The sequence below is a fragment of the Dactylosporangium sp. CA-139066 genome (assembly GCF_050936175.1).
Lineage (GTDB): Bacteria > Actinomycetota > Actinomycetes > Mycobacteriales > Micromonosporaceae > Dactylosporangium.
In genome coordinates this window covers 3,010,631-3,241,316 of sequence record NZ_JBNJNH010000001.1, presented here as the reverse complement: position 1 = coordinate 3,241,316, position 230,686 = coordinate 3,010,631, and the positions used below count along the sequence as shown (strand labels likewise).

Annotated in this window: 190 protein-coding genes, 1 tRNA gene, 14 pseudogenes and 1 riboswitch (2 of these 206 cut by a window edge); of the genes and pseudogenes, 89 read left to right on the top strand and 116 right to left on the bottom strand. The window is 72.0% G+C overall.

Annotation, left to right across the window (positions count from 1 at the left end; all coding sequences use genetic code 11):
* The 3 genes from eccCb to ACQEVU_RS14785 all read right to left on the bottom strand — a co-directional run.
* Positions 1-2,520 carry the 5' portion of a type VII secretion protein EccCb gene (gene eccCb, locus ACQEVU_RS14795; RefSeq protein WP_433323685.1) on the bottom strand. Its footprint begins 1,533 nt before the window's first position, so the window shows 2,520 of its 4,053 coding nt (coding positions 1-2,520); its start codon is at positions 2,518-2,520; the stop codon falls past the left edge of the window.
* Positions 2,521-2,538: 18 nt separating this feature from the next.
* Positions 2,539-3,420: a hypothetical protein gene (locus ACQEVU_RS14790; RefSeq protein ID WP_433323683.1), complete on the bottom strand. Its 882-nt coding sequence runs from the start codon at positions 3,418-3,420 to the stop codon at positions 2,539-2,541.
* 216 nt (positions 3,421-3,636) lie between these two features.
* Positions 3,637-5,376 carry a S8 family serine peptidase gene (locus ACQEVU_RS14785; RefSeq protein ID WP_433323681.1) on the bottom strand — a complete coding sequence of 580 codons (1,740 nt, stop codon included), beginning with the start codon at positions 5,374-5,376 and terminating at the stop codon, positions 3,637-3,639.
* A 262-nt stretch (positions 5,377-5,638) separates the two neighbouring features.
* Between ACQEVU_RS14785 and ACQEVU_RS14780 the strand changes: the two genes are divergently transcribed.
* From ACQEVU_RS14780 to ACQEVU_RS14770, 3 genes are read left to right on the top strand one after another with little or no spacing between them, the layout of a single operon-like run.
* On the top strand, positions 5,639-7,141 hold the full coding sequence (locus ACQEVU_RS14780; RefSeq protein ID WP_433323679.1) for a hypothetical protein: 1,503 nt from the start codon (positions 5,639-5,641) through the stop codon (positions 7,139-7,141).
* Between the two features lie 47 nt (positions 7,142-7,188).
* Positions 7,189-7,986, top strand: a complete 798-nt coding sequence (locus ACQEVU_RS14775) for a response regulator transcription factor (protein ID WP_433323677.1) — start codon at positions 7,189-7,191, stop codon at positions 7,984-7,986.
* Positions 7,987-7,992: 6 nt separating this feature from the next.
* The gene (locus ACQEVU_RS14770; RefSeq protein WP_433323675.1) at positions 7,993-10,713 is read left to right on the top strand and encodes a right-handed parallel beta-helix repeat-containing protein; all 2,721 of its coding nucleotides are present in this window, start codon (positions 7,993-7,995) and stop codon (positions 10,711-10,713) included.
* 23 nt (positions 10,714-10,736) lie between these two features.
* On the opposite strand, the gene ACQEVU_RS14765 is transcribed toward ACQEVU_RS14770, so the two are convergent.
* Positions 10,737-11,267, bottom strand: coding sequence for a RidA family protein (locus ACQEVU_RS14765; RefSeq protein WP_433323673.1), 531 nt, complete (start codon positions 11,265-11,267; stop codon positions 10,737-10,739).
* A gap of 225 nt (positions 11,268-11,492) precedes the next feature.
* On the opposite strand from ACQEVU_RS14765, the gene ACQEVU_RS14760 reads away from it, so the two are divergent.
* From ACQEVU_RS14760 to ACQEVU_RS14750, 3 genes are all read left to right on the top strand, one after another.
* Positions 11,493-14,234, top strand: coding sequence for a helix-turn-helix transcriptional regulator (locus ACQEVU_RS14760; protein WP_433323671.1), 2,742 nt, complete (start codon positions 11,493-11,495; stop codon positions 14,232-14,234).
* A 96-nt stretch (positions 14,235-14,330) separates the two neighbouring features.
* On the top strand, positions 14,331-15,029 hold the full coding sequence (locus ACQEVU_RS14755) for an alpha/beta fold hydrolase (protein ID WP_433323669.1): 699 nt from the start codon (positions 14,331-14,333) through the stop codon (positions 15,027-15,029).
* A 48-nt stretch (positions 15,030-15,077) separates the two neighbouring features.
* Positions 15,078-15,635 (top strand): sigma-70 family RNA polymerase sigma factor, encoded by a 558-nt coding sequence (locus tag ACQEVU_RS14750; protein WP_433323667.1) that lies wholly within the window; start codon positions 15,078-15,080, stop codon positions 15,633-15,635.
* A 344-nt stretch (positions 15,636-15,979) separates the two neighbouring features.
* On the opposite strand, the pseudogene ACQEVU_RS14745 reads toward ACQEVU_RS14750, so the two are convergent.
* Positions 15,980-16,147: pseudogene (locus ACQEVU_RS14745) on the bottom strand (IS256 family transposase); the annotation flags it as partial.
* Positions 16,148-16,579: 432 nt separating this feature from the next.
* Positions 16,580-17,341 (bottom strand): SDR family NAD(P)-dependent oxidoreductase, encoded by a 762-nt coding sequence (locus ACQEVU_RS14740; protein WP_433323665.1) that lies wholly within the window; start codon positions 17,339-17,341, stop codon positions 16,580-16,582.
* Positions 17,342-17,632: 291 nt separating this feature from the next.
* Here ACQEVU_RS14740 and ACQEVU_RS14735 point away from each other — a divergent pair, with 291 nt between their 5' ends.
* Complete coding sequence (locus ACQEVU_RS14735; protein ID WP_433323663.1) at positions 17,633-17,776, top strand: hypothetical protein; 144 nt, start codon at positions 17,633-17,635, stop codon at positions 17,774-17,776.
* Here ACQEVU_RS14735 and ACQEVU_RS14730 read toward each other — a convergent pair.
* The 4 genes from ACQEVU_RS14730 to ACQEVU_RS14715 all read right to left on the bottom strand — a co-directional run bounded on the left by ACQEVU_RS14730 (position 17,773) and on the right by ACQEVU_RS14715 (position 21,456).
* Positions 17,773-18,813, bottom strand: coding sequence for an IS630 family transposase (locus tag ACQEVU_RS14730; RefSeq protein WP_433323591.1), 1,041 nt, complete (start codon positions 18,811-18,813; stop codon positions 17,773-17,775). The genes ACQEVU_RS14735 and ACQEVU_RS14730 overlap by 4 nt on opposite strands.
* A 449-nt stretch (positions 18,814-19,262) precedes the next feature.
* Entirely contained in the window at positions 19,263-20,093 is an 831-nt protein-coding gene (locus ACQEVU_RS14725) for a hypothetical protein (RefSeq protein ID WP_433323661.1), read from the bottom strand.
* 1 nt (position 20,094) lies between these two features.
* A complete protein-coding gene (locus ACQEVU_RS14720; protein ID WP_433323659.1) occupies positions 20,095-20,361 on the bottom strand; it encodes a MoaD/ThiS family protein in 267 nt (88 codons plus the stop codon).
* Positions 20,362-20,379: 18 nt separating this feature from the next.
* A complete protein-coding gene (locus tag ACQEVU_RS14715) occupies positions 20,380-21,456 on the bottom strand; it encodes an acyl-CoA dehydrogenase family protein (RefSeq protein WP_433334934.1) in 1,077 nt (358 codons plus the stop codon).
* A 2,295-nt stretch (positions 21,457-23,751) separates the two neighbouring features.
* Between ACQEVU_RS14715 and ACQEVU_RS14710 the strand changes: the two genes are divergently transcribed.
* Positions 23,752-24,915 carry a right-handed parallel beta-helix repeat-containing protein gene (locus ACQEVU_RS14710; RefSeq protein WP_433323657.1) on the top strand — a complete coding sequence of 388 codons (1,164 nt, stop codon included), beginning with the start codon at positions 23,752-23,754 and terminating at the stop codon, positions 24,913-24,915.
* A 106-nt stretch (positions 24,916-25,021) separates the two neighbouring features.
* Here the strand turns inward: ACQEVU_RS14710 and ACQEVU_RS14705 are convergent, their stop codons facing one another.
* The 3 genes and pseudogenes from ACQEVU_RS14705 to ACQEVU_RS14695 all read right to left on the bottom strand — a co-directional run.
* Positions 25,022-25,435: an MbtH family protein gene (locus tag ACQEVU_RS14705; RefSeq protein WP_433334932.1), complete on the bottom strand. Its 414-nt coding sequence runs from the start codon at positions 25,433-25,435 to the stop codon at positions 25,022-25,024.
* Positions 25,436-25,819: 384 nt separating this feature from the next.
* A pseudogene (locus ACQEVU_RS14700) lies at positions 25,820-26,767 on the bottom strand (MFS transporter); the annotation flags it as partial.
* A 157-nt stretch (positions 26,768-26,924) separates the two neighbouring features.
* Positions 26,925-29,597, bottom strand: a pseudogene (locus ACQEVU_RS14695) (non-ribosomal peptide synthetase); the annotation flags it as partial.
* Positions 29,598-29,645: 48 nt separating this feature from the next.
* On the opposite strand from ACQEVU_RS14695, the gene ACQEVU_RS14690 reads away from it, so the two are divergent.
* Entirely contained in the window at positions 29,646-30,734 is a 1,089-nt protein-coding gene (locus tag ACQEVU_RS14690; RefSeq protein WP_433323655.1) for a phosphotriesterase family protein, read from the top strand.
* On the opposite strand, the gene ACQEVU_RS14685 is transcribed toward ACQEVU_RS14690, so the two are convergent.
* Positions 30,716-33,460: an AAA family ATPase gene (locus tag ACQEVU_RS14685; protein ID WP_433323653.1), complete on the bottom strand. Its 2,745-nt coding sequence runs from the start codon at positions 33,458-33,460 to the stop codon at positions 30,716-30,718. The two genes, ACQEVU_RS14690 and ACQEVU_RS14685, sit on opposite strands and share 19 nt — an antisense overlap.
* Positions 33,461-33,525: 65 nt before the next feature.
* Here ACQEVU_RS14685 and ACQEVU_RS14680 point away from each other — a divergent pair, with 65 nt between their 5' ends.
* The 6 genes from ACQEVU_RS14680 (at position 33,526) to ACQEVU_RS14655 (ending at position 39,075) form a co-directional block, all read left to right on the top strand.
* The gene (locus tag ACQEVU_RS14680; protein ID WP_433323651.1) at positions 33,526-35,730 is read left to right on the top strand and encodes an AAA family ATPase; all 2,205 of its coding nucleotides are present in this window, start codon (positions 33,526-33,528) and stop codon (positions 35,728-35,730) included.
* A gap of 72 nt (positions 35,731-35,802) precedes the next feature.
* The gene (locus ACQEVU_RS14675) at positions 35,803-36,486 is read left to right on the top strand and encodes an alpha/beta fold hydrolase (protein WP_433323649.1); all 684 of its coding nucleotides are present in this window, start codon (positions 35,803-35,805) and stop codon (positions 36,484-36,486) included.
* A complete protein-coding gene (locus ACQEVU_RS14670) occupies positions 36,483-37,331 on the top strand; it encodes an alpha/beta fold hydrolase (protein WP_433323647.1) in 849 nt (282 codons plus the stop codon). The genes ACQEVU_RS14675 and ACQEVU_RS14670 overlap by 4 nt, the downstream gene beginning before the upstream one ends.
* Positions 37,332-37,344: 13 nt before the next feature.
* Positions 37,345-37,686, top strand: coding sequence for a tautomerase family protein (locus ACQEVU_RS14665; protein ID WP_433334930.1), 342 nt, complete (start codon positions 37,345-37,347; stop codon positions 37,684-37,686).
* A gap of 227 nt (positions 37,687-37,913) precedes the next feature.
* Positions 37,914-38,744 carry an epoxide hydrolase family protein gene (locus ACQEVU_RS14660; protein ID WP_433323645.1) on the top strand — a complete coding sequence of 277 codons (831 nt, stop codon included), beginning with the start codon at positions 37,914-37,916 and terminating at the stop codon, positions 38,742-38,744.
* A gap of 28 nt (positions 38,745-38,772) precedes the next feature.
* A complete protein-coding gene (locus ACQEVU_RS14655; RefSeq protein ID WP_433323643.1) occupies positions 38,773-39,075 on the top strand; it encodes a hypothetical protein in 303 nt (100 codons plus the stop codon).
* Positions 39,076-39,115: 40 nt separating this feature from the next.
* On the opposite strand, the gene ACQEVU_RS14650 is transcribed toward ACQEVU_RS14655, so the two are convergent.
* Together ACQEVU_RS14650 and ACQEVU_RS14645 are read right to left on the bottom strand one after the other, a co-directional pair.
* Positions 39,116-39,256: a hypothetical protein gene (locus ACQEVU_RS14650; protein ID WP_433323641.1), complete on the bottom strand. Its 141-nt coding sequence runs from the start codon at positions 39,254-39,256 to the stop codon at positions 39,116-39,118.
* Positions 39,253-39,588 (bottom strand): cytochrome P450, encoded by a 336-nt coding sequence (locus tag ACQEVU_RS14645; RefSeq protein ID WP_433334928.1) that lies wholly within the window; start codon positions 39,586-39,588, stop codon positions 39,253-39,255. Before ACQEVU_RS14645 ends, ACQEVU_RS14650 begins: the two co-directional genes overlap by 4 nt.
* A 206-nt stretch (positions 39,589-39,794) precedes the next feature.
* On the opposite strand from ACQEVU_RS14645, the gene ACQEVU_RS14640 reads away from it, so the two are divergent.
* Positions 39,795-40,241 (top strand): hypothetical protein, encoded by a 447-nt coding sequence (locus ACQEVU_RS14640; RefSeq protein WP_433323639.1) that lies wholly within the window; start codon positions 39,795-39,797, stop codon positions 40,239-40,241.
* 195 nt (positions 40,242-40,436) lie between these two features.
* Here ACQEVU_RS14640 and ACQEVU_RS14635 read toward each other — a convergent pair whose 3' ends face one another.
* Entirely contained in the window at positions 40,437-40,859 is a 423-nt protein-coding gene (locus ACQEVU_RS14635) for a VOC family protein (protein ID WP_433323637.1), read from the bottom strand.
* A complete protein-coding gene (locus ACQEVU_RS14630) occupies positions 40,856-41,704 on the bottom strand; it encodes an NmrA family NAD(P)-binding protein (protein ID WP_433323635.1) in 849 nt (282 codons plus the stop codon). Before ACQEVU_RS14630 ends, ACQEVU_RS14635 begins: the two co-directional genes overlap by 4 nt.
* A 75-nt stretch (positions 41,705-41,779) precedes the next feature.
* On the opposite strand from ACQEVU_RS14630, the gene ACQEVU_RS14625 reads away from it, so the two are divergent.
* Both ACQEVU_RS14625 and ACQEVU_RS14620 read left to right on the top strand, forming a co-directional pair.
* Entirely contained in the window at positions 41,780-42,688 is a 909-nt protein-coding gene (locus ACQEVU_RS14625) for a cupin domain-containing protein (protein ID WP_433323633.1), read from the top strand.
* Positions 42,689-42,918: 230 nt separating this feature from the next.
* Positions 42,919-43,176 carry a hypothetical protein gene (locus ACQEVU_RS14620; protein ID WP_433323631.1) on the top strand — a complete coding sequence of 86 codons (258 nt, stop codon included), beginning with the start codon at positions 42,919-42,921 and terminating at the stop codon, positions 43,174-43,176.
* Between the two features lie 113 nt (positions 43,177-43,289).
* Here ACQEVU_RS14620 and ACQEVU_RS14615 read toward each other — a convergent pair whose 3' ends face one another.
* Positions 43,290-43,604: a hypothetical protein gene (locus ACQEVU_RS14615; protein WP_433335376.1), complete on the bottom strand. Its 315-nt coding sequence runs from the start codon at positions 43,602-43,604 to the stop codon at positions 43,290-43,292.
* Here ACQEVU_RS14615 and ACQEVU_RS14610 point away from each other — a divergent pair.
* Positions 43,491-43,757, top strand: a complete 267-nt coding sequence (locus ACQEVU_RS14610; RefSeq protein WP_433334926.1) for an NUDIX domain-containing protein — start codon at positions 43,491-43,493, stop codon at positions 43,755-43,757. The genes ACQEVU_RS14615 and ACQEVU_RS14610 overlap by 114 nt on opposite strands.
* Before the next feature lie 153 nt (positions 43,758-43,910).
* Positions 43,911-44,858: an NUDIX domain-containing protein gene (locus ACQEVU_RS14605; RefSeq protein ID WP_433323629.1), complete on the top strand. Its 948-nt coding sequence runs from the start codon at positions 43,911-43,913 to the stop codon at positions 44,856-44,858.
* Positions 44,859-45,119: 261 nt separating this feature from the next.
* Here ACQEVU_RS14605 and ACQEVU_RS14600 read toward each other — a convergent pair whose 3' ends face one another.
* The 3 genes from ACQEVU_RS14600 to ACQEVU_RS14590 all read right to left on the bottom strand — a co-directional run bounded on the left by ACQEVU_RS14600 (position 45,120) and on the right by ACQEVU_RS14590 (position 47,216).
* On the bottom strand, positions 45,120-45,443 hold the full coding sequence (locus ACQEVU_RS14600) for an STAS domain-containing protein (RefSeq protein ID WP_433323627.1): 324 nt from the start codon (positions 45,441-45,443) through the stop codon (positions 45,120-45,122).
* Positions 45,444-45,807: 364 nt separating this feature from the next.
* Positions 45,808-46,356, bottom strand: a complete 549-nt coding sequence (locus tag ACQEVU_RS14595) for an ATP-binding protein (RefSeq protein WP_433323625.1) — start codon at positions 46,354-46,356, stop codon at positions 45,808-45,810.
* A complete protein-coding gene (locus ACQEVU_RS14590; protein WP_433323623.1) occupies positions 46,353-47,216 on the bottom strand; it encodes an MEDS domain-containing protein in 864 nt (287 codons plus the stop codon). Before ACQEVU_RS14590 ends, ACQEVU_RS14595 begins: the two co-directional genes overlap by 4 nt.
* 372 nt (positions 47,217-47,588) lie before the next feature.
* On the opposite strand from ACQEVU_RS14590, the gene ACQEVU_RS14585 reads away from it, so the two are divergent.
* On the top strand, positions 47,589-47,936 hold the full coding sequence (locus ACQEVU_RS14585) for a hypothetical protein (RefSeq protein WP_433323621.1): 348 nt from the start codon (positions 47,589-47,591) through the stop codon (positions 47,934-47,936).
* 30 nt (positions 47,937-47,966) lie between these two features.
* On the opposite strand, the pseudogene ACQEVU_RS14580 reads toward ACQEVU_RS14585, so the two are convergent.
* Positions 47,967-48,098: pseudogene (locus tag ACQEVU_RS14580) on the bottom strand (DUF84 family protein); the annotation flags it as partial.
* A 312-nt stretch (positions 48,099-48,410) separates the two neighbouring features.
* On the opposite strand from ACQEVU_RS14580, the gene ACQEVU_RS14575 reads away from it, so the two are divergent.
* The 4 genes from ACQEVU_RS14575 to ACQEVU_RS14560 all read left to right on the top strand — a co-directional run bounded on the left by ACQEVU_RS14575 (position 48,411) and on the right by ACQEVU_RS14560 (position 50,159).
* Positions 48,411-48,842 (top strand): hypothetical protein, encoded by a 432-nt coding sequence (locus ACQEVU_RS14575; RefSeq protein ID WP_433323619.1) that lies wholly within the window; start codon positions 48,411-48,413, stop codon positions 48,840-48,842.
* Positions 48,843-48,884: 42 nt separating this feature from the next.
* A complete protein-coding gene (locus ACQEVU_RS14570; RefSeq protein WP_433323617.1) occupies positions 48,885-49,295 on the top strand; it encodes a hypothetical protein in 411 nt (136 codons plus the stop codon).
* Positions 49,274-49,489, top strand: a complete 216-nt coding sequence (locus ACQEVU_RS14565) for a hypothetical protein (RefSeq protein WP_433323615.1) — start codon at positions 49,274-49,276, stop codon at positions 49,487-49,489. The genes ACQEVU_RS14570 and ACQEVU_RS14565 overlap by 22 nt, the downstream gene beginning before the upstream one ends.
* 136 nt (positions 49,490-49,625) lie before the next feature.
* Entirely contained in the window at positions 49,626-50,159 is a 534-nt protein-coding gene (locus ACQEVU_RS14560) for a hypothetical protein (RefSeq protein ID WP_433323613.1), read from the top strand.
* A gap of 68 nt (positions 50,160-50,227) precedes the next feature.
* Here the strand turns inward: ACQEVU_RS14560 and ACQEVU_RS14555 are convergent.
* From ACQEVU_RS14555 to ACQEVU_RS14545, 3 genes and pseudogenes are all read right to left on the bottom strand, one after another.
* Positions 50,228-50,471: pseudogene (locus ACQEVU_RS14555) on the bottom strand (IS982 family transposase); the annotation flags it as partial.
* Positions 50,472-50,560: 89 nt separating this feature from the next.
* Positions 50,561-52,612 carry a sensor histidine kinase gene (locus ACQEVU_RS14550; protein WP_433323611.1) on the bottom strand — a complete coding sequence of 684 codons (2,052 nt, stop codon included), beginning with the start codon at positions 52,610-52,612 and terminating at the stop codon, positions 50,561-50,563.
* Complete coding sequence (locus ACQEVU_RS14545) at positions 52,605-52,844, bottom strand: hypothetical protein (RefSeq protein ID WP_433323609.1); 240 nt, start codon at positions 52,842-52,844, stop codon at positions 52,605-52,607. The genes ACQEVU_RS14550 and ACQEVU_RS14545 overlap by 8 nt, the downstream gene beginning before the upstream one ends.
* 268 nt (positions 52,845-53,112) lie before the next feature.
* Between ACQEVU_RS14545 and ACQEVU_RS14540 the strand changes: the two genes are divergently transcribed.
* Positions 53,113-53,277, top strand: coding sequence for a hypothetical protein (locus tag ACQEVU_RS14540; protein ID WP_433323607.1), 165 nt, complete (start codon positions 53,113-53,115; stop codon positions 53,275-53,277).
* Positions 53,278-53,298: 21 nt separating this feature from the next.
* Complete coding sequence (locus ACQEVU_RS14535; RefSeq protein WP_433323605.1) at positions 53,299-54,072, top strand: fibronectin type III domain-containing protein; 774 nt, start codon at positions 53,299-53,301, stop codon at positions 54,070-54,072.
* A gap of 395 nt (positions 54,073-54,467) precedes the next feature.
* Here the strand turns inward: ACQEVU_RS14535 and ACQEVU_RS14530 are convergent, their stop codons facing one another.
* The 12 genes and pseudogenes from ACQEVU_RS14530 to ACQEVU_RS14475 all read right to left on the bottom strand — a co-directional run.
* The gene (locus tag ACQEVU_RS14530; protein WP_433323603.1) at positions 54,468-58,007 is read right to left on the bottom strand and encodes a hypothetical protein; all 3,540 of its coding nucleotides are present in this window, start codon (positions 58,005-58,007) and stop codon (positions 54,468-54,470) included.
* Positions 58,008-58,046: 39 nt separating this feature from the next.
* Positions 58,047-58,364 carry a hypothetical protein gene (locus tag ACQEVU_RS14525; RefSeq protein WP_433323601.1) on the bottom strand — a complete coding sequence of 106 codons (318 nt, stop codon included), beginning with the start codon at positions 58,362-58,364 and terminating at the stop codon, positions 58,047-58,049.
* Between the two features lie 313 nt (positions 58,365-58,677).
* The gene (locus tag ACQEVU_RS14520; protein WP_433323599.1) at positions 58,678-58,947 is read right to left on the bottom strand and encodes a hypothetical protein; all 270 of its coding nucleotides are present in this window, start codon (positions 58,945-58,947) and stop codon (positions 58,678-58,680) included.
* A gap of 101 nt (positions 58,948-59,048) precedes the next feature.
* Positions 59,049-60,278, bottom strand: a complete 1,230-nt coding sequence (locus tag ACQEVU_RS14515) for a Clp protease N-terminal domain-containing protein (RefSeq protein WP_433323597.1) — start codon at positions 60,276-60,278, stop codon at positions 59,049-59,051.
* 813 nt (positions 60,279-61,091) lie between these two features.
* Positions 61,092-61,460 carry a hypothetical protein gene (locus tag ACQEVU_RS14510; protein ID WP_433335374.1) on the bottom strand — a complete coding sequence of 123 codons (369 nt, stop codon included), beginning with the start codon at positions 61,458-61,460 and terminating at the stop codon, positions 61,092-61,094.
* Positions 61,450-61,809 (bottom strand): annotated as a pseudogene (locus ACQEVU_RS14505) (type VI secretion protein); the annotation flags it as partial. The pseudogene ACQEVU_RS14505 and the gene ACQEVU_RS14510, both read right to left, overlap by 11 nt.
* A gap of 130 nt (positions 61,810-61,939) precedes the next feature.
* A complete protein-coding gene (gene ltrA / locus ACQEVU_RS14500) occupies positions 61,940-63,406 on the bottom strand; it encodes a group II intron reverse transcriptase/maturase (RefSeq protein ID WP_433323595.1) in 1,467 nt (488 codons plus the stop codon).
* Positions 63,407-63,993: 587 nt separating this feature from the next.
* The gene (locus tag ACQEVU_RS14495; protein ID WP_433323593.1) at positions 63,994-66,093 is read right to left on the bottom strand and encodes a type IV secretion system DNA-binding domain-containing protein; all 2,100 of its coding nucleotides are present in this window, start codon (positions 66,091-66,093) and stop codon (positions 63,994-63,996) included.
* A gap of 58 nt (positions 66,094-66,151) precedes the next feature.
* Positions 66,152-66,547, bottom strand: a pseudogene (locus tag ACQEVU_RS14490) (conjugal transfer protein TraC); the annotation flags it as partial.
* A pseudogene (locus ACQEVU_RS14485) lies at positions 66,545-67,095 on the bottom strand (IS110 family transposase); the annotation flags it as partial. The pseudogenes ACQEVU_RS14485 and ACQEVU_RS14490, both read right to left, overlap by 3 nt.
* 430 nt (positions 67,096-67,525) lie before the next feature.
* Positions 67,526-68,566, bottom strand: a complete 1,041-nt coding sequence (locus tag ACQEVU_RS14480) for an IS630 family transposase (RefSeq protein WP_433323591.1) — start codon at positions 68,564-68,566, stop codon at positions 67,526-67,528.
* A 705-nt stretch (positions 68,567-69,271) separates the two neighbouring features.
* Positions 69,272-69,640 (bottom strand): annotated as a pseudogene (locus ACQEVU_RS14475) (ISAzo13-like element transposase-related protein); the annotation flags it as partial.
* A gap of 112 nt (positions 69,641-69,752) precedes the next feature.
* Here ACQEVU_RS14475 and ACQEVU_RS14470 point away from each other — a divergent pair.
* Complete coding sequence (locus ACQEVU_RS14470; RefSeq protein WP_433323589.1) at positions 69,753-70,547, top strand: hypothetical protein; 795 nt, start codon at positions 69,753-69,755, stop codon at positions 70,545-70,547.
* Positions 70,548-70,560: 13 nt separating this feature from the next.
* Positions 70,561-71,112, top strand: a complete 552-nt coding sequence (locus ACQEVU_RS14465) for an NADPH-dependent FMN reductase (protein WP_433323587.1) — start codon at positions 70,561-70,563, stop codon at positions 71,110-71,112.
* Between the two features lie 196 nt (positions 71,113-71,308).
* Here ACQEVU_RS14465 and ACQEVU_RS14460 read toward each other — a convergent pair whose 3' ends face one another.
* The 9 genes from ACQEVU_RS14460 to ACQEVU_RS14420 form a co-directional block, all read right to left on the bottom strand.
* Entirely contained in the window at positions 71,309-71,782 is a 474-nt protein-coding gene (locus ACQEVU_RS14460; RefSeq protein ID WP_433323585.1) for a MarR family winged helix-turn-helix transcriptional regulator, read from the bottom strand.
* 43 nt (positions 71,783-71,825) lie between these two features.
* Entirely contained in the window at positions 71,826-72,305 is a 480-nt protein-coding gene (locus ACQEVU_RS14455) for a winged helix-turn-helix transcriptional regulator (RefSeq protein ID WP_433323583.1), read from the bottom strand.
* Positions 72,306-72,355: 50 nt separating this feature from the next.
* Entirely contained in the window at positions 72,356-72,784 is a 429-nt protein-coding gene (locus ACQEVU_RS14450; protein WP_433323581.1) for an OsmC family peroxiredoxin, read from the bottom strand.
* A gap of 7 nt (positions 72,785-72,791) precedes the next feature.
* A complete protein-coding gene (locus tag ACQEVU_RS14445; RefSeq protein ID WP_433323579.1) occupies positions 72,792-73,319 on the bottom strand; it encodes an enoyl-CoA hydratase/isomerase family protein in 528 nt (175 codons plus the stop codon).
* A complete protein-coding gene (locus tag ACQEVU_RS14440) occupies positions 73,231-74,301 on the bottom strand; it encodes a thiolase family protein (protein WP_433323577.1) in 1,071 nt (356 codons plus the stop codon). Before ACQEVU_RS14440 ends, ACQEVU_RS14445 begins: the two co-directional genes overlap by 89 nt.
* Before the next feature lie 17 nt (positions 74,302-74,318).
* Entirely contained in the window at positions 74,319-75,152 is an 834-nt protein-coding gene (locus ACQEVU_RS14435; protein WP_433323575.1) for an MBL fold metallo-hydrolase, read from the bottom strand.
* A gap of 241 nt (positions 75,153-75,393) precedes the next feature.
* A complete protein-coding gene (locus tag ACQEVU_RS14430; RefSeq protein ID WP_433323573.1) occupies positions 75,394-76,482 on the bottom strand; it encodes an MBL fold metallo-hydrolase in 1,089 nt (362 codons plus the stop codon).
* Positions 76,483-76,615: 133 nt separating this feature from the next.
* Positions 76,616-77,140, bottom strand: coding sequence for a YceI family protein (locus tag ACQEVU_RS14425; protein ID WP_433323571.1), 525 nt, complete (start codon positions 77,138-77,140; stop codon positions 76,616-76,618).
* A 125-nt stretch (positions 77,141-77,265) separates the two neighbouring features.
* Complete coding sequence (locus ACQEVU_RS14420) at positions 77,266-77,739, bottom strand: MarR family winged helix-turn-helix transcriptional regulator (RefSeq protein ID WP_433323569.1); 474 nt, start codon at positions 77,737-77,739, stop codon at positions 77,266-77,268.
* A 397-nt stretch (positions 77,740-78,136) separates the two neighbouring features.
* Between ACQEVU_RS14420 and ACQEVU_RS14415 the strand changes: the two are divergent.
* Positions 78,137-78,382, top strand: a pseudogene (locus tag ACQEVU_RS14415) (IS110 family transposase); the annotation flags it as partial.
* Positions 78,383-79,424: 1,042 nt separating this feature from the next.
* Entirely contained in the window at positions 79,425-79,856 is a 432-nt protein-coding gene (locus ACQEVU_RS14410) for a hypothetical protein (RefSeq protein ID WP_433323567.1), read from the top strand.
* A 462-nt stretch (positions 79,857-80,318) separates the two neighbouring features.
* Here ACQEVU_RS14410 and ACQEVU_RS14405 read toward each other — a convergent pair whose 3' ends face one another.
* Genes ACQEVU_RS14405 through ACQEVU_RS14390 form a run of 4 tightly spaced genes read right to left on the bottom strand, consistent with a single transcriptional unit; the run spans position 80,319 to position 86,241 of the window.
* Positions 80,319-81,314 (bottom strand): C-terminal binding protein, encoded by a 996-nt coding sequence (locus tag ACQEVU_RS14405; RefSeq protein WP_433323565.1) that lies wholly within the window; start codon positions 81,312-81,314, stop codon positions 80,319-80,321.
* Complete coding sequence (locus ACQEVU_RS14400; RefSeq protein WP_433323563.1) at positions 81,301-83,052, bottom strand: IlvD/Edd family dehydratase; 1,752 nt, start codon at positions 83,050-83,052, stop codon at positions 81,301-81,303. Before ACQEVU_RS14400 ends, ACQEVU_RS14405 begins: the two co-directional genes overlap by 14 nt.
* A gap of 10 nt (positions 83,053-83,062) precedes the next feature.
* On the bottom strand, positions 83,063-84,415 hold the full coding sequence (locus ACQEVU_RS14395; protein WP_433323561.1) for a glucose-6-phosphate dehydrogenase: 1,353 nt from the start codon (positions 84,413-84,415) through the stop codon (positions 83,063-83,065).
* Complete coding sequence (locus ACQEVU_RS14390; protein ID WP_433323559.1) at positions 84,412-86,241, bottom strand: glycoside hydrolase family 15 protein; 1,830 nt, start codon at positions 86,239-86,241, stop codon at positions 84,412-84,414. Before ACQEVU_RS14390 ends, ACQEVU_RS14395 begins: the two co-directional genes overlap by 4 nt.
* A gap of 917 nt (positions 86,242-87,158) precedes the next feature.
* Here ACQEVU_RS14390 and ACQEVU_RS14385 point away from each other — a divergent pair.
* The gene (locus tag ACQEVU_RS14385) at positions 87,159-89,393 is read left to right on the top strand and encodes a helix-turn-helix domain-containing protein (RefSeq protein WP_433323557.1); all 2,235 of its coding nucleotides are present in this window, start codon (positions 87,159-87,161) and stop codon (positions 89,391-89,393) included.
* A gap of 67 nt (positions 89,394-89,460) precedes the next feature.
* On the opposite strand, the gene ACQEVU_RS14380 is transcribed toward ACQEVU_RS14385, so the two are convergent.
* The 5 genes from ACQEVU_RS14380 to ACQEVU_RS14360 form a co-directional block, all read right to left on the bottom strand.
* Positions 89,461-90,357, bottom strand: coding sequence for an alpha/beta hydrolase (locus ACQEVU_RS14380; protein ID WP_433323555.1), 897 nt, complete (start codon positions 90,355-90,357; stop codon positions 89,461-89,463).
* Between the two features lie 168 nt (positions 90,358-90,525).
* Entirely contained in the window at positions 90,526-91,206 is a 681-nt protein-coding gene (locus ACQEVU_RS14375; protein WP_433323553.1) for an alpha/beta fold hydrolase, read from the bottom strand.
* A 259-nt stretch (positions 91,207-91,465) separates the two neighbouring features.
* Positions 91,466-94,885 (bottom strand): ATP-binding cassette domain-containing protein, encoded by a 3,420-nt coding sequence (locus ACQEVU_RS14370; protein ID WP_433323551.1) that lies wholly within the window; start codon positions 94,883-94,885, stop codon positions 91,466-91,468.
* Between the two features lie 78 nt (positions 94,886-94,963).
* Positions 94,964-95,749 (bottom strand): SMP-30/gluconolactonase/LRE family protein, encoded by a 786-nt coding sequence (locus ACQEVU_RS14365; protein WP_433323549.1) that lies wholly within the window; start codon positions 95,747-95,749, stop codon positions 94,964-94,966.
* Entirely contained in the window at positions 95,746-98,931 is a 3,186-nt protein-coding gene (locus tag ACQEVU_RS14360) for a BTAD domain-containing putative transcriptional regulator (protein WP_433323547.1), read from the bottom strand. The genes ACQEVU_RS14365 and ACQEVU_RS14360 overlap by 4 nt, the downstream gene beginning before the upstream one ends.
* A gap of 83 nt (positions 98,932-99,014) precedes the next feature.
* Between ACQEVU_RS14360 and ACQEVU_RS14355 the strand changes: the two genes are divergently transcribed.
* Positions 99,015-99,527 (top strand): GNAT family N-acetyltransferase, encoded by a 513-nt coding sequence (locus tag ACQEVU_RS14355; RefSeq protein WP_433323545.1) that lies wholly within the window; start codon positions 99,015-99,017, stop codon positions 99,525-99,527.
* Here the strand turns inward: ACQEVU_RS14355 and ACQEVU_RS14350 are convergent, their stop codons facing one another.
* Complete coding sequence (locus tag ACQEVU_RS14350) at positions 99,528-99,920, bottom strand: hypothetical protein (RefSeq protein ID WP_433323543.1); 393 nt, start codon at positions 99,918-99,920, stop codon at positions 99,528-99,530.
* Positions 99,921-100,120: 200 nt separating this feature from the next.
* On the opposite strand from ACQEVU_RS14350, the gene ACQEVU_RS14345 reads away from it, so the two are divergent.
* On the top strand, positions 100,121-100,906 hold the full coding sequence (locus ACQEVU_RS14345; protein ID WP_433323541.1) for an alpha/beta fold hydrolase: 786 nt from the start codon (positions 100,121-100,123) through the stop codon (positions 100,904-100,906).
* Between the two features lie 45 nt (positions 100,907-100,951).
* Positions 100,952-101,067: riboswitch (SAM riboswitch) on the top strand.
* A 19-nt stretch (positions 101,068-101,086) separates the two neighbouring features.
* Positions 101,087-101,641, top strand: a complete 555-nt coding sequence (locus ACQEVU_RS14340; protein ID WP_433323539.1) for an N-acetyltransferase family protein — start codon at positions 101,087-101,089, stop codon at positions 101,639-101,641.
* A 54-nt stretch (positions 101,642-101,695) separates the two neighbouring features.
* Here ACQEVU_RS14340 and ACQEVU_RS14335 read toward each other — a convergent pair whose 3' ends face one another.
* On the bottom strand, positions 101,696-103,507 hold the full coding sequence (locus ACQEVU_RS14335; RefSeq protein WP_433323537.1) for a discoidin domain-containing protein: 1,812 nt from the start codon (positions 103,505-103,507) through the stop codon (positions 101,696-101,698).
* A gap of 262 nt (positions 103,508-103,769) precedes the next feature.
* On the opposite strand from ACQEVU_RS14335, the gene ACQEVU_RS14330 reads away from it, so the two are divergent.
* The 5 genes from ACQEVU_RS14330 (at position 103,770) to ACQEVU_RS14310 (ending at position 109,884) form a co-directional block, all read left to right on the top strand.
* Positions 103,770-105,125, top strand: a complete 1,356-nt coding sequence (locus ACQEVU_RS14330; RefSeq protein WP_433323535.1) for a M1 family metallopeptidase — start codon at positions 103,770-103,772, stop codon at positions 105,123-105,125.
* A gap of 22 nt (positions 105,126-105,147) precedes the next feature.
* A tRNA-Sec gene (locus ACQEVU_RS14325) sits at positions 105,148-105,243 on the top strand.
* 139 nt (positions 105,244-105,382) lie between these two features.
* Positions 105,383-107,998, top strand: coding sequence for an ATP-binding protein (locus ACQEVU_RS14320; protein ID WP_433323533.1), 2,616 nt, complete (start codon positions 105,383-105,385; stop codon positions 107,996-107,998).
* A 78-nt stretch (positions 107,999-108,076) separates the two neighbouring features.
* On the top strand, positions 108,077-108,883 hold the full coding sequence (locus ACQEVU_RS14315) for a class I SAM-dependent methyltransferase (protein WP_433323531.1): 807 nt from the start codon (positions 108,077-108,079) through the stop codon (positions 108,881-108,883).
* A 32-nt stretch (positions 108,884-108,915) separates the two neighbouring features.
* Positions 108,916-109,884, top strand: a complete 969-nt coding sequence (locus ACQEVU_RS14310) for a carbon-nitrogen hydrolase family protein (protein ID WP_433323529.1) — start codon at positions 108,916-108,918, stop codon at positions 109,882-109,884.
* Between the two features lie 55 nt (positions 109,885-109,939).
* Here the strand turns inward: ACQEVU_RS14310 and ACQEVU_RS14305 are convergent, their stop codons facing one another.
* From ACQEVU_RS14305 to ACQEVU_RS14285, 5 genes and pseudogenes are all read right to left on the bottom strand, one after another.
* Positions 109,940-112,753 (bottom strand): InlB B-repeat-containing protein, encoded by a 2,814-nt coding sequence (locus tag ACQEVU_RS14305; RefSeq protein ID WP_433323527.1) that lies wholly within the window; start codon positions 112,751-112,753, stop codon positions 109,940-109,942.
* 15 nt (positions 112,754-112,768) lie between these two features.
* Positions 112,769-114,826 (bottom strand): alkaline phosphatase family protein, encoded by a 2,058-nt coding sequence (locus ACQEVU_RS14300; RefSeq protein WP_433323525.1) that lies wholly within the window; start codon positions 114,824-114,826, stop codon positions 112,769-112,771.
* A 237-nt stretch (positions 114,827-115,063) separates the two neighbouring features.
* On the bottom strand, positions 115,064-115,426 hold the full coding sequence (locus ACQEVU_RS14295) for a WS/DGAT domain-containing protein (protein ID WP_433323523.1): 363 nt from the start codon (positions 115,424-115,426) through the stop codon (positions 115,064-115,066).
* 157 nt (positions 115,427-115,583) lie between these two features.
* Positions 115,584-116,072 (bottom strand): annotated as a pseudogene (locus ACQEVU_RS14290) (wax ester/triacylglycerol synthase domain-containing protein); the annotation flags it as partial.
* A gap of 148 nt (positions 116,073-116,220) precedes the next feature.
* Positions 116,221-117,081 (bottom strand): helix-turn-helix transcriptional regulator, encoded by an 861-nt coding sequence (locus ACQEVU_RS14285; RefSeq protein ID WP_433323519.1) that lies wholly within the window; start codon positions 117,079-117,081, stop codon positions 116,221-116,223.
* 151 nt (positions 117,082-117,232) lie between these two features.
* On the opposite strand from ACQEVU_RS14285, the gene ACQEVU_RS14280 reads away from it, so the two are divergent.
* Together ACQEVU_RS14280 and ACQEVU_RS14275 are read left to right on the top strand one after the other, a co-directional pair.
* Positions 117,233-117,991 carry an SDR family oxidoreductase gene (locus tag ACQEVU_RS14280; RefSeq protein WP_433323517.1) on the top strand — a complete coding sequence of 253 codons (759 nt, stop codon included), beginning with the start codon at positions 117,233-117,235 and terminating at the stop codon, positions 117,989-117,991.
* Between the two features lie 240 nt (positions 117,992-118,231).
* A complete protein-coding gene (locus ACQEVU_RS14275; protein ID WP_433323515.1) occupies positions 118,232-120,271 on the top strand; it encodes a substrate-binding domain-containing protein in 2,040 nt (679 codons plus the stop codon).
* 203 nt (positions 120,272-120,474) lie between these two features.
* Here the strand turns inward: ACQEVU_RS14275 and ACQEVU_RS14270 are convergent, their stop codons facing one another.
* The gene (locus ACQEVU_RS14270; RefSeq protein WP_433323513.1) at positions 120,475-120,795 is read right to left on the bottom strand and encodes a hypothetical protein; all 321 of its coding nucleotides are present in this window, start codon (positions 120,793-120,795) and stop codon (positions 120,475-120,477) included.
* A gap of 133 nt (positions 120,796-120,928) precedes the next feature.
* On the opposite strand from ACQEVU_RS14270, the gene ACQEVU_RS14265 reads away from it, so the two are divergent.
* Positions 120,929-121,486, top strand: a complete 558-nt coding sequence (locus ACQEVU_RS14265) for a hypothetical protein (protein WP_433323511.1) — start codon at positions 120,929-120,931, stop codon at positions 121,484-121,486.
* Between the two features lie 811 nt (positions 121,487-122,297).
* Here the strand turns inward: ACQEVU_RS14265 and selB are convergent.
* From selB to ACQEVU_RS14250, 3 genes are all read right to left on the bottom strand, one after another.
* Positions 122,298-124,025 carry a selenocysteine-specific translation elongation factor gene (gene selB, locus ACQEVU_RS14260; protein WP_433323509.1) on the bottom strand — a complete coding sequence of 576 codons (1,728 nt, stop codon included), beginning with the start codon at positions 124,023-124,025 and terminating at the stop codon, positions 122,298-122,300.
* Positions 124,016-125,302 (bottom strand): L-seryl-tRNA(Sec) selenium transferase, encoded by a 1,287-nt coding sequence (gene selA, locus ACQEVU_RS14255; RefSeq protein WP_433323507.1) that lies wholly within the window; start codon positions 125,300-125,302, stop codon positions 124,016-124,018. Before selA ends, selB begins: the two co-directional genes overlap by 10 nt.
* Before the next feature lie 134 nt (positions 125,303-125,436).
* Positions 125,437-125,664, bottom strand: a complete 228-nt coding sequence (locus ACQEVU_RS14250; protein ID WP_433323505.1) for a S1 RNA-binding domain-containing protein — start codon at positions 125,662-125,664, stop codon at positions 125,437-125,439.
* A 314-nt stretch (positions 125,665-125,978) separates the two neighbouring features.
* Between ACQEVU_RS14250 and ACQEVU_RS14245 the strand changes: the two genes are divergently transcribed.
* The gene (locus ACQEVU_RS14245) at positions 125,979-127,256 is read left to right on the top strand and encodes a condensation domain-containing protein (protein WP_433323503.1); all 1,278 of its coding nucleotides are present in this window, start codon (positions 125,979-125,981) and stop codon (positions 127,254-127,256) included.
* An 80-nt stretch (positions 127,257-127,336) separates the two neighbouring features.
* Here the strand turns inward: ACQEVU_RS14245 and ACQEVU_RS14240 are convergent.
* From ACQEVU_RS14240 to ACQEVU_RS14220, 5 genes and pseudogenes are all read right to left on the bottom strand, one after another.
* Positions 127,337-128,035: pseudogene (locus ACQEVU_RS14240) on the bottom strand (PrsW family glutamic-type intramembrane protease); the annotation flags it as partial.
* A gap of 59 nt (positions 128,036-128,094) precedes the next feature.
* The gene (locus tag ACQEVU_RS14235; RefSeq protein ID WP_433323501.1) at positions 128,095-128,631 is read right to left on the bottom strand and encodes a hypothetical protein; all 537 of its coding nucleotides are present in this window, start codon (positions 128,629-128,631) and stop codon (positions 128,095-128,097) included.
* Positions 128,632-128,693: 62 nt separating this feature from the next.
* Positions 128,694-130,967 (bottom strand): putative bifunctional diguanylate cyclase/phosphodiesterase, encoded by a 2,274-nt coding sequence (locus ACQEVU_RS14230; protein ID WP_433323499.1) that lies wholly within the window; start codon positions 130,965-130,967, stop codon positions 128,694-128,696.
* A gap of 129 nt (positions 130,968-131,096) precedes the next feature.
* On the bottom strand, positions 131,097-132,137 hold the full coding sequence (locus ACQEVU_RS14225) for a hypothetical protein (protein WP_433323497.1): 1,041 nt from the start codon (positions 132,135-132,137) through the stop codon (positions 131,097-131,099).
* Positions 132,134-132,634, bottom strand: a complete 501-nt coding sequence (locus ACQEVU_RS14220) for a SigE family RNA polymerase sigma factor (RefSeq protein ID WP_433323495.1) — start codon at positions 132,632-132,634, stop codon at positions 132,134-132,136. The genes ACQEVU_RS14225 and ACQEVU_RS14220 overlap by 4 nt, the downstream gene beginning before the upstream one ends.
* A 118-nt stretch (positions 132,635-132,752) precedes the next feature.
* Between ACQEVU_RS14220 and ACQEVU_RS14215 the strand changes: the two genes are divergently transcribed.
* The gene (locus ACQEVU_RS14215) at positions 132,753-133,793 is read left to right on the top strand and encodes a dienelactone hydrolase family protein (protein ID WP_433323493.1); all 1,041 of its coding nucleotides are present in this window, start codon (positions 132,753-132,755) and stop codon (positions 133,791-133,793) included.
* A gap of 178 nt (positions 133,794-133,971) precedes the next feature.
* Here the strand turns inward: ACQEVU_RS14215 and ACQEVU_RS14210 are convergent, their stop codons facing one another.
* The gene (locus ACQEVU_RS14210) at positions 133,972-134,598 is read right to left on the bottom strand and encodes an FMN-dependent NADH-azoreductase (RefSeq protein WP_433323491.1); all 627 of its coding nucleotides are present in this window, start codon (positions 134,596-134,598) and stop codon (positions 133,972-133,974) included.
* 85 nt (positions 134,599-134,683) lie between these two features.
* On the opposite strand from ACQEVU_RS14210, the gene ACQEVU_RS14205 reads away from it, so the two are divergent.
* The 3 genes from ACQEVU_RS14205 to ACQEVU_RS14195 all read left to right on the top strand — a co-directional run bounded on the left by ACQEVU_RS14205 (position 134,684) and on the right by ACQEVU_RS14195 (position 138,815).
* The gene (locus ACQEVU_RS14205) at positions 134,684-135,145 is read left to right on the top strand and encodes a MarR family winged helix-turn-helix transcriptional regulator (RefSeq protein ID WP_433323489.1); all 462 of its coding nucleotides are present in this window, start codon (positions 134,684-134,686) and stop codon (positions 135,143-135,145) included.
* A gap of 31 nt (positions 135,146-135,176) precedes the next feature.
* Entirely contained in the window at positions 135,177-135,653 is a 477-nt protein-coding gene (locus ACQEVU_RS14200; RefSeq protein ID WP_433323487.1) for a hypothetical protein, read from the top strand.
* A gap of 144 nt (positions 135,654-135,797) precedes the next feature.
* Positions 135,798-138,815: a discoidin domain-containing protein gene (locus tag ACQEVU_RS14195; RefSeq protein WP_433323485.1), complete on the top strand. Its 3,018-nt coding sequence runs from the start codon at positions 135,798-135,800 to the stop codon at positions 138,813-138,815.
* A 69-nt stretch (positions 138,816-138,884) separates the two neighbouring features.
* Here the strand turns inward: ACQEVU_RS14195 and ACQEVU_RS14190 are convergent, their stop codons facing one another.
* Positions 138,885-149,354, bottom strand: a complete 10,470-nt coding sequence (locus ACQEVU_RS14190) for a LamG-like jellyroll fold domain-containing protein (protein WP_433323483.1) — start codon at positions 149,352-149,354, stop codon at positions 138,885-138,887.
* 641 nt (positions 149,355-149,995) lie between these two features.
* Between ACQEVU_RS14190 and ACQEVU_RS14185 the strand changes: the two genes are divergently transcribed.
* Complete coding sequence (locus tag ACQEVU_RS14185) at positions 149,996-150,421, top strand: hypothetical protein (RefSeq protein ID WP_433323481.1); 426 nt, start codon at positions 149,996-149,998, stop codon at positions 150,419-150,421.
* A gap of 292 nt (positions 150,422-150,713) precedes the next feature.
* On the opposite strand, the pseudogene ACQEVU_RS14180 reads toward ACQEVU_RS14185, so the two are convergent.
* Positions 150,714-152,002, bottom strand: a pseudogene (locus ACQEVU_RS14180) (IS701 family transposase).
* A 206-nt stretch (positions 152,003-152,208) separates the two neighbouring features.
* Here ACQEVU_RS14180 and ACQEVU_RS14175 point away from each other — a divergent pair.
* The gene (locus tag ACQEVU_RS14175; RefSeq protein WP_433323479.1) at positions 152,209-152,727 is read left to right on the top strand and encodes an N-acetyltransferase family protein; all 519 of its coding nucleotides are present in this window, start codon (positions 152,209-152,211) and stop codon (positions 152,725-152,727) included.
* Between the two features lie 61 nt (positions 152,728-152,788).
* Here the strand turns inward: ACQEVU_RS14175 and ACQEVU_RS14170 are convergent, their stop codons facing one another.
* The 3 genes from ACQEVU_RS14170 to ACQEVU_RS14160 form a co-directional block, all read right to left on the bottom strand.
* The gene (locus ACQEVU_RS14170; protein ID WP_433323477.1) at positions 152,789-155,596 is read right to left on the bottom strand and encodes a hypothetical protein; all 2,808 of its coding nucleotides are present in this window, start codon (positions 155,594-155,596) and stop codon (positions 152,789-152,791) included.
* 129 nt (positions 155,597-155,725) lie between these two features.
* Positions 155,726-158,527, bottom strand: a complete 2,802-nt coding sequence (locus ACQEVU_RS14165) for a hypothetical protein (RefSeq protein ID WP_433323475.1) — start codon at positions 158,525-158,527, stop codon at positions 155,726-155,728.
* A gap of 9 nt (positions 158,528-158,536) precedes the next feature.
* A complete protein-coding gene (locus ACQEVU_RS14160; RefSeq protein WP_433323473.1) occupies positions 158,537-159,175 on the bottom strand; it encodes a class I SAM-dependent methyltransferase in 639 nt (212 codons plus the stop codon).
* Positions 159,176-159,272: 97 nt separating this feature from the next.
* Between ACQEVU_RS14160 and ACQEVU_RS14155 the strand changes: the two genes are divergently transcribed.
* A complete protein-coding gene (locus ACQEVU_RS14155; protein ID WP_433323471.1) occupies positions 159,273-159,791 on the top strand; it encodes a chemotaxis protein CheX in 519 nt (172 codons plus the stop codon).
* A gap of 263 nt (positions 159,792-160,054) precedes the next feature.
* Positions 160,055-161,119, top strand: a complete 1,065-nt coding sequence (locus tag ACQEVU_RS14150; RefSeq protein WP_433323469.1) for a 3-deoxy-7-phosphoheptulonate synthase — start codon at positions 160,055-160,057, stop codon at positions 161,117-161,119.
* Here ACQEVU_RS14150 and ACQEVU_RS14145 read toward each other — a convergent pair.
* On the bottom strand, positions 161,098-162,417 hold the full coding sequence (locus tag ACQEVU_RS14145) for an ATP-dependent 6-phosphofructokinase (RefSeq protein WP_433323467.1): 1,320 nt from the start codon (positions 162,415-162,417) through the stop codon (positions 161,098-161,100). The two genes, ACQEVU_RS14150 and ACQEVU_RS14145, sit on opposite strands and share 22 nt — an antisense overlap.
* Positions 162,418-162,495: 78 nt before the next feature.
* On the opposite strand from ACQEVU_RS14145, the gene ACQEVU_RS14140 reads away from it, so the two are divergent.
* Genes ACQEVU_RS14140 through ACQEVU_RS14120 form a run of 5 tightly spaced genes read left to right on the top strand, consistent with a single transcriptional unit; the run spans position 162,496 to position 167,858 of the window.
* A complete protein-coding gene (locus ACQEVU_RS14140) occupies positions 162,496-163,062 on the top strand; it encodes a hypothetical protein (RefSeq protein ID WP_433323465.1) in 567 nt (188 codons plus the stop codon).
* Positions 163,063-163,095: 33 nt separating this feature from the next.
* Positions 163,096-164,058: a hypothetical protein gene (locus ACQEVU_RS14135; RefSeq protein WP_433323463.1), complete on the top strand. Its 963-nt coding sequence runs from the start codon at positions 163,096-163,098 to the stop codon at positions 164,056-164,058.
* Positions 164,036-164,989: an AAA family ATPase gene (locus ACQEVU_RS14130; RefSeq protein WP_433323461.1), complete on the top strand. Its 954-nt coding sequence runs from the start codon at positions 164,036-164,038 to the stop codon at positions 164,987-164,989. Before ACQEVU_RS14135 ends, ACQEVU_RS14130 begins: the two co-directional genes overlap by 23 nt.
* On the top strand, positions 164,986-166,170 hold the full coding sequence (locus ACQEVU_RS14125) for a hypothetical protein (RefSeq protein ID WP_433323459.1): 1,185 nt from the start codon (positions 164,986-164,988) through the stop codon (positions 166,168-166,170). Before ACQEVU_RS14130 ends, ACQEVU_RS14125 begins: the two co-directional genes overlap by 4 nt.
* On the top strand, positions 166,167-167,858 hold the full coding sequence (locus ACQEVU_RS14120; RefSeq protein WP_433323457.1) for a hypothetical protein: 1,692 nt from the start codon (positions 166,167-166,169) through the stop codon (positions 167,856-167,858). Before ACQEVU_RS14125 ends, ACQEVU_RS14120 begins: the two co-directional genes overlap by 4 nt.
* On the opposite strand, the gene ACQEVU_RS14115 is transcribed toward ACQEVU_RS14120, so the two are convergent.
* Positions 167,855-168,109: a DUF3303 domain-containing protein gene (locus tag ACQEVU_RS14115; RefSeq protein ID WP_433334924.1), complete on the bottom strand. Its 255-nt coding sequence runs from the start codon at positions 168,107-168,109 to the stop codon at positions 167,855-167,857. The genes ACQEVU_RS14120 and ACQEVU_RS14115 overlap by 4 nt on opposite strands.
* Before the next feature lie 213 nt (positions 168,110-168,322).
* Here ACQEVU_RS14115 and ACQEVU_RS14110 point away from each other — a divergent pair, with 213 nt between their 5' ends.
* From ACQEVU_RS14110 to ACQEVU_RS14095, 4 genes are all read left to right on the top strand, one after another.
* The gene (locus ACQEVU_RS14110) at positions 168,323-169,339 is read left to right on the top strand and encodes a LacI family DNA-binding transcriptional regulator (protein WP_433323455.1); all 1,017 of its coding nucleotides are present in this window, start codon (positions 168,323-168,325) and stop codon (positions 169,337-169,339) included.
* Positions 169,336-169,665 carry a YciI family protein gene (locus tag ACQEVU_RS14105; RefSeq protein WP_433323453.1) on the top strand — a complete coding sequence of 110 codons (330 nt, stop codon included), beginning with the start codon at positions 169,336-169,338 and terminating at the stop codon, positions 169,663-169,665. Before ACQEVU_RS14110 ends, ACQEVU_RS14105 begins: the two co-directional genes overlap by 4 nt.
* Positions 169,666-169,784: 119 nt before the next feature.
* The gene (locus tag ACQEVU_RS14100) at positions 169,785-170,192 is read left to right on the top strand and encodes a hypothetical protein (RefSeq protein ID WP_433323451.1); all 408 of its coding nucleotides are present in this window, start codon (positions 169,785-169,787) and stop codon (positions 170,190-170,192) included.
* A 199-nt stretch (positions 170,193-170,391) separates the two neighbouring features.
* Positions 170,392-172,425 (top strand): RICIN domain-containing protein, encoded by a 2,034-nt coding sequence (locus ACQEVU_RS14095; RefSeq protein ID WP_433323449.1) that lies wholly within the window; start codon positions 170,392-170,394, stop codon positions 172,423-172,425.
* Between the two features lies 1 nt (position 172,426).
* On the opposite strand, the gene ACQEVU_RS14090 is transcribed toward ACQEVU_RS14095, so the two are convergent.
* The 4 genes from ACQEVU_RS14090 to ACQEVU_RS14075 form a co-directional block, all read right to left on the bottom strand.
* Positions 172,427-173,647: a serine hydrolase domain-containing protein gene (locus ACQEVU_RS14090; protein ID WP_433323447.1), complete on the bottom strand. Its 1,221-nt coding sequence runs from the start codon at positions 173,645-173,647 to the stop codon at positions 172,427-172,429.
* A complete protein-coding gene (locus tag ACQEVU_RS14085) occupies positions 173,644-174,492 on the bottom strand; it encodes an NAD(P)-dependent oxidoreductase (protein WP_433323445.1) in 849 nt (282 codons plus the stop codon). The genes ACQEVU_RS14090 and ACQEVU_RS14085 overlap by 4 nt, the downstream gene beginning before the upstream one ends.
* A complete protein-coding gene (locus ACQEVU_RS14080) occupies positions 174,489-175,904 on the bottom strand; it encodes a B12-binding domain-containing radical SAM protein (protein WP_433323443.1) in 1,416 nt (471 codons plus the stop codon). The genes ACQEVU_RS14085 and ACQEVU_RS14080 overlap by 4 nt, the downstream gene beginning before the upstream one ends.
* Before the next feature lie 64 nt (positions 175,905-175,968).
* Entirely contained in the window at positions 175,969-176,523 is a 555-nt protein-coding gene (locus tag ACQEVU_RS14075; protein ID WP_433323441.1) for a hypothetical protein, read from the bottom strand.
* An 86-nt stretch (positions 176,524-176,609) separates the two neighbouring features.
* On the opposite strand from ACQEVU_RS14075, the gene ACQEVU_RS14070 reads away from it, so the two are divergent.
* Positions 176,610-178,190 carry a sensor histidine kinase gene (locus ACQEVU_RS14070; protein ID WP_433323439.1) on the top strand — a complete coding sequence of 527 codons (1,581 nt, stop codon included), beginning with the start codon at positions 176,610-176,612 and terminating at the stop codon, positions 178,188-178,190.
* A complete protein-coding gene (locus ACQEVU_RS14065; protein ID WP_433323437.1) occupies positions 178,187-178,840 on the top strand; it encodes a response regulator transcription factor in 654 nt (217 codons plus the stop codon). Before ACQEVU_RS14070 ends, ACQEVU_RS14065 begins: the two co-directional genes overlap by 4 nt.
* A 76-nt stretch (positions 178,841-178,916) precedes the next feature.
* On the opposite strand, the gene ACQEVU_RS14060 is transcribed toward ACQEVU_RS14065, so the two are convergent.
* From ACQEVU_RS14060 to ACQEVU_RS14035, 6 genes are all read right to left on the bottom strand, one after another.
* A complete protein-coding gene (locus tag ACQEVU_RS14060) occupies positions 178,917-180,110 on the bottom strand; it encodes an endonuclease/exonuclease/phosphatase family protein (RefSeq protein WP_433323435.1) in 1,194 nt (397 codons plus the stop codon).
* Positions 180,111-180,141: 31 nt separating this feature from the next.
* Positions 180,142-181,359 carry an FAD-dependent oxidoreductase gene (locus tag ACQEVU_RS14055; protein WP_433323433.1) on the bottom strand — a complete coding sequence of 406 codons (1,218 nt, stop codon included), beginning with the start codon at positions 181,357-181,359 and terminating at the stop codon, positions 180,142-180,144.
* A gap of 63 nt (positions 181,360-181,422) precedes the next feature.
* Positions 181,423-182,031: a PadR family transcriptional regulator gene (locus ACQEVU_RS14050; protein ID WP_433323431.1), complete on the bottom strand. Its 609-nt coding sequence runs from the start codon at positions 182,029-182,031 to the stop codon at positions 181,423-181,425.
* Entirely contained in the window at positions 182,028-182,888 is an 861-nt protein-coding gene (locus ACQEVU_RS14045) for an oxidoreductase (RefSeq protein ID WP_433323429.1), read from the bottom strand. The genes ACQEVU_RS14050 and ACQEVU_RS14045 overlap by 4 nt, the downstream gene beginning before the upstream one ends.
* A gap of 4 nt (positions 182,889-182,892) precedes the next feature.
* Positions 182,893-183,789 carry a hypothetical protein gene (locus tag ACQEVU_RS14040; RefSeq protein ID WP_433323427.1) on the bottom strand — a complete coding sequence of 299 codons (897 nt, stop codon included), beginning with the start codon at positions 183,787-183,789 and terminating at the stop codon, positions 182,893-182,895.
* On the bottom strand, positions 183,786-184,811 hold the full coding sequence (locus ACQEVU_RS14035) for an SPFH domain-containing protein (RefSeq protein WP_433323425.1): 1,026 nt from the start codon (positions 184,809-184,811) through the stop codon (positions 183,786-183,788). The genes ACQEVU_RS14040 and ACQEVU_RS14035 overlap by 4 nt, the downstream gene beginning before the upstream one ends.
* Before the next feature lie 76 nt (positions 184,812-184,887).
* On the opposite strand from ACQEVU_RS14035, the gene ACQEVU_RS14030 reads away from it, so the two are divergent.
* A complete protein-coding gene (locus ACQEVU_RS14030) occupies positions 184,888-185,553 on the top strand; it encodes an NUDIX hydrolase (protein WP_433323423.1) in 666 nt (221 codons plus the stop codon).
* A 491-nt stretch (positions 185,554-186,044) separates the two neighbouring features.
* Here the strand turns inward: ACQEVU_RS14030 and ACQEVU_RS14025 are convergent, their stop codons facing one another.
* Together ACQEVU_RS14025 and ACQEVU_RS14020 are read right to left on the bottom strand one after the other, a co-directional pair.
* Positions 186,045-186,743: a hypothetical protein gene (locus ACQEVU_RS14025; RefSeq protein ID WP_433323421.1), complete on the bottom strand. Its 699-nt coding sequence runs from the start codon at positions 186,741-186,743 to the stop codon at positions 186,045-186,047.
* Positions 186,744-187,161: 418 nt separating this feature from the next.
* Positions 187,162-187,929 (bottom strand): SDR family NAD(P)-dependent oxidoreductase, encoded by a 768-nt coding sequence (locus ACQEVU_RS14020; RefSeq protein WP_433323419.1) that lies wholly within the window; start codon positions 187,927-187,929, stop codon positions 187,162-187,164.
* Between the two features lie 67 nt (positions 187,930-187,996).
* On the opposite strand from ACQEVU_RS14020, the gene ACQEVU_RS14015 reads away from it, so the two are divergent.
* Both ACQEVU_RS14015 and ACQEVU_RS14010 read left to right on the top strand, forming a co-directional pair.
* Positions 187,997-188,563 carry a MarR family winged helix-turn-helix transcriptional regulator gene (locus tag ACQEVU_RS14015; protein ID WP_433323417.1) on the top strand — a complete coding sequence of 189 codons (567 nt, stop codon included), beginning with the start codon at positions 187,997-187,999 and terminating at the stop codon, positions 188,561-188,563.
* A 296-nt stretch (positions 188,564-188,859) separates the two neighbouring features.
* A complete protein-coding gene (locus ACQEVU_RS14010) occupies positions 188,860-189,435 on the top strand; it encodes a hypothetical protein (RefSeq protein ID WP_433323415.1) in 576 nt (191 codons plus the stop codon).
* A gap of 366 nt (positions 189,436-189,801) precedes the next feature.
* Here ACQEVU_RS14010 and ACQEVU_RS14005 read toward each other — a convergent pair whose 3' ends face one another.
* Positions 189,802-189,984, bottom strand: coding sequence for a hypothetical protein (locus ACQEVU_RS14005; protein ID WP_433323413.1), 183 nt, complete (start codon positions 189,982-189,984; stop codon positions 189,802-189,804).
* 125 nt (positions 189,985-190,109) lie between these two features.
* On the opposite strand from ACQEVU_RS14005, the gene ACQEVU_RS14000 reads away from it, so the two are divergent.
* Positions 190,110-190,538 carry a MarR family winged helix-turn-helix transcriptional regulator gene (locus tag ACQEVU_RS14000; RefSeq protein ID WP_433334922.1) on the top strand — a complete coding sequence of 143 codons (429 nt, stop codon included), beginning with the start codon at positions 190,110-190,112 and terminating at the stop codon, positions 190,536-190,538.
* Positions 190,539-190,598: 60 nt separating this feature from the next.
* Here ACQEVU_RS14000 and ACQEVU_RS13995 read toward each other — a convergent pair whose 3' ends face one another.
* Positions 190,599-191,921 carry an FAD-dependent oxidoreductase gene (locus ACQEVU_RS13995; RefSeq protein WP_433323411.1) on the bottom strand — a complete coding sequence of 441 codons (1,323 nt, stop codon included), beginning with the start codon at positions 191,919-191,921 and terminating at the stop codon, positions 190,599-190,601.
* A 76-nt stretch (positions 191,922-191,997) separates the two neighbouring features.
* On the opposite strand from ACQEVU_RS13995, the gene ACQEVU_RS13990 reads away from it, so the two are divergent.
* On the top strand, positions 191,998-192,465 hold the full coding sequence (locus tag ACQEVU_RS13990) for a MarR family winged helix-turn-helix transcriptional regulator (RefSeq protein WP_433323409.1): 468 nt from the start codon (positions 191,998-192,000) through the stop codon (positions 192,463-192,465).
* A 286-nt stretch (positions 192,466-192,751) separates the two neighbouring features.
* Here the strand turns inward: ACQEVU_RS13990 and ACQEVU_RS13985 are convergent, their stop codons facing one another.
* Positions 192,752-193,576 (bottom strand): class I SAM-dependent methyltransferase, encoded by an 825-nt coding sequence (locus tag ACQEVU_RS13985; protein ID WP_433323407.1) that lies wholly within the window; start codon positions 193,574-193,576, stop codon positions 192,752-192,754.
* A gap of 185 nt (positions 193,577-193,761) precedes the next feature.
* Here ACQEVU_RS13985 and ACQEVU_RS13980 point away from each other — a divergent pair, with 185 nt between their 5' ends.
* The 3 genes and pseudogenes from ACQEVU_RS13980 to ACQEVU_RS13970 form a co-directional block, all read left to right on the top strand.
* Entirely contained in the window at positions 193,762-194,889 is a 1,128-nt protein-coding gene (locus tag ACQEVU_RS13980; protein WP_433323405.1) for a M20 family metallopeptidase, read from the top strand.
* Complete coding sequence (locus ACQEVU_RS13975; protein WP_433323403.1) at positions 194,879-196,300, top strand: aminotransferase class I/II-fold pyridoxal phosphate-dependent enzyme; 1,422 nt, start codon at positions 194,879-194,881, stop codon at positions 196,298-196,300. Before ACQEVU_RS13980 ends, ACQEVU_RS13975 begins: the two co-directional genes overlap by 11 nt.
* A gap of 34 nt (positions 196,301-196,334) precedes the next feature.
* Positions 196,335-196,475: pseudogene (locus ACQEVU_RS13970) on the top strand (hypothetical protein); the annotation flags it as partial.
* 65 nt (positions 196,476-196,540) lie between these two features.
* On the opposite strand, the gene ACQEVU_RS13965 reads toward ACQEVU_RS13970, so the two are convergent.
* From ACQEVU_RS13965 to ACQEVU_RS13950, 4 genes are all read right to left on the bottom strand, one after another.
* Positions 196,541-196,864, bottom strand: coding sequence for an L-rhamnose mutarotase (locus ACQEVU_RS13965; RefSeq protein ID WP_433323401.1), 324 nt, complete (start codon positions 196,862-196,864; stop codon positions 196,541-196,543).
* Positions 196,865-197,389: 525 nt separating this feature from the next.
* Entirely contained in the window at positions 197,390-198,109 is a 720-nt protein-coding gene (locus ACQEVU_RS13960; RefSeq protein ID WP_433334920.1) for a phosphonatase-like hydrolase, read from the bottom strand.
* A gap of 177 nt (positions 198,110-198,286) precedes the next feature.
* Positions 198,287-199,399: a TIGR03364 family FAD-dependent oxidoreductase gene (locus tag ACQEVU_RS13955; RefSeq protein WP_433323399.1), complete on the bottom strand. Its 1,113-nt coding sequence runs from the start codon at positions 199,397-199,399 to the stop codon at positions 198,287-198,289.
* A 36-nt stretch (positions 199,400-199,435) separates the two neighbouring features.
* Complete coding sequence (locus tag ACQEVU_RS13950) at positions 199,436-200,170, bottom strand: GntR family transcriptional regulator (protein WP_433323397.1); 735 nt, start codon at positions 200,168-200,170, stop codon at positions 199,436-199,438.
* Between the two features lie 42 nt (positions 200,171-200,212).
* Here ACQEVU_RS13950 and ACQEVU_RS13945 point away from each other — a divergent pair, with 42 nt between their 5' ends.
* Both ACQEVU_RS13945 and ACQEVU_RS13940 read left to right on the top strand, forming a co-directional pair.
* Complete coding sequence (locus ACQEVU_RS13945; RefSeq protein ID WP_433323395.1) at positions 200,213-201,274, top strand: serine hydrolase domain-containing protein; 1,062 nt, start codon at positions 200,213-200,215, stop codon at positions 201,272-201,274.
* An 83-nt stretch (positions 201,275-201,357) separates the two neighbouring features.
* A complete protein-coding gene (locus tag ACQEVU_RS13940; RefSeq protein WP_433323393.1) occupies positions 201,358-202,554 on the top strand; it encodes an amidohydrolase family protein in 1,197 nt (398 codons plus the stop codon).
* Between the two features lie 126 nt (positions 202,555-202,680).
* Here ACQEVU_RS13940 and ACQEVU_RS13935 read toward each other — a convergent pair whose 3' ends face one another.
* From ACQEVU_RS13935 to ACQEVU_RS13925, 3 genes are all read right to left on the bottom strand, one after another.
* Entirely contained in the window at positions 202,681-203,634 is a 954-nt protein-coding gene (locus tag ACQEVU_RS13935) for a sensor histidine kinase (RefSeq protein WP_433323391.1), read from the bottom strand.
* Entirely contained in the window at positions 203,631-204,764 is a 1,134-nt protein-coding gene (locus ACQEVU_RS13930) for a DUF418 domain-containing protein (protein ID WP_433323389.1), read from the bottom strand. The genes ACQEVU_RS13935 and ACQEVU_RS13930 overlap by 4 nt, the downstream gene beginning before the upstream one ends.
* Before the next feature lie 89 nt (positions 204,765-204,853).
* The gene (locus tag ACQEVU_RS13925; RefSeq protein ID WP_433323387.1) at positions 204,854-205,501 is read right to left on the bottom strand and encodes a response regulator transcription factor; all 648 of its coding nucleotides are present in this window, start codon (positions 205,499-205,501) and stop codon (positions 204,854-204,856) included.
* Positions 205,502-205,524: 23 nt separating this feature from the next.
* On the opposite strand from ACQEVU_RS13925, the gene ACQEVU_RS13920 reads away from it, so the two are divergent.
* Positions 205,525-206,088: a hypothetical protein gene (locus tag ACQEVU_RS13920; protein ID WP_433323385.1), complete on the top strand. Its 564-nt coding sequence runs from the start codon at positions 205,525-205,527 to the stop codon at positions 206,086-206,088.
* Between the two features lie 4 nt (positions 206,089-206,092).
* Here ACQEVU_RS13920 and ACQEVU_RS13915 read toward each other — a convergent pair whose 3' ends face one another.
* From ACQEVU_RS13915 to ACQEVU_RS13905, 3 genes are read right to left on the bottom strand one after another with little or no spacing between them, the layout of a single operon-like run.
* Positions 206,093-206,824, bottom strand: a complete 732-nt coding sequence (locus tag ACQEVU_RS13915) for an SDR family NAD(P)-dependent oxidoreductase (protein ID WP_433323383.1) — start codon at positions 206,822-206,824, stop codon at positions 206,093-206,095.
* A 9-nt stretch (positions 206,825-206,833) separates the two neighbouring features.
* Positions 206,834-207,745 carry a glutathione S-transferase family protein gene (locus ACQEVU_RS13910; RefSeq protein WP_433323381.1) on the bottom strand — a complete coding sequence of 304 codons (912 nt, stop codon included), beginning with the start codon at positions 207,743-207,745 and terminating at the stop codon, positions 206,834-206,836.
* Between the two features lie 7 nt (positions 207,746-207,752).
* Positions 207,753-208,448 carry an SDR family oxidoreductase gene (locus tag ACQEVU_RS13905; protein ID WP_433323379.1) on the bottom strand — a complete coding sequence of 232 codons (696 nt, stop codon included), beginning with the start codon at positions 208,446-208,448 and terminating at the stop codon, positions 207,753-207,755.
* Between the two features lie 94 nt (positions 208,449-208,542).
* On the opposite strand from ACQEVU_RS13905, the gene ACQEVU_RS13900 reads away from it, so the two are divergent.
* Complete coding sequence (locus ACQEVU_RS13900; RefSeq protein WP_433323377.1) at positions 208,543-209,097, top strand: TetR/AcrR family transcriptional regulator; 555 nt, start codon at positions 208,543-208,545, stop codon at positions 209,095-209,097.
* 103 nt (positions 209,098-209,200) lie between these two features.
* The gene (locus ACQEVU_RS13895) at positions 209,201-211,087 is read left to right on the top strand and encodes a hypothetical protein (protein WP_433323375.1); all 1,887 of its coding nucleotides are present in this window, start codon (positions 209,201-209,203) and stop codon (positions 211,085-211,087) included.
* 251 nt (positions 211,088-211,338) lie between these two features.
* On the opposite strand, the gene ACQEVU_RS13890 is transcribed toward ACQEVU_RS13895, so the two are convergent.
* Positions 211,339-211,548 carry a tetratricopeptide repeat protein gene (locus ACQEVU_RS13890; RefSeq protein WP_433323373.1) on the bottom strand — a complete coding sequence of 70 codons (210 nt, stop codon included), beginning with the start codon at positions 211,546-211,548 and terminating at the stop codon, positions 211,339-211,341.
* A 232-nt stretch (positions 211,549-211,780) separates the two neighbouring features.
* Positions 211,781-212,428: a CPBP family intramembrane glutamic endopeptidase gene (locus tag ACQEVU_RS13885; RefSeq protein ID WP_433323371.1), complete on the bottom strand. Its 648-nt coding sequence runs from the start codon at positions 212,426-212,428 to the stop codon at positions 211,781-211,783.
* Positions 212,429-212,459: 31 nt separating this feature from the next.
* Here ACQEVU_RS13885 and ACQEVU_RS13880 point away from each other — a divergent pair, with 31 nt between their 5' ends.
* The 4 genes from ACQEVU_RS13880 (at position 212,460) to ACQEVU_RS13865 (ending at position 217,018) form a co-directional block, all read left to right on the top strand.
* Positions 212,460-213,560, top strand: coding sequence for an endonuclease/exonuclease/phosphatase family protein (locus ACQEVU_RS13880; RefSeq protein ID WP_433323369.1), 1,101 nt, complete (start codon positions 212,460-212,462; stop codon positions 213,558-213,560).
* Positions 213,561-213,663: 103 nt separating this feature from the next.
* The gene (locus ACQEVU_RS13875) at positions 213,664-214,638 is read left to right on the top strand and encodes a hypothetical protein (RefSeq protein ID WP_433323367.1); all 975 of its coding nucleotides are present in this window, start codon (positions 213,664-213,666) and stop codon (positions 214,636-214,638) included.
* Positions 214,635-215,123, top strand: a complete 489-nt coding sequence (locus ACQEVU_RS13870; RefSeq protein WP_433323365.1) for a hypothetical protein — start codon at positions 214,635-214,637, stop codon at positions 215,121-215,123. Before ACQEVU_RS13875 ends, ACQEVU_RS13870 begins: the two co-directional genes overlap by 4 nt.
* Positions 215,120-217,018 carry a DNA recombination protein RecN gene (locus ACQEVU_RS13865; protein ID WP_433323363.1) on the top strand — a complete coding sequence of 633 codons (1,899 nt, stop codon included), beginning with the start codon at positions 215,120-215,122 and terminating at the stop codon, positions 217,016-217,018. The genes ACQEVU_RS13870 and ACQEVU_RS13865 overlap by 4 nt, the downstream gene beginning before the upstream one ends.
* On the opposite strand, the gene ACQEVU_RS13860 is transcribed toward ACQEVU_RS13865, so the two are convergent.
* Positions 217,015-218,859 (bottom strand): PQQ-binding-like beta-propeller repeat protein, encoded by a 1,845-nt coding sequence (locus ACQEVU_RS13860; protein WP_433323361.1) that lies wholly within the window; start codon positions 218,857-218,859, stop codon positions 217,015-217,017. The two genes, ACQEVU_RS13865 and ACQEVU_RS13860, sit on opposite strands and share 4 nt — an antisense overlap.
* An 80-nt stretch (positions 218,860-218,939) precedes the next feature.
* Positions 218,940-219,368, bottom strand: a complete 429-nt coding sequence (locus tag ACQEVU_RS13855; RefSeq protein ID WP_433323359.1) for a MarR family transcriptional regulator — start codon at positions 219,366-219,368, stop codon at positions 218,940-218,942.
* Positions 219,369-219,423: 55 nt separating this feature from the next.
* On the opposite strand from ACQEVU_RS13855, the gene ACQEVU_RS13850 reads away from it, so the two are divergent.
* Positions 219,424-220,224, top strand: coding sequence for an alpha/beta fold hydrolase (locus ACQEVU_RS13850; RefSeq protein ID WP_433323357.1), 801 nt, complete (start codon positions 219,424-219,426; stop codon positions 220,222-220,224).
* Positions 220,221-220,370, top strand: coding sequence for a hypothetical protein (locus tag ACQEVU_RS13845; RefSeq protein WP_433323355.1), 150 nt, complete (start codon positions 220,221-220,223; stop codon positions 220,368-220,370). Before ACQEVU_RS13850 ends, ACQEVU_RS13845 begins: the two co-directional genes overlap by 4 nt.
* Positions 220,371-220,458: 88 nt before the next feature.
* On the opposite strand, the gene ACQEVU_RS13840 is transcribed toward ACQEVU_RS13845, so the two are convergent.
* The 5 genes from ACQEVU_RS13840 to ACQEVU_RS13820 form a co-directional block, all read right to left on the bottom strand.
* Positions 220,459-221,202: a DUF4232 domain-containing protein gene (locus ACQEVU_RS13840; protein WP_433323353.1), complete on the bottom strand. Its 744-nt coding sequence runs from the start codon at positions 221,200-221,202 to the stop codon at positions 220,459-220,461.
* Positions 221,195-221,680: an RNA polymerase sigma factor gene (locus tag ACQEVU_RS13835; protein ID WP_433323351.1), complete on the bottom strand. Its 486-nt coding sequence runs from the start codon at positions 221,678-221,680 to the stop codon at positions 221,195-221,197. Before ACQEVU_RS13835 ends, ACQEVU_RS13840 begins: the two co-directional genes overlap by 8 nt.
* Positions 221,681-221,795: 115 nt before the next feature.
* Positions 221,796-222,863 carry a hypothetical protein gene (locus ACQEVU_RS13830; protein ID WP_433323349.1) on the bottom strand — a complete coding sequence of 356 codons (1,068 nt, stop codon included), beginning with the start codon at positions 222,861-222,863 and terminating at the stop codon, positions 221,796-221,798.
* Positions 222,864-222,870: 7 nt separating this feature from the next.
* On the bottom strand, positions 222,871-224,067 hold the full coding sequence (locus ACQEVU_RS13825; RefSeq protein ID WP_433323347.1) for an SPFH domain-containing protein: 1,197 nt from the start codon (positions 224,065-224,067) through the stop codon (positions 222,871-222,873).
* A gap of 98 nt (positions 224,068-224,165) precedes the next feature.
* Positions 224,166-225,008, bottom strand: a complete 843-nt coding sequence (locus ACQEVU_RS13820) for an alpha/beta hydrolase (protein ID WP_433323345.1) — start codon at positions 225,006-225,008, stop codon at positions 224,166-224,168.
* Between the two features lie 51 nt (positions 225,009-225,059).
* Between ACQEVU_RS13820 and ACQEVU_RS13815 the strand changes: the two genes are divergently transcribed.
* The 6 genes from ACQEVU_RS13815 to ACQEVU_RS13790 all read left to right on the top strand — a co-directional run bounded on the left by ACQEVU_RS13815 (position 225,060) and on the right by ACQEVU_RS13790 (position 229,112).
* Positions 225,060-225,425 (top strand): hypothetical protein, encoded by a 366-nt coding sequence (locus ACQEVU_RS13815; protein WP_433323343.1) that lies wholly within the window; start codon positions 225,060-225,062, stop codon positions 225,423-225,425.
* Between the two features lie 206 nt (positions 225,426-225,631).
* Positions 225,632-225,925, top strand: a complete 294-nt coding sequence (locus tag ACQEVU_RS13810) for an MFS transporter (RefSeq protein WP_433323341.1) — start codon at positions 225,632-225,634, stop codon at positions 225,923-225,925.
* Positions 225,926-225,989: 64 nt separating this feature from the next.
* Complete coding sequence (locus tag ACQEVU_RS13805; RefSeq protein ID WP_433323339.1) at positions 225,990-226,916, top strand: ABC transporter ATP-binding protein; 927 nt, start codon at positions 225,990-225,992, stop codon at positions 226,914-226,916.
* On the top strand, positions 226,913-227,689 hold the full coding sequence (locus ACQEVU_RS13800; RefSeq protein WP_433323337.1) for an ABC transporter permease: 777 nt from the start codon (positions 226,913-226,915) through the stop codon (positions 227,687-227,689). Before ACQEVU_RS13805 ends, ACQEVU_RS13800 begins: the two co-directional genes overlap by 4 nt.
* Complete coding sequence (locus ACQEVU_RS13795; RefSeq protein WP_433323335.1) at positions 227,686-228,447, top strand: ABC transporter permease; 762 nt, start codon at positions 227,686-227,688, stop codon at positions 228,445-228,447. The genes ACQEVU_RS13800 and ACQEVU_RS13795 overlap by 4 nt, the downstream gene beginning before the upstream one ends.
* Positions 228,448-228,677: 230 nt before the next feature.
* Positions 228,678-229,112 carry a GNAT family N-acetyltransferase gene (locus tag ACQEVU_RS13790; protein ID WP_433323333.1) on the top strand — a complete coding sequence of 145 codons (435 nt, stop codon included), beginning with the start codon at positions 228,678-228,680 and terminating at the stop codon, positions 229,110-229,112.
* 8 nt (positions 229,113-229,120) lie between these two features.
* On the opposite strand, the gene ACQEVU_RS13785 is transcribed toward ACQEVU_RS13790, so the two are convergent.
* Together ACQEVU_RS13785 and ACQEVU_RS13780 are read right to left on the bottom strand one after the other, a co-directional pair.
* Positions 229,121-229,303, bottom strand: coding sequence for a hypothetical protein (locus tag ACQEVU_RS13785; RefSeq protein ID WP_433323331.1), 183 nt, complete (start codon positions 229,301-229,303; stop codon positions 229,121-229,123).
* A gap of 44 nt (positions 229,304-229,347) precedes the next feature.
* Entirely contained in the window at positions 229,348-230,565 is a 1,218-nt protein-coding gene (locus tag ACQEVU_RS13780; RefSeq protein ID WP_433323329.1) for an MFS transporter, read from the bottom strand.
* Positions 230,566-230,667: 102 nt separating this feature from the next.
* On the opposite strand from ACQEVU_RS13780, the gene ACQEVU_RS13775 reads away from it, so the two are divergent.
* Positions 230,668-230,686: the 5' portion of a TetR/AcrR family transcriptional regulator gene (locus ACQEVU_RS13775; RefSeq protein ID WP_433323327.1), read on the top strand. It continues 524 nt past the right edge of the window; only the first 19 of its 543 coding nucleotides appear in the window; its start codon is at positions 230,668-230,670; the stop codon falls past the right edge of the window.

The following is a 230,686-nucleotide window of genomic DNA, read 5'->3' as shown; positions in this document are numbered from 1 at the left end:
GCCGAAGTCCATCACCAGCGGTTGCTGTTCCTGTTGCAACGGCAGGTCGATGACCCCGATCGGTACCTTCAGTGTGCCCGGCTGCGCCCAGATCCGGGCGCCGTAACCGCGACCGGGCAGCAGACCGGGCGCGCCGATCAGGTTGTCCATCGCAATCGCGGCGGGCAGCGGCGGCAGCCAGACCTGGTGGGCGGGGCGGCCGACCTGCTTCAGCCGGTCGACCACCACACCGAGCTCGGTCGGGCCCGGCCGCTGCTCGGCCGAGGCGGGGGCCCGGTCGGGTGCCGGCGTCGCCTCGGCCGCGGGCCGCTCGCGGATGCCGAACGGAACGATCGCCGACCGCACGGCCCGCTCCTGCGCCCGTTGCTGCGCCGAGAGGTACGGACCGGACACGTGCGCCACGCGGAACCGCTGATAGACCGACTCGTCGACCTTCAGGTACGCCGATCCTGGTACCGGTGGCAGCCGGTAGGCGTCCGCCGTGCCGATGACGGTACGGCTCTCCTGGGCGCTGAAGGTACGCAGGCAGATCCGGTACGACAGATGTGAGTCGAGCCCTCGCAGCCGCCCCTCTTCCAGGCGCTGGGTGGCCAGCAGCAGGTGCATCCCAAGGCTGCGACCGACCCGGCCGATCTGCACGAACAAATCGGTGAACTCGGGGCGGCCGGACAACAGCTCGCCGAACTCGTCGACGATGATCACCAGGTACGGCAGCGGTTCCAGCGGTCGCCCGTCCGGGCCGGGCCGTCCGGCCGCCTGCCGTTGCTGGTACTCCCTGATGGAGTCGAGGTTGCCCGCCTGGCGCAGTAGTTGCTGGCGGCGCTGCTGCTCGCCCTGCAACGCGGCCTGGACCCGATCGATCATCGCGGCGTCGTCGGAGAGGTTGGTGATCAGGCCGGCGACGTGCGGCAGGTCGGTCAGCGGCGCGAACGCCGCGCCGCCCTTGAAGTCCACGAGGACGAAGCTGATCGTCTCGGGTGAGTGGGTCACGGCCAGCCCGGTGACGAGCGTACGCAGCAGCTCGCTCTTGCCCGAACCGGTCGCGCCAACGATCAACCCGTGCGGCCCGGAGCCGCCCTGCGCGGACTCCTTGATGTCCAGGACGACCGGTTCGCCGTCGCCGTCGCTGCCGATCGGTACCCGCAGCAGGCGTTCGCCGGTGGCGTTCCCCCACCGGCCGGTGATGTCGGCGGTCGCCGGGTCGCCGCCCAGCAGCATCTCGGTCAGCGACACGATCCGGCTCAGCACCTGGTCGCGTTCGTCCGACAGGCGCAGCGGGGCCAACCGGCGCGCGATCAGCTCGGCCGTCGCCGGAGACACCACGTCGGGCACCACAGACTGCGCGGTGGCGGCGACCAGCGCCGGCGTGCCGGTGACCTCCAGTTCGTTGGTGTCGGTCAGCTGGATGCGCAGGTCGACCCGGCTCGGCTCGTCGACTTCTCGCTCGGCCAGGAAGATCAGGGTGATGCCCAGCTGCGGGCCGGCCGCCTCGAGCAACGCGCGCAGCAGTGCCGAACGGCCCCACTCCGATACCGGGTCGAAACCGGTGAACAGCACGATCAGGCGCCGCTGGACGGGCGCGCTGCCGCGGTCGAAGCCGATCTGGCCGCGCCGCGCGGCGGCCTGCTCCTGCCGGCGCTGCAGCTCCCGCTCGAGGTAGTCGGCGAGGTCCTCCGGGCCGGCGGCGACCAGCGGCACAACCCCGGCCTCGCTGGGCGCATCCGGCTCGATCGTGTGCGGCAGCCACTTGGCCGACTCCCAGTCGCCGACGGACGCCTCCACCGCGATCGCCACGTCCTCGGGCGCGTGCAGCACGGCGATCTGGCACAACAACGCGCGCACCACCCCGTCGGCTGCCGGCCTCGGGCCGAGAACGCTGATCACACCGCCGGCGCCGACGTCCACGACGCTCGGTTGCCCTTCGACCCGGCCCATCCGGTCGACCAGCTTCTGCGCGGCCTGCAGGCAGTCCCAGTCGTACTCGGCCATCGGGTCGAGCCGGGTACCGATCTGCATCGGCGTTGACAGGTGCGCCTGCCCGACGCCGAGGCGGATGCGCAGGAAGTCCGGGTCGCTCTGGCGCCGCTCCCACACCCGGTGGTAGCCGGTGACGATGCCCCACAGCCGCTCCGGTTCGGGGTGGACCAGCGCCACGTGCATCCGCTGTACGGTCGCCACGGCCCGGGCCTGCGACCGTACCGCGGCGAGGTGGTTGTTGTACCGGGCCCGTTGCCGCTTGCCGGCCTTGCGGTTGGCGCTGCGCGTCTGGACCTGCATCGTGACCGTGGTACCGATGGAGACCAGCACGAAGACGATACCGATGACGACCAGCAGCGGTCGGCCGAAACTGATCATGTAGCCGACCATGGCCAAGCTGCTGATCAGTGGCAGGACCATGCTGACCCAGGTCGAGGCACCCGTGCCCGAGCGCGCCTCCGGTGGCGTCGGTAGCACGACCTTCTCGTCGGACAGCGGCGGCGGCAGGAACCGCGCCGGACGGTGAAACGCGAGCCGACTCATTCCACTCCTCCTCCCGGCTCAGCCGGCGCACATGACGCGGACCTGGGTCACCGCGAGCCGGGCCGCCGGCTGAGCAGGGACCCCCTGGTTGACCAACTGCACCGCGATCCCGCCCTGACTGACCGGATACGTGCCGGCCGATCGCCACTCGCCGCGCGCCGCGGTCTGGTCGAGGACGAAGGACGCCAGCCGGCCGCCGCCCGGTCCGGCCGTGACGAAGAACTGTGCGGTGGTGGCGGCCGAATCGGCCGGCTGTTCGGCGGCGGGCAGGTACACCGAGATGGTGCAGCGGTTGATGTCGGCCGCGGGCTTGAACCACCAGACCGCCGAAACGTTCTCGGAGGGCTTGTGCGCGTCACCGCTCATCGGGATCGCCTCGAAGGTGCCGTGGCAACCGTCGTACGCCCACCCGCCGCGCGGCGCCGTGTGCCAGTCGGCCGTGCGCCCCGTGACGTCGAACCCGCGGTCCGCCCCGGTACCGCAGTCCCAGCCGCTGACCGCGCTGTACTGCGGTGCCGACGACACCCGTGGCCCGGCCGCCGCGGCCGGCGTGGACAGGGTTATCGGGTGCAGCATCTGCAGGGCCACGCCGATCACCACCGCGACCGCCACCGCGGCCATCGTGACCATGAGCGTGACGTGCACCCGGGCGACGGGGCGGTCTCCACCCGGCCGGGCCCAGGACTGTGCGACGAAGGCGCGGACGAACTCCTGGCGGTCCACGGAGGTCCGGGAGGCGGGTGGTCCGGACACGGCCGCGGCCACCGGCGTCACGGCCGGCTCCGGCTCGCTCGGCGACGGCGTGGGGGGCTCCGTCGGCGCCGGCAGGTGCTCCGGCGTCACCCGGCCCAGCGCGACCGGATCCGGATCGGGCCGGGCCGGGCCATCGGCGCTTGGCATGGCAGGCAACGGTGTCCTCCTCGGGTTTCGCGCCAGGGTTCCATGCGTCTACTACGCGCGGCCACCGCGACTGGTTCCGCTTTGTTTCTCCGAACGCCGGGAAATGCCGGCGACACAGCCGTCGCGGACGCCAAGTGCCGCACACGATCGGCCGACACGTTCGATCGTCCAATGTGGCCGTGCGGGCCAACCATGAATCTCGGGCGAGGAGCCCGCTCAGCCCGCAGGGGTCTCCCCAGCTTCGGCCGGCAGGCCGGTCGCAGCGGCGGCCTCCCGGCGGCGGGCGCCACCCGACCGGCTCGCGCCGACCGAGACCTCGACCGGTGTCTCGTCCGGCGCCACGACCGGGGCCACCGGCACCGCCGCCGGTTGACGTTCCCCGGCCTCGCCGGCCTCGTCGACGTCCGATGTGGACAGCCGGGACAAACGTTCGCCGGCCGTCGCGGCACCGGCGGGTTCCGTCACCGGCGCGGCGGTCCCGCCGAGCACGGGGTCGTCCGGCCGGATCGCGCGGCGGGCCCGGAGAATGAGCAGGACGACGGTGACCAGAGCCAGCAACGCGATGATGACCAGTGCGTACACCCGGTGCGGATGAGGCTCGGCGGGACGGGTCGCGACCGGCTGCGCCGCCGGCGCCTGGTCCTCCTCGGGAAGCAGCCGGGTCACGGCCAGCCCCGGATCGATCATCCCGGCACCGGCCCGACCGGACGTGGGCTGACCGGACGCGAGCTGACCGGAGGCGGTGGAACCGGAGGCGGCAGGGCTGCCCACCGGGTCGGTGGTCGCCTCGATCCGGTGCACCGTCTGGGCCGCGGTCAGGTGCGGGAACCTCGCCCGGACCAGTGCCACCTCGCCCGCCACAAAGGCGGCGGCGTACTGGCCACCGGTCACCGAGACCGGGCCGACTCCGCTGATCCCCAGAGCGGCGACAGCCACCCCGGGAGCGACCACGTCGACGGTACCGGCGGGGTAGTGCAACGCCGCGCTGCCGTCGATGCCGACCGCCCCGACGCGGAGCAGAGTGGCGGCCGGCGGCACCGACGGGGCGGCCGACGGGGCGGCCTCGCGGTCCAGGGCCGCGGTGACGACCACGGCGTCGTGCGCCCCGGCGTCGCGGATCGCGGCGGCCACGGTCGGGTCGGTCCGGTCGACATAGGTGCCGAGTACGACCACCTTCGCCCCGGAGTTGGCCGCGAACTCGATCGCCGCGACCTGGTCCGGCACCGTCGCTTTCGGGTTCGTGGTGACCAGCCGGACGGGCAGGATGGTCGCGTCCGGCGCGACCCCGGTCACCCCACCGGAACCGGAGTTGGCGCGCGCGGCGATGATGCTCGCCATCGCGGTACCGGTACCCAGGCAGTCGGTGTCGCCGCGGCCGGAGCCGGAGACGATGTCAGTGCCGACGGCGACCCGCCCGCTGAGCGCCGGCAGGTTGGCATCCACGCCCGAGTCGACGACCGCCACCGTGACACCCTTGCCCCGGCTGTAGTTCCATGCGTGTTCGGGCGCCACTCGCAGGGCCGCCCACTGGTCCTGGTTGCCCGGCACGCTCCGGCCGCCCGCACAGCCCCCCGGCGGCGGCACGGCCGCGGGCGGGCCGGTCGGCCGGCTCGTCGGTGTCGACGATGCCGAGGGGGCCGGTGACGCGCCTGGCGCGGGCACGGTGGTGGGGAGCTGCCCATACTGCACACCATCGCCATGCGCGTCCCAGGGCAGCACGAGATACCAGTCGGCGCGCAGGTTCGCCGGATCGCTGAGGGCACCGCCGGCCGGCTGCGGGCGACCGACGTTCAAGTTGAAGATCTCCTGGCTGCGACCGGCCGAACCCAGGAACCGCCCGGCGATCTCCGGCAGGTTCTCCGGCGAGCCCTGATAGGATTGCGCGACGGTGTAGTACTTCTGGTACTCCTGGCCGCTCGCAGTGGGCGCGGCCGACGCCATCGAAGGCGCCGACATCCACGCCACGATCAGGACTGTCAAACTCAGCAGGACGACCGCACATCCGCGTGACCGCCCTTTCCGCATGGCAGGCACCGGCATCCTCCTTGACGCACCTCGATCATTCCGGTCCGGCGACCAGATGGGCACGGCCGGTACTACGCGCCGGGACCGAAGTCCGTTCGGACGAGTTTCACACAAGGAAATTCATCGAACCGGAACGCTCGGTCCGCCGTCGTGTATTCGCGAGCGGCGACGGACACTGGAGGCGAACGTGGCGATGAGCGGGATTCGACGGTTTGCCGGCGAGCACAACCTCGGCCGGTACCTCCGGCCGGGCATGCCGCTCGTGACGGTCTCAATTGTGGCGCTGCTGCTGGTTTTCGCGCTCCTCGCCGGCCTCGGGGTCCTCGCCACGTCCACGCGGAACCCGGAGGCGTACGCCGGGACACCGGTGCCAGCGGCCCTGCGCCAGCCCATCGCGACCGCCGCGCTGTCCTGCCCGACGCTGACACCGGCGCGCCTGGCCGGGCAGCTGATGGCCGCGTCCAGGTTCGACCAGAACGCCACCTCGGCCGACGGCGGCACGGGAGTCGCCGGCCTGACGGACGCGGCGTGGGCGAAGTGGGCACCCGACCCACACTCGGTACGCGCTGACGCGGCGAGCGCCGTATTGGCCCTCGCTCACCAGATGTGCGACCTGGTCGGCGCGGTACGCGGGACCAAGGTCACCGGGGACCCGTGGCGCACCGCTCTCGCCGCCTACCGGGTCGGCGTCGACGCCGTTGTCCAGGCCCACGGGGTGCCGCCCGCCGCGACAACGTACGTCGACCAGGTGTCGGGCTACGCCGACTGGTACGCCAAGCAGCAGACGCCCACGACGGCGGGGAGCGGCGCCGGCCCTGCCCGCCCGATACCGGCGGCGTATCTTCCTCTGGTGCAGGCCGCCGGGAAGGTCTGCCCGACGGTGACGCCCAGCCGCTTGGCGGGACAGCTGATGGCCGCGTCGGGCTTCCAGGCCGATCTGATCGGGCCGACCGGTGCCATGGGTATCGCCCAGTTCCGGCCCGACATCTGGGCGCAGTACGCCCCGTCGGGCAGCGCCTCGCCCGGGGATCCGAAGGCGGCCATCCCCGCGGTGGGTACCGCCATGTGCGATCTGGTCGCGCAGCTGACCCCGCTCGGCGGCGACCCGTACCAGGTTGCCCTGGCCGCGTTCTGGCTCGGGCAGCAACCGGTACGCCAGGCCGGCAAGGTACCCGACTCCACGGGCATCGGCGACTTCGTCAAGACCGCGCTCGACTACGCCCACGCCTACGCCACCGACGCGGCCCTCAGTGCCGGCCAGCTGGCCGCCCCGACCGACCCGAGCAGCGGGCCCGGCCGCGACAGCTCGCAGCCGACCACCGCGCCGCCGGCGACGGGCCGGCCGGGAACGCCCCCCGCCCAAGGGACCGTGGTGACCGTGCAGGCCACCCGTGTCCTGGAACGCGGTCAGTCGATCCAGAGCAACCGCACCCGGCTGGTTATGGAGAACAACGGAGAGCTGACCGTGTACGACGAGACCGGCCGGAAGCGGTGGAACTCCCCGACCACCGGGCGCGGGTACAAGATGGTCTTCCAGGACGACGGGAACCTCGTGGTGAACGACCAGAGCGACACGAGCATATGGACATCCAACACGCCCGGCCACAACGGCGCGACGCTGGTTTTGGAGGCCGACGGCAACGTCTGTGTCGTGTACCAGGGCGCCGTGATCTGGGCGGCCAACACCGCGCACTGACGCCACCGGTCCACCGTGGCGCCGGAACACCGCGCACCGCAAGCAATGTGAACGGGCGCCGGCAGCGCGCCGTAGTACCGACCGACAAGCAGGACATCTGCGTGAGGGGTGATGGTCAGGTGGGGCAGCTATCGACGGCCCGGTCTGAGCAGATCGGTCAGCCGGCCGCGCCGGACCTGATCGGACCGGTGGACGGACACACGTTCACCGTGGCCATCGTCGACGACCAACCGGTCCGGCGCGGCGGCATCGAACGGATCGTCGCGCCTGACCCGACGCTGTCGATTGTGGCGTCGGTCAGCTGGGTGGACGAGCTGTTCACTGTGGACGTGTGTCCCGATCTGGTGGTGCTGGACCTGCCCGCGGGTACCAGGGACGAAACGGTGGCGCTCATCGCGCATGTGGCGGCACAGAGCAGACCAATCGTCATTTCCGCGTGGGACACGGCGCCCTCACTGCTGACCGCGGTCCGGGCCGGCGCGTGCGCCTGTGTGAGCCGCCAGGCCGACCGGTCTGCGGTGGGCACGGCGATCCGGGCCGTCGCAGGTGGCGGGTTCTACGTGTGCCACCGGCTGCGCGAGCAGTTCCACCACGAGCTGACCAGCCAGCCCCGGGACGACTCCACCGGGCTGGCCCCACGCGAGGTGGAGACACTGCGCTGGATCGCCCGGGGCCTCACCCAGGCGCAGATCGCCCGGCGGATGGGGCTGTCGCAGGCCACCATCAACACGTACGCCAAGCGGATCCGCACGAAGCTCGGCGCCACCAACAAGGCGGAGCTGACTCGGCTGGCCATCCAGCTCGGCCACCTCGAAAGCGACCGCCACGCCAGTACGGCGGCGTGAGCCGCCATGCAGACACCGAAGCCCGTCGCCGCCGGACGGTCGTACCGCGTCGCCGCGCGCGGCTGGGGCGCACACCGCACCATCGGCGCGGCCGTGCGGGCCGCCCCGGAAGGCTCGGTCATCACCGTGGCGCCGGGAACCTACAACGAACATCTGGTTCTCGACCGGGACGTGGTGATCAGCGCCGAAAGCGCCGAGGGCACGGTGGAGTTGGTCGCCGCCCAAGGACCGGCGATCAGCGTGCACAGTGGTGCCGCGACCCTTCGCGGCCTCGTCGTTCACAGCGGCAACCCGCAAGGAACCGCGATGTCGGTACGCGACGCCACGGTTGTCATGGAGGACTGCCAGGTAAGGGGCGGCCGGATCGACGTGGCCGGCCGGGCCCGGGCCACCTTGAACCGGTGCCGTATCCGTGACTGCGCGGGTGCCGGCGTCCACGCCACCGGCGATGCCCACCTGTGGCTGACCAAATGCGCAGTGGAAGACGTGGACGGCTCCGGGGTGATCCTCACCCAAGCGGCCCGGGCCGAACTGAGCACTACCGGCCTCGTCCGGGTCACTGGGGCCGGCCTGCACCTGCGGGACACCACCGGGGCCGTGCTGGAGGACTGCGACATCGCGGAGAGCGGCGGCGCGGGCGTGGTCCTCGAGGGCAGCGCCAGTCTGCGCATGCTGAACAGCCGGCTGCGCGACCTGGCTGGGGACGGCGTGCACGCCACCGGCAGTGCCCCGCTGGGCGTGCCGCAAGCGTCCGGACCGGAACAGCCGCCGGCACAAGGCATCGAGTTGACCGGATGCACGATCTCGCGGGCCGGCGGCACGGCCCTGGTCGCCGCGGCTGACGCGCAACTGCGGGCGCAGCACTGCCGGCTGGTGAGCCCGGGCAAGAGCGGCGTCTCCGCGACCGGGCAGAGCCGCGTCGACCTGACCGGCTGCCAGATCACTGACACCGCCAGCACCGCCCTGGTCATCCGTGACTCGGCCCACCTGATCGCCGAGGGTTGCGCGATGACCGGCTCGGCCGCCAACGGGCTGTTCCTCGGCGATGAGTCGACCTCCTCGCTGAGTTCGTGCACCATCGGCCCGTCGGGCTTCACCGCGGTCCATCTCAGCGGGGCGGCGACCGCCGACCTCGCCGACTGCACCGTGACCGGCGCCGCGGAGCACGGCGTGCGGGTCACCGGACGGTCGGTCCTGCGGATGAGCGGCGGCCGCATCGAACAACCGCAGATGAACGGACTTCAGCTCGAGGGGGCCAGTGACGCCACTGTCCGGCGGGTCTCCATCACCGACGCGGTGGTCGGCGTCCGGGTCGATCAGACGCTCCACCGGCCGCTGATCGACGAGTGCGTGGTCACCGGTACACGGCAGTCGGGCCTCGAAGCCGGGCCGTCCAGCAGCCCGACCGTCCGTGGCTGCCGCTTCGACGGCAGCGGCGCCGCGGGCGTGTTCCTGGACCGCGAGAGCCAGGCGCACATCGAACGCTGCGAGATCAGCAATGTGCACGGCAGTGGCCTGGTGGTGTGGACACGGGCCGACCCCACCATCCGGTCCACCACCGTGACGAAGTGCCGCAAGAACGCCGTGTACTTCGCACCCCAGTCCGCCGGCACGGTGGAGGGCTGTGACTTCTCCGAGACGGAGTACGCGGCGCTCTACATCGGTACCAAGGCCGGGCCGGTCGTGCGCGACTGCCGGATCCACGACGTCGACCAGGACGCGGTACTGGACGACGACGTCGCGGCCGTCTTCGAACAGTGCGAGATCACGGCGGTGCGCACCACGACGATCCCCAGTTCCGCCCAGGCCCGGCCGGGCCGTGCCGGGGGTCGCGTCCCGTCCGGCGACGCCGGCGAGGCCGGCCCGGAGAAGGAGATCGCCGAGCTGCTCGCCGAGCTCGACGAACTGGTCGGGCTCGAGCGGGCCAAGCAGGACGTGGGCACGCTGGTCAACCTCATGCAGATGGTCAAGCGGCGGGAGGAGGCCGGTCTGCTGCCGCCGCCGCTGAGCCGGCACCTGGTGTTCGCCGGCAACCCCGGGACCGGCAAGACCACCGTCGCCCGCCTGTACGGCCAGATCCTGCGGGCGCTGGGCATGCTGGACAACGGCCATCTGGTGGAGGTGGATCGGGGCACCCTCGTCGGTGAGTACGTCGGTCACACCGCGCCCAAGACGCAGGCGGCGTTCCGGCGCGCGCTGGGTGGTGTGCTGTTCATCGACGAGGCGTATGCGCTGGTACCCGACGGGCGGGGCAACGACTTCGGCCAGGAGGCGATCTCCACACTGGTCAAACTGATGGAGGACCACCGCGACGAGGTGGTCGTCATCGTAGCCGGGTATCCGGACGAGATGGAGCGTTTCATCTCGGCCAACCCCGGTCTGGCCTCCCGGTTCACTCGCACCCTGACGTTCGACGACTACTCCGCCGACGAGCTCGTCCAGATAGTCGCGCACCAGGCTGACGCCCACCAGTACCTGCTGGACGACGACACTCGCACGGCGCTGCGCCGGTACTTCTGGGCGGTGCAACGCGGCGAGGGATTCGGCAACGGCCGGTTCGCCCGCAAGGTCTTCCAGGAGATGACCGAGCGGCACGCCCGGCGCATCGCCGAGCAGTACAGCGCCGCGGGCGCGGAGATGACGGCGCGACAACTGAGCGCGCTCGCTCCGGCCGACCTGCCGGATATCGACGCGCCGGCGGCCGGCGACGGGACACCGGAGTCGTAGCGCGCTCAGCGACGCCCGGCCGGTCAGGCCCGGCAGGCGGTCGTCTCGATCTCGATCATGAGTCCCGGCAGCAGCAACTGATTGACCTGGACCGTGGTCGAGGTGGGAAAGGGACCGGAGCCGTAAATGCTCTTGCGGTACGGCAGGGCGTTGATCAGCGCGGCCATGTCGGTGACGTACATGTTCTCGCGGACGACGTGACGGAACCCCAGTCCGAACCGGTTCAACGTCTCCCCGATCCGCTGGTAGATGAACGCCATCTGGGCCGCCAGATCATCCGGGTGCACGGGGTTGAACTGGGGGTCGAGACTCGCCGTGCCGGACAGCCACACCGTGTCGCCCACCTGGACGGCCTGCGAGTAGCCTAGTGACTGCTGATCCGAGACCCAGTAGTACATGAGGTTGGTGCGGGCCGAGGGCGCCGCACCGGCCGGCTCTCCGGCTGCGGCCAGTCCGCCCGCGAGAAGAGCGGCTCCAGCCCCGGTGAGCATCCGGCGGCGGACGGTACGGTGGTGCAGATGTGCGTCTGTGACACGGTCGGCGTGGCGGCGCATCGCGTACTCCTTCTCCTGTTCGTGGGTCCTTCCATTGCCCGAGCTTGATGCCTGCGAGCTTGGCCCACAGTGACGTCCGTGAGCATTCGTCAAATGACTGGTCGGCCTTACCGACAGGTCTGCCGTCGGTCTCGCCCGTGCGCGTACGATGTCGTTTCTCACTTGGTGCGAAGGGGGCCTCCAATGGGAGGCGACGAATCCGGGCCAACCGCGTCAAATGGTGCGATGGTCGGCCGGGCGGACGATCTCCGGCTGCTTCGGACGTTCGTCGACGACACCGCGCGGTCCGGTGGTGCGCTGCTGCTGTACGGCGACGCGGGAGTCGGCAAGACGATGCTGCTGGACGCCGCGGCGGCCTACGCGGACAGCGTCGGCACCAGGGTCCTGCGCGCGGCCGGCACGCAGTTCGAGGCGACGGTGAGCTTCGCCGGCCTGCATCAGGTGCTCCATCCGATCCTCGACCTCCTGCCGTCGCTGCCCGGCGCGAGCCGCCGGGCGCTGGGTATCGGGTTAGGTCTTTACGAGGGTCAGTCGGCCGCCCAGCTCATGATCGCCAATGCGGCACTGGTTCTGCTCGAGCGCGCGGCCCGGACCGGACCGGTGCTGATCGTCGTGGACGACCTGCCGTGGCTGGACCGCGCGAGCACGGCCGTCCTCGCCTTCGTCGCCCGCCGCCTCAGCACCGTCCGGGTCGGCTTTCTCGGCGCGTCCCGGTCGGGCGAGGCCGGCTACTTCGACGGCGCCGGGCTGCCGGAACGGGAGTTACAGCCACTTGATGCCGCCGCCTCCGACACGCTGCTGCGCGAGCGCTACCCGGCACTCAACATCCGCATGCGGCAACGTCTGCTGGACGAGGCGCGGGGCAATCCGCTCGCGCTGCTGGAACTGCCGCTCGCCGTGGCCGACTCGCCGACCGGCGCGACCGGCGCCCCGCGGGGAGTCCTGCCGCTGACCCGGCGGCTGCAGTCCGTGTTCGCCAGCCGGGTGGATCCCCTTCCCCCGGCAACCAGGGACCTGCTGCTGCTCGCCGTGCTGGACGGCACCGGCGACCTCAGCGCCCTACGCGGGGACGAGGGCGGCGCCGACACCCTCAAGGCCTTCGGCCCCGCGGAACGGGCGCGGCTGGTCCGGGTGGACGCTGGTGGTGGCCGGTTGGAGTTCCGCCACCCGCTGATCCGGTCCGCAATCGTCGAGCTCTCCACGAGCGACGAGCGGCGCGCGGCGCACCGGCTGCTGGCGACCCGCCGCCCCGACCAGCCCGAGCTGCGGGCATGGCACCTCGCCGAAGCGGCCGAAGGCCCGGACGAGGAGGTGGCCGCGCTGATGCAGTCGGTGGCGCACGCCAACCTGCGTCGCGGTGACGCCGTGGGCGCGATCAGCGAACTGCTGCGAGCAGCCGATCTCAGCCCGAACGGCACCGATCGGGGCAGCCGCATTGCCGAGGCGGCCTACCTTGGCGCCACCGTGACCGGAGACCTGGCCGCCCTGCCCGGGCTGCTCGACGCCGTGCGCCGCGCCGACCCCGACCGCGCCGGGTCGCTGGCCGGCGCGGTCGCCGGAAGCTACTACCTGCTCAACGGCGACGGCGACGTGGACTCCGCCCACCGGCTGTTGATCGGCGCCGTCGATTCGCTCGACGACCCGACCGACGCGCACCACAAGGCACTGATCGAGGCCCTGTACAGCCTGTTGATGGTGGCGTTCTTCAGCGGCCGGCCGGACATGTGGCCGGCCACCGACGCGGCGATCGACCGGCTCGTGCCGTGGCCGCCCGAGCTGTTGCGTATCTCCAGCCGCACCTTGGCGGATCCCGCTCGCCGCGCGGCTTCGGCGATGGCCGATCTGGACGCGGCCATCGAGCGCCTCTCGGACGAAAACAGCCCGGCCCGCATCGTGCGCACCGCCACCGCCGGGGCCTACCTCGACCGCCTCGACGGCTGCCGCGCCGCGCTGCACCGGGTGGTCAGCCAGGGACGTGACGGCAGTGCCACCACCTCGGTGATCGAGGCGCTCTTTCTGCTCGCCAACGAGGGCTACCTCGCCGGCCGGTGGCACGAGGTCGAGGCGTGGTGCGACGAAGGACTCGCGCTGTGCGACAAGTACAGCTACCGGCTGCTCGCCTGGCCCGGCATCTACCTGCGGGCCATGCTGGCGGCGGCCCGGGGCGACGAGGCGGTGGTCCGGGCCAACACGGAGGCGATGCTCCGGTGGGCGGTGCCGCGCCGAGTGGGTCTCGTCCGCGGATACGCCGCGCACGTCCAGGCGCTGGCGGCGCACGCACGGGGCGACTTCGACACGGCGTACCGACAGGCGAGTCTGGTCAGTCCGCCCGGCGAGCTGTCCGCATACACGCCCCACGCACTGTGGCTCGTGCTCGACCTCACCGAGGCCGCCGCCCGGTCCGGGCGCCAGGCCGAAGCCGCCGCCCACGCCCGGGCGGCCCGGGACGCCGGCCTGGCGCAGCTCTCACCGCGCCTGGCCATGCTGGTCTCGGCGGCCACGGCGCTGGCCGACCCCGATCCCGGGGCCAACGAACCGTTCGTGGCGGCGCTGGAGGTACCCGAGGCAGATCGTTGGCCTTTCGACCTGGCCCGCATTCAGCTGGCGTACGGCGAGCGGCTGCGCCGGACCAAGGCGACGATCGAAGCGCGGATGCACCTCACCGCCGCCCTGGAGATCTTCCAGCGTCTCTCGGCGCATCCCTGGGCGGCGCGCGCCGGCACCGAGCTGCGCGCCACCGGTCTCGCCGTGACGAGGACGCGCGACGTCGCGGCGGAGGCGCTGACGCCGCAGCAACGCGAAATCGCGTCCCTGGCCGCGGCCGGCCTGTCCAACAAGCAAATCGGTGAGCGGCTGTTTCTGTCGCCGCGCACCGTGTCCACGCACCTGTACCGCATTTTCCCCAAGCTCGGCATCACGTCGCGCGCGGCTCTGCGCGACGCGCTGGAGCAGTTGCCGGGGGAATGACGATCAGACCGCGCACTTACGTCATCTGACGGAATTCCGCAGGCGCCGCGGCGGCATAGCGTGCTCTCACTACTACGGTCAGGAAGAGAGCGCCACATGCCAGATCCAGTGAGGGATCTCGTCCTCGTCCACGGTGGCTTCGTCGACGGCTCCGGTTGGCAGCAGGTCTACGACCTGCTGAGGGACGACGGGTTCCGGGTCAGCGTCGTGCAGAATCCGACGGAGTCGCTGGAGGGCGACGCCGCCGCCACCCGGCGGGTACTGGACACCTGCGTCGGTCCGGTCGTGCTGGTCGGCCACTCGTACGGTGGCGCCGTCATCTCCGAGATCGGCACCCACCCCAGCGTCGTGGCACTGGTGTACATCGCCGCGTTCGCCCCCGACAAGGGCGAGTCGGTCAACACCCTCATCGCGAACCCGCCACCCGGCGCGCCGGTGCCGCCGATCGTCCCCGCCGGCCCCGGTCACCTGCTGTTGGACCGCGACAAGTTCCACGACTCCTTCGCGGCGGACCTTCCGGTCGAGCTCGCCGAGTTCATGGCGGACTCGCAGGTGCCCTGGGGCATCGACGCCCTCAGGGGTACGGTCGCCGAGCCGGCGTGGCGCATCAAGCGGAGCTGGTATCTCGTCGCGACCGACGACCGCATGATCCCCCCGCCCGTGCAGCGGGCGATGGCGGAACGCGCCAGCAGCACGGTCGTCGAGGTGGCGGCCAGCCACTGCGTCTACATCTCCCAGCCGGAAGCCGTCGCGTTGCTGGTGGCCCAGGCCGCAGCCGGACTGGCCGAGCACTGACGCGCGCGTTCGTGATTCCTGCACAGCGATACGAGGAAGGAGGCCGGGATGTCCCACGTCGCCGTTCACGCCCCGCACAGTGAATGTCCCGAGGAATGGATGGCCGGCGTCTACGAGACACACGCCGACGCGCTGTACCGATTCCTTTTGCGACTGACCCTCGGACAGGCCGAACTGGCCGAGGACCACCTGCAGGAAACCCTCCTGCGCGCCTGGCGGCACCGCGACACCCTCAGCGCGGACATCGCAGAGGTGCGTCCGTGGCTGTTCACCGTCGCCCGCCGGATCGCGATCGACGCGGCCCGTGCGCGCGTCGCCCGGCCCGCTGAGATCACCGGAATCGACCTCGCCGCGCACCGGGCCGACGATGACCCGATCGAGCGCGCCATCGCGCGATGCGACATCCGTGCCGCCCTGACCGAGCTGTCTCCCGATCACCGCCAGGTCCTGGTGGAGCTGTACCTGCGGGGCAGCTCCACGACCGAAGCCGCCGCCACGCTCGGCCTGCACGAGGGCACCGTCAAGTCGCGGACGTACTACGCCCGCCGCGCCCTGCGCGCGGTGCTGGAACGCAAACGCCGCTCACCGTCGAACCGTTGCCGTTGAGTGTTCTTTGGCGCTCACGCGGCAGTTCTGCCTTTCGGCAGAACGGTCCCGGTCTTACCCGCCAAGGCGGCGCCGGGTTGACGCTTCGCAGCCTCCTGCCCGCAGGTGCGGGTCTTGTGGTTGGCTCCACGTCCTGCCACCGGGCCACTCCCGGCGGTGTCGAACTCGGCCGCGAGGCCGGCCAGGTTCCGTGCGGCGTGAGGTCCCGGTCCAGAACCAGACCACACCCTGCCGACGTGCAGGAGCGGGCGGTTACGCCGATCCTCGCCGGCGACCGGGACGTCATCCCGGCCGCGGCCGGCCGGCCAGAGTGACGAGCGTGCGGCAACATGCAACGGAGACGTCGCCACCGGCGACATCGTCTTCGTCAGCTGCTTGAGCAACCCATCCGGCCCGGTCAACGACAGGCCCTGCTCCTTGGCCAGCCGAACCAGCTCCGCAGCAGCCGGCTCCTCCGCCGACGGCTCCGGCTTCTTCTTCCTCGAGATCACATCGTCCAGTGTCGCGGTCATCACGGCAGCTTCCTCGCCGTGCGTCACACCCGGCGGGTCAGGCCGGAAATACCGTTGCATCCACAGGCCCTCAGACGATGGCGGGAAGGCATGATGAGCACTGAGAACGATGTTGGCGGCTGGCGAGCGCCCCCGCTGTGGAGCGATGGTGGCTCGGTCGCATGAAGCCGTGACGAAGCCAGCAGACGGTTGAATGCGAGCGAGCACCGAACCCTCGGTATTCAGGAGGAGAGCGTGCGCGTATCCACGACCGTACGAACATCGGCGGCGCTTCTCGGAATGTCAACGAAGTTGAACCTGGTGCTCGCGGACGGCGATCGGTCCCCGAATCTCCGGCCGAGTAGCCGGGAGGGATCCCCCTCCCGGCTCTCTTGTCATCCGGTCTGCCAGCATGCCTGTAGCAGATGGCACGACAGGCAGGCTCCGCTTGCGTCAGGCGAACAGGAACCGTCCACCATCAACGCCGATCGCCTGGCCGTTGATGTAGCCCGCGCCTTCGCTGGCGAGGAAGACCAGCATAGGGGCGCAGTCCTCGTACGCCGTGCCGAACCGTCCCGTCGGAATCTGCTCCGCAAGCATCCTCGCGGCCTCACGGCCCTGCTCGCTTAGGTCGTAGGCAGGGGTCCTGATGACCGGCAGGAAGGTGTTGGTGACAATGCCGTACTTTCCCCACTCCTGGGACGCGTTGCGGGTCAGCGCCATGATCGCACCCTTGGCCATCTCGTACGGGGTGAAACCGGGCATTCCAAACAGCGCGGAGTGCGATGCGGTGTTGATGATGCGCCCGTAGTGCCGCTCCTTCATGTGGGGTAGGCACTTCTGCATGAACAGCATCGTTTGGAGCGGCCCGGTGACGAAGCTGGCCAGCGTGTCTTCCGGTTTGGTCTCTTCCAGAAATCGCATCTCGTTCATTGCGCCCTGCGCGATGTTGGCCAGGATGTCGATCTGCCCGAACGACTCGATCGCTGCCCCTACCACCTGGTCGATCTCGTTCTCCTTGGCCACGTCACAGGTCGCCGCTACAGCCTTGCCGCCGCCAGTTGTGATTTCCTCGGCCAGTTCATTCACCAGCTCGCCCTGGATATCGGCGAGCACCACAGCGGCGCCCTCGTCCGCGAACCGCCGCGCACAGCCTCGCCCGACGCCGGACGCCGCACCGGTCACGATGGCCACCCGCTCGCTCAACTGTCCCATCTCGACTCCCTTCACTTTTTCGATGGCTCGGCTTGTCTATATCGTCAGCCGTCTCAGGCTCGGCAACACTCTCGATGAACGCCGGTGGTGTCATGGACGGAACCGCCCGTGATGCGCGGCTGCGCACCGGTCTCCACCGCGATCGCGAGGCTGGTCGTGGCCGTGATCGTGCAGGTGTCCAGTGTTCCGCCCGCTGCCGTGGCGAACAGCACGGCCGCGCCGCCTAGGTCACGTAGGGACCCCGCAGGAGTGGATCCGCACCGTTCAGGACCCACGACGCCCGCTTTGCCGATGTCCGAGATCGTGGTGGCCTCTACCGAAGCGCACCCGGGCGGCGACGACCTCGCACCGCAATCGCTGGCCGAACTGGCCCAGAATTACGCCGCAGTCGACGAATTACCCAGCGCCGTTGCCTTCGGTGAACGCGCACTTTAAGCGCCTGATCGATAGTTCTGTCCGTAACCGTGGGGTAGCCAGGGTGAGGTCCAGGGCGCCGCGGTGGTGAGGTTCTGGTCACTGCTTCTGTTGCGGAAGAACGCGTGGGCTTGGCGTACCCGGTCGGCGATCGTGGCTGGGGCGGTGTTGGCGATGTGCTGTTTCATCACCGCCCAGATCCGTTCGACCGGGTTGTCCTGGGGGCTGTATCGGGCGCCGCGTAGGAGGCGTAGGCGTGGGTGCTCGGTCAGCCATCGTTTGGTGATGCCGCTGAGGTGGGTGCCGCCGTTGTCACAGATCACCGCCACGATGGGTGCGTCGGGGTAGGCGGACAGCAGCTGGTCGAGGAAGTAGCAGAACACGACGGAGACGTTGTGGACCGAGACGTGGTGGTGGAAGGCGCCGGTGGCCAGGTTGATCGCGCCGTGGATGGTGCGGCGGATGTTCTTGCCCGGCGTCATGACGCGGTGCCGCAGGCCGGTGGGCATCCAGCAGGCCCGGACGCGGGCGAGGAGGTCGAGGTGGGTTTCGTCCTCGGCGAGGACGACCGATCCGGTGGGCAGGGCGGTGATCTGCTCGCGGATGTCGGCGCAGATGCTGTCGTGGTCGGGGTCGCTCTTGGCGATCAGCCGTGGTCGGGACCAGCGGGCCTGCTCCCGGATGTGCCGGTACATGGTGCGCAGGCTCAGCGGCGGGCGTCCCAGGGCCCGCCAGATCCGGGCGGTGGTCCATGCCTTCGGCGTTTGCAGCAGCCGACGGATCCGTTCCCCGAGTCCTGCGCTGCCGAGTCGGGGCCGGCCGCTGCGGGGCCGGTCGGGCAGTCCCGACAGGCCTTCGGTGTCGTGGCGGGCGATCCACCGCCGGACGGTGCGGGGGTCGTAGTGCAGCAGTTCGGCGATCTCGGTGGCGGTCATCCCGTTCGCGGACAGCAGGATCATCACCGCGCGGGCGGCGACTCGCCACTGCCGGTGCAGGGCGTCGACGAGCTGGTCGTGCTGCTCGCCGGAGACGTTGGCGTACACGTGCGCAGGGCGCATACTGACGTCGGCCTCGTCGTGGATGGATTTCTGGTGTGGTAACCGAATCCAAACCTCGACGAGGCCAACTCGTTGGGACGCCGATCAAACCGGGCGAGTTACGGACATAACTATTGGGCAGGCGCTTAAGCAATGCGCCGCATCGACGACGACGCTCTGAACGACTCGCCCTGCTCGCCGACCACGGCGGCGCCCTGCTCGCAGCCGGCCACCCGGTTCGGGCCGGCCAAGCATGGCTGCGCTACCTCAGCCTGTCCGGGAACCCCGGAATGGCCGACAGCGTGGCACACGAGGTCGGCCGCTCCGCTGCGGACATAGCCCGGCACATCCGCGCGAAGCTGGCCGTCCTCCCACCCGAGGACGACGCCTGAACCCCCGGCAGCACGCGGGCCCGGGGTCAACGCCACGCTCTCGATGGAGTCCGCGGCCAGCAGCGCTTCAGGTCCAGGTCAGCTGCAGTCGATCTGCTCCCAGGCCTTGATGTTGGGGCTGGCCGCTCGCGCGCGGGACAGGGTGTGTACGAACACTGGGCCCTCCGGGGAGTCGAAGGCGGACGTCGAACCCTCTGCCTGGTCGAATACGTACAAGGGCCGGCGCAGCGACGCTGAGAACGTGCGGACTGGCGCACTCACCCCGAGTCGCAGCCGGTCGCAAGGGTCCGGGTGGTCGAGGAAATAGCGCTCTCTGGCCTGGGTGAGCAGCTCGACCATCTCGATGAACGACCACTGGTCAGCCACCTCGCAGTGGCTGCGGTACAGCGTGAACGCGTACCGTGCCGGGTCCGCCAGCCGCCGGCCGGTCGCTGGAAGCGTGGCGGCGCACGCGACGGCCCTCGGATCGGGTTGGAACAGCTCGTCGGCGGCGAAGTGGGCCAAAAGAGCCGGCGGCAGGCTGCCGGCTTCGGCGCTCATGTCTTCGCCACCGGTGAGGTTGACCGGACGCAACTGCAAGTTGACGTCGGCGACGGGGCGGTCGCGCGCAGTGAACGCAGCGTGCAGCCGCAACCAGTCTCCGGTGTGGCTCGCGTTCATGGTCACCGTTGCGGTCAGCGTGTTGCTGTCATGGAACTGCAGGTAAGGCGCGTGGTAGTTTAGTCGCACCGCGGCGGCGACCACGCCGGTTTTGTGCTCGCCCAGAAGGTCGGGATAGGGCACGAGGTGTTCGCCAAGCCAGCGGGCCATGCCGCCAATGCTCAATCCGAGCACCGCACGCGGCCGCAGCTGCAGCGGACTGTACAGCGTGGGGTCTACCGCGACGTCGAAGCTGATGGACGCTGGCACGCTACCCTCCAGCGATTGCGGTCAGGAACTCGACCTCGTCGTTGTCGTCGAGCGGCGTCGCGTCGGTGGGGCGGGGAACGAGTTCGCCGTTGACGAACATCCGATGGGTACCGCGCAGACGGCCGGTGTTGTCCTGGAGGACCGGCCGCAGCCGTGGGTGGCTGGATTCCAGGAGCGCCAAGGCCTCGCCAAGCGTGCACGCGGGCAGTGTGACCGTACGCTGGTAGTCGACAAAACGGAGCAGCAGACCTGAGAAGCGTATGACCATGTTGCAACTCCCATCTCGTTAGCGTGCGGTGACCCGAGTGCGGCGACGAAGTCGCGTCACCGCCGCGACACCGAGGTTGACCTCGAGGACGTCCTGAGTACCGGCGGCGGCAACGAGGCCGGCGAAGTCGCGCAGGTAGCGTCCAAAGTGGAGGTCCCCGTAGTAGGCGTGCCCGCCGAGCACCCGAAAGGCCCCGTCCAGGACGAAGCGCACCTGCTCGGTGACGAAGTATTTGGCGGCCGAAACGACCGGGTCGAAGATCGGGTCGCCCTCACCACGCGCCATGCGCTCCAATGCCCGGTACAGCGTGGCGCGGGACGCCTCGATCGCGGCGTACATCCGTCCCAGGGTCGCCTGGACGTTCTTCATCTCGCTCAAGGGCTCGCCGTATCGCACGGTTGACGTCACCCGCGCCACGCACCGTTCCAAGATGTCCTGCGCCCGGCCCAACGGCGCGCAGCAGATGAGCAACCGCCGATCGTTGAGGAAGAGCTGGGCGTGGGTCAGCCCGTCACCGGTCTGCAGCACCCGGTCCGGCGTCAACGGTACGGCGTGGAAGGTCACCGACGCCCCACCGACCGACCTGTGCCCAATCGCGTCGACCGGGTTCACCTCGACGCCCGGGTCGTCCCGGTGTACCAGGCAGGCGATCATGTCCCCGGTCTCGTCCACCGGATAGGTCAGGAACACGTCGGCCAGCAGACCGCCGCTCACGTAGGTCTTGTGGCCGTCGAGCACGTACCCGGCACCGGTGGAACGCAACCGCGTGCCCATGGTGAACGGATCCGCGTCCTCCGTGTATGCGGTTGCGGCGGCGCACCTGCCCGCGGCGATCGGCATCGCGTACCGCTCGATCAGATCTGCCCTACCAGTGTTCACCAGCATTTTCGCGATCGTGGTCCGAACGCTCAGCAATAGGGGGAACGCGACGTCCTCGCAGCGGTAGCCGATCTGCTCGAGCACCATGCCCCAGGCCAGCGGGTCAGCATCCTCCCCGCCGATCTCCTTGGGCAACGCGAAAGCCTGCAGCCCCTGTCGGGCCGCAGTTCTCATCAGCTCCTGTGGCAACGGGGCACCCGCCCCGTCCCGGTCCATCACGTCCGCGTTGACCTCCGCGAGCAGGCCGCCCCACCGCTCATGGACCAGTTCGGCTATCCCGGCTCGGTCGCCGGGCGGATCCCGTCGCGGGTCGGGTGCCGAACCCAGCAACGGCGTGCCGGAAGCCGTGGGCGGTTTGTTGAGAAGGTCGGGAGAACTCGTGGTTGCCATGGACGCATCAGTTCCAATCTATTTTTCCCACACCGGCCTGCCTTTGCGTTCGGTGCGGCCCTATGACGCATCTTGGACGGGCGGCAGAACAGCGAGGCGCAGCGCGAACCCGACGGCGTGCGTACGGTTGTGCAGCATGCCGCATTGGGTGCGTCCGGTCGTCGGCGATCATCCGTACCCGGTGGCATCCATGGTGTACCTCGTCATCCACGGCTCAGCCCATTGATGCTGCCGAGCATGCCCGTATCACGGCGCACGCGGCATGCGTCATTTGACTGGTTCCGTCATGCCACCCCAGCTGCGATCATCAAGCAAGTCGCATCGCTACGCCACGCCGACGTCGCCGTCGTCCACGTACGCACCGTTGAATTGGTTGAATTGCGCCGAGAGAAGCGCGCATACATGTTCGACGTTATCCACAGCCTGCCCCTGCAGGCTGCCCCATCGCCGCTTCCAGGAGGACTACCATGCTGACTGGGGCACAGCGACCACAGCGGGTCCGCTTCCGGCACCAAATCTGGGAGGTGTAGTGCCTCGTCATCCAGACACGGTGATCACGCCCAACAGTGAACTGAGCGCGGCGCGCCAGCGGTTGCGCTCACCCCGGCGGCCCGGGCAATGCATGTCCCGGCCGGAGCTTGCCGATGCCGTCAACGCCGCCCTCGACCAACTGTACCCAGGCCGGGACCTCGCCGCCCACTACGTTGACTCCCACTGGATCGGCAAACTCGAACGAGGCGAACACCGCTGGCCTAGCGACGAACGGCGCACCGCCCTCCGCCACACCTGTTCTCGTACGTAGAGTCCCTGGCTGAGCACTGCGAACGGCTCACCGGGCAGGTCCTGGTCGAGATTCACGAGGACCCGGCGGCGCTGGCGAGCACCGAACCGGCGGTGGCCATGATCTGAGCTTGCCCGTAGATCGGTTCGCGCTCGTCAGGCCATCACCCAGCTCAGGTAACGCAGATAGCTCACGGATGTGGTCAGCGCAGGCGATGCCACGGCCACCGGCCGGAGTGCCGGGCCGCCGGCCTCGATGGCGGGTGGGGCTGCCCGAGTTGTCGTCGATCCAGGCCCGGGAAACCGCACGCCTGAAGGGGTGACCGTCGTGCGGGGACGGCCGGTGCCTCATCGGAGGAACCGGATCTGCGGGTAGCGGGGTGAGGGGCGCATGCGGCATACCGGGCGAGTGTGCAACTCCTTGAACATGCGGCGTCCGCCTCGCCACTCTCGTGGGGCAGGACCGGCCGGCGCTGCCCAGGCGTTCAACTGGGCCGATGTCGTCGCGGCCGTGACGGCCACGGCTACACGCCCATAGGCGATCGCTGCCGCCGCTGCGCGCGTGGAGCCGTGTGCCTCTCACGCAGGCCGAAACGCACCCTGCCTCCGCCAGCACGGGGGGATGCGCGGTCAGCCCACCACCGGGACACACATACTGCCGGCACCGCCGCCCGGCCGCGCCTACACCTGGTTTCGCAACCGTTGTCCTCGCAGGTCAATAGCCGTCGGACCAAGGTCGGAACGCAAGGTCGGACCGAAGATCTGCATTCCCATCAATACGTGCTGCGGAATCCTGCATGCACGGAGTGATGGCCTTGGACTAGCCGACCGCAGCGCCAATCCGCCGCGCCCCGAACGCCGGGAACGTCTGGTCCATGCTCCGCGACCGGCTCTTGTCCAGACCGCCGGTACACCGCGCGGACATGGTGTGCCCGATACGACCAGGAGGCCCCAGCCACGACGCCTGAACCCCCAGCGCCCGTTCACTTGACGGATTTCGTCGAGCTCCGGCCCCGCGTGTCCGTGCACCGCGGCACAGGCGCGACAGCTCGGCCGAGCCTCTACCGAGTAACGGCCACACGTCCGGCACGATCGCCAGCGCGGCCGTGACGATCGGCGCGGCGGGGCCTGGTCGTGGTCAGCGGTCCCGCCGAGGGGTGTGGTGCGGGTGCCGTGTCCTTGGCGGTGCAGCGGGGGCAGGTGGCCGAGTACGGCAGCGCGGTGCCGGTCTGCCAGAACACCCAGTCGATCGCGCCGCCCTTGGAGACGACCTGCCGGAGGAGGCGACGTCCACTCGTGGCGGGACTGCGCCGGCGCGGCCGGTTCCATAGTCTTCAGTCCATGTCTCGAGATAACGCGCGGAAGGCGGTGCGGTTCGCCGCGGCCGCCGCCGTTCTCAGCCTGACCGCCCTGCTGCCCGCCGCGCCGGCCGCCGCCGCGGGCACCCAGACCATCTACATGAACGCGTCCGGATCGGACTCGGCCGCGGGTGACACCCCGACCGCCGCGGTGAGGACGCTCGAGCGCGTCGAGCAGCTCGTCGCGGCCGGCCCGTCCGACCAGGACGTCGAGGTGCGCATCCACGCCGGCACCTACGTGGCCCAGCAGACGATCTGGCAGACGTACCGGCCGGGGCACACGATCTCGTTCATGCCGGACGACTACGAGATCGGCGGGGGCGCCGACTCGATCGCCGCGCGGCCGGTGTTCCAGAACGCGCGGGCCAGCGGCTCCAACCGGTACATCGCCGGGTACTGGTTCTACGCCTGCGCGGGCGGGGCGCTCAACGCCGGTGGCACCTCCGGCCTGCGGTTCTACTACCTCCAGGTGCAGTATTATTCGAGCGGCGGCATCTCGCTGGACGGATCGGCCGGGTCCTGTGGCGGCGGATACCAGCCGTCCTCCGGGCCGGGCCTGCCGTCGGCGCGCGGCCTGGACGGCAACACCGTGTTCGGCATGGTCCTCACCTCGCTGGGCAACGCGTACACCGGTGGCATCTGCGGTGACGCGGACTGGCCACGGTGCGGGTACGGCGGGATCGTGCTCACCGAGTCGTCGGGCAACCGGATCGCCAACAACCACTTCGTGAACCTGCGCAACAGCGAGAACAGCTACATCCACGCCGCCTACATCACGCACAAGAGCTCGCGCAACACGTTCACCGGTAACAACGTGACCGGGGTCAGCAGCGATCCGGTGAAGCTGCGAGACGGGAGCGACTTCAACACCTTCGACGCCAACGTGTTCGGGGCGAACGGCTTCCCGCGCTCGTCGACGCCGCCGTCCGCGCACTACCTGGAGGAGGTCAACGTGGACGCGGGCGAGTGCTCGTCGTACCACAACCGGTTCACCAACAACGACCTCGGCACGTACCTGATCGGCAGCAGCGCCAACCTGCCGACCTGGTACCTCTACCCGGCGGGCGCGACCTGGGCCGGCGCCGCGGGCTGCCCGGCGCTGCCGGCCGGCGAGACCCGGCTGACCACGGCGAACAACACCTACTGACAGGGTCACTGGCCCGCGGCACGGCTGGCGAGGACCTGCCTGCCGTGGGCCTCCCAACGGCCGTGACCCTCGGCGTACTCCCGCTCCCCTCCGTTGTGTCGCCGGGTCAGCAACCCCCGCGACGGCGGAGGCGCTCGGCAGCGATGAAATCGGTCAGGCCGTCCAGGTTTTCCAGTGTCTGCTGGGTAAAGTCGACGGCCACGTCGTACTCCATCTCGATGGCATCGACCAGGCGGATGATCGCCAGCGACGACACGCCCATGGCGACGAACGAGCAGCCGGCCGTGGCGACATCGCCCGGTGCGAGCCGGCCGTCGCACGCCAGCGAGACGGCACCGGCCAACCAGGCACGGATTCGTGTGCGGGCTGGACTCTGATCGGTCCAGACCCGCTCGATGTGGTCGAGGCACTCGTCCCGGCTGCCGCTGTGGCCCTCGGCGACCCAGCCTGCCGGCAGGTCGTCGTCCACAGCCCAGACCGAGTATTGTTCGTCGGCATTCATCACGACGCGGTAGTCCACAAAGTCCTCCTCAGTCTGGAAGACGGACGGCGGCACGCGCCGCCGCGTCCAGGGCGTGTTGGATGTCGGTCGCCGGCGTGTCCAGCGCGGCCAGGCCGACCAGGTCGTCGGCGAGAGCGTCGGGCACCTCGTCGTCGAAGCGACGAAGCACGCGCAGCCAACCGCGGCGATGGCGGCGATGGCGATCGCGAACACGACGAACATGAGGCCGAGCCCGCGCTGTGGGCCTGTGCCGAGCACACGGCCGACGCTGCCGGCCATCCGGCCGCCGTCGCGCAGCAGCGGCCGGAACAGTTCGGCGCCCAAAGGTGCGACGACCCCGAACCCGATCGGCATCGTCGACCACGCGATCAGCGTGTTCAGGGAGAACACGCGGCCGTGCAGCCGCTGCGGTACTTTGACCTGGATGATCGTGGTGTACACGCCGTTGAGCAGCGTCAGGGCAACCGCCATGCCGAGCGCACCGGCGCCGATCAGGACGAGGTTCTCTCGCAGGCCGGTGACGAGCGCGCAGGCGGCCAGGCCGAGCGTCGCGACGAGGACGCCGAGCATCCGCCGGTGCTGCGGCCCGCCCCAGGCGGCCATCACCAGGCCGCCCGCGAACACGCCGAGCGCGGACAGGAACGACACCTGGCCGACCTGACGCAGGGTGCCGAACGACAGGACCAGCGGCGAAAGCATCAGGAACATCGCGGACAGCGGCACGTTGAGGACGGCGAACCACAGCAGCATGCGACGGAAGTTTCGGTTGCTCCACACGTACCGAAAGCCGCCGGCGATCTCCGCGCGCAGCGTCTCGTGGCGGCGCCACGGCATGGTGGCGGGGAACCTCACCGCCAGCACGACGAGCACCGCGATGAGGTAGCTTGCCACGTCGAGCGTGAGGATGCCGCGCAGTCCGATCGTGGCGAGTAGCCCGGCGCCCAGCAGCGGGGCGACCAACTGGGCCAGGCCGGCTCCGAGCTGACCGATGCCGGCCGCGTGGCCGAGCAGTCGCTTCGGTACCAGTTGGGGGATCGCCGAGATGTATGCGATGCGCTGGAACGACAGCGCGCCCGACAGCGCGACCGTGGCCGGATAGAGGGTGGCGACGCTCAGATGTCCGGCCCACAGGAGTGCGGCCAGTGCCGCCTGGACTCCGCCGGCGGCCAGATCGCCGGTGAGCACGATGCGGCGCCGGTCGTACCGGTCGACCAGCGCACCGGCGATGGGCAACGTGATCAGCCCCGGAACAAGGCCGAGTACCGCGAACAACGCGAACTGCGCGACCGACCCTGTGGTCAGGTAGATCCAGACCGGGATCGCGAACTCGGTGAGCGCGGACCCGAACATCCGGGTCGAGGCCGCCGAGGTCGGCGCCGATCGAGGTGAGCCAGTTGTGGTAGACCCGGTCGCTGCGCAGGCCTTCCATCCGTGCGACCCTGGACAGCGTTCGGGCCAGACGACCCCGCGGTTTGGCGAACGGGAACATCGCGCCGATGTAGACGGTGTGCACGTCGCGGCCGGCCGCTTCGAGCCGCCGGGCCAGCGCGATGACGAGCGCTGACCCGACGGCGCAGTGGCCGTACAGGCTGATCGGTCCGGCGATCGTTGCGATGATCTCGTCGACGCAGCGGTCGATGAGCGCGTCGAAGTCGAGCCGGTCCTCGATGACGCCGACGTCGTGGCCAGGTATGGCGACCGACCACACCGCGTACCGCTCCGGCAACGCGTCCGCGAGGGGCTGGTACACCACGGCGCTGCCGCCGCCGAACGGCACGCACACCAGTGAGATGTCAGCCCGTGGCCGGTTCGGCGTGAGCCGGCGGATCAGCGCCCGCGGACCGTCGGCCGGCCGGTCGATCAGGGCGGCGAGCTCCCGGACGGTCGGGTTCTGGAACAGGTCGATGACACCGACCGCCGCTCCGACCTTGCGGAGCCGGGCCACCGCTTGCGTAGCCAGCAGCGAGTGGCCGCCGAGGTCGAAGAAGTCGTCGTCGGCACCGACCGACGGTAGGTCGAGCACGGCCGCCCAGACGTCGGCGACGACCTGTTCGGTCGCGGTGGCCGGCATGGCGCCGCCGCTCGCCGTGTGGACCGGAGCCGGCAGCGCGCGTCGGTCAAGCTTGCCGTTCGCCGACAGCGGCAGCACGTCCAGCTCGACGAACGCGGCCGGGACCATGTAGTCGGGCAGCAGCCGCTTCAGCGTGGCACGATCCGGCGCGGCGCCGACCACATACGCGACGAGCCGCTGATCGCCGGGCCGGTCCTCGCGGACGATGACGGCGGCGTCCCGGACGCCCGCCTGCTCGCGCAGTACCGCCTCGATCTCGCCCAGTTCGATGCGCAGGCCGCGCAACTTGACCTGGCCGTCGATGCGGCCGAGGAACTCGAGCGTGCCGTCCGGCCGCCAGCGGGCCAGGTCGCCGGTGCGGTACAACCGAGCGCCGGGCCGGCCACCCGGGTCGGGAACGAAACGTTCGGCGGTCAGCCTGGGGCGGCGCAAGTAGCCCTCGGCGACTTGGACGCCGCCGATGTGCAGTTCGCCGGGCACACCGACGGGCTGGGGCCGGAGCCGGTCGTCGAGCACGTGCAGCGTGGTGTTGGCGACCGGGGCGCCGATCGGTACGCGGTGGGCGTCGCTGAGTGCTGCAGCGGTGACGGCCCAGGCGCTGATATCGATGGCGGCCTCGGTCGGGCCGTACAGGTTGTGCAGCTCGGCGGGCAGCTCGGCCAGGCAGCGGCGGGCAAGGTCGGCCGGCATCTCCTCACCGGAGCAGATGATGGTGCGCAGCGTCGCGCCGCCGCGCGTGGTCTGCTCCGCCAGGAAGGCGGCGAGCATCGACGGTACGAAGTGGACGATGGTGACGCCTTCACGGTCGATCAGAGCCCGCAGGTACGACGCGTCCTTGTGACCGCCGGGCCTGGCCAGCACCAGGCGCGCGCCGATGATCAGCGGCCAGAAGAACTCCCAGACCGACACGTCGAACCCGGTCGGCGTCTTCTGCAGGGCCACGTCATCGGCGGTGAGCCGGAAGCGTTCCTGCATCCAGGCGAGCCGGTTGACAACCCCGCGATGGCCGTTGGGCACCCCCTTGGGCCGTCCGGTCGAACCGGAGGTGTAGATGACGTAGGCGGTGTCGGCGGCGGTCGCGGTGCAGGGCTGCGGACCAACCGCGTCGACCCTGCCGAGCGCGTCGAGTCGGATCACCGGGCGGGTGGCGAACACGCCGTTGAGCTCGGCCGGTGGGTCGAGTACCAGAACGGCACGCAGGTCGGCGTCGGCCGCCATGAACGCCAGCCGCTCGACCGGGTAGTCCGGGTCGAGCGGGACGTAGGCGGCTCCGGTGCGCAGCACGCCGAGCAGCGCGCCGGGCAGTTGGAGCGAACGGGGCGCGCACACGCCGATCCGCGTGCCGGGTCCGACGGCCACCGATCGGAGCGCGGCGGCCACCTGCTCGGCGTACCGGTCCAGCTCGGTGTAGCTCCACGTGGTGCCCTCGAAGGTCACGGCCGGGGCGGCCGGCGTCGCGGCGACCTGCGCGGCGAACAGGCCGGGCAGGGTGGCGTCGGTGTCGAACGGGGCGGCTGTCGCGTTCCAGGCGGCCTGAGCCGCGCGTTCGTCGTCGTCACGCAGGTCGAGCGCGGCCACCGGCAACAGCGGGTCGGCGACGGCTGCACGCAGCAGCGCGGTCAGGTGGCTGACCAGCCGCCGCACGGTTGCGTCGTCGAACAGCGCGGTGTTGTAGATGAACTGGCCCCACAGCCCGCCGTCGGCGGTGTCGCTGACGTACAGCTCGAGGTCGTACCGGGTCGCCCACGAGGTGATCTCGTATCCGTCGAGACCGTCACCGCGGCTTCCGTCTCCGTCGGTGCGGCCGTAGTTCTGCACCGCGAGCAGCGCCTGGAACAAGGGTGACCGGGACGCGTCGCGTGGCAGGTTGAGGGCGGCGACGATGCGCTCGAAGGGCGTGTCGGCGTGGGCGTACCCGGTGAGCGCGGTCTCCCGTACCCGCAGCAGCAGTTCGGTGAACGTCGGGTCGCCGCTCAGGTCGATGCGCATGACCAGCGTGTTGACGAAGCAGCCGATGACGTTCTCCAGCTCCGGGGCGCTGCGGCCGGCGACCGGGGAGCCGATGGTCAGGTTGGTCTGGTGGGCAGAGCGCCGCCTTGCTCGGAACATCTACCCCCTCACCCAGGGACAGAACCGGCCTTTACCCAATTCGAGGAAATGCCCCAGCAGCGCTCTCCGGCTTTCGCCTTGGCGGGCGGACGGACAGATACGTCATTCGACGCAATCGGGTACGGGTCTTTCCCGCTTATGGTGCTCGCCAGCCGCGAACCAAAGGAGTGCGTCATGCCCGACGTCGAGACCGTCCGGGGTCCCGTCCCGGCGGAGCAACTGGGGACCGTTCTCATGCACGAGCATGTCTTCGTACGCTCTGAGGAGATCCAGCGGAACCTTCCGGAGACCTGGGACGAGGAGGCTGAGGTCGCCGCAGCGGAGGAGAAGCTCGCCGCGCTGGCCGGGCGGGGTGTTCGCACCCTGGTCGACGCCACCGTGATCGGGCTGGGCCGTGACGTGGCCCGGGTGGCCCGGGTGAACGGTGCCGTCGACCTCAACATCATCGTTGCCACCGGGGTCTACACGTACTCCGATGTGCCGTACTACTTCCAGTACCGCGGACCGGGCACCCTGCTGGGCGGAGACGAGCCGATGGTCGACCTCTTCGTCCGTGATCTCACCGACGGCATCGCCGACACCGGAATCAAGGCCGCGTTTATCAAGTGTGCGGTCGAGGATCGCCTCACGCCGGGTGTGGAGCGTGTCCTGGACGCGGTCGCCGTGACGCACGCCCGCACCGGTGCGCCGATCATGGTGCATACCAGCGCCCAGGCCGGTACGGGCCTGGTCGCGCAGCGCGCACTCAAGGAGCGCGGGGTCGACCTCGGCGCGGTCGTCATCGGTCACTGCGGCGACACAGCCGATCTCGACTACGTCCGCCGGATTATCGACAACGGCTCGTACGCGGGCATGGATCGTTTCGGCCTGGACGTCTTCCTCCCGTATGAAGTCAGGATGTCCGCCGTGGCGAAGCTGGCGGGCGAGGGCTTCGCCGACCGGATGATGCTGTCACACGACTACTCGTGCCACTTCGCGCCGCTACCGCCGGGCGTGCGGGAGGCCGTCGCGCCGAACTGGCACTACACGTTCCTCTCCGACACGGTGATCCCCGGCCTGCGCGGGCTCGGCGTCACCGAGGAGCAGCTCACGACCATGCTGGTGGAGAACCCGCGGTCCTACTTCTGCGGATCCTGAGATGTTTCGCCGAGAGCGTCGCGCAGGGCGGCCCGCGAGGTGACACCCAGCTTGCGAAAGGTCTGGTAGAGATGGGTGCTGACCGTGCGTGGCGACAGGAAAAGGCGTTCGCCGATCTGTTTGTTGGTCAGGCCGGTCGCGGCGAGCATCGCGATCTCGCGCTGCTGCGGCGTCAGCAGGTCGAGGCCGCCGGAGCGTGGCCGGTCCGGCGCCTTGCCGAGCGCGCGCAGCTCCTGCTCGGCCAGCGCCGACCACGGGTTGGCGCCCAGCCGGCGGAAGATGTCGAAGGCGGTGCCGAGGTGACGGCGCGCGTCGTCGACGGACTGGTCCTGGCGCAGTCGCCGGCCGTAGCAGAGCTGGATCCGGGCGAGGTCGAAGGGCCACCGTTCAGCGCCGTCAACGGCCAGCGCTTCCTCGAAGTGGCCGGCGAACCGGCCGTCGGGAGCGGCCATGCCGGCCATGCCAGCGACGAGTATGGCCCGGCGAGGGGATATCGACGCGATGTTCAATTCCCGCTGCACGGCCACATGCCGCTGCGCCGCAGCGCGTTCCCCCGCGTGGACGGCTGCCTCGACCATGTCCAGCGCGGACCACAACGCGTACGCGACATAGGGCCGCAGCTCCCCGGGTCGCGTGATCGCGGACGCGTGCGCGAACGCGCCTCGATAGTCGCCGCGCCCCAGCGCCGAAAGTGCGTCGATGCCATGGGCGTAGGCGACAAGGAGGTCGACCCCGCGTGGAGCCGCCCACCGGACCATCGCCGAAGCCGCCCGGGCGGCGCGTTCCCAGTCGCCTCGCGCCGCCGCGATCAGGGCATCCTGATGGACATAGAGCCAGCGGATCAGCACGTAACCGTGCTCGCCGCACAGCCGCATCCCCTCGGCGCACTGATCCAGCGACTCGTCCCACTGGCCGGAGTGATAGCTGTCGTTGGCCACGATCACCTCGGCCTGGATCTGCGAGGTGACCGCGCCGCCGGCGCGGCCGTGTTCGAGCACCTCGAGCAGCGGGCCCCGGCACTCTTGCTCACGATCCACATAGGCGGCGCCGATGGCGAGCCGGGCCACCTGCGCCGGGTCGGGCTCCTGGCTGAGCCGGGCGATCATGCCGTCCAGCTCCTTGAGTACCGGCAGCGCCTGGTGCGCGGGATCGCCGAATGTTCGGGCGACGACCGTCAGGTAGCGCGGCGGCGGCGGGCTGAACCGGTCGAGCAGTTCCTCGACTGGCCGCCACAGCTCGGCCCGGTTGCCGAACGCGCAGATCGCGATGAGGAACCAGACCGCCTCGATCAGCGCCTGGTCACTGCCGTCGAGCGACTCAAGGTCGGCGAGGGCGCCGAAGAGCATGCGGTACGCGGCGTTGACGTCCCCTTCCCCGTTGAGCAGATAGGCCGTGGTCGCGGCCGCGGCCTCCAGGGCCATGCCACCGTCGGCCAGCAACCGCGGCACACTGGCGATGTCCCCGGTGATCTCGGCGCCCACGTAGGCGGCCCGGGCCTGCCGCCGGGCGCGCTCCGGGCCGGGCGGAGTGAAGTCGCAGGCACGCAGCAGTGCGGCGACGGCGCCCACCGCATCGCCCCGGCGCAGGGTCCGGTCGGCCGCCTGCTCGAGCTGCGCAGCGATCGACTCGTCCGGCGCGTCGGCCGCGGCCGCCAGGTGCCAGGCACGCCGGTCGGGCTGGTCGCGCAACCGCGCCGCAAGTGCCGCGTGCAGTTCCCGCCGCTGCACGGCGGACGACATCGCCACCACAGCCGACCGCATCAGCGGGTGCCGGAAGAGCAGCCGCCCCCGCTCGCCGTCGACCCGGATCAGCCCCGCGACCTCGGCGGGAGCGAGATCGTCGATAGCGCCGTCCGCCGCCTCCGGCACACCGGAGTCGCCGGCCGCCGCTACCAGTACACCGACGTCGCCGGTGGCGTCGAGCGCGGCCATCAGCAGCACTCGGCGGGTGGCCGCCGGGAGCGGCCTGACCCGGGCGGCGAAGAGATGCTCCAGCCGTTCACTCAGCGGTGCGTCGCCCGAAGTTCCGGCGGGGTCACCGGCCAGGGCGGACAGCTCCAGCAGGGCGAGCGGATTGCCGGCCGCCTCGTCGAGCACCTGGCCGCGCCGCCGGGGCTCGAGGTCCGGGAAACGGCTGTCCACCAGGGCTGCGGCGGCGCCCGGGTCGAGCGGCAGCACCTCCAGGGCGGCCAGCCCGCCGCCGTCGAAGAAGCTGGTCTCGCCGGTCCGGAATGCACCGATAAAACCGATACCCGTGCCTGCCAGGCGACGCGCGACGAACGCCAGCACCATCGCGCTCATGCGGTCGAGCCAGGGAAGGTCGTCGACGACGACCAGCAGCGAGCCGTCCCCGGCGCCCAACCTGAGTAGGGACAATGCGGCTTTTGACACGGCCAGCCTCTCGGGCGGTGGGCCATCCTCCAGGCCGAGCGCGGTCGCGAGCGCCTGCCGTTCCGGCACGGCCAGCCCGTCCAGTAGCGGAAGAAACGCCAGGAGCAGCCGGTGCAGGCCGACATACGTCAGCTCGGCCTGGGCCTCGACGCCGACCGTCCGCACGACCGCGATCCCTCGATCGGTGGCCGTTTCGTCGGCGGCGTCGAGCAATACTGTCTTGCCGGCACCGGCCTCTCCGTAGAGCACCAGAGCGTCGCCGTTCGCCGCGGCGCGCCGCACGAACTCCCGGACGGCGCCGAGCTCACGGTCCCGTCCGACCAGCGCGTTCCTCACGCGCTGCAGACTACCTGTCCTTCACCCGGTGGCTGTCCTACCGTGACAAGCGTGCGAGGTGTCCTGTGACGCTCTATGGCCGTGCCGACGATCTGGCCGTGGTCGGAGCGTTCCTTGACCACGCCGCCGGCGACGGCGGGTCGCTGCTGATCACCGGGGACGCCGGCATCGGCAAGACCGCCCTGCTGTCCGCGGCGACCGAGCTCGCGACCAACCGCGGCGCACGAGTGCTACGGGCCGCAGGGGCGCCTTTCGAGGGTGACCTGCAGTTCGCCGGCCTTGATCAGGTGCTGCGCCCGCTTCTGGGCGATCGCCCCGGCCGCTACGCCGAGGATGGCGATGCCACCGTCGCGTTGCTGCGGGAGGCCGCACGGGAGCAGCCACTGTTGATCGCCATCGACGACCTGCATTGGGTCGACCCGGACAGCGTCGCGGTCCTGACAACGGCCGAACTCGCCAGCAGCCACGTCGGTCTACTGGCCGCCACGCGCGACGAGCACGGGCCGCACAACATCCGCTGTCACCGGCTGAGGCCGCTGGACGATTCGTCGGCCGAGTCGCTGCTGCGCGACCTCTACCCTGCCCTCCCGGCGGACGACGTCCGGCGGGTCCTGGCCGACGCGCGCGGCAACCCCCTTGCTATACGGGAGCTGCCGATGGCACCGCTGCGCGGCATGACGCGACGGCTGCGGGAGGCGTTCGGCGCGCCGGTCGCCGAACTCTCCGCGCCGACCCGAACGGCGTTGCTGCTGGTCGCGCTTGGCGACACGGTATGGACCGACGCATTGGGCCCAGCGGTGGACGCGGGCCTGGTAACCCCCGACCTGACGTTCCGGCATCAATTGACCCGGTCGGCGGTGCTGGAACTGTCCACGGCCGCCGACGTGCGCCGCGCCCACGCCGCCCTCGCCCGCAGGCCCGGGCAGGACCCGGACAGCCGTGCCTGGCACCTCGCCTACGCGACGATCGGCCCGGACCAGGGCATAGCAGACCTGCTCGACCAGGTTGCCCGCCGCGCGCGAGGGCGGGGCGACATCGACGGGGCGATCGCCGCCCTGCGAAAGGCGGCCACGCTCAGCCCCGACGGTCCTGGCCGGAGCCGCCGCCACGCCTTCGCCGCCTACCTTGGCGCCGCGGTGGCCGGAACGCTGCTCGACGTGCCGCAGCGCCTGGAGGGTCGCGACGATCCGGCTGGCCTGGCGGCGGCGCTCGCGACGGCCTACTACCGGGTGCACAGCGGGAACGGCGACGTCGACTCCGCGTACCGTCTCCTGATGGACGCCGTCGAGACGGCGCTACGGCAACCCGATGCCCAAGCCGACGTGCTCGCCGAGAGCCTCCACACGCTGGACATGATCGCGTTCTACGCCGCGCGAGCGGAGCTCCCGGCAGCTGCCGCGCGGGCCGCCGAGGCGGCGAGAATCGACCCCGGCGCGATCCGGACCGACGTCGAGGGGGCGACCACGGCCCTGCACGCGATGGCCGAACGGAGCCGGCGTTGCTACGAGACCGGTGAGTGGGACGAAGCCGGCCGTCTGGCCGAGGCCGGTCGCCGGCTCAGCGACCAGCACGGCTACCGGCTGCTGTGGCACATCTTCCTGCATCGGCAGGGTCTCCTGGCGGCCGTACGCGGCGAATACACCCTCGCCGAGGATTCCGCCGACGCGATCACCCGGTTTGCCGGGCCCCGCCGGATCGGGGCCCTGCTGGTGCTGGCGGCGCAGATCCGGGCCAGGGCGGCGCTCGGTCGCGGCGACTACGAGGACGCGTACCTGCACGCCACCTCGGTCGACCGGTTCCAGGCGCCGGCAAACTGGCTGGCCCTCGACCTTGCCGAGGCCGCCATTCGCACCGGCCGCCGGACCCATCTCACCAAGGACCAGGCCCGTGGGGCCGGGCCGTTCGACCTTGCCCGCATCCGGATGATCAACGGCGAGCGGCTCCGGCGCATCAAGCAGACGCAGGCCGCGCGGCAGGAACTCAGCGCCGCGGCCGAGACCTTCGCCCGGCTCGGGGCGAAGCCGTGGGCCGAGCGCGCAAACAACGAGCTATATGCCTCCGGCCTGCCCGCCGAACGGCCCGACCCCCGCCTCTCGCCGCAGCAATACGAGATCGCCCGGCTGGCCGCGGCCGGCCTGACCAACAAGCAGATCGGGCAGCGGCTGCGCCTTTCGCCGCGCACCGTGGGCACCCACCTCTACCAGATCTTCCCGAAGCTCGGCGTCACCGCCCGGGCAGCCCTCCGCGACGCCCTGCAGCAACGAGGTTAACTACGTCATCTGACGCAATCGGCCGTCCGGCAGCCGCACGTAGCGTTCGCTCAGCCCTTCCAAGGAGGAACCATGAGCATTCGCAACGTAGTACTCGTCCACGGCGGATTCGTCGACGGCTCCGGCTGGCAGGCGGTGTACAACTTACTCACCGCCGACGGCTACCACGTCAGCGTGGTACAGAACCCCACCCTCTCACTGTCCGGTGACGCGGCCGCAACCCGGCAGATCCTCGGCCGGCTAGACGGGCCAGCCGTCCTGGTCGGCCACTCTTACGGCGGCGCCGTGATCAGCGAAGCCGGCAGCCACGAGAACGTCGCGGCGCTCGTCTACATCGCCGCCTTCGCCCCCGACAAGGGCGAGTCGGTCGGCACCCTGGTGTCCAACCCGGCGCCCGGTGCTCCCGTGCCGCCGATCCTGCCCCCGGCCGACGGCTTCCTCTTCCTCGAGCGCGACAAGTTCCACCAGTCGTTCGCCGGCGACGTGTCCGCCGAGCGCGCCGCGTTCCTCGCCGACTCCCAGGTTCCCTGGGGCGTCGACGCCCTCCAGGGCACGGTCACCGAGCCGGCCTGGCGCAGCAAGCCGAGCTGGTACCTGGTCGCCTCCGAGGACCGGATGATCCCGCCGCCGGTGCAGCGGACGATGGCCGAGCGGGCCGGCGCGACCGTCACCGAGGTCGCGGGCAGCCACGCCATCTACGAGTCGCGGCCCGACGCGGTGGCCGAGCTCGTCAAGCGGGCCGCGACCGCCCGATGAGCTCCGCCGTCACCCGCGAGATCAGCGTCGACGGCGTGCGGCAGGTCTACCACGTGGCCGGTGACGGCCCGCTGCTCATCGCCCATTCCGGCGGCCCCGGGCTCGACTACTCCTACCTCCGGTCACCAGAGCTCGAACGCCATTTCGCGGTGGTGTACGTCGAGCCGGTCGGGACCGGTGACTCGGGCCGGCTCGCCGACTATCGGTTGGACACCTACGTCAAGTTCCTGACCGCAGTTGTCGATCACGTCGCGCCGGGCCCGGCGTACTTGCTGGGCCACTCGCACGGGGGCTTCGTCGTTCAGCGATACGCCCTCGACCACCCTGAAAAGGTCGCCGGCCTGGTGTTGTACGACACCTCACCGATGACCGGAGCAGACTTCTGGGCGGCGGCGATGGCCGGACTCGAAGCCTACCCGGAGCGCTACCCGGACCAGCCCGACGCAGCCTCGGTCCCGGCCGCTTTCCAGCGTGCCCTGGCGGCCCGGGACGACGAGACCCTAACCAGCGGACTGCGTGCGGCACTGCCGGTCTACCTGGCCGACTACTGGTCCCGGCAGGACGCCTTCGAGCCGCTGCGGACTGGGCTGCGAGGCTGGATCGCGCCGGCGAGCGCACAGGACCCAACCCCATTCGACATTCGCGACCGGCTGTCCGAAATCGTGGCGCCGACCGTGGTCATCGCCGGCCGGCACGACTTCATCTGCGGCCCCCGCTACGCCGTCCTGCTGCACGAGGGCATCCCGACGGCACAACTCACCGTCCTCGAGCACAGTGGCCACCTCGGCCACATCGAGCAGCCCGACGACTTCACCGCCGCCGTACTGACGCTCAGCGTCAGATAAGGCAGCATTCGTCATCCTCCGCCCTGCGCTGCTATTCCGGCCATCCTGGCGGCGGCACAGCGAGCGATGGCTGTTCGGGCCGGCGCAACAGTCAGCGAGGTCGCTGCCAGCTGTCACTCTACGTGACTTCCCCAGAGTTCGTCGCAAGTCTGGAGGATTTCTGACGGAACTCCGGATCTGCGAGGGCCTGAGCCGCTTGCTGGCTCCCCACACCGTGGACCGTGGCCTCTACTACGAGTTCCACATCGACGAAACCCCTCGGGACCTATGGATGATCAACGGGCTGTGGCCTCCCGCCTCGGGCAGCGAAGCCGAACAGCTCTGGGTGCGCGAGAACCGGCCGGTCCCCTATTGATCGACGGACACGCCACGATCGGGCACGAGCCGGACAGCGCCAACCGGCTGGTCCGGGACGCGGCCCAGGGCGTGGTCAGCGAGCGTGGCGGGTCCAGCACAGGGCGAAGGCGAGGAGTACATCTGCCGCGGCGAGGCGGATGCCGCCGCCTGGTTCCGGTCACCCGCGCCAGGTGAAGGGCGCCCGAGGGGCACGGTGGTGGCTGGCTTCCGTCGTACGGTGGCAGCATGACCGCTGAGCTGGCCGCGTTCCGGGTCAGCGTTGCCGAGGCTGCGCTCGACGATCTGCGGCAGCGCCTGGGTCGCGCCCGCTGGCCGGAGCCGGCGACGGTGGCCGACTGGAGCCAGGGTGTACCGCTGGACTGGCTCCGCGACCTGTGCGGGTACTGGCAGAACGGATACGACTGGCGACGCCTGGAGACCCGGCTCAACGCGCTGCCGCAGTTCACCACCGAACTGGACGGCCTGAACGTTCACTTCCTGCATCGGCGTTCACCCCACGCGGATGCGCTGCCGCTGATCCTCACGCACGGCTGGCCGGGTTCGGTGGTGGAGTTCCTCGAGGTTTTCGAGCCGCTGGCCGACCCGGTCGCCCACGGCGGCGAGGCGGGCGATGCGTTCCATGTCGTGTGCCCGTCGCTGCCCGGCTTCGGGTTCAGCGCCAGACCGACACAGCCGGGCTGGGGTCCGCAGCGGATCGCACGCGCCTGGGCGACGCTCATGACCCGGTTGGGCTACGAGCGGTTCGGCGCGCAGGGCGGCGACTGGGGCGCGATCGTGACCGCGGCGCTGGCGGCGCAGCAACCCGAACGCATGGTGGGCATCCACCTCAACTTCTTCCCCATGGCCCGCCGCGACCAGTTCCCCTCCGACGACCTGACGGATCTCGAGCGGCAGAGCCTGGCCGACGCCGCCCACCACCGCGAATGGGGGCAGCGGCTACGCCCTCGAACAGGCGACCCGGCCGCAGACCGTCGGCTACGGGCTGACCGACTCCCCGGTCGGCCAGTGCGCCTGGATCGCCGAGAAGTACTGGGCCTGGACCGACCACAACGGTGATCCCCTCGCCGCGCTCAGCCGCGACCAGATGCTCGACAACATCAGCGTGTACTGGCACACCGCCACAGCCGCGTCCTCGGCCCGCATCTACTGGGAGCACGGCTTCGGCCGGCCGTCGGCCCACGGGCTCGATCCCGGGCTCCTCACCGTGCCGGTCGGTGTGTCGGTGTTCCCGCGCGAAATCTTCCGTCCGTCGCGGCGCTGGTGCGAGCGGTCCTGCTCCGATCTTCGCTTCTATGAACAGCTTCCCCGTGGCGGCCATTTCGCCGCGTTCGAACAGCCGGAACTGTTCGTCGACCAGATCCGGCGCGCCTTCCGCACCATGCGCTGACCCACACCGCCCACGACGGCGGCAAGGGAAACAGCGTCCGTCAGCATCCATGTGCCATGACGCGGTCCGCCGTCTCTGCCGCCGAGGCGATCGCGTCGAGTTCGACGACGAGGTGGCGCGGTCCGCGCAGCTGCGGGTTGGGCCGGTACGGGGGCGGGTCGGCGACCAGGCGGGGATTCACGAGTCGGCGGCCAGTACCGGCAGTGCCACCTGTGTCTCGATTCTGGCCAGCGGGGCACCGAAGCAGTAGTGGATGCCGCTGCCGAAGCCGAGGTGCCGGTTGTCGGCGCGGTCGGGATCGAAACGGTCCGGGTCGGGGAAACGGCTGGGGTCGCGGCTGCCGAGCGAGGGATCATGCTGCGCGTGGTTCTTCGAAGTTCGGCCATCGAGGGGCAGGCCATGGCCTACCGGTGATCGTCTCCAACGCCGCGGACAGTTCCCGGCGGGTGATACCGGTCTGCGCGCACACCTGGAACCATCCGTTCTCGCGTGCCAGCTGCACCCGCCACTCACAGCCGCACACAGCGGCTCACAGCCGGACACAGCCCGCTCACAGCGGCCTGCCCGGACCGTGTCACGTCCACGGCCGGCGGGCTGGATACCTCTCACAACCGACGCTCGCGTGCCGACGACCGGCACCGCGAAGGCGGCAGGAGCGTGGAGGGCAGCGAGAGGGCCGTGTCTGCGACCCGTTGGTGTCGCAGACACGGCCCTGAGGGATGCCGGTCGTGCAGGCGCGTGGTCGCGGCTCAGGCTGCGGCCAGTTGCGGCCGGTCCGTGGGGCGGGCGGCCACGGCGGCGCGGGTCCGCTGCCGGTGCGCACCATGCGCCGGGAACGGACCCACGATCACCTACCTGCGGTCGCCCGCCGCGCCGACGTGTCGCGCACCTTCCTCTACCAGAACTCCGATGCCAAGTACATGGTGACCACCGCGATCATCGCCAGCGGTGACCAGCGACGCCAAACCCGGGCGGCCATCGACGCGCAGATCGAAGCCCCGTGGCACCAACGAGCCCTCAACGCCGAAGACGCCTCAAGGGCCGCCTATATCGAGATCGACCGCAGCGGGAACGCATCGGCATCCTCCTCGGCCAACTCCGCGATCTGCAAGCTGAGTACACCGAAGGCACCGCACAACGCCTCGCCGAGGAGAACAGCACGCTAAAGCAGGGCGTCCGTCAGCTCACCGGGGACACCGCGGCTTGGAGCAGAGACTGCAGGCCGCCCGCTGCAATGACCTCTTCCTCGATAAACGCCTAGCTGACCTTGAAGCTGAAGTCCTACATGGCGGGCTCACCGCCGGGGTCCGGCGCTCCCTGCCATCTGACAATTCGGCCTACCGGTGATCGTGGGCGGCTCGTCACCGCCGAGGCCGGAGTTGCGTTTTGTGGGCGAATTCCAGCCGGTTGCCGTCGTGGTCGGCGACGTTGGCGGCGTAGTAGCCGGGCGCGAAGTAGGTTCGCTCGGCCGGCCGTCCCTCGTCGAGGCCGCCAGCCCTGATGGCTGCGGCGTATGCGGCGTCGACGGCATCGTTGCTGTCACAGCGGATGCCGAGGTAGAGGCCCGTCTCGCCGGCGTTGCGCTGTCGCAGCCAGATGCTCGAGCCGACGCCGATGGAGAGGTAGTCGGCGTCACCGATGCCGAACAGGTCGGGCACGTTACCCGGCCCGGAGGAGGCCCGGTAGTAGCCGACCTCTCGCCAGCCCAGGGGTCGGAGGGCTGCGAGGTAGAACGCCGAGGCCGTGTCGATGTCGGTGACCGAGATATAGACGTGGTCGATCATTTCGGGTCCTCGCGGAATGCAGCAGCGTTCGCGTGGGCGAATTCCCGGAAGGTCCGCGCCGGGTTGCCGGTGATCTTCTCCACGGTGTCGTCGGGACGCGACCCGTTGCCCGACGCGACCGTTTCGGTCAGCTGGCGCAGGACGATGCCGTAGTCGATGGGGACGCCGGTCGCCAGCACGGCGGCGATCCAGGTCTCGCGGTCGATGTCCTGGTGGATAACCGGTTGGCCGGTGGCCTCGCTGATGATGGCGGTGGCCTCGGCGACGGTGAGGGCCTGCGGCCCGGTCAGGCTGTACGCCGAGCCGGCGTGCGCAGCCGGGTCGGTCAGGGTGGTCGCGGCGACGGCCGCGATGTCCTCGACGTCGATGAAAGCCTCGGCGCCGTCGCCGGTGGGTACGACCACGACGCCGTTCATCGGCTTGAGGAAGGTCTCGCTGAAGTTCTGCATGAACCACGCCGGCCGCAGAACGGTGTGGGACAGCCGGTGTCGCCTGCTCAGGTCCAGCTCGACCGCGCGAGGGGCGAATTCGTCCGGCGCGTGCTCCATCCCGTACGCGCTGAGGAAGGTCACATGCTCGACCCCGGCCGACTCGGCCTGGTCGAGGAACGCCGCGACGTCCGCGGCGAAGTCGATGCGCAGGACGGCCGGCATCAGATAGACCCGGGTGACGGCATCGAGCGCCGGGGCGTAGGTGTCGCGGTCGCTCCAGTCGAAGGTCACGTCGGCGCCGGATCGCGCCGCCGCGCGGACCGCGACACCGCCGCCGCGGAGGCGGGCGGCGACACGGGAGCCGGTCTTGCCGGTCGCGCCGAGGACGAGGACGGTGGGCTGTGATTCGCTCATGCGTCTACGGTGCCATACCGTGGTGCGCGTATGAATGCGTATTGCGCTCGTGTAGCAACGCGTTACGCTCACTTGGTGGACGTATTGCATGACTATCTCGTGCGGGCCCGAGCGTCGGGAGCGGTCTTCGCGCGCTCCGCAGCCCTGCCACCCTGGGGGTTGACCCTGCCGGGCTCCATCCAGCTCTCGCTGCACACCGTGCTGCGCGGCCACGCCTGGCTCTGGCTGGACGACCCGGCCGAGGCCCAGCGGCTGCTGCCCGGCGACCTCGCGATCGTCGTCGGCGGGCGGGACCACCACATCGCCGACGAGCCGAACCCCGGCGCGTGCGTTTCCCACGAACAGTTCTGGGCGGCCACGGCGGACACTGATGCCGCCGATCCGGGCGCATCCGTCTTCCTGTGCGGCGCCTATCGCCTCTCCGGTGACGTCGGCCGGAGCCTCATCCAGGCGCTCCCGCCCGTGCTGGTCATCCGGCCGTCCGCTCATGACCAGGTGCACGACGTCGTCTCCCTGATCTCGAGGGAGCTCCAGGAACAGGCGCCCGGCAGCCAGACCGTGCTCGACCGGCTGCTCGACGTCCTCCTCGTCCTCGTCCTGCGCGCGTCCTACGAACAGAGCTCAAGCGCGCCACGCTGGTACCGCGCCGCCAAGGATCCCCGGCTCGGCCGGGCGCTGCAGGCCATGCACGAACAGCCACACCGAAGCTGGACCGTCCCAGAGCTCGCACGCCTGACCGCCATGTCCCGCCCATCGTTCGCCCGCAACTTCGAACGCGCGCTCGGACAGACCCCGATGCAGTACCTGACGGACTGGCGCCTGACCCTGGCCCGCCACTACCTCCTGATCGGCGAACTCACCCTGGAACAGATCGCCCGCCGGACCGGCTACACCTCACCCAACGCGTTCGCCGCGGCCTTCCGCCGCCACCACGGTGTGCCACCCGGCCGCTGGCGCGACGCGAACGTGCCTGTACCCGGATAAGGGCTGAGATCGACTGCGGCGGGCGAGCCGTCTGAGGCAATCCGATACAGCTGGCAGTCAGCAAGATGGAGCAGGCCCAGTTCATGCGCGTGGTGTTGCGGGAACACGGCGGTCTCGGCCATGAGGCGGTCGCGCCCGGGTTCATCGGCATGCCGGCCCCGTAGCTGCTCGGCGCCGGCTACCACGTCATCCTCGAGGGCTTCCTCGGTAGCCGCAGCTACGGCACCGTGTTGCGGCAGTTGATTGCCGAACATCCTGGCCCGAGCCACGTCTACTACCCCGACGTCAGTTTCGAGGAGACCGTCCGCCGCCACGACAACCGGGCCGAGCGGATCCCGGTCAACGTCGAGGAGATGCGCGGCTGGTATCTGGCGCTGGGTGTGTCCGGGGAGCACGTCGCCCCTGGTAACACCGCGGCGCTCGCGGCCTGGCGGCGGCTTGGCTTCCGCAATCTCCCCGATGACTACGCGATCGACGGGTTCGGGTGATCGTGGACTGCAAGGGTCCGTGCCGGGATCGTCCCGTCTTCCAGCTCGACCTGCCCGCCGCCGGACCGGTAGCTCAGCGTGGCAGCCCGGAAGGAGTCGACACGTGACGGCCGTCAGAGACGACCGGCAGACACTCCGGGATGTGGTCGCTGGTCGCCGGGCTGGTCCCGTTCGACGAACGCGAAGCCGCCGACCGCGACGACGTGCTCGCCTGGATCGACGCCGGCGCCGAGCTGTATCGGCGGGTGCCGCCGGACGCGCCACAGCAACACCTCGTCACCTACTTGCTGCCCCACGACGAGCGGACCGACCGGGTGTTCCTCGTCGATCACCGCAAAGCCCGACGGCTCCTGCCGCCGGGTGGTCATGTCGAGCCCGGCGAAATGCCGTGGGCCATGGTAGTCCGCGAAGCCGACGAGGAGCTCCAAGCGGTCGCGGTCCCGCATCCGTTGGGGCCGGGCGGGCGGCCGTTGTTCGTGACCGTCACCCAGACCGTCGGCCCCCCACGTCCATACGGACGTCACGTTCTGGTTCCCGATCGCGTTGGACCCCGGACAGTCAATCGCTCCCGATGCGGGTGAGTTCGCTGGCTGGGGCTGGTATCCGTGCGCTGAGGTCATGGCGTGGCCGGCCGGGCGCACCGACCCGGACCTGGCTCGGTTCCTGACCAAACTCAGCCGGCTACGGACCGCGACCTCTGACGGGTCCGCGCATGGCAGGTAGACCACGCCGCCATGACGACGCCGCCGCGGCGCGTCGTACACCCTGTCGGTGGACATGCTACTGCTCTACACTCGCCCCGGTCCGCACGGCGTCGAACTCCTCGTCGGGCTCCGCCGAGGCACTACGCACCATCAAGATGGGACACCCCGAGCGGGAAGCGCCGGCCGGGTGAGCGTCTCGAGGACGGCATGGCGCGGCATGCGTTGAAGGAGACGGGACTGCGCCTGCCGCCGCACCTGCTCCACGTCGTCACGATGACGCACTGGCACCCGCCGGACCGGGCTCCCCGGATCGGGGTGTTCTTCAACCTCCAGGCCGAACCCGCGGCGCATGGCGTCCCTACATCGCCGAACCGGACAAGTGCGCCGCGCCGCAATGGGCGCCCCTGGACGCGCTGCCCACGCCGCTGCTGCCCTATACCGAGATCGGCGTCGACCTGTTCCGATCCGGATGGCGCTACGCGGCAACGGACTGGCCCCACGCGGGCGCGGACGAGGGCGGTTGAGGTGCAGCGGATCGCCATCGTCGGGGCCGGCAGTGCCGGGAAGACGGTCCTGGCCAACCAGCTCAGCACCCTGCTTGCCGCCCCTGGTGTGCCTGTGGGGGGGATCGCCCGCGGCGGCTGCGCTATCGCGGCGGCCGGCACCCCGATGGGGTCCACGACCGCATCACCGTCGGGTTCCTGCGCTGCGTCCGCGCCTCCGCAACCGTCACGTGCCTGCCGTCCGGACGTGTATCGCTACCTACGGCGGCCACGCGGTGCTGATCGAGGCGACCAGCCGCCGCCAGGTCAACCAGTTCCTCGCCCGCCTCGGCGGGCCCATCGCCGACCCCGGGAGGCACCGCCGGTTGCGGTTAACCACAGCACCGGGAGCTCGACCGAGGATGGCGAGCCACACCGATCCACGGCAGAGGCGACCGCTGGACCCCGCCGACCCGGCGCAGCCGGTTGCGGCTGACGTCGCTGCGCGACCGGGGTCCGAGCCGGTCACGTGGCGCGGCGACCTGCGCCGGCTGTGGACGGCGTACTCGGTCAGGAGGTCGGCTCTGTGGTCGGCGCCGGAGCGTTGCGCCCACGGAATAGCCCCTTCGCCGTCGTGGCTGCTGTATTCGACGTCAGATCAAGTGCTCCAGCACCGCCCGGTCACATTGATAGAACCCACCAAGGTTGAACGCGTTGGGCAGCCAGCGGACCGCAGCCATGGTGGGTGCGGGCTTCGTCAACCTGGTGGCCTCGACAAGCCGAACAGTTCGATCAGGCCGCTGATCTCGAACCGGCGATGCAATGCCGGGTTCAACGCCTCCAGGCGCAAGCTGCAGCCGACGTCGTCGCACCAGCGCTTCGCGGCCACGATCGCTCCCAGGCCTGAGGAGTCCATGAAGCTGACCTGTGCGAAGTTCACGTCCAGCTCGGTGGGCTGCAGCTGCAGCGCTGAGCGGATCGCGGTCCGCAACTGGCCCACGGTGTCCTGGTCCAAGGCCCCGCTGAGGACGATCGGGACCCGGCCGGCAGACGGCGTGCCGATCTCGGCCGACAGCGGCATCGTTCACCCCCTTGTATGCGCGGGCTCGACCATACCGACCCGTTCGCCGTCCGCAACTCGATGCACCAACAGGCCGGATGCGACGCCAGAACCGGGCATGACCGGGGCCCAGCGCCGCAGTTTCGAAGCCGCGGCCAGCAGTTTCCGTCGTGCGGATACGGCAGTGACGACCGGTGGGTCGCGGCGCACGGCGCACCCCGAACGGGCGAGGCCGCCACGAGATGGGCCCAGGACGGCGCTGGTACGGCTCACCGTCGTTTCTCGACGTGGCGTTGCGACTGGACGGCGCGCTGGAATGCGCCGTCGCCCAGCCGTCGGCCTGTCGAGGCGGTCCCGCTGGTCGGGTTGGCTATGCCGGCCGTGCTCATCCCCGGCTACGACGCTCGGGCATCGTGGCGGGCGGTGAGGACGAAGGCAACTCGCCGACGATCCGGGCGGTAACGGTGGTGCCGTGGGTACCGGCGGTGATGTGCAGGTGCCGGGTGAGCTGGCGCACCATCCACAGCCCGCGTCCGCTGAGGGCAGTTGGCGGCACTGCGACGCGGCCGGCCTGATCGGGGTTCGTCATGCCGTGGCCGTGGTCGCTGACCCGGCACATCAGATCGGCACCGTCCTGCCACAGCATCAGCCGGCCGGCGCCGCCGCCGTGTTGCACGGCGTTGCTGCTGAGCTCGCCGACCACGATCAGCAGGATTTCGATGGCCGCCTGGGATGCACCCAAGCCGGCGGCGTGGGCTTCGACCGCTGCGCGCAAGCCGTAGAGGTCGCCGACGGTGAACGGCTGCTCCAGATCCACGGCGACGCCCGGTGCGGTACTGCGATCGGGGGCGGTGCCGGCATCGTCGAAGGTCCCGGCATCGGGTGCGGCGCGTCCGTGCTCGGCCCGCAATTTGCTGGGTTGGGAGTCGGTCACGTCGCCTCCGTCAACCGCAGGTTCGCGAGCTCAGCAGCGCCGCACAGGCGCAGGACCCGAGCCGGTAGCGACGCGCACGGGACATCCATGACTCGCTCGGATGACAGTTGCCCGGCCGCCCGGACGATCGCCGCTGCGCAGGCCGCGTCGAGGTAGCGGACCCGGCGCAGGTTCACCTGCGGGTCGGCGTCGAGCCGCAGCGCTTCGGCGAGGGCCTGTTCGAGCACGCCGAGATGGCGGAAGTCGAGCTCACCGGCGATCCGCACACCGGCCGGCCGGTACTGCCGGCAGATCCGCAGCAGCGGATCATCGTGGTACACCTGCGCCGCGACCGTGTGCGGATGGACCTGCGCGGCGAACGCGAGGGTGACCGGGTCGAAGGTACCCCGGTCATATTGACACATCGTGGTCACGGTCCCGCCGCGCAGCCAGCCGGTCGCCTGTTCCTCGAACCGCAGCAGCTCCTGCGCGGCGGCATGCGGGCGGGTCGCCCAGGCCATGTCCGTGCTGACCCGCAGCCCGCGATAGCCGGCGGCGCCGGCCGCGTCGATCTCGGCGGTGATCGCGGTCAGCATCTGCAGTGCCGTACCCGCGCCGGCACCTGACCACAAGGTCGAACAGTCCGCCACCAGCAGCTGCCCGGCGGTAGCGGCCACGGTCGCCTTGACCGAACGGTGGTCCAGCTCGTCGATGAACGCCACGGGCGTCATCGCATCGGTGTAGCACACCACCCGCTGACCTCGCTCCAGCCCGTCGCCGACGAACGCGGCCAGCAGATCCAGCCGCTCGTCCGGATCGCTGAACGTCAGGCACGCATGACCACCAGCAGGCAGGCGCTCAACCCCGACCGGCTCCGCCATCCGAACTCCCTCCTGCAGCAACCCGGCACCGGCCCCCGCCCGGATGCAGCCCTCACCCAGGCAGTACCCAATGCGGCGACCTGACATGCCCAGACTCGCCGACCGGCGAAGTCAGACCTCGTTGACCGTCCCGCCCGCGAGCATCGGCGGCCCGGCCCGGGGCCGCCAACGCGTCGCCGGCGGGTGTTCTACCCTGATGGTCGCTTTCGGATACGTCACGAGCGGGGTCCCATGACGGATGCTGTCGCCGCGAACGCCAAGTGATCGGCTACATCCCCGGGTACCTCACCGAAGAGGGCTACGCCACCGGCGCCCGGTTCCCCCTGCTGACCCTGTTCATGCCGACGACCTGGGCCGGGCCGGTCGCGGTCGTTGTCCTCACCGTGGTGGCGCTGCGCACGGTCCGCACCGCCGACCCGGACCGGCCGTGGCTGGCCGCTACCGTCACTGACCGGCACGGCGCTGCTCGTCGCAGCGCCCAGCTACCCCTGGTACGCACTGCTGCTCGTCCTGCTGGTCGCTCTCGGCGGCCGGACCGAGTGGCTGGCCGTCGCGGCGGCCGCCTACCTCGCCCAGTACGCCCCCAACCTGCACCTCACCACGGCATCCACGCAGCGGATCGGCTATGCCGCCGCGCTCGCCGTCGTGATCGTCGCCGCGCTCCACCGACACCGGTCGAGGACAGCGCCTACACCGCAGACACCCGGCGTCGATACGTGAGCACCGCGCCGGCACCCCAGCACCACAAGCTCAGATGTTTCCCATGAGCTGTGGATGCAAGAAGGTGACCGTCGCGGCGACGACAGCGTCGGTGAATGCGCTCGTCCTGTCGATCGCGCCGTTCGACAGGAGCCCGAAAATTCCACCGTGCTGCTTCGTGTTCCGCCGCGGAAGGTGTGAGCCCGCTGCCGAAGCTCCACATTGGACGGAAACCGATCAGTGTGGCCCTGATCGTCACCGACCGGCCGGCCGGCCGGCCGACTGCCGGTGCTCGTGCCGGGTTCAGGTTTGCCACATGGACCGGCGGGTAGCTGGCCGGCTCTGGATGGCACGTGTACGAGAGGCAACGGGGGAGTGGCGGACGATCGGGCGGGTCGGGACGCAGCGTCGCCAGGCCGCCGGCCGGCTGGGCCGCCCGGACCTTTGGTTCGCGAATTCTGGCGCAGCCCGATCCGCGGTCCCTGGCTGACGTCGGTGTTCGGCCTGGTGCTGCTGGCCGGGGTCACAGCGCTGTTCGTGACGGGCCTGTTGTCCTACGCCGCCTACAACCCCGACCTGGGCAACGACACCACCCCGGACAAGGGGCTGCTGGGCTTCTACCTGTTCGACTGGCCGACGCACCCGGCCTGGCTGTACCGGCTCACCCAAGGCGTGCACGTCACGCTCGGCGTCGTGCTCATTCCGGTACTGCTGGCCAAGCTCTGGTCGGTCATCCCGAAGCTGTTCGACTGGCCGCCCGTGCGCAGCCCCGCACAGGCCTTGCCTGCGCGCTGGTGGGGTTCTGGCTGGCTCCGTTGGCGCCGCTGTTGCTCTTCCTCGCCGTCGCTCCCTTGGGGTACGTGCTCTACCTGGTCGCTGGCCGGTACCCGGCCCGGACCGGGCTGCCCATGCTGGTCGCCGCGCTGACCGGTCCGGCGGCCACCGCGCTGACCGGGCGCCGCCCATGACTTGGTCGTTCAGGATGGCCGGCTGTACTGGGCGGCGGCGAGCCCGAACGGGATGGACACGCAGGTGCGGTCGATCCCGGTGGCCGGCGGTCCGGTGATGGTCACGACGGTCGACGGCGCGTATGCGTTCTCGGCGTGGCCGTGGCTGCAGACCGCGGCCGGCGTGCGGCAGAACGGCCGGGAGGAACTGCGGTACCTCCTGAGCGGGCAGCGCATCGCCGTCGTCAAGTCCTCGGCGGAGACCGTCGACTGCGGCCCGGTGCGGTGCCGGTCGATCGTCAGCACCGGCAGCGGCGGCGACAACGGCTACGACATGGTGCGGGTGGACGGCACGGGACGCCGCCGCGTCGGGGCGCGGAACGCTCCCAGGCCGTCGCCGGGGTCGCTCTGGTGGACCGGTTCGAGGCGGTAATCGAGACGGGGACGCGGACCGCGTTCGACTCCTCCCAGCACCTCGCCCTGTACGACCTGACGACGGATCGGCTGATCACCGTCGCTGACGGCGTTGATCAGGTGATGGCCGGCGAGCACATGCTTTGGTGGTCGACCGGCGAGCGGCAGGCCGGCACCTGGCACAGCCTCGACCTGTCCACCCTCGTCGCCTAACACGGCACGGCAAATCCCAGTTTCCCGGGCCGGGTGTCGAACGACAGATGGAATCCGAGCGCGGTAGTGGACATGCGGTGGAGCATCACCGGCTCGCGACCCTTGGGGCGCTCGGCGTCCTGACGACGTTGTGTCGGTGGCATCGGTTTCATGCAGCCCGTTAAGCCATGAAATCCAGATGGAAGACCAACCGGAACTTTCGGGCGGTTGGCGATCAATGCTCGTCGTAGTGGCCATCGTGGGCGGCGTGCCGGTGCCCGTCGTGTATGTAGTCCAGATGGTCGCTGTGCAGGACCGGCGAGTGGCCACAACCGTCGCCGTGCACATGGGTGTGCGGCTCGGCCATAACGTGCGACTCGCACGCGCATTCGTCGTAATGGTCCCCGTGACGCCGGTGCACATGCCCGTCATGGAGATAGTCGACATGGTCACCGTCTCGCACCTGAACATGACCACAGTGCTCACCGTGCTCATGATCGTGCGGCTCCGACGGCGTGTGCTGGCCGGTCGCACACTCGTCGTAATGCCCCTCGTGGGCGTGGTGCTGGTGCCCGTCATGCAGATAGTCGACATGCCCGGCATGCTCAACGGCGGTGTGCCCGCAGTCCGCGCCGTGGATGTGGGTGTGCTCCGTGTGAACTGGGTGTTCCAGGGTGCTCATCAGTTCTGACCTCCGTCAGACTGTCCAACCTCGTTTCGCTACCCTCCCGCCGCGCGGGTAACCACGAAACCTTCGTCGGGCTGCTTGGGCAGGTACGGGAACAGGTGGATGACCGACGTCCGGGCATTGCGGATCCAGCGGCTCTCGTTGTGGTAGCCGAGCAGTACCTGCATCACCGACACGGTGATCAACTCGGCGTCAGTGATCTTCGGGGCGATCCCGACCTTCGGGCCGGTAGGGGTTGAGCTGGGGGGACGCTTTCAACTCGTCATCCATCCTGCAGTACAGTGCGGTCGCGAGGGTATCCAGATCGACGTGCATGGGGCCTCCATGGTCTCGTTGCCTAGGCAAGGTCGATCATGGATGCCCTCGCACCTGTTCGCTGACCCGTATCCCTTGGAATCGATCATCTAGTGCTCGACCAGCCCGGCCGTCGGCCCCGCCGCCCGGGGGCCGGCGCGGCGGTGCCCGGCGAGGTCGCCGTTCGCCGCGGTGATCGGCAGCTCCATGCGCAGGGTCGTCCCCCCACCGCGAGGGCTGCGCAACTCGATCCGGCCGCCGAGCGCCTCGACGCGGTCGTTGAGGCCGAGCAGGCCGGTGCCGCGGGTGAAGCCGGCGCCGCCGACGCCATCGTCGCGGACCGCGACGCGCAGGACGCCGTGGTCGGCGTCGGCCTCGACGGTGACCGCGACGGCCGAGGCGTGCGCGTGCTTGGCCGCGTTGGTCAGCGCCTCGGCCACGACGTAGTAGGTGCTCATCTCGACGTGTTCGGGCAGCCGCACGTAGTTGGGCATGGTCAGGTCGACCGGGATCGGCGAGCGGCGGGCGAGCGTGCGCAGCGCCGGCTGGAGGCCGCCCTCGGTCAGGATCGCCGGGTGGATGCCACGTGCGATCTCGCGCAGCTGCTCCAGCGCGCCGGTCGCGTCGACGACGGCATGGTCGAGCTGCGCGCCGAGCGTGCCGAGGTCCGCCGGCAGCTCCGCCCGGATTGCGCGCAGCTGCAGTGCCAGCGTGACCAGCTGCTGCTGGGCGCCGTCGTGCAGGTCCCGTTCGATGCGGCGGCGGGTCTGGTCGGCGGCGGCGACGATGCGCGCCCGCGACGTGGTGAGCTCGGTGCGGCTCTCGGCGTTGGCAATGGCGGTCGCGACGAGCTCGGTGAAGTCGGCGAGCCGGGACTCGGTGTCGAGCGGGAGCCGCTCGCGTCCCGCCGCGACGCCGATCGCGCCCCAGAGGCGGTCCTCTACCACGATCGGGCTGGCGACCTCGGAGCACGCGTCGCCGGCGGTGGTCCCGGGCGGTGCCGCCCGGCCCGGGTGGTCCACGTCGTGGCGGGCCGCGCGGCCGGTCACCTGGACCGCGTGCACGGCCGAGCGGGGGTCGGTTCCGCCGTGTCCGTGGCCCTGCGGATGGCGTAGCGGGTGGCCGCCCATGAACGTCGCGTGCCCGTCAGGCTCGAACCGGGTGATCGTCGTGTCGTCGGCGCCGAAGAGCGTGGCGACCTCTTCGGCGACCGCGGTGAACACAAGGTCCGGCGGCGACCCGCGGGCGACGAGCGTCGCCACCCGCCGCAGCGCGGTCTGCTCGTCGGCGATTCGGCGGTACTCGCTGTACAGGCGGGCCAGCTGCTCCTGCGAGCGCCGCAGCGTCACCTCCCGCCGCTCGCGTTCGGCTTCGAAGTGCTTGCGCTCGGTGACGTCGCGCGCGCTCGCGTAGATCAGGCCCTCCTCCGGCACGCCCAGTGCCGACCACTCCAGCCAGCGCAGCGCGCCGCTCTTGCACCGGTACCGGTTCTGGAAGATCATCCTCTCCTGCCCCTGCGACAGGGCCTCCGCCTCGGCGACGGTGCGTTCCCGGTCCTCGTCATGCACGAAGTCGATGAAGGGCCGCTCCAGCAGCTCCTCGGTGGAGTACCCGAGGGTCCGCTCGAACGCCGGGTTCACCCGCCGGAAATAGCCGTCGAACCCAATCGAACAGATCAGGGCGGGCGACAGCAGGAAGATGCGGTCGAGCTCCTCCCGGTCCCGCTGCCGGGCCTCCGAGGTCCGCATCGCGTCGAGGGCCAGGTCGAGCACCCTCGCCATGCTGTGCACAAGGCTGATCTCGTCGACGCTGAAGCCGTCCTCACCGGAGCGGGCGACCAGCAGGTGCCCGCACGAGCCGCCGGCCAGCGGCACGATCACGGTGTGGCAGCTGCCCGCGCCGGGGACGTCGATCGTCTCCCTCCGCCGGTTGGCGACCTCGACGATGTCGGCCAGCGGGAGCCGACCGGCCGGGAAGCCGACCGAGCTGACCACGCCGTCGTGCCCGAGCACGACACCGACCTCGCACTCCAGGGCGCGGGCGGCCCGCTCGGCGGCGACCTGGGTCGCCGCCGTCGCGTCGGGTGCCCCCGACACCGCCGCGAGGAACTCGGCGAGGCTCTGGGTCGACAGCGCGGCTGCGGACGGCACCATGTCAGCCATTTGCGAGCACGACGAGCGTCTGGTTGTGGTAGCCGGTGATGCCGCGGAGCCGGGCGAATTCGCCCCAGGTGGAGAAGCCGGCGACCGGCGCGCCGCCCGACCGGTCGCGCCCTTCGTCGTGGCCGGCGGCCCGGTCGCGGGTGCCCGCGCTGCCGACCGACAGCCATCGCCGTGCTGGTGATGCGACGGCGTGGTCGCGATCGTGCAGGTGTGGCTCCAGACGAGGGTGCATCCCATCCTCCCGGCCGTGAGACCAAGCGTACTGCGCACGCGACAAATCAACCTTATCGGCCAAGTCACGCGATTCGGCCGGTCGTGCACCGGCCCGGCGCCGCCGCACGCGGCAGCGGCATGTCGCGGGCGCCGGCGGACCGGCGCCGTCCCCACCCCACGAGGCTCCGACCACGCAGAGCGTTGACATCCGACTATCGATGCACTCCAATGTTTGGGAGAGCATCGACGACGCTGCATGCCATCCCGCCTGCCGAAGGGCCGACCGGGTGCCTCCACGAACCCGCCGCGCGACCGCCCTGACCGCGGTCGCCGCCGTCGTCCTGGCCGGCGCCGCCCCCTCCCCCGCCGTCGCGTCCGTGGACCCGGCGGGCCCCGCCGCCCCGGTCGCACCCTGGGCGAGCAGCCTCGGCACGATGATCACCGTGAGCTGACAGCAGCCGCGCACCGGCCCGGTGGCCCGTTTCTTCCACGTCCGGGAGGGCGACCGGGTGGTGGCCCGCACCAGCACGACGTCGACGCAGCTGGAGGTGCCGTTCAGCACGTCGCACACGTACACGGTGACGGCGGTGGACGGCCTCGGCCGGGAGTCCGCCCCGAGCACGCCGGTGACCGGGCGGTCCTGGCTGTCGGGGTACAACCCCGAGTGCATGCCCAGCTCGGTCCCGCTGACCGTGACCGCGGTCAGCGCCACCGCGCTCACCGTGGCGTGGAGCCCGCATCCGCTCGGCGGGGACCTGGAGCTGCGGGTCGACGGCCAGAGCCTGGGCTTCACGCCGCTGACCGGCGCCCGGGTCGGCGGCCTCGCCCCGGCCACCACCCACCAGTTGGCGCTCTACCGGTACAACCGCTGCGGGTCCGGCGCGCTGACGCAGGTCGCGTCGGCGAGTGCGACGACGGCGGCCGGCGCGCCGGTGACCCTGTCGGCGCCGTCCGGCCTCACCGTGACCACGCCGACCGACACGGCCGTCGGCCTGTCGTGGGCGCCGCCGGCCGGTGCGCCGCCGGCCCGCTACGCGGTGTACGACGCGGGGACGTTGGTCGCGGTCACCACCGGCACCGCCGTCCGGGTGGACCGGCTGTACCCGGCGACCGCGCACCGGTTCACGGTCGCCGGGTTGGACGCGGCGGGGAACGAGTCCACGCACAGCGCCCCGGCCGGCGCCGCCACCCAGCCGTGCCTGGCGGTGCCGGCGCAGCCGACATCGAAAACCCGTGACCAAAAATAGGCCAAAGCGGACACAGCGTCGTTCAGTATCTGCCCGCCGGACCCCACGACTCGCAACCGCAACCCCCGTATGGAGATCATCTGCAAGCTCGAAGAGAGGCTCACGGAGCCTCCACGCGTTCGAGTAGCGGTGGATAGGACCAAGATCTGCGGCGTGGCGTTCGGTGATGGTCGCCTGAACGGCCGTCAAGCTGCCGACACCGCCCTTCTCTACGAACTGCCCCTCTCACGAGACATCGTGATCCGATGAGCGGCGCAGGAGGCGACGCTGGCTTGGACGCAAGGCGACAGCGTTGGTGCCACTGGCCACACGTGACCGCGACGCGTTTGTCGTCGACCCGTTCGCGCACGGCTGGACCGTCGCCGCGCACGTCGGCGACGCGGACCACTGAGCGGTCAGCTCGGGGCCCAGCGGGCGTATTCCTGCTCGGCCGCGTCGGCCTCGGCGAGCCGCCCCAGACCGCGGAGCAGTTCCACCTGGCCGGCCAGGGAGTTGAGGTAGGCCGGCAGGAATGCCTCCGGATCGCGGCCGGCCAGGTTCCGCAGTATCCAGGTCGCCTGGACGCCGAACGGCAGCGCCTCGAGATCGCGACCGTCCTCGGCGAGGACGGCGGCGTGGTAGGTCAGCATGTCAGCGTAGTGGAGGGTCGCCTCGGTGACCTCGGCCCGCTGCGACAGCCCCCAGGTCCGGAAGAAGTCGATCCCCTCGGCGGCCGCGGCATCGGCGGCGAGACCGTCGGCCTCCGTGTCATGGCCGACGACCACCTCCCACAGGGCGGCGGTGAACGCGTCCGCGAGGCCGGCCGCGCTGGCCTCGTCCACGATGAGCTCCCGGCACCGGTCGGCCGCCTCCGTCACCAGGGGCAGCCCGGCCAGGTTGTCGCCCAGCTCCCGATGACAGCGGGCGGCGGAGATCAGCACCCCGGCCAGCAGCAGGATCTGACCGGGAATGTCGCGGAAGATCTCGGCCGCGGCGAGCAACGCGTCCAGCGCGGCATCGAACTGACCGAGCTCCGCCCGGCAGTTGCCGAGCCCGAGGTGGACGAGCCCGAGCTCCACCGGGGGAACCTCTTGCGGCCCGGCCGTCGCGGCCATGGCCAGCGCCTCGTCGAACAGGTTCACCGCCTCCGCAAAGCGGCCGAGAGCGGCCACGCACTGACCGTGCACGCGTAGGGCGCTCACCAGGCTCGGGGCGGCGTGCGCCGCCCGGGCTACCGTGATGGCCTCCAGGCTGACCCGGTAGGCCTCGCCGACGTCGCCGAGCACGGTGAGCGCCACGGCCTGCACCACCAGGTTCGCCGCAATGCGGCCCTGGACCGCCGGCGCGGGCTCGCTACCGTGCCACAACTGCGCAGCCAGCTGCGTTCGCTGTACCGCTGGCTCCTGCTGACCCAGTTCCTGCAGGCAGACCGCCGACATGAACGCGACGTCGGCCAGGCCGGGCAGGGCGGAAGCGGCCAGATCCGAGGCCTCGTAACCCTCGATGACGCGATCGAACGCGGCCAAGGCGGCGTCGTACTGCCCGCGGGCAAACTCGCCCCGTCCCTCGATGACATGGGTGGTCAGCATCATGGCGACCACGAGGTTCGACGGCGGCAACTGCTCGAGAGCGGCCCGCGCCAGCGCGGCATGGTCGAGCGCCTCGGCCGGCCGGTTGACGGCGAGGTAGGCGTTGGCCAAGACGGTCTGCGCCTCGGCCTGCATCCCCGCCATGCTCGGCCAGCGGCCGATCGCGTCGTCCTCCTCGTCGAACGAGGGCATCGCCCGGACCAGCTCGGCCGTCGCACCCTCCGTGAGACCGACGACGTCGGCATGCTGGTCGGCGGCGAGCGACGCACGCGCCAGGGCCAGCTGGGCCGTGCCGCGGACCAGCGCCAACAGCGGCTCGTCGGCAGGCACCGGGGCAATGGCCTTCAGGGCCTCCCGGGCGCTTCGCAGGGCCGCCTCGGGCGTGCCGATCTGGAACGCGGACAGCTGCGCCAGCGCGCTGCCGAGGTTCAGCATCGTCTCGGTATCCGCGTCCTCATCGGTCCCCAGCTCGAATCGCGCAAGCGCGATCGACTGATGCGCGAAGCCGACGGCGACGTCCAGCCGATCGGCCGAAGCGAGCGCGCCGGCCAGCATGTCCAGGCCCCCGCCGACGTCCTCGACCACCGCCAGCATGGCCTCTTGCAGCAGCGGCAGCTCGTCCGACTCCAGTTCCGCCAGTTCGGCGTCGCTCATCGAGGTCAGCCAGTCGTAGGGCTGCCGGCCCGCCAACAGTTCCACAAGGACGTGCATCATCCCGAGACCCTCGACGGCCTCCTCGTTCACGGCCGCCTCTGCCGCATATCGTTCGGCGGCCTCTGTGAGGGCCTCCGCCGCGGCCTCGACGTCGCCGCTCCACAGCAGATGCAACCCCCGGATGGCACCGACCTCCGCGAGCACCGCGGCATTCTCTGGCGTCTCGGGCAGGTTGCGCAGCAGCGCCGCGGCCTCCTCGACCTCCGCGATGGCCCACCGCCGCTGAGCGGATGTCAGTCGCAGCGGGTCCATGCCGCCCTGCGTCAGCGCGGCGACCTTCGCGAGCACAGCATTGCCAAGATCCGCCTCGTACTGCGCGAAATGCTCGGGGCTCAGCCGCTGGAACTCCGCGATCGAGTCGTTGGCGTAGGCCAGCGCCGCATCGGCCTCGTCGTCGTCGAGCTCCCCGGCGATGGTGCTGAGAAACTTCGCGAACTCGGCCCGCGACCGGTCGTCGGTGACGAACCGCCGGCGAAGCTCGACGCTCTCCGCGAGCAGCGTTGCGGCCAGTTCGTGGTCGGACAGGCGCTTCGTCAGACCATGCAACGCGTCGGACACCGCGACCGCCTTCGCCGGAGCCTCGCCGGCGGGCAGCTCGCCGATGCGCGGGGCGATCCGCTCGGCGAGGCCGGTGCTCAACCGGGCCGCCAGCATGATCAGCGCGAGGCTGTGCTCCGAGGTCCACCGGTCGTGCTCCGGTTCGCTCCAGGCGAGCGGACGCAGCGGTCGCGGCCCCCCGAGGGCACCCTGCGGACCCGGGGTCTCGCGCAGGCTCGACGCGAGCTGCGTCAGCGGCTCGGCCAGCGGCTGCAGCACATGACCGGCGAAGTCGCGGCCGAGCCGCAGCTCGATCGCTTCGACACACACGTCCAGGGCGGCCGCCTGATCGCCCAGGTCGGCCAGGCAGGAGCCGAGGTTGACCAGCGCCTCACACCGCTCGATCAGCGCGTCGGTGTTGGCGCCGCCGCCGTCACGTGCCAGGGCGGCCGCCGTGGCCAGGGCCTCCCGCGCGGCCGGCCGGTCGCCGCCGTTCGCCTGGCCGGTGCCGAGGTTGTACCACGCGCGCGCCAGGCGCCGGGACTGGTCCGGACCCAGCAGACGGGCAACAGCCAGCGCCTCGGCCGCCAGGGCCGTCGCCGCGGCGGCGTCGAGGGCGGTGGCGGCCTCGGCGGCCAGGTCGGTGAGCGCGTCCACCCGGACCGGCGCGGTCGGCACGTGCCGCAGCTGGGCCTCGCACCACGCTATCGCCAGTCTCGCGAGCCGGCTCATCAGCTGGCGGTAGCTGTCCTCGCGGCGCGGGACCCGGCGCACGACCGCGGCCGCGGCGGCCAGCTCGGCCTCCGCCTGCTCGCCGTCCAGGACCCGGTTCAGGGCGATCTCGATCAGGCCGGGCAACCGGCCGCCGGGCTCGGCCGCGGCCTGGGCCACCAGGGCGCCGAGGCATTCGGCGAGGAGGTTCCGCAGGACGTTGCGGACGCTCTCCCGGTTGCCGGCCGCGAGGCTCAGCGACTCCAACATGTTCGCGGCGTGCTCGGCGGTGTTCGACTCGTGCCGATAGACCGCCACCACTAGTTCCGGCAGCTTGAATGGTGGCCGGGCAACGGCCGGAGCAGCGCCGATCAGCGCTGTCGTGGAGTCCTGTGCGATGGTCACGGCGGTGCGCTGTGACGGGTGGTGCTGCGCCCGTGTGACTTAGGTGCGGGCTGCGGTGATCATGCGGGCGTCGGGCGGGCGGACGGACACCTGCAGCAGGAACGTCCACACCCGCGCGCCGCGGCGGACCTCGATGTGCAGGTCGTCGCGGTGCAGCCCGTGGGCGGTCAGCTGGTCGGTGCTGGTGTCGGCGTGCCAGCGCAGCCGCACGATGTCGCCGACGCGCAGGAACGTCGCGATGGAGCGCCAGACGTCGTGGAACGGTGCCCCGCCGATGCTCGCCGTCGCGGTCGCGCCGGGCAGCTGGTGGTCGTGCCAGCGGCGGCCCGGATCGTAGCCGGCGATGTCGGCGGCCACCGCGATGCGTCGGCGCCGGTCTGCTCCGATCGGGTCGGGAAAGAGACGCTGGGGCCAACTGGGCGGCCTCGTGCGCGCCGAGGATGTGCGGCGCGCACCTCCCCAACCGAAGTCCGCAGGCCGACCACGCGTCGTACCGGGCGGTGGCTCGCCGCGCGGCATGGGCGAGCCCGTCGCCGGACAGTCCGGCGGCAGGCTGACCACCCGCAGCCGGCGCCTGGCCGGGGGCCGGCCGGCACTCGGCCAGTTGGGCCGGTTGGCCGGGTTGGGTTACCTCAATGCGGGGTTCGGGTGTCCCGGCCGCGGGAAGTGGTCAGGCGGCGGGTGGTTGCACGGCGCCGCGGTCGGCGTGCCCGGACGGCGACGGGGACCACTTGTGACAATGACGGCGGGCGGCCCGTTCGGCGTCGACGCCGTGCTGCCATTGATTGAACCGCCGGCCGTTGAGCGGGCGCCGGGCGTGCGGGATGCGGTTGGCGGGGATGCCGACCGGGCCGAGCACGGCGAGCAGGTGCGAGGCTTCCTGAGAGGACCGGCCGGCCACGGCGATGGCGTCCCGCGCATTCGCGGCAAATGTGCGCACCCGATCTCGGCTAGGCCCGGTCGGCGGTTGGATCGATCGTCGGTGAGTGGGTGCATGATCGAGGTTGCGGTCTCGACGGCGGAGGCTCAGGGGGTGGCGTGTCAACCCTGGCTGGTGGATGCGTGTCCGGCGATTGTTTCGGGGTTCGCGCCGATCCTGCGGAGCAGGCCGGCGGCTGGGTCGTCGCCGTCACGAAGCATGGTCACCAAGAGGTGTGTTGTGCCGGCGAAGGGATCACGTGCCTGCCGCGCTGCCGTGCTGGCCGAGCGCAGCGCGCGCAATGCGCCTGCGTCCAGCGGCGGCGTGGGGCGGCGGGTTTTCCGTTCCCGCGGCCAGCCTTTTGTCGGGACCGCTGCCGGGTCTGGGACAGGTTGCAGCGCGGGCGCTGACTGGGCCGCGGCCATGGTGGCGGCGAGCAGGGTGACGCCGTGCTCGCGCAGTATCTGACCGGCGGTGTTGTGGCGGGCGACCGGTTCCGGCAGCACCGCGCCCGCAGTGTGCAGCTGTTCGTGCAGGTCCAGCACGCTCAGGAGCAGTTCGACGGTCCCGGTGTGGGCGTGTCCAAGGCGGATGGCCTGTATGCCGGCGTCGTGTTCGACCAGTGCGAGGATGGGGTGGCCGTAGCGTGCTCCGTGCCGAAGGAAGGGTCGACGCATCGCCACGTACAGGCCGGCCGCTACGGCGGCTCTCCAGGGCGGTTGCAGCATGCGGGGCGCGTTCGACGGCAGGACGCACAGCGCCTTGAGCGCCTGTGGTGCCCAGTCCGGTGGGTCGTCGCCGGCGCGGTACTTGGGTGCCTGACGGTCGAGAGCGAGGCCGTCGTGACCGACCACCCACATTTGCCTGGCGAGTTGGGCTGCAGCGTTGCCCGGCTCGGCGAAGATCGCGGCAAGCAGGTGACGTACGCCGGCCGGTACGCCGTCACGGCGGCTGGCCTCGTGGACGGCCTCGTAGACCGCGTGACGGACCAGTGGGGAGAACACGGCGACGCCGGGACCGCCGAGGTGGGCCGCCTCTCGCAGCGCCCCGTCGGCGAACACCGCCACCTGCTGATCGAAGGCGGGAAACAACCGGGACCGCTGCCAAGGTGAGTCGTCGTCGATCAGATCCCCGCGCTGCCGCCAGTCACGAGACCACGGTGGCGGGAACTGGCGCAGTTCCGGCACCCGCAGCACACCGCGCTGCAGCACTTCCGCTGAGCTGACCACGGTCTGCCCGTGACGGACCGCCCGCCGGTACGCACCCTCCAGTGCCCCGACAAGACCACGACCTGGCCGCACACCCACCACGTCCACACCGTCGATTGTCGCCGCCGCGATCAACTGCCCCAAGGAAAACCGCCCCACACCGGCGACGTGCGGTTATCGGCGCATCGGGGCATCGGTGGTCGACCCTCACGTACCACGGCATTATGCGGGGTGATCTTCGGTCACCTGGGCCCTGGCGGGTCGCATGATGCGTGATATGCAGCGTGATCGAGGCACCGCGTGCCCAGTTTGAGGAGCCTCACGATCACCGGCATATCGAACATGAGCGCGCACCGGGCAGCTGCAACTCCCGGCTGCGGGCACGGGCTGATGTGACCCACCAGTTATGGGGGTAGAGCGTAGAAGTCTGTCCGATGGTCGATGCCGCCTTCGTCGCTGGCCCCTTGACCAATTCGGCAGCCGCCTAACGCAACGGCATTGATATAGGCGTAGAAGCTCCCTGCATGGAAGGTGGCGGCGGCAGGCAGCTACGGCGAGCAGGACCAGCCCGCACCGGGTGCCGCCGGCGCGGCGACTCGGGCGTCCTCGACGCGTTGGCCCGGCCGGAAAATCCCGGGCCGGAAACGCGAAAGGCCCCCACACCAGATGCCGAGTGCGGCGTCCGGTGTGGGGATCAGTTGGGTCGGCTGGGTGAGGTGGCCGGCCCAGTTCCATGTCGCCGGGCCGTCAATCGCGCGGTGCCGGACGGTACACATCGGCGTAGGCGGTGCATCGTCGCGCAGCACGTAGAGCAGGTCCTCGTCCAGTTCGGGCGGAGAGGTCCCCGTCCGGGCCGGACAAAGACGGGCCAGCCGCAACTGGCGGCGGCCATCGCCGGGCACCGCGCGGCGCGGTCGCAGTAGCGCTCGTCGGACCCGATGAGCACCGCGTCCGCTTTCAGGCCCCGGTGGGCGGTGTGTCGTCGCGCAGGAGGTACAGCGGGTCCTCGTCGGGCTCGGGCGGGCCAGGGTGGAACGGTCCCCCAGGGCCGGGCGGCCCGGGCAGTTCGGCCAGCCGCAGCCGGCGCCGGCCGTTGCCGACCACCTTCCACACCGGCCCGGCCGGCCCGCCGTGCTCGCCGGCGTGGTCGCGGGCGGCTGTGGCGATGGGGACCCCGAGGGTGCCGCCGGCCAGGCTGGTGAGGTGCCGGTGCAGGTTTGTCTCGATGGCCGTCGTGGGCAGCCAGAACAGCACCGGCCAGGCGGGGCCTTTGTCCTGCAGGGTGCGGTACCCGGTCAGTTTCTCCGTCGGTGTCGGTACGGGCAACGGCCTGCCGCAGCGCGGTGGTCTCGCCGAGGATCGGCAGCGGCGGCCGGGTCCGCATGGTGAACGCCGCGGTTTCCTGGTTGGCCACGACGAGCCGGCTCGCGGTGGTGTAGGCGTCGAGGTGGGACAGGTCGTGCTCGTCGAGCTCCGGCAGGGTGTGCCGGGCCAGTTGATGCGCGTCCTCCGGGCTGCAGTTGAAGTACACCTTGTTGCGCGCGTTCGCGGAGAGGGCCAGCTGGGTTTCGCGCGGCAGCTGGCTCAGGTTCTGGTGCGCCAGCACCAGGGACAGGTGATAGCCGCGGGCCTCGGCGAGCATGTCCCCGACCGAGCCGGCCAGATTCAGCACGTTGTGGTGAAAGTCGGCCAGGGACGCCCTGCCGGTGTTTCCACCGGTGGGTTTTCCCTGACCGCTTCCCGAACCGGACGTGCGCCTCTCGACGCATCCGGCTCTCCGCGAGTCTCGTTCAGGCAGTTCGATCTCATGATTCGGCTGGCCACGGAGTTGGGATGGCTGATCCCCGGTATCGGTAGCTGAAGGTGCGCACCTTGCCGGTGTCGAACAGCCGTACTCCGTTGTCGCTGGGCCACCATCCACCGGCGCAGTAGCGGCGGCGGAGTTCCTTCCAGTTGGTCTTGGGATGCTTGCGGCGGATCCAGGCCCACACGCGCTTCCAGGCGAAGGCGCGCAGGTATTGGAACGTCGCGGAGGACACCCCGGGTCGGAAGTAGGTGCACCAGCCCTGCAGCACCCGGTTGAGCGGGAGCAGCAGGTCGGCCAGGTCCTGGCTCGTGGTCTGTCGGCACAACGTCTTGATCTTCCCGGTGATGTTGGCAAGCGCCTTCTTCGCCGGGTAGGTGTAGACGTAGCGCTGGTCTGTGCCCTTCTTGGTGTGGCGCTGGATGTGCCATCCGAGGAAGTCCAGGCCCTCGTCGATGTGGGTGATCAAGGTCTTGTCCGGCGACAGGCGCAGGCCCATCGTGGCTAGGACCTCGGCGATCTCGTCCCGGAGGACTTCGGCGTGCTCCCGGGTGCCGGAGATCATCAGGCACCAGTCGTCCGCGTACCGCACGAGGCGGTAGTTGGGCAGACCTTGCGAGCGTCGCTTGGCCCGGAAATGTGCGCTGAGGTGTGGCCCGCCAGGCGCCTGGGCGATGTACTCGTCCAGGACGGACAGGGCGACGTTGCTCAGCAGCGGGGACAGGATCGACCCTTGCGGGGTACCGGCGTCGGTCTTGCGCAGCGCGCGCTCCTCGGTGAGGATGCCCGCCTTGAGAAATGCCTTCACCAGGGCCAGCACGCGTTTGTCTCCGATACGCGCCCGCACCCGGTCCATCAGGGCCGGATGCGAGATTTCATCGAAGCACGCCTTGATGTCGCCCTCGACCACCCAGTCGAACCGTCGTTGACTGGTGGTGAGGAACTGCACCTCGGCGACCGCGTCGTGAGCCCGGCGTCCGGGGCGGAACCCGTAGGAACACGGGAGGAAATCCGCCTCGAAGATCGGCTCCAGCACCAGTTTCAGGGACGCCTGGACCACCCGGTCGGCGATCGTGGCGATCCCGAGTCGGCGCAGCTTGCCGCCTGACTTGGGGATCATCCGCTCCCGCACCGGCAACGGCTGAAAGCTGCGGTCCTTCAACGAGCTGCGAAGCTCGGCGAGGAACCGCTCGATCCCAACCGTCACCTGGATGGACACGGCCGTGTGGCCGTCCACCCCAGCGGTCTTGGCGCCCTTGTTGCCCCGCACCCGATCCCAGGCCATCAGTAGGAAGGCCGGATCAGTGACGAGATTGAACAGATCGTCGAACTTCTTGTGAGGATCGTTGGTTGCCCAACGGTGCAGCTTGGTCTGGATCTCCAGTACCCGGCGCTCTGCCGCAAGCAGAGTCAGGGCCGACGCGTCGGTATTCACCGGCGGAACCTCCTGATATTCCAGTTCTTCCACTGCGTGACTTGCTGGACCCCTTCGCCATGTACGCGGCTTTCCCGCGCTCGGACTACTACGGGTCCTCCGCCCCATCGCGTGGCCGTCAGACGACAACGGTCCTGCCCTCGACCGGAATGGAGTTCCGGCCGGTGGGGCGACCACGGATGGTTCCCAGGTTCACTGCACACCGGTTCGCGGATGAGGTGCCCGACTCTTCCCCGGCAGCATCGCCAGTGGTACGCCGCAGGCTTTCCCACTGGCCTCCTTCCCGTCGAAGCTTGAACGGTTTCGGAGTTGACCATCACCATCGATGCGTGGTGGTCACGCACTGCACCCCAGCCCATATCCACCAGATTTGAGTTGGTACATCGCTTACGGGGGTTCACACGTCGGTTCCTCTCGTACACCTTTCCGCGTCGCTTGCCGGACCCGGCCTGTCTGGTAGTGCCAGACCGTCCCGTCGTTGTCAGGACTGCTCCCACCGTCACCGGCGTTTCCCGGATCGGGCTGTCCTCAGCTTCACCAGCCAGCTGCGACTGGCCGGTGGAAGGGCTCTTTCATCCCTTCCCGGTGTTGCATCCCTCGGTCGGCGAACCGACCTGGGATTACAGCGCTTCCTGGCGCACTGCTTCGTCGATGTAGACGGAGGCGTCGCGGCGTTGGTCTTCCGGGATGCGGGCGCGGGCGGTGGCGGCCTGCCACACCGAGGCGAGCACGAAGCTGCCCATCAGCCGGGCGGTCTCCTCACCGAGCTGGCCTTTGGGCAGGCGGGCGATGAGGATGCCGCCGTCCAGGACCTTGCGCATGTCGAAGCTGGATGTCGCGACGCCGAGGGTGTCGCGGACGAAGTCGCGCAGCAGAAAGGCCCGAAGCCTGGCCAGGACCGGGCCGATGACCTGCGCGCGCAGTGGTGGTGGGGTGGCCTCGTACCACTCCCAGAAGCCTTTCAGGCCTTCGGGGTCGTCGAGGTCGACGGTGAACGCGGCCCGGAACTGCTTGTCGTTGAGCAGCGGCGGGACCAGGGTGAGGGTGGCGTTGGCTTTGCGCATCAGGGTCAGGCACGCCACGCGCAGTACGTCGTCGATGCGGGGGCCCCAGTGCCGCTGGAAGATCTTGGAGAAGATGCTGACGATGTTGTCCACGACCAGGTCGTCGTCGAGGCCGGCCAGTGGATTGAGGGTCGCGCCGCGTTCCTGGTCCGGGTCGATGAGCACGAGCCGGTCAGCGACGGAGGCCGGCAGCCGGTCCAGGATGTCGAGGGCGAGGTCGCCTTTGGGGTCGATGACGACAACGCCGCGATGGGCGTTGACGTCGTCGATGACCATGTGGGTCATCTCGGTGGACTTGCCGGATCCGGTGGCGCCGAGCATGTGGATGTGTTCCCGCGCGTCGGCCACGCGCAGCGCCACCGAGTGGCCGCCGACCTCGGCCCGGCCCAGCACCCTGGTGCCCCGGCCGCCGGTGGGCACCGCGACGGGTGCGGGGACGGCTTTGGCACGGGCCCGGTCGAGGCCGGGGACGGCGACGTCGATGGGCAGCGCGGCCACGGCGGTGAGCTCGTCGGCGCAGAGCAGGAAGCCGCGGGTGAAGCGCCGCTGCGCGAGGACCGCGGCGGGGTGGGCCAGCTTCAGCCGCCGCAGCCGGTTGCGGCCGGTGTAGATGCCGTACGCGGATGCGATGGCGTGGGCGACGGTGGCCAGGCGGCGGACCGTCTCGGAGTTCGCCGGCGCCTGCGCGTTGGGGGCGGGGTTGGTGCCGGGGCTGCTGCGGCGGCTGGGTTGGACGGCGACCGCGTAGCGGATGCCGACCTCCCACTGCGGGGCGAGGGACTTCTCGAGGGCCGGGCGGGCGTCGTGGTCGCGGATCGGGTCCGCCGGGACCGCCCGCCCGTACCCGCCGGTGCGCGCACCGCGGGTGGGGGTGGTGAGTTCGGTGAGCAGGTGCAGCGCGCCGCGCAGCCACGCGGCCGGATCGAGGAGGCCGCCGGGTGGCCGGCCGGTGCGCAGTGCTGCGGCGGCCCGTCGGGCCTGCTGGACGCGGCGGGGTGCAGCGGGGCGGGCCAGGATCTGCACGCAGGCCCGTTCCCCGCCGGACAGGCCCGCGCCGGCGGCGACGAGGGCCCGGCTGGGGTCGGTGTTGTGGTCGGTCTCGAGGGGATACCAGGTGGGCAGCGCCGGCACGAGCGCACCGCCGACGTCGAGCACCCGGTTGTCCTTCGTGGGTACGGGGACCGGGTCGGCGGCGTCGGCGATGGTGGCCGACGCGCCGGGCCACGCGGCGCGGACCGCGGCGGCGACCGGCCCGGCCGGGACGGTACCGGGCAGCCACACGTGGATGGTCAGAGCACGTCCGGCCCACCGGTACTCCATCGCCACGTGCGGCGTGCCGTACAGCAGCCGCCGGGACGGGGCGAGCAGTTCGTACAGGTTGGCCCACCACGCCCTCGCCCCGGCCGGGTCGACCTGCGGCGGTGGGGTGATCAGGACCTGCTGGGCGTGCCGGGCGAGGCGCCGATGCCGCAGGGTCCGCACCCGTGCGGTGGTGGCGGCGGCGGCCACGACGAGGGCGGCAGCCGCGCCGGCCAGCCACGGCCGGTGTGCCGCCCACCCGGCGGCGGCCTGGATGAGGTCGAGCAGGTGGGAGTGCGGTGCGGCGGGGACCATGGACGGGTCTACCGACGGTGACGGCGCGGGTGTGGGAGGCATGGAGTACTCCAAGTCGATGTCCGATGTGGACAGACGCCGATCGGGTCGTGCGCAGGCGCTACAGATCGGGGTCGTCGATGAGGTCGGCCAGCCCGGCGCACAGCTGGTGCTCCCGTGCAGAGGCGACGACGGTGAACGCGACCCGGTGCGAGCCGGCCAGGAGCAGCGCCTCGCCGCGGCCGGCGGCGAGCAGCAGGCGGGCCTCACCGGCGGTCAGCGCGAACGTCTCGGCGATCAGGTCGATCGCCTGCGGCGCCTGGCGCATCAAGATCTGGGTGGCGGCGTTGGCGATGACCGCCTGCCCCAGATCGGAGCCGAGCAGATCGGCAGCGTCCTGGGTGACGACGGCAACCCCGGCCCGGCGTTTGCGGGCCGCCTTGGCCAGGCGGTACAGGAACTTCGCGCCCTCGCCTTCGCGCAGCAGCGTCCAGGCTTCGTCGACGACGACGAGCCGGCCGGCGATCAGTGCTTCGAGCATTGCCCGGCCGGACACGCCGAGGATGTCGCTGGCCACGATGGACAGCTTGATCCCGGCGTCCTCGAGCTCCTTCTCCAGTCGGGACGCCTCTCGGGTTCGTTCAGCGGTCAGCACGCTGCGGTAGCGGGTCAGGTCACGCAGGTGGCGGATCGGCTCGGTGGCACGAAGCTGGCCCTCAGCAGCCCGCACTCAGCCAGTTGGGCCAGCCAGACCGAGTCAGCGACATCAGTCTTGCGTCCGGGCAGCGCCTTGGCCTGCTTGGCATTGATCAGGACCACGTTCAACGCGTCTTCCAGCAGGTAGTACGGCGAGCGCCAGTAGCCGTCCGTTGCCGCCATCACGACGAACGTCACCTGCTCAGCAACAAGCCGGTCCCGCATCGCCAACAACGGGTTCGTCATCGCCGAGTACGAACGAACCTCGGTATGCCGTTGATTCCGGCGGGCACCGGGTATGCGGAGGCATACCTTGACATCTCGCTTACTGACGTCCAACGCGGCACAACGATCATGCAGAACGTCCATACCGTCACCTGCCCAACCCTCGACGGAACCAGCTGCAACACCCGCCCGGGCCGGGAATCGAGGGAGGTCAAGGATCTAGCTCGCGTGCTCTCAACGGCAACAATCCGCGATCCCTGAAGATCGGCTCCCAGCGTCAAGTTCATCCACGAGATCCACGGCAGCAAGAGGGTCTGGCTCCTCTTGATCGATGTCACTTCGAACCCGCGGCCGAAGCAGTGTGACGACTTCGTCACGAGAGCGCTCGTGACCGGTGAGTGAACCCTGATCAGGTGGCACCCTGGCTCCTCAGCCCGGATCGAGTCGACCACCACCAGCCGGGTGGATCGCGCGGCCGACTGCGCTGCATCAGATCGCGGCAATAGCCCGGTGTCCATATCCCGGGGGCAAGCTCAACGCGGTGGGCGGCGGCTGACAGAGCGCGTCGGCGTGTCTAAGCGCCTGATCGATAGTTCTGTCCGTAACCGTGGGGTAGCCAGGGTGAGGTCCAGGGCGCCGCGGTGGTGAGGTTCTGGTCACTGCTTCTGTTGCGGAAGAACGCGTGGGCTTGGCGTACCCGGTCGGCGATCGTGGCTGGGGCGGTGTTGGCGATGTGCTGTTTCATCACCGCCCAGATCCGTTCGACCGGGTTGTCCTGGGGGCTGTATCGGGCGCCGCGTAGGAGGCGTAGGCGTGGGTGCTCGGTCAGCCATCGTTTGGTGATGCCGCTGAGGTGGGTGCCGCCGTTGTCACAGATCACCGCCACGATGGGTGCGTCGGGGTAGGCGGACAGCAGCTGGTCGAGGAAGTAGCAGAACACGACGGAGACGTTGTGGACCGAGACGTGGTGGTGGAAGGCGCCGGTGGCCAGGTTGATCGCGCCGTGGATGGTGCGGCGGATGTTCTTGCCCGGCGTCATGACGCGGTGCCGCAGGCCGGTGGGCATCCAGCAGGCCCGGACGCGGGCGAGGAGGTCGAGGTGGGTTTCGTCCTCGGCGAGGACGACCGATCCGGTGGGCAGGGCGGTGATCTGCTCGCGGATGTCGGCGCAGATGCTGTCGTGGTCGGGGTCGCTCTTGGCGATCAGCCGTGGTCGGGACCAGCGGGCCTGCTCCCGGATGTGCCGGTACATGGTGCGCAGGCTCAGCGGCGGGCGTCCCAGGGCCCGCCAGATCCGGGCGGTGGTCCATGCCTTCGGCGTTTGCAGCAGCCGACGGATCCGTTCCCCGAGTCCTGCGCTGCCGAGTCGGGGCCGGCCGCTGCGGGGCCGGTCGGGCAGTCCCGACAGGCCTTCGGTGTCGTGGCGGGCGATCCACCGCCGGACGGTGCGGGGGTCGTAGTGCAGCAGTTCGGCGATCTCGGTGGCGGTCATCCCGTTCGCGGACAGCAGGATCATCACCGCGCGGGCGGCGACTCGCCACTGCCGGTGCAGGGCGTCGACGAGCTGGTCGTGCTGCTCGCCGGAGACGTTGGCGTACACGTGCGCAGGGCGCATACTGACGTCGGCCTCGTCGTGGATGGATTTCTGGTGTGGTAACCGAATCCAAACCTCGACGAGGCCAACTCGTTGGGACGCCGATCAAACCGGGCGAGTTACGGACATAACTATTGGGCAGGCGCTTAGAGGCATCGAAAACAGCGTACCGAAGGGTCGAACCCGGCCGCCCGTGAAGCCGTTGTGACAGTACCTTGATGTCCATCGCCGAAAGGGTGATCGATGCGATCAGTACGAGCATTACTCATCGCCACCGCAACGTCGGCCATGCTCGTGTTGGCGGGTTCAGCGCCGGCCCGGATGGCCGTGCCGTCCAACCACATGGTCGTCGCGGATGACTGGGGTGGCTGGCCTGACGGGAGCAGCTGGGATTACCAGCCTCCCGATTCTGGGGGAGCGGACGCCGAGCCTGGATACTGGGGCGAATGGGATGCGCCCGGTTCTCCGGCAGGCGAATGTTGGTGCGGGTGACCATGTGAACGCCTATGTCGGCGGTGGTGGTGCTCCGGCGACCGAGGCGAGCGTATGGTTCAAATCCACGTCGGCTGAGCTTGTCTTTGACCTGCCGGGTTCGTGGGTGTGACCCCGGCCGATCATCGGTGCAGCCCTTGCGTGATCACGGTTCTTGCCAAGGAATCCGGGTCACGACAAGGGCTGCGTTGATTGGTCGAGGGGAACGTACCGCCGCGGGATGCGGACGCTGAGCCGGCCTCCCCCGCGGAGATTGAACCCTTCCCCGCGCAGCAAATCAGCGACCGTGTCCGAACCGACCCGATGACCCTGGGCGGTCAATGTCGCGGCAAGCGTGCGGGTCGACTTCGTCGCCCACCGCAACGCCGACATCGGATCGCCGCGCTCGTCCGGTTCCAACAGCGCCAGCAGCACCGGCAACAGTCCAGAGTCCACATCGCACAAACGCTTACGGCCCCCGCCGGGCCGTCGTGTCCGGCCCAGCGGCGGCCCGCCAGCGTCCAGGTCGGCGTCCCCACGCGAGAACGTATTCTCCGCGACCCCCGCAGCCAGCGCCACCGCACGAATCCCGCCGTGTCCCAGCGCCCGAGCCTCCGCACCCATCAGCAGGCGACGCGATACCACCGTCCATCGTGGACGGATCACTAAGCAGGGCTCGACCCTGGTCCGGTGGGCCGCCGGCAGCACCCCGCCCGCCGTCCCAGGGGTCCCGCGCATGACCGAGCGCGTGCAGGGCATCGCGACCAAGCCGGTCAACGATGACGAGGATTTCCTCTACCTGTTCTTCCCCGAGACTCCGGCCGGCCGGAAATCGGGGCAGGAGTCGCTGGAGCGCCTGCGCTACCGCCTCGACACCTCACACGCGGCCATCAGCTCCGAGGCCGTCCGCGGCCATGTGACGGCTCTGGGCTCCTTCGAGGGCTATTGGGGCCGTCTGGACGAGCTGACCATTCCCGTCTTGCTGGCCAACGGCACCCAGGACGTGATGATCCACCCCGACCACACCTACGCAGCGGCCCGCAAGCTCTCACCAACGCACGCACGATCTTGTGGAGTGACGCCGGCCACGCCTTCCTGTTCCAGCACGTCCAGGACTTCGCCCGCGAGGTCGATTGGTTCCTCGGAGACGCAGAGTGACCCGGCGCAATGTCCTGCGGGCACCTGCGCCGCTGAACCCGCTGCGCCCTGCTGCCTGCGCAGCTCCGGATCGGGGGGATCCAGGGAGTTGACCCGGCGCATGCCCGACGTTTGCCTGCGACCCGCGATCTTGGTGCCCGCCCTTCTGGTGCCGGCGTCTGCCCTCCCTGGCAGCGGTGCCCGAGCGGCGGTGTCCCGCCGATCCATGATTGGCCGCCGGCTTCGTTGCACGCCTGTCGCCGAACGATGTCGTGTCGCGGACGGGTGGGAGGACCCAGGATTGGGCGTGGCCCAACGCACGTTCCGTCAGCGGCAGCGAGGACGATATAGTTGCGCCAACAAGCAACTAAGAGTGGAGGTGTGTCGTGGCTGAGAATGGTCTCCATTTGCTCGTCGTCGTGGGGAGCACCCGCCCTGGCCGTATCGGACTGCCCGTGTCTCGTTGGTTCGTCGACCGCGCGAAGGCCCACGGTGGCTTCCGGGTCAGCCTCGCCGATCTGGCTGAGGAGAATCTGCCGCTGTTGGACGAGCCGAACCATCCGCGCCTGCGGGATTACCGGAACGACCACACGAGGCGCTGGAGCGAGAAGGTCTCCGCCGCGGACGCCTTTGTGTTCGTCATCCCGGAGTACAACTACGGTATCGGCGCCGCGCTCAAGAACGCGGTGGACTACCTCCACGGCGAGTGGGCCTACAAGCCGGCCAGTGTGGTGTCGTACGGTGGAGTCTCGGCCGGGACCCGCTCGGCCCTTGCGCTGCAGACTTCTGCGTATGCACTGAACCTCTTCATGCTCCGCGAGGCGGTCAACATTCCGTTCGTCCGTGCGTTGCTGCGCGACGATGACATCGACGCCACCGACGCCATGACCACCGCCGCCACGGCGATGCTCGACGAACTCGGCAAGGTCGCGACCGCGCTCAGACCGCTTCACGTCTGACGGGCTTGCGGTCTTCGCAAGGTAAGGATGCCCGAGCCGATCACCGGTTCAGCGGGGTATGGACTGCTTGATACCCGGACCGACATCGCCAGCCATTCCAAGCGTCCGTCACGCCGCGCACCCCGGGGGGCCGGACGCAGAGCGTCGGATATCCGGCGTGCCAGCTGCAGGTTATGCGCAAAGATCGTGGTTCGCCTCAGCCGTCGCCGGGGGTCTCGCGCAGGGCCGCGAGCACACGGGTCAGCACCTGCGTCATCGTGCGCATCTCGCTCCGCGTGATGTGGTCGAGGACCAGCGCGCGGACCCGGGCGAGGTGGCCTGGGTAAGCGGCCTCCAGCACAGCGAGGCCCTCGGGGGTGAGGGCGGCAAGCGCGCTGCGCCCGTCCTGTTCGGACTTGCGGCGGGTCACCAGCGACCGGCGCACGAGATCGTCGACGACCCGGCTGACCCGGCTGCGGGACAGCGCGGCCGCCTCGGCGAGCTCGCCCATGCGCAGTTCGTTGTCGGGCGCCTCGGACAGCGCGACGAGGACGGAGTAGTCCGTCATGCCGACCTTGGCCTCCCGGTCGAACTGCTCGTCGAGCACGCGAGGAAGCCGCACGAGCACCTCCACGAGGGATCGCCAGAGGATCTCTTCGTCGCGGTCCAGTCCCGGCACGGGCGTCGTCATCGCAGCAGCGTACCGCCTGTATTGCGCCCGGTCGCAACCACCTTCAGGACGCCTCGATCAGTCCTGGACCGGCCTGCATCTCCAGCTCGCCCGGCGCGACATCGTGGCCATGGTCGCACACCAGCCGCGCATGGACTGGCGCTTCGCAGTCCCGGTGGACCGCTCGCAGTGGCGGCCCGGCGGGGTCGGCCGCCCAGGTGTCACCCCAGTCCCGCAGGGCGGTGATGATCGGCAGCAGGGCCCGGCCCTTCATGGTCAGCCGGTACTCGTACCGCGTGCGCTGCCCGGCCTCCTGGTACGGCATGCGTTCCAGGAGGCCGTCGGCGGTCAGTTCCTTGAGCCGGGTGGCGATCGCCGGCTCGCCGACCCCCGCCCGGCGCGCGAACTCGTCGAACCGCCGGGCGCCGAAGAACGCCTCACGGAGCACGAGGATGGCCGAGCGCTGGCCGATGATTTCGAACGTCCGCGCGATCGAGCAGTTGTCCATCGACCAGCCGTCCCGGTCCCGGAGCAGATTGTTCATGCATCGAATGTACCGACCTGGCTTGCCTTGACGACAGTCTGCCGTCCGGCTCAGGCAACCAGCGTGGCCGTCAGAGTCGGCTCCAGCACCAGGGCCTTGGAGAAGGCGCAGCCTGCCCGGGCTCGTTCGGCAAGGTCCTGGAAAAGTGTTTCGGACATGCCGGGTGCCTTGGCCTCGACCGTGAGGTGCAGCGCCAGGATGGCGGGGCCTTGATCGTCGCGGCCCATCGTCACCTCCGCGGTCGTCGTCATCGAGGCGACCGGGGTGTGGCGTAGACCGGAGATGTTGGCCAGGGCGTGGTTGTAGCAGGCGGCGTGGGCGGCCGCGAGCAGTTCTTCCGGGCAGGCACCGGCGGCGGCGTCGAAACGGCTCGCGTATGTGTACGGCGCGTCCGTCAGCGTTGCACTCGCGGTGGACAGCGTCCCGGCGCCTTCCCGGAAGGAGCCCTGCCACTGCGACCTGCCGGTCACGATGTGCATGTCGTGCTCACCTCGTTCCGTACAGCGTGGGCAGATCGAGTTCGGCGGGGGCGAGGGAACCGCCGGCCTTGGCGCGCAGGCGCTGCTGGAGGTCCTTCACCGTGTCGGTCGAGGTCAGTCGGAGGATCGCGGCAAAGCTTTCGCGCAGCTCGGCCTCGGCCGGCGGTGGCAGGCGCTTGTCGACGAGTTGCTTGACCGTGCTCAGCGCGGCCGGGTTGAAGCTCGCGATGCGCCGGGCGAGCGCGTCGACGTACTCGTCCAGCTCGGCGTCGGGGAGGGCGCGGTTGACCAGGCCGTATGTTTCAGCGGTCCGGGCGTCGAAGTCGTCGGCGCTCAACGCGATCTCCAGGGCCCGGGACCGGCCGACATGGCGGGGCAGCCACTCCAGGCCGCCGCCGCCGGGCACGACGCCGAAACCGACCTCGATCTGGCACAGCCGGGCCCGTTCAAGGCTGGCGAACCGCATGTCGCAGGCAGCGACGAACTCGTTGCCGATGCCGCGGGCCCGGCCCCGGATCTTGGCGATGGAGACCACCGGGGCGGCGGTGAGCCAGGTGCTGAACGCCGGCCAGTGTTCGATGATGTTCTGCGCTCCCGGGATGTCGGGGACCTGGGCGATGGTGGCGAAGTCCAGGTGCGCGAAGAAGAAGTCGGCGTTTCCGGACCACGACGGTTGCGGTGTGGACGCGTGCGCGGGGCCGCCAGCCGCGTCGCCGGGCGGTCTCGCTCGTGGTGAGCAGCAGCGCGGCGGAGCCGTCGTTGAGCGGGCTGGAGTTTCCGGCCGTCACCTTCCAGTCGAGCTCGCCGAACCGGCGGGTCCAGTGATCGTGGGCGAACGCCACCGGCAGGGCGGCGAGCCGCTCGACGCCGGTGTCCGGGCGGATCGTCTCGTCCCGGGGCAGCTCGGCGCCGGGCACCGGGGCCACCTCGGCGGCGAACCATCCGCCGCGCCACGCCTCGGCGGCCCGGTGGTGGCTGGTGGCGGCGAACTCGTCGAGCCGGGTGCGGGACAGGGCCCACTTGCGGGCGAGCAGCTCGGCGCTGACGCCCTGCGGGACGAGGCCGCCGGGGTAGCGGGCGGCGACCGACGGGCCGGCGACATCGGCCCGGACGCCGCCGACGAGGGCGCTGCTGCCGATCGGCACCCGGCTCATGGATTCGACGCCGGAGGCGATCACGATGTCGTACGCCCCGGCGACCAGGCCCTGGGCGGCGAAGCTGAGCGCCTGCTGGCTGCTGCCGCACTGCCGGTCGACGGTTGTGCCGGGTACCGACTCCGGCAGCCCGGCGGCCAGCACAGCGAGCCGGGTGGTGTTGGTGCTCTGCTCCCCTACCTGCGCCACCGCCCCGCCGACCACGTCGTCGATCTCGGCCGCGTCGAGCCCGGGCACCCGGGCCAGCAGGCTGCGCAGCGCGTGCGCATGCAGGTCGACCGGATGGATGTGCGCGTAACCGCCGCCCGCCTTGCCCTTGGCCACCGGCGTGCGTACCGCATCGACAATGACGGCATCTCGCATGGCTCTGCCCCTCCCGCTCAGGCGTAGAGGGCGACGGCGCCGCCCCAGAGGGCGCCGGGGTTGAGCCGGGTGGGGAAGCGTTCGAGCATGCTGTCGAAGAAGCCGATTGCGGTGGCGTGCCGGGTGAGCAGTTCATCGACGGTGTCGAGGTATTCGCGGGTTTGGGTGATGGTGCGGCCGGCGTCGTCGTCCAGGTCCTTGTTCTTGTGGCCGGCGACGATGCGGCCGGGGTGGAGGGCCTCGACGGTGTCGATGGCCTTGCGCCACGCGTCGCGGCCACCGTCCTTGGACTCGACGAGGAACTGGTGGACGCCGTTGTAGATGACGTCGCCGGCGACGACCAGGCCGAGATCGGGCACGTGCAGGACACTGGTGTCGTCGGTGTCGCTGTGGCCGACCTCGACGATGCGCAATTCGTGGCCCTCGAGCGTGAGGCGGTTGCCCACCGGGGTGGTAGCCGTGACCGGTGCGTCGGGAATCTGGCCGGGCAGCAGCTTGTCCCAGAAGCCGGAACGGATGGCCACGTTGCGGTGCATCTGCGCGATGGTGCCAGCGGAGGCGACCACCTCGGCCCCGAAGCGGTCGGCGAGCAGGCCGGCGGTGAACCAGTGGTCACCGTGACCGTGTGTGGCGAAGATGTGCGTGAGGCGCTTGCCGCTCGCCTCGATCCAGGCAGCGACCTGCTCGGCCTGCGCCGTGGTCAGCGGAGGGTCGGCAAGCACGGCGTCCTGCTGGCCGGAGATCAGGGTGACCGACAACGGAGAAAATGCCCGCCGGTCGCCGTTGGGCACTGGCTCGTCGACGTTGAGTGGGATGGGGTCGGCAACGAACACGTCGTAACGGATGGTCACGGTTCTCACGCTCCCTAGCTGACTTCTGTAAACAGAAGCTAGCATCCCGGGCGAACATTTGAAGTCAGAAGACGGTGTGAGATGGGACCCATGTAGCCGCACGCGAGCGGTGCCCCACCGTGGCCGGCGGAACTGGAGTTTCCTGCGGCCTGGCTCGGCGTGTATGCCGAGCCAGGCCAGGGTCCGGTCCGCCCCACCCCCGAGAGGCGGACACGACCAGCGAGACGAATCGGCCGTCGCGCTACGGGTGGACGGCGAACGAGCCAAGGACGTCGGCGTCGATCCGCATGGAGTTGACCATGGCCGCCGCGTTCGACGTCGTGAAGACGTCGGTTGCGGCGAGGCGTCCCGTGTACTTGGCGACAACTGGGGCGGCGGCCTGTTCGGCGGCGGCGTCGAGGTAGGACTTGAAGATGGCCCAGGCGTTGCCGGTGGGGCCGTACTTGGCGAAAAACGGCGTGGGGTCCAGCGCACCAAGGGTGGCGCGGGTGCTGGAGGCGAGGTCGTTGACGTAGTCACGCTGCAGGGTGACGTCGGCGCGCGTGCCGAGCCGGCCGAGGTGCCCGCCTACCAGCGTCTGCCACGGCATTGCCAGAACGGTGTCGTGGGCGGCGATCCAGGCCGGGATGTCCTGCGACTCAGCGAGGTTCTTGAACGGAACCCAACCGGGGAAGACCACGTCCACGACCATCAGCGTCGCCGCGGACGGGACGCTGATGAAGATGTTGTCCGGGCTGTGGTTGGGGCCGTGGTACGACAACTCCAGCAGCTCGCCGCCGACCCGCAGTTGGTAGCAGTCGTCGAAGGTAATGGTGGGCAGCGGACGGTTGGCGTCCCGGGCTGCCCCGAGCAGGCGCTTCGTCTCAGTATGCGCGACCCGTTTGACACCGTTGCCGAAGATCGCCGCGGCGCCGATGTGGTCGGCGTGCGAGTGGGAGTACACCAGGTGCGTCACGCGGCTGGGACGGCGGCGGGCCGAGGTAACCTCCTCGATGGCCCGCAGCAGGTTGCGGCCGATCGTAGGGGGCGCGTCCACCACGACCACACCCTCGGCGGTGGTCAGAAACATGGACTGGTAGAAACCATCGGTGACCCAGTACAGGTTCCCGGCGACCGGTCCGACGAAGTAGCCCGACGCGTTGACGGCGGGGCCGAACGCGCCGGGTGGCACCGGCGCGTAGTCCGGCAAGGCATCCGCGGCCGCCGCCGGGGCAGCATAGGCGTTGCCGGGCAGGTTGAGTGCCAGCAGACCGGCCGCGGCCGGAACAGCCGCAACCACAGACGCTTGGCGCAGGAACGTACGCCGATCCGACTTGGACAATGACGTCACGGGAAGTCTCCAGTTCGTTGTGTGCGGACGTAAGGTCCGGTCTCGCTTTTTTGCTGCAGGTGCGGTCGCCCCGCTGCACGGGTGGCATTCGGCACGGTCTGGTCGAGCCACAGACCGCGGTCGGGGGCCCGTCTCAGGCGGGTACCGCGACGACAGTGATGTGCAGGTCGAGGTGGCGTGCGGCCATGCCCTTCATCAGGGTGACGCCGTGGGCGTAGCGGTCGACCCGTCCTTCCGCTTCGATGACAAGGCGCTGCTCGTCGGTACGGACGGACAGGACGGTGAGCTCGACAGGCGCCGTCCCGCCCTTGGCGGTGAGCAGTCCCCGGATGACCCAGCCGTCGCGCGTGGGGATCGTCGCGGTCGACTCGAACGTGAGGACCGGGTGCACGCGGGCGTGCAGGAACATCCGCGATCTGACTTGCAGGTCCCGCATGCCGTTGCCGGTCGTGATGCTGTCGGCCGCGACCTGCGCCGTCACGGAGGAGCGCTCGGACGGATCAGCGATGTGGATCTCACCTCCGGCCACGGAGGCGGTGCCCCGCACCCGTCCGAGGCCGAAGAAGTGCCGGGTCGTGAACGAGACGGACGAGTGGCTGGGTGTGATGCGGTAGGTGCCGACGGGCAGGAGCACGTCGTGGGATGGGGACGCTGACACGGATGTCCCGATTCTGTCGGTGGCCTGGCTCGATGTGCCGGCCCTGTGCTGCCAGTATCAGGCAAACTAGTTGTGTTCGCAAGCAACTTACTCACCGCGACCGCCTGGCTTCCTACGTTCTTCCGTCAGTCGTTTGCGGCGTTCTCGCGGAGCGCGGCCAGGATCCGTGACAGCGCCGGCATCATCGCGTGGATCTCGCTCGTGGCAATGTGGTCCAGCACCAACGAGCGCACACGGGTCAGGTGCCCTGGGTAGGCGGCAGCCAGCACGACCCGTCCTTCCGCAGTGATGGCGGCGAGTAGGCTGCGGCCGTCCTGATCGCACTTGCGACGTGTGACCAGAGACCGGCGTACCAGGTTGTCGACGACGCGGCTCATCCGGCTACGGGACAGCGCGGTCGCCTCGGCGAGCTCGCCCATCCGCAGCCCGCCGACCGGCGCCTCGGAGAGCGCAATCAGCACCGAGTACTCGGCCATGGCCAACCTGGCGTCCCGGTGAAACTGGTCGTCCAGGACGCGCGGGAGCCGCACGAGCAGTTCGACGAGCGAACGCCACAGGATCTCCTCGTCGCCGTCAAGCCCAGGGACCGGCGTCGTCACCGCCTCAGCCTACCGCGATAGTTGCGCCCGATCGCAACTACGTTGCCGCGGGCCAGTTCCTGTCATACGTGACGTTGCCACGCTGCTGCTGCTCGACCCGTGAGGTCCTCGGGCGACGTCGAGGACGGCAACTCGGACGGGCCACTCGGTGTCGACTGCCCCGTTACCTTTTTGATCGTCCCCAGCCGGGGGCTGCTCGGCCGCCTGGCCTGGTATGACTTACCGCCCCTGTCGTAGGCATGATCCGGGGGTGTTGTCGCCGGGCCGGGTGGCGTCGGCGGACCGCTGATAGGGACCCGGCCGCCCCGTCTGGGGTTGGTCTCTTCGTAACGTAGGTGCCGGCAGTCCGACGCCGAACCGACGGCCGAGACCGCTTCGTCGATGGCGTGGAGGCGTGGTGCACGGCGAATACAGCGTGTTCCTCGGGCTAGACGTGGGCAAAGGCGAACACCATGCGGTGGGCTTGGCCCCCGACGGCAAACGACTGCACGACGCGCCGCTGCCCAACACCGAAGCCAAGCTGCAGGCGCTGTTTGCGAAGCTGGCCCGGCACGGGACGCTGCTCGTGGTGGTTGACCAGCCGGCCTCGATCGGCGCGTTGCCGGTCGCGGTGGCTCGGGCCGGCGGCCATCAGGTGGCCTACCGGCGTGTCGGCGGCTGCCGCGTCCGCTGGACCACCATCCCGGCGGCGCCCTGGCTTGTGGTGAACAGATCACGGGCCAGTTGCTCATGGTCCTCATCGAGGTCACCAGCCTTCGCGACGCTGGGTCGGCGATGTCCTCGCCGCCAAGGGAGCCCGGGTCGGCGATGGCGCCGTCGTTCGGCAGCGTTGTAAACGTCCACTACCTGGCTCGGTGTCACATACGACATCAGCACGAAGCCGCGTAGGACGTCACTGCGAGGAGATCACCCGTGACAGCTGAACAGCATGAGAACAGGCCGGAGGAGGCCTGCGAGCAGGCACCGGCCGAAGAGACACAGCGGCGTACCGTGGACTCGCTGCTGGGCGGCGCTGGCATCTCGGCCGGGTCCGGCAGGTCCGCCGCCGGCGGCTCCGCCGCTCGCGGCAAACCCGCTGCTGCTGGCCGCGCTTGCCGGTCGGAACTGACCGTCGGCATCGCCACTGCCGGCCGCCCAGCGCGTCGGCCGCTCCCGCTGGAACGAGCCCCGCAGGGGCCCCCAGACGTTGGGGAGTTCCTGCGGGTATCCAGCGAAGTTGTCTTTCGCACCGGGCAGTCGGACGTCGAGCACAGCGATCACGGACCAGCGCCTTGTACTGACATTCCTCCTTCGTCGATGAGAGGACCATTCAGGGGCTGGTCTCTGTCGTGGGTGCGGGTCGATGCGCTTCCGCGGCATCGGTGCGCGCCCGCCGACCCTTACGGGTCGTTCTCCGCACGGGCCACGGCGGGGTGACCGGACCGGCTCACCGTGACCTCGCGAGCAACGCCAGCCGGTGGGCACGCGAACCAACGAATCCCCCAGCGCGAGTGGTGCCCGCCGGTGCCCCCCTTGCGACGATTGGATGCCGACAGAAGAGGACAGGAGAAGCAGGAACGTCCGCACACCGCGGTCAGCCTGGCTGCAGTGCTGTTTGGCTCTGCCGTAGCCGCATCGGCCATCCGCTGCCCAGGCAGCGGCTCAAACCCGCGGACCGGCACTATGGCACTATCCAGGGAGGAACGATGGACTTCCCCGAACGACTCGGCGCACTCCAGCAGCGCGTCGCGGCGGCCAGGACGGACGTGGAGGCCGCCGCCAACGAGACCCGTGAAGAGGTCGGGAAGCGAATCGACCAGGCCCAGGCCGATCTGGATCAGGCCGTGAAGCACGCCCAGCAGCAGGCCGAGCAGGCCGCCGGCGCCGCACGCACCAAATGGGCGCAGATGAGGTCCGAGGCCGCGGCCAAGATGGAGGACGTCAAGGCCAAGATCGACAAGCGTGCCCGGGAGCGGGACGCCAAGGCCGCGGCCGGCGAAGCCGACTGGGCCGACGCCAACGCGGCCGACGCCATCAAATTCGCCGAATGGGCCGTCGACAACGCCGAACTGGCCATCCTCGACGCCATCGACGCCCACGCCTACGCCTACGACCTCGCCAAGGCGGCGAGTTCCTGACCGGCCAGACCGGGCAAGTCGATGCACCGCACAGACGACCACCAGGCATGAGCGCCGCGCGGTGGGCATGTAGGCACCGGACCACGCCGCTCCGCCGTTGACCGGCGACAGGGAAGCTACAGGGGGCCGCCATGACACGTGCTGCCAGGCCCGCGGATGGACCGCGGGACATCGTAGTCGGCAGGTGATGTGCCCCGACCGCGCGAAACAGCGACGCCCAACCCCCGAACACCGCGCTGCGCCGCAGCTTCCCGATCGCGCCGAGACGACCGGCTCACCGCTGGAGAGCAGCGCGCGCCCGAGGCGCCCGCGCCGGTCACCGCCGCCCACCCCGACGCCGACGTCGTGCTCGTGTTCGACGTCGTACAGCCCACCCCGGCGCCGAGCCGAGATCGTCGGACAGGGAGCGAACTGTACGCGGCCGCCGGGCCCGGCAGCGCGAGCGCCGAGCCCGGCCGGACGTCACGCGCCGACGGTGTTCACCGGGGACCGGGGGCGCTGGCCGGTGAGGACCCGGACGGCCTCCTGGGCGGCGATGGACCGCACGGTGCGCAGCGACTCCTCGGAGTAGTAGGCGGCGTGCGGTGTGACGATCGTGTTGGGCAGGTGCAGCAGCGGGTTGCCGGGCCGCCAGTCGCGGCGCTTGGCCGGCTCCTCCTCGAGGTCGTCGAGCGCGGCGCCGGCGATGACGCCGACGGTCAGGGCCTCGGCGAGCGCGGCGTCCTCGACGATCGGGCCCCGGGCGGTGTTGACGAGCACCGCCGTCGGCTTCATGCGCGCCAGCGTCGCGCGGTCGAATAGGTGGTGGGTGTCGGGGGTCAGCGGTGCCTGGATGACGAGGTGGTCGGACTCCTCGACGAGCCGCTCGAACGAGACCGGCGTGACGCCGCTGGCCCGGATCTGCTCGTCGCCCACGAAGGGGTCGTGGGCGTGCAGCTGGACCTCGAACGGCCGGGCCCGTTGCGCGATGAGCTGGGCGATCGCCCCGAAGCCGAGGATGCCGAAGACCTGGCCGCGCAGCCGCCAGATCGGCGCGCCGGCCTGCCAGTGCCACCGGCCGGCGCGGGTCGCCGCGTCGTACGCGTTGATCTTCCGCGCGGCGCTCAGCCACAGGGCGATCGCGTGGTCGGCGACCTCCTCGGCGCACCAGTCGTTGGGCGCGTTGGTCACCTGGATGCCGTGGCGGGTGGCGGCGTCCACGTCGACGATGTCGACGCCGGTGCCGTACCGCGAAATCACCCGCAGATCGTCGAGCCGGTCCATGGCCGTCGCGCCGATGTGGGCGTACTGCGTGAGGATGCCCTGCGCGTCCCCGCCGTACCGGATCACCTCCTCCTCGGACTTGCACTGCTGCGCCCGCAGCTCGAACCCGGCCTCCTCGGCGATGGCCCGCTCGATGTCGACGTCGCCGAAGTCGTAGTCGGCCACCATGATCGTCCCGCGCTCAGTGTGAGTCACGTGGCAGTCCCTTCGTGTGCACGATGTCCCGGTAGCCGACCGCGAAGTCGAGGCAGCTGCCGGTGTCCATCTGGCCCGTGTGCGCCCGGAACAGCTCCTGCCAGGGCGTCTGGTTGGCAAGCGGCGGCGGGGTGTACTCCCGCCACCGCTCGGCGATCTCCTCCTCGCTCAGCTCGGCGTCGAGGCGGTGCGCGGCGACGTCGAGGGTGACGCGGTCGCCGGTGCGCAGGATGGCGAGGTTGCCGCCGACGGCGGCCTCCGGGCTCGCGTTGAGGATCGACGGGGCGTCGGAGGTGCCGCTCTGCCGGCCGTCGCCGAGGGTCGGGATCGCCTCGACGCCGCGCACGATCAGCGCCGCGGGCGGCTGCATGTTGACCACCTCGGCGGAGCCCGGATATCCGATGGGGCCGGTGTTGCGGATGACGAGGACGCAGTGCTCGTCGATGTCGAGCGCCGGGTCGTCGATGCGCCGGTGGTAGTCCTCGGGGCCGTCGAAGACGACCGCGCGCCAGGTGACCGTGCGCGCGCCGGGGCCGGCGGCGCGCAGGTCCTGCGCCGCCACCGACATTTTCATCATGGCCGAGCGGAAGAGGTTGCCGCGCAGCACGAGGAAGCCGCCGCGGGGCGCGAACGCGTCGCCGTACGCCGCGATGACGTCCGGGTCGCCGATGCGCGCGTCGCGCACGTTCTCGGCGGCGGTGCGGCCGCTCACGGTCATCGCGTCGGCGTGCAGGCGGCCGGCGTCGAGCAGCGCGCGCATCACCGCCGGCACCCCGCCGGCGCGATGGAAGTCCTCGCCGAGGTACTCCCCCGCTGGGGCGCAGTTGACCAGCCGCGGCACGTCCCCGCCGACCGCCTCCCAGTCGTCGTTGGTGAGTTCCACGCCGGTGTGGCGGGCCAGCGCGTTGAGGTGGATCGGGCAGTTGGTGGAGCCGGCGATCGCCGCGGTGACGACGATCGCGTTCTCGAACGCGTCCCGGGTCATGATCGCCTGCGGGGTCACGTCCGCGCGGACCAGCTCCACGGCCCGCCGGCCGGTCTCGTAGGCCATCTGGCCCCGCTCCCGGTACGGCGCGGGGATCGCGGCGCAGCCGGGCAGCGACATGCCGAGCGCCTCGGCGATGCTGTTCATCGACAGGGCCGTGCCCATGGTGTTGCAGTGCCCGGTGCTGGGCGCCGAGTCCGCGACCCGGTTCATGAACTCGGCGTAGTCGATCTCCCCGGCGGCCAGCAGCCGCCGCGACTGCCAGATGATCAGCCCGGATCCGGCGCGCCGGCCGTCGTGGTACCCGTTCAGCATGGGCCCGCCCGAGAGCACGATGGCGGGGAGGTTGACGGTCACGGCGGCCATGAGGCACGCCGCGGTCGTCTTGTCGCAGCCGGTGGTCAGCACGACGCCGTCGAGCGGGTAGCCGTACAAAACCTCGACCAGGCTGAGGTACGCCAGGTTGCGATCGAGCGCGGCGGTGGGACGCTTGCCGGTCTCCTGCAGCGGGTGCACCGGAAACTCCAGCGGCAGCCCGCCGGCGTCGCGGATGCCGGCGCGCACGCGGTCGGCGAGCTCGAGGTGGTGCCGGTTGCAGGGCACCAGGTCGCTGCCGGTCTGCGCGATGCCGATCACGGGGCGGCCCGACTGCAGCTCCTCGCGGGTCAGGCCGAAGTTGAGGTAGCGCTCGAGGTACAGCGCCGTCATGTCGGGATTCGCCGGGTTGTCCCACCAGTGCTGGCTGCGTAGCACAGCGGCCTCCTCAACGAGTGTCGGCGGGGCCGTCGGAGCCGGCCGCGTACTCCTCCAGCGGCACGAGGTCCTTCGCCCAGGCGTCGAGCACCGGGGTGACGACCCGCCAGGACTCCTCGGCCTCGTCCGCGCGGATCGACAGCGCCGGGTTGCGGTTGAGCACGTCGAGCAGCAGCCGCCCGTACGGCGGCAGCTCAGCCGGCTCCGGCGTGGCGGCGAGGGTGAGCGGGGCGAGCACGTCGCCGCGGGTGGTGGTGCCGGTCAGGTGCAGCGACACGGATTCCGGCTCGAGCCCGAAGCGCAGCACGTTCGGCGTGGCCGTGACGTCGCCGCTGAAGGGCAGGTGCGGCACGGGGCGGAAGTGGACCGCGACCTCCTGGCGGTTGCGCCGCAGCGCCTTGCCGGTCCGCAGCCGGAAGACCGTCCCGGGCCAGCGCCAGTTGTCGAGCTCGAGGAGGATCTCCGCGAACGTCTCGGTGTGGTGCTGCGGGTCGACGCCCGGCTCGTCGACGTAGGCGGGAATCCCCGCGCCCGCGCCGTAGCGGGCCCGGCGCGATCGGGCGGCGGCGTCGTGCAGCGTGAGCGGGCGCACCGAGCGCAGGACGTCCACCTTGCGGTCGCGCAGGTCGCGGTCGCCGAGGCTGATCGGCGGCTCCATGGCGACCAGGCACAGCAGTTGCAGCAGGTGGTTCTGCAGCATGTCCCTGAGCGCGCCGACGCCGTCGTAGTACCCGGCGCGGCCCTCCAGCGCCAGGGACTCGTCCCAGACGATGTCGACCCGGTCGATGTGGGCGCTGCTCCAGATCGGTTCCAGGACCCGGTTGGCGAGCCGGATGCCCAGGACGTTGAGGACCGTGGCCATCGCCAGGAAGTGGTCGACCCGGAAGATGCTGCGCTCGGGGTACAGCCCGGACAGCAGCCGGTTGAGCTCCACCGCGTCGTGCAGGCTCTCGCCGAACGGCTTCTCCAGCACGATCGTGCTGCCGGGCGCGGTGCCGGCCGCGTGCAGCGCCGACGCGGTGGCCGGGAAGATGGCCGGCGGCAGCGCGAGGTACGCCGCGATCGGCTCGCCGGGCGGGACGACGGCGCTCAGGGCCTCGGGGTCGGTGACGTCGGCGCGGCGGTACCGCGTGGCCGCCACCACCTCGCGACGGCGCTCGGCCGGGATGTCCGGGGCGTGCCGGTCGAGCCGCTCGGCCGCCCAGTTGCGGTAGGTGTCCTCGCTCCAGTCCTCCCGCCCGACGGCGGTGAGCGAGAAGTCCTTGCCGATGTGCCCGGCGGTGCCCAGCGCGCCGAGCGCGGGCAGCAGGTAGCGCGCGGTCAGGTCGCCGGTCGCCCCCAGGATCGCCAGTTGCCGGATCATGCCATCGCTCCTTCCTTCGCGCGGGCCAGGGTGACGCCGCTGGCGATCACCCCGATGTGGCTGAACGCCTGCGGGAAGTTTCCGACGAGCTCCCCACCCGCCGGGTCGACCTGCTCGGACAGCAGCCCCAGCGGGCTGGCCCGTTCGCACAGCGAGGTGTACAGCGCCTCGGCCTCCTCCAGGCGCCCCTGCCCGGTCAGGTTCTCGACCAGCCAGAAGCTGCACAGCAGGAAGGCCCCCTCGTCGCCGGGGATGCCGTCCGGGGACTCGTCGTGCCGGTAGCGGTACAGCAGGCCGTCCCCGGCGCCGAGCCGCTCGGTGACGGCCCTGGTGGTCGCCACCATCCTCGGATGGTCGGCCGCGACGACCCGTCGCAGCGGCAGCGCCAGCAGGCTCGCGTCCACCCCGCCCCGGCCGTCGAGGTCCTCGCAGATCGTCTGCGCCTGCTCGTTCCACGCGTCCTCGAGGATGGCCCGGCGGATCTCCCCGGCCGTCGCCCGCCAGCGCGGCGCCGCATCCGGCACGCCGAGGCGGTCCGCCATGCTCGCCGCCCGGTCGAGCGCCACCTGGCACAGGGCGGCCGAGTACGTGAACGCCCGGCCCTCGCTGCGCACCTCCCAGATGCCCTGGTCCGGCTGCCGCCACGTCCGCCCGGCGGCGTCGGCCAGGCCCGCCAGGCCCGCCCAGAGCGTCGGCTCCACCTCGCCGCCGGCCCGCGACCACTGGTCCGCGCAGTCGAGCACCTCGCCGTAGATGTCGTGCTGGCGCTGGTCGGCCGCGCCGTTGCCCCAGCGGACGGGTGCGGAGTCGCGGTACCCGCGCAGCTGCGTGTCCACCTGCTCGTCCGGCACCGGCCCGCCCGCGAGGGTGTACATGATGCGGGACCGGCGGCCCTGCTCGAAGGCGTCGAGGATCCAGCCGAGGAACGCGTCGGCCTCGTTGCCGAACCCGATGCGCCGCATCGCGAAGACGGCGAAGGCCGCGTCGCGGACCCACGCGTAGCGGTAGTCCCAGTTGCGCACCCCGCCGACGGGCGCCGGCAGCGAGGACGTCGGCGCGGCGACGACCGAGCCGTTGACCCAGTCGTCGCAGAGCTTGAGCGTGATCGCCGACCGGCGGACCATCGCCTCCTGCGGGCCGTCGTACCCGAATCCGCCCATCCACCGCCGCCAGGCCGCGGCCGTCTGCCGGAGGCTCGCCTCGGCGTCGACCCGGTGGTGGCGGTGGATGCGGCCCCAGGACAGCACCAGCTCCACCCGGTCGCCCCGGTGCAGCTCGTACCGGTTGTGCAGGCCCTGCAGCGGCCGGTTGGCGCGCAGGTGCAGCCGCACGCCGGGCCGGCGCGCCGCCTCGATCTCGAGGCCGCCGAAGGCCGGGCGGGCGTACCCGCCGCCGCGCGGCTCGACGTCGACGCGGAGCCGTACGTGGCCGTCGAGCACCTCGGCCAGCCGCACGAGCTCGCCGCGGCCGGCGGGCGCGTCGTCAGTGAGGTCCGCCCCGGAGCGCAGCGCCAGCGCGTCGGTGAGCCGCACCCGCCCCGTGGCGGTGCGCAGCTCGGTCTCGAGCACGCCGGTGTCGGGCTGGTAGCGCTGCCGTGCCTCGACGACATCCTCGGGCGTCACGTCGAACTGCCCGCCGTCCGTGTGGTCGAGCAGCCCGCAGAACAGCGGATCGGCGTCGAAGCCCGGCACGCAGAGCCAGCCGATGCCGCCGTCCAGGCCGACGAGCGCGGCCGTCGCCCCGTCGCCGATCAGCCCGAGGTCCTCCAGCGGCAGGAAGCCGCCGCGCCGGCGCAGCGGGCGCAGCGGCGGGTCGAGATCAAGCATGCCGTGACCTCCGCGTGGGTACGACGTCCTTGCTCCGGCCCGTGGTCTACCCGTCCGGTGCCGGCCGTAACGCCGCGCCACCCGGCGGGCAGCAACCCCACTCAGCCGGCGAGGTGGCCCGGGCGGAACTCGAGCTCGCTCAGCGTGCCCGGATCAGTGCTTGGGTGGAACGCCGACAATCACTGCGTGTGATCAGTTCAACAACGGTCGGCGCGTGGAACGTCACGCCTGCCCCGCCGAGTCTCCACCGACACCTATGCGGTCTGCGTCGCCACCGTGCGCGGGAGCGCGCTGGCGTGTGACTGCGGGTGCCCATGCTCGTGGGACTGATGCCCAGCCCGGAGACGTGGTGCGCCAAATCGATGGCTCCTTCCGGGAGGTTCACGTCGGTGCTACGCGCTGGGCTGGTGGTCCGGACGTGTCGGCCTCGAACTCCTTGAGCACCTGGCTGCGGAAGGCGTCCAGGTAACACCAGCCTGGCGGCACCCGATCGCGACGCCCTCGCACATGCCATCCCTCACCGGCGATCCAAGTCATTTGACGGAATCGGCGCGCCAGGGGCGGGGCCTAGCATGGCCCCCAGCATTCCAAGGAGGACGAAGTCTCCGCTCGCGGCCAGGGAAAGTCCCACGCCGCGGCGGATTAGTTGATCCGGGTTCCTTCGGGGCCGAGATTTGCGGGGCCGACGCCCGATTCCTCCGTCGGTCGGCCGTGCGGGTCCAGTGCGACGACCGCGATGACCTGAAGGTACACGGCTGAAGGTCCGCTGTGACGTCGGGTACGCCGGTGCCGAGCAGGATGACGTCGGCACCGCGGATGACGGAGATCCCCGCCGCGAACAGGTCCAGGCACCCTGCGTCGCCTTGCCCCGCTCGATCGCAAGGCGGCGTTCCGGTTCGACGCAAGAAAGGAGCGACGTGCTCGACGGCGGAAATACGTTCGCGGAGGCGTTGCGCGCCGCCCGCCATGCGGCCGGCCTGACGCTGGAGGACCTGGCCGAGGCCGCTGGAGTCAGCGTACGGGCGCTGAGCGACATGGAACGCGGACGGGCGCTCAGCCCGCAGCGGCGCACTGTCGCGCTCATCGCCGACGCGCTGAAACTTGAGGACGCGCAACGCGACCATTTCGTCACCCTGGCCAGGAGCGGACGTACGCGCGCCGCCTCGCTGACGGCCGCCAACGGCCTGTGCGAGTTGCCCGGTTCGATCGGCGACTTCACCGGCCGGGCCGCCGAGCTCACCTGGATCTTCCGCGCCGTCGGCACTCTCGACCACGCCGGCTCGCGCGCCGCGGTCATCTCCGGCGGCGCCGGCCTTGGCAAGACCACCCTCGTTGTACGCGCGGTGCAGGGCCTGCGTGACCGGTTCCCTGACGGGGTCCATTTCGTGGACGCGCTGGGCATGAGCGGGCGTCCGGTCACCAGCGACGAGATGCTCGCGCGCGTGCTGCGCGCGCTGGGCGTGCGCGACCAGCAGCTGCCGCAGGATCCGTCCGAGCGCTCCGCCCGTTATCGCCAGTTGCTGCGGGAGCGGACCGTTCTGGTAATTGTGGACGATGCCGCGTCGGAGTCGCAGGTTCGGCCGCTGATTCCCGGCGAAGGGCGCAGCCATCTGCTCGTCACAAGCCGCCGGCTGCTGGCCGGGCTGGAGGGCGTACGCCGGCTGCATCTGGATCCGATGCCGCCGGTCGACGCGTACGACCTGATCGGCCGCATCGTCGCCGAGCGTGCCGAGTCGCCGGATGCCCGGGAATTACAAGGTCTGGCCGACCTGCTGGGCGGGCTGCCGCTGGCGTTGCGTATCGCGGGCAATCGCCTCGTCTCGCGACCACAATGGAGCGTCGCCGATCTGGTGGCCCGTCTGTCGGACACCGCCCGTCGGCTCGATCAGCTCAGCGCCGGCGATCTGAAGGTCGCAGCCACGTTCGAGATGTCCTACGAGCAACTGCCTGCGCGAACCCGCCACCTGTTCCGGGCGGCATCGATGGTTCCGGGAGCGGACTTCGGTGCGGCACTGGCGGGGGTGCTCGGCGACATCCCGGTGACGTCCGCCGAGGACGAGCTCGACGATCTGGTCGACCTGAGCCTGCTGGAGACCGCACAAGGCGGCCGCTACCGCTTCCACGACCTGGTGCGGCTGTATGCCTCCCAGCGGTTGGAGCAGGAGGACCCCGCCGAGGCCGTGGCCGAGGCCCGCAACCGCATGGTCGGCTGGCTGGTGCAGACCCTGACAGCCGCCGGTCAGTGGTTCGAGCCCGGCGGCGTCGTCACCGCCTTCGACTCCCGGGAGGACGCCGAGGCATGGATCCGTGTGGAGTCCGAACACTGGTTCTCCGCGCTGTGCACCGCCGCCCTTTCCGGCAAGCACTGCGAGGTCGTACACGCCGTCAGCGCCATGCACTGGTTCTCCGACCGCTGGATCGACTGGTCGACGTGGCGTGACGTGTTCCTGCTCGGCTACGAGTCGGCGGTAGAGCTCGGTGAGGGCGGTCGGCAAGCAGAATTCCTCAACTATGTGGCCTGGACGTATTCACTGCCGGGACGCGACCCTGCCAGGACCTTGGAGTACGCCCAGCGGGCGCTGTCCGTTGCGCGCACGGTCGGCGACCGGATGCAGGAGGCGTGGGCGCTGCAGTACGCCGCCATCGCCCATTCGCACCTGGACGATCTGGCGGCCGCGATGGTCGCCGCGGGCACGGCGGCGGAGATGTTCGAGCAGGCCGGCGATATCGATGCCGTATGCCAGACGTGGACCGTGCGCGGCCACATCGCTCGGCGGCTCGGCGATCCGGTCGAGGCGCTGGCCAACTACCGACGGGCACAGCAACTGGTCGAGGATCCAGCGTCCGGCATGACTCCGGCGATCGCCGAGCTGACCCTGCCGAACGTAGTTGGCTGCATCGGCGACATGCTGGGCCTGATCGGCCGCGCCGACGAAGCCATACCGCTGCTACAGCGCGCCGCAGACCTGTACGCCCGCATGCAGTTCCATCTCGGACACGCCAACGTGCTGCTCAAGCTGGCCGAGCTGTACGACGACAGCCATGCCGCCGAGGCGAAGGACTGCCTACGGCGGGCAGCGGAGATCTACGAGTCGCTCGACCAACCGGCGAATCTGGCCCTCTGCCGGGAGAGGCTTGCCGCAATGCAATAGCGCGGGAGCTCAGGTCGCCGGTGCCCCGGCTCACGGTGGTGAGCCGGGGCACCGGCGACCTGCGATGTCAGGACGTCGCCGTGGCGGCGTCCTGGATCAGGTCCGCGACGATCCTCGGTTGACTGATCATGACGACGTGGGACGCGGTCGGCACTTCGACGACCTTGCGGGCGTTCGCGCGGCGGTACATGAAACGTTCGCACGCTGGTGGGATGGCCTTGTCCTGGCCGGCGACCAGCCCCCACGACGGGATCGTCCGCCACGCGGCGGCCTGGGTCGGGTAGATGAAAGAGTCCGCATCGAACGGCCGCTGCGTGGCCTGCAGGAGTCGGAACGTCGCCGTGGGAATGTCGGCGGCGAAGGCCGCCTGGCCGTCCTTGCTCAGGTACAGGTCGGTTCCGGTCGTGCCGTCGGGCTTCGTGTAGGGGACCGGGACGCTCACGGGCAGAACCTCGCTGCCGGGGAACTTGTTGATGAGATCCCCCTGCGTCTCGCCCACATCGGGCACGAACGCTGCGATGTAGACCAGAGCCTTGACGTTGCTCTTCCCGGCAGCAGCGTTGGTGATAACGGTTCCGCCCATGGAGTGTGCGACCAGCACGACCGGCCCGCTGATGGAGTCCAGCAGACTCCCGATGTACGGGGCGTCGGTCGGGATACCCCTCAGGGGGTTCGACCCCGCGATCGTGATGTAACCCTTGCGCTGCAGCTCCGCGATGACCCCGTTCCAGCACGACGAGTCGGCGTAGCCGCCGTGCACCAACACGATGGTCGGCTTGATCTTCGCCCCCGGCCTGCCCGCCTCGGCCGTCGCGGCGGTCGCCGCCTCCGCCCCAAGTGGAGTGGCCATCAGCGCTGCCGACCCGGCCAAAGCCGCGCCAGTCGCCAACACCTGACGGCGTGAGACATTCGGTAACATGATGATCTCCTGATTCACTGAACTGACTTGGTTGGCGGCGCCCATGCACCGCATGACGAGGCCGTCCCACCGGCAGCCCGAAGGCGGACCAACCCTGGTTCCCATCGGGCTGGGAGCCTGTCTCGACACCTCTTTGCTGACCTCGGCCGTAACCCGGGGGTCAGCGAAGCGACTCGACCGCGGCGCGGACGAGACCGGGATGCTGTCGGGTGGTCAGCGGCCGCGCGCGGCCTGGCGGATGAGGTCGGCGACCGCGCCGGGCTGGGAGACGTAGATGGCATGGCTGCCGATCGCCTCGGCCGTGACCGCGCCGGCGCGGGTGGCCATGGCCCGCTGCGCCGGCGGCGGGATCATGTGGTCGGCGGTGGCGACCAGGTACCAACTGGGCTTGTGGCGCCAGGCCGGCTCGGTGACCGTGCCGGCGAGCGCGCCGACGCCCCACGGCACCTGCGCGTCGGCCAGGAACGCGGCCTCGTCATCGGGCAGGTCGGCGGCGAACGAGGCGTGGAACTTGTCCCGGTCGAGGAACAGGAACCCGTCGCGGGGCGGCAGGATCGGCGGAACCGGCGCGCCGGGCGGCGGGTCGGCGATCAGCGTATTGACGGACTCGCCCTTGTCCGGGGCGAACGCCGCGATGTAGACGAGCGCCGCCACGGCGTCGTGGGTGCCGGCCTCGCTGATGACCGCCCCGCCGTAGGAGTGGCCGACCAGCACGGCCGGTCCGTCGAGCCCGTCGAGGATGAAGCGCGTCGCGGCGACGTCGCCTTCCAGCGACAGCGTCGGGTTCTGCACAGTCTTAACGGTGAACCCGTCGGCGGTCAGCAGCCGGTGTACGCCCAGCCAGCCCGATCCGTCGACGAACCCACCGTGCACCAGCACGACGTTGCGAATCATGGAGTGCTCCTCGGATTCGGCGGCGGGTGAGACGCCCGCCGCTCGCACTCCATGCAAGTCCCGCCGACCGCGCCGGCCCAGGCAGGACAGGATGCGGAACTAGTTCCTGCCGTCCTTGGAGATGGCGTCGGCCCTGCCCCGGCAGTACGCGGCACGATCATGCTGGCCGACCGTCTCGTACCGGTCTCCGCTCGCGACAGGCTCTCGCGCGCCTCGGCCGCGTGGTCGTCGTCCGGCGCGGGGCGCGGCGTGAGCGTCCTCAGCCGGCCAGGTGGCCCCAGCGCGACTCGAGCTCGCGCCACGTGCCCTGGGCCGCGGCGCGGCCGGCCTGCAGGACGACGACGCGGTCGGCCTGGGTCAGCGCGGCGCGCTTCGAGGTCGAGCCGATGACCGTGACGCCGTGCTCGCGCAGGGCCCGCCACAGGGCGAGCTCCGTGGTCACGTCCAGCGCGGAGGACACGTCGTCGGCGATCAGCAGCTCCGTGCGCGGGGCCAGGGCGCGGGCCAGGGCCAGGCGCTGCAGCTGGCCGCCGGACAGCCGGGTGCCCTTGTGGCCGATCAGCAGGCCGAGGCCCGCGCCCGCGGCGGTCAGGTCGTGCTCCAGCTGGGCCGTGGAGACGGCGGTGTCGGCGTCGACCTCGTGGCCCAGGCTGATGTTGTCCGCGACCGTCCCTGAGAGTACGCGCGGGAGCTGGGCGACGTACCCGATCTGGTTGGGGCGCAGGAACATCTCCGGCTCGGTCACCGGCTCGCCGTTCCACCGCAGCTTGCCCGTGTGGTGCACGATCCCGGCCAGGGCGCGCAGCAGCGAGGACTTGCCGGAGCCGACCGGGCCGACGACCAGGACCAGCTGGCCGCGCTCGACGGAGAGGTCGAGGTCCTGCACGGCGACGGTGCCGTCCTCGTGTACGGCGGTGAAGCCGCTCAGGTCGAGCCGGCGCAGCGGGTGGCGGGGCGCGGTCGGCGGGGCGGGGGCGGTGCCGGCCGAGAGGTCGACGCCGGGGACGGCGGCGGCGTACTCGTCCACGCCGGCCATCTCGACCGTCCGGCGGGTCCACACGCGGGCCGACGGCAGCTGCGAGATGAGCGACGCCGTCGTCCACGCGAACCAGCGCGCCGAGCCCAGGGTGGACACGGCGACGAGGGTCGCGCCGGCGGTGAGGCGGCCGGACAGCAGCAGCGCCCAGGCGCCGATCGGGAGCAGGCCGCTGGCCAGGGCCGGGGTGGAGCGGGCCCAGACCTGCACGGCGATCTCCCGGCGCAGGAACTCGCTGCGCACGCGGTCGAGGCGGGCCAGGTGGCCCAGGACCGGCGCGGTGGCGCCGGCGAGCTTCACCGTGCGGGCGGCGGACAGCGACGACACGAGCGACGTGGCGAACGCGGCACGGGCCGCCACCGTCTTCTGCGCCGAGCGCTTCAGCGACGGGCCGAACAGCGTCGCGGCGAGGCCGGAGAGCACGATCGTGGCCGCCATGAACGACGCGGGCACGAACGAGCCGGCGACCACCGTCATCGAGGCCAGGACCCACAGGCAGATCCACTGGTCGATGAGGTTGTCGGCGAGGACGACGACGCGCTCGGTGTCGCCGCCCTGCGCGACGACCTCGGCCGGCGTGTGCTTGCTGACCCGGCGGGCGCCGGTCTGGCCGTGCACGAGCCGCAGGCCGATGCGCAGCAGCTGCCGGACCCACCACTCGGGGAAGAGCTTGCCGGTGTAGTACGGCAGGGCGACCGGCACCAGCAGCGCCGCGGCGATGCCCAGCGCCGGCCACAGCGCCTCGCCGGCGCCGTCGACGAGGTCGGCCCACAGCCAGGGCAGCACCGAGCCGTCGAGCCCGACGAGCGTCATGAGCGCGAACAGCACGACGGAGACGAGCCCGAAGCGCCAGTCGTTGGTCGCCAGCTTGAAGATGTTCCACATCGTGCGGGCCCGGGGCCGGCGGGGCAGCGGCGGCGGGTCGGCCTTCGCGGCGGCGCTCGTCACGATCGCCTTGACCGGCGGCGGGGCCGGCGACTCGGCGGCGGCGGACGCGGCCAGCAGCTCGGCGAAGCGCGCCGACTCCGCGAGGGGGCCGGCCTCCACGACGGCGCCGTCGGCGAGGACGACGACCTCGTCGCATTGCTGTACCGAGGAAAGCCGATGCGCGACGATGATGCCGATCCGCCCGGCCAGCAGGCGCGCGGTCGCCCGCTGCACCTGTGCCTCGGTCACGGGATCCAGCCGCGCGGTCGCCTCGTCGAGGATGACGACCTGCGGGTCGCGCACGACGATGCGGGCGAACGCGACGAGCTGCTCCTGGCCGGCCGACAGCACGTGGCCGCCGTCGCCGAGGCGCGTGTCGAGGCCGTCGGGCAGCTCGGCGACCCACCCGGACAGGCCGAGCTCCTCGACGGCGCGGGCGGCGGCGTCGAGCAGGGCGGGGTCGAACAGCGCAATGTTCTCGGCGAGGGTGCCGGCGAGGATCTCGGTACGTTGCGGCACGACGGCGATCCACCGGCGCAGCGCCTCCACGTCGATGTCGAGCAGGTCGACGTCGCCGAGGTACACGGTGCCGCGGGGCAGCTCGACGGCGCGGGTGAGCACCTTGGCGAGCGTGGACTTGCCGGAGCCGGTGCGGCCGATGAGGGCATAGGAACGGCCCCGGGCGAACGTGAGGCGCACGTCGCGCAGGGCCGGCCGGCGGGCCGTCTCGGAGTATCGGAAGGTGAGGTCGCGCACCTCCAGGTCCCCGTCGACGGGCGCTCGCCCGCCGATCGGCTCCTGTTTGCTGTCGCGCAGCAGCTGCACGCGGGCCCAGGCGCCGAGCGCGTACTGCAGCTCGGGCACCATCCGGCTGGTGTGCTCGACCGTCGCGCCGAAGCCGAGGGCGAGCAGCCAGACGGCGCTGAGCCGGGCGACGTCGATGCTGTGCGTGGCGAGGCCCCACACGCCGCCGAGCACCACGACGGCGATGCCGAACCGCACGAAGCCCGACGCGACCGAGGTCACGGCGGCGGAGCGGACCCACACCTTGCGGCCGCGGGCGAGCACGACGGCGGCGCGGCGGGCGTAGAGGCGCAGCACGTAGGGCCGGGCGAGCGTGGTGCGCACGTCGTCCTGGCCGTGGATGCTCTCCTCCATGACGGCGGCGAGGTCGGACCAGGCCTCCTCCTCGCCCATGCGCGCGGCGGCGATCTTCGCGGTCGGGCGGCGCAGCGCGGCGCTGAGCACGACGGTGATGACGATCATCGCGACGCCGGCCGGCCACCACACGAACAGCGCAGTGGCCACGGACAGCACGGTGTAGCAGACGGCCTGGGCGATGCGGACGCCGGCGTTACGCAGCTCGCCGGCGACCTGGTAGACGTCGCCGTCGATGCGGTCGAGCAGCTCGCCGACCGGCGTGGTCTCCAGCGTCGGCAGGTCCTGGCCGAACGCGACCCGGCACAGCCGGCGGCGCACGTCGGCGGCCCAGTCGGCGGTGAGCCGGGCCATGATGAGCCCGACGGCGAGGTCGGTCAGCACGGCCGCGGCCAGCGCGGCGGCGAGCACCGCGAACATGGCCCACGACCGGTGGATGAGCACGGAGCCGCCGACCGCGGACGCGGCGGCCTGCCCCGCCGCGCCGAGCACGACGAGGAAGGCCACGAGCGCGGTCCGGCGCGGCGACGTGGCCCAGAGGTCACGGATCAGGCGCATTGGTGGGGTCCCCCGGGTGAGTTGCGGCGGTCTCCTAGCCTGCGCCGCGGCCGGGGATCGGACAACGCATTTACGCCGCTACAGGGTGACGGCCACCACTCTCCCGCTGCCCGGGGCCACGCCGGCCCCGGTCCATTCGGCGGTGAGCATGAACAGCGTCCCGTCGCCGACCGCGCACGAGAAGCAGCCATGCCCGGCCTCGACGACCCGGTCGACCTGACCGTCCGGCGAGACGCGGACGCACCTGCGGCCCGGCACCTCGGCGTACCAGATGAATCCCTGATCGAGGCAGATGCCGTCGGGCGCGGCGTCCGGCACGACCGCCAGCTCCCGCCGGTCGGTCAGGTCGCCGCCGGGCGCGATGCGGAACGCGGTGAGCCGGCCGGCGTAGGACTCGGCGACGACGAGCTCGCCGCCGGGCGTGACGAGCATCCCGTTGGGGAACATGAGGTCGCCGGCCACGCGGCGCACGTCGCCGCCGGGCGTGACGAGCGCCACCACGCCGGGCCGGAACTCGCCGCCGGGGAAGTCGAAGCCGATGCTGTTGACGTAGGCGTTGCCGGCCGCGTCGACGGCGATCTCGTTCCACGCCGCGTCGGCGACCGCGCGCAGGTCGGCGACGGTGGTGAGGGTGCCGTCGGTCTCCTGGCGCAGCAGGCGCCGCCGGCCGCCGTCGAGGACGAGCAGCCGCCCGTCGGGCAGCCAGTCGAAGCACATCGGGAACGCGTCGAGGCGCAGCATCACCTCGGCGCCGCCCGCCGGGTCGACGGCGAGGATCTCCCCGCCGCCCCAGTTCGCCAGCCACAGCCGCCCGTCGTGCCAGCGGGCGGACTCGGGCAGCTGCAATCCGTCAAGCAGTGTCATGCGGGTACGTCGCCGCCGGCCCCGCCGTTCTCGACATCCGCCGCCGGAAAATATTCGAGAATGTTCTCGATCGTGGCCTTGCGGCCCTCATCGGCCGCGGCCTCGGCCTCCTCGGCGCTCAGGGCGGCCCGGGCCCGCTCGGCGACGCCGGCGGTCCACGGCCGGGTCAGGTCCGATCCGCCGCGGACGGTGTCGGCGGCCGCGAGCAGCACCAGCGCGCGGCGGGCGTCGCCGGCCAGCAGCGCGGCCTCGGCGCCGTCGTCGATCGCGGCGCCGATCATCGCGCCGTCGAACGCCGACCGCCCGTGCCGGATCGCCGTGCGCAGCCCGGACGCGGCGCCGGCGTGGTCGCCGCCGTGGGCGAGCACGAGCGCGCGGCCGCTGTGCACCAGGCCCAGCATCTGCGGCGAGACGCGGTTGCCGCCGACGAGCTCGAACGCCCGGGCGAAGCGGACGCGGGCCTGGTCGAGGTCGCCGGCGCGCAGGGCCCGGTCGGCGGCGGCGTACTCCACGAAGGCGATGCTGTCGGGCACCCCGGAGCGCAGCGCGGTGCGGCGGGCCTCGGCGAAGATCTCCTCGGCGCGCTCGTCCTCGCCGACGAGGAGGTACTCCTGGCCGAGGCGCACCTCCGTCACCGGCCGGTCCTCGGTGGCGCCGAGCGCGCGCAGGTAGGTCAGGGCCTCCTCGAAGTACGCGATCGCCTCGGCGTGCCGGCCCTCGCGCCCGGCGACCTCGGCCATCGCGGCCAGCGCGAACGACATGCCCCAGCGCTCGCCGATGCTGCGGAAGCGGGCCAGCGACGAGGCGAAGGCGGCCTGCGCCTCGCCGAAGCGCCCGCCGACGTTCATGAGGGTGTGCCCGACGAGGAGCCGGCCCAGCCCGGCGATCCACGGGTCGGGGTCGTCGGAGAGCGTGCCGATCCGCTCGAGGACGGCGCTGGTCGGGCCCTCCCGGTAGAGGTACGCGACGACCTGGAAGAGCCGGAACATGGGGTGGTTGCCGGAGTACCCCATGGCCTCGTGGAACCACCGGTCCAGCATCTCGGTGTCGCCGAGCCCGTCGAAGCCGTTGACGGCGGCGACGCCGCACGCCATCGCGCGGGCGTCCGGGTCGGCCGCGCCGGGCATCGACAGCGCGGCACTGGCCAGGGCGGCGCCCTCGACGCGGTGCCCGCCGAGCCACCAGTACCAGCCGACGCACGAGACGAGCCGCACGGCGAGGTCGGTGTCGCCGGCGGCGATGGCCCGCCGCAGCGCGCCGTGCAGGTTGTCGTGCTCGGCGTTGAGCTCGGCGAGGGACTCCAGCTGCCGCGAGGTGCGCAGCCCCGGCTCGAGGCGCTCGGCGAGCGCCAGGAACCAGGCGCCGTGCCGGCGCCGCAGCTCGTCGGTCTCGCCGTGTTCGTCGAGGCGTTCCAGGCCGTAGGCGCGGATGGTTTCCAGCATGCGGTACCGCAGGTCGTCGCCGGCGATCAGCAGCGACTTCTCGGCGAGCGTGGTGAGCAGCTCCTCCGGGTCGCCGAGGCGCCCGTCGGGGTCGCACACGGCGGCGGCCGACTCGACGGTGGCGCCGCCGGGGAAGGTCGCCAGCCGGCGCAGCATCACCCGCTCGGGCTCGGCGAGCAGGTCCCAGCTCCAGTCGACGACGGCGCGCAGGGTCTGGTGCCGCGGCCGGGCGGTGCGGCTGCCGCGGTTGAGCAGCCGGAAGCGGTCGTCGAGCCGATCGGCGATCTGCGCCGGGGTGAGCGTGCGGCAGCGGGCGGCGGCGAGCTCGATGGCCAGGGGCATGCCGTCCAGCGCGCGGCAGATCCGCACGGCGGCGTCCGCGGTGGCGCTGTCGAGGGAGAGCCCTGGCCGTACCGCTGCGGCCCGGTCTTGAAACAGACGGACCGACGGGAACGTCGCGGCGGCCGCGGGGTCCGCCCCGGCCGGCGGCAGCGACAGCGGCTCCACGCCGTAGAGCACCTCGCCGGTGATGCCGAGCGGCTCGCGGCTGGTCGCCAGGATCCGCAGGTGCGGCGACTCCCCCAGCAGCCGCTCGGCGAGCGCCGCGGCCGCACCGATGACGTGTTCGCAGTTGTCGAGGATGAGCATCAGCCGGCGGTACGCGAGCGCGTCGGCCAGCCGCCCCGGCCCGTCGGAGCCGTCGGTGTCGCCCCCGCCGCCGCGCAGCCCCTGCGCCGGCCGCCCGGCGGGATCGCGCAGCCCCAGCGCCGCCCACACGGCCTGGATGATGTCGCCGGCGTCGGTGACCGGGGCCAGCTCGACCAGCCACACCCCGTCGGGAATCGCCTCGCGCAGCGTGCGCCCGGTCTCCACGGACAGTCGCGTCTTGCCGGCCCCGCCCGGCCCGACGAGCGTCACGAGGCGCCCGTCGGCGACGAGCCGCCGGACCGCGCCGACGTCGGCGTCCCGCCCGACGAAGCTGGTCAGGGCGGCCCGCAGGTTGCCCGGCGCCGGATCCCGCTCGGTCTCGCCGCGCAGGATCGCCAGGTGTACCTCGACCAGCTGCGGCGACGGGTCGGCGCCGAGCTCGTCGGCGAGGCGCCCGCGGAAGCGCTCGAACGCGGTGAGCGCCTCGGCACCGCGCCCGGCGTCGGCGAGCGCCCGCATCAGCAGCCCGACCAGCCGCTCCCGCAGCGGATGCGCCGACACCAGGGCCTCGAGCTCGGCGACGACCCGCTCCCCGATCCCCAGCTCGGCCTCGATGCGGTCCTCGATGGCGGCGAAGCGCAGCTCGTCCAGGCGGGCCCGCCACGGCCGGGCGAACGCGGCGTCGTCGGCGTCGGCGAGCGCCGGCCCGCGCCAGAGCGCCTCGGCCTCCCGCAACGCCGCGACCGCGAGGGCGGGCTCGGCCTCCGCCCGGGCCCGGCGGACCAGCTCCTCGAACCGCACGTGGTCGACGGCGCCCGGCTCGACGTCCAGCACGTATCCGGTCGGCCGGGCCTGCAGCACCCCGTCGGGCAGCGCCCGGCGCAGCCGGGAGACCAGCGACTGCAGCGCGTTACCGGCCCCGGACGGCGGGTGCTCGCCCCAGACGCCGTCGACCAGCCGCGCCGCGCTGACCACCCGCCCCGGCTCCAGCGCCAGCAGCGTCACCAGGACGCGCAGCCGCGCCCCGCCGACCTCGACGGGCGCGCCGTCGCCGTCGCGGACCTCGAGCGGTCCCAGCAGGCCGATCCACACGCCGCCGATTGCTGCACCCCCCTCGTGTCCGGTGCTCTAGGCTGCCGCTCGTGGCCCTGCAGCCGATTCGCACGGAACGGCTCGTGCTTCGCGAGCCTACCGTCGCCGACGCCGCCGACGTGCTGGTGTTCCGCGGCGACCCGGACGTCCAGCGGTACAACGACGACCCGTTGCGCACCGTCGCCGAGGCGGAGGCGTTCGTGGAGTACCTCGTCGCCGAGTCGGCCGCCGACCTGCGCCGCCACTGGGCGCTGGAGCTCGACGGCACCGTGATCGGCCTGATGGGCCTGCACAGCTGGCACCGCCAGCACCGCCGCGCCGAGGTGGGCTGCGACATGGCGGCGGCGCACTGGGGCCGCGGCTACGCATCCGAGGCGGCCGCCGCGATCCTGCGCCACGGCTTCACGGCGATGCGCCTGCACCGCGTGCAGGCCCACACGATCGCCGCCAACACCCGCTCGGTCCGCCTGCTGGAGCGCCTGGGCTTCACCCGCGAGGGCACGCTGCGCGAGTTCTCCCTGGAGACGGACGGCCGGTACCACGACAGCGTGGTCTTCGGCCTCCTCCGCCCGGAGTGGTCCGCGCGGCGCGGCTGACTACCAGTCGCGCCACTCCCCGGCCAGGTCGGCCGGGTCGGCGCCGCGGCGCTCGGCGAGCCCCTCGACGTCGATGCCGTGCTCGACCAGGACCTGGTCGATGTACTCCGAGAGCTCCTCGCGGATCGTGGTCTCGATGCTGCCGTCGTCGGCGTCGTTGAGCGCGTTGGCCACCCGCTCGACGGCGACCCAGATCGCGCCGTCACCGCCGCCGGGCGGCCGGCCGGCGATCTCCCGCTCGTAGGCGACCAGGGCGGCGTCGACGGCCTCGGTGAAGTCGGGCGGGAAGAACGTGATGGCGTACGCCTCGTCGGCCGGCAACGTTCCCGCGGCCACGGCCGCCGACTGCTGCGCCACCTCGCGCCGCCACTTCTGGCTGGGCCTCTCGATCACGGCGGCCAGCGTACGCTCAGCCGTCGCCGTAGTGGACGACCCACTTCGCGGTCCGGACCCCGCCGCGCGCCGTGATGTCGCGCCGCAGCTGCTGCTCGGGCTCGAGCAGGGGCCATGGACGAAGTATCGATGACCACCACAGTTTCGGGTGCCCCGCCGTTCAGTCGTTTTTGTCGTACCCCGCGACTAGGGTCGTGTGCATGACGTACGCGGAGGTGAACGGGGTCTCGTTGTGGTACGAGGAGCATGGCGGCGGCGAGCCGCTGGTGCTCCTGCACGGCGGGTTCTGGACGGTTGAGCTGTTCGGCCCGTTGCTCGAAACCCTCGCCCGGCGACGGCGGGTCATCGCCGTCGAGCTGCAGGGCCACGGGCACACGCCGGACGCGGACCGCCCGTTGCGGTATGAGACGCTCGGCGACGACGTCGCGGCGCTGATCCGGCACCTTGGGCTCGAGCGGGCCGATGTGTTCGGCTACTCGCTCGGAGCGGGCACGGCGCTGCGGGTCGCCATCCAGCACCCCGACGTCGTGCGGCGGCTGATCGTCATGTCGACGCCGGTGCGGCGCACGGGCTGGTTCCCGGAGGTGCGCGCCGGGATGGCGCAGATCGGGCCGGAGATGGCGGAAGGAATGAAGGCCTCGCCGCTCTACGCGGCCTACGAGCGCGTCGCGCCGCGGGTGGAGGACTGGCCGGTCCTGGCCACGAAGCTCGGCGAGATGCTGCGCCGCGACTACGACTGGTCGGCCGAGGCCGCGCGGATCACGGCACCGACCATGCTCGTCTACGCCGACGCCGACTCCGTCCCGCCGTCCCACATCGCCGAGTTCTACGCGCTGCTCGGCGGCGGCCTGCGCGACGCGGAGTGGGACGGCTCCAAGCGCGGCCCCAACCGGCTGGCGATCCTGCCCGGCCGCACCCACTACGACGCGACGGCCGCCCCGACGCTGCCGTCGCTGGTCGAGGAGTTTCTGTCGCTGCCGGACTGAGGGGCCCGCAACGGGCGATCGATGATGGTGCTAGCGTTGGGCCGCGGTCATGAGCACCAGCGTCAAGCCCCGGCTCGCTGGTCGGCAACCCTTCGTTCGCGGGCGGGGTGCTCCGGGTGATGACCGGGCTCGGCGCGATGGGCGCCGGGCAAGCCGCGACGCCCGAGGGGTGCATGCCGAGTGATCGTGTCCGAGGTCGAGTTCCGTCCGGCGGGGCCGCAGGACGCCGAGCGGGTGGCGCTGCTGCACGCGGACAGTTGGCGCCGCCACTACCGCGGCGCCTACGCCGACGCCTTCCTCGACGGCGACGTCGAAGCCGACCGCATTGCGGTGTGGACGGCGAAGCTCGCCTCCCCCGCCGGCACCGAGACGGTGCTCGCCGAGCGGGACGGGCGGCTCGAGGGCTTTGTCCACGTCGTGTTCGACGACGACCCGCGGTGGGGCAGCCTCGTCGACAACCTCCACGTCGTGCACGACCGGCGCCGCGGGGGCCTCGGCACGCGGCTGCTGGGCCGGGCCGCCGAGGCGATCGGTGAACGCGCCGCCGGCGACGCGATGTACCTCTGGGTGCTGCAGCAGAACACCGCGGCGCAGGCGTTCTACGCCGCCCGCGGCGGGACGTGCGTGGAGACGGTGGCGGTGTCAGCGCCCGCCGGCAACCCGGCGTGGCTCAACGGCGCCCCGAACAAGCTCCGGATGGCCTGGCCGGACGCCGCAACCCTCCGCACCGCCTGACGTCACTGGCGGGGGCGCCGGGCCCAGCGGACCCGGCGCCCCCGATCGGCGAGGTCAGCTGCCGTAGACCTGGAACTCCCACAGCGAGTAGCCGTACTGCGTCGCGCGCTGCGTGCCGTACATGCGCACGTAGCGCCCGGAGCCGGTCACGTTGAGCGTCTGGTTGCCGCCCGTGCCGGTGGTGGTGCTGTAGATGTTCGTCCAGTTGGTGCCGTCGTTGGACGTCTGGATCTGGAACGCCTTCGCGTAGGCGGCCTCCCAGTTCAGGTTCACCTTGCTGATGCTGTGCGTGGCGCCGAGGTCGACCTGCAGCCACTGCGGGTCGCTGAAGCCGCTCGACCAGCGCGTGCCGGTGTTGCCGTCGGTGGCGTTGCCCGCCGCAGTGCCGGCGTTCTCGCTCGACGAGGCCGTGGTCGGGTGGCCCTGGGAGAGCAGGTTGCCGCCGCCCGTGCCGCCGCCGGGAGTACCGGCGAGACCGAACTCGTACAGCGAGTAACCGTAGGCGGTGGCGCGCTGCGTGCCGTACATGCGCACGTAGCGTCCGGAGCCGGTCACGTTGAGCGTCTGGTTGCCGCCGGTTCCCGTCGTGGTGCTGTAGATGCTCGTCCAGTTGGTGCCGTCGTTGGACGTCTGGATCTGGAAGGCCTTCGCGTAGGCGGCCTCCCAGTTCAGGTTGACGTTGGTGATGTTGTACGACTGGCCCAGGTCGACCTGCAGCCACTGCGGGTCGCTGAACGCGCTCGACCAGCGGGTGCCCGTGTTGCCGTCGGTGGCGTTGCCGGCACCGAGGGTGGCGTTCTCGCTCGAGGAGGCCGTGGTCGGCTTGCCCTGGGCGATGTTGTTGCCGGGCGGCGGCGTCGTCGTGCCGCCCTTCTTGTTGTAGACCGCGACCCAGTCGATGTTCATCTGGCCGCCGGAGATGGTGCTGGCGTTGGGGCCGCCACCGAACGCGTCGGGGAAGCCGCCGCCCATCGCAAGGTCGTAGATGATGAAGAACGGGTGGTGCACCGCGTTGTTCCACGTCGTCGCGTCCACCCGCGTCGCCGGCAGCGTGAAGTAGTTGGCACCGTCGAGGTACCACCGGATCTCCTCCGGCGACTTCGACCGGTCAATCTCCACCGCATACGTGTGATACCCGGTCTGACACCCGGCACACGCACGCTCACCACTACCCAGACCGGTCGACTCGTTACACGGACCACCCGGGTTCGTCCCGCAGTGCAGCGTCCCGAACACCGAGCTACGCCCGTTGATGTCCTCCAGAATGTCGACCTCACCACTCGTCGGCCACGGCGTACCGGTCCGCAGCGTCGAACCGAGCATCCAGAACGCCGGCCAGTACCCCGCCCCGTTCGCCGTCGTCACATTGGGCTGCTGGATCGAGGACTCCATGCGCACCACGTCGCCGGCGTCCGCGCCGAACGTGGCCGCCTGCGTCTCGATGCGCCCGGACGTCCAGCCCGCCCGCGGGTCGGTGCCCGAGTGCAGGGCCCGCAGCACCAGGTGCCCGTTGCCGTCCTGGAACACGTTGGCCGTGCTGTTGGTCATCGTCTCGATCTCACCGGTACCGAACGAGCTGCCCGGCCCCGTGTCGTACTTCCACGTACCCGTGTTCACGCCGGTGCCCGCGGCACCGTTGAACTCATCGCTCCAGGTCAGCGTGAACCCGGCCGGCGGAACGGGCGCGGCCGCGGCCGCCAGCTGCGCCACCTGCGTCCCGGCGCCGGCCTTCGCATCACTGCTGGTACCGGCATACGCGACGGCGGTGATGGCCACCAGCCCGAGCGTCGCCGCGGCGGTGACGCCCGCGGCCCAGCCCTTGATCCGGCGCGGCGGGCGCCGGTGCTGCGATTCGAGGTTGTGCATGGGCTCTCCTCGTGGGGTGCGCGTCCGACCGGCCGCATGGTTGGGGCGTGCCGATGGCGGATCGGCACGGCCGGCGGGCGCTGTGAGAGGGATTAGAGAGCGCTCTCTCAGTCGCACGCTACCAACACCGACCCCTGGGAAGTCAAGGGCGGAGAGCGATTTCCTGCCGGGAGCGCGCGGGATGCGACAAGGGTGGTCATTCATTGACATGCATGAGTATCGCTCCGATGCTGACCGCACCCCCCACGAAGGGAATCCGAGGATGAACCTCCGCATCCGGGCCGCGCTCACCGCCGCGGCCACCAGCATCGTCGCCGCCGTGGCGTTCGCCCCCGCGGCGCACGCCGCGGTCGACACGACCCGCACCCCGGGCCTGGCCCGCTACACCGTCACGCTCACCAGCAACAGCACCGGCGCCTCGTGGACCGGCCACCAGGCGATCACGTTCACCAACACGTCCCCGACCGCGCTGAGCGAGGTCTATCTGCGCCTGTGGGACAACTACCACGGCACGTGCCCGTCCGGCACCCCGATCACGGTCAGCAACCTTTCCGGCGGTACGGCGGGTGCGCTCACCGTCGGCTGCACCGCCCTGAAGGTCACGCTGCCCGCGTCCCTGCCCCAGAACGCTTCGGCGTCGATCGGCTTCGACCTGTCCATCACGGTGCCGAGCGGCGCGGACCGGTTCGGCAGCGACGGGGCGTACAACTTCATCGGCAACGCCCTGCCGGTGCTCGCCGTGCGCGACGGCGCCGGCTGGCACCTCGACCCGTACACGAACAACGGCGAGTCGTTCTACAGCCTCATCAGCGACTTCGACGTGACCTTGGACCACCCCACCGCCCTGGCGGTCCCCGCGACCGGCACGTCCACGGACACGCCCGGCGCGAGCGGCCGCACGGTGACGCACGCGGTGGCCACCCAGGTCCGCGACTTCGCCTGGGCCGCCGGCCCGTTCACGAAGATCACCGGCGTCTCCCCGGCCGGTTACCGCGTCAACGTGTACCGCACCAGCGCCATCAGCTCGAGCAGCGCCCAGTCGATGCTCACCACGGCCGAGAACGCCCTGGACGCGCACTCGTCCCGCTTCGGCGCCTACCCGTACGGTGAGGCGGACGTGGTGCTGGACAACAACTTCTGGTTCGGCGGCATGGAATACCCCGGCTTCGTGCTCGACGTCGTCTCCAGCAACGCACTGGCCCACGAGCTGGCCCACCAGTGGTTTTATGGAATCGTGGGCGACGACGAGTACACCACGCCGTGGCTGGACGAGGCGTTCACCGACTACGCCACGGACCTCTACTTCGGCCGCACCGGCACCAACTGCTGGAACTCGGTGACGTGGCAGTCGTCGAGCGAGCGCCTGACCAGCTCGATGGCATACTGGGACGCCCACTCGAGCCGCTACTCCACGGTCGTCTACGGCTACGGCAAATGCGCCCTGCACGACCTGCGCCGCACCTTGGGCACGACGGCGATGACGAACATGATGTACGCGTACGCCCAGTCCCACTGGTACGGCGTCTCGACGGTCCCGGACTTCAAGGCCGCCGCCCAGTCCGCCGCCGGCTCGACGAGCCTGACGTCGTTCTGGACGACGCACCGCATCGACGGCTGAGCCCTGCACTAAGGTGGTCGGCGGAGGCGTGAGGGCGGCTGGTGCCCCTCCCGGTCTTCAAAACCGAGGTGGCCCGGCATCCGGGCCAGGCGGGTTCGATTCCCGTCCGTCTCCGCCAACCAGCATCCTCCACGCCTTCGGGGTTCGGCTGGATCAATGCAGGCGAGTCGACTCCGAACCCCAGTTGGTTCCTGGGTGTCTCGAGTCCGGATCGCTGCCGCGTCCATGGGACCGTCGGTGCCGTACGGTCGTTATCTGTGGATCTGCTCGAACGCGCCGCCGCATTGGACGAGCTCGACGCCGGACTGGCCGGTCTCTCGTCGCGTGGTGGCGTCGTGCTGCTCGCCGGTGAGGCGGGCATTGGCAAGTCGGCGCTGGTCAAGCGGTTCCGCCAGCGGCGCTCGGCGGAGGCCGACTTCCTCATGGGCTCGTGCGACCCGCTGCTGACACCACAGGCCCTGGGCCCGGTGTATGACATCGCCCGCGAGGTCGGGGGCCGGCTGAGCGAAGCGCTGGCGTCGGGTCGACGCGAGACGATCTTCGCGGCGTTGCTCGGTCACCTGGCGCTGGCGGCGCGACGGCACGTCGTGGTCGTGGAGGACGCACACTGGGCCGACGAGGCCACGCTGGACCTCTTGGTGTTTCTGGGGCGCCGGATGGAGCACACACCGGCGTTACTGCTCGTGACCTACCGCGACGACGAGCTGGGCGCCGACCATCCGCTGCTCACTGTGATCGGTCGCCTGCCGGCGGACGCCGTACGGCGGGTCCGGTTAGCGTCCTTGTCCGAGGCCGCAGTGGCGGAAATGGCAAGGCGGGCCGGGCGTCCCGACGTCGGCCTGCGGGCACTCACCGGCGGCAATCCGCTGCTCCTCACCGAGGTGCTGGCCGCTGCGGACTCCAGGGTGCCGCACACTGTCCGGGACCTCGTACTGGCCCGGTTGGCGGGACTGCCGCGACCGGCACGGGAGGCCGTGCAGCTGGTCTCCGTGGTACCGAACCGGGTCGAGCCGTGGCTGTTGGAGGCGGTGGCGCGGCCGGCGACATCGGGCGTCGAGGCGGGGGTGGCGTCCGTTCTGCTGGTGATGGACTCCGAACGGATCGGGTTCCGACATGAGCTTCTGCGGCGGGCCGTGGAGGGATCGCTGTCGGTGCTGAAGCGTCGCCGGCTGAACCGGGAGGTGCTGGCTGCGTTGGCCGGCAGCGGCGAGCCGGTTGACGTTGCCCGCCTGGCCCATCACGCCCGTGAGGCCGGCGACGTTGACGCCGTCCTGCGTTACGCGCCGGTGGCGGCCCAGCAGGCCGCGGCAGTGGCGGCCCACCGGGAGGCCGTCGCGCAGTACCGGGCGGCCCTCGCCCACGCGGATCGGCTCCCGGTGCCGGCCCGTGCCGACCTGTTCGAGGGCTACTCGGTCGAGGCGTACCTGTCGGGGCTCGCTGACGTCGCGGTTGCAGCGCGCCAGTCCTCGGTGCGCCTGCGGGAGGCAGCAGGCGACCGGGAACGAGTCGGCGAAGGGCTGCGTTGGCTGTCTCGCATGCATTGGTGGGCAGGCAACCGGCGTGACGCCGAGTCGGCCGCGGCCCGCGCCATCGCCGTGCTGGGGGCCCTGCCGGCCGGCCGGCAGCTGGCCCTGGCGTACAGCAACCAGTCGCAACTGGACATGCTGGCCGGTCGGCTCGAGCCGGCCATGCACTGGGCCGGACAGGCACTGACGCTGGCCCGCGAGCTCAACGACGTCGAGGCGTCGACCCACGCGCTGACGAACATCGGCTCGGCCCGGCTGCAGGCGAACGACCCGGGCGGCCGGGTCGAGCTGGAGGAGGCTTTCCAGATGGCTGTCGGGGCCGGCCTCGAGGACCACGCGGCCCGGGCGATCGGGAACCTCGCGACGATCGGCGCCGAACTGCGCCACCACGACCGTGCCCGGCAGGATCTCGATCGGGCACTTGCATTCGTACAGCAACACGAATTGGCCGGCTGGGTCCAGCACGTGCTCGGGCACCGGGCCCGCGTCCGCCTGGATCTGGGCGACTGGGCCGGCGCGGAACAGGACGCTCGGGCGGCGCTGGCCGAGCGGGTGTCCGGTGGCGGCCGGATCGTCGACGCCCTGGTGCCGCTGGGCCTGGTGCAGGCCCGGCGTGGAGATCCCGCGGCCGCGGCCACGCTGCAGGAGGCCACCGAGCGCGCCTTCGCCACGAGCGAGCTGCAGTGGATCGCGCCCGTGGCAGCGGCCCGGGCCGAGCATGCCTGGCTCAGCGGGGACGATGGCCGCGCCGTCGAGGAGGTCGCGGCCGTGTACCCGATGGCGGAGCAGGCGCGGCACCCGTGGTTCGGCGGCGAACTCGCCCTCTGGGCGCGAATGGCCGGCGGGCCGCCACTCGCCCCGGCGTTGATGGCGGCGCCGCACCGACTCCTGCTGGCCGGGGACTGGCGAGGCGCCGCCGAGGCGTGGCATGGGCTCGGCTGGCCCTACCACCAGGCCCTCGCGTTGATGTCCGGCGGTGACGATGATGCCCGCATGCAGGCGCTGGCCCTGTTGGACGGCCTGGGCGCGCGCCAGACCGCCCTGCGGCTACGCCGCGAACTGCGCCGCCGAGGCACGCTGCGTATCCCCGCCGGGCCGACGCGAGCCACGGCCGCCAACCCGGCCGGCCTCAGCAACCGACAGGTCGAGGTGCTCCGACTGCTGGTCGAGGGTCTGACCGATGCCGAGATTGCGGCGCGGCTCTGCCTTTCGCCCAAGACCGTTGGACATCACGTCTCCGCGCTGTTGCGCAAACTCGGGGTCGGCACGCGACACCAGGCCGCCGCGGCGGCCCGCGGACTCGGCGTGACACCTGCGGGAACTGGGGAGGCGAAACCCGGGAATTAGGGAACCGTTCCCGATCCGCCAGCACCGGTCGCTCCCATAACGTTCAGCCTCCCAGGTCAACCCAAGGGAGGAACCGTCATGGACATTGCCACCATCAAACAGCGCCAGCAGGTCGCCTGGGCGTCCGGCGACTACGCCGCCGTAGGCGCCCGATTCCCACTCACCGCCGAATTGCTCTGCGAAGCGGCCGACCTGCGGGCCGGCGAGCGGGTGCTCGACGTGGCCTGCGGCAGCGGCAACGCGGCGCTGGCCGCCGCCCGCCGGTTCTGCCAGGTCACCGGCGTCGACTACGTCCCGTCGCTGCTCGTCCGCGCACGTCAACGGGCTGAGGCGGAGGGACTGCAGGCGACGTTCCAGGAGGCGGACGCCGAGGATCTGCCGTTCCCCGACGGCTCCTTCGACGCGGTCCTGTCGACCTGTGGTGCGATGTTCGCCCCTGACCAGCAACAGACGGCCCGCGAACTTCTCCGGGTCTGCCGTCCCGGCGGTCGCATCGCGATGGTGAACTGGACTCCCGACAGCTACGTCGGTGCGCTCTTCCGAGCCATCGGCCGCCATGTCCCCGCACCGCCGGGGATCCGGCCACCGGTCGAGTGGGGCAGCGAGGCGCGCCTGCGCGAGTTGTTCGGCCCCCACGTCACCATCTCCGCGCCCAAGCGGTCCTTCCACTGGCGCTTTCTGTCGGCCGAGCACCAGGCAGAGTTCTTCGCCACGTGCTACGGCCCCACCCATAAGGCCCTCGCCACGCTCAACCCGCAGAGTGCGGCTCAACTCAGACGCGAGATGGTGGAGACGGTCAAGGAGTTCGACGTCTCCGACGACGCGACGCTGGTGCTCAAAATGGACTACCTCGAGGTCGTCATCCGCACGCCGGGCGCACGATGAGGAGCGCAGCGGCGGGAAACTCGCACGTCAAGGTGGCCGCGGTCCAGGCCGCCCCGGTCTTTCTGGACCTCGCGGCAAGCCTCGACAAGGCGGTCGGCCTCATCGCCCAGGCAGCCGAACAGGGGGCGCAACTCGTGGCCTTCCCGGAGGCGTTCCTGCCCGCGTGGCCGGCCTGGGTCGACGAGGTGCTGCCCGGCGAGGACGCCGCATGGTACGTGCGCCTGCTCGAGCAGTCGGTGGTCGTCCCGGGACCTGTCACCGAACGTCTCGGCCGGGCGGCCCATGCCGCCGGCGTGCACCTCGTCATCGGGATCAACGAACGGGAAGAGGGCGGTGGCACGGTCTACAACACCACCGTCTACTTCGGACCCGACGGCCGCCTCCTCGGCAAGCATCGCAAGCTCGTGCCAACCCACGCGGAACGACTGGTGTGGGGTATGGGTGACGGCTCGGACCTGCAGGTGCACCAAACGGCGATCGGCCGGATCGGCGGACTGATCTGCTGGGAGAACTACATGCCGCTGGCCCGCTTCGCGGTCTACGCCCAAGGCGTCGAGGTCTGGGTCGCACCGACCCTTGCCACCCACGAGCCCTGGGTGGCGACGATGCGACACATCGCCCGAGAGGGCGGCTGCCACGTCATCGGTGTTGCCCCGGCGGCCCGCTTCTGCGAGGTGCCCGCCGGGGTCCCCGATCGCGAGCGGCTGTGGCGAGGCGCCGAGCCGCGAGGGGACTGGATGCTCGACGGCTACTCGGTGATCGTCGACCCCGACGGAACCGTGCTCGCCGGCCCGCTCGTCCGCGAGGAAGGCATCCTCTACGCACATCTGGACCTGGACTCTGCAAGGGCGCGCCGACGACTTTTCGACCCGGTCGGGCACTACAACCGCCCGGACGTTTTCCGGCTCGTCGTGGACGACCGACCGAAGCCGCATGTGGTGTCCCTCGCGCAACCGGGCTCCGGAGAGGACGTCGAGGTGGTCGGACCGAAGGTTCCCTAGCACATGGGTGTCCACGCATCGTGGACACCCATGTGCTCACTTCGAGGGCTGGTGGTCAGTGGGATTTGGTGGTGAGGTGGAACGTGGTCACGACCGCGGCGTGGTCGCTGGGCCAGGAGCTGGCTGACGGGTTGGTCGCCGACGGGCGGCCGACGAAGAGGGTGTCGGAAGAGATCAGTTCCAGGCCGCCGGAGGCGGTGTAGTCGACGTAGTCGATCCGGTCCTGCGGCTCCGGCTTCCCGTTGGCGTTGGTGTTGACGACCGGCGACCAGGTGATGCCGGGCTTGGCGCTCGGGTCCGGGTTCGCGGTCCGGTACGAGTCCCGCAGGCCCGCCGCACGGAACACGGCGGGAACCGGCCAGTCGACCGCACCCGCCTTGCAGTGGGACGCTGACGTGGCGGTGGTCCAGTCGGCCCCGGACGGAGACGCCAGGTCGCCGAGCAGGACGAGCGGCGTACCCGACCGGAGGTCGGTGGCCATGGCCTTGGCGACAGCCTGCGCCTGGGCGTACCGGGTCGTCGACGTCTCCTTGGCGACTACGGACACGACGTCGGCGCCGTCGAAGCAGGTGCCGTACGGACCGTAGCTCGACTCGTCGAGGTGGACGTCCCAGATCCGTACCGGCTTGCCGCCGACGCTGACCGTCTCCGCGACGGCCGGAGCCGACGCGGTCGGGAAGACTGTCGTCGTACCGGGAGTCAGCGGGTACGACGACACGATGCCGAGATCGCCGATTCCGTGCACGGACCATCCCAGGGCGGCACCGACGGACTGCGCCATCGCATAGCCGCCGTCCTGGAAGCCGACGACTCCGACACCGCGAGCGGCGATGACGGCGAGGTTCTTGCCAACCGCATCAGTGACCTTGCTGCCCGCGTTCCAGGCATTCCACGTTGCCGCCTTGAAGTCCGGCGACGTGTTGGGGGCCGCGACCACCACCTCGACCAGGATCGTCGCGGTCGTACCGCCGCTCGTGGCCGAGACCGTGATCTCCCCGGCATTCTTCTGCCGGCGGTCCGGCGCCGTTCCGCTGACCGTGCCGTCGGCGGACACGTCGAGCCACGCATCACCCGAGACCTTGGTGAACGAGGTCGGCGGCGCGCCGTTCCACAAGCCAAGCAGCGGCTGGCTGACGGCCCCAGCGGTGGGCACCGCCGGAACCTTGAACGTATCGGTGACGAAGCCCTTGGGAAGGCTCGGCCAGTTGCCGGCCTGAACCGAGAGCTTGACCCACTGGGCGTACAGCGTGACGACTCCACCGTTCTCGGCGGTCAGGTTCTTCACCGATGCCAGATCGCCGTACACGACCGCTCCGGTCGGAGTCGTGCTCCAGCCGGCGAAGCGGTAGTTGTCCCGGACGAAACCGTTGGGCGCCAGCGCGGCCTCGGTGTCGTAGGTGAACGTACTGGCGTCCGTCGTGCCGGCCTCGGCGCCGTTGCGGTCAAAGACGACCTTGTACGTGTTGGCCGCGAAACGCGGCCCGACCACGACATCGGCCGCCGGCATGGTGAAGCTGCCCGCAGCGTCGATGGTGAGACCGGACGGTCTCGAGACCTGCCAGTCGTTGAGGTGGTAGCCCGTCGCGGCCGACGGCGTGAGCTTGACGGAGTCACCGGGTGCGGCCGAGCGGACCGACGGTGTACCGCTTCCATGGTCGGCGTCATCGATGGATACGAGGTACTGCCCGTGTGCGCGCCAGCGGGCGTACAGCGTGATCGACGCACCATCGGTCGGGACACGGTCGGTGAAGTCGGCGCCATCGGCGTAGACGACAGGACCGACGGGGCCGGTGGCCCAGCCGGCGAAGTCGGAGCCGCTCAGGGCGTAGCCATTCGCACTCAGCGGTGAGGCAACGCCGTACCGGACCGGCTGGTCGGCCATGGTCCCGCCGTCGGCGCCGTTGCCGTCGAAGTGCACGGTCGCCGAGTCAGGGACGAACGTGGCTTGCACGGCGACCGCCACGTTCGGCATGGTGAAGGTGCCGTCGGCCGCGATCGTCAGGTCGCTCGGGCTGGTCACGTGCCAACCGGCGAACTTGTAGCCGCTGTCAGGTGTCGCGGTCAGCGTGACCTTGTCGCCCGGCGTCACCGCGCTGGACGATGCCGAGGCGGTGCCGTGGCCGGAGGACGTCACGCTCACCGTGTTGGTCGGGTAGACGATGTTGACGATGAGGGGCGATCCGATGACGGTGTACCCGTCGTTGTAGAGCAGGCAGACGGCGTACGACCCGACGGTCATGCCGGTGAACGTCAGCGTGCCGCCGGCGACGGGTGACGAACCGGCCGGCGGGTAGTCGTGCGTACCGGTCTGGGTGTACTGCCAGTACGTCGATCCCGCGCCGCAGGTCGTCTTGCCGCGGTACCAGCCGACCCAGTTGCTCGTGCTCAGCTGATTGGGGGGCGCCTGGTAGGAAAGGGATACCGGCGTCCCCACCACGGCGGTCATCTGTGACGTGGCGAGCGGGGAGCTCACCACGGTCATGGTGATCTTCGAGCCGATGATGGTGTAGCCGTCGTTGTAGAGGAAGTAGACCTCGTAGGTTCCAGCCGCCACGCCCGGGAACTGGAGGGTGCCGCTGGCGATCGCCGTCCCGGGCACGGTCTGGCTGTTGGTCGCCGTGTAGACCCAGTACGTCGACCCGACCTGGCCCGGCGTCTGACCGGGCTTGTAGAAGCCGATCCAGTTGGTGGGCGAGACCCGGTCGGCGGGGGCGGAGTAGCTGAAGGTGATCGGGGCACCGGCGGCCACGGTCGTGGTCGGGGTACTCAGGGGCGAGGTGGCGGCCGGCGCGGCCGACGCCGTGACGAGAAGTGCGACGAGGATCGCGACCACCGCCGTCATTGCGGCGGCCAAGCGGGTGCGAGGCATGCGGATCATCGGGACTCAGCGCTTTCCGGTCGTGGCGACGCGGCCGGCGTACCGCTGGGTCCAGCCACTGCCGGTGTCAGCGGTGATGACGAGGTCGTAGTACCCGTCCTTCGTCGGCCAGGGGACCACCTTGGACTTGCCGCCATCGAGGTGCACGACCTGCGTGCCGCCCAGGTAGTCGTGCGCGCTCAGCTCGTAACGCACCGGTTCGGTGCCGTCGTTGTGCAGCGTGACCTTGACCTTGCCCTCCTGGCCGTTCTCGGCCATCTTCAGGTCCACGTCGACCCGCGGGATGCCGAGGTCCTGCTGTCCCGCGGGCACGAGCTGCCCGGCGAACGAGCGTACGAATCCGTCGTTGCAGTAGATCGAGAACGCGTACTTGCCGTCCGTGGTCGAGCTGTCCCAGGTGTACTCACGCGGCGCGCCCGCCTTGACCGTGAACGGTGTACTGGAGAACGCCCGGTACCTGTCCGGAAAGGCTTGGAAGCTCACGGCCTTGCCGTCGGGACCACCGGCCAGCGTCATGGTGGCGGTGACCTTGCCCGTAACCCGGTCCTCGGACAGCGTGGCGTGCGGGTGGAACGAGAGCGGCCGCGGCTTCATGTGGTCGGCTGAGACCGACACCGGCTGCTCGTCGACCGGGTTCGGGAAGGTCACCGGGCCGATCTGCGGATGCGCGAAGTCGAGCGCGCTGGTCAGGTCGCCGGCGATCGAACGCCGCCACTCGGTGATGTTGGGGCAGGTGAACGGCTTACCGAGGTACGCGGCCCACTTCTCCAGGAATTTGATCGACGAGACGTGGTCGAAGACCTCCGAGGCGACGTAGCCGCCGCGGGTCCACGGCGAGACGAGCAGCATCGGCACGCGCGGACCGAAGCCGAGCGGGTAGGAGCCGGCGTACTCGCCCGCCGTACCCGCCTCAGGCCACGGCGGCAGCACGTGGTCGAACTTCCCGTCGTTCTCGTCGTAGTTGAGGATGAAGAGCGTGTGGTTCCAGATCTCGGGGTTGCTCTGCAGGATGTCGATCACCCGCTTGACGAAACGCTCGCCGTGCAGCGTGTCGGCGGACGGGTGCTCACTCCAGCCGTACGGCGCAACGATCCAGGAGACTGCGGGCAGCGGGAACTGCGCACCCGGCTGGCACGCGTCATGGAAGTCCTTCAGGACGACGTCGAGGTTCTGCTCGGAGTCGTTGTTCGGCGCGGACATACCGGAGTAGTACGTGCAGTTGCCGCGCCAGATCAGGCCGGTGCCGGGCTGCAGCTTCGGGTCGTCGGGGCTGAGCCCCTTCGGGTCGAACCCCTTGAAGTACTTCAGCTCGTTGTCGCCGTAGTCGCCGACCCAGCTGCTGATGTAGCCCTGCCGCCCGTTGCCGCTGTTGTCCGAGTACAGGCGCCAGTCGATACCGACCTCCTGCAGCTGCTCGGGTACGGTGATCCACGGTCGGCTGTAGTTGGACTCGTCCGTGTTGCCGGTCTCGCTGTTGGCGGTACCACTCCACAGGTACTTGCGGTTGGGGTCGGTCGGCCCGAACTCAGAGCAGAAGTTCTGGTCGCAGATCGTGTACTGCGCGGCGATCGAGTGGTAGAAGCTCATGTAGCCACCGGAGTGGTAGTTCATGCAGCTGCCGCCGTTGTGCTGCACCCACAGGTCCCACTTGCGGTGCTCGACGTCACCCCACGCCCCGTGGTCGTTGCCCCAGGGACCGTCGTCGACCTTCGGCGTGACGATCTTCCCGGCGCTGTCCTTCTGCTGGAAGACGCTCGTGCCGTCCTGGAAGGTGAGCGCCTGCTTGTCGCCGAAGCCGCGGACACCGGAGAACTGGCCGAAGTAGTGGTCGAAGGACCGGTTCTCCTGCATCAGGATCACGACGTGCTTGAGGTCGGACATGTCGCCGTGGAAGCCCGTGGGCAGGACATACTCGTCCGACCTGCCGGCGAATGCCCGGCTGGCCGGCCCGGCGAGCCCGCCGAGGGCCAGGGCGCCGACGGCGAAGCCCACGCCCTGCAGGACGCGGCGCCGGGTAACGCCGGCGACCTGCCCGACGTCGTCGCCTGGCGCAGGCTCAGGCAAAGGGATGGTTCCGCCGGTGGCCATCGATCGGGTCTCCTCTGAACGAACGAATCTGGCGACCCACACGCAATCAATCGGACAGAAACACCAGCTGAACACGGCCGGACCGTCTCCTTCACGACCCGTGTCACCCCGACGCGTTTCCAATCACCCCAAAAGCCCCAGCCGCCCACGTCGGTTGTTGACATCGTCGCTTCGCATCGGCCCGATCGCGCTACAGCCGTTGCCGGGCAGGCGTCACGGCGCCGGGTTGATCGCGCCGGTCAAGGCGGCCAGCGCGGCCGGGATGGCATCGGCAAGGCGGTTGAGGTCCGGCAGGGCCTGGCGGTCGGCGTACAGTCCGATATGGACCGAATCCCCGTAGGTCGACAGTGCGATGCCGAGTGCCTGGCCGTCGGCGAGGGGAGCGATCGGGTACGCGTGTTGCAGCGGCGCTCCGGCCAGCCTCAGCGGTCGCCCCGGGATCGGGACGTTCGTGATCACCGTGTCGAACAGCAGCGGGCCGGCCCGGCGCAGCAGCGGAATGGTGAGGTGCTGCGCCGGCGCCGGGATCCGTCCGGCGAGCACGGGGAACGCGCCTGGGCCACGAGTGAACGTCATGCATGAGGTCACGCAAGGAGCCGCCGAGCACTGAAGGCAGCAAGGCGGCTACGCGCACGTGCGACAGCACGGATGCGGCGAGCCCCACCGTATTGGTCGCCAAGCCGACCGCGTGGGGCAGCCGCCCGGCGCTGCGCACGAGGCCGGCGATCGCCGGTAATGGCCGACCGGGCCGCTCAGCTTCCGTTCGCGTAGTGAATGAGGCTGCGGTCGGGTCCGGTTGGGCCTGGCCGGGCTGGCGTTCGGCGAATCCGTCGAACAGTCGAAGACCGAGCTCAACCGTGCGGAGTCCGTCGGCCATGGCGTGGTGAAGCTTGATGAGCAGCGCGAAGCGGCGTTCGGGTAGGCCGGTGATCAGGTGCAGTTGCCACAGAGGACGGCTGAGGTCGAGCGGTTCGGCCATGAGCGCGCCGGCGAGCATGGCCAGCGCGTCCTTGCCACTGCGCAGTCTGTGGGTGTGGACGTGTCGGGACGGGTCAAATGCCGTGTCGGGCGTCCACACGGCGCCGCCGGGTGGCAGCCACGTGGTGCGCACGCGACGGCGTAACGCCGGTATCCGCGCGACCCGTTCGCCGAGCACCGTGACCAGCCGGGCAGGCGGAATCCGTTCCTGCGCTTGAAAGATCGCCAGCGCGCCCAGGTGCATCGGGGCCCGCGGGGACTCCAGGCGGAGGAAGGCGGTATCGAGGGCGCTCAACCGCTCGTCATCCACCGACCGCACTCCTCTGCGGACGCGCCATCGGTCGCTCAGGCGGGTCCCGATCGATGCCCGCCGGTGAGGTCGTGCCGCCTCGTTACTGCGCGGTTTGCAGGCCGATCGTGGACGCGAGGAGTCGAAGCCCGTCGTCGCTCGGCGAGCCGGCCGGTGCGCAATGGGTGATCAGGGTCAGGCCGGGGTCGGCCGGCAGCGGGATCACTTCGGTATTCAGCGTCAGGTCGCCGATTTTGGGGTGGTGGAAGTGCTTGACGCCGGAGTAGCGGATGCCGACGTCATGCCGGGCCCACAGGACGCGGAACGTGTCGCTACGCATGGACAGCTCACCGATCAGGGCGGCCAGGGTAGCGTCGTGGGGGTCGCGGCCGGCGTGCGCGCGCAGGATCGCGACGATCCCGTCGGCGCTGTCATCCCATTCGGCGAACAGCTCGCGGGCGGCGGGCTCGAGGAACACGAACCGGGCCTGGTTGGGGGCCTGACCAGGGGCGGTGCGCCAGGTGCCGAAGAGGGCCGCGCCAAGGGTGTTGTGCGCGACGACGTCCATGCTCGCGTTGCACACGAACGCGGCCACGGTGCCGTCCATGGCGTCCAGCAACCGCTGGACGCTCGGGCGGATCGCCGCTGCCTTCGGTCGCGGGCTTCGCGAGCGGGCCGGGCCGAGGGCGCGCACCAGGTCGCCCAGGTGGTCACGCTCGACGTCGGTCAGCCGCAGCGCCCGAGCGACGGCGTCCAGGATGCTGTCGGAGACACCAGGGACCTGCCCGCGTTCGAACCGGGCGTAATAGTCGACGCTGACGCCGGCGAGCCGGGCCACCTCGTCGCGGCGCAACCCGGGCACGCGCCGGGCGCGCCGGCCGTAGGAGGAGACGTTCACGTCCTCAGGCGTCAGCTTCGCGCGGCGTGACATCAGGAAGTCCCGCAGGTCGCCGCGTCCGTTCATGCCCTGCATCATCCCCTACCTGCCGCCGCGTTATGCAGGCTCTGCGGAGTCCTGTCTAACCTCGCACTCCCTACCGGCCGGCGGATCGGGTTGCCTGCATCGTGAAGGACCACGCCGGGCGGCACTCGGCAGTGACCACGAGAGGTGTCTGATGAACGCTGAACACACGATCGCGCTGGTGACCGGCGCGAACAAGGGCATCGGCTTCGCCACCGCGCGCAAGCTCGCCGAGCTGGGAATGACCGTCTACCTCGGCGCCCGCGACGAGACCCGCGGCACCCATGCCGCCGAGCAGCTGCGCGCCGACGGCTTGGACGTCAACTACATCCAGATCGACGTCACCGACGACGAGTCGGTCGCCGCCGCCGCCGAACGCGTGAAGGCCGAGCAGGGCAAGCTGGACGTGCTGGTAAACAACGCCGGCACCGGCTCCCCGGACGCCGTCCCGAGCGAAGACACCCGAGCCCAGTTGCGCACCATGTTCGAGATCAACGTGTTCGGCCCGGTCGTGGTAACCAACGCGTTCCTGCCGCTGCTGCGACAGGCGCCCGCCGCGCGGATCGTGAACCTCTCCAGCGAGGTCGGATCGCTGCCGGCGATGCTCGACGACCCCGAGTCGACGATGTACCAGTACCTGCGTGAACTGGTCTACCCCGCTACGAAGGCGGCAGTGGACGTGATCACCGGGCAGTACGCCAAAGAGTTGCGCAACACCCCGATCAAGGTCAGCGCGGCCATCCCCGGTTACGTCGCTACCGACTTCAACGGCCACGCTGGGCACCGCACCGCCGAGCAGGCCGCCGAGATCGTGACGATCCTCGCCACCCTCCCGGCCGACGCGCCCACCGGGCAGTACTGGGGATCCCTTACCGGCGCCGAGGAAGGCGTCCACGAGCGCGGCCGCTGGTGACCGGCCGAGGGCGTCACGCTCACCGGCGGGGCGAGGTCGTCTGTACCAGGCGCCGGTGAGATGTTCACCCGCTGCATGTCCGTTGTAGAGCGTCATCGGTCCTTGACGACACGCAACGTGTCAAGTGTCGACCGTTGACACAGCTACTGCGGACGTGGCCCTCGGCTCGTCCGGCGACCGGAACGGGGGCCGGCAGTGGTGGATTGGCGTAAACGTTCCCGGCGGTACCGTCGACCGGCAGTGCTCGCGGCCGCTCTGCTCGTGGCCGTGGTGAGCCTTGCCGGGCCGGCGCGGCCGGCGGCGGCGGCGAACTACGTACCGATTTCCGGGGCCGGCTCGACCTGGTCCTACAACGCCATCCATGCCTGGATCGGCAACGTCGCGCAGTTCGGCATGCGTGTCGACTACGAGCGGTCCGGTTCCACCACCGGCCGGGCCAAGTTCAGGCAGGGCATCGTCGACTGGGCCGCGTCGGACATCCCGTACGGCGTCCAGGACGGGGTGGAGGCCGACCCGCCGCCGCAGCGCGGCTTCGCGTACATGCCGGACACCGCCGGTGGTACGGCCTTCATGTACAACCTCAGCGTCGGCGGCCACCGGGTGACCAACCTGCGGCTGTCCGGGGAGAACATCGCCAAGATCTTCACCGGCGTCCTGACGCGGTGGGACGATCCGGCGATCGCCGCCGACAACCCCGGCCTGAGCCTGCCGGCCATCGCCATCGTGCCGGTGGTCCGCACCGACGGATCGGGCTCCACCGCCCAGTTCACCAAATGGATGACGGCGACCGAAGGACAGTACTGGACGGCGTACTGCGCCGCGGTCGGGCGCAGCCCGTGCACCCCGACCTCCGCGTACCCCGTGCTGAACGGCTCCGCGATGGTCGGGCAGGCCGGCGACCTGGGGGTCTCCGGTTATGTGGCCCAGGCGGGGGCGAACGGCGCGATCGGCTTCGTCGAGTACTCCAGCGCGATCCAGTTCGGCTTCCCGGTCGCCAAGATGCTCAACGCCGCGGGCTACTACACCGAACCCACCGCGGGCCACGTCGCCGTGTCGCTGCTCCAGGCGAAGATCAACATGGACCGGAGCAATCCGGCCACCTATCTCACCCAGGATCTGTCCGGCGTCTACACGAACCCGGACCCGCGCACGTACGAGCTGTCCTCCTACTCCTACATGATTCTGCCGACCACCACGGAGTTCGGCTTCACCACCGCCAAGGGCCTCGCTCTCGGCGATTTCGGCAAGTACGCGCTGTGCCAAGGCCAGACCCAGGTCAACGCGCTGGGCTACTCGGCGCTGCCGATCAACCTGGTGCTTGCCGGCTTCGAGCAGCTGCGCAACGTCCCCGGGGCGCAGGTGCCCACGACGACCGCGGACATCGTCCGAACCTGCAACAACCCGACATTCTCGACCGACGGCAGCAACACGCTGGCCACCAATGATCCGCAGCCGCAGGCATGCGACCGGCAGGGGCCGACCCAATGCGCCAGCGGTACCGGCGTCAGCACCTCGACCTCGATCATCGGCCCGCAGCTGGTGGTCGTGCCGGTCGGTGGCAACGTGACGCTGACCGCCGCCGTCACGCCGGCCACGGCGGCCGGCAACGTCCAGCTCTTCGACAACGGCGCGCCGCTCGCGCCGCCGGTGCCCGTGGTGAACGGCACCGCGCAGCTCTCCACGACGGGCCTCGGCGCCGGAACCCACCTCATCACCGCCGCCTTCGCGCCGTACGACACCGCCACGTTCCTGCCGTCGACCTCGAGCGCGGTCACCGTCAACGTCGGCGAAACCGTCGTGGCGGACGAGACGCTCAACGTGGGCGTCCCGAACTCCGAGGGCGTGTTCACGATGACGGTGAGCACCACGCCGGTGCAGATGAGCACCGCCGCGCTCAGAGCCGACCACACCTTCGAGTCGACCGGCGAGCTCGGCCCGGTGACGATCAACGACGAGCGCGACCAGAGCCGGCCCGGCTGGAGCGTCTCCGGCCAGCTCGGCGACTTCACCGACGGCGTCCACACGTTCAGCGGCGGCTACCTCGGCTGGGCACCGACGGTCGCGACGCAGAACCCGGCCCACGATGTGACCGCCGGTCCGGCCCTGCCCTCCGGCACTCCCCCGGGCCTCGCGGCCGGCAGCGTCCTGGCGACCGCGCCGGCGGCGGCAGGCCTGGGCACCAGCACGCTTGGGGCCACCATCGACCTGAAGATTCCGTCGAGCACCCAGCCCGGCCTGTACTCCGCCACGCTGACCATCACCGCGATCCCCACGGCCTGATCCAGGGGCTCCGGCGACCGGCATACGAGCCCAAGCCTCGCTTAGGTTTGCATCGCCGTGGAACTGCGCCTCGCTGTGCTCAGCGTCGAGCGTTCAAGGCAAGCTGCGGCGGGCCAGGCGGGTTCCATTCCCGTCCGTCTCCGCCAATCGGCACTTTCATGGTCGCCGCCGGTGATCTCCGCGGGCGAACCGGCGGCCCGCACTTAGCGGATGACCCGGCAGACGAGAGCGTTGGAGGGGCCGCGCAAAGCGGCCATGACGACGTCGGTGGTGAGGTACTTGCAGGCCAGGTAAGCGTCGCCCGTGCCGACATAGACGTTGGACCCGGAGTAACAGCGCAGGCCGGCGGACTCGTAGAGGCCGATGAGCGCCGAAGAGCTGACCTGCGCGTGGCAGTACTCCCCGATCGAAAGCGGGCCGAAGGTCAGGTCCACGGTAGAGGCCTGCGCGGGTGAGGCGAAACTGAGGGCAGCGGCACCGGCCACCACAAGACCGGCCGCGAGCGTGCTGAGGCGTCGAAGCATGTCGATAAGCTATCAGTTAAGTTTCCTAAACACTATGGGCGTACGGCCTACATCCCGGGCGAATTGGCGTGCCACCTGAGCCTCGCCGTCTCCGCCAACCAGCAGGTTTGCCACAACCCCATAGCCTGTTGCCATGCGTAGCCAGGCCGTGTTGCGGTTCTCGGTGTCGGCGCTGTTGACAGCCCTTGTCGCGGCCGTCGGGCTGGCCGCCTGCACTGGGTCGACGACCCCGCCCCCGCCGGTCACGGACCAGACTCCCGTATCCTCCGAGACACTCGTCATCGCCTGGAGTTCGACGGAATACGGCAATCCGTACAGCGTGGTCGAAATCCCCGAAGGCTGGAGAGATCTGCACTTCCGCGTCCGATGCACGGGCTCCGGGGAGCTCACGGTGTTCGTGACCGGCCGGACCAAATTCTGGCAGAACGAGCGAGCGCCATGCATCGCAAAGTGGGAACTCTCACTGGGCGTCTTCCCTCCCGACAACGCGTCCGACCAGGACCTCGGTCCGTACTCCGTGGTCATCGACAGTCCTGACACCATCATGTCCTGGGACGTGGAGGTCTACTTCATGCCGGTGACAAGAGCCTCGCCGGTCAGCCCCTCCGCGCATCCATCGGCCCTGACGACGAGGCGTTCGCCGGCAACGTCCGCATCGCCGAGCGGGCCGACCTTCACGCCGACACGCTGACCTCGCGTCGTCGCCGGCCGTCCATGGGCGACAGGCGTTCAGGGGCGGTGCGGATCCCGTGAGCCCGCGTGATCACGGGAAGGGCGTCAGGAAATGCGCGACCAGCTGTCGTAGTCGTGGACGGCCAGGCCGGCGTAGACGGAATAGCGGCTGGCGGCGGTGAGCTGCTGCTGCACCATCGGGCAAGCGTGAACCGGGCCGGGTGCGAACCGGTTGCCACGGCCAGGAAAGCTGGCGGCGACCGGCCCGGCAGGCACAACGCCCTATTTCAAAGGTCCAGGTTGCGTCGGCGGCCAGTGCCGCCGTGGCCGCGCCACACGCCGGACTTAATCGCGAGCGTGCCGGGAAGTGGAATGACCCTGATGGCGGATGCTGGGGAGAGGGGGTCCCGGTGATGTTGGCGCGCCTGGCGGCCCGGCTGATCCAACCGTCGCCGCCGCTCTGGCTGGGAATTGTGGTCGGCGCGCTGCTCGTCGCGGCCGAGATGGCGCTGGTGTATCTGCTCGGCGGCTCGGTGTCCCGGGACATCCTGGTGATGTTCTTTCTGCTCGGCGTGCTGGCGATCTCGACGATCTGGGGCGTGCGGCTGGCGCTGGCGATGTCGGCCGTGAGCGTCTGTCGGTCTGCGACGACGGCGTCGGTGGCGCCGACCCGGCCCTCGGCTCGGGCCTCGCGGGCCTCGTCGACCGGGTCGAAGCGCTCGGCGGCCAGCTCCAGGTCTCCAGTCCGCCAGGCGCCGGAACGACACTGCTCGCCACGCTACCGGCCGACATCGACCCGGCACCGGCTGCTTGACGGAAGGCTGCCGCGGCTAGGACAGCTGGTGGCGGCCGTCGGGCAGGCGCCGGGTGGTGCCGCGGCGATGCAGCAACTCCAGCAACGGTACGGCAACCCGCCGCGACGTCCCGAGCGCCTTTCGAGCCTCGCTCACCGTGAACGGCTGGGGCAGCACCGCGAGGCGCCCGGCGACGGCCTCCAGAGCGGCCGGGGCGAGGACGATGCCGTCGGCGATGCGCACCAGCAGGCCGGCCTTCACGGCGGCGCCGATCTCCTTCGGGCCGAGGCCGAGCGCGGCGAGCCGGTCGGCCTCGGGCGCGGCGAACGGGGCGGCGGCGAGTTCGGCGAGGACGGCGGCGACGGCCTTCTGGATCCGCTCGGGCAGGCGGGCCCCGCTGGAGATGCGTCCATTGTGGACCACGAACGGCGGTGCCGTCAGACGCTCGACGAGGGCCCGGTCCGGCAGGTCCAGTGCGCGGGCCATCGCGTCGACCGGCGGGTCGGGGTCGACGGGGTGCGCGGAGGCGTAGTCACGGACCTCGGCGAGCAGCCGGGTGCGCAGCACCGCCTCGTACGACGGGTCGACGAGCCAGCCGGAGCCGGGCGGTTCGATGCCCATGCGGCGCAGCTCGTCGGCGTGGACGACGCGGCGGCGGCGCAGCTCGTCGGCGGCGTCCGGGCTGCCGTCCATCGTGGACAGCTCCGACGCGCGGGCGGCGGCCGCGCCGCGGCGGGTCAGGGGCGGCGGGGCGACGTCGAGGACGGTGACGCCGCCGGGGACGCGGTGGCGGCCGGGGTCGCGCAGCAGGGCGTGGTCGCCGGCGTGCAGCGGCAGCGGGCGGTCCAGGCGCAGCCGGGCGGTGTCGACGCCGAGGGGGCGGACGCGGGCCGGCACGGCGGCCGATCCGATGTGCAGCACGACGGTCGCGGGCAGCGACGCGACGGGGTCGCCGTGGACGCGGACGTCGACGAGGGAGGTGGCGACGTACCGGCCGGGCTCGACGAGCGCGTCCCCGCGCGCCGCCGCGGTGCGCTCGACGCCGCGCAGGTTCACGGCCACCCGCGCCACCGCATCCACTGTGGACACTGGATCGCCCAGCGACTGCAGGCCGCGGACGCGGACCGGGGCGCCGTCGAGCTCGAGCTCGGCGTCCGTGGTCAGGCGGCCGGCGCCGAGGGTGCCGGTCACGACGGTACCGCTGCCGCGAATGGTGAAGGAACGGTCGATCCACAGCCGGACCGGCGCGCCCAGGTCGGGCGGCGGCAGGGCGGCGCCGAGCCGGTCGAGGGCGGCGCGCAGCTCGTCGAGGCCCTCGCCGGTCGCGGCGCTGACGGCGACGGCCTCGACGTCGCCGGCCGAGGTCTTCGCGAGCTGTTCCAGGGCCTGCCGGGTGGCCGGGCCGGGGTCGGCAAGGTCGGCGCGGCTGACGACGAGCAGGGCGTGGCGCACGCCGAGCGCGTCGAGGGCGGCGAGGTGCTCGGCGGACTGCGGCTTCCAGCCCTCGTCGGCGGCGACGACGAGCATGGCGGCCGGCACCGGGCCGACGCCGGCGAGCATGTTGGGCACGAACCGCTCGTGGCCGGGCACGTCGACGAACGCGACCGTGTTGCCGGAGGGCAGCCGCGTCCAGGCGTACCCCAGGTCGATGGTCATGCCGCGGCGGCGCTCCTCGGCCCAGCGGTCGGGCTCCATGCCGGTCAGGGCCCGCACCAGCGTCGACTTGCCGTGGTCGACGTGGCCGGCGGTCGCGATCACCCACATGACGGGGCAGACGCCGCGCGCCGGATCGCCGCGGCGACCGTCTTGTCCTCGTCCTCGGGCACGCAGCGCAGGTCGAGCAGGAGCCGGCCCTGCTCGACGCGGCCGACGACCGGCGGGTCGCCCAGCCGCAGCGGGCCGGCCAGCTCCGCGGGCAGCGCGAGGGCGGCCGACGGCAGCTCGACCTCGGGCGCTCCCCCGCCGCCGACGACGGCGACGGCGTCGACGACCTGCGCCGGCAGGCCGTCGAGGGCGTCGCGGACCGCCTCGGCGCGGCGGCGCAGCTCGTCGGCGGGGGCCCGCAGCGCCCGCCGGGTCGGGGTGTCGTCGCCGGCGAGCAGCGTCGCCTCGAGCGCGGCGAGGGTGAGCTTGTCGACCCGCAGGGCGCGGGCCAGGGGGTGGCGGCGCAGTGCCTCGACCAGATCGGACCGGCCGAGCAGCAGCCCGGCCTGCGGGCCGCCGAGCAGCTTGTCGCCGCTGGCGGTGACGAGGTCGGCGCCGTCCCGCAGTACCGTTGCCGCGTCCGGCTCGTCGGGAAGCCGCGGGTCGGCGTCCAGCAGGCCGGATCCGATGTCGACGACGAGCGGCGCGGGCAGGCCGGCGAGCTCGCGGACCGGCACGGCGGCGACGAACCCGCGCTGGTAGAAGTTCGACGGGTGGACCTTGAGGATGAACCCGGTCTGCGGGCCCAGCGCGCCGCGGTAGTCGGCGAGCGACGTGCGGTTGGTGGTGCCGACCTCGCGCAGCCGGGCGCCGGTGGAGACGAGCAGGTCGGGCAGGCGGAAGCCGTCGCCGATCTCGACGAGCTCGCCGCGGCTGACGACGATCTCCCGGCCGGCGGCGAGGCCGGTCGCGGCGAGCAGGAGGGCGGCCGCGCCGTTGTTCAGCACGTGTACGGCCTGGGCGGCGGGAACGGCGGCGGCCAGCGCCGCCATGGCGGTGCGGCCCCGGCGGGCCCGGCGGCCGGTCTCCAGGTCGAGCTCGACGTCGGTGTGGCCGGCCGCGGCGGCGATCGCGTCGACGGCCGCGGGCGCGAGGGCGGCGCGGCCGAGGTTGGTGTGCAGCACGACGCCGGTGGCGTTGAGGACGGGCCGCAGCCCGCCGGGGCGGCTCAGGCGCCGCCGGGCGGCCTCGGCGACGTCGGCCGGGGCGAGCTCACCGCGGCGGACCCGGTCGAGCTCCTCGCGGACGACGGCGCGGGCCCGGTCGCGCGGGAACGCGGCGAGCCGCGGGTCGGCGAGGACGGTATCGGTGCGCGGCACCGCGCGTCGCGGATCCACCCCTGCACCGTAGCAGCGCGGCCGGTCACCCACGCCAGGCGGCGACCAGGCCGGCGACCAGCGGCACGCCGGGGCCCACGGCGATGCGCACCGACGCATGATGCGAGCGATGCGCGATCGCCGTGGTTTCCCGCTTACACGGGTTCGAACGCGATACGCCGGTTGGCGCCGTCGAGCTCCTTCACGCGCACGGGCAGCGTGCTGCCCACCGGCGGGCGGGACCGGGTCCGCAGCAGGCCGGGGATGTCGCCGTGGACGGTCACGAACGCGCCGAACGGCACGAGCCGGGTCACCACGCTGTCGACGACGTCGCCGACGCCGTGGCGGGCGACGAAGTCGTCCCAGTTGTCAGAGCGGGTCATGCACCTCACCTCCCTTCTTCGCAGACTCCGCTGAGGGTGTCGCGAAGGGAGGGCGGACCGCGGGCCCGCCGGGAGGTCAAGCCGTGGCCGGGCGCAACTTCCACTCACGGCGCATGGCCGACCCGGCAGTCATGGCGCAATCGTACAACCGGCGCATGGCGGCCGGGAACACCGGTTCCGTACGCTACGACGAACGCCGATGCGCCCTGCTGCGACCCGCCACGTTCTGCAGGCCGCCTCTGCCCGCCGCGCACCGTTGCCGGACGGGTCGGGAGGCCGTGCACTGCCGTCAACGATGGATGGGAGGGCCGGCGATGCCTGCTGCGCCGGATCGGGTCAGTGTCCAATTCGAGGCCGCCACGTCGGGCGAGGGCCCGCTGTCGTGGGGCCAGCTGGAGAACTGGTCGGCGATCGCGAAACAGGGCACCTGGCTGCCGCTGGGCGGGGTGAAACCGTTCGACGAGGGCACGACCGTCGACGAGATCGTGCTGGAGCTGCGGTACCTCATGACCCGCTACGAGCCGATGCGCACCCGCTTACGTTTCGCCGGCGACGGCACCCCGACGCAGGTCGTGCACGCCGGCGGCGAGATCGACCTGCAGATCGTCGACGCCGGCACCGCCGACCCCGGCCGGGTGGCCGAGGAGCTGTGCGACGCGTGGCGGGCCAAGCAGCTGGACTTCACCACCGAGTGGCCGCTGAAGATGGCGGTGATCCGCCAGGGCGAGCGGCTCACGCACATGGCGGTCCTCGTCTCGCACCTGGTGACCGACGCGGCCGGCGCGGCGACGATGCTGGCCGAGGTCGCGGCGCGCACGGCGACGCCGGTGCCGGGCCCGCAGCCCCTGGCGCAGGCGGCCTGGCAGGCCTCCCCGGCCGGCCAGCGCCACGACGCGGCCGCCCGGCGCTACTGGGAGGGCATCCTGCGCACCGTGGCGCCCGAGCGGTTCCCGCGCCCGGCGGTGGTCGAGTCGCCGCGGTACTGGCACGGCGAGTTCACCTCGCCCGCGCTGGGCCTGGCCGCGCGGCGCTGGGCGGCCGACACCGGCATCGACACGACGACGGTGCTGCTGGCCGCGTACGCGGGCGCGCTGACCCGGGTCACCGGCGTCGACCCGGTGGTGATCCGCCCGATCGTCAGCAACCGCTTCCGGCCCGGGCTCGCCGGCGTCGTGTGCACGCTGGCGCAGGCCGGGCTGCTCAGCGTCCCGGCGGCCGGGCTGGTGTTCCCGGAGCTGCTGGAGCGGACCCGTCGCGTGACGATGGCGGCGTACAAGTACGCCTACTTCCACCACACGGAGATGGAGCGGCTGCGGGCCCGGATCGACGCCGAGCGCGGCGTGGCCGTCGAGCTCGGCTGCTACTTCAACGACCGCCGCGGCCCCGGCCGCGACGAGTCGCCGATCGAGCCGGGCGAGTCGGCGCTGCGGTGGGTCGCCGCGCAGGACGCCCCGTCGTTCGAGCCGCTGTTCCTGCACGTCGACGACGCCCCGGGGACGCTGCGGCTGAGCCTGTACCTCGACGCCGCCCACGTCTCCCCCGCCGCCGCCGAGGAGATCCTGGCCGGGATGGAGCGGCTCGCCGCCGGCTGAGCGCGGGCCAGACGCAGCGCCAGCCACAGCACGACCAGCTCGGCGGCCGCGAGGCCGACGAGCACGAGCAGCGGCCCGAGCCGCCCGGCCGCCGCGTACCCGAGAGCCGTCATGTCGTCCCAGCCGCCGTGCGCGGCGAGGGCGGCGGCGACGAGCAGCAGGCCGCGGGCCGGGCGGCGCGGGCCGGACCGGCCCAGCAGCCACATGATCCCCGAGCACAGCACGGCACTCAACAGCGCGTGGCTGACCAGGCCGGCGACGGCGCGGGCGAGGAAGACCTCCCACGCCGCGCGGGCCTGGCCGGCGCCGAACCCGGCCGCGCCGGCGTTGAACGCGTAGCAGACGTCCTCGGAGATCTGCAGGCCCAGACCGGTGTAGGCGCCGATGACGAGGCCGTCGTACGGCGAGCGGACCAGCCGCGGCGCCAGCCCGATGAGCAGCACCAGCGCCGCGGCCTTCGCGGGCTCCTCGGTGAACGGCGCGGTCAGCCCGGCCGCCCAGTCGTGCGCCCAGGCGTGGCCGAACCACTTGCCGTACAGCGCGAGCATCGCCGTGTTCGCCCGCAGCGACAGCAGGTACGTCGCCGGGACTGCGCCCCACAGGAAGGCGATCGCGAGCAGCTTCGGTGGCAGCCGGGTGTACCCGTTGTGGCGCCGCAGCAGCGCCAGCCACACGACCGCGTAGCCGCCGAACAGCGCGGCGCCGGCGGCGAGCCCGGTCCCGTAGGCGGCGACGCCGGGCCGGTAGAAGCGCACCAGGCACACGGATCCGGCCGCCATCGACGCCACCAGTACCCAGAACGCCGGATTGCGCCACTGCCGCACCCGCAACGGCTCGGTCACCGCGCGACGCTCCCCAGCATCGCGTGGATCTCGGCCGCCCGGCCGGCGAGCCCGTCCGCGCCGGCGTGGGCCACCACGGTCATGCCGGTGCCGTCGAAGGTGTACGCCGCGACGAGCCCCCGGCTCGACGGCCCGGCGAACGGCTCGACGAGCCCGGCGGCGACCGCAACCCGCCCGCCGGTGACGGCAAGGGCCGGCCGGGCCCGCGCGTTGACCCGATCCACCTGGTCCAGCAGCGCCTCGGGGCCGCCGTCGAACGCGGCGAGGTGGATGACCACGGTGGCGCCGCCGCGCTGCAGCGTGGCATCGCCGTCTCCGGGCCGCACCGGCGCGACGGTACGGTCGGTGACCCGGATCCCCTCCAGCAGCCGCCATCCCTGCGGCGGGGCGATGGTGACGCCGCCGCCGAGGTTGAGCCGGTCACCGGGCCGGACGAGGTCGGCCGGCGCCGGCACCAGGCGGTCGACGGCCGGCAGCCCCACCGCGAGCAGGACGGCGAGCCCCGCGACGACCGGGGCGTGCGGCTTGACCATGATCACAGCGTGTCACCCTCGGGGCGGCCGGGCGGGCGATTCCTCCCCGCCCACACGCGGCCTCACCCGGCGACGGCGACCCGTTCGTCCGGGTCGAGCACGCCGGGCGGGGCGACCGCCGCCAGGGGGCCGGAGGCGCCGTAGCGGTGGCCCTGCCCGTACCGGCAGCCGAGGCCGGCCATCGTCGCGGCCTGGGCCTCTGTCTCGATGCCCTCGGCGACCACGGTCACGCCCATGCCGGCGCAGATCTGCACGATCGAGCGGCAGATCGCCTCGCCGCGCCCGCCGTCGGCCCGGGTGAACGAGCGGTCCAGCTTCACCTCGTCGACCGGCATCGCGTGCAGCTGGGCGAGCGCGTTGTAGCCGGTGCCGAAGTCGTCGAGGGCGAACCGGACGCCGAAGCGGCCCAGGCGGGCCACCGCGCCGGCCGCGGCGGCGAGGTCGGCCAGCGGCGCCGTCTCGGTGAGCTCCAGCACCAGCCGGTGCGGGGCGAGGCCGTGGCGGCGGACCGCGGCCCGGACCGTCTCCTCGTGCTCGGGCCGGCCCAGCCGGGCGGCGGACGCGTTGACGTGCACGGCGATGCTCGCCCACGGGCCGCGGAACGCGGCGGCGTCGCGGCAGGCCCGGTCGAGCACGAAGTCGTCGACGAGCCGGATGAGCCCGATCGACTCGGCGGTGGCGATGAACACGTCGGTGGAGACCGGGCCGAGGCTCGGGTGCGTCCACCGGGCGAGGGCCTCGACGGCGACGACGGTCTCGTCGTTGAGCCGCACGATCGGCTGGTAGTGCACGTCCAGGCCGCGCCCGTCGCGCAGCGTCGCCGCGAGGGCCTCGGCGAGGTCGGAGCTGCCGGTGCCGTCCGGGAGGTCCACGCGGTAGCGCACCAGGGTCCCCTTGCCCCGGCGCTTCCCGGCGTACATCGCCGCGTCGGCGCGGCGCAGCAGCGCGTCGGCCGACGGCACCGGCCCGTGCTCGCCGGCCTGGACCAGCCCGATGCTGACGCCGACGGTGACGGCCTGCCCGTCGAGGTCGAACGGCCGGGCTATCTCGGTCATGATCCGCTCGGCCGGCTCGCCGGGGTCGCCTGACCCCTCCAGCAGGATCGCGAACTCGTCGCCGCCGACCCGGGCGATGGTGTCGCTGTCGCGGACCGCCGCGCGCAGCCGCACGGCGACCTGGCGCAGCAGCCGGTCGCCGCAGTGGTGGCCGAAGCGGTCGTTGACGGCCTTGAAGTCGTCGAGGTCGCAGAAGAGCACGGCGAGCGGGCGGCCGTCGCGGTTGTGCAGCGCCAGGGCGTGCTCGAGCCGGTCGTGGAACAGCACCCGGTTGGACAGTCCGGTCAGCGCGTCGTGGAACGCCTGGTGGGTGAGGCGGGCCTGGCTCTCCGAGACCCGGTCGAGCAGCACCGCGTTCTCCACCAGGGTCACCGCCTGGCGAATGATGAGCAGCGAGATGACGGCGGTCTCGACCGCGATCTCGACGCCGTCCATGGGGATGCCGCGGACGAGCTGCACGATGAACAGGACGCCGGTGAGGGCGACCGGGACGTACGGCAGCATCAGATGCATCCAGCGCGCATGACGGCGCCGGGCGGCCGCCGGCTCGCTGCGCGACCGGGTGAGCGCGGCGACCGCGACGAGCGCCTGCCCGGCGATGAACCCGGCGTCGAACAGCGGCGGCATGCTGTCCGCGCCGTTGGACACCAGGTACGCGAACACGCTGTCGGACAGCGCCAGGCACAACAACCCGGCGCCGAGCAGCGTGAGCTGACCCCGCCCGGCCGGCGCGGACGTGGTCAGCAGCAGGATGACCAGGACCGTCAGCACGAGGTCGGTGACCGGGTAGGCGATGGCGACCGAGTACGCGAACGGGGTCGCCGCGCCGGCCGCGACCACCGAGCCGAGCGTGGTCCCCCACGTGAGCACGAACAGCGCGCCGACGACGATGAGCCCGTCCAGCACCATGACCAGCTGCCCGGGCCGGCGGCGGGGCGCGCCGTCGGGCGGCCGGGCGGCGGCCAGCGACACGATCGCCGGCAGCGCGAACACCGGCAGCGTCAGGTATCCGGCGTCGGCCATGGACGGCGACGGCAACGCGTCGTTGCCGAAGAGCTGATACCAGCTCCAGACCGACTGCCCGGCGGTCCACCCGGCGGTGCCCGCGCCCATCCACAGCCGCCAGCGCCGCTGCGCACCCGTGTGCCGCGGCGCGGTCAGCCAGCACGCAAGGGTCGCGGCGACGCCGGCGCACAGCTGCCCGAGGTCGTCGACGAACTGCGACCACCACGGGGACAGCAGGCCCGACCCGCCCAGGGCAATGACCACGGCCACAGACACGGCCGCGACGACGAGCGGCTTCGATGCAGATCCGCGCGGCAACCGAATCCATCCTCACCCGAGGTGATCAGGACGACACGCCGGTTACCGTACCGCAACTGTGAGCATCTCTCGCGGACCTTGCACGGTTTAGTGTGCCAGCCATTCGGTTGAGACCTGAGCGTTACGATGCACGGCCACCGCGGCGGCGATCAACTGCGGGCGCGGCAGCGGCTTGTTGCCGTCGTACCGGAACGTGACGACCAGGTCGTAGGAGCTGTCGGGCCACCGCGCCACGATCATCTGCTGCCCGTCGCCCTCGACCAGCACGCCGTGCTGGCCGCCGACATCGACCGGCGTGCCGCCGGCGGGCGGGTTGCCGAACGGCTGCAGGGCCGCGGTCAGGGTGCCGCGGCCCTCCACGAACGCGTCGGCGGTGACGGAGGCGGCCCACGTTGCGGGGTCGTCGCCGCCGAACGCGTACGACATCACGGGGTGCTCCCCCGGTCGCCAGCCCAGCGTCAGCGGCTTGTCGAAGGTCGCCGGGGCGTGGCGGACCTGCCGGGAGTACTGGACGAGATCGGCCTTGCGGACGCCCATGCCGACCGCCTCGAGAACGACCACGTGCTCGGGGTCGCCGGCCCAGGCCAGCCGCGCGCTGTCGTTGTCCTCGGCGTAGGTGCCGGCCGCCGAATCGGGCCCCGCGCCCGTCTCGTCGCCGTCGGGCAGGTCGGCGCCCGGCCGCACGGTGAGCGTCAGCCGCGGCGTCTCCGGCGGGATCTGAGCCTTCGCGCCGATGGTGCGGCTGGTGTACACCCGGGTGACCGCCGCACCGCCGGGCGCGTCCTCGACGGTGCGAAGCCGCTCCCGGTACCCCGCGGGCGGCTGGTCGATCGTGTACGGCATGACGACGACGCCGTCCGCCGCCGACTCGTCCGACACCGACGGCGCCGGCGAGACGGGATGCCGACCGGCCGGTCGGTCGTCCCTCGGCGGCCCGGCGGCGAGCAGCGCCGAGACGCACGCGAGCACCACGACGGCCGCCGCGGCGGCGAATCCGGCCCGCCGCCGTCGCGCCCGCTGCCGGGCCAGGATCGGCAGCGCCCGCCGGATGCCTTCGAGATCGGGCTCGGCCGCCCGGGCGCGGGCCTCCTGGGCCTGCCGGACGAGCATCTCCAGCCGGTCGCTCATCGCGGCTCTCCCGTCGGGATCAGGGCGCCCGGCAGCGACTCGCGCAGCGTGGCCATCGCCCGCATGAGGTGGGTGCGGACCGTGCTGACGCGGCAGCCGAGCAGATCGGCGATCTGCTCGACGTCGAGGTCCTCGTAGAAGCGCAGCGCGATCACCGCCCGCTGCCGGGGCGGCAGCGTGCCGATCAGTCTGATGACGGCGTCGCGGTCGTCGTATCCCCCGCTCGGGTCGGCCTGCGGCGCGACCAGCCCTTCGAGGTCGCCGACGTGCACGGTCCGCGACGCCTTGCGCCGCCGCCAGGACAGGAACTCGTTGACGACCATGCGCTGGACGTACCGCTCGGGCGCGTCGAGCCCCTCGATGTGCGCCCAGCGCGCCTGCGCCCGGACCAGGACGTTCTGCACAATGTCTTCGGCGAGGTGGGCGTCCCAGGTGACGACCGCGGCGTAGCGCACCAGCGCCCCGAGCCGCGCGCCCACGAACTCCTCGAACGTCACGACTCTTTCAACGCCTCGGCCGGTTGCCGACGACTACGCGAACCACGAAGAATTTCTATCGCTCCGATAACGACGGCAATTGGCCACCCCCCGTGGTGCCTGATTACCTTCGTTTCTCGTGCTGACCTTGAACGGCATGCCCGCCTACGTCGCCCGCCCCGCCGGCCCCGGCCCCTTCCCCGGCGTGGTGATCGCCCACCTGATCTTCGGCATCGACGCGGAGGCTCGCTATTGCGCGGACCGCCTGGCCGGCGCCGGTTTTGTGGCGATTGTCCCCGATTTGTACCACCGCACGGCACCCGGCCTCGAACTCCCTCGGACGCCGGAGGGCCGCCAGCAGGGCCTGGCGCTGATGCGCACCCTGACCCGCGACGGCGTGACGGCGGACGTGGCGGCCTGCATGACCTGGCTGCACGAGGAGGCCCTTGTCACGCCGCGGGTCGGCATGCTGGGCATCAGCCTGGGCGGCCACGTCGCCTTCGTCGCCGCGTCCCGCCTACCGCTGTCGGCGACGGCCGCGCTGTTCCCCGGCTGGCTGACGGGCACGCAGATCCCGCTGAGCACGCCGACCCCGACGGTGGCGCTGGCCCCCGACCTGCACGGCCGGCTGCTGTTCCTGGTTGGCGAGCATGATCATGTGGTGCCCGCCGCGGACGTGCGCGACGTGGCCGATGCGCTGGCCGCCGCCCGGGTCCCCCACGAGATCATCGTGTACCCGGGCGAAGGCCACGGCTTCTTCCCCCAAGTCCCGCCCCAGCCCGCCGACTCCGCCTCATCGGCCGACTCGGACCGCCCCGACGGCCCCACGCAACCGCGGTCCGAGCCGGGGCACTCCGAAGGCGGCGCACGGCCGCGGACCGAGCCGGTGCGCCTCGGTAGCGCCGCGCCGTCGACGGAGCCGACCGACGGCTACGGCGACGGGCCGACGTGGACCGAGCCGAGCCGGCTCGACGGCGGTGCGACGTCCGGCAAGGCGCGCCGGGACGGCTCCGCAGCCGGACACGGCTCCGCAGCCGGACACGAGTCTGCAGTCGGACACGCGGCCGCGGCCGAAGACGAGTCGGCGACCGAACACGAGTGCGTGGCCGAAGACGAGACCGCGGCCGAAGATGCTTGGCGGCGGATCTTGGAGTTGTTTGAGAAGGAGTTGCGCGCGTAGGCGCGCGTGGCACGAGGCGAGGACGCTAGGCGATGGGTCCTCGGGAAGCGCTCTGGCGGCGCGGTTCGAAGTCAGGCACAAGTCCGGCGGTGTAGCCCGCAGTCTCTCAACACCTTACCTCACGCCGCCAAATCACCGTCGATTCCGGCTACCGACAGCGACATCGCGTCACGCAGTGTCAGAAGGTCTTGGCGACCTCGACCGCTTCCGCATGGGCGCGAGCGCGGCGCGACTCCACCTCCGTCGTGGCCAGGTTGGGGCGGAACGTCACCTCCGCGATGTCGGTGATGCCGGCCCACCGCAGCCAGTCGTCGAAGTACGGCGCCTGGAAGTCCGAGCCGAACGACGGGCCGCGGCCCTCACCGTACACGGCGCTCGTGTACAGCACCGCCGCCCTCCGAGAAGTCACCAGGCCCGTGTAGCCGCGCTCGCCGTCGAAGGAGAAGACCAGGCCGGGCTGGCTCACCACGTCGATGAACTGCTTCATGATGTACGGGACGCCGGCGTTCCACATCGGGACCGAGAACAGGTACTTGTCGGCGTCCGCGAAGCGGCGGAACGTGTCGCCGGCCGCGCGCCAGGCCGCGGCGGCGGCGCCGGTGGGCTCCACGCCGGCGAAGACGTCCATTTTCGCGGCCGCGGCGGCCGGGCCGAACTCGGGCAGCGTGCCGTCCCACAGGTCCCACTCGACGATCTCGTCCTCCGGGTGCAGTTCACCGTAGGCCTGCAGGAAGGTCCGGGCGAGGGCGAGGGACTCCGAACGCTCGCCGCGCGGGGACGCCGAGATGTGCAGCAGCTTGGTCATGATCGATCCTTCCGAAGTGAATGTGCGTGCGCACGCACTTTACGACGTGTGCGTGCGCGCACACAAGCACTGGTACGGTGTGACGATGGACCCAACGGCCGCCTGGGCGGCGCTGCTGCGAGTGCACGCGGCGCTCACGCCCGTGCTCGACCAGGAGCTGCAGGCCGCGCACGGGCTGCCCCTCACGTGGTACGACGTGCTGCTCGAGCTCAACGCGGCGCCCGGGCGGCGGCTCACCATGTCGGCGCTCGGGGCGGCCGCCGTCGTCAGCCGCAGCCGGGTCAGCCGGGTCGTCGACGAGCTGGTGCGGGCGGGGCTGGTCGAGCGCGAGGCCAACCCGGACGACAAGCGGTCCGCCTACGCGAAGCTCACCGCGGCCGGGCGGGGGAAGCTGCGCAGCGCCTCGCCGACCTACCTGGCCGGGATCGAGCGGCACTTCACCGGGCGCATGACGCGGACCGAGGCGCAGGCCGTGGCCGCCGCGCTGGGCAAGGTCCTGCGGGCCCACGACGCATCCACGATCGTACCGCTGGAGAAGGGCAGATAAGCGGTACCGAAAAGCGGTAGGGTCGCCCATCATGATGCGCGTGCTGCCGCCCCTGCTCGTCATCGGCGGCCCGGCCGGCGCCGGCAAGACCAGCGTCGCCGATGCCGTGGCCAAGCGCCTCACCGCACCCGTTGTCGGGCTCGGCGACAGCAGCGGCGAGGACCAGCACGTCGTCGACCTGCCGGCGCTGCAGGACCGGCTCGACATGTTCGAGGACGCGCCGCTGGTGATCATCGAGGGGGTCTTCGCCCTGACGCTGCCGCCGATCCGGTGGGCGGCGCGGTGGACGGTCTACCTCGACACGCCGCTGGACATCAGCCTCGCGCGCCGGGCGCTCGGCCAGGACGACCCCCGCGGCGTGCTGCGCGCCTACCTCGACGGCGGGCGGGACGCCCACGCCCGCACCGTCGCGCCCGGCCGCCAGCTCGCCGACCTCGTGGTCGACGGCACCGAGCCGCTGCCGGACCTGGCCACCCGCATCCACGGCTTCATCGCGGCCCGGCCCTGAACGCCTCCGGCCTGGACCGTCCCCTGCCACTGTCGGGTTGACATCGAAGGGCGTTGAGGGCGATGCTCCCGAGAGAGCGCTCTCTCCGTGATCATCTCACACCCGCCGCCTCACGATCACACCCCAGAGCCGAGGTAAGCCGCCATGACGGTAGTTGCCCTACCGGCGCGCCTGCGCGCCCGAAAAACGCTCCTGCTCGCCGCCGCCAGCCTGGTGCTGGTGGCCTGGACCGCCCTGGTCGTGCTGCCCGCCAGCGCCGCGACCACCCTGCTCTCCCAAGGCAGGCCCGCCACCGCCTCCTCCTCCGAGAACGCTGCCTTCCCGGCCACGGCGGCCGTCGACGGCAACGCCGGCACCCGCTGGTCCAGCGCGTTCAGCGACCCGCAGTGGATCCAGGTCGACCTCGGGGCGCCGGCCACGATCAGCCAGGTCGTCCTGCAGTGGGAGACCGCGGCCGGCAAGGCGTTCCAGATCCAGACGTCCAACGACGCCGCCAGCTGGACGTCGATCTACTCGACGACGACCGGCGCGGGCGGCACGCAGACGCTCAACGTGTCCGGCACCGGGCGGTACGTGCGCATGTACGGCACCGCCCGCACCACCGCGTACGGCTATTCGCTGTGGGAGTTCCAGGTGTACGGCAGCGGGGGAACCACGCCGACGAGCGCGCCGCCGACCACCCCGAATACGTCACCGGGCAGCTGCGGCACGACGAACGCCGCGCTCTACGGCACCGCGACCGCCTCGTCGGCCGAGAACGACGGCAGCAGCGCCGCGGCCGCCATCGACGACAACACCGGCAGCCGGTGGTCGAGCCTGTTCAGCGACCCGCAGTGGATCCAGGTCGACCTCGGCGCCAGCCTGCCGGTGTGCCAGGTGAAGCTGCAGTGGGAGGCCGCGTACGCCACCGCCTTCCAGATCCAGCTCTCGGCCAACGCCAGCGCCTGGACGACGGTGTACTCCACCACGACCGGCACCGGCGGCACCCAGACGATCCCGGTGAGCGGCAGCGCCCGCTACGTGCGGATGTACGGCACGGCGAGGGCGACCGGGTACGGCTACTCGCTGTGGGAGTTCGGGGTGTACACCGTCGGCGGCGTCGTCGCCACGCCCACCCCCACGCCGACGCAGCCCGCGCCGGGCAACTGCCCGTGGGTGAACTCCTCGGCGTCGACGGCCTCGAAGGTGTCGCAGCTGCTGGGGCAGATGAGCCTGACGCAGAAGACGATGATCCTGCACGGGACCAACCCCACGAAGACGTACATCGGGGAGGTCGTCGGCATCCCGTCGCTGTGCATCCCGACGATCAACTTCCAGGACGGCCCGTCCGGCGTCGGTGACGGCCTCGGCGGGGTCACCCAGATGCCCGACGGCGTCACGACCGCGGCGACGTTCGACAGCGCCTACGCGAAGCTCTACGGGCAGACGATCGGCGCCGAGTTCGCGGCCAAGGGCGTCAACGTGGCCCTCGGCCCGACGATCAACATGATCCGCGACCCGCGGTGGGGCCGCTCGTTCGAGACGTACGGCGAGGACCCGTACCTAGCCGGGCAGATGGCCGCGGGCGACGTGCAGGGCATCCAGAGCCAGGGCGTGATGGCCCAGGTGAAGCACGCCGCCGCATACAACATCGAGCAGCCGGCCGGCACCATCATCGTCGACCGGCGCACCCTGCAGGAGATCTACCTGCCGGCGTTCCAGACGGCGATCACGCAGGGCAACGCGGCGTCGGTGATGTGCGGGTACAGCAACGTCAACAACGTCCCCGCGTGCCAGAACCCGCAGCTGCTGAACATCCCGCTGTACCAGCAGGCGGGCTTCACCGGCTTCGTCGGCTCCGACTGGGGCGGCGCCCACTCGACGGTCGAGTCGGCCAACGCCGGCATGACGATGGAGATGCCCGGCGGGTACTTCTACGCCGACTTCCTCGCCCAGGCGGTCCAGAACGGCCAGGTCAGCCAGGCCACCCTGGACACCATGGTGACCCGGGTGCTGACGAAGATGTTCGACTTCGGCATGTTCAACAAGGCGCCGAGCGGCTCGTCGACGGCGACCGTCACCTCGTACGCCCATCAGCAGGTCGCCGTCCAGGGCGCCACCGAGGGCACGGTGCTGCTGAAGAACAACGGCGTGCTGCCGCTGAGCACGGCGAGCGGCTCGTCGATCGCCGTCATCGGCGTCGACGCCGGCGCCGGCACGCAGACGATCGGCGGCGGCAGCGGCACGGTCACCAGCTCCGGCACGACCTGGCCGATCACCGGCATCCAGAACCGGGTCGCCGGCACGGGCGTGACGGTGACGTACAACGAGGGCACCGACCAGAACGCGGCGGCGACCCTCGCCCGCAACTCGACCGTGGCGGTCGTGTTCGCCAGCGACAACTACGGCCACGAGGAGGGCGACAACACCAGCCTCAACCTGCCGAACAACCAGGACGCGCTCATCGCCGCGGTGGCCGCGGCGAACCCGCGCACGGTCGTGGTGCTCAACAACAACGCCGCCATCCTCATGCCGTGGCTGAACCAGGTGGCGGGCGTGTTCGAGGGCTTCTACGACGGGCAGGGCTGGGGCAAGGCGATCGCCGCGCTGCTGTTCGGCGACGCCAACCCGTCGGGGCACCTGCCGATCAGCTTCCCGACGGCGCTTTCCAACATGCCGACGTCCACCGCGGCCCAGTGGCCGGGCGTGAACGGCCAGGTGCAGTACTCCGAGGGCATGCAGATCGGCTACCGCTGGTACGACGCGCACAACGTCGCCCCGCTGTTCCCGTTCGGCTTCGGCCTGTCGTACACCACCTTCGGCTTCAGCAACCTGCACGTCAACGCCATCTCGGGCAACCAGGCGACGGTGACGGCAACGGTGACGAACACCGGCTCCCGGGCCGGCACCGAGGTGGCCCAGCTCTACGTCGGCCACCCGGCGGCCAACGGCGAGCCGCCGCACCAGCTGCAGGGCTTCCAGCGCATCACGCTGAACCCGGGCGCGTCGGGAACGGTGACGTTCACGCTGCCGATGCGGGCGTTCGCACACTGGGACGACGCGTCGCAGACGTGGATCGCCTCGGCGGGCAGCTACCAGATCCTGGTCGGCGACTCGTCGCGGAACCTGCCGCTGACGGGCACGGAGACCGTCGCGACGACGGTCACCGTCCCGCTGCACTGACCGCTCACCACCTCGAGGGCAAGCCCGGCCGCCGTCAGCGTGCGGCGGCCGGGCGTCTGCGGGGAGCACTCATCGGTTGCGGAAGCGGCGCCAGGCGTTGCGGGCGCCGACGCCGAGGGCGGCGACGACCATCGCGAGGGAGCCGACCGGGTCGCCGGCCATCGCCCCGGCGGCCGGGGCGCCGTGGATGATGCCGGAGACGGCCTTGCCGACGGTGGCGACGTTGGCGACGGCGTCGCTGCGGGCCTTGTCGAGCTCGGCCGCGTTCTTGAAGTCGGTGCGGTGGTTCTCCTGCCGCTCCTCCCCCTCCGACGCCGCGGTCTTCCTCTTCTTCGGCGCCACGGAAGGCCCGTCGCCGTCGCCGTTGCCCTCGCCCTCGCCGCAGTTGTGGACGAGCACGGGCGCGCCGGCGGCGACGACGTAGTAGGTGTGCACGCCCTCGACGGTGAGGTCGTCCATGTCCTGCGCGCCCTCGAATGAGCGCACGCCGGTGACGAGCAGGGTGCGCCCGTCGGGGCCGGTCAGCTTCGACTCGCCGGCCCGCAGCAGCGAGGCCTCGGCCCAGCCGCCCGCCGTGGCGTCCCAGAACGGGTGGTGGCTGGTCGTGTGGATGACCGAGATGCGGCCGCCGTCGTCGACGGTGACGTCGGTCAGGTCGCGGTCGTGATTGCGGTGCAGCAGCTGCACCGTGCGGATCGTGCTGCGGCCGGTGGCCGGGTCGGTGGCCAGGACGGTGTCGCCGACCCGCACGTCCTCGATGGCGCGGGTGGTGCCGTCGGCCATGAGCACCCGGGTGCCGAGGGCGAAGCTGTGCCGGCAGCCGGAGGCGCCGCGCTTCGGGGAACCCTCCGGCTCCGGGCTGCGCCGGGCGCCGCCGCTGAAGCCGCCGAAGACCGCGCCGATCCCGGCGCCGGTGACGACGCCCTTGACGTTGACGTGGCCGGTGAGCAGGAACTGGCTGACCGCGTCGCCGGTGCCGCCGCTGAGCGCCCCGGACAGGGTGCGCCCGGCGAACGTCGCCGCGAACGGCCCGACCTTGCTCATCACGCCGGTGGCCAGCCGGCCGCCGACCGCGCCGCCGACGCCGCCGGCGAGGCCGGACAGGGCGCCGGTGCCGGCCGAGCGGGCCAGGTCGCCGACGTCGTGGATGTTGCCCTCGGCGGCGTCCTTGGCCACGTTGATGACCGCGGCGGCGCCGACCATGCAGGCGACCGCGCCCGCGCCGGCCGTGGCCGCGGTGCACGCCAGGGCGCCGACGATGCCGACCCCGATGGCGGCGATCTCGATGATCGCGTTCTTGTGGTCCTTCACGAACTTCTCGGTGGCGTGGTAGGCGTCCCGCACGTGCGTGGCCACGGTCTTGGTGACCCGCTGGACCCGGTGCACGACCGCCCGGCCCGCCTGTTTCACGCGGTGGTACACCTGCCGGACCTTGCGTTTGACCTGCGCGACCTTCCGCGCCACGTAATGGCGGACCTGTCTGATCTTGCGGGTGACGTACTTCTTGACCCGGTGGTAGACGTGCTTGACCGCCTTGACGACCCGGTGCACGACCTTGCGCACCGCGTGCACGACCTTCTTGACGGCCTTCTTCACCGCGTGCACCACCTTGTGCACGACCTTCTTCACCGCGTGCACGACGGCGTGGGTGACGTGCTTGACCGCCTTCTTGACCTTCTTGAAGATGCTGCCGATGCCCCACTGGCCGGACGGGTCGGTCTCGGTGAGCGGGTTGGCGTCGGCGTAGGCGAAGCGGTTGGCGGCGACCGAGTCCGGGACCGGGTCGACGTCGGCGCTGTCGCGGCTGTCGAACTGGCCGGTGTCGGTGTTGTACCAGCGGGCCTGCATGTTGACGCGGTTGGTGAGGCCGTCGGTCCACTCCGACTGGTAGCCGAGCTGGCCGATCATGCCGGCCGCCGTCGTGACCTTGCCGAGCGGGTCGTAGGTGGTGGAGCCGGCCAGGGTGGTGCCGGCCGGCAGGAACTGGCCGACGACGTCGTCGTGCTGGTCGGTCCAGGCGATGCGTTTGACGGTGCCGGAGGTCTCGGCGGCCAGGTCGCCGTCCGGGTCGCGGACGTAGGTGCCGGTCGCGTCGGCCGCGAGGTCGTTGTCGGTGCCGCTGTAGGAGAACCCGGGCCGCAGGGCGCGGCCGAGCGCGTCGTAGGTGTAGGTCTCGTGGACGCCGCCGGGGGCGTCCTGGCTGAGCGCCTGCCCGAACGCGTCGGAGACGGTGGCGAGGGCGCCGTCGGCGGGCACGATCGTCGACCTCAGGGTGCCGCGGGCGGTGTACTGGTACATGGTGCCGTCGCTGCCGCCGGTGAGCTGGTTGCGCTGGTCGTAGCTGAACGTCCGGGGGCCGGACTGGGTGCGGTTGCCGGACTTGTCGTAGGCGTAGCCGGTCGTGACGGTGCCGTTGTTCCACGACGTGAGCCGGTCGGCGAGGTCGTAGGTGTAGGTGTTGCTCGCCGCACCGGCGAAGCCGGCGGTCGCCTTCGACGTCTCGTTGTCGTTGGCGTCGTAGCCATAGGTGATCTTGCCGACGGAGGCGCCGCCGGGCGTCTTGAGCTCGTCGGTGACGAGCCGGTGCAGCGTGTCGTAGCCGAACGAGCGGGTGTCGGCGCCGGTGCCGTACACGATGCTCTTCACCTGCGACAGGTTGTTGTACGCCAGCGTCGCCGCCAGCCCGGCCGAGGCGTTGGTGACGCTGGACAGGCGGTCGGCGGTGTCGTAGCCGTAGGTGGTGGTGCCGGCGGCGTCGGTCCGCGACGCCATGAGCCCGTCGGCGGTGTAGGTGAAGCTCGAGCCGCCCGACGGGCCCGACGCCGACAGCAGCAGGTCCCGGTCGTCGTACGTGAACGTGTTCGTGCCGTCGGCGGCGGTGGCGCTGGTGAGCCGGCCGGCGAGGTCGTAGCCGAAGCTGCGCTCGGCGGTGGCCGCCTCCGCCCCGGCCCCGGTCTGCTGGACGAGGTTGCCGACGGTGTCGTACTGCATCGCCACGCTCACCCCGCCCGGCATCGCCAGGTTCGACGGCTGGCCGTTGGCGTCGTAGGTGATGGTGTACGTCCGGTCGCCGAGGTTCGGATACGCGGCCGTGGCCGGCTCGATCGTCGACTCCGGCAGGTTCCACGGGTTGTACGTGGTGAGGAACGCGTTGCCGCGCCCGTCGGTGAAGCGGGTGCGGTTGCCGCCGGCGTCGTAGCCGAACGTGGTCGTGATCGCGTCGGTGGACGAGATCGGCTGCGCCTCGGAGACGACGAGGCCGGTCGGGTCGTAGGCGAACGTCGTCGTGGTGCCGCGGGGGTCGGTGCTGGCGATCACGTTGCCGGCCGCGTCGTACCGGCTCGTGGCCCGGCGCAGCAGGGTGCCGGCGGCGTCGTAGTCGCTGACGGCGTTCTCGCGGCCGGCCAGGTCGTAGCCGGTGACGCTGTAGGTGCCGTCGGCGAGCGTGGTCCGGGTCGGGCGGCCCGCGCCGTCGTAGGCGTAGGACGTGACCGCGCCGGCCGCGTCGGTGCTCGTGACCGGCTCGCCGGCGGCGTTGTACGTCGTCGACTCGACCGTGCCGGCCGGCGTCCGCTCGCTCGCCAGCAGGCCGTTGGTGCCGTACGTGTACGTGCTGGTGTAGGCGGCGTTGTTCTGGCGTACCGCATCGGTCTTGGTCACCACGCGGCCGAGATAGTCGTAGGTGGTGGCCGAGCGGGCGCCGGTCGGGTCGGTCTCGGACAACTCGTCGCCGACCGCGTCGTAGGTGAACGTGCGCACGCCGCCGTTGGGCTCGGTGACCGACGCGAGCCGGCCGAGCTGGTCGTAGGCGTAACGGGTGACCCGGCCCAGCGCGTCGGTGGTCGTGGTGAGCTGCCCGAGGGCGTCGTAGGTGCTGGACGTGACCGGGGTGATCGCCGCGCCGCCGCCCGGCGGCGTGTAGGCCGGCAGCCGCGTGGAGATCTCGCGGCCCTCGCCGTCGTAGCCGGTGACGACGGTGTTGCCGTTGGGGTCGCGCTCCTCGACCGCCTCGCCGAACGTGTCGTAGCCGACCATCGTCACCGGCCGGGTCAGCAGCGGGCTGCCGCCGGTGCGCTCGGCCATGACGGCCGGCCCGGTGGTGACGGTCAGGGCGCCGTTCTCGTCGTAGTCGTAGTTGGTGACGTTGCCGTTGGGGTCGGTCATCGCGCGGGCCAGGCCGTCCTGGTCGAGCTGGTAGCTGGTGCGCACCACCCCGGCGTCGGCGGCCGGCGCGGTGCCGGCGACGACGGCGGAGATCTCGGCGGCGCTCAGCACCCGGGAGTACACCTGGACATCGCTGATGCCGCCGGACCACGGGTTGCCGCGGACCCCGTCGGCCAGGCCCGTGCCGATGAGCAGCGGGCCGCCGGCCGAGAACGCCGCCGCGGTGGTGCCGCTCGACTGGAGGGTGCCGTTGACGTACAGCCGCATCGCCCCGCTGCCCGCGTCGTACACGGCCGTCAGGTGCGTCCACGTGTTCAGCGCCGGCGCGGCGCTCGAGGACACGGCGGCGGTGGCGGCGCCCGGCGCGTCGGCGCCGCGCATCACGAACCGCCAGCGGTTGACGTCGTTGTCGTAGCGCAGCTCGAACGCGTCCTGCTGGGCGCCGGAGCCGCTCACCGCCTTGCGCACGGCCGTGTTGTCGGCGAGGTTGACCCACGCGGCGACGGTGAAGCTCGCCGCGGTGTCCAGCGCCGGCCCGGCGGTCGCGATCGCCGCGCCGGCGCCGTTGAAGGAGGCGGCGCCGCCCCGGTCGGTGCTCCAGGTGACGCCGGCCGCCGCGCCCGGGTTGTTGCCGGCGGAGTCGGCCGCGTTCTGGTTGAGCCGGTAGCGGGCGACCGGGGTCATCGCGGTGTTGTGGGTCGTCTGCGCGGTGACCCGGCCCATCGGGTCGTACATCGTGTCGACCGAGGCGACGAGGCCGGACGGGTCGCTGAGGGTCTCGCCGATGAGCCGGTCGTCGCGGGAGTACGTGTACGTGCTGACGCGCTTGAGCCCGGACGGGTCGAACGTGGAGGTGGCCGGGCGCCCGGCGGCGTCGACGACGTACGTGGTGCGGGCGGTGCCGTTGCCGGTCACCTTCGCCACCAGGTTGCCGTCGGCGTCGTAGGTGTCGTCCTGCAGCACGAACGTCGCGCCGGTCGCCGGGTCCTTGCGGATCTGCCTGGCCGGCAGGCCGTTGTCGGTGTACGTGTACGAGGTGACCCAGCCCATCGCGTCGGTCTCCGACGCCAGCCGCCCGGCCGGGTCGTAGGCGCGGCGCTCGACGACGAGGTCGGCCGCCGGGGCCGGGTTGTTCGGGTCGCCGGTGAACCCGGCGATCGTCGTGGTCAGCAGGTTGCCCTCGGAGTCGAACGCCGAGTCGACCTCGCCGCCGCCGGCGTCGAACTCCTTCACCGGGTTGCCGTAGACGTCGTACTCGTAGCGGGTCACCTTGCCGGTGGCGTCGGTGACGGTCGCCGGCTGCCCGATCGCGTTGTACGTCGTCGTCTGGCTGCGTGAGGCGTCGCCGCCGGTCGCGTCGGACAGCACGATCGAGACCGGCAGGCCGTCGTCGTCGAACGCGGTCGTCGTCACCTGGGTGTGCACGGCGCCGGTGACCCGGTTGGTGGTCGGCGGGTCGCTCTGCCACACCACGCGGTCGAGCTTGTCGTACCTGTACGAGGTGGTCAGCCCGCCCGGGTAGCTGTCGGTCGTCTCCTTCTTCGTGAGCACCCGGCCGAGGGCGTCGTAGGTGTACTCGGTCCGCTTGCCCGCCGGGTCGGTCACCTTCGCCACGTCGCCGCTGCGGAAGTACACGATGCTCTGCACCGCCCCGCCCGGCGTCGTCAGCGTCATCGGCAGGCCCGGCGGCGCGAACCCGCCGTCGGCGGCGGCGACCGTGGTGCCGTCGGTGTAGGCGGTCCTCGTGACGCGGCCGAGCGGGTCGGTCACCGTGGTCTGGTTGCCGGCCGCGTCGTAGGCGTAGGAGGTGAGGTACGCGTTGTCGGCCGCCGACGCCGACCGGCCGTCGCGCATCGTCAGCATGACGTCGTTGCGCGGGTCCGGGGTGAGGACCTTCGTCGTCGCGTCCGGGTAGTAGGTGTAGTACACCGTGGAGCACTTGTTCGCCGAGCGATCCTGGCACGTCGTCGACGACACCGTGTTGCCGCGCACGTCGTGCTCGGTGGTGGTGACGTTGCCGTTGGGGTCGGTGACGGTGCGCAGGAAGCCGCCCGCGTCGTAGCCGTACTTCGTCTGCCCGCCCAGCGTGTCGGTCTCGGCCAGCTCCCGGCCGGAGTCGACGTCGTAGACGTGGGTGATCGTCCTGCCGGTCGGGTCGGTGATCGTGACCGTGCGGGCCGGGGTGCCGGCGGTCGCGTCGCGGGCCGTGTACTGCGCCGTCACCTGCGCCGCGGTGAGCTGGCTGCGGTAGAAGGCGACCTCGGCGATCTGGCCCTTGAAGTACGTCGGGTAGGCGGTGTTGGTGCCGGACGTGTTGAGGTTCTGGTCCGGCCACTTGCCGCCGAGGAACCCGGCACCGATGTAGACGTTGTTCTGGCCGGTGACGCCGACCGTGCCCGCCTTCGTGCCGACGAGCGCGCCGTCGAGGTACATCGACTGGCTCGCCGTCCCGGCGGCGAGGACCACGTGGTGCCACTGCCCGTCGTTGACGGCCTTCGTGGAGGTGAACATGCCGCTGTCGGAGTGCCAGATCTGGCCCAGCAGCTTGCCGGAGGTGCCGACGTACAGCGCGGGCGTGAAGTTCGACGGCGTCGAGGCGCTGGTGATCGGGTCGCCCGAGTAGCCGAAGATCGTGCGGTTCGTCGTGGTCGTCTTGAACCACAGGCTCACCGACACCGGGCCGGCGGCCGGCATGTACCCGGACGCGAGGCGCAGGTTCGACTTCGTGCCGTCGAAGCTTGCGGTCGTCGCGTCGGTGAACGGGCCGCCGCCGGCGCCGAGGGTCACGCCGCTGTAGGTGGCGACGGTGCCGTTGACCTCGTTGATGGCGTCCGTGGTGCCGGTCTCGCCGAGGCGCCAGTAGTCGGCGGCGTTCGCGCCGAGGACGCTGCTGGCGTACACCTTGCTGGAACCGGAGACCTTCGGCGGGTTCAGCTTCCACACGCCGCCGTTGGCGTCGGTGACCTGCGTGACCGCGCCGCTCTGCGGGTCGTAGACGACCTTCGCCGACGCGTTGCCCGACGGGCGGACGATCGACGTGAGCGGGTGGGCGGCCGACGTCGCGGTGCGGTACAACGTCGAAATGTCGGCGGCGGTCAGCGACCGGTCGAAGTAGACGCCGTCGCTGATCGCGCCCCTGAAGTACGAGGCGTAGCCGGTGTTCGCGGTCGTGCTGGCGTGCGGCTCGTCGGGCCACTTGCCGCCGAGGAAGCCGGCGCCGAGGTACTCGTTGGCGGCGCTGAAGCTGTTGATCGTCTGGATCAGGCCGCTCTTCGTGCCGACCTGGACGCCGTCGAGGTACAGCCACTGCCGGCTGCCGGCGCCGGAGAGCACGACGTGGTGCCAGTTGCCGTCGGCGACGGAGCCGGCGCTGGACATCGGGTTGGTGACGCCGTCCCAGAACTGGCCGTACAGCTTGCCGCTGGTGCCGATGTACAGCGCCGGCGTGAAGTTGCCGCTCGTCGTCGGGTTGTCGATCGGGTCGGCCTGGTAGGTGAACAGGGGGCCCTGGTCGCCGGCGTCGGCCTTGAACCACAGCCCGACCGTCAGGTACGTGGCCGTGCTGACCAGCTGGGCCGGCAGGCGCACCGCCGAGCTCGTGCCGTCGAACGTCGCCGCCTTCGCCGCCGAGCCGGGCAGCGGGCCGGCCTGGCCGCTCTGGCCCACGTTGACGTACGTGGCGACATCGGTGCCGTAGTTGTCCAGGACCGCGCTCGCCGCCGCGGCGCCCGACGGCTCCGACAGCCGCCAGTAGGAGCGCGGTCCGGCGTTGAGGACCGTTGCCGGGTACTGCGAGCTGGTCCCGTAGGTGTAGGTGGTGCACGCCGTGGCCGACGTCGGCGGGCAGACCTTCGTGAGCAGGTCGCCGGTGTAGCTGTAGGTCCACGTCTGTTGCACGGAGGCGTCGCCGTCGGTGTACACCGTGGCGACGTGGGCGCCCGTCCACGTCAGGTGCAGGGCGCGGCCCGACGCCGACGTCATCGTGGACAGCCGGCCCGCGGCGTCGTAGGCGAACGTCTCGGTGCGGCCCTGCGCGTCGGCGATCGACGCGAGCCCCGCGGCCTGGAACGTGTAGACCGTGCCGTCCTTGTCGACGAGGCGATAGCCGCCGGCGACGGCCGTCAGGGTGGCGAAGCGGCCCATCGGCGGGGCGAAGCTGCCGTCGGGGTTGCGGCCGAACACGACGTCCTGCCCGCCGGGGTAGGTGACCATGACGGTGCGCAGGGTGCCGCCGCTGTCGTACTGCTCCTGCGCCCGCGTGTCGGCGATGCTGGACCAGCCCGCGCCGAACGCCGACGTGGTGCGCGGGTCCTGGCTGTTGTACGAGCGGGTGACCTCCAGCGCGGGCCCGACGGTCTCCACGGCGGCGTCGGTCGCGTCGGTGGTGTAGTTGGCGACGCTGGGTTCGAAGCCCTGGCCGCCGTTCTGGGCCAGCTCGGAGGTGACCAGCGGCTGCGGCACCGGGGTGCTCAGCGCGTTGACGGTCTGCGACACGCTCGTCGAGTAGCCGTCGTTGGCCGTCACCGTCCAGTTGTAGGTCTGCCCCCAGGCGAGGATGCCGGCCGGGACGACCCAGCTGCGGGAGGAGATCCAGCCCGACTCGGCGACCTTCGCGCCACCCTTGTCGTAGACGGCGAAGTCGTAGGTGAGCGGGTTCGGCCACGAGTCCGGGTCGTGCGCGGCGACGAGCAGCTCCGGGGTGAGCGTCGGCGCGCTGTAGCCGCTCGGCGGGAACTGCTGGTCGACCTGCGGCGACACGCCGGCGGTGTAGGTCACCTGCAGATACGGCCCGAGGTTCGCCGGGCCGTTGAGCGACGTGAACCGCTTCCACTGCGTGATGTCGGTCTGCGACGCGGTGACCGCCAGGCCGTAGTTGGCGCCGCCGAGCGCCCAGCTCTGGAACGTCGCCGTCTGCAGCGGCACGGTCATCCAGGTGCCGACGCTGCGGTCGCCGCCGGTGTTGCTGCACGCGGCGCCCGGGTTGGCGGTGACCGAGCCGATCGAGGCGCCGAACGACGGCCCCGGGTAGGCGGTGACGGTGGCGTTCGTCCACGCCTTCGTGATCGGGTTGACGGAGAACGGCTCCGGCGTGCAGGTCGCCGCCCACGAGTCGAAGATCTTCAGCGAGACCGCCGACATCTTGGCGCCGCCGAACGTGGCGGCGAACGTGTCGAAGTGGATGAACGAGTACGCCTTCGCCGAGCCGTTCCAGGTGCCGGCCAGCAGCTCGTTGTCGCCGCTGTGATCGCCGCTCTGGGTGCTGTACGCGTACGTGTCCCCCGACCCGTCCAGCGCGACGGTCGGGTCGACGGTGACCGGGAAGACGCGCTCGGGGTCGCGCAGCCACGCCTGGTCGACGCTGACGCGCAGCGCCGGCCCGTCGACGAGCTCGTAGCGCACGCCGTCGGAGCGGGCGAACGCCCCGGACCGGTTGTCGAACTTCGAGTCCGTCATGTAGCCGGCCGGGATCACCGCCCGCACCGCGCCGCCGTCGTCGGTGAGCGCAACGGATCCGTCGGCCTCCAGCCGCGGGCTGAGCCCCCGCAGCCTCAGCGGGAACGTGTACGACGCCGGCGCGTCCGCGGAGTGCAGGACCAGCGACTCCTTGATCCCGGTGGCGCGGGCCTCGAAGCGCAGGTCGACGCCGGGCAGCACGCCCGGGTAGACGGCGGTGTCGCCGTCGACCTCCGCCGTCACGTTCGCGGCGCCGGACAGCGCGTAGGAGAGGCCGTGCCCGCCGTCGACGGTGAGCTCGACGAGGCTCGGATCGCCCGCGGCCGGGGCCAGTTTCGTGCTCAGCCCGTTGGCCCGCTGCCCGTAGCGCCCGTCGCCGCCGCGGGCGAGGGTGGTGTCGATCGGCGCCCAGCCGCCGCCCGCCCGGTAGTTCACCGGCTGCTGGAACACCTTGCGGGTGAACGAGCCGTCGGGGTTGGCGTAGACGTCGGAGTTCGCCGACGCCGCCTCGGCCAGCCGCCGGCTGCGCTGCGGATCGAAGCTCGCGTCGTCGGCAACGGTCGGGGTGGTGCCACCGGCGCCCCGCTTGACGTTCGCCGCCGGATCGACGTACTCCGGCAGCGCCCCAGCGCCGTGCCCCGGCGCCCCACCAGCGCCGCGATGCGCGCTCGTGTCCTCGGCCGACACGTGCGACGGCCCCGGATCGCCGCCCCGCGCCTGGACCGGCAGCCCGCCGACGACCGGCAGCGCGTTCGTGCGCCAGTCGTCGAGGAACCCGTGCAGGCCGCCGAGCGGAAACCCGCTCCCCGCCCGCCGCGGCTCATCGACGCCGCCCACCATGAGCACCATTGCCATGACCGTGCCGAGCACGATCCAACGCTTGACGCGCGTGCGCCAGCGGCCCCGCACCGGAAGCTCCACGGCACGTAGCCTCGTGGACGTCCTACGTTGAAGCTATTGAATGTCCCGCTTCTTGAGGATTCCTGGAGACTGGATCAAAACTCGCCGAACCCGGACAGTTACCGACGACATGGGACGTGGGATGTCCCCACCACTGCCGCAACCCCACACGACGCCGCCGCGGGTCGATGGCAGCTTCATGCGCGGCAGCGCAGCCGGACGGCGCGGCGGCACGGTGGGTGGCGCGATGGCACGGTGGGTGGCGCGGCGGCACGGTGGCACGATCGGGCGACGACGCGGTGGCGCGGTGGCGCGGTGGCACGGTGCCACGGTCGGGCGACGACGCGGCGGCACGGTGGCACGGTGCCACGGTGCCACGGTCGGGCGGCGACGCGGTGGCACGGTGGCACGGTGGCACGGTGCCACGGTCGGGCGACGACGCGGCGGCGTGGTGGGGCGGGGGCGCGGTGGGGCGGGGGGCGACGGCGACTTCAGGCGGGGAGGCGCAGCGGATACACCCTCCTCGGCGTTCAATCCCCGTGCCACCGCCTTTCCGGTCGCATTCTTGTAGCATCCCCGAAAATTGACATAATTTGCCCGCCACAAGGGCGACCGGCCAGTTCTGAGCGCAATATCTCAAGCGATTTCCACAACGTGCCGGCATGCGCAAATCACCGACGGTCGGCGGCTCCAAACGGCGCCGAACTACGGGGACCAGCGATGGTTCGACCGGCCGCTCCGGCGACGGCAACACCTCAGACGGCGGCGACACGTCGAGCGGCAGCGCGTTGAGCGGCACCCCAGATGACGACGACGGTGATAGCGACACGTCGAGCGGCGTCCCGGGCGACGGCGACACGTTGAGCGGCAGCACCTTGAGCGGCGTCCCGGGCAACGGCGACGGCGGCACCTCGGGCAGCACCCCAGGCGACGGCGACGGCGACGAAGCCGCCCGGTCGTCGTCGGGCCCGGTCACCGGCGGCGTGCCGGCATGCACCCGGCGCAGCCGCTGCGCGTGCCGCCTGGCCAACCCCCAGTCTCGATGCCGCGCATGTTCCCGACGAAACTGCTCATTGACGGGAGAATAATGCCGCGACCGCGACCGATCACGCATGGCAGCCAGTTCGCCGGCCGTGAACAATTGCAGCTGCCCCATGCACACATTCTCCCAAGGCCCGACCCAATCCGCCGCCCCGAAACGGCAGCGATCATTTCAAATGGCGCACCCCCGGATCTCAAGAATCAGGCGCGGCGGCGGAACGACGTCAGCAAGGCAACGACGGCCATCGCCGCACCAAGGCGGAACGCCGTCAGCAAGGCAACGACGGTCAGGGCGGCCGTCACGACCCCAAGGCCGGCTAGTACGACAGCCCGGGTTCGTTATGTAGATGCGGGCTGATGGACGGTGTGTCCGCGGCGGCGGTAGTGGCTGGTCTTTGCCCTGGCTTGGTGTCGGCGTCGCCAAGTTGACCAATGCAGCCGGTGGTTGATGGTGTGGACGGTGTTGGTGATCAGCCGGGCGTAGAGGCGCCGGATTTCGTTGAATGTCAACGGAATCAGCGTTTGTGCGGTGTCGGCGGTGTGATGGTCGCGTTCGCGGGCGGCGATGACGGTGAGGATGGCGTGGGCGAGCATGACCAGGGTGGTGTGCCGGTACCAGGAGTCCCAGCGGCGTACCTGCGGCTCGTCCAGGCCGATGGTCTTGCCGGATTGGAAGCACGTTTCCACCTTCCAGCGGGTGCCGGCGACCCGGACCAGGACGCGTAGCGGGGCCGGCCGGGGTGACCAGCAGCAGTGGAAGGCCAGTTCGCCGTCGCTGATCCGGCGGCGCACGAGCAGGCTGTGACTCCCGCCGGCTTCACCGGCTGGCGGGATGATCGCGATCCATGCCCAGTCGTAGTCGCGTTCGCCTTTCGACCGCGCTCCGGCGGAGATCCGGTTCCACGCCCGGCTCGGCAGCGCGTCGGCCCCCCGGTCGGCACGCAGCGGACCGTCGACGGCTCGGGCGGTGACCCGGTGACTCTTGGCCACCGCCAGGACATAACCGACCTGGCGGGTTTGCAGGTCGCGGCGCAGGTGCTGGTCGCCGCCGTAGAACTCGTCCGCCGTGGCCCACGCGGCCGGCACCCCGGCGTCGAGGGCGCGGGTGAGCATCCGCCGCCCCAGGGTGACCTTCGTTGCGAAGTGCACGTCGTCGGGCACCCCGGCCGCCGCGCAGCGGGCACGGTTGTCGGTCCATGCCTTGGGCAGGTAGACCTCCCGGTCGATCAGCGTGGACCCGCGACCGGTGGCATAGGCCAGGTAGACGGCCACCTGCGCGTTCTCAATCCGACCCGCCGTGCCGGTGTACTGCCTCTGGGTACCGACAGTGAGATCACCTTTTTAAGATCACCGGTGTCGTCCAGGATCAGCACGCCGTCCGGGTCGCCCAGCGCGTCGACGACATACCCGCGCACGTCGTCGCGGACGCCGTCGGCGCACCAGACCGCCTCGCCCAGCAGCCGCTGCATCGCATGCGGCGACGCGTCACCAGCCTGTTCCGCCAACTGCCAACACGACCGGGTGTCCACATCGGACAACACGAACGCCCGCGCCTGACGGCGCGGCTCGACCCGACCGAACCGGCCGGCGATCATCGCGAACCCGGTGTCAAACTCAGCCAACCACATGTAGGTGTCTACGCTCTGGCCAGCGGCCGCCACGAAATCTTCGGTTGTCTCCACAAGCCGACCATGATCACGCGGCGGCCGTCCCCACATCCCCAGACACGCTGGCCAGCTCATCAAATCAGCACTCATCGCGGAGACTGGCCACTGTCCAGGCGGGTCCGGTTAACCAGTTGGCTCGGCGGGGCGGGTCCGTCACAGTGGCAGTCATGCGGGTTCGTTGTGCCGATGTCACCGACGCGCTGGCGATTGCCGTGGTACACGTGATCTCATCGCGGGCGGCGTATCAAGGACTGTTGCCCCAGCGCCATCCGGACAGTCAGGACATAGACCAGCGGCGCGAGGTATGGGAGCGGATCCTGGCCGAAGCGGACCGGCCACGTTCCACGACGCTGGTGGCCGACAACGGCGATGGCCTCGTCGGGTTCGCCGATCTGTGCCCGACCCGAGACCAAGACGCCGATCCGCTCACGGTCGGCGAGATTACAGCCATCTATCTTCTGCCGGCCGTCTGGGGCACGGGCGTCGGCACGCTGCTCCTGACAGAGTCCGTCAACACGCTGGGCGAGGCAGGCTACCGACAGGCGACCCTGTGGGTACTGGAGACAAATCACCGGGCTCGACGCTTCTACGAAGCCAACGGCTGGCAGGCGGACAAGGCGGTCAAGCAGGACAAAACACGCGGTGTCCTGCGGACCATCGTGCGATACCGACGGTCAGTCGACTGACCGGCAACCACTCCATCCACTTCATCGTCGGCCATCTACATAACGATCCTGGGCTGCCGTACTAGGCGCGGCGGCGGAACGACGTGAGCACCGCGACGACGGCGAGCGCGGCCACCGCGGCACCGAGGGCCAGCGTGGGCGGTCCCGCGGGCGGCAGACCACGCAGCTGTGGCGGAGCGGCGGCGGCCCACGCGGCCGCCGCGGACGGCACCGCCGCAAGGCCGGCCGCGGCGACGAGCAGCACCGCGCCGACCGGCTCCACGGAAGCGGCCCGGCGGGCGGCGAGGCCCTGCGTGCGCAGGTTCGACAGGTCCGCCGTCGAGGCCTCGACGGTACCGCTGAGCAGCGCCGCCCCGGCCAGCACCACGGCCAGGATCCCGGCGACGAGATAGAACCGCAGCCCGAGCGCCGCCCCCTCCCCCGCAAGCTCGGCCCGGGCGTCGGCGAGGGTGCGCCGCGCGTCGACGGTCAGGCCGGCGGCGGCGAGGGCCTCGGCGATCGACGGCGGCGCGGCGGCGCTCAGCCACACCTCCGCGTCGCGCGCGGCGCTGTCGATGGCGAGGCGGTCGGCGTACTCGAGGTCGACGAGGGAGCCCCGCGTCCCGAGCCGCGGCAGCCGTGGGACGGTGGCGACGACCTTGGCGGCCGCGGGATGTTCGCGGTCGAAGCCGATGAACTGGCCGTCGGGGGGCAGCGGGCCGATGCTGACGACCGGCAGCACCGCGGGACCGTCGTCGGGGCGCAGGATCCCGGCCGCGGAGCCGGTGCCGGGCGGCAGCGTGAACGACACGTCGGCACCGGAAGCGGTGACCGTGCCGCCCGGTGGTGGCTGCCACGCGGTGGACGGTGCACTGTGGACGGTCAGCTCGACGGGCTCGGTGCCGAACGCGGCCAGGCGCACCGCGATCTGCACGATGCGGCAGCCGGTGGCGCACGGGACGGTCGCCGAGTACGTCTTGCGGCCGGGGGCGAGGGCGCCGAGCTCGGCGGTGGCGGTGGGGCGGCCGTCGAGCGGGGCGACGGCGACGGAGAGGGCGTCGTCGGCGCGGTCGATGCGGGTGACGGTGATGTCGAGGCTCAGCGTGGTGCCGGTGACCGTGGGCGCGGCGCCGGCCGGGTCGGGGTGCAGCAGGGGGCGCAGCGCGGCCGGGTTCGCGCCGGCGGGCCACAGGGGCACCGACGCCAGCCGGGCGGAGTCCACGGCCAGGGCATCTTTCAGCGGTACCACGGCCATGGCGTAACGGCCGTCCGGGTCCGCGGCGCGCACGGCGTCGAGCAGCTGGCGGCGGCTGTTGGCGCTGACGGACAGCACGACCGGGGCGCCGGCCTCGGCCTCGGCCTGTGCCTGCTGGCGGCGCTGCTCGGTGGCGGTGGCGGCGGCGGCGAAGCCGAGCGACGACAGCGCGACGACGAGCACCGCGAGGAGCCGGGCGGCGGACGGGCGGCGGGCGAGGCCGAGGCCGGCGAGGCCGGCGGTGAGCCGGCCGCGGCGCAGGGCGGCGGCGCCGAGCCGGGCGGCCAGCGGCGGGCCGGCGACCGCGGCGAGGAGGCCCGCAGCGAGCAGGACGAGTGCGGGGGCGAGGGCGGCGACGCCGCCGCCGGAGCCGCGGACCTGGAACGTGGCGGCGGCCGCGGCCACGGCGGCGAAGACGGCGATGCGCGGGCCCCACCGGCCGGCCCGGGCGTCGACGCGGCGCAGCAGCGCGGACACGGGCGCGGAGACGGTGCCGATGCCGACGGCGACGCCGGCGAGGACGGCGCCGACGACCGCGACGGCGGCGTAGGCCGGGGCGCCGGGTGTCTGCCAGCCGCCGGCGGCGCTGAAGCCGGCGAGGGCGCCGAGCACCATCGGGATCAGTGTCTCGCCGGTCGCCAACCACCACCGGCCGGGCCGGGCGACGCCGCGCAGCGCGATGACGCCGTGCTCGAACCGGCGGGCGCGGGTGGCGGCGGAGACGGCCAGGACGATGACGGCCCAGGCGAGGACGAGCACGGGCGCGACGGCGAACGGCACGGTGCGGCGCACCTCGGCACGGCGCTCGTCGATGCGGTCGAGCAGGCCGTCGAGGTCGGTGCTGAGCTTCGCGGCGCCGCTGCTGCGCTGCTCGGACTCGTCGAGCCAGGCGCGCAGCCGGCCGAGGTTGGCGACGCTGATCGCGCCCGGCCGCGGGTAGGAGTCGTACTGCTGCAGGTCCGCCGGGCGGATGAACGTGGCCAGGGTCCGCCGGTCGACCGAGAACGTCGGCCCGGAGGCGTCGGTGAGCGCGCCGCCGCTGCCCCAGTAGGGCTCGGTGCCGTCGCGGGCGCGCACGATGCCGACGACGGTGAGCGGCGCGCCCGGGCCGGCCCGCAGGTAGTGCTTGGAGGTGGAGTCGTAGAGGGAGCCGGCCAGGGACACGGCGTCGCCGGGGTGCAGGCCGAGCTGGCGGGCGGCGCTGATGCCGAGGACAGCGTCGCCGGTGCCCATGAGGCAGCGGCCGGCAACGACCACGACGTGGTCGCAGAGGCCCTCGCGGTACGACACCCGGGCCAGCTGCTCCGCCGAGGCGACCTCGAGCTCGGCCGGTTGGGCGGCGAACTGCGAGCTGAACACGGTGGCGTAGCCGGGCGCGTCGAGCCGGCCGGACGCGAGCCGCTCGAAGGTGGGCGGGATGGTCCGGTCGCCGCCGGCCTCGACGGTGCCGCTCACCACGATGTTGCGCTCGCTGGCGTCGGCCCGCGCGACCTCGGTGTCGACGATGCGCCGGTCGGTGCGGTCGAGGTACACGGGCGCGGCCACGGCGGCCACGGTCGCCAGGGCGGTGAGCACGGCGACGGTGAGCGCCCGCAGCCACCGGGAGCGAAGCATCGCCAGCACCAGCGCGGTCATCGCTGCCGCCCCTCGCCCCGAGCCGGCCACGCGACCACGAAAACCACCAGCAGCGCAGTCATCGCCGCCGCCCCTCGCCCCGGACCGGCCACGCGACCACGACGACCCCGAAAGCCACCAGCAGCGCGGTCATCGCCGCCGCCCTTCGCCCCGGGCCGGCCGCGCGATGGCGACGGCCCCGAAGACCAGCAGCGCGGCGGCGCCGGCGACGAGCAGCGCGAGGGGCTGCACCGGCGGCTCGGGGACCGGCCACCGGTCGGCGAACGGGCGGACCGGCGGCGGGACGAGCAGCCGCAGCAGCACGGCGGCGGCCAGCCCGATGACGACCGCGACGAGCACGGGCGCGAGGGCCGCGCGCCGCTCGACCCGCCGCACGGTGGCGCGGGCGATGCCCTGCCGGCGCAGCGCCGCGAGCTCGGCGTCGCGGTCGCGGCGGTCGACGGCGGCGACGACGAACGCGGCCACCGCGGCCAGCAGCAGCACGACCCCGCCGGCGGCGAGGTCGCCGAGCAGCGTGGTGGCCGGGGCGAGCCGCGCGGAGCGGTCCCGGGCCGCGGCCACGCTGTCGCCGACGGTGATGTCGAGGCCGGCCGCGCGGAGCCGGTCGACGACGGCGTCGCTCGCGCCGGGGGCCAGCCACACCTCGGGGCGCTCGGCGGCGGGGATCACGCCGACGGCCGCGGCGGCGATGCGGGCCGCGTACTCGAGGTCGACCATCAGGCCGGTGCCCCCGCCGCGCGGTACGAGGGCGGCCGGGCGGGGATCCAGCGGTACCGCCACCCCGAACACGCTCGCCGCGGGCTGGTCGTGGCGGTCGTTGCCCGCCGCTCCCCCGGCGGCGAGGGCCGGCAGCGGCACCGGGGTGTCGACGGCGTAGAGGCGGTCGTCGATTGGCCGGTCGACGCTGGGGCGCACGTCGGTGAGGCGCAGCCGGCCGTCGCCCTGGCCGACCTGGATGCCGGCGGAGGCCTGGCCGATCGTGGTGCGCCAGCGGGCCGGGTCGGCGAACACCGCGCCGGGCACGACGACGGTGCCGCCGGCGGTGAGCTCGCGCAGCTCGACCGGGTTGCGGTCGGTGCCGGCGGTCTCGAGGGCCTCGACGCGGCAGCCGCGCTCGCAGGCTGGTACGACGGCGTCGTAGGCGGCCGGGGCGGCGCTCATCGGCCCGAACTCGGCGACGACCTGCTCGCCGGTGCCGGCGACGGCGAGCAGCAGCCGCACCCGGCTCCCGTCGCCGGCCGCCTGCAGGCGCAGGCCGGTGCCGGTGAACGTGAGCGGGTCGGGCGCGGCCGGGTGCAGGGCGGCGCCGTCGACGCCGGCGACGGCCCGCAGCCGGGCGCTGTCGGCGGCGATGACCACCGGGCCGCCCGCCGGCCCGGTGACGACGACGGCCATCGCCTCCCGGCCGCCCGGGTCGGCGGCGCGGACGGCGGCGAGCAGCCGCTCGCGGTTGACCGGCGCGACCCGCAGGACCCGATCGGCGCCGAGCTCGACCGCGGCCCGGCCGGCGCGGGCGTCGGCGCCGCCGGCGTAGTCCTGGGCGGCGAGGCCGACGACGCAGGTGGCCGCGGCGAGGACGGGGATGATGCGGTACGCCGTGCGGCGCCGCCCCAGCGTCAGCCCGGCGAGGGCCCCGGTGAGCCGCCCGTGCGCGAGGGCGGTGCGCCCGTAGAGGCCGGCGGAGGCCAGCAGCGCGCGGGTGCCGAGCACGCCGAGCGCGGCGGCGACGAGCAGCGGCGCGACCTGGGCGAGGCCGAAGCCGGTGTCGCGGCGCACGTCGGCGGCGGGCGCGGCGATGATCTGGAAGAGCGCGGCGGCGCCGAGGCCGAGCGCGCACACCTCGGCGGTGGCCGCGGCGAGCGGCCGGCGGGGCCGCACGTCGCGCATCAGCTCGCCGATGCCGCCGCGGGTCGCGCTCCAGTCGGCGGCGGCGACGATGACGGCGCCGGCGGCGAACAGCCGGGGCGCCCACACCGCGCCGGCGGCCAGCGGCAGCAGGCTCTGCCCGGCCGTCGCGGCCCGGATGCGCCAGCGCGGCACGCCGTGCACGGCCATGCGGGCGGCGTCGCCGCGGCGCTCCTGGGCGGCGTAGGCGGCGGCGACGGCGATAGCGAGGCCGCCGAACAGCAGGATCTGCACCTCGGCCAGGCCGATCCCGCGGTGCACGGCCCGCCGGTCGGCGGCGACGGCGTCGGCCAGGCCGATGGCGCCGGAGGTGACGTCGAACCGGGCGCCGGTCAGCCGGTCGAGGCCGGTGCGCAGCCCGCCGGCGTCGTCGAACGCCTCGGGGCGCAGCAGCGCGTCGAGGGTCACGGTGGTGGTGGCCTTGGCGGAGCCGACGGTCGCCGCGGTGGTGTAGGCGGCGGCGCCGTCCTGCCCGGCCCAGAACCAGCCGCCCGGGTCGGCCGGCGCGTAGATGCCGACGAGGGTCAGCTTGACGGCGTTGGCGGTGAGCCCGGACTCGTGCTCCAGCCGGTCGCCGACCTTCGCGCCGAGCAGCCGGGCGAGGTCCTCGCCGAGCACGACCTCGCCGTCGGCGCCGGGGCAGCGCCCGGCGTGCAGCTGGAGGTTGCCGCAGAGGCCCTCGGCGAAGCGCAGCTCGGCGAGCTGCCGGTGCCCGCCGCCGGCGTCCAGCAGGCTGCCGGCCAGCCGCATGCCGCCGGCCTTGCCCTCGACGGGCATCCCGAGGAGGGAGTCGACGCGTCGCAGCGCGTCCTCGGGCCGGTCCCCCGCGGCGACGATGCCGCGCGCCCGCAGCGTCCGCTCGGCGACGGTGGCCTGGTCGATCCGCGCCCGGGCGGCCTCCCGCCCGGCCGTGTCGGCGGCCCTGTCCGCGACCCCGGCCGCGACCACGGTCAGCGCGGCGAGGGCCACCATGACGAGTGCCTGCACCCACCGGGCCCGCAGCGCGCCGAAGACGAGCCCCAGCACGCCACGACCCTAGCGGAGATCCTCTGCGCCGGAAGCCCCCGCGATGTTCGAAACCAGGACGGCGACCAGGAAGTCCGACGACGGCGCGAACGGGCGCAGGTCCCAGGTGCTGAGCAGCACGTCCGGGCGCAGGCCGGCGGTGGCGGCGTCGGCCAGGAACTCGTCGAACTCGTAGCCGCGCCCGGCGCCGAAGCCGACGACGACGCGACCGTGCTCGGCCGTGTGGGCGGCCAGCCGGCGCAGCACCTCGACGCGGGTGGACGGGGCGACGAAGGTCATGACGTTGCCGGCGCAGAAGACGACGTCGAAGTCGGCCTTGACGCCCGCCGCCGGCAGGTCCAGGTGGGCCAGGTCGCCGGTCAGCCAGGTCGGGCCGGGGTGGTCGTGCTCGGCGACGGCGACCAGGTCGGGGTCCAGGTCGACGCCGACGACCTCATGCCCGGCGGCGTGCAGGAACGCCCCGACGCGGCCGGTGCCGCTGCCGGCGTCCAGGATGCGGGCCGCGCGCGGGACCATCGCGTCGATGAGCCGCGCCTCGCCGGCCAGGTCGGCGCCGCTCGCGGCCAGGTCGCGGAAGCGCTGCACGTAACGCGGCAGGTGCTCCGGGTCCTCGGCCCGGCGGCGCAGCCAGGCATTCTCGTCGCCCATGTGATCAAGGTAGCGCGGGGCGAAGTCTCAACCATTGCGCGGCCCGGCCGATGGGGCGATTACCGGGTGTGCCGGACGTTGCGAAGGGGGCCGACCGATGCGGGCTGAGCTCGACGGCGGCGCCGTCACCGCCGATGCCCTGCAGGGCATCGTCTGGCAGGTCTGGACGGCGTACCTGGGTGGTACCGCACCGGCGGAGCGGCCCGCGGCCGAGTACGTGGCGCCGTTCGACGTCACCGGCGCGGTGGCGATCGCCGGGGCCTGGCACGGGCACGTCATCCTGCGCTGCCGGATCGACGGGATGGCCGCGATGGCCGCCGCGATGCTCGAGCTGCCGGCCAACGGCCCGCGAAACGAAGACGTGCGCCTCGACGACATCGTCGACGCCGCCGGGGAGCTGCTCAACATCGTCGCCGGCAACGTCAAGAGCCTGCTGCCGCAGCCCGCCGTCGTGGCGCTGCCGCAGGTCGTGCTCGGCGAGGCCGACGTGCTGTGGCCCGGCGCGAGCCCGGCCTGCGAACTGCGCACCGGGTTCGACCGGTGGCCGGTCCTGCTGACCGTCATGGAGGTCGACGGCGCCGGCTCCGGTTGGCCGGAGCCGGCGATCAGAACCTGAGCGGTCAGGACGAGACGGCGACGGCACCCGAGGCGCGCGTCACTTTTCCGCAACCGGGGACGCTCATGGGGTACAGTTGCGGCGTGAATTTCGGCTATCGCGCGTTTACCGTGGCTCCGGGTGGAGCCGGCGGCAACTTGCGCTGACCTGAGTTCACCCGGAGCCAGCAAGGGCAGAGACCTCGGTCTCTGCCCTTCGTCGTGTCACGCGGCGGGGCTGGATCACCGGGCCCGCCTCCCAACCAGCAGAGCGGAAGACGGGTCATGCACAACACCAGCAACCTGCGCGTCACCGGCTACCAGCCCCTGGTCACGCCGCGGGAGCTCACCGCCGAGCTCCCGATGGACGACGAGCGCGCCGCCGTCGTCGAGGCCGGCCGCGCCGCCGTGCATAGCATCGTCACCGGCGCCGACGACCGACTACTCGTCGTCGTCGGCCCGTGCTCGGTGCACGATCCGGTGGCCGCGGTGGACTACGCGCACCGCCTGGCCGCCGCGGCGCGCCGGCTGTCCGCCGATCTCACCGTGGTCATGCGGGTGTACTTCGAGAAGCCCCGCACCACCGTCGGCTGGAAGGGCCTCATCAACGACCCCGGCCTCGACGACACCTTCGACGTGCCCCGCGGCCTGCGCCTGGCCCGCCGGCTGCTGCTCGACGTGCTCGGCATCGGGCTGCCGGTCGGGTGCGAGTTCCTGGAGCCGACCAGCCCGCAGTACATCGCCGACGCCGTCTCCTGGGGCGCGATCGGCGCGCGCACGCCGGAGAGCCAGGTGCACCGCCAGCTCGCCTCGGGCCTGTCGATGCCGATCGGGTTCAAGAACGGCACCGACGGCGACGTCCAGGTCGCCATCGACGGCTGCCGCACCGCCTCCAGCCGGCACGTCTTCTTCGGCGTCGACGAGGACGGCCGCGCCGCGGTGGTCTCCACGACCGGCAACCCCGACTGCCACATCATCCTGCGCGGCTCCCGCACCGGCCCCAACTACGGCCCGGGCGACGTCGCCGACGCCCTCGCCCGCCTGGAGAAGGCCCAGATGCCGCGCCGGCTCATCGTCGACGCCAGCCACGGCAACAGCGGCAAGGACCACGTGCGCCAGGCCGCCGTGGCCCGCGAGATCGCCGAGCAGATCGCCGGGGGCCAGGACGGCATCGCCGGCGTGATGCTGGAGAGCTTCATCGTCGCCGGGCGGCAGGACCTGGGCGGCGAGCTCACGTACGGCCAGAGCGTCACCGACGCCTGCGTCTCGTGGGAGGACACCGAAACCCTGCTGGAGGACCTCGCCGCCGCGGTGCGCGCCCGCCGCGCTCAGGCGAACACGGGCGGCTGACCGGTCGCCTCCAGGACCGACAGCCACAGGTCGCCGTCGGGGTCGACGAGGTTGCGCGAGCTGATCGCCAGGGCGATCGGCACGTGCACGAATCGGCCCCGCCAGCGGCCCACCACCATCTCGGTGCGCCCGGCCATCGCGGCGTGCACGGCGGCGTGGGCGAGGCGGATGCAGTACACGCTGTCGTACGGGTCGGCGGGCACGCTGCGGATGGTGTAGCTCGGGTCGATGTACTTCAGGTTCGCCTCGACCCCGGCCGCCGCGAAGTGCTCGGCGATGCGGCCGCGCAGGTAGCGCCCGAAGTCCTCCAGCCGCACGTTGCCGGACACGTCGACGCCCTTCGCGGAGAGGTACTCCTGCCCGGCCCCCTCCGCCACGACCACCATGGCGTGGCCGCGCTCCACGACCCGCCGGCGCAGGTGCTCGAGGAACCCGCCGGGCCCGTCGAGCGCGAACGGCACCTCGGGGATGAGCACGTAGTCGGCGTCGTTGTTGGCCAGGGCGGCGTAGCAGGCGATGAAGCCCGAGTGCCGGCCCATGAGCTGCACGAGGCCGATGCCGTTGGGGAACGCGGTCGCCTCCACGTGCGCGGCCCGGATCGCCTCGGTGGCCTTGCCGAAGGCGGTCTGGAAGCCGAAGGAGCGTTCGATGTACGGGATGTCGTTGTCGATCGTCTTCGGCACCCCGACGACCGCGATGCGCAGCCCCCGCTCGGCGACGACCTCGGCGATGCGCAGCGCGCCGCGCATCGAGCCGTCGCCGCCGATGACGAACAGGACGTTGACGCTGAGCTGCTCAAGGCAGTCGACGATCTCGTTCGGGTCCTGGTTGCCCCGCGAGGTGCCGAGAATCGTGCCGCCGTACTCGTTGATGCCGGCCACCGCGTCGGCGTCGAGGTCCACCACCGGGCGGGCGTAGCGGGCGGTCATCCCCTGGTACCCGTTGCGGAACCCGAAGATCCGGCGCACGCCGTAGTGGTTGGTCAGCTCGAGCACCAGCGCCCGGATGACGTCGTTCAGCCCCGGGCAGAGCCCGCCGCAGGTGACGATCCCGACCCGGGTCTTCGACGGGTCGAAGAAGATCTTCGACCGCGGCCCGCCGGGCTCGAAGCCCGGCAGCTCCGCGATCGGCGTCTGGTGCCGGGCGAGCAGCGACACGGTGTCGTCGAGCAGCACCCGGTCGTCCTCGTCCACGTAGTGCTGCGTGGTGCTGCGCCGGCGCAGCATCGCCGACAGCGGCGAGTCGATCCGGCACTCGCCGAGCCGGCTGACCTCGAGCTGCGCGCGTTCGTCGACCATGCCCCCATGGTCGGCCAGGGGCGTTTCGGCCCGGTTAATCGGTTGAATCGCGCGTGCGGCCGGGGCGATGGTGGGGCGATGCGAGTGACGTTCATCCGCTTCGCCGACCACGAGTGGGGCCACGTGGTGATCGCGCGCGACGACGGCGTCGTCTACCGCATGAACACTGGCCCGATCACCGGCGAGACCCCGCACGACCTGGTCCACTACACCGTCGAGGACGCGCTGCGCATCCCCGACGGCATCTGGGGCTCGATCGCCGGCGGCGTGGTGTTCCGCAGCATGCACCACGTGTCCGGCCGCCGGCCGCCGCACGCGGCCGAGCGCTCCCGCGACCTGATCCGCGAGCACCGCGCCGAACTCCAGCGGGCCGAGCTCATCGGCGGCCTGTGCGAGCGCTCGCTCGACGTGCCGCCGGCCGGCCTGGACCGCTGGGCCGCGAAGGAGCCGTTCATGCCGCTCACGGTGGCCCAGCTGACCACGGCGGCGACGGCCCTGCGGGCGGCGGCGGCGCGCTGGTCGGCCCTCGCGGTGGGCGACCGGCTGGAGCTCGAGTGGCCGGGGCACCGCCGGCTGCGCCCGGATTCCCGCCGGAATACCCGAGCGGGCGATGGCGGTCCGCGTCGCTCCCATAGTCTTCTGTGACCGAACGGTCACGACGAAGGGAAGCCCGCCCCGGTGAGACGCTACTCCGGACCGGTCAAGGTGAAGGTCTGCGAACGGCTCGGCGGCGACTGGCGCGAGCTGGCCGACTTCCTGGAGATCCCGGCGTCCCATCGCGCCGGCTTCCCGGCCGGCCGCGAACCGCACGGTATCTGGGAGTGGCTCGAGTGCCGCGACCGGCTCCCCGACCTGCCCGGCGCCTTGGTGGGGATCGGTCGCGACGACCTCGCCGCCGAACTGCACGCCGGGCGGCCGCGCTCGGCGGTGCTGTCGGTGCAGGACGACCCGGCCGCCCGCTTCCGCCTGCTCGACACCGCGTTCTTCGACCTCAGCGAGATCCGCGACGCGATCGAGGAGGTCCTGGAGGGCGAGCCGGGGCCGGCCGCGTTCGTCGTCGCCGGGCACGAGGAGATGTACGTCGGCAAGCTCTGCGAGTGGCTGGAGCACTGCGTCGACGACATCCGCCAGCGGCCCGCGGTGTCGCTCAACCCGCTGCAGGGCGGCGTCGACCGGGCGCTGCGCCACATCGAGTCGCTGCGGCCCCTGCTGGGCAGCTCCAGCGTGCTGTGCCGGGTGAACGTCCACAGCCCGCAGGCCGGCCCGGGCGACCTGACCCGGTTCTGGGACGAGGTCCGGCTGCGCTTCGCCGGCCTCGACCGCTGGCTGTTGCTGCTGGTGCAGGTCCACGCCGCGGACCTGGCGGTCGACGGCATGGTGCCGCTGCCGGCGCCGTGCTTCCGCCGCCGCCACATCCGCGACTGGGGCCGCACCTTGCAGCTGCAACTGCAGTGGCCGCCGGGCTTCACGCGGTGCCTGACCGATGCCGTCGTCGACTACGCGGAGACCGACGGCGAGCTCGACATCCGCCTCGTCTACGACGCGCTCGGCGGCGTCGTGCACGACGTGCGGCACAAGCCGGACTGGATCCGGGACGAGCTGGAGCGAGGGAGCTACGTTGCACACTCGGCACAGAGCTGACATCTCCGCCGGCTTCGACCCGGCCGCGGCCCAGCCGCCGTCGCGCGAGATCGAGCGGCTCGTCGTGCGGCCCGGCGCCGAACCGGTCGCCGTTGCCGAGATCGTGCAGCGCGAGCCGTACCGCACGAGCGCCGGCCTGGCCGAGGCGGTCAACGTCGCCATCGCGCTGGGCCGCCCCCTGCTGCTGCAGGGCGACCCGGGGGCCGGCAAGACCCGCCTCGCCCACGCCGTCGCCTACGCGATGGGGCTGCCGCTGGAGGCGGCCTACATCAAGTCGACCAGCCGGGGCCAGGATCTGCTGTACACGTTCGACGCCGTCCGCCGGCTCTACGACGCCCAGATCGGCGGCCGCGCCCAGGCCGACCCGGTCGCGTACGTGCAGCTCGGCCCGCTCGGCCGCGCGATCGCCCGCGCCGCCGCCGGCCGGCGCTCCGTCGTGCTCATCGACGAGATCGACAAGGCCGACCTCGACTTCCCCAACGACCTGCTGCACGAGCTCGACCGCCTGGCCTTCGACGTGCCCGAGGTGGCGGACCTGCGCTACGAGGCCGGCGCCGAGCCCGAGCACCGGCCGATCATCATCGTGACGAACAACGAGGAGAAGACGCTGCCGGGCGCGTTCCTGCGCCGCTGCGTCTTCCACTACGTCGCCTTCCCCACCGACCCCACCGAGCTCGACGAGATCATGCAGCTGCACGGCATCGACAGCCCCGAGCTGCGCCACCGGGCCGCGCAGACGCTGCTGCACCTGCGCTCGCGCGGCCTCGAGCGCAACCCCGGCCTCAGCGAGCTGCTCGACTGGGCGGTGTACATGCAGGCCGCCGGCACGTCCCCCGAGGACGTCAGCGTCGAGCGCCTGCCGTACGCGGGCACGCTGGTCAAGCAGCGCAGCGACCAGCTGCGCCTGCGCGGTCAGGCCGCCCGCCCGTGATGCCGCCCGGCACGCCGGAGTTCCTCAGCGGCCTGGTGCGCCGCCTGCGGTACCACGGCCTGCCCGTCGGCGTCGACGACCTCATCGCCCTGCGCCGCGCCCTGGCCGCCGGCTTCGGCTGGTCCGGCACCGCCGCGCTGCGCGAGCTGTGCGTGATGCTGTGGGCGTCGACCCCGGCCGATGCCGCCATCGTCCGCGCCGTGTTCAACCAGGCGGACCCGCCCGAGTGGCGGCTCGACGCACCGGCCCCGGCGCCGTCGTCATCGGACGCCGGCCCGGACGGCGAGGCGCCGGTCGAGCCCGACGTGCGCACGCTGTCCGAGCCGCCCGCGGAGGCGCCGCTCCTGCCGCCGGCCGCCGCGCCGACGGTCGCCGCGGTCGCTGGCCTGCCGGCGGTCACCGCCGACCCGCCGCACGCCGACCCGTCGCTGATCCTGACCGCGCAGTACCCCCTCAGCGCCCGCGAGATCGCCCAGGCCTGGCGCCGCCTGCGCCGCCCGGTGCGCCTCGGCCCCGCGGTCGAGCTCGACGTCGGCGCCACCCTGCGCGCCCGCGCCCGCCGCGGCGTGCCGGTGCCGCCGGTGCTCGTCCCGCGGTACCGCAACACGGCCCGCCTGCTGCTGCTCATCGACCGCCAGGGCTCGATGGCCCCGTTCCACGGCTTCGTCGACCACCTGCGCACGGCCATCGAGGAGGCCGGCCGCGTCGACGCGGTCCAGGTCGCCTACTTCCACGACGTCCCCGACCGCCGCCCGGACCGCGCCGCGCTGGCCGCGGGCGATCTGCGGGACCCGCGCATCGACGACATCCTGCCCGGGCTCGCCCCGATGACGCGGGGCACCGTCTACGCCGACCCGGACCTCACGTCCCCGCGCCCCCTCGACGAGACCCTGGCGGCGCTGCGGCCCCGCACCGCCGTGGCGGTGATCAGCGACGCCGGCGCGGCCCGGCGCAAGCTCGACGCGCTGCGCCTGGTCGAGACCGCCGCGATGCTGAAGTCGCTGTCCGCGGCCGGCGGCCCGGTCTGCTGGCTGAACCCGGCCCCGGCCGCGCGCTGGCCGCACACCACGGCCGGCCAGGTCGCCCGCCACGTCCCGATGTTCCCGCTGACGAGACCCGGCCTGTACGGCGCCGTCGAGGTCCTCCGCGGCCGCCCTCTGCCGCTGGAGCGCCCCCTGTGACGCCGCCGGATGAGCCTTCCGACGCGGGCCACGCCCCGGCGGACACCCTGTCCGAGCTGCTCGGCGGGCTCGTCGCGCCGGCGCTGGCGTGCCACGCGGCCCTGCCGACCGCCATCGACGGCGGCTTCCTGCACCTGCTGCGGATCAACTTCTTCTCCGAGCCGGGCGACGACCTGCCGTACGAGTCGGAGGCCGACCTGCTGCTGTCGCCGCTGTTCACCGAGGTGGCCGGCGACCTGTACGAGATGCGCCCCGACGTGCGCGGCGCGCTGCTGCAGGAGCTGGTCGCCCGCTACGACGACGACCGGCTGCAGCGGGTCGCCGACCTGCTGGACCACTACACCGCGACCAACGCGCGCTGGCTCGCCAATCCCGAGCTGGCCTACGCCCAGCGCATGACGGCGCTCGCGGTGCGCGACCCGGCGGCGGCCCGCCAACGCCTCGCGCGGGCCGAGGCGGCCGCCCGGGACGGCGGCGGCCTGCAGCGCGAGTGGTACGTCGCGATGCGCCACCACCTCGACGAGCAGATCGCCGTCACCGCCCCGGCGGCGCCGCGCCACGCCCCGGAGCTGAGCTCGCCCGGCTCCCGCGCGTGGCTGGTCGGCGGCTTCGAGCACAACGTGCCCGCACCGGGCTCGGCGAGTGGGCTGGTGGAGGTCGGCAAGGCGCTGCTCGACCCCTTTGCCGGCGGCATGAGCCAACCCACGTCCAGCATCTCGCTGAACATGAACGACGGCATGACCCTCGGTGGCCTCGTCACCGAGGCGTCCGACTCGTTGCTGGTGTGGGTGGCGGACCACGGTGCGAGCCGGCACTGGCTGGCGCGCTTCCTTGCTGTGCTGGCCCGCCAGCTCGAGTCCGTCCCGGCCGAGCGGATCATCGTCATCGTCGACAACCGCGCGTCGCCGGCCGTCGCGCTGCCGACCCTGAACCGGCCCGGCTGGCTGATGATGGCGATGCCGCCGATCCCGCACGATTCGGGCTTCTCACTGCCCGCCGCGGTTGTCGAGCTCTTCAAGGGCCAGCTGACCGAGTCGGCCCCGCTGACCGTCGGCCGGCTCTACCGCCGGCTCGCCGACCGGATGTCCGCGCACGGGCTGCCGGCCCCGCTGCTGCGCGCGGCCCCGCCCGGCGACCGCGCCGACGTGGAGGCGGTCGTGCTGGCGCGGGGTCATCGATCGGCCCCGCCGGATCCCGAGGAGCGGCGCTGGCTGGCCGCCCTGGCCGACTACGACGCCGGGCGGGACCTCGCGAACGCCGGCCGCTGCCGGCTCAAGCTCGGCGACCTGGCGCGCGACCGCGGCGACCTGGAGTCGGCGGTCGCCTGGTACGACCGGGCCGCTGAGGCCGCCGAGTGGCTGGGCGACCCGGCCGGCGAGGCCGAGGCGGCCGTCGCCGTCGCGGCGACCATCATCGGGGCCCGGCGACCGTTCCGCATCACCACCGTGCCCGCGCTGGCCCAGGCGACAAGGGCCGTCGACCAGTTCCTGCGGGCTCGCCACGGGGAGTATCCGACCGCGCTGCGCGAGCGGCTGTCGGCGATCGGGGCGGCCGCCCAGGGCGTGCCCGACGAGGCCTTGTACGTGGCGGCCTCCATGTTCGCCGGCATGGGCGAGTGGCCGGCCGCCGAGCGCCTGGCCGCGCTCATCGCCGATCCCAGGCTCCGGCAGCTGGCCGATCCGCGCTAGGTCATGAGCGGCGACGCTTGCGCGGACGGGGCGACCGGGACGATCTCGAAGTCGACGAGGTCGCTCCAGCGCGCCACCCATGCCATCAGCAACGTGAGGTCGTCGCACTCCATCAGCTGGAAGCAGCGGGCGAAGTCGGCCGCGACCCAGCTGTCGACGTAGCGCAGCCCGTCCGGCAGCATCCGGCCCTGCTCCCGCGCCCGCTCGTAGACGGGCCGGGCCTGGCCGTCGCGGAACCGCTCGATCACCATGAACAGCACGGGCCGACACTAATGCGCTCGACAGCCCGGGTCCCGGACGACCACCCCACCGTCGCCGTCCGGGACCCGGGCTTTTCCGCGTGCGATGTAACAGATGGAACGTCCTGTAACATCGCAGGACATCAGGAAACCCCTGCGGCGATTGACTGTCAAGAGTCCTTAAAGAACCTCTATGCTGCGGATCATGGAACGGGGGTTGTAACGATGGCCGGCCACCGCCGGGTCACGGTGCGCGACATCGCCGCCGAGACCGGCATGTCGATCGCGACGGTCTCGCGCGCGCTCAACGACCACCACGCGGTCACGCCCGCCACCCGCGCGCTGGTCCACGACGCCGCCGAGCGCCTGCGGGCGCGGATCGGCCAGAGCGGCAAGCCCAAGGGCGGCGCCGTCTTCGTGCGCTGCCCGTACGTGCTGACCGACTACTTCGGCCTCATCGTCTCCTCGATCGCCGAGACGCTCACGCTGCACGGCCGCCAGCTCGTGCTCACCGCCGGCGAGGCGGCCCAGCGCACCCCGCTGCTGGCCGACCTCGACGGCCGCGAGGGCCTCACCGGCGTCATCGTCATACTCCCGCCGGAGCCCGGCGACGACCTGGTCGAGCTGCAGCGGCGGCGGCTGCCGTTCGTGGTCGTCGACCCGCGCACGACCCTGCCGCGCGACATCGTCTCCGTCTCGGCGGCCCACTTCGCCGGCGCCCGCCGCCTCACCGGCCACCTCGTCGAGCTCGGCCACCGCCGCATCGGCGTCATCGGCGGCCCCACCGAGTGGCTGGCCAGCGACGCCCGCCTGGCCGGGCACAACGCCGCGCTCGCCGACGTCGGGGTGCTGCCCTCCGGCGAGCTGCTGCGCAGCGTCCAGCCGACCACCGAGCACGGCCACCGCGCCGCCGCCTCGCTGCTCGACCTGCCGCAGCGCCCGACCGCCCTCGTCTGCTTCAACGACAAGGCCGCCGTCGGCGCGCTGGCCGCCGCCGCCGAGCGCGGCCTGCGCGTGCCGGACGACCTGTCCGTCACCGGCTTCGACGACCTCGACCTGGCCCGGGCGACGGGCCTCACGACGGTGCGCCAGCCGCTGCAGGAGATGGGCCGCATGGCGGTCTCCCTGCTGGTGCGCCTGCTCGAGCAGCACGAGCTGGACGCGCTGCACATCGAGCTGGCGACGCAGCTCGTGGTCCGTTCCTCCACGGCGCCCCCGCCGGTGCGATCCTTGGACGCATGACCCGGCCGCGCATCTGGTACGTCCTGCAGCACCGCCCCGGTCCCGCCGCCGCCGAGGGCGTGCGCATCATGGACCAGCCCCTGTTCCCCGAGCACCTGGCGTTCCTGCGCCGCCGCGCCGAGGACGGCACGCTGGTCGCCGCCGGCCCGCTCGAGGACATCGACACCGAGGAGGGCGAGGGCATGACCGTGCTCGCCGCCGCGTCGCTCGAGGAGGCCCGCCGCCTCGCCGAGCAGGACGACGAGTCGGTGCGTTCCGGCCTGCTCGCCGTCACCGTCCGCACCTGGACCGTGGTCATGGCTCCGATACTCCCGCCGACCGGGTGAGGCGCATCCCGCCGTCTATTCCCCTCCGAATGTGAGGACCGCCCCACCAACTCCGGGTCTTTGCTTTCCGCATCGTGTTTCTCGACGGAAAGCAGGGAGTATCCGTGTCACGTGCCGTGTTGAGGTTCTCGTTGGCCGCCGCAGGCTTCGCCGCCGCGCTCGTCGTCGGCCCCGGCGCCCTGGCGGCGTGGTCATCCAGCGCGGCGGCGCCGGTGGCGCACGCCACGATCACACCGCCGCAGGAGGACGGGCAGTGGCGCAGCCCGTGGCCGTACCCCTCGAAGACCCGGACGAAGACCCCGTCCAAGTCGCCATCGAAGTCCCCGTCGATGTCCCCCTCGCACTCGGCATCGACGTCGGCGTCGCCCAGCCGCACGACGGCGTCCCCGACGAGCTCGTCGCTGCCGGTTACCGGCGGCACCTCGAGCGGAACCCTGGGCGGCCTCGTGCTCGGCGGCGTGGCCGCGATCGGCCTGGGCACCGCGATGTACCGCAACGGCCGTCGCCGCATCGCCAAGCAGCAGTAACCGCGCCACGCACGATGGCGGGCGGCCGGCTCATCGAGCATGGCCGCCCTCGTCGGCGTCTGCCTTTTGGCGGTACCGCGAGATCGCTCGCTGTTAGCGATCACAAGCATCATCGCTCCAGCTGTTGACGTGAGTCGATGCGGTCTTTATGTTAGCGATAACATCGTGCCCGCGGACCCGCCAGCCCTCAGGAGCACCCGTGTCCCGTCTCCATGCCGTCCTGCTTGCCGCCGTCCTTGTGCTGCCCTTCGCTTTGGACCACATCGCGCCGGCCGAGCCGCTCGAGCTCGCCGCCGTCACCAGCAACCAGATTTCCGTGCCGGCGCCCGCCATGGGGTGGGCCTCGTGGAACAGCTTCGCGGCGAACATCAACGCCGGCGTGATCAAGCGGCAGGCCGACGCGATGGTGGCCGCGGGGCTGCCGGCGGCCGGGTACCGGTACGTCAACATCGACGAAGGCTGGTGGCAGGGCACCCGCGACTCGGGCGGGAACATCACCGTCGACCAGAACGAGTGGCCCGGCGGGATGGCGGCCATCGCCGACTACATCCACTCCAAGGGGCTCAAGGCCGGGATCTACACCGACGCGGGGCGCGACGGGTGCGGGTACTACTACCCGACCGGGCGCCCCGCGGCGCCCGGCAGCGGGAGCGAGGGGCATTACGCGCAGGACATGCTGCAGTTCTCGCGCTGGGGCTTCGACTTCGTGAAGGTCGACTGGTGCGGGGGCAGCGCGGAGGGGCTCGACCCGCAGACCGCGTACCGGTCGATCAGCGCGGCGGTCGCGCAGGCCACCGCCACCACCGGGCGGCCGCTCGTGCTGTCCATCTGCGACTGGGGCGTCAAGAGTCCCTGGGACTGGGGGCCCGGGCTCGGGGCGATGTGGCGGACCAGCACCGACATCATCTACTGGGGACAGACGGCGAACCAGTCGATGGTGCTCACCAACTTCGACCGCGGGCTGCACCCGGCGGCGCAGCACACCGGGTACGTCAACGATCCCGACATGATGATCGCCGGCATGCCGGGGCTCAGCGCCGCGCAGAACCGCACGCACCTGAACCTGTGGGCCGTCTCCGGGGCGCCGCTGCTGCTCGGCGCCGACCTGTCCACCCTGGACTCCGCGACGGTCGCGGCGCTCAAGAACGCCGACGTCGTCGCCGTCGACCAGGACGCGCGCGGGCTGCAAGGGGTGAAGGTCGCGGAGGATGTTTCGGGGCGGCAGGTGTACGGCAAGGTGCTCTCCGGCAGCGGCCGGCGCGCCGTGGTGCTGCTGAACCGGACCGGCTCGGCGGCGACGATGACGGTCCGCTGGGCCGACCTCGGGCTCACGACGGCGAGCGCGACCGTGCGCAACGCGTGGACGGGCGCGACGACCGGCGCCGCCACCTCCTACAGCGTCTCGGTGCCGGCGAACGACTCGGTGCTGCTGACGGTGAGCGGCACCGAGGCTTCCGCGGGCACCTACGAGGCCGAGGCGGCCGCGAACACCCGGGCCGGCGGCGCCACGACCGTCGCCTGCACCGGCTGCTCCGGCGGGACCAAGGTGGGCAACGTCGGCAACGGCGGGAGCCTGCGCTTCAACGGGGTCGCGTCGGCGAGCGGCGGCAATGCCGTGGTGACGATCGCGTACGTCAACGGCGACGCGGCCACGCGCACCGCGACCCTGCAGGTGAACGGGCGGGCGGCGACCGTGGTCGCGTTCCCGCCGACCGGGTCGTGGACGTCGGCCGGGAGCGTGAGTGTGGTGGTACCGCTGAATCCGGGCTCGTCGAACACGCTCGCGTTCGCCAATGCGGCGGCGTGGGGCCCGGACCTCGACGCGATCGAGGTGCGGGGGCTCGCCGGCGGGCTGCCGGTCGCCGGCGCGCAGTCGGGGCGGTGCGTGGACGTGAACGGCGCCAGCGGTACCAACGGCGCGACGGTGCAGCTGTGGGACTGCAACAACCAGATCAACCAGGCGTGGGCTTCGACGGCGCAGAAGACGCTGACGGTGTTCGGCACCAAGTGCCTCGACGCCTACAACGGCGGGACCACGAACGGCACCGCCGTGGTGATCTGGGACTGCAACGGGCAGGCCAACCAGCAGTGGACGGTCGGGACGGACGGCACGATCCGCGGGGCGCAGTCTGGGCTGTGCCTGGACGCCTACAACAACGGCACCGCCAACGGGACGAAGCTCGTCCTGTGGACGTGCAGCGGTGCGGCGAACCAGCGTTGGACGGTCGGCTGAGTCAGCCGCCGAGCACGTCGGCCGCGGCCTTGCGGGCGGGGTTGATGCCGCCCCAGGCCGCGTCCGGGTGCACCCGGTTGGTCAGCAGCACCAGCACGGCGCGGCGGCGCGGGTCCAGGACGATCGAGGTGCCGGTGAACCCGGTGTGGCCGAACGCGCCGCGGCCGGCGAGGCGGCCCATGTACCAGGCCTGGTCGACGTCGACGCCGAGGCCGTGCGCGGCCGCCGGGCCGAAGCGGGCGTTGGCGTCGGTGCGCATGAGCTCCACTGTGGACGGCTTCAGCAGCGGGCCGCCGCCGTCGAGCAGCGTGCGGCCGAACACGGCCAGGTCGGCGGCGGTGGAGAAGATGCCGGCGTGGCCGGACACGCCGCCGAACGCGGCCGCGGCCGGGTCGTGGACGGTACCGCGCAGCGGGCCCTCGGTGGCGGCGATGCGCGGGCGGAGCGACTCGGGCGGGAGGTAGCCGGTGTCGGCCAGGCCGAGCGGCGCGGCGATCTGGGTGCGCACGAGGGTGTCGAGGCGCTCGCCGGTCAGTTCGGCGACGATGGCGCCGAGGGCGATGAAGTTCTGGTCGGCGTAGAGGAATCCGGTGCCGGGCGGCGCGACCGGCGGCTGGCGCAGGACGTGCTCGATCCGTTCGTCCGGGGTTTCGCCGGACAGCGGGGTGTCCTTGGACAGCCCGGACGTGTGGGTGAGCAGCATCCGCACCGTGATCCCGGGTTTGTCCACAAAGGACGGCAGGTACCGGGCGGCGGGCGCGTCGAGGTCCAGCCGCCCGCGCTCGAGCAGGCGCAGCGCCAGGACGGCGGTGAAGACCTTCGTCAGCGACGCCAGGTCGTAGAGCGTGTCGGGGCGGGCGGGGACGCGCTCGGCCGGGGGCAGCTCGCTCTTGCCGGCCGCGTACCGCACCGCGTCCCCGGCGGCGAAGTGCGCGGCGACGTGGCCGTCGACGGCGGCGAAGCACACCGCCCCGGGGTACCACGGATGCTCCGGATGCTCCGGCGTGGGCTGCAGGTAGCGGCCCACCGCGGCCCGCAGCCCGCGGTCGAAGCGGGTGACCGGCGGCGACGCCCACGGCGGGGGCAGCGACACCGGGATGCTCCACGCCGACGGCGCCGAGGGCGAGGCCGCCGCCGGCAGGGGCCGGGGCGGCGGGGAGCCGCAGCCCGACAGCGCGAGGCCGGCACCCAGGGCGAGCAGCCGGCGGCGGGTGAGCGTCACTTCGGCGAGCGGACGGCCTCGTAGACGGCCGCCATGTCGGCGTCGGCGAAGCCGCGGGCGACGACCTCCTCGTAGAGCGCCCGGGCGGCCTCGGCGACGGACCCGTCGACGCCCTCGCGGGCGGCGAGCTCGCCGACGAGCCGGGCGTCCTTGGCCGCGCCGGAGGCCGGGAACGCCGGCGGGTAGCCGCGCTCGCGCATGAGCGGTGCCTTGACCTGCGCGTAGGGCATGTCGAGGGCACCGCCGGAGATGAGGGACAGGAAGTCGACGCCGAGCGCGTCGGCGAGGGCGACGCTCTGGGCGAGGGCGGCGACGCTCGTCACCACCCAGCTGTTGACGACGAGCTTGGCGCGGCTGCCGCGGCCGGCCTCGCCGAGCCAGGTGACCTTGGCCGCGATCGGGGCGGCGAGCTCCTCGACGCGGGCCCGGGCGTTCTCGGGGCCGGAGGCGAGGACGTTGAGCTTGCCCTGCTCGGCCGGGGCGCGGGTGCCGAGGACGGGCGCGTCGACGTAGACCAGGCCGAGCTCGCCGGCGAGGGCCGCGAGCGCGTCGGCGCCGTCGGCCCCGACGGTGCTCAGCTGCAGCCACAGCGTGCCGGGCGCGAGGCCGGGTGCGGCGGCGCGCATGACCTCGGCGACCGAGTCGGCGTCGAACAGCATCGTGACCACCGGGTCGGCGCCGCGGACCGCGTCGGCCGGGCTGCCGGCCACGACGGCACCGTCGGCGGCGAGCGGCTCGGCGGTGGCGCGGGTGCGGTTCCACACGCGCAGGTCGTGGCCCGCCCGCAGCCAGTTGCGGGCGATCGCCGCGCCCATGATGCCGGTGCCCAGCACTGCCAGAGTCATGCGGCGATCGTCGCACGCGCGGGCGCCGCCGAGCGCACCGGGCGGCGGCCACCGAAGCTGCCCAATGCGGCCTCCAGCAGCGGCAACGCGTGCAGGACCTGGCGGGTGCGGATGAGCGCGTCCCAGACGCGTTCGAACTTCTTCCAGCCGGCGGAGTACGCCAGGTGCCGCAGCCGGTCGCCGGGCCGCTCGTGTACGCCCGCGCCCCGCCAGATCGCGCCCCAGCGGTAGAAGTCCCGGTAGGCGCGCCAGTAGCCGTCCTCCAGCTGGCGGGGCGTCATGCCCCGCGGCTCGTAGACGACGTGCCGGGTGTCGTACCGGTCCCAGTCGCGGTGCGCGATGCGGCCCTCGGCCTCGATGCGGCGGAACAGCGCGGTGCCCGGGTACGGCGTCATGATGTGGAACGTGGCCGTCTCGATCCCCTGCGTCACGGCCCACTCGACGGTCCGGTCGAACACGTCGGGCCCGTCGTCGTCCATGCCGAACACGAAGCTGGCGTTCACCATGGCGCCCGCGTCGTGCACGCGCCTGACCACGGCGGCGTAGTCGCGCCCGACGTTCTGGCGCTTGCGCTGCGCGGCGAGGTTCTGCGCGTTGACCGACTCGAAGCCGACGAACACGCTGCGCAGCCCCGCCCCGACGGCCGCCTCGAGCAGGTCCGGGGCCAGGATGGCGTCCACTGTGGACGCCGCCTGGAACACCCGGCCCATCCCGCGCATGCCCTCGAACAGCTCGGCGGCGAAGCGGCGGTTGCCCAGCAGGTGGTCGTCGAGGAAGTACAGGTGCCTGCCGGGCAGCCGCTCCATCTCGGCCAGCGCGTCGTCGACGGCCTGCGTGTAGAACGACCTGCCGCCCTCGAAGAACGCGTCCTTGTAGCAGAAGTCGCAGTGGTGCGGGCAGCCGCGCGTGACGACGATCGAGTTGGGCACGAGGTACCGGTGCCGCTGGATGAGGTCCCGGCGGATCGGGGGCAGCTTCGCCAGGGTGCGTTCCTTCGAGGTGTACCGCGCCAGCGGCGCCCGCCGCCGCAGGTCCTCGAGGAACCGGGGCCACGTGTCCTCCCCCGGCCCGAGGAAGATCGCGTCGGCGTGGCCGGCCGCCTCGTCCGGCAGCGACGTCACGTGCAGCCCGCCGAGGGCGACGAAGACCCCGCGGGCCCGGTAGAAGTCGGCGAGCTCGTACGAGCGGCGGGCCGAGGTGATGTACACCTGGATGACCACGAGATCGGGCAGCTCGGCGGCGGCCGGATCGAACCGCTCGACGTGCTCGTCGACGATGCGCACGTCGTCGCCGTCGGGCAGGTACGCCGCGAGGGTGGCCAGGCCCAGCGGCGGGAAGAGGGAGTACTTGATCGGCCGGAACAGCGGACTCGTCGCCTCGGTGAGCGCCGGCAGAATCATCAGGACCCGCATGCCCCGACCGTAGGTCGCGCGGCCGGGGCATCGGGTGGTCGATCTGTGGAGATTCGGTGCCGACTCAGGTCACGTGCCCGCACGAGCACGCGTTCTCGATGCCGCGCAGCGTCTTGCGCATGTCCACGGTCTTGAGCCCGGCCCCGATCGCCACGACGGTGGTGCCGTCGATCAGCGACGGGACCATGCCGAGCTCGTTGTCCGAGTAGTCGTTGGCCGACTTGGTGTCCGTGAACGTGAGGAAGACGGCCTGCGCGACGCGGTGCGGGATGGCCTCGCCGTCGACGAGGTGGCAGTCGTACTCGCCGAAGTCCGTCACGTTGGCGCGGTACTTCGCGTCGATGTTGCCCTTGTCGGTGACCCACTCGCCCTTGGGGCAGTCGGGGTCCTTGGCGAACACCGGCCCGACCTGCTGCTTCACCAGGTCCAGGGTGAGCTTGCCGCCGGCCGCGGCGGTCGTGGCCGGGGCGGTCGTGGCGGCGGCGGTCGCCGGCGCGGCCGCGGTCGTGGCCGGCGCCTGGGAGACGGGCGCGGCAACCGTGGGGGCGGGGTCCTTGGAGCCGCACGCGGCCAGCGCCACGGCGGTCACGAACAGCACGGGGATGATTCGGGTTCGCATGCCGCCAAGGTAGAAATCGGCCGGGATCCCGGACATCAGTGCCAGCACGTATTCCCCTGTTCCGTCGGGTGCCCGACGATACGGTGATGCGGACGGCCCTGCGCGCCACCGCGGCGGTCACGGCGGCCGTCGTGGCGGTGCTGGGCGCCCGCGGCGGGTGGGGGCCGTGGGAGCTGGCCTGCTTCCTCGCCACCGGGCTGCTGCACACCGAGGTCGGGCAGCGCATGTGGCGGGCCCGGCCGGACTCGGTGATGGGCCCGCTGATGCTCGCCGCCGGGCTGCTGTGGCTCGCCGACGGCGTGGGCCGGGTCGCGCTGCCGTGGCTGTTCCGCGACGCCCTGATGCTGGGCGCCGTGTACCAGCCGCTGGTGCTGCACTGCGCGCTCGTCATCCCGGTCGGGCACCTGCGCGGCCGGCTGGACAAGGCCACGGCGGCCGCCGGCTACCTGTTCTGGCCGGTCACGGTGCTCGCCTGGTGGCTGGTGCCGGGGCACCCGCCCGGCATCGCCGGCCTGCTCGAGGTGCGCGCCGCCGCGTACCCGGTCGTCGGCGCGCTCCTGCTGCTGTTCCTGCTGCGGCGGTACCGCGTGGCCAGCGCCCTGTACCGCGCCGCCTACGCCCCGTTCTGGGTCGCCAACCTCGTCAACGTCGCCGCGACCGCGGTCGTCAGCGCCGACTGGTACGTGCCCGGCTCGGTGCCGCAGATCGCCTACTACGCCGGCAGCGCCGCGATCCCGGTCGGCGCGGCGCTGAGCCTCGCCCGCAGCCAGCCCCCGCCGCCGGCCATCCGCTCGCTCGTCGCGGCGCTGGACGGGTCCTCGTCCCTGCGCGACGCGCTGCGCACCGGGCTCGGCGACCCGACGCTGGAGGTGCTGCTCGCGGGCGAGGCCGCGCCGCCGGGCCGGGCGGTGACCCCGCTGCACCACGCCGGCCGGGAGGTCGGCGCCCTGGCACACGACCCGGCGCTCGCCGCCTCGCCGGAGGTGTTCCACGCGGTACTGCGGATGGCCGCCCTGGTCCTGGACCACCGCCACCAGCTCGACGAGGTACGCCGCTCCCGCCGCCGCATCGTCGAGGCCGCCGACGCCGAGCGCCGCCGCATCGAACGCAACATCCACGACGGCGTCCAGCAGCGCCTCATCGCCGCGTCCCTGCTGCTGCGCCGGGGCCGCCGCGCCCCCGACGACGGCGCGGCGCTGCTGGACCAGGGGCTGTCCGAGCTGGACACCGCCGTCGCCGAGCTGCGCGAGATCGCCCGCGGCATGAACCCGCCCGCGCTCGTCATGCACGGCCTGGCCGGCGCCCTGGAGTCGCTCGCCGAGCGCTCGCGGGTCGCGGTGCGCGTCGACGACCGGGTCGGCGACGCGGCCATCGGCGAGGAGATCGCCGCGACGGCCTACTACGTCGCCCTGGAGGCCGTCACCAACGCCGAGAAGCACGGCGGCTCGGAGGTCGTCGAGCTCACCCTGACGACGGACGGGGGCGAGCTCGTCGTCCGGGTCCGCGACAGCGGTGCCGGCGGGGCCGCCTTCGTCCCCGGCGGCGGCCTGGAGGGCCTGCGCGACCGCGTCGATGCGTGCGGCGGCCGGCTGTCGCTGCGCAGCCCGCCCGGCGGCGGCACCCGCCTGACCGCCCGCCTGCCGCTGACCCCTGAGGAGACCCAGTGACGAACCGCCTGGTGCTCGCGGACGACTCCGTCCTGCTGCGCGTCGGCCTCGAACGCCTGCTGGCCGCCGAGGGCTTCGACGTCGTCGGCTCGGTCGGCGACGGCGCCGAGCTGCTGCGCCGCGTCGCCGAGGAGCGCCCCGACGCCGTCATCGTCGACATCCGCATGCCGCCGACGTACACCGACGAGGGCCTCAAGGCCGCGCTGCGCCTGCGCAAGGAGGCGCCGGACCTGGCGATCCTGCTGCTGTCGCAGTACATCGAGACGCGCGACGTCGTCACGATCCTCGAGCAGGGCGAGGCCGGCGTCGGCTACCTGCTCAAGGACCGCATCACGGACATCGACCGCTTCCTGGCCGACGTCCGCCGCGTCCTGGCCGGCGGCACGGCCGTCGACCCGCTCGTCGTGGAGCGGGTGATGCGCCGCCCGCGCCGCACCGGCGAGGGCCTGGACGCCCTGTCCGACCGCGAACGCGAGATTCTCGCCCTGATGGCCGAGGGACTGTCCAATGTGGCCATCTCGGAGCGCCTGTTCCTGGCGGAGCGCACCGTGGAGGCCCATATCCGCAGCATCTTCGTGAAGCTGGGCCTCCCGGCGCTGCCCGACGTCAACCGCCGCGTCCTGGCGGTCCTGACGCTGCTGCGCGCCTGACGGTTCGCAACGTTTTTCCCGACAAGTCGGGCGCTGGCGCGCCACGACTTGTCGGATTTATACCCCGGCGAACCCTTTACAGGTCCAAATCGACCCAGACCGCGGCATGGTCGCTGGCGGCGTGCCTGGACGCCGTGAGCTCCGGATACACGCTCCACAGCTTCGGCGGGTTCTTGTTCTCCGGCCCGCCCCACAGCCCCTTGCGGAACACCCCGCCGCCGGTCACCTTCGCCGCCAGCTCCGGCGACATCAGGATGTAGTCGAGCCGGTTGGAGATCGAGCACGTCTGGAAGCTGCCGGGCCGCTCCTGGCCGGTGTCCTTCGGGTCGAACAGCTCCCCGAACGCGTCCAGGTCGTAGCAGCTCACCAGCGGCGTGCCCGGGCCGAGCAGCGCCTCCAGCGTCGGGTGCCGCTTCGGGTCGCGCCGGTCCGGGCCCTTGTTGAAGTCGCCGAGCACCGCGACGTACTCGGCGCCGCCCGCCCGTAGCTCGTCGTAGATCGCCCGGACGGCGGCGCTCTGCCGGGTGCGCAGCGGGTCCGGGTCGCCCGCCGCGAACGACTGGCTCTTGAGGTGGTTGAGCAGCAGATAGAGGTCCGCGCCGCCGGGCAGTTGCAGTTTGTACAGCGGGCAGTCCCGGCTGAACAGCCGTTGCCCGGCGACGTCCGGGTCCGGGTAGTCGACGTGGCTGCGCACCCAGTCGATGGTGATCTGCGAAGTGCACAGCAGCCCGACGTCGATGCCGCGCGGGTCGTTGCCGTCGACGAGCATGGCGTGGGCGTACCGCCCGCCGAGCAGGTCGTCGTTGAAGCGCACCAGCGCCGGGCGGTTCTCGGCCTCGACGAGGCAGATCGCGTCGGCGGCGACGTCGCCGATGACGCGGGCGGTCATCCGGGTGGCGAGCTCGTCGACCGGCTCGACGATGAGCTCGACCCACCCGGTCCAGTCGCCGCGGCCGGTGGCCACGATGTGCGGCTCCCGGTCGCTCGGCGCGGCGAGGAAGTCGCCGCGGTTCTCGCGCAGCAGGGCCCAGGCGGTGTCGAACTGCTTCGGGTTGAGCCGCCGGCCTTCCCGCGTCTCGATGAGCACGCCGAGGGTTTGCAGGGCGTCGAGCATCGCCGCCTTGTCCTCGTCGGTGTACACGTCGTGGGCCGCGATGCGATTGAACGTCTCGAACGCCGTCAGTGCGGGCTGCCCGGCCTCCCGCACAGTGCTGTCCATCGCCTTGGCCCGGGCGAAGAGGTTCTCCACGTTGAACGTTGCCAGCCGCATGTCACGCAACGTAGCAGCCCGGCACGCTGCGTCAGGTCGGCAAGGCGACACCCTCGGGGGCGCTCACCGGCGCGGCCCAGTCGATCGGGTGGTCGAACTGCCACGCGAACTTCTCCGGGCCGGCCAGCAGCCGCATCGCCACCGGCATGATCAGGTCGCGCAGCACCCGGGCGACCGGCCCGGCGGCCTTGTCGCTGTTGGTCCGCTCGGCCATCTTGATGATCCGCTCGACGCGGGTCCGGCGCAGCTGCTCGTACGCCGCGAACGCCGGCGCCACGGGCAGGTCGCGCAGGCACCGGGCCAGCTGCACGGCGCTCTCGATCGCCAGCGACGCGCCCTGCCCGGAGCTCGGCGAGGTCGGGTGGGCGGCGTCGCCGAGCAGCACGACCCGGCCGCGGTGCCAGGTCGGCACGCTCGGGATGTCCTCGAGGCCGCCGGTGATGACGAGCTCCTCGGGCCGGGTGCCGCGGATCATCTCCACGGCCGGGACCCGGTCGTCGCGGAACACGTCCTGCAGCCGGCGCAGCCACTCCCCGGCGCCGACGGCGCGGGCCTCGGCGGCGCTCATCGGGCTCGGGTGCGGCAGGTTGGCGAACCAGCCGGCGTCGGTGGCGGTGACCTGGTAGCCGAAGAACGCCCGCTTGCCGAAGACCATGTGCATCTTGTCGGCGGTCGGGGCCAGGCCCTCGGCGGCGGTGCGGGCGCCGAAGCCGAGCAGGCCGCAGTACCGCGGCGCGGGCGCGTCCGGGTCGATGCAGCGCCGCACCGTCGAGCGGATGCCGTCGGCGCCGATGAGCACGTCCCCGGTGGCGCTGGTGCCGTCGGCGAAGTGGGCGACGACCCGCCCGCCGTCGTCGGTCAGCGAGACGAGGCGCCGGCCGTGCTCGATGCGCATGCCGCGCCGGGCGGCCTCGTCGTAGAGGGCGCGGTACAGGTCGGAGCGCCACACCAGCAGCATCTCGGGCAGGCCGGGCGGGGTGGCGAACTCGGCGAGCCGCTTGCCCGTCCAGCTCTGCATCACCATGCCCCGCATCGGCTCCCCGACGGCGGCGACGGCGGCCTCGGCGCCGATCGCGGCGAGGGCGGTCCGGCCGTTGGGCGCGATGCTGAGCGCGCCGCCGACGCCCTCGGCCGAGCCCTCGTACGCCTCGTAGACCGTCGCCTCGATGCCCGCCCGCTGCAGCGCCATCGCGGCCACGGGCCCGCCGATGCCGCCGCCGATGACGATCGCGTTGCCGATCCTGCTCATGCCGACTCCCCGCTCGCTGGATTAGTTGATTCCAACTATCCACGAGCGACTAGTCAGTGTCAACTATTCAGGATTGAACGTCGTCCCGTGCGCGGCCGCCCACATCGGCCCCCACCCCTCGTCCGGGTCGGTGATCAGGCCCAGGAACTCCTCCACGAAGGCGCTCTCGGCGTCGAGGAGGCGGATGCGGTACAACTCCTCGATCAGAAACAGCGGGGGCACCCCATCGGCCTCGGACTTCTCGACGATCTGCGCCGCCTCGGCGCGCTGTTTCGCGAGGCCCGTGAGCCGCTCGCGCAGCAGCGGCACGACCTCGTTCGGCGTCAGCGCGGCGACCAGCGACAGCGCCGAGACGAACGCCGGATACTCGTGCTGCGGCTGCCCGACCAGCTCGCGCAGCCAGTCGTGCAGCTCCTCGCGGCCGGCGTCGGTGATGCCGTAGACGGTGCGCTCGGGCCGCGCGCCCTCGCGGCTGACCTCCTGCTCGGCCACGAAGCCGGCCTTGGCCAGCTGCTGGACCACCATGTACAGCGAGCCGTGGGTGAACTTGATGCTGCGCTCGTCGCCGTACGTGCGCAGGTTCTTGGACAGCTCGTAGGGGTGCATCGGCTGGCGGCTCAGGTACGACAGCACCGCGAGCGCCAGCAGGTTGCCGACCTGGCGGCGCTTCACGCGGCCGGCCCCGGCGGCAGCCCGAGCGCGGCGCGGGCCTCGTCGTCGAGGGCGAGGTGGCCGGCGGCGACGTTCTCCTCGAGGTGCTCCAGCGACGCGGTGCCCGGGATGAGCAGCGTGTTGGGCGCGACGGCGAGCACCCAGGCGAGGGCCACCTGCGCCGGGGTGGCGTCCAGCCGCTCGGCGACCGCCCTGACCTGCGGGTGGCCGAGGATGCGGTCGCGGCCGAACGCGGCGCCCAGCGGGAAGAAGGGCACGAAGGCGATGCCGCGCTCGTGGCACATGTCGAGCACCGGCCGGGACTGCTGGTCCACGAGGTTGAACGGGTTCTGCACGCACACGATCTCGGTGCGCTGCAGGGCGTGCGTGAGCTGCTCCGTGTCGACGTTGCTCAGCCCGATGCCGTCGATCAGGCCCTCGTCGCGCATCGCGATCATGGCGTCGAGCTGCGCATCCAGTACTTCGGGAGCCGACTTCGAGTGCAGGCGCAGGTTGACGGCGTGCAGTCGTTCGACCTTGAGCGAGCGCAGGTTGTCCAGCACGCCGGCGCGCAGTTCCTCGGGCTCGAGGGCCGGCAGCCAGGCGCCCTTGTCGTCCCGCTTCGCGCCGACCTTGCTGACGAGCGCGAGCTGGCTCGGGTACGGGTACAGGGCGCTGCGCAGGATCTCGTTGGCGACCTCGGGCCCGTAGTACTGCGCGGTGTCGATGTGGTCGACGCCCAGGTCGACCGCGCGGCGGACCACCGCGAGGGCCTCGGCGCGGTCGCGGGGCGGGCCGAAGGCGCCGCGCCCGGGCAGCTGCATGGCGCCGAACCCGACGCGATGGACGTTGCGCTTGCCGAGCGGGAACGTTTTCACGCCCCTAGTTTCCTACATCACCAGCCTCAACCGGCGCTCGGCGACGCCGACGCTCACCCGCTGCCCCCCAGGACAGTTCGAGCCGGTCCGCCTCGAGCCCGTCGGCGAACACGACGAGCCGGTCGCCCTCGCAGGTGAGCTCGAGCCGCTCCCCCGCCTCGAGCCGCCCGCTGGTCAGCGACACGCCCGTGGCCGGGGACGGCCAGGCTTCGCGCACGAACCAGCACAGCGCCGCCTCGCGCGGCCCCGGCAGCCCGGGCGCGTCGGCACGCTCCCGGGCGATGGACGAGCACCACCCGGTGGCGCCGGTCCCGGTGCCGGCCACGACGCCGGAGGACGAGTGCCGCTCGCGGGCCCCGCCGGGGGTGGACAGCGTGTAGCGCGCCGACTGGTGGGTGACGTGTCCGAAGTACACCTCGTTGAGCCCCAGCAGCTCCTGCCCGTCGTCGAGGCGGGCCGACACCATCGTGCGCTCCTCGGTGGCGTGGTGCCGGTTGGCCAGGAGCTTCGGCAGGGCGGCCGGGGCGTGCCGGACGAGCACGCCCGGGTTGCGCCCCGGCTCGGGGTCGACGCCGATGACGGGCTGCCCGTCGAGGTACTTGGCGACGTTGGCCACCAGGCCGTCCTGCCCGACGGCGATGACGATGTCCTCCGGCCCGAACAGGAACCGGGGCAGGTCCTCGCGGTCGATGTGCCCGCGCCGCCAGTCGGCCGGGATGGCCGCCCCGGCCGCGGTGAGCGCCCCCTGCAGCGCGGCGTGGCGGGCGGCGACCTCGTTGAGATCGCGCCCGCGCTGCCGCAGGTAGTAGTCGGCCGCCGCGCGGGTGCCGTGCCGGGCGAGCAGCTCATCGAGCTCGCTGCGGCGCGACACCAGCACGACCCGCGGCGCCAGGGTGCTCATTGGGCCAGTCGGTTCAGCAGCCCGGTGACCACGTCCGGCGTGACCGTGAGCTGCCCGATCTCCGGCAGGTGCCCGGCCAGCTCGCGCAGCGCCAGGGCCTGCAGGACCGCGGGCGGCAGGTCACGGTACGCGGCCAGGCGCGCCGCCTCCGCCTCGCCCTCGGCCAGCCCGACCGCCCGCACGCCGGCGGCCCGCGCCTCGGTGCGCAGCCGGTCCGCCTCCGCCTCGGCGACCGCCGCCACCCGCGCCCGCTCGGCCTCGCCCTGCGCGGCGACCAGCGCGCTGGCCGCGTCGAGCTCGACCTGCCGCTGCGCGTTGGCGCCCTGCTGCTCGACCAGCTGCTGCTCACGCCGGGCCAGCTCGATCTTGTTCTGCAGCTCGTTCTCGGCGATCGCCCGTTCCTGTTCGACCGCCCGCGCCCGGCGGGCGTAGGTCGCGCGGTCGGCCTCCTGCTGTACCGCCTCCCGGGTCGGCGTCTGCAGGGCTCGCTCGAGGTCCGGCTCCGGCCGGATCGCCACGACGCGCGCGCTGACGACGCTCACCCCCGTATCGGTCAGGCGCGGGTCGGCCTGCAGCGCCGCCGAGACCGCCTCGCGCACCGGCGCGATGCCGGCGGTGAGCGCCTCGGTCAGCGGCAGCCGGGCCAGCAGGTCGAGCGCCGGCTGCTGCGCCAGCTCGGCCAGCAGCGTCGCGACCTGGTCGAGCGGCTGCCCCCGCCACTGCCCGCCCTTGGGGTCGACGGAGAAGTCGAGCCGCTCGGCGGCCACCGCCGGCGTGCTGATCCGGTACGTCACGGTTGCCTGCACGGTCACGTCGGCGAAGTCGCTCGTCCGCGCGTGGAACAGCAGCGGAAGCTCCCGGTCGTCGACGGGCACCTCGGACAGGACCGCGGTCAAGGGCCGGTACCAGAACGAGAGCCCGACGCCTTCGTGCCGCACCTTGCCGTTGACGTGGTGCCGAATCCAACTCGTCGGCGCACCGCGCAGGTGCCGCCAGAACAGCCGCCGCGTCACATCCGCCATGGCGCCCTCCCCATCCGTTATCGTCACCTAGACGATATAGTCGTGGCTCCTTTCTCGTCAATGTGGTGATAAGTACATGACATTCATGGTGACCGTCGACCTGGTGATCCTGACGATCCGCCGCGCCGCCCTGTGCGCGCTGCTCATCAGGCGCGCCATCCCGCCGTTCGAGGGCGCGTTCGCCTTGCCCGGCGGCTTCGTCCTGCCCGACGAGGACCTGGCCGAGGCCGCCGCCCGCGAGCTGTCGGAGGAGACCGGGTTGACGGGCGTGGGCCACCTGGAGCAGCTCGGCACGTACGGCCACCCCGCCCGCGACCCGCGCGGCCGGGTGGTGACGGTCGCGTACCTGGCCCTGCTCCCGGACGCACCCACGCCGACCGCCGGCACCGACGCCGCCGACGCCGTGTGGCTGCCGGTGTCGGACCTCCCCTCGCTGGCCTTCGACCACGCCGCCATCCTGTCCGACGGCGTGGAACGCGCCCGCGCGAAGCTGGAGTACTCCCCACTCGCGACGGCCTTCTGCCCACCGGAGTTCACGATCGCCGACCTGCGCGGCGTGTACGAGGCGGTGTGGTCGGCCCCGCTGGACCCCCGCAACTTCCACCGCAAGGCCACGTCGACGCCCGGCTTCGTCACCCCGACGGGCCACTCGACGGCCGGCGAGCGGGGCCGCCCCGCCCAGCTCTTCAAGCGCGGCCCGGCGACGTTCCTGCACCCTCCACTGCTGCGCGCAACCCCGTGACCACCACACCCGCGGCGTACGGCGCCCACGGGCCGGCCGGCTACACGTTGCGCCGTTGGACCGCCACCCGCGGCGCTGCCGGCCGCGCACAGCACCGTTGCAACGCCCTCAGAGCACGGCACCCGTGGCCCTGCCGGCCGCACGCAGCGCCGTCGGACACCCTCGGAACACGGCGCCCGCGGGCCTGCCGGCCGCGCGCAGCACCGTTGCACCGCCCTCAGCGCACGGCGCCCGCGGGCCTGCCGGCTGCACGTAGCGCCGTCGGACACCCTCGGAACACGGCGCCCGCGGGCCTGCCGGCCGCGCGCAGCACCGTTGCACCGCCCTCAGCGCACGGCGCCCCCGGGCCTGCCGGCCGCACGTAGCGCCGTCGGACCGCTCACCCCCGCACCCCGCTCACGCCAGCACCCCGCACCTGGCTCACCCCCCGCACCCGGCTTACGTCCGCGTCCAGCTCCGAGGCGGACTCGCGGCGAGGTCCGGCCACTCGGCTAGGCGTCGGCTCGCGCTCGCTGGCGCGGCAGCAGGAACCCCACCGCAATCAGCCAGGCAAGGGCGGTGAACCGGGCGACCGGCAGCAGGTACGCCGCGGGCTCCGCCAGCAACGTCAACGTGGAGAGCTCCGCGATCCCGGCAATCACCAGCCCGGCCCAGGCGAGCCACGACGGCAGCAGCCGGGCCAGCAACCCCGGCACGGCAATACCCGCCAGCAGCAGCCCCAGCGGCACCACGTGCGCGACCCCACCTGCGGCGAAGTTGAGCAGCTGCAGCGCCCGGATCAGGGCCGGCTCGTCGAGGACCTCGGGCCGGGACAGCACCCAGCCGATCAGCCCCGACAGCGCCAGGAACGCCGACGCGAGCAGCCCGCCGGCCAGGGCGATCGTCGCGCCCGGCGCGCGGATGCCGAGCTGGTGCAGGCGCGCACTGACGGTCGCCGAGTAGATGGCCAGCGGGATGGCGGCGCCGAACTGGAACGCGCCGCTGATCTGCACGGCCCGCTGGTGATCCCGGAAGTAGGCGATGATGTCCGCCGCGTCCCCGAACGGCGACGGGTAGGGCTTGCCGCCGGCCACGATCGTGGCGAGCACGAGCCCGACGAGGAAGAGCGCGGCGAAGACGATCCCCAGCACCCCGAGGTGCGGACCACCCTGCGCCTGGCGACGGCGCGGGGCAACGGCTTGCGTGGTCATACGATCAGTCCTCCCCGGACGATCAGGCGCGCGCCCCGGCGGGCCGCGCCAACTACTGGTGCCTTCACGGCCGCGCCGAAACCCAGGCAGGCCGCGCCAACGACAGCGGCGTTCACAGCCGCGCCGAAACCCCGGCCGGCCGCGCCAACGACAGGTGCCTTCACGGCCGCCTTGAAACCCCGGCCGGCCGCGCCAACGGCAGGAGCTTTCACGGCCGCGCCGGCGGCGGGTGCGTTCGCGGCTGCGCCAGCGGCGGGTGCGTTCGCGGCTGCGCCAGCGGCGGGTGCGTTCGCGGCTGCGCCAGCGGCGGGTGCGTTCGCGGCTGCGCCAGCGGCGGGTGCGTTCGCGGCTGCGCCGAAACGCTGGCGGGCCGATGCGGCGAGGCTGCGGCGAGGCGACGCGGCGATCCGTTGCGCGGTCACACGATCACCCGACCGCCGGTCAGGTCGAGCGTGGCGCCGGTGATCCAGGAGGACGAGCCGGAGGCCAGGTACAGCACGGCCTCCGCGACATCCTCAGGCCGGCCGATGCGCCCGAGCGGAAACCGGGCAGCCAGGTCGGCGAGCTGCTCGTCGGTCATGTGCTGGCGCATGCGGCTGTTGAGCACCGCCGACGGGGCCAGGCAGTTGACCCGGATGCCGTGCGGCGCGACCTCGTTCGCCAGGTGCTTGCTGAACATGACGACACCCGCCTTCGCCGCGGCGTAGGCGGCGCTGGCCAGGCCCGGCATGCGGCCCGCCGTCGAGGACATCGTGACGATCACGCCGGCGCGGCGCTCGATCATCCCGGGCAGCACCTCACTCACCGCCAGGAACACCGAGGTCAGGTCGGCCTCGATGGTGGCGCGCCACTGCGCGGCGCCGAGCTCGTGGGTGGGCGTCGGGCGCCCCTGCCCGCCGACGAACGGCGCGAGCACGTCGATCGGGCCGAGCGCCCGCTCCACCTCTTCACGGATGCGGTGCACGGTGTCGGCGTCGGTGGCGTCGCCCGGCGTGGCCAGCGCGGTGCCGCCGGCCGCGGTGATCTCGGCGACCAGGGCGTCGACGGCGGACGCGTCCCGCCCGTTGACGGCCACGCGTGCCCCGTTTTCGGCGAGCGCCCGGCACGTCGCGGCGCCGATCCCACGGGATCCGCCGGTGACGAGAGCGACTTTGCCGCCCAGGTCGGGATGGCTGGTGTACCCCATCGAAGCATCCCTTCTCCGACTGAATGATTCATCGTATGAATGGTTCGTCGTGGTGTACGATAGCTCCATGACGCACGGCGGGCAACCCGGGCCACGGGGAGCGGCTTTCCTACTCGCCCAGGTGGGCGCACACGCATCCGAGCGGTTCGCGAATCGGGTGCAGCAGATCGGCCTCTCCCCGGCCGAGGTCGGATTGCTGCGAATGATCTCCAGGCAGCCCGGGCGCAGCCAGCAGGCGGTCGCCGTCGAGCTGGGCGTGGTGCCGAGCCGCGTCGTCGTGCTCATCGACAGCCTCGGCCACAAGGGACTCGTCGAGCGGCGGCCCGGCACCACCGACCGCCGGCATCACGAGCTATATCTGACCGTCGACGGGGAACGGACCATGATTGACATGCGATCGATCGCCACCGCACACGACGACGACCTGCTCGCCGCGCTCGATCCTGAGGAACGCGTCCAGCTCAAGGAATTACTGCAACGCGTCGCCGATCAGCAGGGCCTCACGCCGGGCGTCCATCCGGGCTACCGCCAGGCCGGCGGCCGCCGAAAACCATCGGCCTCGGCGGGCGCTACCGGTCATCCCGGCGAGGCCGATGCGGCACGATCCGAGTCCACCCAGACGGGCACCGACTGATCGACGCACCGCAGCCCGCAGCCTCGGCGGGCGCTACCGGTCATCCCGGCGAGGCCGATGCGGCACGATCCGAATCCACCCAGACGGGCACCGACTGATCGACGCACCGCGGCCCGCGCGCACCCGTCGAGCAGCCGCGGCTGAGCCTGCCCGGCGCGGCGGCACTGGCCGGCGCCGACCAGTATGGCCACGCCGGTAAGAGTCGCGTAAATGAAGACCGGGATCGACGTACGGGGGCCACTCCAAGCCTCCGGGCGAGTGACGGCGCCGGGTCGGTCCGACTACGGTCTACGGGCATGAGCTCACCGCAGGAGGCCACCGTCGGTCAGCCCGACGCCATCGCGCCCCCGACGCCGCCCGGTCCGACACCGGCCGGGTTCGGCAGCCGGGTCGTGGCCCTCGTCGGTGCGCTCGCGGCACTGCTCGCGCTCGCGCTGCCGTGGGCTCGTCAGGAAAACACCGTGACCGTGGCCACCGACGTCGGCGGGACCGCGACGCTGCTTCAGCACGGCGGCGAGGAGTGGAGCGGGTGGGCGCTGCACGGCGCCAGTCACCTCGACGGCCACCGCCCGATCCCCGTCGTCATGGCGATGGCCATCATCACCGCGACGGTGTTCCTCGTCGGCACCGCATGGGCGGCCTTCGAACGGCCGCGCTCGGTCTGGATCGCGCCGACGATGGCGGCGGCCGCGATCGCGACGCTGATCGTGAGCATCCCGGGCCTCGACGGCGTCGCCGGTCGGTTCGGTGCCGGGCACACCACGACGGTCGAGTTCGGCGTACTGGTCTGGCGGACCTCCCTCGCCGTCGTCGCCACCGGCGCCACCCGACTCGCGCTGCTGCAGGAAGCCAGCCGCCGCCGCTTGAAGTAGTTCCGCCCGACCGCTCGGACGCGAGGCAGCGCCCCACGACCCGTGCGGATACGAACCAGCGTCACACGAACGGTCAGACGCGAGACAGCGCCCCGCTCGACACAAAGCAACGCCGCACGACCCGCACCGCACACGCAGCACAGCCCCGACCCGCCCCGCACGCATGGCAGCGCTCGCGAACCGTTCGGACGCGAAGCAGCGCCGCACGACCCGCACCGCACACGCAGCACAGCCCCGCCCCGCACGCATGGCAGCGCCCGCGAACCGTTCGGACGCGAAGCAGCGGCGCATTAACCGTTCGGACGCGAAGGAGCGCCGAGGGATCCGTGCGGACCGCAGGGCAAAGTGACGCGAACCGGGGCCGAATCAGGCCTCCGACTGCTCCTCGGCTGCGCGGCGATGGTTCTGCCGCATCCGCTTGTACTGCTCCCGTGCCTCAGGGCTCCACCCCTGTATCGCGCCCTCGACGGTGGCCGGGCCGAAGATCCGAAACAGGAAGTTCCCTACGCGATCCTTCTTCGGCCGCGCCGAGCGCTTGAACGCGAACATATGCCACCCCTTCGTGCGCCAATCATTGGTGTACCAATTATTTGTGTACCTGTAGTGTGACATCCGACGAACATGTTCGGAAGGGGCCGAGCCACGTGATCGACGACGCAGAACCCGTCACCAAGATCCCCGACCCGCTGGCCCTGGAGCACCAGGTCTGCTTCGCGCTCGCGGTCGCGTCACGCAACGTGATTGCGCTCTACCGTCCACTACTGGAGCCGATGGGGCTCACACACCCGCAGTACCTCGTCATGCTCGCGCTGTGGCAGCACGCCCCGCTGTCGGTGAAGGACCTCAGCAGACTGTTACAGCTGGACCCCGGCACGCTGTCCCCGCTGCTCAAGCGCCTGGAATCCGGCGGCCTCATCCACCGCCGCCGCGCCCCGCACGACGAGCGCGTGCTCGAAGTCACGCTGACCGAATCGGGCCGCGCGCTGCGAGCCGACGCCGAGCGCATCCCGCCCGCCGTGGTCGAACGCCTGGGCATGCCCGTCGAGGAACTGCTGCAGCTGCACGCCGCGCTCACGAGGGTCATCGAGATCACGACAAGCTAGCCCAAAAGCCATAAGCCGCGGCTGTACGCCAAAGCCGTAACCCAGGCATGACAAGCTGAGCTACGCGGCGTTGTCGGTACCCCGCGACTCGTACAGCTCGGCCTCGAAGCGCCGGCGCAACGCGGGAATCCGGTCCGTCGCCCGCAGGAAGGCGCGCTGGCCGGCCAGGGCTACGCGGCCGATCACCGGCCGGTGCACCAGCTGGTCCCCGCCGGCCTGGCGCTTGGACGCCTCCACGGCGGCGAACCCGTACTCGATCATCTCCCGCTCATAGTCACGCACCGCATCGACCAGCGGCCTGCCGCTCGTGAGCTCACGCAACAGGTTGTGCGCGTCCCGCAACGCAGTGTTGGCGCCGACGCCCTGGCCCGGCGTCATGGCGTGGATGGCGTCGCCCAGTAGCGTGACGTTGTCGCTCGGCCACGGATCGACACGAACCGAGGTCCGGATGTTGATCGGGAAGCATGTGCCCGGATCGGTCAGCGCAAACAGCCGGTGCAGCCGCGGGTCCCACCGGGGCGTCATCCGTGTCACGAGGTCGACGAGGTCGGCGCCGCTGCGCTGCATGATGTCGGCCGGCCACTTGTCCGTCGCGGCCGAGAGTCCCCAGTTCAGGTAGTCGCGCGTGTTGTCGAACAGCAGGCCGGGCCAGTTGCCGATCAGCTCGGCGTCGTTGCCCCCGATCCCGTCCTTCGGGCGGCCCGTCTCGCCCCACGGGAACTCCATCCAGTGCAGGATGCAGGCCATGCCGCGCGGCGCCAGGATCAGCCCGATGCCCGGAAAGAGCCCGGCCGGCATGAGGGAAGTGCTTTCCGGCGTCATCGGTACCTTCGCGGCGACCGCGACGATCCCGGCATCCTCGAGCCGAGCGTGCGGCAGCCGCTGCCGACGAACCGGCGAGTTGACGCCGTCGGCTCCGACCAGCAGGTCCGCGGTGTCGCTCGTGCCGTCGGCGAAGTGGGCGGTGACGCGGCCGTCGGACTCGTGCTGGTACCGGATGAAGGTCTTGCCGAACCGCAGCACGTCCTCCATGCCGGTGAACAGGACCTGACGCAGCGTCATCCGGCTCACCGACTTCTCGTCGTTGACGTCGTCGGTCGGCTCACGCAGCGTGATCGTCAACGTCCGGTTGAGGCGCTCGTCCAGGAACGCGAACCGCTCGGGCGCCTTGGCGCAGGTGGCGACGAACGTGCGGTACAACTCGGGCGGCAGGCAGGCCTTCAGCGCTCGCGATCCGTGCGGATCGATGCCGACCCGGTATCCGTGCAGCCCATCGGTGCGGTTGCGGTCGCGCTCGTACACCACCACGTCCACCCCGGCCCGCCGCAGCCCGTGCGCGAGACACATGCCGCCGGTACCCGCCCCGATGATGATGACCTTCACCAGTAGTTACCTCGCAGTTCTAGTCGCTAGATTTTCTAGTTACTAAGAGTACGAGTGATCCGGTAGCATCGCAAGTGTGGATTCCGGGGAGCGGCGGCTGATCGGCGAGTTCGGCCGGGCGATGCAGGCGTACCAGCGCGCGGTTGACGTGCTCGACCAGCGCGCGGCCGATCGTTTGGGCCTGAACCGAACCGACCTGCGCTGCCTGGACCTGCTGTTCGAGTCGGCCGCGACGCCCCTGTCACCGGGCGAGCTGGCCGCCGCCGCGGGCATGACCACGGGCGGCGTGACGACGGCGATCGACCGTCTGGAGCGAGCCGGCTACGTAACGCGAGAGCGCGACTCGAACGACCGCCGCCGGGTCACCGTCCGCCCGACCCCGATGGCCGAGCAGGCCGCCGCCGAGATCTACGGCCCGGTCGTACGCGAGGGGGCCGCCCTGCTGCAGCGCTACGACGACACGGTACTGGCGGGGATGATCGAGCTCCTCGAGCTCGCCACCCGCCAGCACCTCGACCACGCACAGCAACTGGCCGACTCCTAGCCGCACCAGATTCACTACAGGGGGCGTCAGCGAGGACGCGTGCGCTGGACGCCACGAACGCGTTCGTCACGAACCAGTTCCAGACCGGCCGACGAACACGTTCGCCACGAACCGGTTCGAGTCGGCCGGCGAACACGTTCGTCACGAACCGGTTCCAGGCCGGCCGGGCGAACGCGGTTCGTCACGAACCGGTTCCAGGCCGGCCCGCGAACGCGTTCGTCACGAACCGGTTCCAGGCCCGCCGACGAACGCGTTCGCCACGAACCGGTTCGCGAGCGGGCGGCGCCTACGGCCGCACGGTGGCGCGCGTCATCCAGGTCAGGTTCGACGGCCGCAACGCGTCGGTACGCGCGCCGAGGATCTCGTGCTGGCTCGCGTGCTCGGCGGTCAGGCCGTGCGCGTCGAGCAGGGCCGCCAGGTCCGCGGGCGAGAAGAACGACAGCCAGGGCTCGCCGTTCGCGGCGGTCATCGCGCCGACCGCCGCGACATAACCCTGCGCCGCCGCGTCCCGGTCGGGCTCGGGCAGCATGTGGTCGAGCACCAGGAGACTGCCGGGAGCCAGGCGTGCCACCTCGCTCACCGTGCGCTCAACCGCCTCCCGCGTCAGGTACATGGTCACGCCGAGCCAGCTGACGACCGCGGGGCGTTGCGGGTCGAAGCCGTGGGCCGCCAGGCGGGACAGGAGGTCGTCGCGTTCGAAGTCGACGGCGACGTACTCGGGCGCGTTCGAGGTCGCGCCCGCCTTACTCACGGCGGCACGCTTGTAGTCCTGGGTGGCGGCCCGGTCCACCTCGAAGACGCGCACGCCGGCCGTGGCCCGGTACGCGTAGCTGTCCAGGCCGGCACCCAGCAGTACATATTGGGAAAAACCGGATCGGTGCAGCGTGTCCTCGGTGTATCGGCTGCGGCACAGCACCTGGGCCCGGGCACCGGACAGCACCGGGTGATCGCCGTGTTGCCGATGGTAGTCGATCAGCTCGTCCGCCGCGTCGCCGAGCAGCGGGGCGGCCAGGCGGTCCTCGAACACGTACGGTGCGCTGTCGACAATGAGGTGGGCCGCGCGTGCGGCGGCGGCCATCAACGCCGAGCGGCTGATTGCGGTGTCGGTCACGCGGCAACGCTAGGCCGACTATTCGGACATCATAGCACAAAGATCAATATTTATCCAGTACCGCATGGGCCTGCCCGATCGGCCGAACGCCCGATTCCCTTGGCACACAGAGCGGCTCGGCCGTCCACTGTGGACGGGCGACACTGCCTGGTGACCCGAGCTTCACCTCTGTCTAGGCTCGGGCCATGCGAAACGTGGAGGCCGAGGCGCTGGCACTGCTGTCCGACCTCGTCCGCATCGACAGCGTCAACCCGGGCCTCGTCCCGGGTGCCGCGGGCGAGGCGGGGATCGTCGAGCACCTCCGCTCGCGGCTGCACGGTTCGGGCTTCGTCACCACGGTCGTGCCGGCGCCCGGCCATGCCAATCGCCCCAGCCTGATAGCGGTACCCCCGGGACCGGCCGAGTGGCCGACCCTCGTGCTGAACGGCCACCTCGACACCGTGGGTGTGGCCGGGATGCCGGAGCCGTTCGCGCCTCGGCTCGACGGGGACCGGCTCTTCGGTCGCGGCGCCGCGGACATGAAGGGCGGCGTGGCCGCGATCGTTGCCGCCGCGGAGCACCTGGTGGCGGCGAAGGCGCCGGTTCGCCCGGTACTCGCGCTGGTGGCCGACGAGGAGGACGCGAGCCTGGGCAGCGAGGCCGTGATCGACGCGCTCCCCGGGCTCGGGGTCCGGCCCGACGCCTGCCTGATCGCGGAGCCGACCGACCTCGCGCTGACCAGGTCGCTGCGCGGATTCGCCGTCGTGCGGGTGAGCTTCACCGGCCGCGCCGCGCACAGCTCGCAGGCGGACCTCGGCGTCAACGCCGTCACCCACCTGGGAAGGTTGCTGCACGCGGTCGACGAACGAGCCGCGGCCGTCCGCGCCGGCGGCGGCGACCTGATGGCGACGGTCGCGCGCGGCGGGCAGTCGCCGTTCGTGGTACCCGACCACGCCGAGTGCCTGGTCGAGCTGCGCACGACGGCGGGCCGCTCGAGCGCGGCGGCTCTCGAGGAGGTGCGCTCAATGCTCAAGCCGGAGTGGTACGCCACCGCCGAGCTCGTCGCCCATCGCGACGGCTGGCGGCTCGATGACACCGGGCCGGCCGCCGGGCTTTCCCGCCGCCTCGGAGATGAGCTCGGCACCGGACCGACCTTCGACGCGCCGTACTGGATGGAGGCGCCCCTGTGGCAGCAGCTCTGCCCCACCCTGGTGTGCGGTCCGTCCGGCGGCGGGTTGCACGCGGTCGACGAGTGGGTCGACGTGCGCCAGGTCCGCGCCCTCACCTCCGCACTGATCACGGTCCTGTCCGGCTGGAGCCCCGATGCCGACTGACCCGCGCGGGCTGCGCGGCGACGCGCCGCTGCTGGATGCCTGGCTGCGCTTCGGTGAGAGCCCTCCGACGCCGTTCACCATCCCGGGCCACAAGCAGCGCAGCGACCTCGTCGGCGATGTGGTCGCCGGCGACGTCCCGCTGTACGCCGGCCTCGACACCATGAAGCTCAGCAGCGGCGTGCTCGCCGAGGCCGAGGCCCGCGCGGCGCGGCTGTGGGGCGCGGACTTCTGCCGCTTCTCCACCGGCGGCGCGACCCACGCCAACCAGGCCGTCGCCCTGGCCGTCGCGGGCGACGGCGACCGGGTCATCGTGAGTCGCACCCTGCACCGTTCGCTGCTGCTCGGGCTGGTGCTGGCCGGCCTGACTCCCGTCTGGGTACGCCCCGAGGTCGACCCCGTCACCGGCCTCCCACTGGGCGTCGCACCGGCGACCGTACGGCGCGCCTTGACCGCGAATCCCGACGCGCGGGCGGTGTTCGTGGGCGACCCGTCGTACGTCGGCACCGTCGGCGACATCGCCGGCCTGGCCGACGCGGCGCACGAGTTCGGCGTACCGCTGGTGGTCGACGCCGCGTGGGCCGCCCACTTCGGCTTCCATCCCGCGCTGCCACGCCACCCGCTCCAGCTCGGCGCCGACGTCATGGTGACCAGCGCCCACAAGACGCTCCCCGCCTGGAGCCAGGCGGCGCTCGTGCTGGCCCGCACCGACCGCGTCGACGCGGCGCGCCTCGACGCCGGTATCGAGGCGACCGCGACCACCAGCCCGGCGGGCGCCATTCTCGCCAGCACCGACGCCGCCCGCGCGCTGCTCGAACGCGACGGCGCCGCCCTGCTCGGCGACGCCATCGAAGCCACCCGCCGGGCTCGTGCCCGGCTCCGCGACGTCGACGGCCTCACCGTCCTCGACGGTCCCGCGGTCGACCCGCTGAAACTGACGCTGCTGCTGTTCGGAACCGGCGCCGACGGCAACCTCGTCGAGCAGGACCTCCTGGCCGCCGGGCTGCCGGTCGAGTCCGCCGACCGCGACGTCCTCGTCGCCGTCGTCTCACTCGCCGACACCCCGGACTCCCTCGCCCGCCTGACCGCGGCCCTGGCTGACTCGGTGCAGCGGCACCGCGGCGCACCGCGCCCGGTCATCGGCCCGGCGGTGTACCAGGTCGAGCCGGTCGCGTCGATGCCGCCACGACAGGCCTTCTTCGCCGACGCCAAGACGCTGCCGGTCGACCAGGCCGTCGGACGGGTCTGCGCCGAGCTCGTCGCGCCGTATCCGCCCGGCATCCCCGTCCTCGCGCCCGGCGAGCAGATCACGGCCGAGGCGCTGGCGGCCCTCAACCAGGCCCGGCTCGCCGGCGTCAGAATCGCCTACGCGGCCGACCCGTCACTCGGCACTCTGCGAGTCACAAGTAGCTGAACGGGTCTGCGCCGAGCTCGTCGCGCCGTATCCGCCCGGCATCCCCGTCCTCGCGCCCGGCGAGCAGATCACGGCCGAGGCGCTGGCAGCCCTCAACCAGGCCCGGCTCGCCGGCATCAGAATCGCCTACGCGGCCGACCCGTCACTCGGCACTCTGCGAGTCACAAGTAGCTGAACCCGACCGGGCCGTCATGAGAGCGAGGCCGCCCATCGGGTGGCGCGCGAACTCACCGGCGTGCGCTACGGAAGATGCCAGACTTCGGTCATCGGCGCCCACTGCTCACCGTCGGGCGTTCCGTCGAGCCGCAGCTGGCACGGATCGGTGAGCTTCCACCACTCCTGCGTGACGGGGTCCGCAGCGATCGCGGCCGCGTCGGCGGCGTAGTCGTCGCCGGTGTACTCGTAGTACGCGAACAGCCACTCACCGCGGTGGAAGATCGTGTAGTTGGTGAAGTGGCTGGCGGTGAGGCGAGCCTCGACCGCCGGCCACACCTCACTGTGCAGCCGCAGATACGTTTCGCGATGCTCGGGGCGCAGGCCGATGACGGCTCCAAATCGACGCATGTCGCCGAGCATGAACGATCAACGCCGCGGAAGCCACCACGGTCGCCACTCAGTTGCGGCCGACGACCGCCACGAAAGTAAGTCAGTCCACACTGACAAACAACCGAGCCGCACCACGCGCGAGCGCCGCCGAAGCGCGAGTGCCGCGGAGGTAAGTCAGTCCACACTGACAAACAACCAAGCCGGACCCCGCGAGCGCCGCCGAAGCGCGAGTGCAGCCGAGTAAGTCAGTCCACACTGACAAACAACCGAACCAGACCCCGCGAGCGCCGCGGAAGCGCGAGTGCCGCAGAAGCGCGAGTGCCGCAGAAGCGCGAGTGCCGCAGAAGCGCGAGTGCCGCAGAAGCGCGAGTGCCGCGGAGGTAAGTCAGTGCGCACTGACAAACAACGGAGTCGCATCCCGCGCGAGTGCCGCGGAAAGCGCGAGTGCCGCGGAAAGGTGCGAGTGCCGCGGAAGTAAGTCAGTGCGCACTGACAAACAACGGAGTCGCATCCCGCGCGAGCGACGCGGAAGTGCGAGGGCTGTTACGCGAGCAGGGCCGCGGGCAGGTCGCGGATTGACTGCAGCACGTGCGTTGCGCCGGCGGCGCGAAGAGCCGGCTCGTCGTGGGCGCCGGTCAGGACGCCGGCCGCGAAGCGGGCGCCGGCGCGGAGGCCGCACAGCACGTCGTACGTCGTGTCGCCGGCCGTGGCCACCTCGCGGACGTCGTCGATCTCCAGGCGCAGCACCGCGGTCAGGACCAGGTCGGGAAACGGGCGGCCGCGGCCGGCCTCCGCCGGGACCAGCGTCAGGTCCGCGATGTCCTTCCAGCCCAGGGCGGCCAGGATGCGGTCGGCCGTGTGGCGGGAGAAGCCGGTGGTCAGGGCCACCTTGATGCCGGCCGTCCGGAGTTGCTCGATGACGTCGGCGGCGCCGGGGATCGGGGCGCAGTGGCCGTCGTCGACGAGCGCGGCGTACGCGCGCTCGAAAGCGGCGTTGCCGGCCTGGGCGGCGGGTTCGTCGCCGGAGAGCAGGTGGCGGAAGACGCTGATCTTCGACTCGCCCATGGTGGCGCGGACGTGGGCGAGCATGGCGTCGTACGCCGGGTCGCCCGGGTGCACGCCCTGCTCGGCGATCGCGGCGGTGAAGGCGCGCTCGACCAGGCCGCCGTCCTGCACGGTGGTGCCGGCCATGTCCAGGACTACGAGATCTACCACGACAGCTCCTCGGGCGGTCCGCTCGGCGATGGCAGGGGAACAGGTCATGCCACGGCCGCCCGGGCCCGTCACCACGCCGCCGTCCTGCACGGTGGTGCCGGCCATGTCCAGCACTACGAGATCTACCACGACAGCTCCTCGGCGATCCGTTCGGCGATGGCAGGGGAACAGGTCATGCCGCGCCGTCCTGCACGGTGGTGCCGGCCATGTCCAGGACTACGAGACCTACCACGACAGCTCCTCGGCGGTCCGCTCGGCGATGGCAGGCGAACAGGTCATGCCGCGGCCGCCCGGGCCCGTCACCAGGCAGACGCCCTCGGCGACGATCGCGCGGTAGGCGACGGCCGCGGGGTCCAGGCACTGGGCGTACACACCGTTCCAGCGGCGCTCGATGCGCGGCAGCGGGCGGCCCAGCAGGGAGGACGCAACCTCGGTCAGGTGGTCGTACGGGGGCTCGACCTCGTCGAACGGGAACGGCTCGGCGTAGGCGTGGGTGTCGCCGATGGTCAGGCCGCCGTCGAGGCGCTGGACCATGAGCAGCTGCATCTTGTGCTCGGCGGCGACGGGGGGCTGCGGCTGCGATTCGGCCAGGGGCGCCGAGTCGTACGCCGGGTAGTACCGGAAGCTGTCGGCGTCCGCGACCGACGTGGTCAGCGGCTCGCCCAGCGGCGCGGTCTGGGCCATCTGCAGCCACACGCGGCGGATCGGCAGCGGGCCGGCCAGCTCGCGCACCAGGCCGCCGAGCGCCGCGCCCGTGGCCAGGACCACCTGGTCGGCGGCGTGCACGGCGCCCGTGTCGTCGCGGACCGCGCCCGGGGCGGCGTCGCGGACCTCGCGGCCGGGGAGCCAGGTGTAGCGGCCGGTCGGCTCCAGGCAGGCGCGCAGGGCCGGCAGGGCGACGCGCGGCTCGACGGCGCCGTCGGCGGCGCAGTGCAGGCCGCCGAGGAAGTCGCCGCGCAGCGCCGGGTTCACCGCGCGGACGGCCGGTGCGTCCAGCAGGCGCCAGCCGCGCTCGGCGGCCACGGCGGGGTCGGCCACGGCGGCCTCGGCGACCGCCCACTCCCCCGCGGTGCGGATCAGCGTCATCGAGCCGTTGCCGCGGAAGCCGACGCCGGGGACCTCCGCCCCGATCTGCTCCCACAGGCGCCGGGCGCGCAGCGCGGTGGCCAGCTCGGGGCCCGGCGAGCGGCCCGACACCCAGACCAGGCCGAAGTTGCGCACCGAGGCGCCGCGGGCCTCGGCCTCGCGCTCGAGGTGGACGACCTCGTGGCCGCGCCGCACGGCATGCCAGGCGTGCATGGTGCCGAGCACCCCGCCGCCGACGATCACGATCCTCACGTACACCCCAAATGATTAAAGGTTCGAACCTTTAATCTACCGGAGCACCGTCTCGAAGCCAATGCGGTCGCCGCGGTACAGCGAGCGGACCCACTCGATCGGCTCGCCGCGCTGGTCGGCGGAGAGGCGCTGGATGAGCAGCATCGGCGTCGACGGGTTGGTCCCGAGCAGGTGGGCGTCGCGCGGCGTGGCCAGGATGGTCTCGATCCGCTCGCGGGCCTCGGTGTACACGAGGCCGTAGCGCGAGGCCATGTGGCGGTACAGCGACGTCGTCGGGTCGAAGCCGTCCATCAGGTCCGGGAAGCGGGCCAGCGGCAGGTACGTGCTCTCCAGCCCCAGCGGCTCGTCGTCGGCGAGCAGGACCCGCTCCAGGTGCCACACGTGCGTCTCGGGATCGATGCGCAGGTCCGCGGCGAGCGTCGCGCCCGGTGGGCGGGTCTCCACCGTCACCACCCGCCGGCCGGGGCGGCGGCCCTGCTCGCGGACCGCCTCGGTGTACGACACCAGGCCCAGCGGCTGGATCAGCTTCGGCGGCGCGACGAACGTGCCCCGGCCCCGGAACGCGTTGAGCCGCCCCTCGACCGTGAGCTCCTGGATCGCCAGGCGCACCGTGGAGCGCGCGACGCCGTAGCGGGCGGCCAGCTCGCGTTCGGCCGGCAGCAGCGCGCCCACCCCGAGCTCGGCGAGCAGGCTCAGCAGCTGCGCCTTCACCGCGTAGTGCTTGGGGATGCGCCCGTGCGAGGGCACGCCGGAGTCGACCGCGCTATGCATTTCGATGTTGTACCGCATGAAAAGCCGGTAGGTTGCCCAACCGTGGACGACGTCATGCGCGGCAGCGTGGCGAGCGGGTTCGAGCCCGTCGCCGAGACCTTCCGCCGGCTCCTCGAGTCCGGCGCCGAGACCGGGGCGTCCGTTGCGGCGTACGCGGGCGGCGAGCTCGTCGTGGACCTCTGGGGCGGCTGGGCCGACGCCGCCCGCACCCGGCCGTGGCGCGCCGACACCCTCGCCACGGTCTTCTCCGTCAGCAAGCCGGTCGTCGCCCTGGCCGTGCTGACCCGCGTCGCCGACGGGCGGATCGGGCTGGACGAGCCGGTCGCGCGGTACTGGCCGGCGTTCGCGCACCCGACCGGCACGGTCCGGCACGCGCTCGCCCATCAGCTGGGGCTGCCGGCGATCGCCGAGCCGCTCACCCCCGCCGAGGCCCTCGACTGGGAGCGGTGCACGGCGGCGGTGTTCGCGAGCCCGCTGGAGTGGGAGCCGGGGACCGGGGTGGGCGAGCACGCCCTGACGTACGGCAACATCCTCGGCGCGATCCTGCGCGGCGCAACGGGCGAGACCGTCGGCGAGGTGGTCCGCGGCCTCGGCCATGACGTCCACTTCGGACTGTCCACTGCGGACATCCAGCGGTGCGCGGAGGTCGAGCACGGCGCGGCCGACTGGCCGCAGCAGGCGGTGCACGGGCACGGCGAGCTGTGGGCGCGGGCCCTGGGCAACCCGGCCGGCCTGCTGGACCCGGCGGTGCTCAACGGCCCGGCGTGGCGCTCGGGCGAGCTGGCGGCCGTGAACGGGCACGCGACCGCGCGCGGGCTCGCCGGGCTGTACCAGGCGCTGCCCTCGCTGCTGCCGGCCGGCCTGCTCGCCGAGGCCCTGGCCCCGCAGGCCGAGGGCTTCGACCGGCTGCTCGAGGAGGACGCGACCTGGACCCTCGGGTGGCGCCGGGACGAGGGCTGGGTCGGCATGGGCGGCATCGGCGGGTCATCGGCCGGCGGCTTCCTCGACGAGCCGGGCGGCTACCGGATGGCGTACGTCACTCGGCACCTGGCCGATCATGATCGCAGCAACGCCCTCTACGACGCGGTCGAGGCCTGCCTGTAGGACGTCCGTTGGAAGTCATGGGAGCCGACTTGTGCCTACGAAAGCTTTTCATATAGCTTTTAGAAAAGCTTTGGAGGTACACCATGGAACTGCTCATCACAGGCGGGCGGCTCGTCTCCGGGGAGCCGGCCGACGTGCTCGTCGACGGGGGCGCCATCGTCGCCGTCGGGCGGCAGCCGCACGCCGTCGCGGACGAGGTCGTCGACGCGACCGGGCTCGTGGTCGCGCCGGGGCTGGTGGACGGGCACCGCCACGTCTGGCAGGCACCGCTGCGCGGCATCGGCGCCGACATGACGCTCACCGACTACTTCGGGGCGGTGCTGGGGCGGGCCCTCGACGCGTACACGCCGGCGGACGCGCACCTGGCCACGCTGCTGGGCGCGGCCGAGGCCCTCGACGCCGGAATCACGACCGTCGTCGACTGGTGCAACGTCGCCAAGTCGCGGGAGCACCTGGATGCGGTGCTCGACGCGTACGCCACGGCCGGCATCCGCGCGGTCGTCGCCCACGGCGGCCCGGGGCAGGACGGCGACGCCGAGTTCCTGGCGGGGCTGGACGGGCGGGTGCGCGGCGGGCTGGCGATCCTGGGGCCGCAGTACGGCGCCGGGGACGAGGCCGCGCGCCAGATCCGCCTCGCCCGGAGCCTCGGGCTGATGACGTCGATGCACATGGCCGGCGGCGCGGACGAGCCCCTCGACCGGCTGCACGCGGCCGGTCTGCTCGGGCCGCACCTGCAGTTCGTGCACGTCAACGCGATGACGCCGCACGAGGCGCGGCTGCTTTCCGACACCGGGGCGGGCGTGACGGTGACGCCCGTGGTGGAGGGCACGATGGGGCACGGGGCGTCGCCGTACTCGCGGTTCGCGGGGGCGGGCGGTCGCTGCGGCCTCGGTACGGACGTGGTCGTGAACGCCCCGCCGGACCTCTTCGAGCCGCTGCGCGACACCCTGCGCCGCCACCGCGCGGAGACGTCCTCGATGGCGCCGGCGGGCCCGGTACTCGCGGCGGCGACGGCGGACAGCGCCGCGGCGATCGGGCTCGGCTCGAGCGTCGGCGCGGTGGCCCCGGGGCTTCGCGCCGACCTGGTGCTGCTGTCCGGGCTGGCCCACGTGCGCGGCGACGCGGCGGCCGCCCTGGTCACGACGTCACGGTCGTCCGACGTGCACACGGTGATCGTCGACGGCCGGATCGTGAAGCGGGCCGGCCACCTGACGACGCTGGACCTCCCCAAACTCCGCGAGGCCGCCGTTTCACTCGCGCTTCGCGCGACGGACTGTTAAATCGTGAAATGTCCGATAAGTCGCGGCGCGCCAGCGCCCGACTTATCGGGGCGGCGCGGCGAGCAAGGCGCGCCAGCGCCCGACTTATCGGGGCGGCGCGGCGAGCAAGGCGCGCCAGCGCCTGGCTTATCGGGTCGGCGCGGTGATGGTCACGCGGGTCGGGCCGCCGGGCGGGCTGTCGATGCGCACGGTGCCGTCCACGGCGTCGAGGCGGTCCGCGATCCCGCGCAGCCCGGTGCCGGCCCCCGAATCGGCGCCGCCCGCGCCGTCGTCCGACACCGTGATGCGCAGCGTCCGCGGATCGGGCGAGAACGTGACCGTCGCGTGGGTGGCGGTCGTGTGCTTGACGACGTTGCCGAGGCATTCGGCGACGGCGAAGTACGCGGCCGTCTCCACCGCCGTCGGCAGCTCCGCCGGCGACTCCCCCACCACCGTGACCGGGACGGCGAGGTCCAGCGCCAGGGCGCGGACCGCGTCGCCGAGGCCGCGGTCGGCCAGCACCGCCGGGTGGATGCTGTGCATGACCGCGCGCAGGTCGGACAGGGCCGCGACGGCCGCCGCGCGGGCCTCCTCGACGAGCTTTGCGGCGGCGTCCGGGTCGCGGCGCAGCAGGCCGCCGGCCAGGCCCAGGGTCAGCGACAGGGAGACGAGGCGGGCCTGGGCGCCGTCGTGCAGGTCGCGCTCGACCCGCTTGAGCTCGGCGGCCTGGCGGTCCACGGCCCCGCGGCGGGAACGCAGCAGGGCGGCGACGCGCTCGGCGAGATTGCGTTCCCGGCGGTGGATCCACACGTGGGCGCCGAACAGGGCGCACAGGCCGAGCATCGTCCAGGCCGGCCAGAAGTACCCGCCGCCGCTGAGCACCCACACGGTGACGTCGACGGTGGCGAGCCACGCGCAGAATGCGCCGGAGATCGCCAGGGGGCGGCGCACGCGGGACGCCAGCAGGGCCGCGGCGGCGATCGCGGCGACGCCGAAGTACACCCAGCGGGGCCAGAAGTAGCCGCCGCCGATCGACGCCCACACGGCCGTGGCCGCGACGCAGGGCGCCGCGGCCAGGGCGAAGCGCACCAGGGGCCTCACCGGTACGCGAACTTCCGCAGCAGCGTCTCGGCCGGGCCGCGGTAGCCGCGGTCGGCCATCGCCTGCGCCGCCAGCGCCGAGAAGGCCCACACGAGCACCGCGGCCAGCGCCGCCGCCCAGGTCCCGCCCAGGTGCAGCGCCCACGGGGAGAAGAGCGCGAGCCAGCAGACGGACTGCAGGAGGTACCCGCTGAGGGAACGCTGACCGAGCGCGACCACCGGCGCCAGGGCGCGCGGGCGGCGGCGGCCGAGGTGCAGCGCGGCCAGGCCGAAGAGGGCGATGTAGCCGGGGCCGCCGTACTCGCCGGTCACCGCGTGGACTCGAGCCATGGCCTCGACGGTACCGGCGTCGGCGTGCAGCAGGCCGGCGCAGACCAGCGCGTAGGGCAGGGCGCCGAGCGTGGAGAACCCGAGCGACCAGATCGCGGTGTGGCGCAGCAGGCGGCGGTGCGCGGCCGGGTCCTCGAGCACGCGCCGGCGGGCGGCCCAGATGCCGAGCCACACGATCACGATGAACGGCAGCACGGTCGCGGTGTGCACGGGCCACTCGGCCATGCGGTCCAGCATGGACTGCGCGTACGAGCCGGCCGACAGGGACGGGTTCGGGCTGTTGACGAGGCCGGCGGTACCGCGGTGGGCGCCGACGAGGGCGATGACGATCAGGATCGCGGCGTCCACCGTCTGGATGACCCACAGCCACAGCACCACGCGATGGACGCGGTCGCCGCGGCGCACCAGCAGCAGCGTGGCGATGATGCCGACGATGCCGTACGCGCCAAGGAAGTCGCCGAAGTACAGCAGCGTGGCGTGCACCACCCCGAACACGATTAGGGCGGCGTTGCGGCGCAGGAGCACCCGGTTGCTGTTGCGGCGGGCCAGCTGCACCAGCCCGTAGCCGAACATGATCGCGAACACCGGATAGGCGCGGCTGTCCACGAACGTCGCCATGAGGAAGTTCGCGGCCCGCTGGAGAAACCCGTGCGGCGCCGGGTCGAGCCCCGGCTGCCCCGCGAACGCGAAGTTGGAGGCGTTGGCCAGCGCGATGAACAGCAGCATCGCCCCGCGGGCGAGATCCGGCGCCAGGGACCGCTCGGACTGCCGGACCGGCGCTTCGAGAACCGTCGTCGTCATGCCCGAAAGCCTCGCCATTCGCGGCCTTCGTATCCAGGACGGTGCTACCCCGGCGAAGGTGGTACCAGTACCCGTACTTCCTCCTGCTCTTACTCCTGTTCGAGGTACGCCAGGACCGCCAGCACCCGCCGGTTGTCGTCCTCGGAGGACTGCAGCCCGAGCTTGGCGAAGATGTTGTTGGTGTGCTTGGCAACGGCTTTCTCGGTGATGTACAGCGTGTGCCCGATCGCCGCGTTGGAGCGCCCCTGCGCCATGTGGCCGAGCACCTCCCGCTCCCGCGGCGTGAGCCGGTCCAGCGGCAGCGTGCGCTCGCGGCTGTCGAGCAGCTTCGCGACCACGGTCGGGTCGAGCGCCGTGCCGCCCCCGGCCACCCGCCGCACGGCATCGACGAAGTCGGCGACGTCGGAGACGCGGTCCTTGAGCAGGTAGCCGATCCCGCCGCGCCCGTCGGCGAGCAGCTCGCGGGCGTAGAGCCGCTCGACGTACTGCGACAGGACGAGCACCGGCAGCCCGGGGATCTGCGCCCGGGCGGCGAGCGCGGCCCGCAGCCCCTCGTCGGTGTGGGTGGGCGGCAGCCGCACGTCGACCACGGCGACGTCGGGCCGGTGCTCGAGCAGCGCCGCGAGCAGCTCGGGGCCGGTGCCGACGGCGGCGACGACCTCGAACTCGTGCGCCTCGAGGAGCCTGATCAGCCCGTCGCGCAGCAGCGCCAGATCCTCCGCCACGACCACACGCACGGGGCTAGATTATCGTGCGGCGCGTGGAGCCGTGGTGGTGGCCGATCGCCTGCTTCGCGTGCGCCGGCGCGGCGATGCTCGCCCTGTCCGTGTACGCGATCCGCCGTTTCCGCAGCGTACGCGCCGGCGCCGGCAGGCCCGGGCGGTACGCCGCGGGACAGCCGGCCGAGGCGAGCGTGATGTGGGTGGCGTACCGCCAGGAGGCCTTCCGCGGCGATCCGGTGGTCGGCGTCACGGTCCGGCTGGCCCCGGCCGACGGCTCCGAGCCGTTCACGGCCACCCGCGACCTCTTCGTCTCCGACCTCGCGGTGCCGTGGTTCGGCGAGCCGATGGCGGCCTGGTACGACCCTGCGGACCCGGGCCGGTTCGTGCTGACGACCCGGATCGACGCCGGCACCCCGCCGAGCCTGCGGGAGCTGCACGAGCAGCTGCGGTCCCGGCCCGCCTCGCCGGCGCCCCACCCGTGCGACGCCGTCGGCGTGCTCGCACGGATCGGCCGGCTCGACGAGGACCTGGCCGCCGGGCGGCTGACCCGCGAGGCCCACTTCGAGCAGCGCAACGACCTCTACAACGCCGCGTTCCCGTGACGCGTCAGAGGCCGCCGGCTACGCGGAGGGTGGCGCCCGTCGTGTACGACGACGCGGGGCTCAGCAGCCAGGCGATCGCCTCGGCGATCTCGGCCGGGGTGCCGAGGCGGCCGACCGGGATGCGGGACAGCACGTTCGTCGCGCGGTCCGGGTCGCCGGACTGCTGGTGGATCTCGGTGTCGACGAAGCCGGGGGCCACGCCGTTGACGCGGATGCCGTCGGCGGCCAGTTCCTTCGCCAGGCCCAGGGTCAGGGCGTCGACGGCGGCCTTGCTCGCCGCGTAGTGGATGTAGTTGCCGGGGCTGCCTAGCGTCGCCGCGGTCGACGAGACGTTGACGATCGCGCCGCCCGCGGTCATCACGCGGGCCGCCTCGCGGGCGCACAGGAACGCGCCGATCACGTTGATGTCCATGACCCGGCGCAGGTCCTCGGTCTTCAGGTCGGCCAGGCGGGTCAGCTCGGAGGCGACGCCGGCGTTGTTGACCAGGCCGGTGACCGGGCCGAGGCGCTCGGCGGCGGTGGCGAACAGCGCGGCGACGTCCTGCTCGTCGGCGGTGTCGGCCCGCACGGCGATCGCGGTGCCGCCGGCCGCGGTCACGGCGTCGACGACGCTCTGCGCGGCGGGCTCGTCGCTGCGGTACCCGACGACGACCCGGTGCCCGTCGCGGGCCAGGCGGCGGCAGGTCGCCGCGCCGATGCCCCGGCTGCCGCCGGTCACGATCGTGATCTGCTCCATGCCGGCAACCTAACCGAACGCTTCGCGGCCGTGGGGGTCGTTCCAGCCGGACGGGTCGGGGCCGACCGGGACGATGCCGGACGGGTTGATGTCGCGGTGGACCACGTAGTAGTGCTCCTTGATCTGCGCGAAGTCGATGGTGTCGCCGAAGCCCGGGGTCTGGAAGAGGTCCCGCGCGTACGCCCACAGCACCGGCATCTCGCTGAGCTTGCTGCGGTTGCACTTGAAGTGGCCGTGGTACACCGCGTCGAACCGGGCCAGGGTCGTGAACAGCCGGATGTCCGCCTCGGTGATGGAGGGGCCCACGAGGTACCGCTGCCGCGAAAGGCGCTCCGAGAGCCAGTCCAGCCGCGCGAACAGGCGGTGGTAGGCGTCCTCGTAGGACTTCTGGTCCTTCGCGAACCCGCAGCGGTACACCCCGTTGTTCACGTCCTGGTAGACGACCGCGTTGACCTCGTCGATCTCCGCGCGCAGGGCCTCGGGGTAGAGGTCGGGCGCGCCCTCGCGGTGGTACGCCCGCCACTGCGTCGACAGGTCCAGCGTGATCTGGGCGAAGTCGTTCGTCACCACCTCGCCGGTGGGCACATCGACGATCGCCGGGACCGTGATGCCGCGCTCGTAGCCGGGAAAGCGCTTGAAGTACGCCTCCTGGAGCCGCTCGATGCCGAGCACCGGGTCGCGGCCGCCGGGGTCGAGGTCGAACGTCCAGCTGCGCTCGTCGTGCGTGGGCCCGCACAGGCCCAGGGACAGCACGTCCTGCAGCCCCAGCAGCTCGCGCACGATGATCGCCCGGTTGGCCCACGGGCACGCGCGGGCTGCCACGAGGCGGTAGCGGCCCGGCTCGACCGGATAGCCGTCACGGCCGTCGGCGGTGATGCGGGTGCCGATGTACCGCGAGTCGCGTTGGTATTCGCCGCTCACGTCCCCATTAGACCAGCTGCGGGTACAGCGCCGCCGGGTCGGCGGACAGCCCGCGCTTCACGGTGCGGGTGATGTCGTCGGCGAGCACCTCGAACGCGCCCGCCTCGACGCCGTCGAACGCCTGCCGGGCCACGTCCTCGGCGGACGCCTTCGGCCCGTCGACGGTCGCGGCCATGTCGGTGTCGATGTACCCGACGTGCAGCCCGGTCACGCCGGTGCCCTGCGGCGCGAGCTCGAGCCGGAACCCGTTCGTCGCCTGCCACAGCGCGGCCTTGCCGGCGCTGTACGAGGTGGCGTAGCTGATCCACGACAGCACCGAGTGGACGTTGAGCAGGTGCCCGCCGCCGTTGTTCGCCAGCACCGGGGCGAACGCGCGGGTGACCAGCACGGGGCCGTAGAAGTTGGTCTCGAACTCGCGCCGGACCTCGTCGAGGTCGCCGTCGAGCAGGCTCTGCCGGGTGCTGATGCCGGCGTTGTTCACGACCAGGGTCACGTCGCCGGCCTCGGTGGCGGCCCGGCGTACCGAATCCGGGTCCGTGACGTCGAGGGCGAGCGGCGTGGCGCCCGGCGTGTCCACCGACCGCGGGTCGCGGGCCGCCGCGTAGACCTTGCGCGCGCCGCGGGCCAGCGCCTCCCGCACGAATGCCTTGCCGAGCCCCCGGTTGCCGCCCGTGACCAGCACGACCGCGTTCTCGATCTGCATGTCTCTCCCCTTGCGTGAGTCTGGAAACCGATCGGTTTCCACCACCGTAAACCGATCGGTGTCCGTTTGTCGAGCCGCGCGCTAACCTGCTGGTGTGACCTCGACCGCCCCGCCCCGCGAACGCCTCCTGCGCGCCGCCGCCCAGCTCTTCTACGCCGAGGGCGTCTCGGTCGGCGTGGAGCGCCTGTGCCAGACGGCCGGCGTGTCGAAGCGGTCGATGTACGCGCTGTTCACCACGAAGGACGAGGTCATCGCCGAGGCGCTGCGCGTGCACGGCCCGGCGTCGGTCGCGTCGTACTTCCCCGATCCGGCCGCGGACATGCCCCCGCGCGAGCGCATCCTGCACGTGTTCGCCCGCCTGGAGGAGCGCACGGCGGCGCAGGCGTTCCACGGCTGCCCGTTCGTCAACACGGCCATCGAGCTGCACGACCCCGCACATCCCGCCAGCGGCGTCGCGCTTGCGTTCAAGCGGGAGCTGGAGTCGTACTTTCACCAGCACGCCGTGTCGCTCGGCGCACCCGACCCGCAGTTCCTGGCCGCCCAGCTCACGATGCTGTTCGACGGCGCCGCGGTGCGCGCCGTGATGCGGGCCGCCCCGCTGGACGGCCTCGCGCTGCGCGCCGCGACCGGGCTGCTGGGAAGTACTTGAGGACCGCTTTAAATCACCGTTATGCCTTGCTTCGCGGACATTTCGCGACCGGTTCACGGCGGTACGGTCGGCCCGTTGCCGTCAGGTCGCCGAAGGAGCCGCGATGCCGGGTCACCGGAGCGCACAAGCCGACCGCCCGCGCCACCAGGCATGGCGGCCGTTGCTGATGCTCGGCCTGCCCGCCCTGGTCGCGGCGTTCGGCGGGCTCGGGCTCACCCAGGCCGCCAACGCCGGGCAGGACGCCGCCGAGGTCGGCTGCACGCTCGTCGTGCCGGCCGACCCGCTGAGCGCGCGGGGCCTCGCCACGCCGTACCGGCTCAAGGCGCCGTGCCACGAGGCCGACGCCGGCTCGGCCGCCTTCGTGCAGGCGACGATCGTGGACCCGGCCAGCGGCGCGATCTCGGTGTACAACCCCCTGGTCGTCGACGACGGCGGCCGCGCCGCGGCGGCCCCCGTCGCGCCCAAGCTCCCGCCCGGCGCCGTGGTGGGCCTGTGGTTCGGCTTCAACGGCGACAACCTGCGGCTGGCCGGCGACCGCGACAGCCTTGCCGCCGGGCACTGCGTCAACGGCGACCAGAAATCGATCTTCGGCCAGTTCGCGTACTGCAACGCTCCCGCCCTCTTCGCCGCCGCCAACGCCGCGATCGCCGCCGGCCGGCTCGAGGTCCCGGGCCTGGGCACCGCCGCCGACGGCCGGCCGTGCCCGACCACGCGCGACTTCGGGCTGGTCGACATGGACCAGAGCGACAACGTCACCACGACGTACCTCGTGCTCGCCGACGGCACGACCGCGCAGAACACCGCCGCCAACCGGGCCGCGCTCGGCAAGCGCGGCGCGCGGATCGAGGTCAACGGCAGCGACAACGCACTCCTCGACGCGCACGTCTTCCCGGCGCTGGGCTGCTCGCCGTACCGCGCGCCGGACCTCGCCGACGCCGGCGCCCCGGCCACCGCCCTCGCCCTCAACGAGCTGCAGGCCGCCGCGCACCAGGCGGCGCCCGTGGCGATGGTCCCGACGTCCGACCCGATGACGAAGTCCGGCGACCGGCCCAGCACCGCGAAGACCGACCTGTACCGCGCCGGCGTCGACCAGCGGCCGATCGACCCGGCGACCGAGACGCCGACCGCGTACTGCGCCAACCTGCTGCGCGTCGGCGCGGACCGGATCGAGCTGGACCGCAGCCTGACCGTCCGCGCCGCCTCGCCCGATCCGGCCGCCGCCAACAGCCTCTTCACGTTCCTGGCCCAGCGGTTCAGCGGCGCGTACGACGCGCTCGGCTGCCCCGGGCTGCTGCGGACGAAGAACCCGGTCACCGTGACCACCGACGGCAAGGGCGTCGTGGTGAGCGCCCGCTTCGCGACTCCGCCGCCGCCCACCCCGTCGCCCTCCCCGGCCTCGGCGTCCCCCTCGCCTTCGATGTCGGCCTTCGCCCCACCGCCGCCCACGCGTCAGCCCGTGCAGACCACGCCGCCGGTGCAGCAGCCGGTGCACACGACGCAGCCGGTACAGCAGCCCGTGCAGACCACGCAGCCGGTACAGCAGCCCGTGCAGACCACGCAGCCGGTACAGCAGCCCGTGCAGACCACGCAGCCGGTACAGCAGCCCGTGCAGACCACGCAGCCGGTACAGCAGCCCGTGCAGACCACGCAGCCGGCCCATCCGCCGCAGACCGGTCAGGCCCAGCCGACCCGCGCACCGCAGACCGGGCAGGCGCCGCCGCCGAGTCAGCCGGTCGACACCGGTGCGCCGCCGCCCGACCCGACGACCCAGCCGGCGCCCGGCGGCGGGGCGACCGATCCGGCCCTCAGCGACCTCGCGGTCGACGCGATGCGGCTCAAGACGCCGACGGCGCCGGACGTGTCGAACCCCAACTCGGTCCTCGTCACCGCGGTGGGCGTGGTACTCCTCGCCGGCGGCGGCATCGGCTTCGCCGTCTCGCTCATCCGGACCGCGCGGCGCAACCGGGGCCGGTACCTCGGCGAGCTGTGACTGCCGGCGCTACCGCGCGCCGTTGGCCCGGCAGGTCGCGAGCAGGCCGGTCGCCCACGGCGCGTCCGGCCGTCGGACCCCTGGAGGTCGTCCATCGTCACGTGGCCCGACTGTGGCGGCTCACGGGCCGGCCGAGGCCCGGACGCTGGCAAGATGTGGTCGTAGCGGTCGCCGGCGGCGACCGGCCCCGGGCACGTCGCCCTGCACCTCTGCCTCACGATGTGGTCGATACCCTCGCCACCAAGACCACACTAACGCCAGCATCGACGCCGCGCGGTCGTCGTCGACTTCACAGTCGACGACCGATTGCCGACCTGCTGACTGATAGTCAGGGACTGCTGATAGCGCCGCTCGGCCTCCGCGTAATCCCCTTGTGCCTGGGCGAGCACACCTAGCTGGTGGTAACCGGTAGCCATACCGGCTCTGTCGCCGAGCTGCTCTTCGATCGCAAGGGATCGCAAACGGTAGCGAGGCCAGCCCGGTCGCCGTGCTGCTCAAGGATGGTGAGCGCTTGCCGGTAGCGGTGTTCGGACTCAGCGAAGTCGCCGCGACGATATGCCAACGCGCCGAGCTGCTGGTTAACCGCGGCACGGCGAGGCGAGTCGGGTATCAGCCATTAGCAGAGCGGCAGGCAGGTCGCAATTCGCAAACTGCTTCCATGATCGCCTATTGCTGGCAGTCCGAGAGGATGCATCACGATGCGAAGTGGGTGCCGTGGTAGAAGAAGCGGCCCAGGCCGACGGTAAAGATGAGCAGGCCGTAGGCGGCGTGTTCGGCGCAGACCACGAGGAGGGAGCGGGTCCGCTGGTAGCGGCGGGCGAACAGCCAGCCGCCGCCCAGGGTCAGGATCACCGCAATGGGGTTGCCGAACAGCAGGTGGGCCAGGCCGAACGAGACGGCGCTCGCCGCGGCGGCCAGGCGGTCGTTGCGGCGGAACAGGTTCGCGTAGCGGTGCAGCAGGAAGGCGCGGAACAGCAGCTCCTGCGGATAGACCGACACCACCGGGTACGCGATCACGATCAGGATCCACAGACCCGGGCTGTGCCTCGGCAGGTCGAACAGGTGCTCGCGGTCGAAGAGCCACACCGCGGCGACGGCCACCACGGCGGCCAGCGCCCACAGGCGCAGGATCGACGGGAGCGCGGGGCGCAGGGCCGCGGAGCGCCAGAGGGCGCCGCGGTCGAAATCCTTCGAGCGGCGGATGTACCACACCACCGCGGTCGTCAGCAGCAGCAGGACCGGGATCGGGCCGCCGGGGACGTGGACGAAGGCGAACGCCACGGGAAGCGCGACGAACACAAGGATGAACTCGGCGACCATCCGGGCGACGGTGTCACCCATAGGTGACAATCACACCCTAATCTCGTTGCTGATGCGCATCGCCAGCTACAACGTCGAGAACCTGTTCAACCGGGCCCGGGCGCTGGACCAGCGGACCTGGGCGGCCGGGCGGCCGGTGCTGGAGGCGTTCGCGCGGGCCGGGGAGCTGCTCGAGGAGCCGGTCTACACCGACGAGATCAAGCGGGAGATCCTGCGCGAGCTCGCGAAGCTGGGGCTGCGCAACGGCGACCTCGCCAAGTTTGCGCGGCTGCGGCAGAACCGGGGGCGGCTGCTGCGGCGGGCGCGCGACGGGCGGGTCGAGGTCGTGGCCGGCGGGCGGGCGGACTGGATCGGCTGGGTCGAGCTGACCACCGACCGCTGCGACGAGCTGGCGCTGGTCAACACCGCGCGGGTGATCCTCGACGTGCGGGCCGACGTGCTCGGCGTGATCGAGGCGGAGAGCCGGCACGCGCTCAAGCGGTTCACCGAGGGCGGGCTGCGCGGGCTGTACCGCCACATCATGGTCATGGACGGCAACGACGAGCGGGGCATCGACGTGGGCGTCATGTCCACTGAGGACTTCCCGCTGGTCGGGCAGCGGACCCACGTCGACGACGAGGACGAGCGCGGGCGGGTGTTCAGCCGGGACTGCCCGGAGTACCACTTCGCGCTGCCCGGCCGCGACGAGCGCCTCGTGGTGCTGGTGAACCACCTCAAGAGCAAAGGCTACGGCGGCAAGATCGCCTCGGATGCGACCCGGCGGCGGCAGGCGCTGCAGGCGAAGAAGATCTACGAGGCGCAGCGCACGCCGTTCGTGGTGGTGCTCGGCGACCTCAACGACACACCCGAGAGCGAGCCCCTGGCGCCGCTGCTGCGCGACACCGACCTGCGGGATGTCTCGACGCATCCGGGGTTCGACGACGGCGGGCGGCCCGGGACGTACGGCTCCTGCACCGCCCGCAACAAGCTCGACTACGTGCTGCTGTCCCCGGCCCTGTTCGCGGCCGCGACCGGCGGCGGCATCCAGCGCAAGGGCGTGTGGGGCGGGCGCAACGGCGTGCTGTGGCCGATCTACGACACGATGACCCGGGCCGTGCACGCCGGCTCCGACCACGCCGCCGTCTATGCGGACATCGATCTGAAGAAACTGTGATCTCACATTCGGTGAAATTTGTGCTCACAGTAGCGGTTACATCGCCCCGCGTGAAAACCTTGGCCATAGATGATCGCGTCTGGGGGTCAGAGGGCGAGGGGAGATGACGGCGACCGCGGCTTCCACCAGCCTTGCCTCCGGCGAGCCCCCGATCAACTTTGCCGCGCACCAGCTGCGGGCCGGCAACCTCGCCGGCGCGCGCGACGACTTCGAGCAGATGCTCGCCATGCTGCTCGCGGCGATCTACCCGGGCGCGCGGGCGATCAGCGCCAACCCCGGCGACTGGGGCATCGACATCCTGCTCGGCGAGCTGTCCGGGCTCGTCGTGATCTGGCAGTCGAAGTACTTCTGGCCGATCGTCACGCGCGCGCACCAGAGCCAGATCCGGGAGTCGTTCGACTCGGCGGTCGCCGCCGCGGCCCGCAACGGCTACCGGCTGGCGCAGTGGGTGCTGTGCGTGCCGGCGAGCATGGACGCGCCCACCGCGCAGTGGTGGGACAACTGGCGGGCCCGCCGGCAGCGCGAGACCGGCGTGCAGATCGAGCTGTGGCACGAGAACACGCTGCGCAACCTGCTGATCAAGCCGGACTGCGCCCACGTGCGCCGGCACTTCTACGACCCCTATGCGGCGCATCCGGGGCCCGTGCAGGCACCTCGGGTACCGCTGCATGATCTGGATCCCGAGGACTCCGACGCCCTCGAGCACGCACTGTTCGTGCGCCAGCTGCGCGCGGCCGGGCACCTCGAGGTCGGCGCGGCGAAGCGGGAGTTCTTCAACGCCGACCTGCTCGCGCGGGAGATCCTCGACAAGCGCGTCCCGGCCGAGGTGGAGGCCCTGGACGAGGCCGACGGGATGGTGCACGGCATCTGGGAGGCCGGGTTCAACCACCACGTGGCCAGGCACCCGGCCGACCCGCGCCTGCCGGGGCTGCACGCCGCCGTCATGCACGACATCCGCGAGTCCACCGCGTTCCCGGCGCAGCTGCGGGCCGGGCCGGTGCACCGGTGCGGGCTCATGCACCGGGTCGTCGAGCAGCGCCGGGCCGGTTGGGTGACGCACTGGCGGGAGCTGATATGAGCCCGGAGGATCTGACCGCGTTCCGGCAGGTGCGGCTGTTACTGGTCCTGCAGGCGGCCGGCGAGGACGGCCTCGACGCCGAGCGGCTCGGCGTCTACGAGTTCCTCGCCGGGCACCCGCTGCTGCTGGCCCGCGCCGGCGACGACCCGGACCGCACCGCGCTGCGGCTGGCCGGGTTCGACGACCGGGGCCTGGCCTACGAGAGCCCCGCGCAGCGGTTCGTGACCGCGCAGCTGCACCTGGGCCGCGACCTGGGCGCGCTCGTGGCCCGCGGGCAGGTGGCCGTCGCGGCGGGCGGGAGGGTGACGTATCGCCTGACGGAGGAGGGAGCGACCATGGCCAGCCGATTCACGGCAATGTATGCTCAGTCATACATCACAGCGGTACGCATCGTCATCCGGCGGCTCCGGCGCCTCAGCGGTCGTAAGCTTCGAGAGGGCTTGCGTCAGTGGCTCCTTCCCGTCCCAGTCAAGGACGTGCCATGATCGGTTTGCGCACCCACGGCATCCGGATCAGACGCCTGCGCCTGCACGGCGCGGACCGCGGTTACGACGTCGACTTCCGCGCCCCCGATGACACCCCCCGGCCCCTGTCGATCCTCGCCGGCGCGTTCAGCACCGGGAAGACCACCATCCTCGAGTTCGTCGACTACTGCCTCGGCGCGGGCGACCATCCGCGGCACCCGGAGATCACGCCCAAGGTCAAGTCGGCGACGCTGGAGGTGGAGCTGTCCGGCTCGCCGTACCTCATCGAGCGCGCCGTCGGCGAGCCGTCGATGTTCGCCTACGTGCGCGCCGGGCGCCTCGACGAGCCGGGCGCCGCGCCGCGGGTGCGCCGGCCGCTGCGCCCCGCCGGGCACCCGGAGAGCCTGTCGAGCCTGTTGCTGTCGCACTGCAAGCTGCAGGGCGTGCGGCTGTCCCACGACGTCGACGACCCGCTGAGCTTCCGCGACCTGATGTGGCTGTGCTTCCTGCCCAACGAGCGCCTCGACGGCAAGGACCTCCTGTTCGAGAGCGTCCCGATGAAGCACCTCAAGCTGCGCCAGGTCGTCGACGTCGTCTTCGACGTCCACGACGACCACACCGTGGAGATCGGCCGGCGCATCCGCACCGTGGAGGCCGACCTGGCCGCGGCCCGTGCCGCCTACCGGGCGGCCGAGCAGCTCGTGGAAGAGCAGCACGTCGGCGGCCGCGACGACCTCGAGGCGCTGCACCGCAGCGCGAAGGAGGAGCTGGCCGCGTGCGCGCAGGCCCTCGCCGACCTCGACGGCCGCGCCCGCGCCGCCACCGGCTTCGCCGCCGACCTGCGCGAGCGGCACCACGAGGCGGCCCGCGCGGCGCTGCTCGCCGCCAACGAGCTGCGCGACCGCGAGACGCAGCTGCAGCGCATGGTGCCGCTGCGGGGCAGCTACGCGGACGACGTGAGCAAGTGGACGATGCTGACCGAGGCCGACCGGCTCTTCGAGACCGCCGCCGACGTCTGCGCGTCATGCCAGGCGCCCCTCGCCGCGGCCGACGAGCGCTGCCCGGCCTGCCGGTTCCCGGTCGCGCCGGTCGACGTGTCGGGCGAGCTGCGCTCGGCCAAGACCCGCCTGGCCGAGCTGACCCGCTACGTCGAGGAGCTGGAGCGGGAGATCCCGCGGCTGCGCGCGGCGGCGTCGCGGGCCCAGGAGGCCGAGTCGCGGGCCGCCGCCGACGTCGACGCCGCCACCGCGCACGCCGTCACGCCGCTGCTGGCCGAGCGCGACGCGATCGCCCGCCGCCGCGAGGAGGCGGCCGCCACCCTGCAACGGGCCGTTTCCGGCCTGCGGCTCGTGCAGAGCCTCGAGCGGCGCGCCACCGGCATCCTGCAGATGATGGACCAGGTCGCCGCCGACCGCGAGGAGCTCGCCGCGGCCGGCACGCAGGCCCGCCGGGCCGACCGGTCCGCGGTCGTGCGCCGGGTCGGGGAGCGCTACCGCGCCATCCTGGCCGAGTTCCGGTACCCGAAGCTCGCCGACGCCTACCTGGCCGAGGACCTCACGCCGTACGTGCGCGGCGAGCCCTACACCGCCGCGTCCTCGGGCGGGCGCACCCTCATCGCCCTCGCCTGGCAGCTGGCGATGTTCGAGACCGCCTGGGAGTCGCGCTCGTCGCACCCCGGGTTCCTGCTGCTGGACAGCCCGCAGAAGAACCTCGGGGCACTCGGCGACCTCGAGGACGGCCAGACGATCGAGCGCATCTACCGCCACATCGAGGACTGGCTGGCCGGCCGGGGCGTCGGCGCGCAGGTCGTCGTCGCCGACAACGCGCCCCCGCCGACCGCGGCGGACGACGTGATCGTGCGCTACTCGCGGCGGGCCGACCAGCCGCCCTACGGCCTGATCGACGACGATTTCTAGAGTTTCTCGATCTTCACGACCACGGTGCCGAAGCGCTGGACGCCGTCGCCTTCGATCATGCGGTACCGCTGGATCGCCGACGCCTCGTCGACCCCGGCCCACAGGATCTTCACCTCGACGCCGCCCTTCGCGGACGTCAGCGTGCACGCGGCGGCGCCGTCGCGGTGGGCGGTGACCGGCTGCCGGCCGAGGCGCCCGGCGACGTCGGCGGCCGGCAGGACCGCGCACGGGTCGGGGCGGGTCGGGGCGCCGCCGAGGTAGCCGGCGGGGCGCCCGACGGGGCGGATGCGGTACCAGGCCAGGCCGTCGCCGGAGCGCACGAGCAGCGCCGGGCCGGGCTGCGGGGTGGCGGCGGCCGGGACCGTGGTGGCGTACTGCGGCGACACGCCCCGCTCCCCCACCCCGGCCACGGCGAGGAACGGCACCGGGTCGGGGGCCGGGCCGACGGCGTACAGGCGGCCGCCCTCGCGGACCAGGGCGCGCACGGTCCGCTCGACCCGCCAGCGCTCGGCGCCGTCGGCCAGGTCGAACGCCTCCAGGGCGCCGTCGGTGCGGTCGATGCTGCCGCCGGACTGGGCGACGATCGCGACGTCGCCCTCGACGGCGAGGTCGCAGTACTCGGCGCAGCCGTCGCCGACCCGGTCCACCAGGTGCCGGCCGTCCGGCGCGAACAGCTCGAACGTGCGGGGCCCGCGCACCAGCGTGGCGCCGTCGCGCACGAGCAGGCCGAGGCCGCCGTCGTCGGCGGCGGCGTCGAGGTCGGTCCGGGAGCGCAGGGCGCCGCTGTGGGCGTCGCGGATCTCCAGGTGGTCGTCGCCGTCGCAGGCGACCCGCAGGGCGACGGTGCGGCCGTCGCCGGCGGCGGCGCGCAGGTCGCAGCCCTCGGGCAGGTCGGCGGTCCACAGGCGGCCGCCGTCCCCGGCCGCGACGGCGGTGAGCGTGCCGGGCGGCGGGGCGTCGCGGACGGCGACCCGTCCGGCGTCCTCGTCGACGCGCCCGATCCGCGACCGCCCGGGGTCGCCGGCCCCCGTCGTCGCGGCGTCGCCGGCGCTCGGGCCGCCGGTCGGCTGGACCGCGTTCTTGTTCGCCCGGCCGCGCGGCCGGGCGGAGGCGGTCGCGGGCGGGCCCGCGGTCGCCTCCGCGGTCGCCTTGGCGCCGGGCTTGCCGCGCGGGCGGGCGGTGGGCGACGGGCTCGGCTCCAGGTGGGGACCCATGGTCGGGGCGGGGCTCGGCGTGGCGCGCGCCTTCCGCGCGGGCGGGCGGGCGTCGGCGGACAGGTCGGAGACGTCCGATCCGCCGGGCGCGTCGCGGGTGTCGGCCCACTGGGCCGACGAGGAGTCGCGGGCCGGCTCGCCGACCACGATCGCGGGGCCGGCCGCCATCGCCTCGGTGCGGGTGGTGAGCGGCATCCGCCAGCGCACCTCCCCGTTGCGGGTCGACAGCGCGGTCAGCTCACCGGCCTTGGTGTCCCGCCGGAACGTGTTGACGAGCACCGAGCCGCCGCCGAGGTCGGTCTGCGACCACAGGACGGTGCCGTACGCGCCGCCGGTGTCCAGCGCGCGGCGCCAGCGCACGGTGCCGGTGTGCGCGTCGAGGCCGGCCAGCTCCGCACCCGAGCGGGTCTGCGCGACGAGGACGTCGGCGGTCGGGTCGTACCCGACGACGTCGCGCCCCGATGCGTCGAACGCCGCACCGCGCACGAGGTCGCCCGGGCGCAGGCCGCCGTCGCCGGCCGCCGACTCGGACGGCGGCGCGACGACGGGCACCGGCTCGGCGGCGACGCTGGCGGTGAGCACCGCCGCCGGCACGACCAGCAGCCCGGCCGCGGCAAATGGCCGCAAGACGCTTCCCCGTGTGGTCACCTGCACGGGGTACACGCTAAATCCGGACATATGGGAAAGCCGGCAGCGACGCGGCCGGTTCAGCCGCTCGGGTCTGCCCGCACCAGGTGCCGGTAGAGGGTCTGCAGCGCCGCCTGGACCTCGGGCAGGGCCCGCGGGTCGTCGACCGCCTCGAGCAGGGCCTCGTCGGCCGGGTCGGCGCCGATGACGAGGAGCCCGGCGCGGTCGTCGGGCGCGGGCCGCACGAGGGTGCGGCGGCGGTCGCGCGGGTCGGGCGTGGTGACGACCGCGCCGTGCTCCTCCAGCCGGGCGATCGACGCCGACACGTGACTCTGCGGGAACCCGGTCCGGGCCGTGATCTCGCCGACGGAGCTGTCCGGGTGCCGCGAGACGTCGATGAGCACGGACCGGACGCTGGCCGGCAGCGCCTCGGACCCGAGGACCGGCATCGCGACGCCGGCCAGGCGGATGAGTGTCCGGCCGAGCACGAGGAGTTCGAGTCCGTTCACGCCTCCATAATACAGCAGGCTTGATGCATCAGAAATGATGGTTTAGCGTCGCGGCATGTACGTTTCGAAGCAGGGCGACGGCCCCCGGTTGCTCGTGATCGTCCAGCCCGGCGACGGCGACGCCGACGGCAGCGCCGCGCTCGTGCGCGAGCTGGTGGCCGGCGGCGGGTACACCGTCCTCACCTACGACCGGCGCGGCCTGTCCCGCAGCCCCGCCGGCGACGACCCGGTCACCATCGAGTCGCACACCGACGACCTGGCGCTGCTGCTCGCGACCCACGCGAAGTCCCCGGTCGACGTGCTCGGCCTGAGCATCGGCGCGCTCATCGGCCTGGACCTCGCCGCCCGGTATCCGGGCCTGGTGCGCACGCTGGTCGCGCACGAGCCGCCGCTGACCCAGGTTCTGGCCGACCCGGCGCCGTTCGTGGCCCGCCAGGAGGCGGTCGAGGCGGCCTTCCGCGACGGCGGCGTGCCCGCCGCGATGGCGCAGTTCCTGGCGCTGACCGGCCTCGACCCGGCCGACCGCGAGCCGGACGCCGACATCCCGCGCCCCGGGCCCCAGCGCCAGGCCAACCTGACGTTCTTCCTCACGCACGACGCCCCGGCCGCGCGCCGCTTCCGGCTGTACCTCGACCCGCTGCTCGCCGGCCCGCCGCCGCGGGTCATCCCGGCCGTCGGGCGCAGCAGCCGCGGCCGCCCGCACGCCGAGCCGGTCCTGGCGCTGGCCCGCCGGCTGGGCCGCGAGCCCGCCGAGTTCGAGGGCGGGCACTCCGCGCACGTGTTCCGCCCGAAGGCGTTCGCCGCCCGCCTGCGCGAGCTGCTCGACCCGGGGGCGGTCCGTCAGGAAGAGGCGTGAACCTCCTCTTCTCCCTGGCCGCGTTCGCCTGCCTCGGGCTGTCCGCCTGGACCCTCATCCGCGGCGGGCGCGGCGCCGCCGGGGCCGCCTTCATGTTCTTCTTCCTCGCCTTCGTCCTCGCGATGTGCGCGCTGAACGTCGCCTGAGCCGTCGGCGGGGCGGCCGTGCGGGCAGGTCGCCCCCACCGCCCGACCCGGCCGTCGTCGACGGCCTGACCCGGGCGGCGGGGCGCGATCACGTGACCGGATGGATCTCCAGCTCGGCGCAGCCGTCGTTGCCCCACGGCAGCTGGGTCGAGGCCGTGTCGTCCGGCGGCGTCACCAGCAGGCCCGCATACGCGGCGCACGCGCTGCCGTCGGCCGGGTTGAACGCCATGGCCTCCACGACCGCCTCGGCCGTGCCGCCGGCGGGGATCGTGACGGTCTGCACCGACTGGGCCCCACCGAGGTACCCGTGCAGCGTCCGCTTCGCCTGCGCCACCTGCCCGCCGCCGGCGTCGAGCGCGGCGACGCCGGGGTAGCCGGTCATCCGGCACGGGCGCGCGCCCCGGTTGGTGAACACCAGCGTCACGCTCCGGTGGCCGGAGCCGGCGTTCTGCGGGCCGGCGGTGACCTTCAGGCCGCTCGCCGCGCGGCACGGCACGGCGGCGGCGGTCGCCGACGTCGGCGACGACGGGGGCCGGCTCGTGGGCTCCTGCTGCGTCGCCGGGGCCGAGGTCGCCGCGGCGGAGGGCGCCGGGCCGGTGCCGGCCGGGGCGGTCGTCGCGGGGGCCGACGAGCTGATCGGCGGCTGCGGGGCCGGGCCGCCGCCCGGCAGCGCCACGAACGCCACGGCGATCGCCGCCGCCACCAGACCGCCGGCCGCCGACAGGCGCACCGTGCTGCGCCGGCGGGCCCGCCGGCGGATCGTCGCCGGCGGCGGCGGGGAACCGGCCCGGCCGGCCGCGTCGGCGAGCCGCTCCAGATCGTGCTCAAGCATCCTGTACCGCCTCCTCCCCCAGCTCGGCCCGCAGCGCGTCGCGGCCGCGTGACAGCCGCGACTTCACGGTGCCCGGGCGGGTACCGGTCTCCCGGGCGATGTCGTCCACGCTCAGCCCCGCCACGTAGTGCAGCACCAGCGCCCGGCGATGCTCCGGCGTCAGCCGGCGCAGCGCCACGGTCAGCGCCACCAGGTCCGGGCCGAGCCCGGGCACGTCGTCCGGCGGGCCGTGCCTACGCTGCGCGGTGAGCCGGTTGACCGCCCGCCGCCAGCTGCTGACCGCCACCCGGTACGCGACCGTGCGCACCCACGCCTCCGGGTCGGCGTAGCCGCGCAACCGGGCCCACCGCTGCCAGGCGCGCGTGTACGCCTCCTGGACGGCGTCCTCGGCCTCGCCGCGGCGGCCGACCATCGCGTACAGCTGGCCCAGCACCCGCCGGTAGGTGCCGGCGTAGAACTCGTCGAAGTCATCGGCCATCGCCGACCGTCACCTGCCTTCCTCTGCTGTGGTCACGCCGGAGGCGGCCGGCCGGTTCCCTCGGGGCACGAAAAAGCCCCCCGGCCGAGGCCGGAGGGCTCTTCACGAACGCAGGTCAGTGCTTGCTGAGCACGTACAAGGTGATGATCAGCGCGATGACGGCGACGGCGCCCAGGATCGCCAGCGCAATCTTCATGGCGCTGTACGGGCGCTCGCCGGCGACCTCGCCGGTGATGCCGTTGACCTGGATGTTGTAGGTCTTGCCGGCGTACAGGTAGCAGGCGATCCAGACCGGCAGCAGCATGAGCTTGAACGTCACGTCGTTGTACTGCGTGTGCATGCGGTCGACGCGCTGCTCGTCGCCGCCGATGTCGTCGCGGCAGTCCCGCTCGATCACCGGTAGCATCTTCTGCTTGGCGTTCTCCAGGCCCGACTCCGGCTCGACGTCGTAGCGCAGGGTCTCGTGCCCGGCCAGGTACTCCGGCCGGTACGGCTGCGCGTCCGGCAGCGGCCACGGGTCGAGCGTCTCGAGGTGCTTCTGCGACACCTTGGTCGTGCCGGTCACCAGGACGTCGTCGAACGTGCGCGCGACGGTGCCGCTGGCGTGGTACCAGCGCGTCTTCTGCACCTCACGCGTCTTCGTCTCGCCGTTCTCGGTGTAGGTCTCGGTGACCCAGTAGTGCTCGCCGCGCTGGCCCTCGTAGTCGGTGACCGTGTTGGAGTCGTACGTCCAGTGCGGCAGGTACATGCTCTTGGCCGTCTCGGCCTCGGACACCTTCTTCAGGCCCGACGGCGCGAACCAGCGCGACTTCGCCCACTTGCCCAGCGACTCGCGCAGCGCCCGCTTGTCGAGCGCGAACGGCAGCACCGCCTCGGGCACGACCAGGTCCTGCGGGTTGAGCTGGGCCACGACCGGGGCGTTGCAGAACCGGCACCGGTCGGAGATCGCGTCGCTCTCGGTCTGCGCGCCGCAGTTGCGGCACACGAACACGTGCTTGGCGAGCATCGCGACCGGCTTGCGGGGCAGGCTGGTGAAGGTGAGGTAGTCGTGCTCGCGGACGCGGGCGCCGGAGGTCTCCAGAACGGTCTCGTGGCCGCAGTACGGGCACTTGAGCACGCTCGTGCCGGGCGCGAACTCGACGTTGGCGCCGCAGGCGGCGCAGGGGTACTGGGTTTGCGACATTTCCTGATCAGCCCATCGGGGGGAGCGGCGGGGGGACTGCGCCGAAGATGGCGCCGAGCTCGGGCACCTGACCGGCCGGCATCCAGTTGGCCATGCCGTTCTTCCACACGAGCGTCTCTCGGGTGATCTGCCCCGCCTGGACCTGCCCGCCGAGCCCGGCGGCGTCGAACGGTCCGGCCTGAGCGCCACCGATCGCGGCGAACCACTGGTCCTGCTGCGGCAGCGGCGGCGGCGCGGCCGGCGGGGCGGCCGGCGGCGGCGCGTACTGCGGGCCGGCCGGCGCCGGCGCATACTGCTGCGGCGCGCCCTGCGGTGCGTAGGGCTGCTGCTGCGGGTACGGCTGCTGCTGGGGGCGGTTCAGCGTGTTGGCGACCTGCTGCGCCGCGGCCATGCCCAGGCCCAGGCCGAAGCCCTCACCGGCGCCGCCCTGGTTGTTGGCCGCCGCCTCCATGGCGTTGGCCGCCTGGAACTTCGTGTACTGGTCCAGGTTGCCCAGCACCCCCATCGAGGTGCGCTTGTCCAGGGCCTCCTCGACCTCGGGCGGCAGCGAGATGTTCTCGATGATGAACTTGGGGATCTGGATGCCGTACTCGGCCAGCTCCTGCGTCAGCACCCCGGCGAGCCGGGTGCCGATGGTGAGCTGCTGGCTGACGAGGTCGAGCACCGGCACCTGCGCGGCGGCGAGGGCCGGGCCGAGGTGGCCGACGATGAGCTGGCGCAGGAACTCCGACACCTCCTCGGTGCGGAACTGCGGGTCGGTGCCGACGAGCTGCTTGAGCAGGTTCTCGGGGTGCACGACGCGCAGGGAGTACGCGCCGAACGCCCGGATGCGCACCATGCCGAACTCGGCGTCCCGCATCATGATGGGGTTCTGCGTGCCCCACTTGAAGTCGGTGAACTGCCGGGTGTTGACGTAGTAGACCTCGGCCTTCCACGGCGAGTCGAACCCGTACTTCCAGCCCTTCAGGGTGGACAGGATCGGCATGTTCTGCGTCTGCAGCGTGTAGGTGCCGGGAACGAACACGTCGGCGACCTGGCCCTCGTTGACGAAGACCGCGACCTGCGACTCCCGCACGACGAGCTTGGCGCCCATCTTGATCTCGTTCTGGTAGCGCGGGAACCGCCAGACGATCGTGTCCCGACTGTCGTCGAGCCACTCGATGATGTCGATGAACTCGCCCTTGACCTTGTCCCACAGTCCCACGTCGTCCCCCTTGCGTTCCAGATCGTCGAGCGTCGCAGACCCTAGCAACAGTTTCTGTGAGGAACACAAGTCCTGTCGGGAAGACGCTGCTGTGAATTTCAGCCTAAGATCGCCGCCGCGTCAGTCAGGAACCGGGCATCGGCGTCCGCGGCGGCCCGGGACAGATGCGTGATGGTCGAAAAGTTGTGGACAAGACCGGGTTCGACCCGGAATGCGACCGGTACCCCGGCCGCCTCGAGCCGCCGCGCGTAGCGCTCGGCCCCGTCGCGCAGCGGATCGAGCTCGGCCGCCACCACCAGCGCCGGGGGCATTCCCTCAAGATCGAAGAGCAGCGGGTTCGGTACCGCTGCATCGGCCCACCACCCGACCCACTGCCGCAGTGTCGGAATGTCGAGCGTGTACCCGATGCCGTATTTCTCCGCGCTCGGCTGGTCGAACGTGATGTCGACGACCGGACAGAGCAGCAGCTGTGCTTTCAGCGCAATTGGTGTACGCCGGGCGGCGAGCACGGCCACGAAAGCGCCCGCCGAGTCCCCGCCGACCGCGACCGGCCCGAGCCCGCCGGCCCACTCGAGCACGGCGAGGGCGTCGTCGACCGCCGCCGGATACGGGTGCTCGGGCGCCAGCCGGTACGCCACCGACACGACGGTGGTGCGCGTCGCCGCGGCGAGGCGCCGGCACAGGGCATCGTGGGTGTCGAGGTCGCCCAGCACGAAGCCGCCGCCGTGGAGGTACACGATGCGGGTCGTGGTGTCCTGCTCGAAGACGCGGACCGGGACGCCCCCGACCACCTCGTCCCGCGCGGGCATGGCGGGCCCCTCGGGCCGCAGGTGCGCCCGTTCGCGCGAGCCACGCCGCAGCTCCTCGACGCTCGGCGTCGCCGCGCTTTCGCGCGAGTCCAGCACGAACCGCTCGACGGCCTCATCCGCGAAGATCGTCATCGAGTACATATACCGCCCGCCGGGTAGCCGGACATGCATGCCCTACTGAACGTGGCTCTGCCGGAGCTCGGCACCGACCTGCACGCCCCGCCGGCCTGCTGCTCACCGGCGGCTGGCTTGGGCGACCGCCTCGGCTCCCGCCGCGTCTTCGTCGCCGGCCTTGTCCTCTTCGGCGCCGCGTCGGTGATGTGCGCCCTGTCGCCCGCGATGCCGCCGCTGCCGTTCGCCCGCGCGGCACAGGGCGCGGCGGCGGCCCTGAGGCTCCCACGCACCGAGACGCTCCGACGCGCGCGGACACCGATGCCGCCATGCACCGCGATGCCACCGCACGCCGTGACGTTGCGCCACATGCCGACCCGCCCGCTCGCCGTGACGCCGCAACGCAACCCGACCCCGCCGCGCGCGGTGAGCCCGTAGTACGAGATTCAGCCAATGTCGGATTTATACCCGGACGGGCGAAAAATCCGACAAGTCGTGGCGCGTCAGCGCCCGACTTGTCGCAAAAGCCAGCACCCAGCCCAGCCGAGCAGCCGCGCCGGCCGATGACGGCGACGCAGTGCCGCTCGACCTCGCCGGACAAGTCGCCGGAGCCATCGCCCTGCTCACGCGTGGTCATGGGGAGCGTGCCGTACGCGGTGCTCGTCCCCGCTGTGTTCATCGCCGGCCTCGGCATCTCCATGAGCATGGTCGCGGCCACCTCCGCCGTCGTGGAGGCGGCGCCACAGGGGCGGGCCGGGCTCGCGACCGGCCTGTTCAACGCCGCCCGCCAGGTCGGCAGCGCGCTCGGTATCGCCGTCCTCGGCGCCCTCCTCGCGGCCGTCGACGTCCGGGCGGCGCTGCTGGCGGGGGCCGCCGGATACCTCCTGGCCATCGCCACCGCACTCCCGGTGCGCCAACCCTTCCCAAAAAAGGTCTGAAAGTTGCAAGCGATCGTGCTAGTTTTTCGGCCTTCAGTAAACCGCCGACGGGGAGGCGACGGGGATGACTGCCGAGGTACTCATCGAGGCCGACAACCTTGCGAAGGTGCACCGGGCCGGGGCGGTGCGGGCCGTCGACGGGATCGACCTGCGTATCAGCCGCGGTGAGGCGTTCGGGTTTCTCGGGCCGAACGGGGCCGGGAAGTCCACGACGATGCGGATGATCGCGTGCGTCTCGCCGCCGTCCGGCGGGCGGCTCGAGGTGCTCGGGATGGACCCCGTCCGCGACGGTTCGAAGATCAGGGCGCGCATCGGGGTCGTACCGCAGGACGACGCCCTCGACAACGAGCTCTCGGTGCAGGAGAACCTGCTCATCTACGGGCGCTACTTCGGGCTCTCCCGGCGCCAGGCCCGCGACAAAGCGGTACAGCTGCTGGATTTTGCGCAGTTGGCGGACAAGGCGGGCGCCAAGGTGTCCGCGCTGTCCGGCGGGATGCGGCGGCGGCTCACGATCGCCCGGTCGCTCGTGAACGACCCCGAGATCCTGCTCCTCGACGAGCCGACGACGGGGCTGGACCCGCAGGCGCGGCACGTGCTGTGGGACCGGCTGTTCCGGCTCAAGCAGGACGGCGTGACGCTCATCCTCACCACGCACTACATGGACGAGGCCGAGCAGCTGTGCGACCGGCTCGTGGTCATGGACAAGGGCGCCATCGCCGCGGAGGGCTCGCCGCGGGAGCTCATCGAGCGGTACGTGACCCGCGAGGTCCTCGAGCTGCGCCTGCCGCCCGGCGCCGCCCCGCCGCGGCCCGGCGCGCTCGTGGAGCGGGTCGAGGAGCTTCCGGACCGGGTGCTGCTGTACACCGAGGACGGCGAGGCGGCCCTCGCGAAGGTCAACGCCGACGGGGCGGAGCCGATCACCGCCCTGGTGCGCCGGGCCACCCTCGAGGACGTCTTCCTGCGCCTGACCGGAAGGTCCCTGGTCGAATGAGCGCGCTGGCCCTGCGCGAGTTCCGCTACTGGATGCTGCGGTACCGCCGCACCTGGCGCGGCACGATCGTCATCAACGTCCTCAACCCGCTGCTGTTCCTGTTCGCCATGGGCGCCGGCCTCGGCCCGCTCGTCGACCGCCACGCCGGCCCGGCCACGCTGCACGGGGTGGGATTCCTGGCGTTCTTCGCGCCCGGGATGCTCGCCGCGGCCAGCATGCAGAACGCGGTCACCGAGTCGACCCGGGCGGTGTTCACCGCGATCCGGCCCGGCGGCAGCTACCGCAGCGCGACCGCCGGCCCGCTCGGCCCCGAGGACGTGCTGGCCGGGCACGTGCTGTTCATGGCGTTCCGGCTCGCGGTGTCGGCCGCGTGCTTCACCGCGGCGCTGCTGTGCTTCCCGTCGCTGCGCACCGCCGGGCTGCTGTGGCTCGTCCCGGCGGCGCTGCTGACCGGGCTGGCGTTCGCGGCGCCGCTGACCGCGTGGTCGGCGACGCTGGAGACGCCGGCGCCGATGATGCACGTGTTCCGGTTCGTGATCATGCCGATGTACATGTTCTCCGGCGTGTTCTTCCCGGTCGACCAGGTGCCGGTCGCGCTGCGGTACGTCATCTACGGCACCCCGCTGTGGCACGGCACCGAGCTGTGCCGCGGCCTGTTCCTCGGCACCGCCGCGCCGGCCGCGCTGCTCGGCCACACGGCGTACCTCGCCGCGCTCACCGTCCTGGGCCTCCTGATGGCCCGCCGCACCTACCGCCGGCGGTTGTTCGCATGACCCGCGCCCTGCTGCTCGTCGAGCGCAATCTCATGATCTACCGGTACACCTGGGCGATGCTCGCCGCCGAGGTGCTGGAGCCGCTGCTGTACCTGCTGTCGATCGGCGTCGGCGTCGGCGCCCTCGTCGGCTCGGTGCCCGGCCTCGACGACCCGGGCGTCACCTACGCCCAGTTCGTCGCGCCCGCGCTGCTGGCCACGGCGGCGATGAACGGCGCCATGAACGAGACCTCGTTCGGCCTGTACATCAAGCTGCGCCTGGAGCGCACCTACGACACGATGGTCACGACCCCGCTCGGCGTGCGCGACATCGCGTTCGGCGAGACGGCCTGGGCGCTGCTGCGCGGCACCATCGCCAGCTGCGGGTTCCTCGTGATCGTGGCGCTGCTGGGGTACGCCCGCTCGCCCTGGGTCCTGCTGGCGGTCCCCGGCGCCGCGGTCATCGGTTTCGCGTTCGCCGCCGTGGGCCTGGCCGTGGCCACGTTCCTGCGCGGCTTCCACGACTTCCAGCTGATCCAGCTGGTGATGCTGCCGATGTTCCTGTTCGCCACGACGTTCTTCCCGGTCGGCGTCTACCCGCGGCCGGTGCAGGTCTTCGTGGAGTGCCTGCCGCTGTACCACGCGATCCAGCTGCTGCGCGAGCCCGCCCTCGGCCACGTCGGGCCCGCGCTGCTGCCGTCGCTGGTGTACCTGCTGGCACTGGGGGCGTTGGCCCTGGCGGTCGCGCTGCCCCGCCTGCGCCGCACCCTACTGTCCTGACAGCCGGATGACCGGCAGCGCCCGGCTGGTGGTGCGCGCGAACCTCGAGAACACCGGCAACCCGACGACTAGGTCGCGGTGAACAGCACCGCCCGCCCGGCCGCGGCGGCGCGCTCCCCGACGGCGTCGTCGTGCCCGCCGCGAGCAGCGCCCGCTCCTGCTCCCCCGTGATGGCGAAATGCACCCCCAGCAAGCCGCGATCGTACGAGACGCTTTGGCACGATGGTGCGGTGATCGTTGTAGCTGGGCTCGAGGCCGCGGACCGTTCGGCGTGGGAGGAGCTGTTCGCCGGCTACCACGCGTTCTACGGGCGCACCTGGCCGGCGGAGCGGTTCGACGCCGCGTGGCGGGACTTCCTCGCCGGCGAGCGGGTGCACGCGCTCGGGGCGCGGCTCGACGGGCGGCTCGTCGGGATCGCGCATTTCCTCGTGCACGCCAGCACCAGCTCCGGCGACGTGTGCTACCTGCAGGATCTGTTCACCGCCGGCGACGTGCGCGGCCGCGGGGTCGGCCGCGCACTCATCGAGGCCGTCGCCGAGTGGGCGAAACAGCGAAACCTCGACCGGGTGTACTGGCACACGCGCGACGACAACGCGACCGCCCGTCGCCTCTATGACCAGGTGGCCGAGAACCGCGGCTTCATCCAGTACGTGATCCCGTTGTAGAGCGGGCCCTACATATACAGGTCGACGCCCTGGCCGTCGGTGACGTTGGCGGCGACCTTGCCGCCGTGCTTGCTGGCCAGGAGCTGGCTCAGGGTGTCGGCCTGGGCGTTCACCTGGGCCTTCCGGGCCGCCGGGTCGGGCCGGGTACCGGCGGCGGGGACGCTGAACGTGGCCGGGTCGCCGATGCGCATGCGGTGCCTCCCTCGAAGTTTCTCCTGCCATCGGCCGGCGGGGGCTACAGCTGAGGGGAAAGGCGCAGCTGGGCGGCCAGGGCGGCGAGCGCGGCGACCATCACCGCGGCGCCGTACCACATGGCCGTCGTCAGCAGGCCCAGCGGTGCGACCAGGAAGCCGGCGATGACGGCGGCGCCGCCGAAGGAGAGGTACGCGACCAGGAACACCGCGGCGAACAGCGCGGCCCGCTGGTGGGGCTGGGCGAGGGGGCCGACGGCGCGCAGGGCGCCGGAGAACGTGGAGCCGAAGCCGGCGCCGCCGATGAGGCCGCCGAGCCACAGCAGCGGCAGCGTCGCGGTGGCGATGCCGAGCAGGGTGACGGCCGCGCCGAGCAGGACGCCGACGGTGCCGTACCGCACGACCGGGCGCGCGGGGTAGCGGCTGAGCGCGTAGGCGGCGGTCGCGGCCATCGCCGGCGGCAGGAACGCGGTGGCGCCGTTGAGCAGGCCGCTGCTGTGGTGGAACACGTCGCGCAGGATGCTCGGGGACAGGCCCATGAACAGGGCCGCGAACATCCACGACGCCAGGTGTGCGGGGGCGGCGGCCAGGAAGTCGGCGCGGGCGGGGCGCGGCACGGACACCCGCGGGCGCAGCGACGCCAGGGCGCCGGGGGCGGGGGTCACCGTCTCCTGCGAGAGGGCGGCGGTGGCGGTACCGAGGGCCATGACGACGGCGAGACTGGTGAACACGATGAGGTTGGCGTGGTGGGTGAACTGCACCGCGGCGCCGGTGAGCAGGGCGCCGAGGCCGAGGCCGCCGGCGGGGGCGACGGCGCCGAGGATGCCGCCGAGGCGCTTGTGGGCCGGCGGGGCAAGCTCGACGAGGGCGGCGGTGAAGGCGCTGCTGGCCGCGCCGGTGGCCAGGCCCTGCACGACGCGGGCGGCGATGACCCAGCCGATGCCGGGGGCGTAGACGAACATGAGCATCGCGGCGAGCTCGACGGCCAGGGCGCCGATGAGCACCGGGCGGCGCCCGACGTGGTCGGACAGCGAGCCGGCCACGACCAGCGCGGCGAGCAGGCCGAACGCGTAGGCGGCGAAGGCGACGGTGAGCACCCACGGCGCGAAGCCCCACTCGTGCTCGAACAGGACGAGCAGCGGGGTCGGGGCGCCGGCGGCGAGGTACAGCGACGCGAACGCGAGCGCGGCGCCGGTGAACGCGACGCCCGCGGGCAGTGTCCGGCGGGCGGCGAGCGGGCGCTCGAGGGTTGCGGTGGACATCGCGGCGGCTCCTAAAGCAATGGGCTTTGCGTTACGCTGAAGCTAACCGCATCGCGGGCCAGTTAAAGCCACGAATTTTGCTTTAGTTAGGAGCGTCACACCATGCCCGAGCCTGTGCGGC

What these genes read in the sequence shown, in the direction of transcription:
- ACQEVU_RS14790 (WP_433323683.1), bottom strand. Translation starts at nt 3,420, where the DNA reads ATGCCAAGCGCCGATGGCCCGGCCCGGCCCGATCCGGATCCGGTCGCG.
- ACQEVU_RS14785 (WP_433323681.1), bottom strand. Translation starts at nt 5,376, where the DNA reads ATGTCGGCGCCTTCGATGGCGTCGGCCGCGCCCACTGCGAGCGGCCAG.
- ACQEVU_RS14780 (WP_433323679.1), top strand. Translation starts at nt 5,639, where the DNA reads ATGAGCGGGATTCGACGGTTTGCCGGCGAGCACAACCTCGGCCGGTAC.
- ACQEVU_RS14770 (WP_433323675.1), top strand. Translation starts at nt 7,993, where the DNA reads ATGCAGACACCGAAGCCCGTCGCCGCCGGACGGTCGTACCGCGTCGCC.
- ACQEVU_RS14765 (WP_433323673.1), bottom strand. Translation starts at nt 11,267, where the DNA reads ATGCGCCGCCACGCCGACCGTGTCACAGACGCACATCTGCACCACCGT.
- ACQEVU_RS14760 (WP_433323671.1), top strand. Translation starts at nt 11,493, where the DNA reads ATGGTCGGCCGGGCGGACGATCTCCGGCTGCTTCGGACGTTCGTCGAC.
- ACQEVU_RS14755 (WP_433323669.1), top strand. Translation starts at nt 14,331, where the DNA reads ATGCCAGATCCAGTGAGGGATCTCGTCCTCGTCCACGGTGGCTTCGTC.
- ACQEVU_RS14750 (WP_433323667.1), top strand. Translation starts at nt 15,078, where the DNA reads ATGTCCCACGTCGCCGTTCACGCCCCGCACAGTGAATGTCCCGAGGAA.
- ACQEVU_RS14740 (WP_433323665.1), bottom strand. Translation starts at nt 17,341, where the DNA reads ATGGGACAGTTGAGCGAGCGGGTGGCCATCGTGACCGGTGCGGCGTCC.
- ACQEVU_RS14735 (WP_433323663.1), top strand. Translation starts at nt 17,633, where the DNA reads ATGTCCGAGATCGTGGTGGCCTCTACCGAAGCGCACCCGGGCGGCGAC.
- ACQEVU_RS14730 (WP_433323591.1), bottom strand. Translation starts at nt 18,813, where the DNA reads ATGCGCCCTGCGCACGTGTACGCCAACGTCTCCGGCGAGCAGCACGAC.
- ACQEVU_RS14720 (WP_433323659.1), bottom strand. Translation starts at nt 20,361, where the DNA reads ATGGTCATACGCTTCTCAGGTCTGCTGCTCCGTTTTGTCGACTACCAG.
- ACQEVU_RS14715 (WP_433334934.1), bottom strand. Translation starts at nt 21,456, where the DNA reads ATGGACCGGGACGGGGCGGGTGCCCCGTTGCCACAGGAGCTGATGAGA.
- ACQEVU_RS14710 (WP_433323657.1), top strand. Translation starts at nt 23,752, where the DNA reads ATGTCTCGAGATAACGCGCGGAAGGCGGTGCGGTTCGCCGCGGCCGCC.
- ACQEVU_RS14690 (WP_433323655.1), top strand. Translation starts at nt 29,646, where the DNA reads ATGCCCCAGCAGCGCTCTCCGGCTTTCGCCTTGGCGGGCGGACGGACA.
- ACQEVU_RS14675 (WP_433323649.1), top strand. Translation starts at nt 35,803, where the DNA reads ATGAGCATTCGCAACGTAGTACTCGTCCACGGCGGATTCGTCGACGGC.
- ACQEVU_RS14670 (WP_433323647.1), top strand. Translation starts at nt 36,483, where the DNA reads ATGAGCTCCGCCGTCACCCGCGAGATCAGCGTCGACGGCGTGCGGCAG.
- ACQEVU_RS14660 (WP_433323645.1), top strand. Translation starts at nt 37,914, where the DNA reads ATGACCGCTGAGCTGGCCGCGTTCCGGGTCAGCGTTGCCGAGGCTGCG.
- ACQEVU_RS14655 (WP_433323643.1), top strand. Translation starts at nt 38,773, where the DNA reads ATGCTCGACAACATCAGCGTGTACTGGCACACCGCCACAGCCGCGTCC.
- ACQEVU_RS14640 (WP_433323639.1), top strand. Translation starts at nt 39,795, where the DNA reads ATGCCGGTCGTGCAGGCGCGTGGTCGCGGCTCAGGCTGCGGCCAGTTG.
- ACQEVU_RS14635 (WP_433323637.1), bottom strand. Translation starts at nt 40,859, where the DNA reads ATGATCGACCACGTCTATATCTCGGTCACCGACATCGACACGGCCTCG.
- ACQEVU_RS14630 (WP_433323635.1), bottom strand. Translation starts at nt 41,704, where the DNA reads ATGAGCGAATCACAGCCCACCGTCCTCGTCCTCGGCGCGACCGGCAAG.
- ACQEVU_RS14605 (WP_433323629.1), top strand. Translation starts at nt 43,911, where the DNA reads ATGACGACGCCGCCGCGGCGCGTCGTACACCCTGTCGGTGGACATGCT.
- ACQEVU_RS14600 (WP_433323627.1), bottom strand. Translation starts at nt 45,443, where the DNA reads ATGCCGCTGTCGGCCGAGATCGGCACGCCGTCTGCCGGCCGGGTCCCG.
- ACQEVU_RS14590 (WP_433323623.1), bottom strand. Translation starts at nt 47,216, where the DNA reads ATGGCGGAGCCGGTCGGGGTTGAGCGCCTGCCTGCTGGTGGTCATGCG.
- ACQEVU_RS14550 (WP_433323611.1), bottom strand. Translation starts at nt 52,612, where the DNA reads ATGGCTGACATGGTGCCGTCCGCAGCCGCGCTGTCGACCCAGAGCCTC.
- ACQEVU_RS14545 (WP_433323609.1), bottom strand. Translation starts at nt 52,844, where the DNA reads ATGCACCCTCGTCTGGAGCCACACCTGCACGATCGCGACCACGCCGTC.
- ACQEVU_RS14495 (WP_433323593.1), bottom strand. Translation starts at nt 66,093, where the DNA reads ATGCCTCCCACACCCGCGCCGTCACCGTCGGTAGACCCGTCCATGGTC.
- ACQEVU_RS14480 (WP_433323591.1), bottom strand. Translation starts at nt 68,566, where the DNA reads ATGCGCCCTGCGCACGTGTACGCCAACGTCTCCGGCGAGCAGCACGAC.
- ACQEVU_RS14470 (WP_433323589.1), top strand. Translation starts at nt 69,753, where the DNA reads ATGACCGAGCGCGTGCAGGGCATCGCGACCAAGCCGGTCAACGATGAC.
- ACQEVU_RS14460 (WP_433323585.1), bottom strand. Translation starts at nt 71,782, where the DNA reads ATGACGACGCCCGTGCCGGGACTGGACCGCGACGAAGAGATCCTCTGG.
- ACQEVU_RS14455 (WP_433323583.1), bottom strand. Translation starts at nt 72,305, where the DNA reads ATGAACAATCTGCTCCGGGACCGGGACGGCTGGTCGATGGACAACTGC.
- ACQEVU_RS14450 (WP_433323581.1), bottom strand. Translation starts at nt 72,784, where the DNA reads ATGCACATCGTGACCGGCAGGTCGCAGTGGCAGGGCTCCTTCCGGGAA.
- ACQEVU_RS14440 (WP_433323577.1), bottom strand. Translation starts at nt 74,301, where the DNA reads ATGCGAGATGCCGTCATTGTCGATGCGGTACGCACGCCGGTGGCCAAG.
- ACQEVU_RS14410 (WP_433323567.1), top strand. Translation starts at nt 79,425, where the DNA reads ATGGACTTCCCCGAACGACTCGGCGCACTCCAGCAGCGCGTCGCGGCG.
- ACQEVU_RS14395 (WP_433323561.1), bottom strand. Translation starts at nt 84,415, where the DNA reads ATGATCCGGCAACTGGCGATCCTGGGGGCGACCGGCGACCTGACCGCG.
- ACQEVU_RS14390 (WP_433323559.1), bottom strand. Translation starts at nt 86,241, where the DNA reads ATGCTTGATCTCGACCCGCCGCTGCGCCCGCTGCGCCGGCGCGGCGGC.
- ACQEVU_RS14380 (WP_433323555.1), bottom strand. Translation starts at nt 90,357, where the DNA reads ATGGGCGCCGCCAACCAAGTCAGTTCAGTGAATCAGGAGATCATCATG.
- ACQEVU_RS14375 (WP_433323553.1), bottom strand. Translation starts at nt 91,206, where the DNA reads ATGATTCGCAACGTCGTGCTGGTGCACGGTGGGTTCGTCGACGGATCG.
- ACQEVU_RS14370 (WP_433323551.1), bottom strand. Translation starts at nt 94,885, where the DNA reads ATGCGCCTGATCCGTGACCTCTGGGCCACGTCGCCGCGCCGGACCGCG.
- ACQEVU_RS14365 (WP_433323549.1), bottom strand. Translation starts at nt 95,749, where the DNA reads ATGACACTGCTTGACGGATTGCAGCTGCCCGAGTCCGCCCGCTGGCAC.
- ACQEVU_RS14345 (WP_433323541.1), top strand. Translation starts at nt 100,121, where the DNA reads ATGACGTACGCGGAGGTGAACGGGGTCTCGTTGTGGTACGAGGAGCAT.
- ACQEVU_RS14335 (WP_433323537.1), bottom strand. Translation starts at nt 103,507, where the DNA reads ATGCACAACCTCGAATCGCAGCACCGGCGCCCGCCGCGCCGGATCAAG.
- ACQEVU_RS14330 (WP_433323535.1), top strand. Translation starts at nt 103,770, where the DNA reads ATGAACCTCCGCATCCGGGCCGCGCTCACCGCCGCGGCCACCAGCATC.
- ACQEVU_RS14315 (WP_433323531.1), top strand. Translation starts at nt 108,077, where the DNA reads ATGGACATTGCCACCATCAAACAGCGCCAGCAGGTCGCCTGGGCGTCC.
- ACQEVU_RS14305 (WP_433323527.1), bottom strand. Translation starts at nt 112,753, where the DNA reads ATGCCTCGCACCCGCTTGGCCGCCGCAATGACGGCGGTGGTCGCGATC.
- ACQEVU_RS14295 (WP_433323523.1), bottom strand. Translation starts at nt 115,426, where the DNA reads ATGACGTTCACTCGTGGCCCAGGCGCGTTCCCCGTGCTCGCCGGACGG.
- ACQEVU_RS14285 (WP_433323519.1), bottom strand. Translation starts at nt 117,081, where the DNA reads ATGAACGGACGCGGCGACCTGCGGGACTTCCTGATGTCACGCCGCGCG.
- ACQEVU_RS14280 (WP_433323517.1), top strand. Translation starts at nt 117,233, where the DNA reads ATGAACGCTGAACACACGATCGCGCTGGTGACCGGCGCGAACAAGGGC.
- ACQEVU_RS14270 (WP_433323513.1), bottom strand. Translation starts at nt 120,795, where the DNA reads ATGCTTCGACGCCTCAGCACGCTCGCGGCCGGTCTTGTGGTGGCCGGT.
- ACQEVU_RS14265 (WP_433323511.1), top strand. Translation starts at nt 120,929, where the DNA reads ATGCGTAGCCAGGCCGTGTTGCGGTTCTCGGTGTCGGCGCTGTTGACA.
- selB (WP_433323509.1), bottom strand. Translation starts at nt 124,025, where the DNA reads ATGTGGGTGATCGCGACCGCCGGCCACGTCGACCACGGCAAGTCGACG.
- ACQEVU_RS14250 (WP_433323505.1), bottom strand. Translation starts at nt 125,664, where the DNA reads ATGACCCGCTCTGACAACTGGGACGACTTCGTCGCCCGCCACGGCGTC.
- ACQEVU_RS14245 (WP_433323503.1), top strand. Translation starts at nt 125,979, where the DNA reads ATGCCTGCTGCGCCGGATCGGGTCAGTGTCCAATTCGAGGCCGCCACG.
- ACQEVU_RS14235 (WP_433323501.1), bottom strand. Translation starts at nt 128,631, where the DNA reads ATGGTCAAGCCGCACGCCCCGGTCGTCGCGGGGCTCGCCGTCCTGCTC.
- ACQEVU_RS14225 (WP_433323497.1), bottom strand. Translation starts at nt 132,137, where the DNA reads ATGAGCGACCGGCTGGAGATGCTCGTCCGGCAGGCCCAGGAGGCCCGC.
- ACQEVU_RS14210 (WP_433323491.1), bottom strand. Translation starts at nt 134,598, where the DNA reads ATGACCAAGCTGCTGCACATCTCGGCGTCCCCGCGCGGCGAGCGTTCG.
- ACQEVU_RS14205 (WP_433323489.1), top strand. Translation starts at nt 134,684, where the DNA reads ATGGACCCAACGGCCGCCTGGGCGGCGCTGCTGCGAGTGCACGCGGCG.
- ACQEVU_RS14200 (WP_433323487.1), top strand. Translation starts at nt 135,177, where the DNA reads ATGATGCGCGTGCTGCCGCCCCTGCTCGTCATCGGCGGCCCGGCCGGC.
- ACQEVU_RS14195 (WP_433323485.1), top strand. Translation starts at nt 135,798, where the DNA reads ATGACGGTAGTTGCCCTACCGGCGCGCCTGCGCGCCCGAAAAACGCTC.
- ACQEVU_RS14185 (WP_433323481.1), top strand. Translation starts at nt 149,996, where the DNA reads ATGCGCAAATCACCGACGGTCGGCGGCTCCAAACGGCGCCGAACTACG.
- ACQEVU_RS14175 (WP_433323479.1), top strand. Translation starts at nt 152,209, where the DNA reads ATGCGGGTTCGTTGTGCCGATGTCACCGACGCGCTGGCGATTGCCGTG.
- ACQEVU_RS14170 (WP_433323477.1), bottom strand. Translation starts at nt 155,596, where the DNA reads ATGACCGCGCTGGTGCTGGCGATGCTTCGCTCCCGGTGGCTGCGGGCG.
- ACQEVU_RS14160 (WP_433323473.1), bottom strand. Translation starts at nt 159,175, where the DNA reads ATGGGCGACGAGAATGCCTGGCTGCGCCGCCGGGCCGAGGACCCGGAG.
- ACQEVU_RS14155 (WP_433323471.1), top strand. Translation starts at nt 159,273, where the DNA reads ATGCGGGCTGAGCTCGACGGCGGCGCCGTCACCGCCGATGCCCTGCAG.
- ACQEVU_RS14150 (WP_433323469.1), top strand. Translation starts at nt 160,055, where the DNA reads ATGCACAACACCAGCAACCTGCGCGTCACCGGCTACCAGCCCCTGGTC.
- ACQEVU_RS14145 (WP_433323467.1), bottom strand. Translation starts at nt 162,417, where the DNA reads ATGGTCGACGAACGCGCGCAGCTCGAGGTCAGCCGGCTCGGCGAGTGC.
- ACQEVU_RS14140 (WP_433323465.1), top strand. Translation starts at nt 162,496, where the DNA reads ATGCGAGTGACGTTCATCCGCTTCGCCGACCACGAGTGGGGCCACGTG.
- ACQEVU_RS14115 (WP_433334924.1), bottom strand. Translation starts at nt 168,109, where the DNA reads ATGGTGATCGAGCGGTTCCGCGACGGCCAGGCCCGGCCCGTCTACGAG.
- ACQEVU_RS14110 (WP_433323455.1), top strand. Translation starts at nt 168,323, where the DNA reads ATGGCCGGCCACCGCCGGGTCACGGTGCGCGACATCGCCGCCGAGACC.
- ACQEVU_RS14105 (WP_433323453.1), top strand. Translation starts at nt 169,336, where the DNA reads ATGACCCGGCCGCGCATCTGGTACGTCCTGCAGCACCGCCCCGGTCCC.
- ACQEVU_RS14085 (WP_433323445.1), bottom strand. Translation starts at nt 174,492, where the DNA reads ATGACTCTGGCAGTGCTGGGCACCGGCATCATGGGCGCGGCGATCGCC.
- ACQEVU_RS14080 (WP_433323443.1), bottom strand. Translation starts at nt 175,904, where the DNA reads ATGCGGGTCCTGATGATTCTGCCGGCGCTCACCGAGGCGACGAGTCCG.
- ACQEVU_RS14075 (WP_433323441.1), bottom strand. Translation starts at nt 176,523, where the DNA reads ATGCGAACCCGAATCATCCCCGTGCTGTTCGTGACCGCCGTGGCGCTG.
- ACQEVU_RS14070 (WP_433323439.1), top strand. Translation starts at nt 176,610, where the DNA reads ATGCGGACGGCCCTGCGCGCCACCGCGGCGGTCACGGCGGCCGTCGTG.
- ACQEVU_RS14060 (WP_433323435.1), bottom strand. Translation starts at nt 180,110, where the DNA reads ATGCGGCTGGCAACGTTCAACGTGGAGAACCTCTTCGCCCGGGCCAAG.
- ACQEVU_RS14055 (WP_433323433.1), bottom strand. Translation starts at nt 181,359, where the DNA reads ATGAGCAGGATCGGCAACGCGATCGTCATCGGCGGCGGCATCGGCGGG.
- ACQEVU_RS14040 (WP_433323427.1), bottom strand. Translation starts at nt 183,789, where the DNA reads ATGAGCACCCTGGCGCCGCGGGTCGTGCTGGTGTCGCGCCGCAGCGAG.
- ACQEVU_RS14035 (WP_433323425.1), bottom strand. Translation starts at nt 184,811, where the DNA reads ATGGCGGATGTGACGCGGCGGCTGTTCTGGCGGCACCTGCGCGGTGCG.
- ACQEVU_RS14030 (WP_433323423.1), top strand. Translation starts at nt 184,888, where the DNA reads ATGACATTCATGGTGACCGTCGACCTGGTGATCCTGACGATCCGCCGC.
- ACQEVU_RS14025 (WP_433323421.1), bottom strand. Translation starts at nt 186,743, where the DNA reads ATGACCACGCAAGCCGTTGCCCCGCGCCGTCGCCAGGCGCAGGGTGGT.
- ACQEVU_RS14020 (WP_433323419.1), bottom strand. Translation starts at nt 187,929, where the DNA reads ATGGGGTACACCAGCCATCCCGACCTGGGCGGCAAAGTCGCTCTCGTC.
- ACQEVU_RS14015 (WP_433323417.1), top strand. Translation starts at nt 187,997, where the DNA reads ATGACGCACGGCGGGCAACCCGGGCCACGGGGAGCGGCTTTCCTACTC.
- ACQEVU_RS14010 (WP_433323415.1), top strand. Translation starts at nt 188,860, where the DNA reads ATGAGCTCACCGCAGGAGGCCACCGTCGGTCAGCCCGACGCCATCGCG.
- ACQEVU_RS14005 (WP_433323413.1), bottom strand. Translation starts at nt 189,984, where the DNA reads ATGTTCGCGTTCAAGCGCTCGGCGCGGCCGAAGAAGGATCGCGTAGGG.
- ACQEVU_RS13980 (WP_433323405.1), top strand. Translation starts at nt 193,762, where the DNA reads ATGCGAAACGTGGAGGCCGAGGCGCTGGCACTGCTGTCCGACCTCGTC.
- ACQEVU_RS13975 (WP_433323403.1), top strand. Translation starts at nt 194,879, where the DNA reads ATGCCGACTGACCCGCGCGGGCTGCGCGGCGACGCGCCGCTGCTGGAT.
- ACQEVU_RS13965 (WP_433323401.1), bottom strand. Translation starts at nt 196,864, where the DNA reads ATGCGTCGATTTGGAGCCGTCATCGGCCTGCGCCCCGAGCATCGCGAA.
- ACQEVU_RS13960 (WP_433334920.1), bottom strand. Translation starts at nt 198,109, where the DNA reads ATGACCTGTTCCCCTGCCATCGCCGAGCGGACCGCCCGAGGAGCTGTC.
- ACQEVU_RS13950 (WP_433323397.1), bottom strand. Translation starts at nt 200,170, where the DNA reads ATGCATAGCGCGGTCGACTCCGGCGTGCCCTCGCACGGGCGCATCCCC.
- ACQEVU_RS13940 (WP_433323393.1), top strand. Translation starts at nt 201,358, where the DNA reads ATGGAACTGCTCATCACAGGCGGGCGGCTCGTCTCCGGGGAGCCGGCC.
- ACQEVU_RS13930 (WP_433323389.1), bottom strand. Translation starts at nt 204,764, where the DNA reads ATGACGACGACGGTTCTCGAAGCGCCGGTCCGGCAGTCCGAGCGGTCC.
- ACQEVU_RS13915 (WP_433323383.1), bottom strand. Translation starts at nt 206,824, where the DNA reads ATGGAGCAGATCACGATCGTGACCGGCGGCAGCCGGGGCATCGGCGCG.
- ACQEVU_RS13905 (WP_433323379.1), bottom strand. Translation starts at nt 208,448, where the DNA reads ATGCAGATCGAGAACGCGGTCGTGCTGGTCACGGGCGGCAACCGGGGG.
- ACQEVU_RS13895 (WP_433323375.1), top strand. Translation starts at nt 209,201, where the DNA reads ATGCCGGGTCACCGGAGCGCACAAGCCGACCGCCCGCGCCACCAGGCA.
- ACQEVU_RS13885 (WP_433323371.1), bottom strand. Translation starts at nt 212,428, where the DNA reads ATGGGTGACACCGTCGCCCGGATGGTCGCCGAGTTCATCCTTGTGTTC.
- ACQEVU_RS13880 (WP_433323369.1), top strand. Translation starts at nt 212,460, where the DNA reads ATGCGCATCGCCAGCTACAACGTCGAGAACCTGTTCAACCGGGCCCGG.
- ACQEVU_RS13875 (WP_433323367.1), top strand. Translation starts at nt 213,664, where the DNA reads ATGACGGCGACCGCGGCTTCCACCAGCCTTGCCTCCGGCGAGCCCCCG.
- ACQEVU_RS13870 (WP_433323365.1), top strand. Translation starts at nt 214,635, where the DNA reads ATGAGCCCGGAGGATCTGACCGCGTTCCGGCAGGTGCGGCTGTTACTG.
- ACQEVU_RS13865 (WP_433323363.1), top strand. Translation starts at nt 215,120, where the DNA reads ATGATCGGTTTGCGCACCCACGGCATCCGGATCAGACGCCTGCGCCTG.
- ACQEVU_RS13850 (WP_433323357.1), top strand. Translation starts at nt 219,424, where the DNA reads ATGTACGTTTCGAAGCAGGGCGACGGCCCCCGGTTGCTCGTGATCGTC.
- ACQEVU_RS13840 (WP_433323353.1), bottom strand. Translation starts at nt 221,202, where the DNA reads ATGCTTGAGCACGATCTGGAGCGGCTCGCCGACGCGGCCGGCCGGGCC.
- ACQEVU_RS13835 (WP_433323351.1), bottom strand. Translation starts at nt 221,680, where the DNA reads ATGGCCGATGACTTCGACGAGTTCTACGCCGGCACCTACCGGCGGGTG.
- ACQEVU_RS13830 (WP_433323349.1), bottom strand. Translation starts at nt 222,863, where the DNA reads ATGTCGCAAACCCAGTACCCCTGCGCCGCCTGCGGCGCCAACGTCGAG.
- ACQEVU_RS13820 (WP_433323345.1), bottom strand. Translation starts at nt 225,008, where the DNA reads ATGACGATCTTCGCGGATGAGGCCGTCGAGCGGTTCGTGCTGGACTCG.
- ACQEVU_RS13805 (WP_433323339.1), top strand. Translation starts at nt 225,990, where the DNA reads ATGACTGCCGAGGTACTCATCGAGGCCGACAACCTTGCGAAGGTGCAC.
- ACQEVU_RS13800 (WP_433323337.1), top strand. Translation starts at nt 226,913, where the DNA reads ATGAGCGCGCTGGCCCTGCGCGAGTTCCGCTACTGGATGCTGCGGTAC.
- ACQEVU_RS13795 (WP_433323335.1), top strand. Translation starts at nt 227,686, where the DNA reads ATGACCCGCGCCCTGCTGCTCGTCGAGCGCAATCTCATGATCTACCGG.
- ACQEVU_RS13785 (WP_433323331.1), bottom strand. Translation starts at nt 229,303, where the DNA reads ATGCGCATCGGCGACCCGGCCACGTTCAGCGTCCCCGCCGCCGGTACC.
- ACQEVU_RS13780 (WP_433323329.1), bottom strand. Translation starts at nt 230,565, where the DNA reads ATGTCCACCGCAACCCTCGAGCGCCCGCTCGCCGCCCGCCGGACACTG.